General features: G+C 53.9%; 203 protein-coding genes and 1 riboswitch (1 of these 204 only partly in view). Of the genes, 119 read left to right on the forward strand and 84 right to left on the reverse strand.

The window, feature by feature from the left end:
* The 5 genes in view from ONV78_RS22150 to ONV78_RS22170 are tightly spaced (at most 30 nt apart) and all read left to right on the forward strand, a layout consistent with a single transcriptional unit that may run on beyond the window.
* Window positions 1–426: the final stretch of a methyl-accepting chemotaxis protein gene (locus ONV78_RS22150; protein WP_279506462.1), read on the forward strand. It extends 1,233 nt beyond the left edge of the window; the window shows 426 of its 1,659 coding nt (coding positions 1,234–1,659); its start codon lies off the left edge, out of view; its stop codon occupies window positions 424–426.
* A 30-nt stretch (window positions 427–456) separates the two neighbouring features.
* Window positions 457–969, forward strand: coding sequence for a chemotaxis protein CheW (locus tag ONV78_RS22155; protein ID WP_279506464.1), 513 nt, complete (start codon window positions 457–459; stop codon window positions 967–969).
* Entirely contained in the window at window positions 969–1,808 is an 840-nt protein-coding gene (locus tag ONV78_RS22160) for a protein-glutamate O-methyltransferase CheR (protein ID WP_279506466.1), read from the forward strand. Before ONV78_RS22155 ends, ONV78_RS22160 begins: the two co-directional genes overlap by 1 nt.
* Entirely contained in the window at window positions 1,781–2,740 is a 960-nt protein-coding gene (locus ONV78_RS22165) for a chemotaxis protein CheD (RefSeq protein ID WP_279506468.1), read from the forward strand. Before ONV78_RS22160 ends, ONV78_RS22165 begins: the two co-directional genes overlap by 28 nt.
* On the forward strand, window positions 2,737–3,846 hold the full coding sequence (locus tag ONV78_RS22170) for a chemotaxis response regulator protein-glutamate methylesterase (RefSeq protein WP_279506470.1): 1,110 nt from the start codon (window positions 2,737–2,739) through the stop codon (window positions 3,844–3,846). Before ONV78_RS22165 ends, ONV78_RS22170 begins: the two co-directional genes overlap by 4 nt.
* 22 nt (window positions 3,847–3,868) lie before the next feature.
* Here ONV78_RS22170 and ONV78_RS22175 read toward each other — a convergent pair whose 3' ends face one another.
* Genes ONV78_RS22175 through ONV78_RS22185 form a run of 3 tightly spaced genes read right to left on the reverse strand, consistent with a single transcriptional unit; the run spans window position 3,869 to window position 7,904 of the window.
* Window positions 3,869–4,990: a response regulator gene (locus tag ONV78_RS22175; protein ID WP_279506472.1), complete on the reverse strand. Its 1,122-nt coding sequence runs from the start codon at window positions 4,988–4,990 to the stop codon at window positions 3,869–3,871.
* Window positions 4,987–7,377 (reverse strand): hybrid sensor histidine kinase/response regulator, encoded by a 2,391-nt coding sequence (locus ONV78_RS22180; RefSeq protein WP_279506473.1) that lies wholly within the window; start codon window positions 7,375–7,377, stop codon window positions 4,987–4,989. The genes ONV78_RS22175 and ONV78_RS22180 overlap by 4 nt, the downstream gene beginning before the upstream one ends.
* Window positions 7,374–7,904: a heme NO-binding domain-containing protein gene (locus ONV78_RS22185; RefSeq protein WP_279506474.1), complete on the reverse strand. Its 531-nt coding sequence runs from the start codon at window positions 7,902–7,904 to the stop codon at window positions 7,374–7,376. Before ONV78_RS22185 ends, ONV78_RS22180 begins: the two co-directional genes overlap by 4 nt.
* A 463-nt stretch (window positions 7,905–8,367) precedes the next feature.
* Between ONV78_RS22185 and ONV78_RS22190 the strand changes: the two genes are divergently transcribed.
* Both ONV78_RS22190 and ONV78_RS22195 read left to right on the forward strand, forming a co-directional pair.
* Window positions 8,368–9,345 carry a calcium/sodium antiporter gene (locus ONV78_RS22190; RefSeq protein ID WP_216736181.1) on the forward strand — a complete coding sequence of 326 codons (978 nt, stop codon included), beginning with the start codon at window positions 8,368–8,370 and terminating at the stop codon, window positions 9,343–9,345.
* A 168-nt stretch (window positions 9,346–9,513) separates the two neighbouring features.
* Window positions 9,514–10,755 carry a hypothetical protein gene (locus ONV78_RS22195; protein WP_279506476.1) on the forward strand — a complete coding sequence of 414 codons (1,242 nt, stop codon included), beginning with the start codon at window positions 9,514–9,516 and terminating at the stop codon, window positions 10,753–10,755.
* A 35-nt stretch (window positions 10,756–10,790) separates the two neighbouring features.
* Here the strand turns inward: ONV78_RS22195 and ONV78_RS22200 are convergent, their stop codons facing one another.
* Together ONV78_RS22200 and ONV78_RS22205 are read right to left on the reverse strand one after the other, a co-directional pair.
* The gene (locus ONV78_RS22200; protein WP_279506478.1) at window positions 10,791–11,510 is read right to left on the reverse strand and encodes an SDR family NAD(P)-dependent oxidoreductase; all 720 of its coding nucleotides are present in this window, start codon (window positions 11,508–11,510) and stop codon (window positions 10,791–10,793) included.
* A gap of 149 nt (window positions 11,511–11,659) precedes the next feature.
* Window positions 11,660–12,577, reverse strand: a complete 918-nt coding sequence (locus tag ONV78_RS22205; protein WP_279506480.1) for a LysR family transcriptional regulator — start codon at window positions 12,575–12,577, stop codon at window positions 11,660–11,662.
* A 553-nt stretch (window positions 12,578–13,130) separates the two neighbouring features.
* Between ONV78_RS22205 and ONV78_RS22210 the strand changes: the two genes are divergently transcribed.
* From ONV78_RS22210 to yfbR, 15 genes are all read left to right on the forward strand, one after another.
* A complete protein-coding gene (locus tag ONV78_RS22210; protein ID WP_279506482.1) occupies window positions 13,131–14,273 on the forward strand; it encodes an NAD/NADP octopine/nopaline dehydrogenase family protein in 1,143 nt (380 codons plus the stop codon).
* A 19-nt stretch (window positions 14,274–14,292) separates the two neighbouring features.
* Complete coding sequence (locus ONV78_RS22215; protein WP_279506484.1) at window positions 14,293–15,678, forward strand: Y4yA family PLP-dependent enzyme; 1,386 nt, start codon at window positions 14,293–14,295, stop codon at window positions 15,676–15,678.
* Between the two features lie 55 nt (window positions 15,679–15,733).
* Window positions 15,734–16,798 carry a cysteine synthase family protein gene (locus ONV78_RS22220; protein ID WP_279506486.1) on the forward strand — a complete coding sequence of 355 codons (1,065 nt, stop codon included), beginning with the start codon at window positions 15,734–15,736 and terminating at the stop codon, window positions 16,796–16,798.
* 85 nt (window positions 16,799–16,883) lie between these two features.
* A complete protein-coding gene (locus tag ONV78_RS22225) occupies window positions 16,884–17,792 on the forward strand; it encodes a DMT family transporter (protein ID WP_279506487.1) in 909 nt (302 codons plus the stop codon).
* A 251-nt stretch (window positions 17,793–18,043) separates the two neighbouring features.
* Window positions 18,044–18,913, forward strand: a complete 870-nt coding sequence (locus ONV78_RS22230) for a hypothetical protein (RefSeq protein WP_279506489.1) — start codon at window positions 18,044–18,046, stop codon at window positions 18,911–18,913.
* A gap of 216 nt (window positions 18,914–19,129) precedes the next feature.
* Window positions 19,130–20,038 (forward strand): hypothetical protein, encoded by a 909-nt coding sequence (locus ONV78_RS22235; RefSeq protein WP_279506491.1) that lies wholly within the window; start codon window positions 19,130–19,132, stop codon window positions 20,036–20,038.
* A gap of 54 nt (window positions 20,039–20,092) precedes the next feature.
* Entirely contained in the window at window positions 20,093–21,247 is a 1,155-nt protein-coding gene (locus ONV78_RS22240; protein ID WP_279506493.1) for a hypothetical protein, read from the forward strand.
* A 454-nt stretch (window positions 21,248–21,701) separates the two neighbouring features.
* Entirely contained in the window at window positions 21,702–22,889 is a 1,188-nt protein-coding gene (locus ONV78_RS22245; protein ID WP_279506495.1) for a thiamine pyrophosphate-dependent dehydrogenase E1 component subunit alpha, read from the forward strand.
* Window positions 22,882–23,859 (forward strand): alpha-ketoacid dehydrogenase subunit beta, encoded by a 978-nt coding sequence (locus tag ONV78_RS22250; protein WP_216736191.1) that lies wholly within the window; start codon window positions 22,882–22,884, stop codon window positions 23,857–23,859. The genes ONV78_RS22245 and ONV78_RS22250 overlap by 8 nt, the downstream gene beginning before the upstream one ends.
* A gap of 10 nt (window positions 23,860–23,869) precedes the next feature.
* Window positions 23,870–25,456: a dihydrolipoyllysine-residue acetyltransferase gene (locus ONV78_RS22255; RefSeq protein WP_279506496.1), complete on the forward strand. Its 1,587-nt coding sequence runs from the start codon at window positions 23,870–23,872 to the stop codon at window positions 25,454–25,456.
* Between the two features lie 17 nt (window positions 25,457–25,473).
* Window positions 25,474–27,324, forward strand: a complete 1,851-nt coding sequence (locus tag ONV78_RS22260) for a protein kinase (RefSeq protein WP_279506497.1) — start codon at window positions 25,474–25,476, stop codon at window positions 27,322–27,324.
* A 392-nt stretch (window positions 27,325–27,716) separates the two neighbouring features.
* Window positions 27,717–28,643: a hypothetical protein gene (locus ONV78_RS22265; protein WP_216736194.1), complete on the forward strand. Its 927-nt coding sequence runs from the start codon at window positions 27,717–27,719 to the stop codon at window positions 28,641–28,643.
* Window positions 28,644–28,690: 47 nt separating this feature from the next.
* Window positions 28,691–29,128, forward strand: a complete 438-nt coding sequence (gene cadR, locus ONV78_RS22270) for a Cd(II)/Pb(II)-responsive transcriptional regulator (protein ID WP_279506499.1) — start codon at window positions 28,691–28,693, stop codon at window positions 29,126–29,128.
* A gap of 101 nt (window positions 29,129–29,229) precedes the next feature.
* Window positions 29,230–29,868, forward strand: a complete 639-nt coding sequence (locus ONV78_RS22275; RefSeq protein WP_279506501.1) for a cation transporter — start codon at window positions 29,230–29,232, stop codon at window positions 29,866–29,868.
* Window positions 29,869–29,949: 81 nt separating this feature from the next.
* Window positions 29,950–30,555 carry a 5'-deoxynucleotidase gene (yfbR, locus tag ONV78_RS22280; protein ID WP_279506504.1) on the forward strand — a complete coding sequence of 202 codons (606 nt, stop codon included), beginning with the start codon at window positions 29,950–29,952 and terminating at the stop codon, window positions 30,553–30,555.
* A 98-nt stretch (window positions 30,556–30,653) separates the two neighbouring features.
* On the opposite strand, the gene ONV78_RS22285 is transcribed toward yfbR, so the two are convergent.
* From ONV78_RS22285 to ONV78_RS22310, 6 genes are all read right to left on the reverse strand, one after another.
* The gene (locus ONV78_RS22285; RefSeq protein ID WP_279506506.1) at window positions 30,654–31,553 is read right to left on the reverse strand and encodes a DMT family transporter; all 900 of its coding nucleotides are present in this window, start codon (window positions 31,551–31,553) and stop codon (window positions 30,654–30,656) included.
* Between the two features lie 84 nt (window positions 31,554–31,637).
* Window positions 31,638–31,790 carry a hypothetical protein gene (locus tag ONV78_RS22290; protein ID WP_279506509.1) on the reverse strand — a complete coding sequence of 51 codons (153 nt, stop codon included), beginning with the start codon at window positions 31,788–31,790 and terminating at the stop codon, window positions 31,638–31,640.
* 193 nt (window positions 31,791–31,983) lie between these two features.
* A complete protein-coding gene (locus ONV78_RS22295) occupies window positions 31,984–34,317 on the reverse strand; it encodes an immune inhibitor A domain-containing protein (RefSeq protein WP_216736200.1) in 2,334 nt (777 codons plus the stop codon).
* A 465-nt stretch (window positions 34,318–34,782) separates the two neighbouring features.
* Window positions 34,783–35,109: a hypothetical protein gene (locus tag ONV78_RS22300; RefSeq protein ID WP_279506511.1), complete on the reverse strand. Its 327-nt coding sequence runs from the start codon at window positions 35,107–35,109 to the stop codon at window positions 34,783–34,785.
* Window positions 35,106–35,654, reverse strand: a complete 549-nt coding sequence (locus ONV78_RS22305; RefSeq protein ID WP_279506512.1) for a DUF5991 domain-containing protein — start codon at window positions 35,652–35,654, stop codon at window positions 35,106–35,108. Before ONV78_RS22305 ends, ONV78_RS22300 begins: the two co-directional genes overlap by 4 nt.
* Before the next feature lie 3 nt (window positions 35,655–35,657).
* A complete protein-coding gene (locus tag ONV78_RS22310) occupies window positions 35,658–36,413 on the reverse strand; it encodes a peptidoglycan-binding protein (RefSeq protein ID WP_279506515.1) in 756 nt (251 codons plus the stop codon).
* Window positions 36,414–36,750: 337 nt separating this feature from the next.
* On the opposite strand from ONV78_RS22310, the gene ONV78_RS22315 reads away from it, so the two are divergent.
* From ONV78_RS22315 to ONV78_RS22340, 6 genes are all read left to right on the forward strand, one after another.
* Entirely contained in the window at window positions 36,751–37,500 is a 750-nt protein-coding gene (locus ONV78_RS22315; RefSeq protein WP_279506517.1) for an expansin EXLX1 family cellulose-binding protein, read from the forward strand.
* A gap of 134 nt (window positions 37,501–37,634) precedes the next feature.
* A riboswitch (yybP-ykoY riboswitch) is annotated at window positions 37,635–37,806 on the forward strand.
* A 7-nt stretch (window positions 37,807–37,813) separates the two neighbouring features.
* Complete coding sequence (locus tag ONV78_RS22320; protein ID WP_279506518.1) at window positions 37,814–38,389, forward strand: TMEM165/GDT1 family protein; 576 nt, start codon at window positions 37,814–37,816, stop codon at window positions 38,387–38,389.
* A 620-nt stretch (window positions 38,390–39,009) separates the two neighbouring features.
* The gene (locus ONV78_RS22325) at window positions 39,010–40,536 is read left to right on the forward strand and encodes an ethylbenzene dehydrogenase-related protein (protein ID WP_279506519.1); all 1,527 of its coding nucleotides are present in this window, start codon (window positions 39,010–39,012) and stop codon (window positions 40,534–40,536) included.
* Window positions 40,533–41,201 (forward strand): DUF1566 domain-containing protein, encoded by a 669-nt coding sequence (locus tag ONV78_RS22330; protein ID WP_279506522.1) that lies wholly within the window; start codon window positions 40,533–40,535, stop codon window positions 41,199–41,201. The genes ONV78_RS22325 and ONV78_RS22330 overlap by 4 nt, the downstream gene beginning before the upstream one ends.
* 92 nt (window positions 41,202–41,293) lie before the next feature.
* Entirely contained in the window at window positions 41,294–43,654 is a 2,361-nt protein-coding gene (locus ONV78_RS22335; RefSeq protein ID WP_279506524.1) for a DNRLRE domain-containing protein, read from the forward strand.
* 199 nt (window positions 43,655–43,853) lie between these two features.
* Entirely contained in the window at window positions 43,854–44,222 is a 369-nt protein-coding gene (locus tag ONV78_RS22340; protein WP_279506526.1) for a hypothetical protein, read from the forward strand.
* On the opposite strand, the gene ONV78_RS22345 is transcribed toward ONV78_RS22340, so the two are convergent.
* A complete protein-coding gene (locus ONV78_RS22345; protein ID WP_279506528.1) occupies window positions 44,203–44,652 on the reverse strand; it encodes a hypothetical protein in 450 nt (149 codons plus the stop codon). The two genes, ONV78_RS22340 and ONV78_RS22345, sit on opposite strands and share 20 nt — an antisense overlap.
* Before the next feature lie 298 nt (window positions 44,653–44,950).
* On the opposite strand from ONV78_RS22345, the gene ONV78_RS22350 reads away from it, so the two are divergent.
* The 4 genes from ONV78_RS22350 to ONV78_RS22365 all read left to right on the forward strand — a co-directional run bounded on the left by ONV78_RS22350 (window position 44,951) and on the right by ONV78_RS22365 (window position 50,998).
* Entirely contained in the window at window positions 44,951–46,066 is a 1,116-nt protein-coding gene (locus ONV78_RS22350) for a hypothetical protein (protein WP_279506529.1), read from the forward strand.
* A gap of 98 nt (window positions 46,067–46,164) precedes the next feature.
* A complete protein-coding gene (locus tag ONV78_RS22355; RefSeq protein ID WP_279506530.1) occupies window positions 46,165–47,454 on the forward strand; it encodes a DUF2254 domain-containing protein in 1,290 nt (429 codons plus the stop codon).
* Between the two features lie 103 nt (window positions 47,455–47,557).
* Complete coding sequence (locus ONV78_RS22360) at window positions 47,558–48,913, forward strand: phytase (RefSeq protein ID WP_279506533.1); 1,356 nt, start codon at window positions 47,558–47,560, stop codon at window positions 48,911–48,913.
* Between the two features lie 231 nt (window positions 48,914–49,144).
* Window positions 49,145–50,998, forward strand: a complete 1,854-nt coding sequence (locus ONV78_RS22365) for an EAL domain-containing protein (RefSeq protein ID WP_279506535.1) — start codon at window positions 49,145–49,147, stop codon at window positions 50,996–50,998.
* 478 nt (window positions 50,999–51,476) lie between these two features.
* Here ONV78_RS22365 and ONV78_RS22370 read toward each other — a convergent pair whose 3' ends face one another.
* Both ONV78_RS22370 and ONV78_RS22375 read right to left on the reverse strand, forming a co-directional pair.
* Window positions 51,477–51,848: a hypothetical protein gene (locus tag ONV78_RS22370; RefSeq protein ID WP_279506537.1), complete on the reverse strand. Its 372-nt coding sequence runs from the start codon at window positions 51,846–51,848 to the stop codon at window positions 51,477–51,479.
* A 22-nt stretch (window positions 51,849–51,870) separates the two neighbouring features.
* Entirely contained in the window at window positions 51,871–52,752 is an 882-nt protein-coding gene (locus ONV78_RS22375; protein WP_279506540.1) for a hypothetical protein, read from the reverse strand.
* Between the two features lie 349 nt (window positions 52,753–53,101).
* Here ONV78_RS22375 and ONV78_RS22380 point away from each other — a divergent pair, with 349 nt between their 5' ends.
* The 3 genes from ONV78_RS22380 to ONV78_RS22390 all read left to right on the forward strand — a co-directional run bounded on the left by ONV78_RS22380 (window position 53,102) and on the right by ONV78_RS22390 (window position 55,218).
* Window positions 53,102–53,653, forward strand: coding sequence for a hypothetical protein (locus tag ONV78_RS22380; RefSeq protein WP_279506541.1), 552 nt, complete (start codon window positions 53,102–53,104; stop codon window positions 53,651–53,653).
* Between the two features lie 11 nt (window positions 53,654–53,664).
* Window positions 53,665–54,288 (forward strand): hypothetical protein, encoded by a 624-nt coding sequence (locus ONV78_RS22385; RefSeq protein WP_279506543.1) that lies wholly within the window; start codon window positions 53,665–53,667, stop codon window positions 54,286–54,288.
* 99 nt (window positions 54,289–54,387) lie between these two features.
* A complete protein-coding gene (locus ONV78_RS22390) occupies window positions 54,388–55,218 on the forward strand; it encodes a methyltransferase domain-containing protein (protein ID WP_279506545.1) in 831 nt (276 codons plus the stop codon).
* Between the two features lie 77 nt (window positions 55,219–55,295).
* Here the strand turns inward: ONV78_RS22390 and ONV78_RS22395 are convergent, their stop codons facing one another.
* Window positions 55,296–55,817, reverse strand: a complete 522-nt coding sequence (locus ONV78_RS22395; RefSeq protein ID WP_279506547.1) for a ricin-type beta-trefoil lectin domain protein — start codon at window positions 55,815–55,817, stop codon at window positions 55,296–55,298.
* Between the two features lie 23 nt (window positions 55,818–55,840).
* Window positions 55,841–56,707: a cytolethal distending toxin subunit B family protein gene (locus ONV78_RS22400; RefSeq protein ID WP_279506549.1), complete on the reverse strand. Its 867-nt coding sequence runs from the start codon at window positions 56,705–56,707 to the stop codon at window positions 55,841–55,843.
* 338 nt (window positions 56,708–57,045) lie between these two features.
* Here ONV78_RS22400 and ONV78_RS22405 point away from each other — a divergent pair, with 338 nt between their 5' ends.
* On the forward strand, window positions 57,046–57,837 hold the full coding sequence (locus ONV78_RS22405) for a DUF4272 domain-containing protein (RefSeq protein WP_279506550.1): 792 nt from the start codon (window positions 57,046–57,048) through the stop codon (window positions 57,835–57,837).
* Between the two features lie 9 nt (window positions 57,838–57,846).
* On the opposite strand, the gene ONV78_RS22410 is transcribed toward ONV78_RS22405, so the two are convergent.
* On the reverse strand, window positions 57,847–58,134 hold the full coding sequence (locus ONV78_RS22410; RefSeq protein ID WP_216736220.1) for an HlyU family transcriptional regulator: 288 nt from the start codon (window positions 58,132–58,134) through the stop codon (window positions 57,847–57,849).
* Between the two features lie 456 nt (window positions 58,135–58,590).
* On the opposite strand from ONV78_RS22410, the gene ONV78_RS22415 reads away from it, so the two are divergent.
* From ONV78_RS22415 to ONV78_RS22440, 6 genes are all read left to right on the forward strand, one after another.
* Window positions 58,591–58,806 (forward strand): hypothetical protein, encoded by a 216-nt coding sequence (locus ONV78_RS22415; protein ID WP_216736221.1) that lies wholly within the window; start codon window positions 58,591–58,593, stop codon window positions 58,804–58,806.
* A 316-nt stretch (window positions 58,807–59,122) separates the two neighbouring features.
* The gene (locus tag ONV78_RS22420) at window positions 59,123–59,716 is read left to right on the forward strand and encodes a DUF2760 domain-containing protein (RefSeq protein ID WP_279506552.1); all 594 of its coding nucleotides are present in this window, start codon (window positions 59,123–59,125) and stop codon (window positions 59,714–59,716) included.
* The gene (locus ONV78_RS22425; protein WP_279506554.1) at window positions 59,713–61,569 is read left to right on the forward strand and encodes an Hsp70 family protein; all 1,857 of its coding nucleotides are present in this window, start codon (window positions 59,713–59,715) and stop codon (window positions 61,567–61,569) included. Before ONV78_RS22420 ends, ONV78_RS22425 begins: the two co-directional genes overlap by 4 nt.
* Window positions 61,570–61,571: 2 nt before the next feature.
* A complete protein-coding gene (locus ONV78_RS22430; RefSeq protein ID WP_279506556.1) occupies window positions 61,572–64,367 on the forward strand; it encodes a hsp70 family protein in 2,796 nt (931 codons plus the stop codon).
* A gap of 474 nt (window positions 64,368–64,841) precedes the next feature.
* Window positions 64,842–66,896, forward strand: a complete 2,055-nt coding sequence (gene fusA, locus ONV78_RS22435) for an elongation factor G (RefSeq protein ID WP_279506557.1) — start codon at window positions 64,842–64,844, stop codon at window positions 66,894–66,896.
* A 128-nt stretch (window positions 66,897–67,024) separates the two neighbouring features.
* Complete coding sequence (locus ONV78_RS22440) at window positions 67,025–69,553, forward strand: EAL domain-containing protein (RefSeq protein ID WP_279506558.1); 2,529 nt, start codon at window positions 67,025–67,027, stop codon at window positions 69,551–69,553.
* Window positions 69,554–69,647: 94 nt separating this feature from the next.
* On the opposite strand, the gene ONV78_RS22445 is transcribed toward ONV78_RS22440, so the two are convergent.
* The 6 genes from ONV78_RS22445 to ONV78_RS22470 form a co-directional block, all read right to left on the reverse strand.
* On the reverse strand, window positions 69,648–72,179 hold the full coding sequence (locus ONV78_RS22445; RefSeq protein ID WP_279506560.1) for a cache domain-containing protein: 2,532 nt from the start codon (window positions 72,177–72,179) through the stop codon (window positions 69,648–69,650).
* Window positions 72,180–72,181: 2 nt separating this feature from the next.
* Window positions 72,182–73,357 (reverse strand): ABC transporter substrate binding protein, encoded by a 1,176-nt coding sequence (locus ONV78_RS22450; protein WP_216736228.1) that lies wholly within the window; start codon window positions 73,355–73,357, stop codon window positions 72,182–72,184.
* Between the two features lie 53 nt (window positions 73,358–73,410).
* The gene (locus ONV78_RS22455; protein ID WP_279506562.1) at window positions 73,411–74,589 is read right to left on the reverse strand and encodes an ABC transporter substrate binding protein; all 1,179 of its coding nucleotides are present in this window, start codon (window positions 74,587–74,589) and stop codon (window positions 73,411–73,413) included.
* A gap of 169 nt (window positions 74,590–74,758) precedes the next feature.
* Window positions 74,759–76,264: a hypothetical protein gene (locus tag ONV78_RS22460; protein WP_279506563.1), complete on the reverse strand. Its 1,506-nt coding sequence runs from the start codon at window positions 76,262–76,264 to the stop codon at window positions 74,759–74,761.
* Window positions 76,265–76,277: 13 nt separating this feature from the next.
* Window positions 76,278–78,566, reverse strand: coding sequence for an MFS transporter (locus ONV78_RS22465; protein ID WP_279506565.1), 2,289 nt, complete (start codon window positions 78,564–78,566; stop codon window positions 76,278–76,280).
* A 77-nt stretch (window positions 78,567–78,643) separates the two neighbouring features.
* A complete protein-coding gene (locus ONV78_RS22470) occupies window positions 78,644–79,888 on the reverse strand; it encodes a diaminopimelate epimerase (RefSeq protein ID WP_279506566.1) in 1,245 nt (414 codons plus the stop codon).
* Window positions 79,889–80,267: 379 nt separating this feature from the next.
* Here ONV78_RS22470 and ONV78_RS22475 point away from each other — a divergent pair, with 379 nt between their 5' ends.
* The gene (locus ONV78_RS22475) at window positions 80,268–81,077 is read left to right on the forward strand and encodes a phytanoyl-CoA dioxygenase family protein (protein ID WP_216736233.1); all 810 of its coding nucleotides are present in this window, start codon (window positions 80,268–80,270) and stop codon (window positions 81,075–81,077) included.
* A gap of 182 nt (window positions 81,078–81,259) precedes the next feature.
* Here ONV78_RS22475 and ONV78_RS22480 read toward each other — a convergent pair whose 3' ends face one another.
* Together ONV78_RS22480 and ONV78_RS22485 are read right to left on the reverse strand one after the other, a co-directional pair.
* Complete coding sequence (locus ONV78_RS22480) at window positions 81,260–82,132, reverse strand: hypothetical protein (protein ID WP_279506567.1); 873 nt, start codon at window positions 82,130–82,132, stop codon at window positions 81,260–81,262.
* A 6-nt stretch (window positions 82,133–82,138) separates the two neighbouring features.
* The gene (locus ONV78_RS22485) at window positions 82,139–83,014 is read right to left on the reverse strand and encodes a hypothetical protein (RefSeq protein ID WP_279506569.1); all 876 of its coding nucleotides are present in this window, start codon (window positions 83,012–83,014) and stop codon (window positions 82,139–82,141) included.
* A gap of 374 nt (window positions 83,015–83,388) precedes the next feature.
* Between ONV78_RS22485 and ONV78_RS22490 the strand changes: the two genes are divergently transcribed.
* The 4 genes from ONV78_RS22490 to ONV78_RS22505 all read left to right on the forward strand — a co-directional run bounded on the left by ONV78_RS22490 (window position 83,389) and on the right by ONV78_RS22505 (window position 86,869).
* The gene (locus ONV78_RS22490; protein WP_279506570.1) at window positions 83,389–83,757 is read left to right on the forward strand and encodes a hypothetical protein; all 369 of its coding nucleotides are present in this window, start codon (window positions 83,389–83,391) and stop codon (window positions 83,755–83,757) included.
* Between the two features lie 99 nt (window positions 83,758–83,856).
* Window positions 83,857–84,588 carry a response regulator gene (locus tag ONV78_RS22495; RefSeq protein ID WP_216736237.1) on the forward strand — a complete coding sequence of 244 codons (732 nt, stop codon included), beginning with the start codon at window positions 83,857–83,859 and terminating at the stop codon, window positions 84,586–84,588.
* A 118-nt stretch (window positions 84,589–84,706) separates the two neighbouring features.
* The gene (locus ONV78_RS22500) at window positions 84,707–85,831 is read left to right on the forward strand and encodes a sulfite exporter TauE/SafE family protein (RefSeq protein WP_279506572.1); all 1,125 of its coding nucleotides are present in this window, start codon (window positions 84,707–84,709) and stop codon (window positions 85,829–85,831) included.
* 297 nt (window positions 85,832–86,128) lie between these two features.
* Window positions 86,129–86,869 carry a transporter substrate-binding domain-containing protein gene (locus tag ONV78_RS22505; RefSeq protein ID WP_279506573.1) on the forward strand — a complete coding sequence of 247 codons (741 nt, stop codon included), beginning with the start codon at window positions 86,129–86,131 and terminating at the stop codon, window positions 86,867–86,869.
* A gap of 13 nt (window positions 86,870–86,882) precedes the next feature.
* Here ONV78_RS22505 and bfr read toward each other — a convergent pair whose 3' ends face one another.
* Complete coding sequence (gene bfr / locus ONV78_RS22510) at window positions 86,883–87,347, reverse strand: bacterioferritin (RefSeq protein ID WP_216736240.1); 465 nt, start codon at window positions 87,345–87,347, stop codon at window positions 86,883–86,885.
* Between the two features lie 225 nt (window positions 87,348–87,572).
* On the opposite strand from bfr, the gene ONV78_RS22515 reads away from it, so the two are divergent.
* The 3 genes from ONV78_RS22515 to ONV78_RS22525 all read left to right on the forward strand — a co-directional run bounded on the left by ONV78_RS22515 (window position 87,573) and on the right by ONV78_RS22525 (window position 90,107).
* Window positions 87,573–88,694, forward strand: a complete 1,122-nt coding sequence (locus ONV78_RS22515; RefSeq protein ID WP_279506575.1) for a serine hydrolase — start codon at window positions 87,573–87,575, stop codon at window positions 88,692–88,694.
* 154 nt (window positions 88,695–88,848) lie between these two features.
* Window positions 88,849–89,649, forward strand: coding sequence for a hypothetical protein (locus ONV78_RS22520; protein ID WP_216736242.1), 801 nt, complete (start codon window positions 88,849–88,851; stop codon window positions 89,647–89,649).
* Between the two features lie 50 nt (window positions 89,650–89,699).
* Window positions 89,700–90,107: a GFA family protein gene (locus ONV78_RS22525; protein ID WP_279506578.1), complete on the forward strand. Its 408-nt coding sequence runs from the start codon at window positions 89,700–89,702 to the stop codon at window positions 90,105–90,107.
* Between the two features lie 97 nt (window positions 90,108–90,204).
* Here the strand turns inward: ONV78_RS22525 and ONV78_RS22530 are convergent, their stop codons facing one another.
* The 9 genes from ONV78_RS22530 to ONV78_RS22570 all read right to left on the reverse strand — a co-directional run bounded on the left by ONV78_RS22530 (window position 90,205) and on the right by ONV78_RS22570 (window position 100,866).
* Window positions 90,205–91,449 (reverse strand): His-Xaa-Ser system-associated MauG-like protein, encoded by a 1,245-nt coding sequence (locus ONV78_RS22530; RefSeq protein WP_279506579.1) that lies wholly within the window; start codon window positions 91,447–91,449, stop codon window positions 90,205–90,207.
* Window positions 91,450–91,502: 53 nt separating this feature from the next.
* Window positions 91,503–91,814, reverse strand: coding sequence for a TIGR03982 family His-Xaa-Ser system protein (locus ONV78_RS22535; RefSeq protein ID WP_279506581.1), 312 nt, complete (start codon window positions 91,812–91,814; stop codon window positions 91,503–91,505).
* Window positions 91,815–92,433: 619 nt separating this feature from the next.
* Window positions 92,434–93,552 carry a His-Xaa-Ser system radical SAM maturase HxsC gene (gene hxsC / locus ONV78_RS22540; protein ID WP_279506583.1) on the reverse strand — a complete coding sequence of 373 codons (1,119 nt, stop codon included), beginning with the start codon at window positions 93,550–93,552 and terminating at the stop codon, window positions 92,434–92,436.
* Window positions 93,545–94,942, reverse strand: a complete 1,398-nt coding sequence (hxsB, locus tag ONV78_RS22545; protein WP_279506585.1) for a His-Xaa-Ser system radical SAM maturase HxsB — start codon at window positions 94,940–94,942, stop codon at window positions 93,545–93,547. Before hxsB ends, hxsC begins: the two co-directional genes overlap by 8 nt.
* Before the next feature lie 449 nt (window positions 94,943–95,391).
* Window positions 95,392–96,156 (reverse strand): transporter substrate-binding domain-containing protein, encoded by a 765-nt coding sequence (locus ONV78_RS22550; protein ID WP_279506589.1) that lies wholly within the window; start codon window positions 96,154–96,156, stop codon window positions 95,392–95,394.
* Between the two features lie 217 nt (window positions 96,157–96,373).
* A complete protein-coding gene (locus ONV78_RS22555) occupies window positions 96,374–97,315 on the reverse strand; it encodes an agmatinase family protein (protein ID WP_216736249.1) in 942 nt (313 codons plus the stop codon).
* A gap of 13 nt (window positions 97,316–97,328) precedes the next feature.
* On the reverse strand, window positions 97,329–98,606 hold the full coding sequence (locus ONV78_RS22560; protein ID WP_279506591.1) for a radical SAM protein: 1,278 nt from the start codon (window positions 98,604–98,606) through the stop codon (window positions 97,329–97,331).
* A gap of 104 nt (window positions 98,607–98,710) precedes the next feature.
* Window positions 98,711–99,682, reverse strand: a complete 972-nt coding sequence (locus tag ONV78_RS22565; protein ID WP_279506593.1) for an EamA family transporter — start codon at window positions 99,680–99,682, stop codon at window positions 98,711–98,713.
* Between the two features lie 251 nt (window positions 99,683–99,933).
* Window positions 99,934–100,866: a LysR family transcriptional regulator gene (locus ONV78_RS22570; protein WP_279506595.1), complete on the reverse strand. Its 933-nt coding sequence runs from the start codon at window positions 100,864–100,866 to the stop codon at window positions 99,934–99,936.
* Window positions 100,867–100,975: 109 nt separating this feature from the next.
* Here ONV78_RS22570 and ONV78_RS22575 point away from each other — a divergent pair, with 109 nt between their 5' ends.
* From ONV78_RS22575 to ONV78_RS22590, 4 genes are all read left to right on the forward strand, one after another.
* Window positions 100,976–102,025, forward strand: coding sequence for an MBL fold metallo-hydrolase (locus ONV78_RS22575; protein WP_279506598.1), 1,050 nt, complete (start codon window positions 100,976–100,978; stop codon window positions 102,023–102,025).
* Window positions 102,026–102,291: 266 nt separating this feature from the next.
* Complete coding sequence (locus ONV78_RS22580; protein WP_279506600.1) at window positions 102,292–103,833, forward strand: hypothetical protein; 1,542 nt, start codon at window positions 102,292–102,294, stop codon at window positions 103,831–103,833.
* 5 nt (window positions 103,834–103,838) lie between these two features.
* Window positions 103,839–104,966, forward strand: coding sequence for a caspase family protein (locus ONV78_RS22585; RefSeq protein ID WP_279506602.1), 1,128 nt, complete (start codon window positions 103,839–103,841; stop codon window positions 104,964–104,966).
* The gene (locus ONV78_RS22590; protein WP_279506603.1) at window positions 104,953–106,590 is read left to right on the forward strand and encodes a hypothetical protein; all 1,638 of its coding nucleotides are present in this window, start codon (window positions 104,953–104,955) and stop codon (window positions 106,588–106,590) included. The genes ONV78_RS22585 and ONV78_RS22590 overlap by 14 nt, the downstream gene beginning before the upstream one ends.
* A 114-nt stretch (window positions 106,591–106,704) precedes the next feature.
* Here ONV78_RS22590 and ONV78_RS22595 read toward each other — a convergent pair whose 3' ends face one another.
* Window positions 106,705–106,932, reverse strand: a complete 228-nt coding sequence (locus tag ONV78_RS22595; protein ID WP_279506605.1) for a hypothetical protein — start codon at window positions 106,930–106,932, stop codon at window positions 106,705–106,707.
* Window positions 106,933–107,273: 341 nt separating this feature from the next.
* On the opposite strand from ONV78_RS22595, the gene ONV78_RS22600 reads away from it, so the two are divergent.
* Together ONV78_RS22600 and ONV78_RS22605 are read left to right on the forward strand one after the other, a co-directional pair.
* Window positions 107,274–107,960, forward strand: a complete 687-nt coding sequence (locus ONV78_RS22600) for a heavy metal response regulator transcription factor (protein WP_279506607.1) — start codon at window positions 107,274–107,276, stop codon at window positions 107,958–107,960.
* Window positions 107,947–109,353: a heavy metal sensor histidine kinase gene (locus ONV78_RS22605; protein WP_279506608.1), complete on the forward strand. Its 1,407-nt coding sequence runs from the start codon at window positions 107,947–107,949 to the stop codon at window positions 109,351–109,353. The genes ONV78_RS22600 and ONV78_RS22605 overlap by 14 nt, the downstream gene beginning before the upstream one ends.
* 25 nt (window positions 109,354–109,378) lie before the next feature.
* Here ONV78_RS22605 and ONV78_RS22610 read toward each other — a convergent pair whose 3' ends face one another.
* The 5 genes from ONV78_RS22610 to ONV78_RS22630 all read right to left on the reverse strand — a co-directional run bounded on the left by ONV78_RS22610 (window position 109,379) and on the right by ONV78_RS22630 (window position 112,715).
* A complete protein-coding gene (locus ONV78_RS22610; protein ID WP_279506609.1) occupies window positions 109,379–109,777 on the reverse strand; it encodes a hypothetical protein in 399 nt (132 codons plus the stop codon).
* Window positions 109,778–109,883: 106 nt separating this feature from the next.
* A complete protein-coding gene (locus ONV78_RS22615) occupies window positions 109,884–110,360 on the reverse strand; it encodes a hypothetical protein (RefSeq protein ID WP_279506611.1) in 477 nt (158 codons plus the stop codon).
* 121 nt (window positions 110,361–110,481) lie between these two features.
* Window positions 110,482–110,958 (reverse strand): hypothetical protein, encoded by a 477-nt coding sequence (locus ONV78_RS22620; protein WP_279506613.1) that lies wholly within the window; start codon window positions 110,956–110,958, stop codon window positions 110,482–110,484.
* A gap of 89 nt (window positions 110,959–111,047) precedes the next feature.
* Window positions 111,048–112,070 (reverse strand): hypothetical protein, encoded by a 1,023-nt coding sequence (locus ONV78_RS22625; protein ID WP_279506615.1) that lies wholly within the window; start codon window positions 112,068–112,070, stop codon window positions 111,048–111,050.
* Between the two features lie 321 nt (window positions 112,071–112,391).
* Window positions 112,392–112,715, reverse strand: a complete 324-nt coding sequence (locus ONV78_RS22630) for a topoisomerase DNA-binding C4 zinc finger domain-containing protein (RefSeq protein ID WP_279506616.1) — start codon at window positions 112,713–112,715, stop codon at window positions 112,392–112,394.
* 242 nt (window positions 112,716–112,957) lie between these two features.
* On the opposite strand from ONV78_RS22630, the gene ONV78_RS22635 reads away from it, so the two are divergent.
* Complete coding sequence (locus ONV78_RS22635) at window positions 112,958–113,473, forward strand: hypothetical protein (RefSeq protein ID WP_279506618.1); 516 nt, start codon at window positions 112,958–112,960, stop codon at window positions 113,471–113,473.
* Between the two features lie 57 nt (window positions 113,474–113,530).
* Here ONV78_RS22635 and ONV78_RS22640 read toward each other — a convergent pair whose 3' ends face one another.
* The 9 genes from ONV78_RS22640 to ONV78_RS22680 all read right to left on the reverse strand — a co-directional run bounded on the left by ONV78_RS22640 (window position 113,531) and on the right by ONV78_RS22680 (window position 123,395).
* Window positions 113,531–114,286, reverse strand: coding sequence for a transporter substrate-binding domain-containing protein (locus tag ONV78_RS22640; RefSeq protein ID WP_279506621.1), 756 nt, complete (start codon window positions 114,284–114,286; stop codon window positions 113,531–113,533).
* 127 nt (window positions 114,287–114,413) lie between these two features.
* Window positions 114,414–115,268 (reverse strand): hypothetical protein, encoded by an 855-nt coding sequence (locus tag ONV78_RS22645; RefSeq protein ID WP_216736264.1) that lies wholly within the window; start codon window positions 115,266–115,268, stop codon window positions 114,414–114,416.
* 78 nt (window positions 115,269–115,346) lie between these two features.
* A complete protein-coding gene (locus tag ONV78_RS22650; RefSeq protein ID WP_279506623.1) occupies window positions 115,347–116,909 on the reverse strand; it encodes an MBOAT family O-acyltransferase in 1,563 nt (520 codons plus the stop codon).
* A 10-nt stretch (window positions 116,910–116,919) separates the two neighbouring features.
* Window positions 116,920–118,605, reverse strand: a complete 1,686-nt coding sequence (locus ONV78_RS22655) for a carbamoyltransferase C-terminal domain-containing protein (protein WP_279506624.1) — start codon at window positions 118,603–118,605, stop codon at window positions 116,920–116,922.
* Entirely contained in the window at window positions 118,602–118,853 is a 252-nt protein-coding gene (locus tag ONV78_RS22660; RefSeq protein ID WP_216736267.1) for an acyl carrier protein, read from the reverse strand. Before ONV78_RS22660 ends, ONV78_RS22655 begins: the two co-directional genes overlap by 4 nt.
* Complete coding sequence (locus tag ONV78_RS22665) at window positions 118,850–119,953, reverse strand: cytochrome P450 (protein WP_279506625.1); 1,104 nt, start codon at window positions 119,951–119,953, stop codon at window positions 118,850–118,852. The genes ONV78_RS22660 and ONV78_RS22665 overlap by 4 nt, the downstream gene beginning before the upstream one ends.
* Window positions 119,943–121,025: a cytochrome P450 gene (locus ONV78_RS22670; protein WP_279506628.1), complete on the reverse strand. Its 1,083-nt coding sequence runs from the start codon at window positions 121,023–121,025 to the stop codon at window positions 119,943–119,945. The genes ONV78_RS22665 and ONV78_RS22670 overlap by 11 nt, the downstream gene beginning before the upstream one ends.
* Window positions 121,022–122,680 carry an AMP-binding protein gene (locus ONV78_RS22675; protein ID WP_279506630.1) on the reverse strand — a complete coding sequence of 553 codons (1,659 nt, stop codon included), beginning with the start codon at window positions 122,678–122,680 and terminating at the stop codon, window positions 121,022–121,024. The genes ONV78_RS22670 and ONV78_RS22675 overlap by 4 nt, the downstream gene beginning before the upstream one ends.
* Before the next feature lie 301 nt (window positions 122,681–122,981).
* The gene (locus tag ONV78_RS22680; RefSeq protein WP_279506631.1) at window positions 122,982–123,395 is read right to left on the reverse strand and encodes a hypothetical protein; all 414 of its coding nucleotides are present in this window, start codon (window positions 123,393–123,395) and stop codon (window positions 122,982–122,984) included.
* A 212-nt stretch (window positions 123,396–123,607) separates the two neighbouring features.
* Here ONV78_RS22680 and ONV78_RS22685 point away from each other — a divergent pair, with 212 nt between their 5' ends.
* The 7 genes from ONV78_RS22685 (at window position 123,608) to ONV78_RS22715 (ending at window position 129,676) form a co-directional block, all read left to right on the forward strand.
* Window positions 123,608–123,937 (forward strand): TrfB-related DNA-binding protein, encoded by a 330-nt coding sequence (locus ONV78_RS22685; RefSeq protein WP_279506632.1) that lies wholly within the window; start codon window positions 123,608–123,610, stop codon window positions 123,935–123,937.
* 159 nt (window positions 123,938–124,096) lie between these two features.
* The gene (locus ONV78_RS22690; RefSeq protein WP_347815426.1) at window positions 124,097–124,474 is read left to right on the forward strand and encodes a DMT family protein; all 378 of its coding nucleotides are present in this window, start codon (window positions 124,097–124,099) and stop codon (window positions 124,472–124,474) included.
* Window positions 124,475–124,567: 93 nt separating this feature from the next.
* Complete coding sequence (locus ONV78_RS22695) at window positions 124,568–125,659, forward strand: putative zinc-binding peptidase (RefSeq protein WP_279506633.1); 1,092 nt, start codon at window positions 124,568–124,570, stop codon at window positions 125,657–125,659.
* A gap of 85 nt (window positions 125,660–125,744) precedes the next feature.
* Entirely contained in the window at window positions 125,745–126,269 is a 525-nt protein-coding gene (locus ONV78_RS22700) for a DUF1566 domain-containing protein (protein ID WP_279506634.1), read from the forward strand.
* Window positions 126,270–126,329: 60 nt separating this feature from the next.
* On the forward strand, window positions 126,330–126,716 hold the full coding sequence (locus ONV78_RS22705) for a VOC family protein (protein WP_279506635.1): 387 nt from the start codon (window positions 126,330–126,332) through the stop codon (window positions 126,714–126,716).
* A 29-nt stretch (window positions 126,717–126,745) separates the two neighbouring features.
* A complete protein-coding gene (locus ONV78_RS22710; RefSeq protein ID WP_279506636.1) occupies window positions 126,746–127,960 on the forward strand; it encodes a DSD1 family PLP-dependent enzyme in 1,215 nt (404 codons plus the stop codon).
* A gap of 264 nt (window positions 127,961–128,224) precedes the next feature.
* On the forward strand, window positions 128,225–129,676 hold the full coding sequence (locus ONV78_RS22715; protein ID WP_279506637.1) for an OmpA family protein: 1,452 nt from the start codon (window positions 128,225–128,227) through the stop codon (window positions 129,674–129,676).
* A 98-nt stretch (window positions 129,677–129,774) separates the two neighbouring features.
* Here ONV78_RS22715 and ONV78_RS22720 read toward each other — a convergent pair whose 3' ends face one another.
* Window positions 129,775–131,592, reverse strand: coding sequence for an ATP-binding protein (locus ONV78_RS22720; protein ID WP_279506638.1), 1,818 nt, complete (start codon window positions 131,590–131,592; stop codon window positions 129,775–129,777).
* Window positions 131,593–131,603: 11 nt separating this feature from the next.
* Window positions 131,604–132,845 carry a HAMP domain-containing sensor histidine kinase gene (locus tag ONV78_RS22725; protein ID WP_279506639.1) on the reverse strand — a complete coding sequence of 414 codons (1,242 nt, stop codon included), beginning with the start codon at window positions 132,843–132,845 and terminating at the stop codon, window positions 131,604–131,606.
* 254 nt (window positions 132,846–133,099) lie between these two features.
* Here ONV78_RS22725 and ONV78_RS22730 point away from each other — a divergent pair, with 254 nt between their 5' ends.
* The 3 genes from ONV78_RS22730 (at window position 133,100) to ONV78_RS22740 (ending at window position 135,659) form a co-directional block, all read left to right on the forward strand.
* On the forward strand, window positions 133,100–133,771 hold the full coding sequence (locus tag ONV78_RS22730) for an OmpW family outer membrane protein (protein WP_279506640.1): 672 nt from the start codon (window positions 133,100–133,102) through the stop codon (window positions 133,769–133,771).
* A 295-nt stretch (window positions 133,772–134,066) separates the two neighbouring features.
* Window positions 134,067–134,825 carry an ABC transporter substrate-binding protein gene (locus ONV78_RS22735; RefSeq protein WP_279506641.1) on the forward strand — a complete coding sequence of 253 codons (759 nt, stop codon included), beginning with the start codon at window positions 134,067–134,069 and terminating at the stop codon, window positions 134,823–134,825.
* 84 nt (window positions 134,826–134,909) lie between these two features.
* A complete protein-coding gene (locus tag ONV78_RS22740) occupies window positions 134,910–135,659 on the forward strand; it encodes an amino acid ABC transporter substrate-binding protein (protein WP_279506642.1) in 750 nt (249 codons plus the stop codon).
* On the opposite strand, the gene ONV78_RS22745 is transcribed toward ONV78_RS22740, so the two are convergent.
* Window positions 135,604–137,958 carry a PAS domain S-box protein gene (locus ONV78_RS22745; RefSeq protein WP_279506643.1) on the reverse strand — a complete coding sequence of 785 codons (2,355 nt, stop codon included), beginning with the start codon at window positions 137,956–137,958 and terminating at the stop codon, window positions 135,604–135,606. The genes ONV78_RS22740 and ONV78_RS22745 overlap by 56 nt on opposite strands.
* Before the next feature lie 442 nt (window positions 137,959–138,400).
* Window positions 138,401–139,018: a nitroreductase family protein gene (locus ONV78_RS22750; protein ID WP_279506644.1), complete on the reverse strand. Its 618-nt coding sequence runs from the start codon at window positions 139,016–139,018 to the stop codon at window positions 138,401–138,403.
* A gap of 109 nt (window positions 139,019–139,127) precedes the next feature.
* Here ONV78_RS22750 and ONV78_RS22755 point away from each other — a divergent pair, with 109 nt between their 5' ends.
* Window positions 139,128–139,640 (forward strand): MarR family transcriptional regulator, encoded by a 513-nt coding sequence (locus ONV78_RS22755; RefSeq protein WP_279506645.1) that lies wholly within the window; start codon window positions 139,128–139,130, stop codon window positions 139,638–139,640.
* Between the two features lie 236 nt (window positions 139,641–139,876).
* Here ONV78_RS22755 and ONV78_RS22760 read toward each other — a convergent pair whose 3' ends face one another.
* Window positions 139,877–140,284 carry a hypothetical protein gene (locus tag ONV78_RS22760; protein ID WP_279506646.1) on the reverse strand — a complete coding sequence of 136 codons (408 nt, stop codon included), beginning with the start codon at window positions 140,282–140,284 and terminating at the stop codon, window positions 139,877–139,879.
* A 499-nt stretch (window positions 140,285–140,783) separates the two neighbouring features.
* Here ONV78_RS22760 and ONV78_RS22765 point away from each other — a divergent pair, with 499 nt between their 5' ends.
* Together ONV78_RS22765 and ONV78_RS22770 are read left to right on the forward strand one after the other, a co-directional pair.
* Window positions 140,784–141,557 carry a hypothetical protein gene (locus ONV78_RS22765; RefSeq protein WP_279506647.1) on the forward strand — a complete coding sequence of 258 codons (774 nt, stop codon included), beginning with the start codon at window positions 140,784–140,786 and terminating at the stop codon, window positions 141,555–141,557.
* Window positions 141,557–144,001, forward strand: a complete 2,445-nt coding sequence (locus tag ONV78_RS22770) for a DEAD/DEAH box helicase (RefSeq protein ID WP_279506648.1) — start codon at window positions 141,557–141,559, stop codon at window positions 143,999–144,001. The genes ONV78_RS22765 and ONV78_RS22770 overlap by 1 nt, the downstream gene beginning before the upstream one ends.
* Before the next feature lie 162 nt (window positions 144,002–144,163).
* Here ONV78_RS22770 and ONV78_RS22775 read toward each other — a convergent pair whose 3' ends face one another.
* The gene (locus tag ONV78_RS22775) at window positions 144,164–144,817 is read right to left on the reverse strand and encodes a DCL family protein (protein WP_279506649.1); all 654 of its coding nucleotides are present in this window, start codon (window positions 144,815–144,817) and stop codon (window positions 144,164–144,166) included.
* A 292-nt stretch (window positions 144,818–145,109) separates the two neighbouring features.
* Window positions 145,110–145,808, reverse strand: coding sequence for a hypothetical protein (locus tag ONV78_RS22780; RefSeq protein WP_279506650.1), 699 nt, complete (start codon window positions 145,806–145,808; stop codon window positions 145,110–145,112).
* A gap of 247 nt (window positions 145,809–146,055) precedes the next feature.
* On the opposite strand from ONV78_RS22780, the gene ONV78_RS22785 reads away from it, so the two are divergent.
* The gene (locus tag ONV78_RS22785) at window positions 146,056–146,448 is read left to right on the forward strand and encodes a hypothetical protein (RefSeq protein WP_279506651.1); all 393 of its coding nucleotides are present in this window, start codon (window positions 146,056–146,058) and stop codon (window positions 146,446–146,448) included.
* 182 nt (window positions 146,449–146,630) lie between these two features.
* A complete protein-coding gene (locus ONV78_RS22790; protein WP_279506652.1) occupies window positions 146,631–147,377 on the forward strand; it encodes a hypothetical protein in 747 nt (248 codons plus the stop codon).
* Here the strand turns inward: ONV78_RS22790 and ONV78_RS22795 are convergent.
* Entirely contained in the window at window positions 147,334–148,125 is a 792-nt protein-coding gene (locus ONV78_RS22795) for a transporter substrate-binding domain-containing protein (RefSeq protein WP_279506653.1), read from the reverse strand. The genes ONV78_RS22790 and ONV78_RS22795 overlap by 44 nt on opposite strands.
* Window positions 148,126–148,415: 290 nt before the next feature.
* Between ONV78_RS22795 and ONV78_RS22800 the strand changes: the two genes are divergently transcribed.
* From ONV78_RS22800 to ONV78_RS22830, 7 genes are all read left to right on the forward strand, one after another.
* Window positions 148,416–150,665 (forward strand): TonB-dependent receptor, encoded by a 2,250-nt coding sequence (locus ONV78_RS22800; protein WP_279506654.1) that lies wholly within the window; start codon window positions 148,416–148,418, stop codon window positions 150,663–150,665.
* On the forward strand, window positions 150,653–151,990 hold the full coding sequence (locus tag ONV78_RS22805; RefSeq protein ID WP_279506655.1) for a sialidase family protein: 1,338 nt from the start codon (window positions 150,653–150,655) through the stop codon (window positions 151,988–151,990). Before ONV78_RS22800 ends, ONV78_RS22805 begins: the two co-directional genes overlap by 13 nt.
* Window positions 151,990–152,454, forward strand: coding sequence for a hypothetical protein (locus ONV78_RS22810; protein ID WP_279506656.1), 465 nt, complete (start codon window positions 151,990–151,992; stop codon window positions 152,452–152,454). Before ONV78_RS22805 ends, ONV78_RS22810 begins: the two co-directional genes overlap by 1 nt.
* A 197-nt stretch (window positions 152,455–152,651) precedes the next feature.
* Complete coding sequence (locus tag ONV78_RS22815; protein ID WP_279506657.1) at window positions 152,652–153,560, forward strand: phage tail tip lysozyme; 909 nt, start codon at window positions 152,652–152,654, stop codon at window positions 153,558–153,560.
* A 213-nt stretch (window positions 153,561–153,773) separates the two neighbouring features.
* Window positions 153,774–154,511, forward strand: a complete 738-nt coding sequence (locus ONV78_RS22820) for a DUF4013 domain-containing protein (RefSeq protein WP_279506658.1) — start codon at window positions 153,774–153,776, stop codon at window positions 154,509–154,511.
* Window positions 154,512–154,777: 266 nt separating this feature from the next.
* Entirely contained in the window at window positions 154,778–154,972 is a 195-nt protein-coding gene (locus ONV78_RS22825; RefSeq protein ID WP_279506659.1) for a hypothetical protein, read from the forward strand.
* Window positions 154,973–155,092: 120 nt separating this feature from the next.
* Entirely contained in the window at window positions 155,093–155,371 is a 279-nt protein-coding gene (locus ONV78_RS22830) for an antibiotic biosynthesis monooxygenase (RefSeq protein ID WP_279506660.1), read from the forward strand.
* Window positions 155,372–155,402: 31 nt separating this feature from the next.
* Here ONV78_RS22830 and ONV78_RS22835 read toward each other — a convergent pair whose 3' ends face one another.
* Window positions 155,403–156,305, reverse strand: a complete 903-nt coding sequence (locus tag ONV78_RS22835) for a LysR family transcriptional regulator (RefSeq protein WP_279506661.1) — start codon at window positions 156,303–156,305, stop codon at window positions 155,403–155,405.
* Between the two features lie 99 nt (window positions 156,306–156,404).
* Between ONV78_RS22835 and ONV78_RS22840 the strand changes: the two genes are divergently transcribed.
* Both ONV78_RS22840 and ONV78_RS22845 read left to right on the forward strand, forming a co-directional pair.
* Window positions 156,405–156,803: a nuclear transport factor 2 family protein gene (locus tag ONV78_RS22840; RefSeq protein WP_279506663.1), complete on the forward strand. Its 399-nt coding sequence runs from the start codon at window positions 156,405–156,407 to the stop codon at window positions 156,801–156,803.
* Between the two features lie 69 nt (window positions 156,804–156,872).
* The gene (locus tag ONV78_RS22845) at window positions 156,873–158,330 is read left to right on the forward strand and encodes an amidase (RefSeq protein WP_279506664.1); all 1,458 of its coding nucleotides are present in this window, start codon (window positions 156,873–156,875) and stop codon (window positions 158,328–158,330) included.
* Window positions 158,331–158,505: 175 nt separating this feature from the next.
* Here ONV78_RS22845 and ONV78_RS22850 read toward each other — a convergent pair whose 3' ends face one another.
* The gene (locus ONV78_RS22850; protein WP_279506666.1) at window positions 158,506–159,297 is read right to left on the reverse strand and encodes a hypothetical protein; all 792 of its coding nucleotides are present in this window, start codon (window positions 159,295–159,297) and stop codon (window positions 158,506–158,508) included.
* Between the two features lie 189 nt (window positions 159,298–159,486).
* On the opposite strand from ONV78_RS22850, the gene ONV78_RS22855 reads away from it, so the two are divergent.
* The 3 genes from ONV78_RS22855 to ONV78_RS22865 all read left to right on the forward strand — a co-directional run bounded on the left by ONV78_RS22855 (window position 159,487) and on the right by ONV78_RS22865 (window position 161,354).
* Window positions 159,487–159,807: a DUF6559 family protein gene (locus ONV78_RS22855; protein ID WP_279506668.1), complete on the forward strand. Its 321-nt coding sequence runs from the start codon at window positions 159,487–159,489 to the stop codon at window positions 159,805–159,807.
* A gap of 88 nt (window positions 159,808–159,895) precedes the next feature.
* Entirely contained in the window at window positions 159,896–160,669 is a 774-nt protein-coding gene (locus tag ONV78_RS22860; RefSeq protein WP_279506670.1) for an ATP-grasp domain-containing protein, read from the forward strand.
* Window positions 160,670–161,108: 439 nt separating this feature from the next.
* Window positions 161,109–161,354 (forward strand): hypothetical protein, encoded by a 246-nt coding sequence (locus ONV78_RS22865; protein WP_279506671.1) that lies wholly within the window; start codon window positions 161,109–161,111, stop codon window positions 161,352–161,354.
* An 18-nt stretch (window positions 161,355–161,372) separates the two neighbouring features.
* On the opposite strand, the gene ONV78_RS22870 is transcribed toward ONV78_RS22865, so the two are convergent.
* On the reverse strand, window positions 161,373–162,260 hold the full coding sequence (locus ONV78_RS22870) for an AraC family transcriptional regulator (protein WP_279506673.1): 888 nt from the start codon (window positions 162,258–162,260) through the stop codon (window positions 161,373–161,375).
* Window positions 162,261–162,385: 125 nt separating this feature from the next.
* On the opposite strand from ONV78_RS22870, the gene ONV78_RS22875 reads away from it, so the two are divergent.
* From ONV78_RS22875 to ONV78_RS22950, 16 genes are all read left to right on the forward strand, one after another.
* Window positions 162,386–163,426 (forward strand): methyltransferase, encoded by a 1,041-nt coding sequence (locus ONV78_RS22875; RefSeq protein ID WP_279506675.1) that lies wholly within the window; start codon window positions 162,386–162,388, stop codon window positions 163,424–163,426.
* 657 nt (window positions 163,427–164,083) lie between these two features.
* Window positions 164,084–165,367, forward strand: a complete 1,284-nt coding sequence (locus ONV78_RS22880; RefSeq protein ID WP_279506677.1) for an aerolysin family beta-barrel pore-forming toxin — start codon at window positions 164,084–164,086, stop codon at window positions 165,365–165,367.
* Between the two features lie 195 nt (window positions 165,368–165,562).
* The gene (locus tag ONV78_RS22885) at window positions 165,563–166,315 is read left to right on the forward strand and encodes a hypothetical protein (RefSeq protein ID WP_279506679.1); all 753 of its coding nucleotides are present in this window, start codon (window positions 165,563–165,565) and stop codon (window positions 166,313–166,315) included.
* 90 nt (window positions 166,316–166,405) lie between these two features.
* Window positions 166,406–166,864 carry an ATPase gene (locus ONV78_RS22890; RefSeq protein WP_279506681.1) on the forward strand — a complete coding sequence of 153 codons (459 nt, stop codon included), beginning with the start codon at window positions 166,406–166,408 and terminating at the stop codon, window positions 166,862–166,864.
* 315 nt (window positions 166,865–167,179) lie between these two features.
* Window positions 167,180–167,524 (forward strand): hypothetical protein, encoded by a 345-nt coding sequence (locus ONV78_RS22895; RefSeq protein ID WP_216736312.1) that lies wholly within the window; start codon window positions 167,180–167,182, stop codon window positions 167,522–167,524.
* Complete coding sequence (locus tag ONV78_RS22900; protein WP_279506683.1) at window positions 167,521–167,838, forward strand: hypothetical protein; 318 nt, start codon at window positions 167,521–167,523, stop codon at window positions 167,836–167,838. The genes ONV78_RS22895 and ONV78_RS22900 overlap by 4 nt, the downstream gene beginning before the upstream one ends.
* Window positions 167,839–167,884: 46 nt before the next feature.
* Entirely contained in the window at window positions 167,885–168,445 is a 561-nt protein-coding gene (locus ONV78_RS22905; RefSeq protein WP_279506684.1) for a hypothetical protein, read from the forward strand.
* A gap of 72 nt (window positions 168,446–168,517) precedes the next feature.
* Window positions 168,518–168,862, forward strand: coding sequence for a hypothetical protein (locus ONV78_RS22910; protein WP_216736315.1), 345 nt, complete (start codon window positions 168,518–168,520; stop codon window positions 168,860–168,862).
* Between the two features lie 300 nt (window positions 168,863–169,162).
* The gene (locus ONV78_RS22915) at window positions 169,163–169,645 is read left to right on the forward strand and encodes a hypothetical protein (protein ID WP_127970415.1); all 483 of its coding nucleotides are present in this window, start codon (window positions 169,163–169,165) and stop codon (window positions 169,643–169,645) included.
* A gap of 236 nt (window positions 169,646–169,881) precedes the next feature.
* Entirely contained in the window at window positions 169,882–170,583 is a 702-nt protein-coding gene (locus ONV78_RS22920) for a hypothetical protein (protein WP_279506687.1), read from the forward strand.
* 3 nt (window positions 170,584–170,586) lie between these two features.
* Entirely contained in the window at window positions 170,587–171,066 is a 480-nt protein-coding gene (locus ONV78_RS22925) for an SMI1/KNR4 family protein (protein WP_279506688.1), read from the forward strand.
* A gap of 52 nt (window positions 171,067–171,118) precedes the next feature.
* Window positions 171,119–171,490, forward strand: coding sequence for a hypothetical protein (locus ONV78_RS22930; protein WP_216736317.1), 372 nt, complete (start codon window positions 171,119–171,121; stop codon window positions 171,488–171,490).
* Between the two features lie 26 nt (window positions 171,491–171,516).
* Window positions 171,517–171,783, forward strand: a complete 267-nt coding sequence (locus ONV78_RS22935) for a hypothetical protein (RefSeq protein WP_216736318.1) — start codon at window positions 171,517–171,519, stop codon at window positions 171,781–171,783.
* A 1-nt stretch (window position 171,784) separates the two neighbouring features.
* Complete coding sequence (locus tag ONV78_RS22940) at window positions 171,785–172,180, forward strand: hypothetical protein (protein ID WP_279506689.1); 396 nt, start codon at window positions 171,785–171,787, stop codon at window positions 172,178–172,180.
* A 157-nt stretch (window positions 172,181–172,337) separates the two neighbouring features.
* The gene (locus ONV78_RS22945; protein WP_279506691.1) at window positions 172,338–172,850 is read left to right on the forward strand and encodes a hypothetical protein; all 513 of its coding nucleotides are present in this window, start codon (window positions 172,338–172,340) and stop codon (window positions 172,848–172,850) included.
* Between the two features lie 203 nt (window positions 172,851–173,053).
* Window positions 173,054–173,536, forward strand: coding sequence for a GNAT family N-acetyltransferase (locus ONV78_RS22950; protein WP_279506693.1), 483 nt, complete (start codon window positions 173,054–173,056; stop codon window positions 173,534–173,536).
* A gap of 134 nt (window positions 173,537–173,670) precedes the next feature.
* Here ONV78_RS22950 and ONV78_RS22955 read toward each other — a convergent pair whose 3' ends face one another.
* Entirely contained in the window at window positions 173,671–174,219 is a 549-nt protein-coding gene (locus ONV78_RS22955) for a hypothetical protein (RefSeq protein ID WP_216736323.1), read from the reverse strand.
* Between the two features lie 241 nt (window positions 174,220–174,460).
* On the opposite strand from ONV78_RS22955, the gene ONV78_RS22960 reads away from it, so the two are divergent.
* Window positions 174,461–175,213 (forward strand): sialate O-acetylesterase, encoded by a 753-nt coding sequence (locus ONV78_RS22960; protein ID WP_279506695.1) that lies wholly within the window; start codon window positions 174,461–174,463, stop codon window positions 175,211–175,213.
* 34 nt (window positions 175,214–175,247) lie between these two features.
* Here the strand turns inward: ONV78_RS22960 and gntR are convergent, their stop codons facing one another.
* From gntR to ONV78_RS22990, 6 genes are all read right to left on the reverse strand, one after another.
* Window positions 175,248–176,243 carry a gluconate operon transcriptional repressor GntR gene (gene gntR, locus ONV78_RS22965; RefSeq protein WP_279506697.1) on the reverse strand — a complete coding sequence of 332 codons (996 nt, stop codon included), beginning with the start codon at window positions 176,241–176,243 and terminating at the stop codon, window positions 175,248–175,250.
* A gap of 11 nt (window positions 176,244–176,254) precedes the next feature.
* The gene (locus tag ONV78_RS22970; RefSeq protein WP_279506698.1) at window positions 176,255–176,866 is read right to left on the reverse strand and encodes a gluconokinase, GntK/IdnK-type; all 612 of its coding nucleotides are present in this window, start codon (window positions 176,864–176,866) and stop codon (window positions 176,255–176,257) included.
* Window positions 176,866–178,200 carry a TRAP transporter large permease subunit gene (locus ONV78_RS22975; RefSeq protein ID WP_279506700.1) on the reverse strand — a complete coding sequence of 445 codons (1,335 nt, stop codon included), beginning with the start codon at window positions 178,198–178,200 and terminating at the stop codon, window positions 176,866–176,868. The genes ONV78_RS22970 and ONV78_RS22975 overlap by 1 nt, the downstream gene beginning before the upstream one ends.
* Entirely contained in the window at window positions 178,193–178,777 is a 585-nt protein-coding gene (locus ONV78_RS22980) for a TRAP transporter small permease subunit (RefSeq protein ID WP_279506701.1), read from the reverse strand. The genes ONV78_RS22975 and ONV78_RS22980 overlap by 8 nt, the downstream gene beginning before the upstream one ends.
* A gap of 72 nt (window positions 178,778–178,849) precedes the next feature.
* Window positions 178,850–179,866, reverse strand: a complete 1,017-nt coding sequence (locus ONV78_RS22985) for a TRAP transporter substrate-binding protein (RefSeq protein ID WP_279506702.1) — start codon at window positions 179,864–179,866, stop codon at window positions 178,850–178,852.
* Between the two features lie 316 nt (window positions 179,867–180,182).
* Window positions 180,183–181,196 (reverse strand): hypothetical protein, encoded by a 1,014-nt coding sequence (locus tag ONV78_RS22990; protein ID WP_279506704.1) that lies wholly within the window; start codon window positions 181,194–181,196, stop codon window positions 180,183–180,185.
* 403 nt (window positions 181,197–181,599) lie between these two features.
* Here ONV78_RS22990 and ONV78_RS22995 point away from each other — a divergent pair, with 403 nt between their 5' ends.
* Window positions 181,600–182,673, forward strand: coding sequence for a helix-turn-helix transcriptional regulator (locus ONV78_RS22995; protein ID WP_279506706.1), 1,074 nt, complete (start codon window positions 181,600–181,602; stop codon window positions 182,671–182,673).
* A 558-nt stretch (window positions 182,674–183,231) separates the two neighbouring features.
* Here ONV78_RS22995 and ONV78_RS23000 read toward each other — a convergent pair.
* The 4 genes from ONV78_RS23000 to ONV78_RS23015 all read right to left on the reverse strand — a co-directional run bounded on the left by ONV78_RS23000 (window position 183,232) and on the right by ONV78_RS23015 (window position 188,564).
* Entirely contained in the window at window positions 183,232–183,714 is a 483-nt protein-coding gene (locus ONV78_RS23000; protein ID WP_279506708.1) for a hypothetical protein, read from the reverse strand.
* Window positions 183,708–184,241, reverse strand: a complete 534-nt coding sequence (locus ONV78_RS23005) for a hypothetical protein (protein ID WP_279506710.1) — start codon at window positions 184,239–184,241, stop codon at window positions 183,708–183,710. The genes ONV78_RS23000 and ONV78_RS23005 overlap by 7 nt, the downstream gene beginning before the upstream one ends.
* A gap of 7 nt (window positions 184,242–184,248) precedes the next feature.
* A complete protein-coding gene (locus ONV78_RS23010; RefSeq protein ID WP_279506711.1) occupies window positions 184,249–184,401 on the reverse strand; it encodes a hypothetical protein in 153 nt (50 codons plus the stop codon).
* 71 nt (window positions 184,402–184,472) lie between these two features.
* The gene (locus tag ONV78_RS23015; protein ID WP_279506712.1) at window positions 184,473–188,564 is read right to left on the reverse strand and encodes a hybrid sensor histidine kinase/response regulator transcription factor; all 4,092 of its coding nucleotides are present in this window, start codon (window positions 188,562–188,564) and stop codon (window positions 184,473–184,475) included.
* Between the two features lie 283 nt (window positions 188,565–188,847).
* Here ONV78_RS23015 and ONV78_RS23020 point away from each other — a divergent pair, with 283 nt between their 5' ends.
* Window positions 188,848–190,131 (forward strand): hypothetical protein, encoded by a 1,284-nt coding sequence (locus ONV78_RS23020; RefSeq protein WP_279506714.1) that lies wholly within the window; start codon window positions 188,848–188,850, stop codon window positions 190,129–190,131.
* A 105-nt stretch (window positions 190,132–190,236) separates the two neighbouring features.
* On the opposite strand, the gene ONV78_RS23025 is transcribed toward ONV78_RS23020, so the two are convergent.
* On the reverse strand, window positions 190,237–191,394 hold the full coding sequence (locus ONV78_RS23025; protein WP_279506715.1) for an MBL fold metallo-hydrolase: 1,158 nt from the start codon (window positions 191,392–191,394) through the stop codon (window positions 190,237–190,239).
* A gap of 170 nt (window positions 191,395–191,564) precedes the next feature.
* On the opposite strand from ONV78_RS23025, the gene ONV78_RS23030 reads away from it, so the two are divergent.
* Window positions 191,565–192,185, forward strand: a complete 621-nt coding sequence (locus ONV78_RS23030) for a TetR/AcrR family transcriptional regulator (RefSeq protein ID WP_279506716.1) — start codon at window positions 191,565–191,567, stop codon at window positions 192,183–192,185.
* A 9-nt stretch (window positions 192,186–192,194) separates the two neighbouring features.
* Here the strand turns inward: ONV78_RS23030 and ONV78_RS23035 are convergent, their stop codons facing one another.
* Genes ONV78_RS23035 through tssI form a run of 4 tightly spaced genes read right to left on the reverse strand, consistent with a single transcriptional unit; the run spans window position 192,195 to window position 200,480 of the window.
* On the reverse strand, window positions 192,195–192,644 hold the full coding sequence (locus ONV78_RS23035; RefSeq protein ID WP_279506717.1) for a hypothetical protein: 450 nt from the start codon (window positions 192,642–192,644) through the stop codon (window positions 192,195–192,197).
* Window positions 192,645–192,649: 5 nt separating this feature from the next.
* A complete protein-coding gene (locus ONV78_RS23040; protein ID WP_279506719.1) occupies window positions 192,650–196,999 on the reverse strand; it encodes a DUF6531 domain-containing protein in 4,350 nt (1,449 codons plus the stop codon).
* Window positions 196,999–198,321 (reverse strand): hypothetical protein, encoded by a 1,323-nt coding sequence (locus ONV78_RS23045; protein WP_279506721.1) that lies wholly within the window; start codon window positions 198,319–198,321, stop codon window positions 196,999–197,001. Before ONV78_RS23045 ends, ONV78_RS23040 begins: the two co-directional genes overlap by 1 nt.
* A 5-nt stretch (window positions 198,322–198,326) precedes the next feature.
* The gene (gene tssI / locus ONV78_RS23050) at window positions 198,327–200,480 is read right to left on the reverse strand and encodes a type VI secretion system tip protein TssI/VgrG (RefSeq protein ID WP_279506722.1); all 2,154 of its coding nucleotides are present in this window, start codon (window positions 200,478–200,480) and stop codon (window positions 198,327–198,329) included.
* A gap of 462 nt (window positions 200,481–200,942) precedes the next feature.
* On the opposite strand from tssI, the gene ONV78_RS23055 reads away from it, so the two are divergent.
* On the forward strand, window positions 200,943–201,431 hold the full coding sequence (locus tag ONV78_RS23055; RefSeq protein WP_253938248.1) for an Rrf2 family transcriptional regulator: 489 nt from the start codon (window positions 200,943–200,945) through the stop codon (window positions 201,429–201,431).
* A gap of 120 nt (window positions 201,432–201,551) precedes the next feature.
* The gene (locus tag ONV78_RS23060) at window positions 201,552–202,622 is read left to right on the forward strand and encodes an alkene reductase (protein WP_279506725.1); all 1,071 of its coding nucleotides are present in this window, start codon (window positions 201,552–201,554) and stop codon (window positions 202,620–202,622) included.
* Here ONV78_RS23060 and ONV78_RS23065 read toward each other — a convergent pair.
* Window positions 202,619–203,116 carry a GNAT family N-acetyltransferase gene (locus tag ONV78_RS23065; protein WP_279506727.1) on the reverse strand — a complete coding sequence of 166 codons (498 nt, stop codon included), beginning with the start codon at window positions 203,114–203,116 and terminating at the stop codon, window positions 202,619–202,621. The genes ONV78_RS23060 and ONV78_RS23065 overlap by 4 nt on opposite strands.
* Window positions 203,117–203,314: 198 nt before the next feature.
* On the opposite strand from ONV78_RS23065, the gene ONV78_RS23070 reads away from it, so the two are divergent.
* The 5 genes from ONV78_RS23070 (at window position 203,315) to ONV78_RS23090 (ending at window position 208,416) form a co-directional block, all read left to right on the forward strand.
* Window positions 203,315–204,190, forward strand: coding sequence for a CoA ester lyase (locus ONV78_RS23070; RefSeq protein WP_279506728.1), 876 nt, complete (start codon window positions 203,315–203,317; stop codon window positions 204,188–204,190).
* A 42-nt stretch (window positions 204,191–204,232) separates the two neighbouring features.
* A complete protein-coding gene (gene mapR / locus ONV78_RS23075) occupies window positions 204,233–205,645 on the forward strand; it encodes a GntR family transcriptional regulator MpaR (RefSeq protein WP_279506729.1) in 1,413 nt (470 codons plus the stop codon).
* A gap of 136 nt (window positions 205,646–205,781) precedes the next feature.
* Window positions 205,782–207,179, forward strand: a complete 1,398-nt coding sequence (ccoG, locus tag ONV78_RS23080) for a cytochrome c oxidase accessory protein CcoG (RefSeq protein ID WP_279506732.1) — start codon at window positions 205,782–205,784, stop codon at window positions 207,177–207,179.
* 79 nt (window positions 207,180–207,258) lie between these two features.
* Window positions 207,259–208,173 (forward strand): transporter substrate-binding domain-containing protein, encoded by a 915-nt coding sequence (locus ONV78_RS23085; protein WP_279506735.1) that lies wholly within the window; start codon window positions 207,259–207,261, stop codon window positions 208,171–208,173.
* A 6-nt stretch (window positions 208,174–208,179) separates the two neighbouring features.
* Entirely contained in the window at window positions 208,180–208,416 is a 237-nt protein-coding gene (locus tag ONV78_RS23090; RefSeq protein ID WP_279506737.1) for a thioesterase family protein, read from the forward strand.
* Window positions 208,417–208,462: 46 nt separating this feature from the next.
* Here ONV78_RS23090 and ONV78_RS23095 read toward each other — a convergent pair whose 3' ends face one another.
* Together ONV78_RS23095 and ONV78_RS23100 are read right to left on the reverse strand one after the other, a co-directional pair.
* Complete coding sequence (locus ONV78_RS23095; RefSeq protein ID WP_279506739.1) at window positions 208,463–209,773, reverse strand: hypothetical protein; 1,311 nt, start codon at window positions 209,771–209,773, stop codon at window positions 208,463–208,465.
* A gap of 243 nt (window positions 209,774–210,016) precedes the next feature.
* A complete protein-coding gene (locus tag ONV78_RS23100) occupies window positions 210,017–210,772 on the reverse strand; it encodes a transporter substrate-binding domain-containing protein (RefSeq protein WP_279506741.1) in 756 nt (251 codons plus the stop codon).
* 175 nt (window positions 210,773–210,947) lie between these two features.
* Between ONV78_RS23100 and ONV78_RS23105 the strand changes: the two genes are divergently transcribed.
* The 4 genes from ONV78_RS23105 to sodC all read left to right on the forward strand — a co-directional run bounded on the left by ONV78_RS23105 (window position 210,948) and on the right by sodC (window position 214,057).
* Complete coding sequence (locus tag ONV78_RS23105; protein ID WP_279506742.1) at window positions 210,948–211,319, forward strand: hypothetical protein; 372 nt, start codon at window positions 210,948–210,950, stop codon at window positions 211,317–211,319.
* Entirely contained in the window at window positions 211,288–211,971 is a 684-nt protein-coding gene (locus ONV78_RS23110) for a hypothetical protein (RefSeq protein WP_279506745.1), read from the forward strand. Before ONV78_RS23105 ends, ONV78_RS23110 begins: the two co-directional genes overlap by 32 nt.
* 81 nt (window positions 211,972–212,052) lie before the next feature.
* Window positions 212,053–213,213, forward strand: a complete 1,161-nt coding sequence (locus ONV78_RS23115) for a DUF695 domain-containing protein (RefSeq protein ID WP_279506747.1) — start codon at window positions 212,053–212,055, stop codon at window positions 213,211–213,213.
* 235 nt (window positions 213,214–213,448) lie between these two features.
* The gene (sodC, locus tag ONV78_RS23120) at window positions 213,449–214,057 is read left to right on the forward strand and encodes a superoxide dismutase [Cu-Zn] SodC (protein ID WP_279506749.1); all 609 of its coding nucleotides are present in this window, start codon (window positions 213,449–213,451) and stop codon (window positions 214,055–214,057) included.
* Window positions 214,058–214,235: 178 nt separating this feature from the next.
* On the opposite strand, the gene ONV78_RS23125 is transcribed toward sodC, so the two are convergent.
* Both ONV78_RS23125 and ONV78_RS23130 read right to left on the reverse strand, forming a co-directional pair.
* Window positions 214,236–217,379, reverse strand: coding sequence for an efflux RND transporter permease subunit (locus ONV78_RS23125; RefSeq protein WP_279506751.1), 3,144 nt, complete (start codon window positions 217,377–217,379; stop codon window positions 214,236–214,238).
* Window positions 217,380–217,393: 14 nt separating this feature from the next.
* Window positions 217,394–218,533 (reverse strand): efflux RND transporter periplasmic adaptor subunit, encoded by a 1,140-nt coding sequence (locus ONV78_RS23130; protein WP_279506753.1) that lies wholly within the window; start codon window positions 218,531–218,533, stop codon window positions 217,394–217,396.
* Window positions 218,534–219,104: 571 nt separating this feature from the next.
* On the opposite strand from ONV78_RS23130, the gene ONV78_RS23135 reads away from it, so the two are divergent.
* The 3 genes from ONV78_RS23135 (at window position 219,105) to ONV78_RS23145 (ending at window position 220,711) form a co-directional block, all read left to right on the forward strand.
* Entirely contained in the window at window positions 219,105–219,659 is a 555-nt protein-coding gene (locus ONV78_RS23135) for a leucine-rich repeat domain-containing protein (RefSeq protein ID WP_279506754.1), read from the forward strand.
* 71 nt (window positions 219,660–219,730) lie between these two features.
* A complete protein-coding gene (locus tag ONV78_RS23140; protein WP_279506756.1) occupies window positions 219,731–220,015 on the forward strand; it encodes a hypothetical protein in 285 nt (94 codons plus the stop codon).
* A gap of 33 nt (window positions 220,016–220,048) precedes the next feature.
* Complete coding sequence (locus ONV78_RS23145; RefSeq protein ID WP_279506758.1) at window positions 220,049–220,711, forward strand: VOC family protein; 663 nt, start codon at window positions 220,049–220,051, stop codon at window positions 220,709–220,711.
* An 18-nt stretch (window positions 220,712–220,729) separates the two neighbouring features.
* Here ONV78_RS23145 and ONV78_RS23150 read toward each other — a convergent pair whose 3' ends face one another.
* Both ONV78_RS23150 and ONV78_RS23155 read right to left on the reverse strand, forming a co-directional pair.
* A complete protein-coding gene (locus tag ONV78_RS23150) occupies window positions 220,730–221,920 on the reverse strand; it encodes a leucine-rich repeat domain-containing protein (protein ID WP_279506760.1) in 1,191 nt (396 codons plus the stop codon).
* Window positions 221,921–222,109: 189 nt separating this feature from the next.
* Window positions 222,110–223,222, reverse strand: coding sequence for a leucine-rich repeat domain-containing protein (locus ONV78_RS23155; RefSeq protein WP_279506762.1), 1,113 nt, complete (start codon window positions 223,220–223,222; stop codon window positions 222,110–222,112).
* Window positions 223,223–223,392: 170 nt separating this feature from the next.
* Here ONV78_RS23155 and map point away from each other — a divergent pair, with 170 nt between their 5' ends.
* Window positions 223,393–224,148, forward strand: coding sequence for a type I methionyl aminopeptidase (gene map, locus ONV78_RS23160; protein WP_279506764.1), 756 nt, complete (start codon window positions 223,393–223,395; stop codon window positions 224,146–224,148).
* Window positions 224,149–224,319 lie beyond the last annotated feature (171 nt).

Genomic DNA, 224,319 nt, shown 5'->3' on the forward strand with positions numbered 1-224,319 from the left:
AATCTGGCCGACAACAGCGTCGATCGCGCAGAGCGGGCGGGCGCCCTGCTGGAAGAACTGGTTCCCTCCATTGTGAAAACTGCCGGTCTGGTGCAGGAAATCGCCGCCGCCAGTTCCGAACAGGCCAGCGGCGTGGCCCAGGTCAATACCGCCATGACTCAGGTCAGCCAGGTGACGCAAAGCAACGCGTCCTCCAGTGAAGAGCTGGCGGCGACGGCGGAAGAACTGAGCAGCCAGGCCCAGCAACTGCAACACATCATGGCGTTCTTCAAACTGGGCGACAGCAGTCCCAGCAGCGCCGCCCGGGCAATGGTTCCGCGGGAAGCCGCGCCCAAGAAAACCGCCAAGGTCAAGCCCTTGCGGGTGGTCAACAAGCCGGCGGCGGAAACGCCGGAGCCGGACGAAGCGCATTTCATTCGTTTTTAACCGCAAACCCTGGCCTGGAAGGAGGCGGATATGGCTCAGGCATTGGAAACAAGCGCCCAGCCCGCGGACAGCGAACAGTACCTCACCTTTATGCAAAGCGGGGATATGTACGCCATTCCTCTGCTGGGGGTGAAGGAGATCATCGAATATGGCGGCATCACTCCGATTCCGACATTACCAAGTTTCATCCGTGGGGTGATCAACTTGCGCGGGCGGGTAGTGCCGGTGATCGACCTTGGCTGTCGCTTCGGTAAAACCGAGCGGGAGGTGACCCGGCGCACCTGCATCATCATCGTGGAGGTCGGCTCAGGAGAAGAGAGCCAGGACATGGGAGTGATCGTGGACAGCGTGAGCGCGGTCATTGATATTCCCATGTCCAATATTCAGCCGCCGCCGGCGTTCGGCGCCAAGATCCGGGTGGATTTCATTCAGGGCATGTGGAAGTCCGATGAACGCTTTGTCATTGTCATGGACATTGACCGGGTGCTGTCCGTGGATGAAATTACCAACATGGCGGAGGCCTTGCAGGAGAGTGTGGCCTGATGGTCAAAATCGTCGCCAGTGAAGGCGCTACGCCGAAGTCGAATCTTTATCGCATCGGCGACAGGGATTTCTTGATCATTAAACGCTTTGTGCACGATGCGGCGGGCATCTTTCTGACCGACGCCAAGAAGAATCTGGTCACCGGTCGTCTCGCCAAGCGTTTGCAGGCGCACAATCTGGAAAGTTACGGGGATTACCTGCGCCTGATCGACGCCGACGCGGACGAGCGCCAGATCGCGCTGAATCTGCTGACCACCAACGAAACCTATTTCTTTCGCGAGCCCCAGCACTTTGACTTCATGCAGCGGCACATCTTGCCCCAGCGTGCGCGGGGCAGGCCCTTTCGGGTGTGGAGCGCGGCCTGCTCCACGGGAGAAGAGCCCTACAGCATCGCCATGCTGCTGGATGACGCACTGGGCCAGTCCAACTGGGAAATTCTGGCCACTGATATTTCCACCGACGTACTGACCCACGCCAGGCGCGGATGTTACTCCATGCAGCGGGCGCAACATATGCCGCCGAATTACCTGAGGCGTTATTGCCTGAAGGGGGTGGGGCCGGAGGACGGCAATCTGTTGGTGGACAAAAAGTTGCGCGGAGTCGTGCAATTCAAAAACCTTAATCTAAACGCCACGCTGCCTAATGTTGGGCTGTTCGACGTGATTTTCCTGCGCAATGTCATGATCTATTTTCAGGCGGACACCAAGCGCCAACTGATCGCCAAATTGATTCAACATTTGCACAAAGGCGGTCACTTGTTCATCGGTCGATCGGAGAGTCTGAATGGCGTGACGGAGCAACTAGAGCAAATATGTCCCGCCGTGTATCGCAAACCGTAATCGCCAAGCCGGAAGAGCCTCTTGAGATCTTTCTGGATGCGGGGGAGTTGTATCTGGCGGAGGCCGACACGCGCATTCGCAGTCTGCTCGGGGAGGGGGGAATCATCACCCTGTGGCATCCGCATTTGAAGCTCGGGGGGATGTGTCACTTCAAAAAAGTGCGCATGGACGCCAGCGAGCCCACCGGCCGAACGTTGAATGTCGCCTATGCGGACGCGGCGCTGAGCTTCCTGCAACTGGAGATGGTGCGCGCCGGCGCGCCGCCTCGCCGCTTTGAGGCGAAGCTGTTCGTCTTTGATGGGAACGATGCGGACCAGACCGCGAAAGAGGCGGGGCAGCTGCTGCATGACTTCGGTTTCAAACTGGCGCTGGATCACAACGGCAGCGGCAATCTGGTGTTCGATATCTGGAGCGGGGATGTCTGGATACAGAAAGACGCTCCCAGCATGGTCGACGCCGGCAAAGCGCCGCAGGACATTCTGGAAGTCTATCTGGACCCGGGCGAATGGTATTTCTCTGATGCCGACACCCGCATGAAGACGCTGCTGGGCTCCTGTGTGGCGGTGGTGCTGTGGCATCCCAAAAAGCGCCTGGGCGGCATGTGTCACTACATGCTTCCGCAACGCAACGGCGGCGCGTCCAATCAGGGGCTGGACGGGCGTTATGCGGATGAAGCGATGCAATTACTGGTGGACGCCTTAAAGAAGGAACGCACGCGGCCGCAGGAGTACGAAGTGAAAATATTCGGAGGCAGCTCTATGCTGGAAGGGTCCTCAATCAACGTGAGTAAACGCAACATTGAAGCGGCGTATCGTCTGCTCAAACACCATGGATTTCGAATAATGGGCGAAGACCTGGGCGGCCGGGCGCATCGCAATCTGGTGTTTGACGTCTGGAGCGGCGATGTGTGGCTAAGGAAGGGAAGCCGATGAACACTAAGATCAAGGTCATGCTGGTGGATGACTCGGCGGTGGTCAGGCAGGTGCTGCAGCAAGTGCTGGAGCGGGATAAGAATATCGAAGTGATCGGCGCGGCGGCGGACCCCATTTTCGCGCAATCGAGGATGAGCAAGCAGTGGCCCGATGTCATCGTGCTGGATGTGGAAATGCCGCGCATGGACGGCATCACTTTCCTGAAAAAACTGATGGCGGAGCGGCCCACGCCGGTGGTGATGTGCTCCAGCCTGACCAGCAAGGGCGCGCAGACCAGCATGAAAGCGCTGGCCGCCGGCGCGGTGGCGGTGGTGGCGAAGCCGACTGTCGGCGTGAAAGAATATCTGGAGAGCGCCGCCGGTGAGCTGATCATGGAAATCAAAGCGGCGGCGAAAGCCAATATGCGCAATATGTCGGCGGCGACAGCCGCGCCGGCGCAGTCCGTGACGACCCCCGCCAAATTCTCCGCGGATGCGGTAATTCCTTTGCGCTCCAGCGGCTCTATGGTCTCCACCAATAAAATCGCCGCGCTGGGAACCTCCACCGGCGGCACCCAGGCGTTGGAATACGTGCTGACGCGGCTGCCCCGTAATTGTCCCGGCATCGTGATCGTGCAGCACATGCCGGAAAAGTTCACCGCGGCGTTCGCGGAGCGCCTGAACAGCATCTGCGAGCTGGAAATCCTGGAGGCGGAAAGCGGCCATCAGGTAGCGCCAGGGCGCGCGCTGATTGCTCCCGGCGGCAAACACATGGTGCTGCGGCGCAATGGCGCGCAGTACTTCGTGGAGATCATGTCCGGGCCGCCGGTGAATCGCCACCGGCCGTCCGTCGACGTCCTGTTTCGGTCGGTGGCTCAGGCGGCGGGCCGCAACGCGTTGGGAATCATCATGACCGGCATGGGGGACGACGGCGCCAAAGGACTGTTGGAATTACGCAACGCCGGCGCTCTGACCATTGGCCAGGATGAACGCTCCTGCATTGTTTACGGCATGCCGAAAGAAGCGGCGAAAATAGGCGCGGTGGCGCGGGAAATCTCTCTGGACCGCATCCCTCAGTGCATTCTGGATATGGGCGCGTCGCTCACCGCCAGCGCCCAGCGGGGATGAGCGCCTGAAAACGGGGGCGAGATCACGCCCCCCGACAATGCTCCATACGCTGGATAATGGCCTCTAACTGCTCATCCAGTCCGGTCACGTCTTCATAGGTCTTGAAGGTGCGTTCCAACCCTTTGCGCACCACCTTGGTAAGGGTCTCTTCCTGGCTTTCCAGCAACGCGAGGCTATCGTAGGCGACCACCAGTTCATCCAGGGTCTGCTCGAGCACCTGAAAAGCGGTTTTGTGTTGACGTTCGCGCGCGTCGTTGATGTCTTTCAGGGCTTTGCGGCTGTCCTGCAGCACGCCTTCTATCAGCGCGATCAGTGTCTGGTTTTCAAGCCCTTGCCGGCGGAACTCGGCGCACTCCAGCAACAGCAGTAAATTGTCGCGGGCGCGGCCTTTCTTCTCCTCATCATCCGGGGTTTTGGGCACCAGTAGAGAGAAAGGAGGGATATTGACCAGCAAGCGTTTATTGAATTCCAGTAGCCGCTGCTCCTGGTCTTTGACTTTGAGCAGCAGCTCGGACTCCAGGGGGGAGACGAAGCCTTTGCTGCTGTGGCTGATTTTGTCGTTCTCCAGATTGATTTGCACGGTGCCCTGCAGGTCAAACTCCTCCAGGGTCTCAATGATCAGGCCCGCCAGATCAGTCAGCGTGTCCATCCTCATGCTGCGGCGCAGGAACTCCAGAATCACTCCTTGTTCACCCGCGACGGTGATGGCGGTCATCGCGGTGGACATGGCCGCCTGCTGCGCCTCCTGGCCTGCCTTGGCCTGTTGCATCTGCTGAATCGCCATGCGCACTTTCTTGCGCAGTACGTCCGGTTGCGCGGGTTTGATCAGGTAATCCCGGCCGCCAGCGTCATAACCCGCCAGTTTTTCCTCCACCGTATCGTGGGCGGAGACGAAGATGACTTCTATATGTTGTGTAGCGGGATTCGCCTTCAGCCGCCGACAACATTCGTAGCCGTCCATTTCCGGCATGGTCACGTCCAGCAGCACCACATCCAGCTCCGGATCTTTCTCCGCCATCTGCAAGGCTTTGGCGGCGCTGGTGGCGGCTTGCACCGCATATTCGTCTTTCAGGTTCTCCAGCAGGAAATGCAGGTCGTTCGGAGAATCGTCGACGATCATCACATGGGGCTTTTCGTCGCTCATTGTGGTTCACCCTGAGTTTGAATGAGTTGGGATAAGTGGGTTTGAGCCTGCTCGATATCGAACTGAAACAACGCTTCCTCCAGCTGCGACAGCGCTTGCACCTGCGGTGGATCGCTGACGGTGGCGCGCAGTTGGGCGAGGGATTTCTGCGCCTGCCCCAGATCGCTTTCCAGATAGTCTCTTAATTGCAGCAACTGCGGCAGCAATGGCCGCTGATCTTTGCTGAGCATCGATGGCGCAGGAGCGGCTTCGTTTTGTTCCAGGCGCGACAGACCGGACAATACTTCCTCCAGCGTTTGCAGCAACGGCGCCATCAGGTCGTGGGTCTGACTTTGATTGCCCGCGCGGGCGGCGCTTTCCACCGCGCCGGCGGCTTTGCCCAGCGCTTCCGCGCCAATGGTCGCGCCGCTGCCTTTAAGGCCGTGGGTAATGATGGCGATTTCACCAAGCGCGTTCTGCTCCATCAGGGTTTGCAACTCCTTGGGAGCGTCTTCCCACTTTTCGTAGAAGCCGCTGAGGATGCGCTGGAACAGGGGCCAACGTCCACCCAGGCGCTGCAAGGCTTCGGTGATGTTGAGACCGGGCAGGGAGGGAATGTCGTGGCCGCCGGCTGGCGCGGTGATGATGCTTTCCCGTGTCGCCGGCGCGGGGGTTTTACTGCGCAGCCAGTGACCCAGCGTCTCGAACAGCTCTTCAGCCGCGAACGGTTTGACGATATGGCCGTTCATGCCGGCGTCACGACTCAGGTCGCGATCGCTTTGCTGCGCGTGAGCGGTCATCGCCAGAATGGGAATCTCCTGAAAACGCCCGCCCAGAGCGCGAATGGCGCGGGTGGCGTCGAGCCCGTTAAGCTCCGGCATCTGCACGTCCATCAGAATGAGATCGTAGTCTTTGCCCTGCACGGCGTGTACCGCGGACAGGCCGTTGTCGACCACATCCGGCTTGACGCCGACGGAGCTGAGCAGGTCGATGGCCACTTCCTGATTGACCACATTGTCCTCCGCCAACAGCACTTTGGAGCCGCCGAACCACCAGCTTTGCGCGTCGTCATCGTCGTCATGGTCATCCAGACAACAGGCGCGGCAGTTTTCGCCTACATAATGGTTTTGCAATAGGACGAACAAATCATGGGGACGAATAGGCGAGCGCAATTCGGAGTACAGGACCTCCTCGTTATTCAAATCTACCTGGGCGCCGAACACCCTTACTGCGATTGGGTTCTGGTCGCCGTGTTTGTCCCGTAGCCAGGCCAGGATTTCCTGCGGCGGCGGCTGTTGGTGAACCAACATCAGGTCGAAGGGGCGATAGGCGCTTTCCAAGGCTTTCAGAGCTTCTTCGGTGGAGCTGGACGGAGCCAGTATATCCACGCCGAGTTCACGCAGGCCTCGCTTCAGGAAGGGCGCAATGGACTCCTCCGCCAACAATAGAATAGGTTTGTCCGCCCAGGGCGCCGGCGGCGGCTCCCGGGTCGATCCGTCGATAGACAGGGAGAGATAAGGCAGGGAGAAGTAGAAGTCGGCTCCAACGCCGGGTTCGCTGCGCACTTGCAGACGACCGCCCATGGCTTCCACCAGCCGGGAGCTGATGGACAGGCCCAGCCCAGTGCCGCCGTAGCGCCGGGTGTGAGAGTCGTCCGCCTGACTGAACGGCTCGAAAATCTGTTGCTGCCGGTCTGCGGGAATGCCGACGCCGGTATCCGCCACGCCGAACATGAGGCGGTCCTCCACCGGGTAGCAGTACAACGACACTTCTCCCTGTTTGGTGAACTTCACGGCGTTGGACAACAGGTTGCAGATGATCTGCTTGAGCCGGGTAGGGTCTCCCATGATCTGATCCGGCAGATGGGCGGCCAGGGTCAGCGTCAAAGTGAGCCCTTTATCGGACGCCTGGCTGCACACGACTGGCAGACAGCTGTCCAGCAGACGACCAAGCGAGAAGGGAATGCGCTCCAGGTTGACCTTGTCCGCCTCCAGTTTGGAGAAGTCCAACAGATCGTTGATCACCGTCAGCAGCAGTTTGCCGGAGGTGAAGGCGGTTTTGGCGCGCGCCTTTTGTTCCCGTGACAGGTCGCCATGCATCATGGCCTGCAGCATGCCGATCACCCCATTCAGCGGCGTGCGGATCTCATGGCTCATGTTGGCGATAAACAGACTCTTTGCCTTGTTGGCGGCCATGGCCTCATCCCGCGCTTCTTCCAGCTTCTTGGTGCGGTCTTTGACCATGTCGCCCAGGGAGTGCACCATGCCTGCGGTTTTCTGCAGGGCGTCCTCCAGCAACAGATGACTCTCGTAGAGTTCAGTGGCTTTTAATTCCAACAGTTGCTCCGCCTGATGACGGGCGGCGCGCTCCCGGGCGAGGGCGCGCTCAAGAACGGCGATTTTGGTCATTGGATTTTATTCAGCTCAAAGGTGATATGGTCCTTTTCTTCGGTGCGCTGACTTAATACGACTCCGTCATTGAAATGGGCTATTGCGCCCTGTATCAACCCTTCCGCCAGATCTTCCAGATGTCGGGTTGAATAGTAATAGAGCATCAGTTGGTCGGGCTGCGGCTGACTGCAATCGAAACGCGGCAGCTCCGCGTCTGGATAGAGCTTCTGTACTTCCTGGTGGATATAAACGTCGATTTTGCTGAGAAAGTCGAAGGAGCCGTGGATGTCCTTGAAGAATTGCGGATACAGGACATAGAAACGGCCGAATAAATGATTACCGAATGTTTTCAACAAGTCAGGGATGGGAGCGTCGTGACGGGCGCTGAGCGTTTTCAGCAGTTCGACCATTTCACTGTGGTCGTAGGTGCCTACGGAGGTGTATATCCCTGAAACGCCGGATTCTTCAATAAGGGCGTCGACTTCCTCAAGCCCGAATTTATCCTCCACCAGTTGCAGAAATTCGGTGAAAACGATGCCTTTCATCTTGTTTCTCTTCCTGAGCAGGTCCGTTACCAAAATTGTAGCAGTGAAGGTGGGCAATGCAATGTAACCTGAGCGATTGTTAATGCGGCGAAAGCCGCGGGGCGCAAGGGCTTTAGCGGTGGAGGCGGCCGCGGCGGAAGCTTTAGGTTGTCCCTGTTGAAGGAGTTTGCTAGGATTCGCCCACTCTTAGGGGAGTAGTCTCCCGGCTTCCGCCGGGACGGTCGTCAACAGTCTCCGGGCGCAAAGTCCGTGGCGATCGTGTCCCTCCCAGGATTGATGAGACCTAAGACGCACGAAAAGCAGCCAGGGGTGGATGTTTTTCGTGCGTCTTGGCGTTTATCTTTCCACCCCAGAGGCTGCAAATGATGAATATACTTGCTCTTCATAATGCCGATTCCGTTCCATGGAACTTGGTTACTCTTAAGGCGTATGCGCCGAATTCCGTTAATTGCGAGGTGATCGCATGATGCTTGCATTGCTTGCTATTGTCGCTGGCCTGGCGCTGCTGGTTTGGAGCGCAGATCGTTTTGTGGATGGCGCCGCCGCGACGGCGAAGCATGGAGGCATGCCGCCCCTGTTGATTGGGATGGTGATCGTGGGGTTCGGAACATCCGCCCCGGAAATGGTGGTGTCTGCGCTGGCGGCGTCGGAGGGCAACCCCGGTCTGGCGCTGGGCAACGGTTACGGCTCCAACATTACCAACATTGCATTGATTCTGGGTCTGGTGGCGGTGATCAGCCCCATCGCCGTGCACTCGCAGGTGTTGCGCAAAGAACTGCCGATTCTGGCAGCCATCACCCTGCTATCCGCGGGCTTGTTGTGGGACGGCGATCTGACCCGCGTCGACGCGGCGATTTTGCTGGTGGTGTTCGCCGGGCTGATGGGCTGGACCATTCGCGAAGGCATGCAGCAGCGCTCCGATGCGCTGGCGTCGGAAGTGGACGATGAAATGATCGCGCACCCCATGCCGCTGAAAAACGCCATATTCTGGCTGGTGGCCGGCCTGATTCTACTGATTATCAGCTCGCGCATTCTGGTGTGGGGCGCGGTCACTGTGGCGCACAGCCTGGGCGTCAGCGATCTGATCATTGGCCTGACCATCGTGGCCATCGGCACTTCGCTGCCGGAGCTGGCCTCTTCGCTGGCGGCGATCCGTAAGGGCGAGCATGACCTCGCCATCGGCAACGTCATCGGCTCCAACCTGTTTAATACGCTCACCGTTGTCGGCATCGCTGCGGCGATTCATCCTCTGGAAGTACAACCGGAAGTCCTGTACCGCGATTGGACGCTGATGGCGGGCCTCACCCTGGCGCTATTCGTCATGGGCTTCGGCTTCAAAGGCAAACAAGGCCGCATCAACCGCGTCGAAGGCGGCATTCTGCTGGCGGTGTACCTGGCTTACACCAGCTACCTCGGCTACACCGTGGTGGCCGCGGCTTAAACAGATCGTAGTGGGCGTTGGGATGGAGTCCCGACGCCCGCGAATGATTTATTTCCTCGTTGTTATCCCGCATTCTAATAGCCGGTTAATGCGCCTGGACTTCCATGCACATGTTCGCCGTGGCGCAAATCGCGCACTGTTTGATAAATACATTAGAGATGTTATCCCGTGATGATTCCTTACGACGCTATACACGCCCTCAAAGGCGAAATCGAAAGTAATATCGAGGCGGCGGTCAACGCCTTCCAAACGGATTTCGCGGCGACGCTGACGACGATCAGCCGTCAGACCTCCCCGATATATGACTTTCTCAATAACGACGAATTATGGACTGACGACATTGACTGGGATATCCGCGCGGAGTTGAGCAAAGAGTGTTTTACCGCTGTCGAAAACGGGCTGCACGCCTTCTGCGATACGCTCATCGCCAGGGCGAACGCCTCGGAGACGTTCATGCAGTCGCTGCATGAGCATATGGCTGAGACAGAACGGGACTATCGCTATTACCTGTTTGCGAATATGAGTGATGAGACGACATTCTCCATGTTGCTCGACAAACTGACGCAGCAGCTGGAAGTGGAGGATCACGACTATAGTTCCGGCTGGCTGCCCACGTTGCATGGCTGGGGGCGGAAAGCGGAATACGCGGGCAGAGTCACAGCGTTTCTGGAATCCAGCTTTGAGCGGCATTTCGAGTACGCCAAAAGAGTGCGCAGTGAAAAGTTGAACTCCTATGGCTTCACGCCATCGCTATATCATGAAACTAACAAGGGGCTGGTGGGCGCTCTCGCTATGGCGTACACGCGTCACCATATACCTAACGCGACTGATATTTTGTTAGGGGTGCTGCGGAAGGTCAGCGATGACGAGGCGTCCTATGGGTTGAACTGCAAGACCGGCCCTGTGGCGATCGCGCTTTCGCTGTGCGGGTATGCGGGGGACGTGAGCGTATTGGAGTCCTTCCTGGAAAGTTTTGAGTGGCGTTATGAAGGCGCCCAATTCGTCATGGAAACCCGCTATGCGTTGTGGATGATCAAACGTGACGCAGACGGCGCAGCGGCGTTTCTCGGGAATCCCGAAAATACCAAGAATCTTTCTTACGCCGCATGCGCTATCGCCGACCTGGACGCCAAACAGTATTTGCCGCTAGTGGAGCAACGCTTCGCCGATATCGACAAACCTGTCGCCAAAGAAGTTTTTAAAGAAACCATCACGCGGCTGCGTGACCAGACTTCTGCGCCGGCGCCGTCAGACCGCATGATTTATCTATTCGGCGAGACGGATAGAACGGAAGTTTTGCTTGGCGGCGACTATTCGGGAGAGTTTTACAGCCGCGCCAAGGCTGCATCCTTGGATAGCGCCATCATTGACTTCACGGAAGAAGACGATGACTCGGCGGATATTTTCTAGGGAGCGCTATCCTGTTGTCAATGGTCTTCGGGGTGTCAAAACGGAATCTCGCTACCATCCCAGGCGAATAGTTTGCCGGTGTCTTCCGGGCGCAATCGTTCGATAACCTTCATGAGATGGCTTGCGGCCTGATCCGGCGTAAAAAGCCGCTGTGGCGGGACGCGCTCAAGAAAAGGCGCGGAAAGCGAGCTGGCGACGGTACCAGGATGCAGACCGACGACAATCGCCTGTTTGTTGCGGCGCGCCACTTCAATGCTGGCGGTCTTGAGGGCCATATTCAGGGCGGCTTTAGAACTCCGGTAAGCATACCAACCGCCTAATCGGTTATCAGAAATGCTGCCGACCCTTGCGGATAAGGCGGCGAACACCGCAGGACGGCTTGGATGTAAGAGGCCGAGGAAGTGCTTGGCCACCAGCATCGGACCAATCACGTTGGTGAGGAAGCAGGCTTCAAAGTTCGTTCTTTCCAACTCTTTCAGCGCCTTCTCCGGTCGCATAGTCGCCGTGTGCAAAAGACCCGCCGCCACGAATACTCTATCTAGTGGGCCCGAAGCGGCGGCGATCTCCGCAGCCCGTTGAATGGACTCCTCATCGCTAAAATCCAGGCGACCTGAATAGATATTGCTTTGCTCCCAAGTGCGAGGTGAACGGGAGTATGCAAACACCTGGGCGTCGGGCTCGCTGGCGAACCGATAGGTCAGGGCGGCCCCAATAGCGCCGGAAGCGCCGACGATAACGATGCGGTGTTGAGTCATGTTGGGCTGTCTGTTTGAGGCTATTGCAATGTTGTTGGCGAATACTGGGAAAGATACGCAGAGGACGACGGAAAGGTTCAGCGAAGGCGGTAGAGGCGGTAATGCAGTGCGGCGGAAAAGAGGGCGAGGAAGAAGGACCGTGATCACAGCTATTCGGCTGTCACGGCCTCTTTGTTCAAGATACGCGCTGGCTGGCTATTGGTCTCGCGGGTGATCCATTGCAGCAGTGTTTCATACTCCCTGCTGTCCCGTAACGAGGGGACGCAGGTGAGCTTGTAGCCCAGGCCGGTTTTCACGGTGCGGGAGAATACGTTGATCAATTGTCCATTGGCCAGCTCACTCTGCACGTACAGCACATCGGTGATGGCGACGCCGCTGAATTTCACGGCGGCGGTGATGGCGGATTCCATGGAATCCATGATCAGCATGCGGTCTGAGCTGATTTGCGCGCCGGGCAGGCCGGTGTGGGAGAAATATAACTCCCAGTCGGACATGGAGGGGTTGGGGCTGATGAAATTCGCCTGATCCAGTATTTCCTGATCGGACAGCCCCCGTAATTGCTCGTAGTAGTCTTTGGAGCACACCGCGACCAGATTTTCCTCATAAAAGAACTCGTCGGACGGCTCATCGCAAAAGATGATGCCCATATCGTAGTGTTCTTTCAGAAAGTCGACGGAATGACGCCAGGCGGTCGTCACCTTCAGGTTAAGCTCGGTTTCCTCACGAATGCGGCTGAGGCGCGGCAACACCCAACGGATAGCGAAGGTGACCGGCACTTTGATCTCGATAAAATTCTTTTCGTGGGGAATGCCGCAGGCGCCGCGAATGATCTCAAAGGCCTGGGTGAGTTGTTCCCACAGACGCTGACCGCTTTCGGTCAGTTGCACCTGCTTGTTGTTTCTCACCAGCAGCCGCTTTTCGAAATGCAGCTCCAGGGCTTTGATATGCTTGCTGACCCCGCTGTGGTTGATGCACAGTTCTTCCGAGGCTTTAGAAAAACTCTGGTGGCGGGCGACTGCTTCAAAAACTTCCAAGGCTTTTAATGAAGGCCGTGAGTTACTCCTCATACATCCCTCCTGGAAAAAATATCACAGCGATGTGCAATATAATCAATTTACTTTTTTGAGTCGATTAAAATATCTTTTTCTAAATAAAAACAAATTGTAACGTTGCTTTTTGCATAGTACTGACAAGGTTGTCACTGTTCGCGGCGACAGGTTTTGTTCTCGGGATGCGGCGATTTAATCGGCGCAGTGAGAGGCGGACCGTCGGCCGGATAGGTGTGTCGTCATGCCGTTTATGGAGGGGTTCCTCCTGGGCGGCCTGGTATTTCAACTTTTCCGTCCACGCACCGCTTATTTTGTCGCTGGTTACGTGGATGGAGGTTTGGAGGCTTGTGACACAACGGGCGTCCAATCCCGACATCATCAACGATTTTCCAGCGTAGGACGCCCTGGCCAGGGGCGCACATGGAAAGCCCGCCGCAAACCCGGATGTTGCAGGCAATTGCAGGACCCGGCACAGAGCGATATAACGCAGCAACGCCAAGCGTAAGGTAACGCGTTTGACCTGACAAACCCGTGTTCCAAGTCAAGAAGTAATGGAAAGGAAGTTCGCAATATGAATATCGTAATCATTGGCGGGGGCCAACAAGCCCACGCGCTTCTGGGTATCTTCGCCTCACGAGGGCAGGAAGTTTCGATGCTGACCCGGAAAGCCCAGGAGATAAACGAAAGACTGGGCGCCAATGGCCAGATTGTCGTATCCACCCCCTATGGAGAGGATCTGCACGCCAAGCCGGTGCGGGTGACGGACAATCCCGCTGAAGTCATACCCCAGGCGGATCTGATTTTTATCACCAATCCCGCTAACGATCGTCCCCGCGTATTGGCGCAGATCGCCAATCTGATTTCCGAAGAGAAGGTCGTGCAGCTATGCGCGATACCCGGTTGGGGCGCTTTCGACTGGATGGTGGATTATCACATCGGCCGACGCTCCAATGTCTACGCCTGGGGCATCAAGGACACGCCGGTAATGGCGTCCCATCTTGTGCCTGGCCAGAGCGTGAGCATTCTCGGATTCAAGAAGGAACTGTTTTACGCCATTTCCAATCCAACTCACATCAAGGTGGAGCTGGCTAAGAAGGCCCTGGAAAAACTGTTTTACCAGCCTGCCAGCCGTGCGGAGCACTATATTGAACTGAGCGCCTGCGCGGGCAATCCGATTGAGCATTTGCCTATCCTGTACTCCCTGGTCGGTCCTTATTCACAGTGGGATGGCAGACCTTTCAAAGAGCGACTGAGCTTTTATGAAGATCTCACCGAGTTCGCCGCCTATCTGATCAAGAAATGCGACGAAGAGCAGCAGGCCATTTTGGCGGCGCTGAAAGAGGTGTATCGCTCCGATTTCCCGTTTGCGCTGCCGCTGCACGAAGACATCGTAAAAATATACGGCAGACAGATCACCAATCCGCGCACGCTGTACTCCACCTTCCGCACTAACCCTGCTTACGCGGGCATCAAGATACCCATGCTGACCTGCGATGGCGGCTTTGAAGTCAATCGTCGCCATCGCATCTTTACGGAAGATGTGCCTTACGGCATGGACTTCTTCCTGGAAGCCGCCAGAAGGCTGAACGTCCATACCCCCATGCTCGCTGAAATTCGTGATTGGGCTTATGAATACTGCGGGGGCTTTGAAGACAATATCACAGGTTACTTCCCCTCCGGTTGGCCGCAACGTTCTATGGCGTTGGTGCGTTAACCAGGGGAGCCGGGAAGTAATGGTGACAATTAAATCATGCCGGCGGGATGGCGTGAGGGGAGAGGCTGCGCCATATCTGACGCCGTTGATTCATCCCCTGACGCAACATGTGCTGGGCTCCGATCCAGCTCGTTTAAATGCGCTGATGGATGCGCACGGCTCGCCCGCGCATCTGATGTTTCCACAGATATTTGAAGAAAATCTCTACCGTTTTCGGCGGGTTTACGCCAACGCCGATATTCGCGGCGACGTGCTGTATGCGATGAAAGTCAATCGCTGCCACAGCTTTCTCAAGGCCGTCGCGATCAATGGCGCGGGAGCGGACGTCTCCAGCCTGTTTGAGTTGCAGGATGCGCTGGCTGCCGGCGTCGAGGGCGAAAGATGCTCGCTATCCGGAGCCTTTAAAAGCCCGGACTTTGTTGAACTGGGAATGAAGGCGGGGGCGATTATCGCCATTGACTCCGCGGAAGAATTCGAGGTGTTGCAGGCGTTGCTGCTGGCGTCTCGCCAAGGCGATAAAACCCGTATCAAGCTGCGTTGGAACGGCGATGTCGGCGTCAGTCGATTTGGCATGAATAGCGAAGCGCTGAGGGCTCTGGCGGACGCGCTGAAGCCGTTTCGGCATCGACTGGAACTGGAAGGCGTCGCTTTTCACTTGGGCGGCTACTCCATCCGTCAGCGGGCGGAGGCGCTGGCGGTATCCATTGAAATGATTCGCTACTTCCGTGGATTAGGCTTTGACGCCAACAGCGTCAACATAGGGGGCGGTTTTCCGACTCGCTATATTTCCCGAGGCTCTTGGGAGGCGTTCCAGGGTTACAACGGGCCTCATTACTATATGGATGGCCGCTCCCCAGACAATTTCTATCCTTATTGGTCCCCCCGCGTAAAAGAGGAGGCGCTGGAGGATATTGTGTTGGCCTGCGGCAATCGTGAGCGTCTGCGCCAAGAGGGTGTGGCGCTATATGTGGAGCCGGGACGAGGCCTGGTGGATCAGGCCGGAGCGACCCTGTTTCGCGTCAAAGGCGTCAAGCGTTTGGAAGCGGGCAAGCATGTCATCGTTGTCGACGGTTTCAGCTTCAGCGCGTGTGAACCCTGGTTTCAATCAGAGTTTCTGGTGGACCCGATCGTGATTGGCGCAGGCCAGGGCGATGCGGGCGTCGCCTATATCGCAGGCGGTAGTTGCCTGGAGTCGGACGTGCTGACAAAGCGATGGATTCCTTTCAAGAATCTGCCGCAACCGGGAGATTGTCTGGCCTTTGTAAACACCGCCGGTTATCAGATGGATTTAATGGAGACCCGTTTTCACCGTGCGCCGACACCGCAAAAACTTGCATTAATCGCAACCGACGACCATGAAGGAGGGCATGGCGATTGGTCATGGCGATTGGATGAGTCGTTCTGAGCAGTTTCGCAATCAGGACTGGAAAGCACTGATATATAACGAATAAGGAATGAACATGATTAAAACAAAGGTGTCGGAATTAATCGGCGAAACCCCTCTACTGGAGCTGCCTTTGCAGGATTGCTCCTGGAAATTGCTGCTGAAGCTGGAGAAGTTTAATCCTGGCATGAGCATGAAGGACCGTATGGCCCGCAGCATGATCGAAGCGGCGGTGCGTGAAGGCCGTTTGCAGCCGGGCGGCGTTATCGTGGAGTCGTCTTCCGGTAACACCGCGACGGGGCTGGCCCTGCTGGCCGCGGAAATGGGCTTTCGTTTTATCGCCGTGATGGATCATCACGCCGCTGCTGAAAAAGTCATGGCGGTGAAGGCCTACGGAGGAGAAGTGCATATTGTCAAAGGCGATTACGCCGATGACGAAGTGGCGACGGTGGAAAGAGAGCTGACGGCGGCGCGTCTGGCCAGCGAAATTGAGGGCGCCTGTTTTATGGATCAATCCAATAACCAGGCCAATCCAGGCGGCTACTCCAGCACACTGGCTCATGAACTGATTCGTGACACAGACGGCGTTATCGACGCTCTGGTGGCTTGCGTTGGCACCGGCGGCTCCATCACCGGCGTGGCCTCAGCGCTGAAGACGTATCGATCCGACATTCGCATTTTCGGAGTGGAGCCGGTGGGGTCAGTCGTGTTTCGCAAGGAAGGCGGACCTTATTACCAGTCCGGCACTGGCGTGCCCCCGGGGGATTCCATTGGCGCGGCGTTTCGCCGGGAACTGGTGGATTACGGCTATCAGGTGACGGATGCGGAGGCGTTTGAAACCTGTCGCTACCTAGCGCGTCAGCGCGGGTTATTGATTGGCGGTTCGGCGGGAGGCGCAGTGTATCAGAGCGTCAAAATCGCTCAGAACCTGAGCGGAAGAGGAACGATGGTCTGCATCGTCTGTGACGGAGGAGAAAAATATCTGCCAACAATTTTCAATGATGAGTGGATGAGCGAGAGGGGACTGTTCGAGCCGCGCGTGCATCAGGAGTTAAACCGCTGGCTGAGGCCGGCCTTTTCCGGGCGGGTCAACAAGGCCCGGGCGGAGGCGGACGCCAGAGCGGCGAGCCTGTGTCTTTGACGCAGGCGTGACGCGATGCGGTTTGGGGCGTTCACAAGGGGGTGAACGCCGAGCGGTCAACCGTGGATAAAAAAGGGATACCAAAATGGAAAACACACAAAATAGCAAAGCCATGACGTTTGTTTTTATCGCTGTCGTCGCGGGCACAGGGATGGATGCGTTCGTTAAACAGGTGGGGGAAGAAGTTGATACATGGCAGTTGCTGTTTCTAAGGTGGTGCTTCGCTGCGCTGCTTTTGATACCCATGGCGGTAAAAGAAGGCGCGGGCATCTTCGTCTGGAAGTCGCCGAAGGCGCATTTGATGCGCGGCGTGCTCAACTGCGTCGCCTCCTTTCTATTGTTCTACTCCCTCGCCAACCTGCCGCTGGCGGTGGTGGTGACGATTTTCTTCGCTGAACCTCTGTTCATCGTTCCGATTTCCGCGCTTTGGCTGAAGGAGAAAGTGGCTCCGGGACATTGGCTGGCGACTCTTGTCGGCTTTATCGGAGTGTTGCTGATCGCCCGCCCCAGCGGCGACTTCACGCCCCTGGAAATCATCTATCCGTTCGCCGGCGCCCTGGGCTTCGCCCTGTTGCATATTGGGACGAAGAAGTACGGCTCCGAGGAAAGTCCCATCAGCCTGATGTTCTGGCTGGCGATTCTGACGATTCTGATGTCGGGCCCCATGGCGGTGGCGGACTGGTCGCCGGTATCGCTGAAAGACTTTTCCTTTATCGGCCTGATCGCCGTGCTGGGCTCAGTGTATAGCTACTTCTGGATCGTCGGCCTGCGTATCGGCAGCGCCGCCATCGCCGCCCATATTAGCTATCTCTCCCTGCCGTTGGCTTACTTGATCGGCTGGGCGTTCTTCGATGAAACGCCAGATATGTACACAATTCTGGGCAGCGGAGTGATCTTCCTGTCCGTGCTCATGGTGTCTGTAAAAAACGGAATGAAGCTCCCGTTTCCAAGGGCCCTGCGGCGGGGCAAAACCTACGACGCCAAAGCCTCCTAATCGCGACCCGGGTCTCAGGGGCCCGGGAAAACCGATGATTTTACTGATTTCTATCATCACCGGCTGAAGCGCCCTGTATAGCCCCGATACTTTGCGACATTAGGGCGCTCAAGGCAAAGTTCTCACAGGAATTCAGCGCATTCCACTAATAAAACGATCGATTGACCCTGCTGTACCTCATCTCTAGTATGCCTGATTTCAACATTTAGTAGTCTTTTTTCGTTTTACGCTGACAAAACGCCAAGTACCCCATGTTAAAACGCTTATTCGCCTCCCGCAGACAACCCTACGTTCCTGGCTTAGACAAACCAGAAAATATCGAAATTGACTTAAGCGGCTCCAAACTGTGCTTGCAACTACCGCCCCATCACGATTCTGATGGATTTGAGGATTTACAAGCGCCGATTCCCCGAGTCAATATTTACGATCCAACTGTTTATCCTGAAAGCACAATTGATGATCTGTTTACCAACACCTTGTTTATTAAGCGAAACTGGGATTATTACGGTCCGTTCTGGCGCTTGAGGCGTCTGGGTTATACGACCTTCATTGCGGTAGTGGAACGGGTTAACTGCCTACCGGAAGGGATGAGTTGTTTTAACCCCCATCATCTGGAGCAGGCGCTAATACACTTAATTTATCAAATGGGGCCGAATACTCCAGCCAGAGGTGAAAGGATCGCACCAGTGAACTGGGCGGTGCGTCAGTCGGGCGATAGCTTATGGGTGCACTATGAAGTACATAAGAACTTGGGAGAGCTGATTGAAGAGGAGGCTTTTATGCGGGCCCAATACTCCAGTTACGCCGTTACCCCCTTGGATGACCGCCATTACCTTCGTCTGATGTTCCATAACAACGGCTATGCCCCTGTGGAATACGCCATTCGACATATGAATGCCCTGCGGGACAAGGTCTGCCACCATATTGAGATGAAACTTAGTCTCTCGGCCCGAGCCCAGCACGAACAGGCTCGACAGCGCTGGCCCGGTGCCCGCATTTCACTCCAGCGGGAGCCGGAAAACTGGGTGTACCCGGAATGGCGGTATGGAGAGTCCGGCATAGGCGAACCCCGTGTGGTGATTCTTAAACCCGGTTCCTCACCGCCGTCTTTTGTTCCCTAACGATATTTGCTCACCGGAAACCATCCGAGAGATGAACTTGGGCTAGGGGGGGCATGTTAACCCTCTAGGAATTTATTGCGCCACCAGCATGCACTTGGATATCTGCGCGCTGGCTCACGGCCGACAAAACATAAGTAATATGGACGATTGACCCTACTAGAGCCTGTCTCTAGTATTTGCGATACCCTTCATTCTAGTGAGTAGCCTCTGTCGCTTATGCTGACAGGGCAGAAATGGATTAACGCCAAATATTCTATGCTAAAACGCTTATTCGCCTCCCGCAGACATCCCTACATTCCAGGGTTAAACAAGCCTGAGACCATTGAAATTGATTTAAGCGGCACAAAACTACGCATGCAACTGCCGCCCCATCACGATTATGAGGGGTTTGAAGCAAGGCAAGCTCCTATTCCCCAGGTCAATATTTATGATCAGGCAATTTATCGTGACAGTACACCTGAAGATCCATTTTCGAGCTCGGTCTTCATTAAGCGGGGTTGGGAGTATTACGGCCCAATATGGCGTATGCGGCCAGTGGCCTCCACAACTTTTATTGCCGTGGTGGAACAGGTTAACTGCTTGCCAGAAGGGATGAGTTGCTTGAACCCCAGTCACTTGGAGCAAGCCTTGTTGCGCTTATGTTATCGGATGGGGCCGGAGAAGCCACGACAAGCTGTAAAGCGCGCGCCGATAAATTGGGCGATCAGACAGTCGGGCGATACTTTATGGGTGCATTATGAGATCCACAAAGATATGAGCAAAATCCATGTACCTTCACCTTTCAGCGCGAGCGAGTACTCTAGCTATGTAGTTACTCCCCTGGATGACCGCCATTATCTTCGTCTGATGTTCCATAACCATGGTTATGCCCCGGTGGAATACGCGATTAGGCATATGAATGCCCTGCGGGACAAAGTCTGCAGTCAAGTTGAGTGTCAACTCAGCCCCTCTGCTCAAGCACGGATGGAGCAAGCCCGGCAACAGTGGCCGGATGCCCGTATTTCATCCCAGCGGAACCCGGAAAACTGGGTGTATCCAGAATGGCGCGATGGAGACTCAAATATTGGCGAGCCTGATACCGTTATTCTTAAATCCGGCTCGCCGCCCCCGCCTTTTGTTCCCTAAATATATTAAGTTACCCAAAATTATCTGAAAACGAATCTAAGTGAGGATAAAACAGTGTCTCATAAGGACCCACAATGGCCTGCGATTATCACTAAACAGGAAGATCCCAATGTGCAGCGAAATGTGTTGATCAAAAAGCGGAATTATGACAACTGGCTGAGGATTAAACGTCAGCATCCTGGGAACTTTTACATGACCAGCATGTTCCGGGCTATTTACGCATTGGCGTTAACACCGGGTGCTCAGACCGGTGCAATGAAACAAGAAGATTTCGGGCCGATTCGGGTTCAATATTGTATTGAGCCGAACGGCGATGTCAAAGTGCTGTGGTTATGTATCGATGACAGTCCACAGGCTGTAGTAGACAATACCCCTGGGCTTTACAAGGTTGATTGGGATGTTGAGTTGAAAAGTTGGAAGTCGGACAATGCTCCACAGTCAGCTATGAAGCTTCAGCATCAGTGGAGCGGTGCCCATACTGCAGCTGTGGCAGGAAAGTTTGAGGGTAAAGATAAAGCTGGTGAAACACTCTTTGAGCATATTGCCAAAGCTTATTCTGTGGCGCTTAATCCTTCCACGTTGGAAAAGCCTGGCAATCACTACTCATTGGTCTGGATGAATAACGACTTCAACAACCAGCAGTATGTGAAAAACATCGTGTCATTGATCCAGGATGCACAAAGGCAAAATGGCAAAGTTCGTTGGCTGGTTCATGGTGAAGGGGTGGGCTCTTTTGTCAAAGCCCTGGAAACTATTCAGAGCAACCCTCTTGCCAATAATGTAATCGTCGCTGGGAATAAGCTGGAAAACCAGACCGTGTTTTTTTCTAATCCGAGAGGGAGAAACACCACGGAAAAAGCATTGAAAGACCTGTGTGAAAAAGCAGGCTTGCACTATGCTGGCGTTCAGGTTAATTCCTCTGATATTTTCGCTAACAAAGATGCTCGTCAGGCGTTTATCGCGGAAGTGCAAAAAGTTGCAGCGAAGGGTGTAGTTACCGGCTCGCTTGGGGCTGTGGGTTACACCACTCTGGAGAAAAGTTTTGATCTGTTCGCCGCAGCAGACAATATTTTCGCCGCGATTGGTATCGGCCTATCCGGTTACGTGTTAGCCAAGGAGGCCGCAAGCAAGCTCAGCGGGTATGCACGGCATGTACCAGGATTTGTGTCCACTGCCTTTGGCAAAGGCAACCAGGAATGGAAGGGGTGATGAAACCCTTCCATAATCATCAGCCGTTCTCAGCTCAAGCGTATTAATCAATTCCGTTTGTTTTGACTCGGTAGTTGTAATCACGGATTCAGATAATTAGCTATACCCGCCACATCACATTCGCTCGGCTGCTGGGTTGCCAAGAGGGACATCTCTTACGATTGGCTCCCTTGGGCCGAGACGCTTCTTTGTAGGACAACGGCTCCTAAACCCCTCTGATCACGCAGGGGGGCTTTCAATTGCGTGTGAAATCAGATTGCCGGGGGACTTTGTTTCGCACAAAGTATCGTGTCCACTGGGCTGATCAGGCAGCATTTTTTTCAATGCTGACGTTTACGTCAACGTCACTAAAGTCTATTATCCTCAGGGTGGATTACCGTCTACAGTAGAAAGTGGAGCGGAGCCTTCAAAAGGGGCCCGCCTTGCCTCCGAACGTATCCAGGAAGAGGACCCTATGAGTCAAACAACAAAAACAATAGAAGTTATTCATAAACCTGAGTTCATTCAGGGAAATGAATTTAAGTTTCCCATCTTTCAGGTCCTGAAACAGGATGGCGCGACCTATAAAGGGGCTAAGCTGCCGGAGATGGATCAGGAAGAAGCCCTGAAGATCTACCGCACCATGGTGTTCACCCGCGTGCTGGATGAACGCATGCTGGCCGCCCAACGTCAGGGGCGTCTCAGTTTTTACCTGCAGTCCACCGGTGAAGAAGGCACAGTCGTCGGCTTCGCTGCGGCGTTGGATGACCGGGACATGATCATGGCTCAATACCGGGAGCAGGGCGCTTTGGCCTATCGCGGATTCTCGGTGGATGAGTTCATGAACCAGCTGTTCGGCAACGAGCTGGATTATGGCAAGGGCCGGCAAATGCCGATTCACTACGGCTCCGCCAAACTCAATTACATGACGATTTCCTCGCCTCTGGCCACCCAGATTCCTCAGGCCGCCGGTTACGCATACGGTCAGAAGCTGGAAGGCAAGGGGCTATGCACTGTAACTGTATTCGGCGAAGGCGCCGCCTCTGAAGGGGATTTCCACGCCGCTCTGAATATGGCCTCCGTGCACAAAGTACCGGTTATCTTTCTCTGCCGTAACAACGGCTACGCCATTTCCACCCCCTCCAGCGAACAGTTCGCCGCAGACGGCATTGCGCCGCGGGCGCTAGGTTACAGCATGCGCGCCATCCGCGTAGACGGCAACGATATCCTGGCGGTGTATCTGGCGACTCAGGCTGCGCGCAAAATTGCGGTGGAAGAAAACGAACCTGTTTTGATCGAAGCCATGACTTACCGTCTGGCCGCCCACTCCTCCTCCGACGACCCATCCGGCTATCGCAGCAAGAAAGAAGAAGACGTCTGGCGCGCCAAAGATCCCATTGCGCGTATGCGTAACTGGATGATCAAGAAAAAGTGGTGGTCCGAGGAAGAGGAAAAGCAGCTTCAGAACAGCATGCGCCAGGAAGTGCTGGACGCAATGAAGAACGCTGAGAAACGGCCGCCGCCGCCGGTGGAGTCGCTGGTGACGGACGTGTACGACGAAGTGACCCCGCAACTGCATGAACAATTAGAAAAACTCAAGATGCATGTCCGCAAGTACCCGGATGCGTATCCCAAGAGCGCGGGGAGAATGACGCATGGCTAAGATGAACCTGTTACAGGCGATCAACAACGCCCTCGATATAGCGATGGCGGAGAACGAAAAAGTAATCTGTTTCGGCGAAGATGTCGGCGTTTTCGGCGGCGTTTTCCGCGCCACTAGTCATCTTCAGGAAAAGTACGGCCGCGCCCGCTGCTTCAATACGCCGCTGGTGGAGCAGGGCATTATCGGCTTCGCCAATGGATTAGCGGCCCAAGGCCATGTGGCGGTGGCGGAAATCCAGTTTGCGGATTACATCTTTCCCGCTTTTGATCAGATTGTGAATGAGTCCGCCAAATACCGTTATCGCTCAGGCAACCTGTTCGATGTCGGCGGTCTGACCATCCGTACGCCATACGGCGGCGGTATCTCTGGCGGGCATTACCACTCGCAGTCGCCGGAAGCCTATTTTGCGCATACGCCGGGCCTCAAAATCGTGGTTCCGCGCAATCCCTATCAGGCGAAGGGGCTGCTGCTCAGCTCTATTCGTGATGACAACCCGGTCGTGTTTTTCGAGCCGAAGCGGATTTATCGCGCGTCCGTTGGCGACGTGCCTGAGGAAGATTACGAATTGCCCCTGGGTAAAGCGGAGGTGTTGAAGGAAGGTTCCGACATCACTCTGCTGGCTTGGGGCGCGCAAATGGAATACATCGAAAAAGCGGCGGAAATGGCGGAAAAAGACGGTATTTCCTGCGAAGTGATCGATTTAAGAACCATTCTTCCCTGGGACGTGGACACCGTCGTCAACTCGGTGTTGAAAACCGGACGTCTGGTTATTTCACACGAAGCGCCTTTGACCGGCGGGTTCGCCGGCGAAATCGCCGCCACCATTCAGGAGCGCTGCTTCCTTTATCTGGAATCGCCCATCGCCAGGGTGACCGGTTTGGACACGCCTTTCCCGCTGGTGCTGGAGAAAGAGTATCTACCGGATCATCTGAAGATCTACGAAGCGATTAAACAGAGCGTGAACTTCTAGGAGGGCGAAGATGGTGACTGATTTTATTTTGCCCGACATTGGCGAGGGCATTGTTGAGTGTGAACTGGTTAAGTGGCTGGTGCAGGAAGGGGACTTCGTACAGGAAGACCAGCCTGTGGCGGAAGTGATGACCGATAAGGCGTTGGTGGAAATTCCCGCGCCGAATAGCGGCCGCGTCGCCAAGCTCTATTACCGTGAGGGCGACACCGCCAAGGTGCATTCCCCTCTGTTTGCGGTGGACATGACGGGCGCTGCGAAAGCGGCTAACGAAGAATCCGTTCCCGTGGCGGCGGACAAACAAGCGGACAGCAAGCCAGTGGCGGAGAGCAAACCCGCGCCGGCGTCTCAGCCTGCCGGAAAAAACGGGAATGATTTCATCCTGCCGGATATCGGCGAAGGCATTGTAGAGTGCGAGATCGTTGAATGGCGTGTGGCGGAAGGCGATCACGTGGAAGAAGACCAGCCTGTCGTCGACGTCATGACTGACAAGGCGGTGGTGGAGATTCCGGCGCCTCGCGCAGGTCGCATCGTGAAGTTGCACTACGGGAAGGGCGACATCGCGAAAGTGCATACGCCGCTTTTCTCCTTTGCAGCGGACGGCGCAGCGGCTGTTGCGACGCCCGCCAAGGTCAATGGCGACAGCGCCCCCAAGGCCGCCTGTCTGGCGTCATCGGCGCAGAAACCAGCCCAGGTTTCAGGGCGCGTCAAAGTCCCCGCCAGCCCGGCTGTGCGCCGTCTGGCAAGAGAGTTGTCTCTGGATCTGAACCGCGTGCCAGGCTCTGGCAAACATGGGCGGGTGCTGAAGGAAGACATCCATAAGTATCAGAAATCCTTGCAGGCTGACGCTGCACCCGCGCAAAGCAAAGCCCCGGAAACGCCCGCCAGCGTTGGCGAAGTGCGGGTGGAGCCGATTCGCGGCGTGCGCGCGGTCATGGCCAAACGCATGGTGGAAGCCGCCACGACCATTCCGCAGTTCACTTTTGGCGATGAGGTTGACGTCACCGCATTACTGGCCCTGCGCGAGCAGCTTAAGCCGGAAGCGGAGAAAGCGGGCGTACGTTTGACGCTGATGCCTTTCATCATGAAAGCCATGGCGATGGCGGTGATGCAGCATCCCATCATGAACAGCCGGGTCAATGACGACTGCTCGGAGATTCACTATCTGCCCCATTGCAACATCGGCATGGCGGTGGACTCCAAAGTCGGTTTGCTGGTGCCCAACGTCAAACATGTGGAGCGTCGCAGCATTCTCGACATCGCGCGGGAAGTGGAGCGCCTGACCAATGCGGCTCGTGACGGCTCGGTCCGTCAGGACGACCTCAAGGGCGGCACCATCAGCATTTCCAATATTGGGGCGTTGGGCGGCACGTATGCGTCGCCGATCATCAACATGCCGGAAGTGGCGATTGTGGCGCTGGGCAAAACTCAGACAGTGCCCAGATTCGACAGCGAAGGCTCGGTGGTGGCGCGCTCGATCATGAATATCAGCTGGTCCGGCGATCATCGCATTATTGACGGCGGAACCATTGCCCGCTTCAGCAATATGTGGAAATCTTACCTGCAGGACCCGACCTCGATGTTGCTGCATCTGAGCTGATAACCCTGCGAGAGTGAATGACTGGCGCGCCTAAGCTACAACAGTTCTATATTCCGGAAGAGCAGTCGATCTATCTGCTCAGTCACAATGACGCCAAAAAGCTCAAAGACTGGGTCGCCCTGTGTCAGGCCCAGCTTGAGCAGCTTGGCTACCGGGATATTGAAATGGTGGGCAAGGGCGCCTACGGTTTTGTGTTCGCCGGCGTCACCGCCGGAGGCGAACAATACGTCTTCAAATTCTCCCGCATCACCTTACCTCAGCATTTACAGGATCGCCTGGAAGAAGAGGCCTTTATGCTGGGTCTGGTGGAGCACCCCAGAGTCCCCAGCCTGATCGCCTTCCAGCGTATTCGCCGCCAATCCATACTGGTGATGGAGCGTGCGCCGGGGGTGGATCTTGAGCAATACTCGCTCAAAGTGGGGCGTCTGCCACCTAGACTGGTTGTTAAGATTGCTGCGCAACTAGCTGATATATTGAGAAATCTTCGCTCTGATAAAGGACCCGCCGGGCGTCCCCTGGTGCACGGCGACATCAAGCCTTCCAATCTGGTGTACGACCCTAATACCGAACAGGTGGCGCTGATTGATTGGGGCTCCGCCGTCTTCGCGCAACTGGATGAGAACAACCAATACGTCTCCGCCAATGTCATGGAGCTGATGTCCAGCGATCTGCAGCAGACTAATGCGCGTCTGGGCGATGTCTACTTCATCGGCGATGAGCAGCTCAACGGAGGGCTTTCGTCGCCGCGCTTCGACGAACAGGGCGTTGCGGGGACCCTGTACGCCCTCGCATCAGGACAATCCTGCCGCTTTGGACATCGCGCTTTGCCTGCCGTATCTCTGGGGTTGCCGGCGGAATTTGCGCGCATGCTGGACGCCATGATGGACGATGATCCCTCCGTGCGGGCCAAGGCGGGCGACTATTTCCTGCGTCATATGCCGCGCATGGCGCGACTGGTCATGCTGGATCTGCCGCTGGTGCAAGAGACGCCGCTGGCCCCGGTCTGGGTGCGGCCGCAGAAACGGGGCATTGATACGGTGGTGTACAGCTCGCGCAAGTCGTTCCTTCGGGAGGAAGGCGTCAAAGAAGAGCTGAAAGAAATTAACGATGTGCAACTGGATCGTTACTACAAGAACTTCATGCAAGGCATGGGGGAGATTGAAAAGGCGTTCATCGCCGCCGTCAGCCGCCTAGGCCGCTATCCCGTCGTGGGCGGATTGGCGGTGCGTTGGGAGAAGGAAGGGGTGTACATCGACACCAGCCTCAATCTGCGCGACCCGGATTTAAAGCCAGCGTTCGTCACTGCGGTGAACAATATGGTGAATCTGGCGCGGGCGATTCATCGCCAGGGTGTGTTCAAAAGCTGTCTGTTTAATGCTCGCGATACCCTGCACGTAGATCGCGATGGGCCGGATAAACCCTTTCTCCCCGAGTCAGGTTTGAGCCTAGGTTATGAAGTCAGCGCGACGCCGGATCTGGAGGATCAGAGCCGGGTGCATTCTTATTTTGAAGACGGCCCCGATCCGGAAGAATTCCTGGTTCTTCCTATGGAAATCATGGAGATACTGGAGCTTCTTAATAATATACATCACACAGGGCTTATCATATTCGAGAGCTTGCCGACGCACTTGAAGATCCACAGTTATTACCGCCTGCTGGACCCGTCCAGGGAGCAGGAATTCCGTTATTGCCTGGACGCTATCATCGCCGCTATTCCGCTGATCAAAGGGTTGGGTGTGTCAGGATTTATGAAGATGCCTTACAAAGACACCAAATTCTTTTCTCATATTGAGCGGCTGCCGGAAAAATATTATCCGAAGAATCCCCGCGATGAAGTGGTCGCGCAAACCGCCAGTTCTGCCTCCTAACGCCAGCCCTAAAAAGAGGCGCTTCTTCGCCTGAAAACCAAAGTGCACCAAAGTGGCGCTATATCTCTCCGCCAAAACACCAATTTAGTGCATTTCTTTACGTTCTGTGGCGCCAGATAACTTGAAAATTGCGTTATTACGTGCTGTATTTAAAGCAGTAATCGGGGCGTAATTTTTGCATAACTGGTGGCCTTACTGGCTCCCTCCCTGGACGCCCGCCGATATGGGGCGGCGCATTACGTGAACTAGTTTTCGTTTCTTTTGTGACGGAGGTTGGTTTATTTGCCCTCAAGGCCCGGCAGAATGGGGAAAGCTGTGGGAAAAACTAGAACAAATATCAGGGATGTTCACTGTAGGGAGTAGAAAAACGAAAGACCATACAGAGAATGCATATGCGATATAAAGTTTTGACCGCCTGTTTATTGACGCTGGCCTCCGCTGCTGGGTTTTCCCAAGCGGCTGATTTCGGAAATCCTGTGCAGGTGACGATTTCCGGTCTCCCCAACGGGCCTGATGGTTCGCCCATGAACCAGGAAGAGCCCTACATTTCCCGCAATGGTAAAACGCTTTTCTTCAACGGTGGCGCTGAGAACAACCACCGCCTGCTGCATTACGCCGAGCGGGGCGCCAACGGCGGCTGGACCTACCGCGGCCAGATCAGTCTGGGCGGTGAAGATGAGAAATATGTTCAGGGCGCGCCCGCCATCGACGTGGACAACAATCTGGTGTTCTCCGACACGGGCGTGGACTCCATGGTGCGCAGCGGTCGCTTCTCCGGCGGTAAGCTTTCTTCCGTGCGCGCTATCGATGGCTTGCCGCCTCGCAAGGCGAATGCGTTCGCCCGCAAATTCCAGGGCAACATGGGGCCGGAAGTCAGCCCGGACAGCCGCGTGCTGTATTTCACTGAGGCGGCCTGGGGCGCTGGCGGCTTTATGAGCGGCCAACTGCTGCGGGCGAATATCCACTTCGCCACCCATCGTGGCGGCGCCACTTACTATTACGATCAGAGCGAGGTGGAGCGGGTGATGGAGAACGTTAACTCCCGCGATATCGAGTACAGTCCTGCGATTTCGACGGATGGACTGGAACTGTTCTTTACCCGTATCCTGTTGGCGGACCGCGCCAACAACCGTGATCGCGCCTTGATCATGCGGGCGGTGCGCGGCTCCACCAGTCAGCCGTTTGACTCTCCGGTGGAGGTTATGGGAGTAGGGGAAGATGTGATGGCGGAAGCGCCTTCCATTTCCGGCGACGGCTCTGAACTGTATTATCAGAAGACGGAAGGCGGCAAAACGCGCATTTATATGGTCACCCGATAGCGTCGCTTTCCGCCTTTATCAGCGGTGCTAGTGAACAAGGGGAAATCATGCGAATCAGCGTGTTGGCGAAAGCGACAAACTGCGATGCGGAAACCGTCCGTTACTACGAAAAAATAGGCCTGCTGCCGGCTCCGCCGCGCAGCGCCTCTGGCTATCGCGAGTACGGACGCAGCCATCTGGAGCGCTTGAATTTCATCCGCCATTGCCGCTCTCTGGACATGTCCCTCAACGAAATCAAATCTCTGCTGTATTTTCGTGATCATCCTTCCCTGGATTGCGGCGAGGTCAACAATTTAGTGGACACCCACCTGCTGGCCCTGGAACAGAAAATCTCCGATCTGGAGAAGCTGAGGGAGCAGTTGCAGTCCCTGCGTGACCAGTGCCAAATCCACAATCGCGCCGCCGAATGCGGCATTCTGACCGGATTGAACCATGATCCGGCTGAAGGCGAGTGTCCCTGCCATGGCGACGCGCCGAACTCATAAAAGCGCCCGCGCGCTTCTTTCATTTTCTTGCAATGAGGCCTTGACCCTGTAGCGGCTCCAGACTTTAACCTGAGCGCATTCAAATGCAAGGAGAATGACGAATGGGTGTGCATTGCTGCCATAACGAGCACGAAGAAAAGCCGAAAGTCGATGGGCGTTATCGCAAGATTCTATTTTGGGCGCTGCTGATCAACGCGGTCATGTTTGCGGTGGAGTTGCTGTCCGGCTTGCGGGCCGGCTCGGTGTCACTATTGGCGGACTCACTGGACTTTCTCGGGGATGCGGCCAATTACGGCATCAGCCTTTGGGTGTTGGGCATGGGGCTGGCGGTGAGAGCGAAAGCGTCCCTCTTAAAAGCCTTTTCTATGGGCGCGTTTGGCGTGTGGGTGCTGGCCAGCACGGCCTGGAACGCCATGGCGGGCACTATGCCGGAAGCCGCCACCATGGGCGTCATTGGCGCGTTGGCCCTGGTCGCCAACCTGGGCGTCGCCGCCATGTTATACGCCTATCGTGAGGGCGACAGCAATATGCGCAGTGTATGGCTATGCACCCGTAACGACGCGCTAAGCAATATCGCTGTTATGTTAGCCGCGCTGGGTGTATTCGGGTCTGGGACCGCCTGGCCGGATTTGGTTGTCGCCGGCATTATGGCCTGCCTGGCGTTGAGCGCTGCGTTTCAAGTGTTGCGCCACGCCAGAAAAGAGCTGCGCCACGATCACGAAGCGGCGGCGGAAGCCTAAGGCGTCTGGGCGGATGCTACGGCGGACGGTTATAATTCCCTTTTATCACCGGCCGCCGACATTGTCCCAGGAGACTCGCCCATGACCAGTAAATTCTTCGCCTACCTTGAACGCCTGCGCTGGATCAAACGCTGGGGGCTGAAAAGGAATGTGGTGGAGGAGAATGTCATGGAGCATAGCTGGCAGGTGGCCACCATCGCTCATGTACTGGGGCTGATCAGCAATCGCAAGTTTAACGGCGATGTCGACCCCAACGCCCTGGCGGTAGCCGCGTTGTATCACGATGTCTCGGAAATCATCACCGGGGACATGCCCAGTCCCATCAAGTATCACTCTGATGCGATCAAGCACGCGTATCACGCCATCGAACGGGAGGCGGAGAAAGAAGTGCTGTCCACACTGCCGGACGAGCTGCAGAAACCCTTTGAGCCTCTGTTGCTGCATGACAAGTTTGACGCCGCCAGCGTGAAATTCGTCAAGGCTGCGGACCTGATCAGCGCCTATCTCAAATGTCAGATGGAAGTGGCCGCCGGCAACAAAGAGTTCGACGACGCCAAGGCGGATGTGGAGGCGCGTATCCGCGCGCTGCAAATGCCGGAGGTGGAATACTTCATGGCGACCTTTGTGGACAGCTATCTGCTGACGTTGGACGAGTTGCTGAAACATCACGACCCGACGCGAGACTGATCCCGTCAACGTCCGCCAGTTGAGAAAGCGCCCCAATGGGGCGCTATATCCATATAGTTAAGAGAGGCCTTACGCGCCAGGCTCTGGTGTAGGTATGATCATGTTTCCGTCGCCGCAATCGGCTTCAGCGCCTCAGGCTGCGTTTGACGCGTCCGTGAGATCAGCGTCAGTCCCAGCAGAATGGCGCCCATTCCAAGCAAACTCAGCAAAGACATCTGGTTGCCCAGGAACAGGTAATCCATGGCGGCGGTGACGCCGGGAACCAGGTAGAAAAGACTGGTGACATTCACCAGATTGCCAGCCTGAATAAGACGGTACAGCAGCAAGGTGGCGACCACCGAGATCACCACGCCGAGCCACAACAGCGCCAGCAAAAAGCGTGGACTGAACTCCACCGTGATGGGTTCCCAGGGCGAGAGCGCCAGGCAGAGAAGCAAGGTCATTGCGTATTGCATAGGGAGCACCGACGCGGGCGCCTGCTTGACGCCTTTCTGCAGTATCGCCCCCGTGGTAATCGAGCCCAGTGCGGTCAGGGCGAACACAACGCCTGTTGTGGAGATTTGCGCCAGGCCAATACTGTGATACACCACCAGAACCAATCCTGATAACGCCAGGAACAGCCCCGAGAGACGTTGCAACGAAAAGGCGGACTCTGTGGCCAGCAAGGTCAGAATCGGCTGTACGCCCAGCACGGTGGCGAGCACTCCCGGCGTTACCCCATGCTCCAGCGCTTTGAAGTAGCAGATGGAATAGCCGCCGATCATGAGTAAACCGGTCACCGCCACGCGAAGTCGCGTACCGGGCTCCGGCAGCCACTGACCACGGCTTAAACTGATGCCCAGCACCACAACAAAAGCGATAGTGAAACGGAGAAGAAGAAAGGCGAAAGCGGAGGCGGACTCCAGCCCCATTTTGGAGAAGATGGCCCCGCTGCTCCACAGCAGTACGAAGAGCGCGGTTGCGCAATAAGACAGTAACGTCGTTCGGTTGATAGACATAATTAGTTACCCGTCGCAGGGAATAAGACATTGCCGACCACGTCAGCGCTGCGCTGACTTCAAATGGAAGGCGCGAAATTTATTTCAGTGGAGTACGGGCGGCGGCGGTGGCGCGCCGGCCTGAAGGCGACGGGGCGGCGGAGTGAAGCAAAACATGAAAATGTCCCGGACGCTAATGCGGCCGACATCCTGACTGGATGCGCAGGCGGCTTTGGCGATGTCCTTGGATGAGCTCATGCTTTACAACTTGTAGAAATTGATTGAAGGCCGATCTTACGACCCGGGAGTGAGAGAATCAAGCATTGGATATAACTCGAATTCAAGCTGGATATATATCGGACCTGTAAGGGCTGCGCCTGAGAATTATCTGTACGTGCGGCCCATAAAAAAAGCGCCCCGTAGGGCGCTTAGCGAATAGTCGTAAGGGTGACTATCGGGAAGAAGTGTTTCTCACCAGAACTTTGCCTACTTTGCCGTCGGCGCTTTGTGACAGCACCAGGACGTTGAGGCCGAATTCCGGAATGTTGCGGCCCGCATCAGGAATCTCGTCGCTCATGTAGTTGAGACGATCGATGAAGCGCGGATAGGGGCGACGGTTTTGGTCTTTCAGTGTGGAGCCTACGGAGTCTACGTCCGTCAGATCCAGTTTCAGGCGCTCGGAGGCGATCACGTTGAACGCCGCGTCATGCAACTGGAACTTGGTGGATGCGACGCTGCCGTCTTCCCACTTGACCACTCTCTGGTCAGCGTCAACAACGCCCAGGAAGCCTTCGCCAGGATGCACGCCCACGTGGTTGTTATCCCAGGAATCATCCACGAACCAGACGACCAGGCCTTGGTTGAAGGACATCAGCTGACCGGACACGTTGAGACGCTCCAGACCGATGTCAACGCCGTTGTGCGTACGCCATTCCATCAGGTAGTAGCGATCAGACACTGTGAAGCCTTCGTCGGCGGTGAAGCCGTCCAAAGTGAACACTGGCGCGGAGTCAGCGTTGTCGCTGGCGACCACCGCACCGTCTACGGACAGAGCGATATCATCCACGTACAGGCCTGGGTTGAGCGTGCCGGAGTCAGTGAAGTACTCGATGCTGACTTTAACGGTCTGACCCGCGTAAGCGGACAAATCGAACTCAGCGTTCACCCAGCCGTCGGACGCGCCAGTGATGCCGTTGCCCAAGTTGTTGCCGTTGGGGTTGGTATCAGTGGTGATCGTCGCTGGTATGCTGACTTTGCCGGATTCGCTTTCCACCATCACGTAGCCGTAATCCCAGTCCGCTTCGATGTCGTACCAGGTTTTGAACGCCAGTTTGGCGGAAGTGGCGGATGTCAGATCCAGATCATAGGACATGCTGGTGTGCAGGTCGTTGGCCTTACCGCCGAAATACGCGTACTGACCGCTGGTAGGCGTTGTGATAATGCGTTTTTTCTTCGGCAGGTCGATGCGGATGACATCGTTGTTGCTTCCTTTGCTTACCGCTTCATCCAGCAGCAGGACTTCGCCCTTGCGGTCCAGCTCATCGATGGACAAGGTGGCGCCGTGCTGCCAGTTGCCGCCCCAGATGCCTTGCAGTTTCTCTTTGGCGTAAGCGCTGAAACCGGTCGGTTCGGTGCCCGGAATCTTGCCGGCCCAAGAGCCGCTGGACATGATGGACCAGTAAGAAACCGGTTCACCTTTACCGGTGTACTGGGTGTCGTACTCGTCCGGCAGACCCAGGTCGTGACCGTATTCGTGCGCGCACACGCCTGCTGCAGCGGAGATCGGCTGGATGGTGTAGTCATACGCCGCCATCATGCCGCCCCAGTTGCCGGAGTCGGAAGTGGTGCCTTCGATCGGGAAGATCTGGCCCAGGTTCCAACGGTGCGCCCAGATCGCGTCTTCGCCCAGTTGTCCGCCGCCGGCTTCCTCACCGACTGCAGAGTGGAACACCATCACGTGGTCGACCAAGCCGTCCGGCTCCCAGTAGTCGCCGTCGCCGTCCAGGTCGTAACGGTCTTCAATGTCATAGTCGCTCAGATCCACATTGGGGTCCGCCGCCGCGGCCAAAAGGGCTTCGCGGATCAGAGCGCGGGCGTCGCCGTCCACATTGTTGCCGTAAAACGCCGCTGGTTTCTGCGCCATGTACCAGCCCGCTACGTTGCCTTCTACTGAGTAGCTGGCGCCGGACTGCGCGATGTAGTACTGCTGCATGGAAATCAGGTTTTCACCGTTAGGACCGGCGTAACCGGAGTCGGAGAACAGCAGATCCTGGAAGTGCTCCCGGTTGTAGTCCTCGTAGTACATGTCGGTTTCGCCGGGCTGGATGGAGTTGTGCGGGAAGTCCGGGAACTCCATCAGGATGGCGAGTACCTTGGCTTTACGGGCGCCTTCGGTCCACTCTTCCAGTTGCAGGTTATCAGGGAACAGTTTGCGGTTATCCAGCTCACGCCATCTTTGGTCACGCAGATGGTTGCCGTTAACGCGACGAGGTTCTTCGGCCAGCGCCGCCGCCGTTGCGGAGGTAGTGGCCTGCATCCGGGCGCGTTGCAGTTCGTGGGCTTTACGGTCTTTCAACCAGTCCTGCAATTTGGCGGTAGCTTCCTCCAGCGTAGCGCCTTCAGAGATTTTGCCGCCGGCCTTCAGCATTTGAATCAGGCGGCCCTCATTGGCGATGCTGGGATCGAAGGCGCCGGCGCCATGCTGATGCGACTGGCTGGCCGCAAATGGCGAGGCGGAAGCGAGCAGCCCGGATATAGCGAGCGACAGTATGCTTTTTTTATGCATGATTAATTCCTTTTTTATTGATTGCCCTTTTGTGTAAGGCCATATTCGGCCCAGGCGGGGAAAGCAGGCAACGGATTGCCGGCGAATCTCAAAACGAGATAAATAAAGTAGTTCGCCCGGTCAGGCGCGGATGCCGCGCCAGTCGGGTAAACGCCAAGTCCCCGCGACGCCTAGTGAATGCCGGAACGACCGTGGATCGGTCATTGTCGACGCTCACAAAAGCCATTTGGTTTTATTGTTTCCCTGCCGATCCGATAAGGTATTTCCTTAGCGGTCAAACATCCCCAATAACGCACATTATTGAGGGACGCCGAAGACGTCCTTGTTTCACGAAAAACGCCCCCATAAGCAAGCGCTTACGTGGTCGCGTTATTTAGTAAACCAGAAAAAAATCTACAATATCAGTACTTTGGGGAAATAATCTTTAGGATAAGTGGCGCGAGCCGGGAGCCCGCGCCGTGCTTGTCAGGAGTTGTTTGGGGAGGGAGCGGGCGAGAACTGAGGTTGACCGGAATTGATTCCGGATTTGGTTTTTTCGGTGGCCTTTTTTGACTGCGCGGAAGCATGCGTTTTTTCCCGCAAATATTGTCGCGCAGCTTCCTCCGCTTCAGCGTAAGTCGCGCTCTCAGGAATGGCGCCTTCGTTGCGCAATTTCTTGATGACGCTTTCGATGTTGGCCGGCGCCCCGGCTTGCGGTCCGGCGTGATCTTCATCGCAGGCCAGAGTGGGAGCGGAGACGATCAGCAGAGTTAGCAGTGTGCTGGTAAAGGTCCTTTTGGATAGTTTCATCATTCACTTGACTCATTCTTTTGCTTGTCTGGAGACGATAAGTCTAAGCGTTTTTGTTGCGGCGGCGAAAGGGGCTCCCCTGGCGCTTCTTTGACGAAGAAGGCGCCGCTTTGGCTTTTTACGCCGTCTGGCGTGAGCGCGCCCCAGTGGGTAATCAGGTCGCCGTCCTGCGCGCTGCGCTCCAGGGAAAACAGGGTTTCTCCCGGCTTATAGACCGCCACGCCATAACTGTTTTTTACCGATCCCCCGGCATGGGAGACAAAATTGATATCGATGCGCGCGCCGGACGTTTCCGCGGCGCAGAGCAGATTTTCCGCCGTCTGATAGCCGTTGATCTCCAGGCGGCAGGGTGTTTCTCCTTTGGCCACGGTCAACAGGTGAATCATGATTATCGGCGTGCCTCCGGCGGTGTTTCCCTGTTGGGATTCATACCGGTAGCGACCGTCCCAATTGACGATCAGCGTGGAGTCATCGGTATCTTCAGCGAACGTCGGTAAGGCGGCGGTAGTGATCAGAAAAAGCGATAAAATACGTTGGCGTGCGGTCATAGCTCATCCCATATAGCCCGTCGTGAGACCCTTTTCGTAAGCGGCGCGGACTTTCAGTGAAATTTCGGCGGGGGTAATGATACCGTCTTTGTTTTTGTCAAAACCACTGTTCTGGGTATAGGTCAGCGTACCGCGCCGGAACAGCGCCTGGGACGGATTCATACCCACCGCAGCGGGGTACAGAACCGCGAGATAGACATCCTCCAGATTCTGCAAACGCCCCTGGTAAGGGCTGAAATATTTCTCTACATACTTCAATTGCTGCACCGCCGACATCCCCTTCAGCGCCTGAACGCTGGTGCCTAACGCCTTGGCGGTGGCGGGCATGAACTGGATCAGGCCGATAGCGCCGCTGCCGGCGGCGTTGGTGATGCGGGGGCTGAACGTCTCGCCGGTTTCAAACGCCATGCAGGCCATAAGGTAGTCTGGCGACATATCCATCGCGGCGGCGATTTTAATGACTTTATTGTTGAAAACGGAGGAGGTGCGGCCGCCCCACGCGATTCGTAAATGCTTGCCTCCCAAGAGTGCGTTCAAGGTGCGCCCGCCCGGGTCGATGCGGCCGTCGGGTTTGCTCATACCGACTTTATCCCGCTGGAAACGTTTGATGGCGGAGGCTGTGGCGCCCCCGGCGACGCCGTCCACCGCCAGGCGTGAACTGTGGGTTTTGGCGAAGCGATTGAGAAGCGTCTGCGCGAGGACGACGTCCGCTTTTCTGTTGACGCCGCCGACTCCTACGGATTGTTGAAGACTCTGCATGTCGATCCTTGAAGTTAACATGGCAAGGCAGAGTAAAACTTGACCGAAGCGGGAACAACCGGGCGTATGGACTAACTGATCGTCCGATAAGGTTATGCCTGTAACCTGTTGATTATGATAGGTAATGTCACGATTTATTCCCATCTCTTCCCAATTGTTCCATTGGCGCTGGGAGCCCGAGCCCGCCTGTGTCAGAGTGTGCGAAGAGCCCTTGCAGTCCTGCCGCCGCGGGACCAGACACGATGTTCGCCACGGCGCAGGAAGGGCCGAACAGGCTTCTGACAAGCCGTCGTGAAGCCAGGTTTGCAACCGCCAATGACAAAGGACAAGGAAGCTCATGAACAAACCTACTTTTCTGATTCTCGGCAGTATTCTGTTGTCGCTGTTTGTACGCGTCTCTCTCGCTGAGACTCAACTTCTTGCGCCGCACACGTCTGTCGCTCCCCATCATGGCGAAGGGACGTACTACTTCTATAACGGCGGCGGACATTGCAGCGTTCCCGTGCCTGCGATGCTCACTGCGGCGATGAACCAGACCGATTACAACGGCTCTCAAGCCTGCGGCGGCTGCGTGCGGGTGACCAATCGTAATAACGGCAAGTCCGTGGTGGTGCGGGTGGATGACAGTTGTCCCGGTTGCAACCCCGGCGATGTGGACCTGACCGACGCCGCTTTCGCGCAGATTTCACCCCTGGAGGCGGGGCGCATTCCCATTAGCTGGGATTATGTGGCCTGTGATTACCCCTCGCTGCAGTTGTATTTCATGGAGGGATCGAGCCAGTGGTGGACGGCGGTACAGGTGCGCGAACAACGCTATCCTGTAAGCCGTCTGGCGTATCGGGAAAGCGGATCAACCGGCGCCTATAAGGAGATCGGCAGAGAGGACTACAACTACTTTGTCGAGCGTTCCGGAATGGGGACGGGGCCTTTTGATTTTCGTATCACGGATATATACGGACACGTGTTGGAAGTGGGCGACATCGCGCTGCAACCCGGCGCGCCTATCAACACTCAGCAGCAGTTTCCCAGCAATGAAGTAAAAGGCGTCGTATCCAGAGCGGGCAGGGGACAGTCGTTTTCCAAGTAAGATGAATTGGGTTCTGAAACCTAGCCGTTGAGTTGCCGCCAGGGCGTTTTCTCATTGGAAGGCGGCGTCCTGGCGGAATGCCGGTGTTGGATACAAACACCGGCTGGATTTATACGACGCATTGCATTAGTATACGCGGCGTCACTGGGGAGTAGCCTCTCTTCACCCTGAAGAGGTTTGCGTCAACACACTTGGCCCACAGGCCATGGCGCAAACGGTTCCATAACTTGGCAAGACCTTTGACTATGCCGCACCGGTTGGGCCGGGGCGTGGCGTAGTCATATGGTTAAGTCCGGCCCAGGAGATATCCCGAATGCAAGCTTTCCTGATTTCCACCGGCATCGTCGCCCTCGCAGAGATTGGCGACAAGACCCAATTATTGGCGTTTATTCTCGCCGCCAAATTCCGCAAGCCGGTTCCCATTATCCTTGGCATTTTCGTGGCCACCATCGTCAATCACGCCTTTGCCGGCGCGCTGGGCGCCTGGGTCACTTCTCTGGTGACGCCGGAGATACTGCGCTGGGTGCTGGGCGTGTCGTTCATCGCCATGGCGGGGTGGATGCTGGTGCCTGACAAGTTCGATGAAAGTGAAGCCAAATTCGCCAAACTGGGCGTGTTCGGCACGACAGTCATCGCCTTCTTCCTGGCGGAAATGGGGGACAAAACCCAAGTGGCCACCGTCGCGCTGGCGGCGCAATACTCCTCGTTCTTCTGGGTAGTGGCCGGTACGACTTTAGGGATGATGATCGCCAACGCTCCCGCCGTATTGCTTGGCGACCGCATCGCCCACCGCATGCCGGTGCGGCTGGTGCACGGCGTTGCGGCGTTGATCTTTGTCGCGTTGGGAATTGCGACGTTGTTGGGCGCTGGCGCCAGCCTGGGATTCTGAAGCGCCTGAAAGCATCAGTTTGTGCGCAGGCTCACTCCCTGCAGTGATCCAGGTTGTGAAAAGCGCGTAAATGAGATTGAATTGCATTTCGTGCGGGCTAAAATTTAAGCAGGACCAACGCCCGCACGCGCCATCTCGTGCTTCGTACTCTGTTTTCATGAAATAAGGAATGTTTTATGAACGCTCACACTGCACCCATCCGGCGTCAACGCTTGCCGTTACGCGCGGCTCTTCCAGATAGCCTGCGCTATTGCGGCTCATTCTTTTACTTCATATATCGCTACGGGTCATTGCCCGTTAAGAAAAGTCTCACCGGCGGGCTATCGCCTTCATAGCGGGTCTCCCGGTGCTCGACTCCCGGAATGTCATGCGCTTGCAACAGCAAACCTCTAGGCTGCTAGCCGTCCGGCAATGCAGGCTCGCCTGTTGATTTCACTCGATTGGACTATGCAGGAAAGGCAATTGTCGCGGCGGCGTTCGGGTTCTAGGATGAAAAGTCCTTATTCGACAATGATTTATATTGAAGTAACGCTATTGATAGTCACATTTAATCACGCATCTCCTTAAGCCCACTCCGACAGCGGGTGGAGTGCATTAAACCGATAACAACAGAAACTACAATGATCTTTCCCGCATCTCATTGGTTACGCGTTTTACTTCACCTCTGTGCGATCTCTTTGTTTACCGTCAGTCTGGCCAGCGGCATGCGTCTGGCGGCGGATGGCGACTGGCCATTGCAACAGTATTGGACGGCCATTGCGCCGCAAGGCGACATGATTTCCTGGCATCTTGGCTCTGCGCTTGGATGGCTGGCCGTCAGTCTTACTGTTTTATTCGCCTGGATTAAAAATCGCGCTGGCGTAGCTCCAACCCGTTCTAAAGGACTGCTGATAAGAGCGTTGTATCTCACCTTGCCGGTGCAGCTTCTCAGTGGAGCCGTGTTCTATCTGGGCATTGGCGTGGGTGTGCTGGACTGGGTCCTGGCGATTCATTACTGGGGCGCGCTGGCGTTGCTGATCCTGATTGCCGCTCACCTGACGGAGCAGCTGGCGTTGCGAGGCGGGCGGTTTTTGCCTGCGGTCTTTATCCCTCGCAAATTCTCTCAGGGTCTGGGACTGCTGGCTGTTTCCTGCGCCGCGGGCGCAGCGCTATGGTGGGGCGGCGGCGCGGACAGTCAGGAACTGCTGGTGGCGCCCTTGGCGGAAAAAGAGCGTATTCAGATTGACGGGTCGCCGGACGAAGCCGCCTGGGCGACTGCTGACCCGGTGACGGTCACTACCTATCAAGGCAACGACTACCATACCGCTGTCCCGGTTGAAGTGCGCGCCCTGGCGAATCCTTACACGGTGTATTTCTCTATTAGCTGGCCGGATGCTCATGCTGATTACAGTCATCTTCCCCTGCAAAAGACGGAGACCGGCTGGAAGGCGCTGCATGCGGGGTTCGAGAAAGATGACGAGCGCGTCTATTACGAAGACAAGCTGGCGGTGATGCTATCCAAAGGCGGCGGATTTGGCGGCGATAACAGTATTCATCTGGGCGGACATCCTCTGGAGGGCTATCCGGCCAGTCGCTCCGGACGCGGTTATCACTACACGACGGATGGCTCCATTCGCGACGTCTGGCACTGGAAGGCGGTGCGCGGGGGCGACATGGCGGTGCTGGATGATGATCACTTCGGCAAACCGGAAGCGGCCTGCGCGTTTTGTCCCCGTTACAAGGCGGGCTATCAACCTGATCCGGTGGAAGACGGCGGCGTGCGTCAGAACTGGGACTGGTTCCGCACCAGCGGCGTGACGCCTCTGCGTATTCCGCGAGAAGGGCCGGGCGTTACCAAGGAGGAGAACGCCATGACCTGGTATGGCTCGCGCACCTATCGGGCGGAACGAGACGAGACGCCGGTGGGCGGCAGTCTGCCCTCGGTGCTGTGGATGAGCCATTACGAAGGCGACCGGGGAGATGTGCGCGGCCGCGCGCAATGGAAGGACGGACGCTGGTATCTGGAGCTGGCCCGCGCTCGCGAGACGGGGTCGGCCTTTGATATTCCCATTGAGGATGGCGTGTTTATGTGGGTGGCGCCTTTTGATCATGCGCAAACCCGCCATGGCTATCACCATCGACCCATTCGCTTGAGGGTGCGGCCATGAGTCAACGACAGCGCACCCAGATAATTTCCGCCATCGGCGTCAGCATCCTGGCGCCGGCGGCGATGATTGTGGCCATGACCGTTAACGGCGGGCAGGACGCCGGCGCTTCCAGCGAACATGCGCAACGTCGCATACAGGCGGAACTGGCGCGTTGGCGCAAGCTGGATGCAAACGGCGCGGAAGTGGCGCCCAAGGTGGGGCCTTGGGCATGTGTGGCGGACGCCCGCAATAACGTGATTTGGGAAGTGAAGAGCTGGCAGGAAAATGTCCATCACTACAAATCCAGTTTTTCCTGGCGGTTGAATGACCGCGGCGAAGCGGGGCGGGGCAGCTGCATTCTGGGCGACCATATTCAGCCTTGCGACACTGATGATCTGATTGCGGCGCTGAATCGGGTTCGATACTGCGGCGTCGCCTCCTGGCGTTTGCCGACCATTGAGGAGTTGCGCTCCTTGATGGACCGGGAAACCTATCCTGGCCAACCCATGATCAACGCCTACTTGTTTCCCCGAACCGCCGTTGGGCCCTATTGGTCCTCCACGGTGCGGGATGGAGATGGTAGCGATTTCAGCGTCATGACATTCAATTTTTATCAGGGAAGTGAACAGGCCTTGCCTCCGCGTACGGCTGCGTGGGCGAGACTGGTGTCTTCCATGGAGCAGTAGCGGAGATGAGCAAGGGAGCGACGTGGGGAACATCCGGCTGCGGCAGGCCGGACGTCGCGATGTCTTAAACTACTTGGAGAAATCTACAACCGATGAATAACGATAAACCCATAATCGCCGTGCTCGCCGGTTTAACCCTGGCGGCGACCGGGTCCACTGCGTTGGCCGCGCCGACGCAGATTCGCGTGGTCTGGGACCACGATCCCGCCCATGAAGCCATTGTCGCTTTTTCCGAGGGTTCTGGCGGTTCACCCTATCTTCTGTGGGGCGACAGCACGGATGAGAACAGCTGGGAGAATACTGCTTACCAGAAGAACTATACCTTCGATGGTAGCCTGCGCAGTTATTTCGTGCGTCTGACGAACCTGCAACCCGGCTCTAACTACTACTTTCGCGCCTGCGACAGTAAAGGTTGCGGCGAGCGTTTCTGGTTTACCACGGCGTCGGACAACGCGGCGGACCTGACCTTCATCGCCGGCGGCGACTCTCGCAGTAACCCGACGGCGCGACGTCAGGGTAACCGTCTGGTCAGTAAAGTTCGGCCTCAGTTCGTGCTTTTTGGCGGCGACCTTACCGACGATAACCGCGCCAGTGAAGTGGATGAATGGCTGGATAACTGGACCGAAACCTACTCCAACGATGTCATCGACGGGGTGGATTACAAACGGGTGTATCCGTTGGTTCCAACAGTTGGCAACCACGAGGATAACGATCAGACCTTTATCTGTAAGGTGTTCGGTGTGGACGCCAACAAAGATGGTTCCTGCTCCCTCGACGATACCTATTTCGCTTTCACCATCGGCGGCGGACAAGCCCGTTTCTACACGCTTAACACGGAGTTTAGGAACTCTGGATACGAAGCGGAATGGCGCGAGCAGATGGACTGGTTGAAGGCGGATCTGGCCTCCGATGGCTCCAGCGTGACCTGGCGCATGACCCAGTACCACAAACCGATGTTTCCTCGCACGACATCGAAGCCGTCCAAATACGACAAGATGTACGAGTGGGCGCAACCGTTTTACGCCTACAAGATGAACCTGTCTTTCGAGTCGGACAGCCACCTGGTGAAATACACCTGGCCGGTGGTTCCGGACAACGATGGTTATGCGCAGGCGTCCGCCGGCACCTTGTATGTGGGCGAGGGCAGTTGGGGCGCGCCCACCAGGTCAGCGGATCGTTATGCAAACTGGATCATCGATCAGGACAGCTTCGCGCAGCTGAAAATCGTGCAGTTCTCTGGCGACGAGGTGCTGGTGCGCACAGCGCGTTTTTCCGGCGAAGGCGATGTAACGGCGCTCTCCAAAGCGCAACGGGATGCCGATCCTCTGGCGCTGCCTTCCGGTCTTAACTTGTGGAAACCGCAGAGCGTCGGTGAAATCATGACGTTAACGCGGTCCGGCGACGGCCTTACCCAGGTCAAGGGCGGCGGAGATGATCCTGGTCCGGGCGATCCAGGCGATGGCGATTCCACAACCTTGGCGGCGATGCAGGACGTGACCGTAGGCAGTAACGGTTTCCACAACAACGGCGATGAAGTTTACGCAGACGGCTCCGATGGCGGTCAGGAACTGCGCGCGCTGTTGTCCTGGGACTTGAGCGCGATACCTGCCGACTCCAGCGTAGACTCCGTGGAGCTGGCGCTGCAGGTGGTCAATAGTTCCGGCGGTGAATACGGCGTTTATGCCGGCTCCGCATCCTGGTCGGAAAATGGCGCGGACTGGAATGACGCCTCTACCGGCGTCAAAGTAGGAAGCGTTACGCCTTCCAGCAAAGGCAGCGTGAGCATTGGGCTGAACGAGGAAGGTCGTCGCCTGGTGGAGGGCTGGATCAACGGTCAGGAAGCCAATAAGGGGTTGATTATCGCCAGCATGGGCACGTCCGACGGCGTTGATTTTGTCTCCAGAGAAGGCGGACAGGCCGCCAAACTTATTGTCGCTCACCAAGCCGGTGATGACTCTTCAGGACGGGGCGCCAAGTCGTTTTCCTCCGATCAGGACGTTTCGGTCGGCTCGCAAGGTCGTCGACGCAATAGCAGTCGTTTGGAAGCGGACGGCAGCGACGGCGGTCAGGAACTGCGCGTACTGATGCATTGGAATCTGAGCGACTTGCCGGCGCAGGCGAAAATCACCAGCGTGAAAGCCGAATTTTCCATTGTCGACCCTTCCAGCGGCTCCTACTCCCTGTACTCCGCCAAAGGAGACTGGAGCGAGAGCGCCGCCCAATGGAGCGATGCGGAAACCTCCGGCGGCAAAGTCGCCACGTTCACCCCGTCCAACAATGGCTCGCTGTCGGTTAATTTGGGCGCGGCCGGCATAGAGTTGGTGCAAAGCTGGCTATCCGGCGCGCCGAATAACGGCCTGGTGTTGTCTTCCGACGGAACCAGCAACGGCGTGGACATCGAAAGCAGAGAGAGCAGCCGCGCGCCAAAACTGATCGTGGAATATGAGTTGTAAGGAGCGATACGGTTTAGGTTAGCCGTTGAACTCTCTGTTATCTCAAAGGACGGCTGGGCTGGGTCGCCGCGCCGTCCTTCGTTATAATTTCGTCCTTTACCTTATTTGAATAACCAAACGGGTATTCAATTTCTGGCGTGGCGACTCGGCCTGAGTGGTTCGCCAGCCAGCCCACCAGGGCGGAATGATGACAAACGCATTGAGTAAAAGACTGAGCCTTCTGCTGTTGATATTGGCGTTAAGCGGATGCGACATGATCGACGGGCTGAAGGAAGAGTCAGACCAGAAATTCGGCGACCAGCATTTCAAAACCGCCATTGCTTTGATCGAACTGCACAAGGTTCGCACCGGCGCTTACCCTGAGACGTTCTCTGACATTCAATACACCGGGGATTGGGATGCGATCGTCGCTCATAGCGTCAGCTACAAAAAGCTGGAGGAGGGCTATGAGCTGAATATCGTCCGGGGCTGGGTGGGAACCCCGGAGTTAAGTTATCCCGAAGACTTTTGGTCTGGACTGGGCGTCCGCAAGACCAATGTCAGCGGTCTCACGAATAATACGCCCTGATTCTGCCGCTGGCGGAGCCCACATGCTTCACCAGACGATCCCCGGTTTTCTTAGCTGTCGCCGTGGACCAAAGCGTCAGCAACTGGTCGACGCTACTCATATTGACGGAAATGGCGCGGTGATGCTTGGCGACGCCGAAACGGGCCATCATGTCGCTGAGGCAGCGTTTCAAATCCATCATATCGCCCACGAACACTTCAGGCTGATAATTGGACGGAACATCAAAAAACTGACTGATGGTGGGGTCGACAATCAGCTTGCTGGGTAGGCGCAAGTGATAATGCATGGCGTTCAGCGCGTACAGATCACAACGCTGATCCGTATCCACAAAAATCTTCCCGGCCAGCGTTTCGCACTGCGCAAGGCAACTGCCGTGCTTCGCTGACGCTGTATTCTGAAAACCTTTAACTTTCAATGATAAATCGTACATCTTAGCTACCTGTATGACCGCCCCGTAGTGACTAAAACGGGTGTAAATAACGTATAAAAACGGGGTGGGGGATTATTGCGTGGATTGGGGCTGGGCTCAAGCCTTCTAGAAAGAGATTAAATGAAATAAATGAGTGTCACCCATAATGAATTTAGTCTGAATAGACTTAAACTTATTTAAATTAAGTGACACAATATGTCGTTCTTGTTGGCATTGTAAATAGGAGAGTGAGAACTGAAGTTGTGAACGATTAATGAACAAGTGGCTATGCTTTTATTAATTTAAATGGAATGATTCGGTGAAAATTTTATCACGTGCTTTGATTTTGTTTACTTGGCTAATTGGCTCAGTATGTAGTCTGTCAGCATCAGCTAGTGTTAGTGGTGATGTGAGAGGGGTGACGTTTTTCTATTTGGATGGTGTACATCAAGACTTTCCATGGGTGTTAAATAACCAGTACGACCCGGAAGTCAGGAGGAAAATTGACAGTCTCTTGAATGAATATCATAACGCTGGAGTTAATTGGATACGAATTTTAGTTGACGCTGACCACTATGGTAAGGCGAATGAGAATCCGGTTCCAAGTCTATCATTGATACAAAAGGTCAATGATTTTATGAGGATAACTCGGACTGGCGGTCAAGCTGATTGGTTTACCATAGAGTTGGTTTTAGATCCTTATACGATCAAGATGGAAGATGGTAATAAGGATAATGGCAAAATGCAGGATAAACATCCCTATGACAGAGACAAGCTCTGGTATAAGACTTGGCTGGATAATTTAGACTACACGAACTTGGGGATGGTTGTAATTGGTGGCGACCTTTCTCCATGCTCTGTCCAGGGATGTGATCAACCAGGTGAGATATCTGAAAGTCATGCCAGCTGGATTAAGGAAATGTGGTCATGGAAAGAGCAGTACTATCCAGAATTGAATTCAACTTATGAAGTCATCGGTAATGAAGAGGGGATTAATGACTCAAGGCTGATTAGTATATTGGCGACTTGGATTGAAAAAAATACCCCAACTGTTCCAGTTATAGCGGCTTCAATATACATAGACTTGCCAAGCGGCTCACATTGGGTCGATTATGCTGAGGTTACGAATAATACTCTAGAAGCATATCACTCCGTGACTAATAAGCCTTTATGGATTGATGAGTTTGGAAAGAACATTCGTATGGACTCAACGACTGCTGATCAAAAAGCGGCTTACGAAGGTTTTTTGGGTGCTTCAGTCTGTTGGCGTAAAAATAAATATGCAAAGTTTGCCTGGGTCGGTGGGAACGATTATCCGTATAAAGATAATCGCTGGTATGGGCTTGTTTCTGGGTTCAATAGTAACGGCGAACCTGTAATGAGGCCGGCCTGGAGTGTGCTTTCTCAGTATTATAATCTTCAACAATGCCCGTAAGTAAACGACTAATAGAAGCTATATACTTTGATAGTCAGAGAAAATAAGGGCGTAGTGCTGAGATGCAATAACTTCCGCTATCCAAGGAGAGAAACGGAATGCTCGATAAGTTGGAGTTTATTCTCAACCGTATCAGGGAGCGGCTTTGGATCAAGCCGTTGATTGTCTGTTTGCTTTCCATTGCGGCGGCGCTGGCGTCCAGGGGGGCGGATTCGTTTGGTGCTGAGATGGGGTGGGAGCAGTGGACGCCGGAGGTGTCGAAGGAATCTTTGATTGAGCTGTTGAAGATCTGCGCCGCCAGCATGCTGGTTATCGCCACCTTGGCGGTGGCTTCCATGGTGTCCGCCTATGCGTCCGCCGCCAGTACCGCGACCCCTCGTACGTTCGCGCTGGTGATCGCCGATGATGTTTCGCAGAATGCGTTGTCCACCTTTATTGGCGCCTTTATTTTCAGCATTGTGGCGCTGGTCGCGCTGATGAACGGCTATTACGGCAACAGCGGGCGATTCGTGCTGTGCTCCATTACGCTTGCGATATTGTCGGTGGTGATCGTCACCTTCGTGCGTTGGGTGGATCGCATCGCCCGTTTGGGGCGTCTGGGTTCGGTGATCGAAAAAGTTGAGACCGCCACGTCGCAGTCGCTGAAGCGTCGACGCGCGCAGCCTACGATGCGCTGTGCGGAAATCGAAGGCTCCTCTGGTGACGGGCGCCCGCTATATACCCGGCAAGTCGGCTACGTCCAGCATATCGAGTGCAACAAACTGCAAGCCTGCGCAAAGAAATACGATGTGCATATTCGGATTGCGGCGTTGCCGGGCGCTTTTGTTTCTCCCAGCATTCCTATCGCCTTCATCGTTGGCGGCGATAAGGAGCTTGAGACGGATAAGTTCGAGAACGCCTTTGTCATCGGGCGCAACCGAATATTTGATGAAGATCCCTGCTTTGGTTTGACGGTGCTGTCCGAGATCGCTATTCGCGGATTATCTCCCGCGGTGAACGATCTTGGAACGGCGCGGGACATTGTCGGCGCCATGGGGCGTTTATTCGTGCAATGGATGTCCCCGGAGGAAAAGACAGAGGCTGCTGAGAGCTGTGAATTTGATCGCGTGCAGGCGCCTGAATTGTCTTTGTGGGATATGTTCGACGATGCGTTCACCGCGATCGCCAGAGAAGGGGCGGACGCGCCGATAGTACACATCCGGCTGCAGGAAACGCTGTATGCGTTGGCCCATTTTGGCGACGGGTCCATGCGCGACATGGCGGTTAAGCATTCCCGATTGGCCCTGGCCAGGGCTGAGCAAACCCTGACGCTGGAAGAAGACCTGGAGGCCGTGCGCAATACCGGTTTATGTTGTGAGCTATCGTCCGAGGATGGTCAAAAGCGGTAACCCCAAGAGGCGATTTGAATTGTCATAAAAACGCGCTAAGTTCCTCAATGCAATGGAAATTCATTGTGCGCCCAGGATAAGAAACCACAAGGAAATTGAAGGAATGAAACTCGCTAAATTACTGCCTTTTACACTCGCCGCACTCTCTGCACAGGCACTTGCCGCTCCTCCCGAAGTTGTCGCTCGTTTTGAGACGGAAGCATTTTATGACGATGACGCCGGTAAGAACTCCGATGCGGACGATCCCGCCATTTGGGCGCACCCTGAAGATCCCGCTAAAAGTCTGGTTATCGCCACCTTGAAAGAGGGCGGTCTCGTTGTATTTAACATGCAGGGACAAACGCTGCAGCACATTGACGTGCCATTGCCTCCCAGCGCTGGCGATGTGCCCGGACGCTTTAATAATGTTGATCTGGTATACGGTTTAAAGAGCCACAAACATGAAAACGATTTCGCTGTGGTCATTGATCGCGGCGCTGACAAGCTGCGCTTCTATCGCATCAATCCAGACTACAACGGTGAGGATATTGCGCCGTTGACGGATGTGACCTCGCCAGACGCCCCCTGGATTTTCTCCGATGATCAGGACGAGGTGAACGAGCAGCGCACGGGCTATGGCTTAGCCGTATCCAAACGGAAAAAGCACAAGGACGGCTATGCGGTGATCAGTCAGCGCAAAGACTCGGATTTGGCTATTGCTGAGTTCAAGGTGACCAAAGAAGGTCTCATGACTTATGAAGTGGATGATTTGACGGACCTGCCCGATGAATTTGAGTTATCTGATGATGTGGAATGGACCCCCTGCCAGGACGATGACGATCAAGACCCGCAAGTGGAAGGCATGGTGATCGACGAGCGCAATCAGGTGCTATACGCCGCACAGGAGCAAGTGGGCGTCTGGCGCATCCCCATGGATGATCCTGATGAGGCGGAGCTGGTGGATGTGGTGGCGTCCTATGGCGTGCCTTACACGCGAGAGTGGGATGAACAGGAAGAGGAGTACGTCTGCACGCTGTTGTGGGATCAGGACCCAGGACATGGCGGTCAGCATCTGAAGGCGGACGTCGAAGGGCTGACGATCTATTACGGGCCAGGTAAATCCGGCTATCTGCTGGCCTCCAGTCAGGGGGACGACCGTTACGTCGTCTATGATCGGCAGGGGAGCAACGCCTATGTGGGAGAATTCGCCATAGTCGACGGCCCTTATACGGACGGAACCCAGGAAACCGATGGCGGCGCTGTCATCAACGTCAATATGGGACCTGACTTCCCCTATGGCCTGTTGGTTGTGCAGGATGGCGACAACACCCCGGATGAGCTGGATGACGAGGGCAAAAAAAGGGATAACACCAACTTCAAGTTCGTACCCTGGCAAGACGTCGCCAACAGCCAGTTCCCGCCGCTGATGATAGAAACGGATAGCTGGCATCCACGCCGGAAGCACCGGTTCCCCCATTGATCTACTGAGCAAAGTCGTCACGACGGCCGCAGCCCTGAATCTGCGGCCGTCGGCTGAGTTGAGTCAAAAAAGAGGAAGAATTTGGCGTAATCGAATAGGGAATGATGACGGGTTGGGCTAAATTTATTTATACGGCTCATAAAAGCCGCGATAGCGTGTTGAAGTGAGCTGCGCCAGGAGTTACCCCGTAATCAGATAAGGAAATAAGATCCGGAGGAGAGAGGGCGAAGCATGTGCTCGGCGAAGAATAAAAGTGTTTCCAAAGGCTTCATTCCCCCGCCAATACCTGATAATGAAGCGCTGCGTCTAAAAGACCTTGAAAGCCTTAAAATTCTCGACACGGATGCTGAAGAACGGTTTGACCGCATCACCGCGCTGATAGCGGATGTTTTTGACGCGCCCATCGTGTTGTTGTCTCTGGTTGATCGCGATCGGCAGTGGTTTAAGTCTATGCATGGTCTCAATGTTCCCGAAACGTCCAGAGAGATTTCATTTTGCGGCCACGCTATCTTTGAGCCCGAAGCCATGGTGGTGGAGGACGCTCACGATGACCCGCGTTTCTGCTTGAATCCCCTGGTCATAGGCGAGCCCAACATCCGGTTTTACGCTGGCGCGGTAATCAGAGGCCCGTCGGGCCTGCCGGTCGGCACCTGCTGCCTGATTGACAGAAAGCCGCGCAAACTGACTGAACGTGACCGAAAGCGCTTGGTGAACTTCGCAAAGTTGTTGGAGAGCGAACTGTTGCAGTCCGTGAAACTGACGCGGCTGCAGCAGGAAACGGTGATGTCCGCGTATTTTGACCCACTGACCGGACTGCCTAACCAGCGCCTTTTTCTGGACCGTCTCGAACAGCGTCTCAAGATTGCCGGAAGCCTGGACTCCGTCACCGTCTGCGTTGTAAATATCTGCCGTTTCTCCAATGTCATCAACGCCTGGGGGAAAGACAACGCCAATAAAGCGCTGGTCGTTATTGGCAAGCGGATCAAGGCGGCGATAAAAAACAAAGGATCGGTCGCACGTTTGTCTGGAGATCGTTTTGCGGTGTTCACCAACAAATCGAAAAGCCCTCGCTACGAAAGAACCCCGGGCCATTTGCGCGACCCCATTCCTTTTGAGCTGAATGATCTTTTTAACCAGCCCGTGGATGTAGGCGGCGTGGAGCTGCATCTGGAAGCCAATGTGGGCGTCACCAGCTATCCTCATGACGGCGAGGACGCCACTTCATTGCTGGAAAACGCCGCCAGATGCTCCAAATCCGTCGGGGCGTGCGCGCACGTGCAATATTACTCACAGACGTTGTCCGATGAAGCGTCAAAAGCATTCGCCATTGAGCAGCGTTTGCGCTCAGCGATCGCTAACCAATCCCTTCATCTGCACTATCAGCCGATCATTGACCTCAAATCAGGACGCTTGCAGTCACTGGAGGCATTGTTGCGTTGGCGGGATGAGACGCTGGGAAATGTCTCTCCCGCAGACTTCATTCCCGTGGCGGAGGCGACCGGCGCTATCGCCGAGATAGGACGCTGGGTGGTGGAAGAAGTGTGTTCACAACTGGCGACGTGGAAACGCCAGTATCCAGATCAGCTGGTTCCGGTGACGATCAACCTGTCCACCATCCAGTTAATGAGATCGGAGACGGCGCAGGAAATTGAATCAATCGTAACTCGCGCTGGCGTGGATAGCGCACTGATTCAGCTTGAAGTCACAGAAAGCTGCTTTCTGAAAGACTTCGACAGCGCCCTCTGCAACATGAAAAAGATGCTGGAGCTCGGCTTCAAATTCTTGATCGACGACTTCGGAACCGGCTTTTCCTCCCTCAGTTATCTGAACAAACTGCCGCTGCATAAACTGAAACTGGATCGCAGCTTCGTGTCAGGAATAGATCACTCTGACAAATGCAAAGCGTTGGCGAAACACATTATCGCCCTGAGCCAGGAACTGGGATTGATCGTCGTGGCCGAAGGTGTTGAGGACGCCGCACAGGCCCGTATACTCACCAGTATGAATTGCGATCAGGCGCAGGGATATCTGTATAGCAGACCATTGCCGCCGGCGGAGATTTCGCAGCGATTTTTTGGTGTATGACGGCACGTGTTCTTCGAGAGAGGAATATTGCTTTGAGTTCAGCGGGAAAATGGCTTCCACTGAGGGGGATTCTATTGGACCTGCGCTCTGGGAAGCCCTTCGACAAGCTCAGGGCGAATGGGGTGGGGTTTTTGCTTGGGGTTTGCTCAGTATTTCTGTTTCTTTTCGGATAAAGGGCGTTATTTGAACGCCGGATTGGCATCACAACAACCAATACTCCGTTCGCCCTGAGCCTGTCGAAGGGCTGGCAGTACCCGCGATACAAGAAGTGTTACTGATCCAGGGGTGAATAGCTTCCACTGAAAGTGGGCTCTATTGGGGCTAGCGCTCTGGGAGGCCCTTCGACAGGCTCAGGGCGAACGGGGTGAGGGGGCGTATTTAGTTTAGCCCGATTAACAGCATGCGGTTGTCTATGACTTTCTCTAATACTTTGCCCATCGTTGTCTGTGTATCCCCAAGAAAAGTTTTCCAGCAAAGGCTAATGGCTGAGGTCAGGGGTGACCGCCGTCTCGGCGCGCTCAAGAATTTGTATGGTGCAATCCGGGTTTAAGTTGACCTTGTAGGTGATTTTCTCAATGCGTTCTTCGCGGGCGATTGATACGACGTAGCTCCATGTGGACGTCGCTTTTATATTAGTGATCTCTCCATCGCTCACACCGGCGTAGCGCTTTTTAAGGTCTTCCAGGATGAGCGTGTAGGCGCCGAGCGACTTGTACATGGCGCTGCAGTTCTGTGTCGTGGTGGAAGCTGTGTCGTCTTGCGCTGACGCTTGTGGACTCAAAAGGGCGACAGATGTCGCCGCCAGAATTATCGTCGCAGCCGCCCCTTTTCTGAGTCCGTGTGTGATCATTTCTGCTTCGCCAACAGTTGTTTCAGGGCCAAAGCTTTTCGTCGCAATAGCGCTGCGTCGTCCACAGCTCATCGCTCCAAAATTCCTCGACTTTGCGTCTGTCGTTAATCGCCCAGTGGTAATGTCGGGTGGGATAAACGCTGTCGTCATAGCCAATGCGAACACAGCGACCGGTAATATTCGCACTCCCCGCGGCGTCATAGAAATATTCAGCGTTATCAGCCGTCGCAGGAAGGATGTCGCTTTGCGTCAATGCATTGAACTCGTTGATGAATCGATTGCAGGCGTCTTCAATTTCTTGGTCGACTTTCCAGATGTATTGGTATTGAACCGGAGAAACGCCGGGCGCGCATCCTGCCGCAACCGCCCCATACAAGACGCAGCTTTCACGTAATGCGGCAATCAGTAAGGGCTCCTTGGATAAAGAGGCGATGCCGACCAATGAATAATCGTCTTTCTCCTGGGCGATGTTCGCCGCCAATTCCGTCAATGTCGCCAAAGCCCACTCATCAGGGGGCAGCGCATTTAGTGCGTAGTAGAGGGGATCATGTCGTGAAGGCAAGAGCCCGCTATGGTTGGCTCCAGCGCCATAAATCGCCGCGTTGCAGACTTCCAGCAACTGACGAAATTCAGGCATCTCTTTCATCTTGTCTGCGGAATGCGCTTCTTGTTGTTGTAAAGAGCGCATGAACTGAAAGTACTCTGTTAGTGCTTCTGTCTCTGCATAGTAACCCTCTACCGGCCCACTACATGGCTCTACATCCAATACCTTCGCCACCGCTTTGGCCGCTGGCAGGAGCGTATTCACTTCAAAAGACTGCATGCGCCGACGATACAACTCGTCCAGGGCCAGAATCAGGGTGCGGTTGTCTACGATGCATTCGATAGTGCGTATTTCGGACATAAATACCTTAGCTTGGCGGATGAATATGCTTTGACTTTAAAGAGTAGGTTAAGTTAGCGTCAAATAACTACTGTGAGTTTGCCAGAGTACGTGCGGGGATAGAACTTTTAATTGACAAGGAGATCAAACGAGCGTCAAGAATTTTATTATCTTAATAGGTGGGCCAGGTAAGTTTGTTGGCTGTGATAAAGCGCATGACCAAAGTTGGACAAACTATTTCGTTCCTGTTCAATTAGCGGCAGTTCGCAATCTGTATAAGAAACAAGCCGGAGAGATTGTACATTGGCTGGTTTACGAACCATCGTACAAAAACAGGTGGGACGATGACAGCGAAATTTCTAAAGTGGAAATGGCCCAGAGCGATGGATATTGGTTGCACTCTATTAGAAAAGCTGCGACGGAGAAAGTAAAAGACAAGGGTGCGCACAACTACATTCATAGAATGCAGCAGGTTGCAGCGAAGCATAGTATTAAATATAAGGGGATATCGAAGCCTCAAGACTTTTGGGACTACTTGCAAACGCTTCTAGACGATAGTATTAGTCGCGTCTGGTATAGCGGACACGCCTCTGGTGCAGGCCTATTTTTGAGCTTGGATCATAACAAAGCACGTGAACCTGTTTCTCATACCTCCGATATTGTTGAAGTGGACTCTATTAACTTAAATAAATCTCTCATTAATAAGTTCTCCAACTCGTCAAAAACACCATCTAAGTTTTATGGTTGCTATACAAGCAGCTTTGCAAAGAGATGGAGTGATATATTTAAAGTTAAGGCAGAGGGAGCCGTGCGCAAGGTTGATTTTGGGGTGCTAGACAGACCCTCTACAATCAGCAATGTTATGGAAAGAATAGAAAAAACGCCAACAACACTTGGATCACCTGGATGGGCTACCTATTAGTGGACTGAGCTATGAAGCAAAAAATGGTCAGATTGAGAAAAAATTTATGCAGGTGCATGGTCATTTTTTCCATGTCTTTGTTTCCAATCGCTTGCGCTTCTGATCGGGATGTAGAAGTCGACTCTCAATCAGTTGAATCAGAGTTTCTCACATTATGGCTGGCGCATAATGGGCTGGAGTTTCCCGCCTCGGAATCTGGGTTGCAAGACTGCAAATCGGCTAATTATCAACCTTGTCTTGACGTTGTAAAAAGAGTCCAGGCGGCGAAGAAACAATTGTTGGCTGTTTCAAGTCAGCAGGGGTTGTCTGCGACATTGGCGGCCATCCAGAAATACTGCCTTCCCAACGCGGAAAGTGAAGCAATGGCGGTATGTGAAGGGGCGATCTCCGGATTGTATTTTTATGCGTCGACGAATGAAGACCAGGAAATTATCGACACTGTAAAAGCTACCGATAAACGTCTGACTCAAAAACTATTCGCCCGCCATTACGAGTGGTTATATAACCGTAAACTGCTTGGCGAATGGCAAGTGCTGGTTGATCAAACAACGTTGCCTGAAGCCAAAAAAGATCTCATAAAGGAAAGGCTGTCGAGCAAAGAGGTGGAGAAGTTCGGACTAATGCTCGTGGACTGATAAGAGTGAATAAGTGCAGCGGCTATTGAGGCTTCAGCGCAGAAGGGCGATATTAAAACAGATAACGCGCAAGCATGATTATGACAAGAAGGACTTTATATGCCCCATCAAGTCAATGAAGCGATAGAGAGCCACTATACCCGCCCGGACGTGGGTAGCCTTATATTGGCGGCTTTGGCGCGCGCGGGGAAAGATTTGGATCAGCTCACCCCGGAAGACTTGACGCCGATTGATGCGTTCCATATTCGCGGTCGGGCGGCGACGCTTGAGCTGGCCCATGTGGTGGCGTTGGATGCGAAGAAGCGGGTGCTTGATGTCGGTAGCGGTATTGGCGGGACCTCGCGTTGTCTCGCACAGAAGTTTGGCTGTCGCGTTACTGGAGTAGATCTGACGGAGGAATACTGGCGCGCCGCGGCTATGTTGTCCGCTAAAGTCGGCCTGCAGGCTCTGACTGAGTATCGCCAGGGAGACGCCGTTAATCTGCCGTTTGAGGATGAGACGTTTGATGTTGTTTGGAGTGAGCATGTCGCCATGAATATTCCAGACAAAACCCAGCTTTACAGTGAGATGTACCGTGTGTTGAAACCGGGGGGCGTAGTGGCGATTTATGACATTCTGGCTGGTCCCTCCGGACCGGTGTTGTTTCCTGTCCCCTGGGCGCGCACGCCGGCAACGAGCTTTCTTGTTGAGCCCGTTGAGCTACGCCAATTGTTGGAAGAGGCAGGCTTTGTTATTTCGGATTGGACGGATTCAACCGAGGCGGCGCGAACATGGTTTACCTCATTGGTTGAAAAGATCCAGAAAAACGGTCTTCCGCCGTTGGGGTTCCATGTATTGATGGGGAGCGACTTCCAGGTTATGGCGCAAAATCAAGGGCGTAACCTGCAAGAGGGGCGCATAACGCTCGCGCAAGTAGTCGCAAGGAAATAGAGGCTTTTGACTGTTGAGTCGGCGCATCCCTGCGCCTGGCTGTTAACGGGTCAATCCAGTGACTTCGTCAATAATGTTTACTGCGTCGGCAGCGATTTCGCCGCGCCCCGAGGAACCGTAATCACCCATAACTCGCTGGCGTCGATGGAGCCTGTGGAACAGCTCTTATGGTAGACGCTTGAGTTGGAACTGCCTGAGTCCACATAGAGACAGTTGGAATTGCTGCGGTTCTGCAATTGCACAGCGCCAGTGGAAGTATAAATCGGCGTGAAACGTTGATGATCGGAGTTGTCGCAAGCCTGCGTATAAACACCAGAATAATCACTGTCTACATGCAGACATACATCTGTGTAATAAGCATTTCTAAAACGCAGTGAACCGTCCGCAAGATATTCCGTCCGCCAGTTGATGCGTTCGAAATCGCTCCCCGTATATTCATAAGCAGGGTAAGTAAATACATAGCCTGCGCCATTATGATAGTTAACTAATAATTGTCCGGTATAAACATTCTCTAAGGCCGCATTGACATAATCTTCGGCATGAGTGGTTTGCGCTATCGCTGCGCTGATGATAAGTGCAGGTAGAATTCGAGATAACATATTTAATAGTCCTGATTATTTAATTAATAACGTTGAAATCTGACAGGGGTATGGTCTGAAGAAAGTTGTCCGACCAGAGAGGCGATACCTAGCAATGCGCGCATTAAATTGGCGCTGCCTGCGATGGAGCCGGTGACGGCGTAATCGAGGTTGCCCCCGCTGCGCTGGGTGGCGGAGCCTTGATTGACCAGATTGATATTGGCGTGAACCACCGGGTGGTTGGTCGCCAGTTGCGTATTCAGTGCCTGAGGACTGCGGTTCCAGTCGCCCATGATCATGAAGGGAGCGTTGTTGTTCGCTGTAGCGAAGTAGTTATGCACCGCGTTCACGATCAGCGCGGCGTCTGTTCCCCCGTTGGCGGAAGCGTGAATGGAGAAGTAAGTGTCTCCAGCGGCGCCTACTTCAACGCCCAGAATGGGGCGGGCGCTGGCGTAATTGGCGGGAGGAGGAAGGATAATCACCCGGTTGGCGCGCTCTTCCGTGACGATAGCGACATTAACCCGGTTGGCGCCAGTGTCGTTGCGCGAAAAATAGATCCAACGGTAATCAGGGCGAGAGCGCGTGCCAATATTCCAACGGTATTCTTCAACCGGAACCTGAACCGCATGGGGATTATCCAGTCGCGGAGGGGTAAGTTGCGGCATTAGCTCAGCTGAACTGGGAACCGAACCGGCTTCCTGAATCGCCAACACTTGCGCGCGATCAGAGCCGCTCAACAACTGGCGGATGCTTACATTCCATTTACTTTCCGATGCATGGCTGGAGCCTTGTAAGTTCCAGGTAACGGCGACTCGATCGAATAGTGCGGCATGAGAAAGTGGAACAACCAGTAACGTTAATGTCCAAAAGGACAGTTGTTTAAATATCCATCGATAAACCTGAATAGGCATTAAAACATCCTCTATTGTGATATATCTTCTCGTTTTGAATACGAATGCCATCGCATTCGAATTAATTAAACAACGTCTTTTGACTTTGGTTCCCTGTTTTTTATTAAAAGATCCTCATATAAAGGATATTTGACCTGATTTAAATGAATGGCTGGCTAAGTGTTTTTATAAGGCCACGTATAAACGTGATGGAGTGATAGAAAAAGATCGCTTTTCTGTTTCCGGCGACAGACCGTAAAGATTGTCTGAAAGACTATGAGTTGTCATTTATATTGCGATTAAAAGTAATAGGTTGTAACTTGTTGTGCGCTTTAACATGTATCTAAGGATTGTTTGCATTGAAACTGAAACTATTTGGCGTGTGTCTGGCGACATTCATTTCTAATTTCATACTGACAGGAGCAACAGCTGTGGCGGAAGAACGGGGTGTTCAGGTAGCTGAGGAGGCGCTGCAAGGCGTGGTGAGAACTAATCTGGATTCGCCGCAGCCGACCTCGGCGCAGCTGGAGAGAAAACGCAAATATACGGCTGAGGTGAAAGCCCTGGGCGGCCCAGTGAATCAGAATCTGCCGGTAGTGGAAGATGCGGCTGCAATTGAACCAAGAGAGAAGGCCGACGTTGCGCGCAGAGCGATTGCCGTGGCCATTGCGGCGGTCAAGGCGGAAGGCATGCCCCATGAACAGGTGCGCGGGATTATCGACAATTGGGGCGCGGAATCCTATTTCTCTCCGGAAGAGTTGGCGTTTGTGAATACAGCGACACCATCGGAAAAAGACCGGAGCAAATTCAGCTGGCGCTATGAAGGGCTGGACGTATTGTTATGGGCGTTGGGTTATAAAGAGGCTTTGCCGCCGCCCGACCAGATATGCGATGTTGAGTCAGACGTTGGCGTCATTGTCAGTCATCCAGGAGACGCTCTGGCGACACAAGCGCAGCTTCGCTCTATGGATGAGATACTTGATATGGCGGACTTTTATTATCGTCTGCATTGGGCGGCGATTGAGCTTCGAATGAAAGGCGCAAGCAATGCCGCCATTAATGAAGAAATCATTATGGAGCGGCATTATGCGCTTAATTGGCTGATTCGTTATATGAATCAGGACTGGGACGCTATTACCACTGACACCTGAGCGGTCAGATCATTGTGGTTGAAACAGGTCGTCGCCCAGTTGGTCGATGGCGGTTTTTACCTTCATCAAGGTAATTTCATTGCATTGTTCTTTGCTGGGGATCTGGTCGGCGCGGATGAACTGGTGTTCGCGAATCTCGCCGTCGATCTCTTTGCGAATAATCGCGCCGACGCCGTAATTTCCGCCCAGATTACGCGGCTTCAGAATTATCTGGAAACCTTTGTGTTCGATAATATCTTCTGGCTCAGGGGCTTTTTCGCCGCCGAACATGGATTTAAAAAATGAGCCCAGGCCCATGCTTTTCTCCTGTTTATAACAAAGTAATGAGGACCTATGAGGTCCCGCTCAGTCGCTTATTGTGGCGTAAGCGCGGGATTTTTCAAATGGATGAGGTTCTTGTCCAACTTCCGGCGCTTAGAAGTATTAAGTCGGAGGATCTATTTGTCCGACAGGACGGGATCAGCGGTTGGCCGAGTGGGAGAGGCCAATCGAGTGGGTAAAATCACAAAAGGATGATGACTTTTTGACCGATTGATACATTTATTAATAATCTTAAAGTAATCAATTAAGATCGCCGTGGTATTATAAACAAATGAATGTTTGTTCTGGACGACAAACAGGGTAATATAAATCGGCCTCAAATTGTCTTGATGCGCCGCCTCCACTATATTGAACGAAACCTGTCCACTGTCGGATTTCGACCTCCCGGACAGTTTTTCAATTAACTCGATAGCTAAAAACGATTACTCATACATGCAGTTAAAGATTTTAAAAGATCTGAAAAAGCTCAGCCCACGGGAAGTCTCGCAACGCTTGTCAGAAGCGCTGCAGGAAATGGACTCTAGCATGAAAGATCGCAAACAGGACGACTTCAAGCGGAAACTGGATCAGTTAATGGAGGAATACCACAAGGATATATCCGACGTGATTGATATTCTGTCTCTTAACGAAATTCATAAATCAGATTAAATAAAGTTCCCGCGCGTAACCGTCTCTTTCACGAGCAGTCTTTATAGTGAGCAGTAGAATGATGGCAGACGCCGAGTCGTCCGCCGTACGGTGTTACTTCGTCTTTAAGTTATTGCTATCATATGCGCCGGCTGAGCCGCCGCACTGCGTCTGCACGCCCGAATTATCCGCCGCCCGGGCCAACAAGTTTATTTGTCTGTTGCTGTCGTATCACAAGCCCGGCGCGTATTTGCGTTTCCTATGATGCGCATATGCATATTAATTGATCAGCAACGGAATCCAGCATCAACATAGCTAAGGATTAAGAGAGAAAATAATGAATCTGAATTTAACCGCAATGCCCACAACAATTGATCTGTTGCATTTGGGATTGGCTGTATTCGCAATTGTATTTCTGGCGGCGTGGCTGAGCGCCAGAAAAAATGCGAAATCACAGAGCGTCGCGACGCAGCCTGCGCCGCAACCGGTTGAAACGCCCGCCGAACCGGCGCCGGAAGTCAAACCGGAACCTGTTAACCCCTTTAAAGATTCAACGCCGGATTCAGCCCTGCAGTTATTGGCCCTGTTACAACAGAACGCCCGCTTTATCGACTTCCTGAAAGAAGATCTGGCCGGTTTCAGCGATGCGGATATCGGCGCGGCGGCGCGCGTCGTGCACGAAGGCGGGCAAAAGACCCTGAACGAATACTTCACTCTTGCGCCGCTGCGTCAGGAGGAAGAAGAAACTAACGTCACACTGCCGGAAGGATTCAACGCCTCTGAAGTGCGTTTGACCGGCAATGTCGCAGGCAAGGCGCCATTCACCGGCGTGTTGGTGCATCGCGGCTGGAAGGCGGTGGACGTGAAGCTGCCGAAACTCGCCAAAGAACATGACGCCTCCATTATCGCGCCGGCGGAGGTCGAACTATGAGCGATATGAACGCCGATAGATCGCCCCGTTATAGTGTGGGCATCGACCTGGGCACCACCAACTGCGTGCTGTCCTACATTGAACTGACCGATGAAAGCGGTCAGGCGCTGGACGAAGATCAACTGCGCCAGGACGTAATGCCCGTGCCGCAACTGACCCGTCCGGGCAGTGTGGAGGAAAAGAAGCAACTGCCGTCTTTTTTATATCAGCCCCATGAATCCGAGCTGGGAGAAGGGGAGTTGGCCCTGCCCTGGGTGGTCAGAGCGGATGCCCTGGTGGGCGGCGTCGCCCGTGAATTGGGGTCGAAAACGCCGATGCGTCTGGTGGCGAGCGCCAAAAGCTGGCTGTGTCATGGCGGTGTCGACTGCCGTTCCGATTTTCTTCCCCTGAACAGCCCGGAAGAAGTGGCGCGCATTTCTCCTCTGGCGGCGACCATTCGTTATCTGGAGCACCTGCGCAACGCGTGGAATCATAAGCACCCGGGCTATCCGCTGAATGAACAGGACGTGGTGGTGACGGTGCCTGCGTCGTTCGATCCGGCTGCGCGGGATCTCACCGTGGAAGCGGTGAAAGCGGCTGGTCTTGGCAATCTGACCCTGTTGGAAGAGCCTCAAGCGGCGGTTTATAACTGGATCAAGGCCAGTGGCGGCTCCTGGCGCGACCAGGTGGGCGTTGGCGATATTGTGCTGGTGGTGGACATCGGCGGCGGCACCACGGACTTGTCCTTGATTGCGGTCACTGAGCAGGATGGCGGGCTGGAACTGAATCGCGTCGCGGTGGGCGAACATATTCTGCTGGGCGGCGACAACATGGACCTGGCCTTGGCTTATCGGGTGAAGAACAAGCTGGCGCAGGAAGGCAAAGAACTGCAGCCCTGGCAGATTCAGGCGATCGTACATGGTTGCCGCGACGCCAAAGAAGCACTGCTGTCGGATCAGGACGTGAACGCGGTTCCGATTGTGGTGCCCAGCCGAGGTTCGAAACTGCTGGGCGGCTCCTTACGCACGGAATTGACTCGTGAAGAAGTACAGCAGACCCTGGTGGAAGGCTTTTTCCCGCAAGTCGGCGTTCACGAACATCCGAAACAGCAAATGCGTCGCGCGCTGACCCAAATCAGCCTGCCTTACGCCCAGGACGCGGCGGTCACTCGTCATCTGGCGGCGTTTTTGAGTCGTCAGCACGCCGCCGCCAACGAACTGTTGGCGCAAAACGAAAGCGAATTTATCAAACCCACCGCAGTGTTGTTCAATGGCGGCGTACTTAAAGCGCCGGCTTTGTCCTCGCGTCTGATGAAGATCATCAACCACTGGCTAAGTGACGCTGGCGCGCCTTCCGCAAGATTGCTGCAGGACAGCGATCTCGACTTGGCGGTAGCCTGCGGGGCGGCCTATTACGGCTATGTGCGCCGTGGACGCGGCGTACGCATTCGCGGCGGCATCGCCAGCGCCTATTATGTGGGAATCGAGAGCGCCATGCCGGCGGTGCCGGGTATGGAAGCGCCGATGGAAGCCCTGTGCGTCGCGCCTTTCGGCATGGAAGAAGGCTCAGAAGTGAAAGTGGAAAGCCAGGAACTGGGCTTGATCGTCGGCGAACCCGTGCGCTTCAAATTTTTCGGCTCCACGTTGCGTCGCGATGACGAGCCGGGCATGGTGCTGGACGCCTGGGGCCCGGATGAACTGGAAGAGTTGCCGGAAATCCAGGCCTCGCTACCGGCGGAAGGGCGTCGACCGGGAGAAATCGTGCCGGTACGTCTGTCGGCGCGGGTCACCGAAGTCGGCACTCTGTGTCTGGAAGCCATTCCCAGAAACGGCGATGCAAGATGGCAGGTTGAGTTCGACGTACGCGAGGGCTGAGAGTGAAATATCTGGTAGGGATAGATTTGGGCACCACTCACACGGTGGTGGCCTATACGGACATCTCAACAGGAGCGGAAAACGCCGTTCCCAAGTTGTTTGAAATCGAGCAGTTGGTGGCGCCGGGCGAGCTGGCCAAGAAGCCCATGCTGCCGTCTTTCCGCTACCATCCGGCTCCCGGCGAGATTGCGGAGCATCATCTGCAACTGCCTTGGCGCCCTCAGGCGTTACCCGGTGAGATCGATCAGGTTGTGATCGGCGAATGGGCGCGGGAGTTGGGCTCCAAAGTCGATGGCCGACTGGTGGCCAGCGCCAAGAGCTGGCTATCCCATCCCCAGGTGGAGCGCACGGCGGACATTCTGCCCTGGGCGGCGGCGGAGGACGTGGTCAAAGTGTCTCCACTGCTCGCCAGCGCGAGCTACCTGCATCACGTCAGACAGGCCTGGAACCGGGAGCATCCGCAGGACCTGCTGGAACAGCAGGAAGTGGTCATCACGGTGCCGGCGTCTTTTGATGAAGGCGCCCGATCCCTCACTCTTGAAGCCGCACGTCTGGCGGGCTTGCCGGAAGTTCTGTTGTTAGAGGAGCCGCAGGCGGTCGTATACGACTGGTGCGCGCGTAATAAAGAACAGGCGCAATCACTGTTGCAGGACGCCAGACTCTTGCTGGTGTGCGATGTTGGCGGCGGCACCACAGATTTGAGTCTGATCAGCGTGGCGGCCGGGTCCGGCGATCAAGGCGAGCTGACCCTCAATCGCGTCGGGGTGGGCGACCACCTTATGCTCGGCGGCGACAATATCGATCTGGCGCTGGCCCATATAGCGGAACAGCGCATCGCCAGCGCGCGTAAGCTCAGCGCAGCCGCGCTTTCCCAGCTGATCCAGCAAACCCGAAAAGCCAAAGAGTTACTATTGTCGCCGGAAGCGCCTGATGCCGCTTCCGTGACGGTGCTGGGCGGCGGCGCCAAGTTGATCGGCGGCGCTAAAAGTTGCGAACTGACCCGTGAAGAAGCCCACCAGATCGCCGTGGACGGCTTTTTTCCTCTTTGTGAATTCAGCGAGCGTCCCGCCAGGCGACGCAGCGCGGTGGTGGAGTTTGGTTTGCCCTATGCGCCGGACCCTGCCGTCAGCAAATACATTGCGGAATTTCTGGCCCGTCATGAGCAGGCCTGCCGACGACAGGCGTTGAAGACCAGTGAAACGGCTGCGGCGGCGCCTGACGTGCTGTTGCTGAACGGCGGCGTATTCAACAGTCCGTTACTCAGTGAGCGGGCGCAGGCGCTGTTAAGTCAATGGAATGGCGCCCCGGTTAAGCTGCTGGATAATGCCCATCCCAATCTGGCGGTGGCTTTTGGCGGAGTGGCCTACGGGCTGGCGCGTAAAGGCGCGCAGATCAAAATCGGCGGCGGCTCGGCGCGCTCTTATTTTCTGATTGTGGAGGCGTCCACTGACGCCGCCGCAGACAAGAAGTTTGGCGTTTGCTTATTGCCCAAAGCGACGGAAGAAGGCGAAGAAATTCGTCTGCATGACCGTAAATTCGCGTTGCGTATCGGGCGTCCGGTGCGTTTCCACTTGGCGTCCTCAACGGGCGACAAGACATTCAGCGCGGGCGATCTGCAGGAAATGAACGATGACGACTTCATTTTCCTGCCGCCCATGGTGTCGGCGTTGAGCGCAGATGCGGAGGACAACGGCGCAGAAGTTGAAGTGGAACTGAGCGCAGTGCTGACGGAGGCCGGCGCGTTGCAGGTCGAGTGTGTGGGAATCGCCGGCGGCGACGCCAGCCCACAACGCTGGCGGCTGGATTTCCAATTACGCAAACAGACGCCGGTGGAAGATAGCGGCGCGCAATTGCCTGCTAAATTCACGGAAGCGGCGGGCAAAATCGAAGCGGCCTACAGTTCCAACAAAAAAGGCGGCGACTCCATCAAAACGCTGCGCAATGATCTGGAAAAGCTGCTTGGTAAGCGCGACCAATGGGATATGCCCACGCTGCGCGCCGTTTTCGACAAGTTTCTGGAAGGCGGCAAGAATCGTCGCCGCTCTGCGGCTCATGAGCGTATCTGGCTCAATTTCGCTGGATACTGTTTGCGTCCCGGTTTTGGCGATCCCCTGGATGACTGGCGGGTGCAGCAAGTCTGGAAAATGTATCAGCAAGGCCTGCAATTCGATAAGGAAGGGCAGTTGTGGAGCGAATGGTGGACTTTCTGGCGTCGCGTCGCAGGTGGGCTCAACAGCGAACAGCAGCAGCGCGTGTACAAGGATGCGGCGGTTTACATTAATCCGGCTGCATTGCGTAGCCGCAAGCTGGTGGCTACGCCGGCGTTCAAGTCCTACGAAGACATGGTGCGATTGGCGGCGGCGCTGGAGCGCTTGCCAGTGGAAACCAAGGTCGAAGTCGCCAAGTGGCTGTTACAGCGTCTGCAGAAACCCAGCGAACCTGTTGCAAGCTGGTGGGCGCTTGGACGCATCGCTTCGCGGCAACCTTTCCATGGCAGCGCGCACAATGTGGTTCCTGCAGAGACAGTGTCCGGCTGGCTGCCGCAGTTGCTCAAGCAGGACTGGAAAAAGAATCAGGAAGCGGCCTTTGCTACGGTGATGCTGTCGCGCATGAGCGGCGATCGCGTACGGGATCTGTCCGAAGCGGACCGCAATGCAGTGGCCGCGGCGTTGAAAACCGCCAAGGCTCCGGCGGTCTGGGTCGACATGGTGTCCCAGGTGGTGGAGCTGGATGAGGCGGAAACCAAGCGCGTATTCGGCGAAGCGTTGCCCTCCGGGCTCAAGCTGTTGGCTGAATAGGCGACAGGAATCTGTCAGGGCTGACGTCGCCTGTCTGTAGCGGCCAGTCTGTAGGAAAGTAAAAAAACCGAGGCGCCCACCCTGGCTCATTAACGCCTCGGTCGCTGGGAGGCTCTCCTGCGATCGCAGACGCCAGGAGAAGCCGCCGTAAGCGGAAAGGGGGAGTCAGAAACGGGGTAAGCGCTTCTGAAACCGCTGTCGGACAGGGATAGTATCTCCAGAGCGCCCGGAAACTTCTGTGTAAAACTACGCTTTTATTCCGCTGAATATCCCCATTACGACTTTATCGGTTTTTGCTAACCCCGCAATTTTCCCAAATCCCGGATTTTCTGCTTTAATTCATAGAAATACTCCTTCCAGAATCCATCGCAGTTCGTGTTTTACGACGGGTCCTCCGTGCGGAATACGATCGGGATACTGGCCGAAGCTCCGTTTGACGACGCAAGTCGTCTCCACTCACCAAAAGGAAGAGCTATGGCGCAGTACAGCACAGAAAACATCCGCAATATCGCGCTTTTGGGACACGTCGGCTGCGGCAAGACGACCTTATTGGAAGCGCTTCTGGTTAAATCCGGAGAAATCCCCAGCGCCGGCAGCGTTGAAAAAGGAGCCACTCTCAGCGATTTCGATCCCCAGGAAAAAGAGCTGGGACACTCCCTATACACCTCCGTATGTAGCCTGGATTACGACGCGGCGCATATCAACTTCATCGATACTCCCGGCTATCCCGACTTTCTTGGGCGGACATTGAGCATATTGCCTGCGGTGGACTCCGCCGCGCTGGTCATCAATGCGCAGGCGGGCGTGGAAATGGTGACGGAGCGCCTGATGGCGGCGGTTAAAAAGCGCGAGCTTTGCCGCATGATCATCGTCAACAAGATAGACATGAACGATATTGACTTCGCCCAACTCATGGAGAGCATTTGCGAAGCCTTTGGTCCTGAATGCCTGCCGATCAACCTGCCGGCGGAATCCGGTCATGGAGTGGTGGATTGTTACTTCGCGCCGGACGAGAGCCGCGCCACGGACTTCTCATCCGTAGAGAAAGCGCACAGTGCGCTGGTGGATCAGGTCGTGGAAGTGGATGAGAAGTTGATGGAGGTGTATCTGGAGCAGGGACAGGAACTCAATCCAGAGCAGTTGCACGATCCCTTCGAGCAAGCCTTGCGGGAAGGGCATCTGATTCCCGTTTGTTTTGTGTCGGCGCAAACCGGCGCCGGCGTGGAAGAGCTATTGAAGGTGATTTCCCATTTGATGCCGACGCCTCTGGAAGGCAACCCGCCGCAATTTTTGAAAGGCGAGGGCGCCGAAGCCAAGAAGGTGGCGGTGGAGCCGGACCCGGGCAAGCACGCCATCGCACACGTTTTTAAAGTCGCAGTGGACCCTTACGTTGGCAAGTTGGGCGTGTTTCGGATTCACCAGGGACGCATCTCCCCTAACTCGCAAATGTATGTCGGTGACGCCCGTAAACCTTTCAAAGTCGCCCATCTGCTGAAACTGCAAGGTAAGAAAACTCGGGAGACCGCCTATGGCGTGCCGGGTGATATTTGCGCCGTAGCGAAGGTGGATGATATCGAGTTCGACTCCGTGCTGCATGACTCGACGGACGAAGAGCAATACCACCTCAAGTCCATCGACTTTCCGCCGCCGATCTGCGGTATCGCCATTGAGCCGGTGCGCAGAGGGGATGAGCAGAAACTGTCGGACGCTTTGCAGAAGGTGTGCGCGGAAGATCCCAGTCTCAAGCTGGAGCATCGCGCTTCGTTGAATGAAACGGTGATGTACGGAGTCAGCGACTTGCATCTGCGTATCGTGTTGCAGCGCATGAAACAGCAGTTCAATGTGGAGGTGGTCACCCATCCGCCTTCCATCGCCTATAAAGAAACCATCTCCAAGCCTGCGGAAGGACATTTTCGTCACAAAAAGCAAACTGGCGGAGCAGGGCAGTTTGGCGAAGTCTATCTGCGGGTGGAGCCTCTGGAGCGGGGGCAGGGCTTTGAGTTTGAAAACAAAGTAGTGGGAGGCTCCATCCCTTCCCAGTACATTCCCGGCGTGGAAAAAGGTGTGCGCCAGGTGCTGGAAAGCGGCGCGATCGCCGGCTTTCCGTTGCAGGATCTACGGGTGACGGTGTACGACGGCAAGCATCATTCGGTGGACTCCAAGGAGATCGCCTTCGTCACCGCCGGCAAGAAAGCGTTTCTGGATGCGGTGACCAAAGCGCAGCCTGTGGTGTTGGAGCCCATGGTGAGGCTGAGCGTGACCGCGCCGGCGGCCAGCGTCGGGGATATCACCGGAGACATTTCCGGCTCCCGGGGCATGGTGACGGGCAGCAACGCGCTCAGCCGCAACAGGGCTGCGGTGTCGGCGTTGATTCCACTGGCGGAGCTGGACAACTATCAGTCCAAACTGAAGTCCATGACTGGCGGCGAGGGCGCTTACACACTGGAATTCAGCCATTACGACTATGCGCCGCCGAAACTGCAGCATGAGTTAATGGATCGCTACAAACAAAAACAAAGCGGCGGATGAGCCGCGTCACAGGCGCTTAGCCGGATTGGGGAGCGTTACTGAACCGGGGGAGACGACAAGCGGCCTTGAAATCCACGGCCGCGGGGCTATCTTTTGGATAAGGGCTAACGGGAATCAGAGTCTCTTTCATGACGACTATCTTGCAAGCTGATGGATTCGAGGATTGCGCCACGATCGAGGATCTCTCTGAGTTCACGGTCTTAATTGTCGACGACTCGCCTCTCAATCTGGATGTGGCGGTGGCCTGTCTGGAAAGTAGAGGCTACCGCACGCTCTCCGCCGAAAATGGCATGCAGGCGCTGCAAATCGCTGAGCAAAGCCAACCCTCCCTCATTCTTCTGGACGTGATGATGCCGGAAATGAATGGGTTCGAAACCTGCCGCAAGCTGAAAAAACTGGATGGCTGCGACGATATTCCCGTGATTTTCATGACAGCTCTCAGTGACGTTAAAAGCAAAAAGGCGGGCTTTGACGCAGGCGGCGTGGATTACGTCACCAAGCCGTTTCAGGTCGAGGAGCTGGCGGCTCGGGTGCACACCCATATCGCTCTCAAAGTCGCCTATCAGCAACTTAAGGACAGTGAGCAGCGCTACCGTAAATTAGTTGAGACCACCCCTGACGCCATTCTCGTGGAAGGGGAAGACGGCATTGTATTTCTGAATTCCGCAGCGGTGGGCATGCTGAAAGCGGATAACCCGGACAAACTGCTGGGCGGCGCGTTGCTGGACTTCGTCACGGACGACCAGAAAGAATACGCGGCCATGCAGTTAAAACAGGCTTGCTCGGCGGATAGAAGCGCGGGCCCGCCGGAAGTCATGCTGTTGCGGCAGCTCACCGGCGGACGTGTGGAGGTGGAGGTCAACTGCATCCCCATCACCTACCACCGCTCGCCTTCCCATATGTTTGTGTTGCGGGACATCACTGAGCGTCGGCGTCAGGAAGCGGCGATTGAGTTTCAGGCGACCCATGACGCACTGACCGGGCTGCCGAACCGCAGTCTGTTTCTGGATCGAGTCACGCAGTCGATCAATCACGCGCAGCGTAATGAATCCCGTTTGGCGCTGATTTTCATCGATCTGGATAAGTTCAAACTGATCAACGACACCCTGGGACATAACGCTGGTGATGAGCTGCTGCGGATCATGTCCAAGCGACTGCAGGATTGCACCCGTAGTTGCGATACCTTGGCCAGGTTTGGCGGCGACGAGTTCGTTTTGCTGGTGGACAACCTGGAAAGTGAAGGGGATCTGACTCATCTGGCGTCGCGTCTGATCAGCTCCGTCAGCGCGCCGGTATTGCTGCTGGGACAGAGCCATTCCATTACCTGCAGCCTGGGCATCAGCAGTTTTCCGGAGGACGGCGACAACGTGGAAGTGCTGATGCGTCATGCGGATATAGCCATGTATCGGGCCAAAGAATCGGGACGCAACGCCTATCAGTTCTTTACTCACCAGATGCAGGATCGCCTCAACGAGCGTCTGAAGCTGGAAAGCAGCCTGAAGCAAGCGCTGGATAATGACGAGTTCGTCTTGCACTACCAGCCACAGGTGGATTTGAGCACGGGCAAGATCATTGGGCTTGAGGCTTTGATCCGCTGGCAGTCGCCCACCTTGGGGCTGGTGCCGCCGGGGGATTTTATTCCTGCGGCGGAAGAGGGGCGTTTGATCTCCGCTATTGGCGAATGGGTCATCTTCGCCGTGTGCAAACGTCTGGAAAGCTGGCGGCGGCAGGGGCTGAAAATCGTGCCGGTGGCGATCAACATATCCGCTTTGCAGTTCATGGAGCAGAAAACCGAGGAGCTGGTGAAGCAGGCTTTGAATAAATACATGGTGGAGCCGAAATACCTGGAGTTGGAGTTGACTGAGTCTCTTTCCATGCTGGACCCGATTACCTCTATCTCTCTAATGCAACGGCTCAAGGATATCGGTGTGTCCCTGTCCATTGACGACTTTGGCACCGGGTACTCCAACCTCAGTTACCTGAAGCGCTTTCCCGTTAACAAGCTGAAAATTGATAAATCCTTTGTGTCAGGGCTGACCAATAACCCGGACGATTACTCCATCGTCAAAGCCATTATCCGCATGTCCCAGAGCCTGGGCTTAAAGACGATTGCGGAAGGGGCGGAAACGGCGGGCCAGATCGCGCTGCTGGCGGCGGAAAACTGCGATGCGATACAGGGCTTCTATTTCAGTCGCCCGCTGCCTGAAGAACAAATCTGCGCCATGCTCAAAGAGCGCCCGCGCCTGGACATCAGCGAGTTTGGTCGCAGCCGGGACAGAGGCGCGGTGCTGGTGGTGGACGATGACGCCAATATCCTGCGCAGCATCAAGCGCATTCTGCGGGATGAGGCCTACGAAGTTCTGGTGGCGAGCAATACGGAAGACGCCTATGAAGTGCTGGCGCGGCGCGAAGTGGCGGTGATCGTTTCCGATTTGCAGATGCCAGGGGAAAGCGGCGTGCAGTTTTTCTCCAAAATCAAAACCATGCATCCGCGGTCATTGCGCATTCTGCTCACGGGGCATGGCTCGTCGGAAAGTCTGGAGCGGGCGATCAATCAGGGGGAAATCTACCGCTATATCTCCAAACCCTGGGACAATACGCATTTGCTGGATACGCTTAGCGCCGCTTTCAAACAATATGAAAAAGGCGTCGGATGACGCCTTGATCTTTATCTGCCCGCCCTGTCTGGTCTGATTCCGATCCGTTCCCTGTTTTAACTTTTCCCGGTGAGAAGTCTTCGTTGACGCCCGCCTATTTGGCGCTGCGGTCGGCGATGCGCGCTTTGGCGGTGGGCAACCAGCGCGCCAGTGACGCGTACAGTTGCTGGATATTGAAAGGTTTGGCGAGGAAGTCGTCCATCCCGGAATCCATGCAGCGCTGCTGGTCCCCTGGGAGGGCGTTGGCGGTCAGCGCCACTATCGGCAGGCGTCGGCTGCCGGGGTGGGATTGCTCCGCGGCGCGAATGGCCATGGCGGTTTCGTAGCCGTCCATAACCGGCATCTGGCAATCCATCAACACCATGTCGTAGTGGTTCTTGGCCAGGCGCGTCAGCGCTTCGCGACCATTCTCGGCGATGTCCGCGGTGATGCCGATCATATTCAGCAGCTCCACCGCATATTCCTGGTTGATGGGGTGATCCTCCACCAATAAAACGCGGCCGCTAAGCGGCGGATTCTGAGTGCGGCCAGTTGCGCCGCCGCCGGTTTTGGTGGTCAAGGTGGAGACGCCGCTGGTGGTGGGATCTTTTTCCAGCCATACGGAAAACCAGAACGTGGAGCCTTCGCCGGGACGACTTTCCACGCCCAGCTCGCCGCCCATCAGTTCCACCAGGCTCTTGGAGATGCTCAAGCCAAGTCCGGTGCCGCCGTAGGTGCGGGTGGTGGAGCCGTCAGCCTGAGAGAAGGATTCGAAGATCTTTTCCTGTTTCTCCAGGGGGATGCCAATGCCAGTGTCGCTGACCGATATTTTCAGCTTCATGTTGCGGGCGTCTTCATCGCTGATTTCCACGATGATCTGAATGCTGCCCTGCTGAGTGAATTTAAGGGCGTTGCCCACCAGGTTGGTGAGGATCTGCCGCAGGCGGCCGCTGTCGCCGATCAGGGTTTCAGGAATGCCGTCGCTGAGGGCGCAACCCAGTTCTATGTCCTTGCTGTGCGCCCGGGGCGAGAAGATATCCACGAGATAGTTGAGCAACTCCGGCAGCTTGAACGCATGATTATCCAGCTCCAGCTTGCCAGCTTCGATCTTGGAGAAGTCCAGAATGTCGTTGATGATATTCAGCAGCGACTCCCCGGAACTGACGATGGTGTCCAGGTATTTGCGCTGTTTCTCCGATAATGGCGTATCCGCGAGTATGCTCGCCATGCCCAGTACGCCATTCATCGGCGTACGGATTTCGTGACTCATTCTGGCCAGGAACTCGCTTTTCGCCTGATTGGCCTGTTCCGCCGCTTCTTTCTCGCGACAGGCTTCCTTGATGTTCTTTTTCAGCTCCACTTCCATGAAGATGAACGACTCCGCCAGACGTCCCACCTCATCGCGAGAGCGCACCGCCAACGATTGAATCGTGCTGTTCGGCTGGTCGTCCTTGAGGAAGTCCTGCGACGGTAATTGTTTGGCGTAATTGGTGAGGAAGTCCAATGGCCGGGAAATACGCGACACCCAGATGAAGGCCACGAGAATGCTGCCAATGAAGAAAAAGGCGATGACAAGGCTCTGGCTCTTCACCAGATTCTCCGCCGGCGCGGAGATTTCCTCAACCGGCACCACCACGGAGAGATACCAGTCGAAAGGTTTGAAATAGCTGACGTAGGCTACGACTTGACGTTCTTCATCGCGTTTGGAGCCAGCCACAAAGGGGTCGTGGTAGTGATACACCACCTGGCCGATTTGCTCCTGCGCCCCAATTTGCCCGATCAATTCGGCCAGCAGATCCCGTTGCTCACCATTCAATGGCTTGGGCGCTTCGCCTTCTCCGCTGGCGCCTGGAGGCGGCACCAGCACTTCGCTCTGGCCGTCAAACAGGTAGGCGTAGCCGGTGTTGGCGACTTTGATGTCAGGGAACGTCTTACGCAGACTGTCGATAATAGCGCTCATTTTCTTGCGGCTTTCCGCTTCGACGTATTCGAAGTCCACCATGGCGACGAGGGTCAGTTTCCAGTCGGGCAGGGGAAGAAAGTAGCCGATATGGCGGCTGTCGCGGTCGCTGCCGGGTTTGCGCCAGTTGAAGATGGCTTTGTCGCCGGAAGAGTCCAGATTGTCGTCCGACATGGTCTGGTAGATGACGCGGCCTTTAAAATCTCGCAGTGAAGTGATGTACGTCGCTTCCACGCTGGGGTCCGGGTGCGCCATGACCCCGCCCTGGCGGTTGAACACAAAGACTTCCACTTCGCCGAAGCGCACGTCCCGCAGCCACTTGAACGCCATGGCCTCGGCCTCTTCCTGGGAGACCTTGCCTGACTTGTACAAATCCCCGTACACCTTGAAAGAGGACTGCGCGATTTCAGACACGCTCTGCAAGTCGCTTTGCAGATTGGAGAGGATTTCTATTTTGTCGCCGGTCAGCTGATCGTAACCGGCTTTGATATTCAGCTCGACCAGCTTTAATACGTTTTGCGCGGAGGATTCTTCAGCGTGAAGCATCGCGCGTCCCACGTCACGATGCGTGAAATAAAGAATCGACAGCGCCGCTATGGACATGATCAACAGGATGAGAGAAATGATCCTGGTTCTTAGCGAGTAAAAACGGTAGCGGCTGAAAAAACGGCTGTTAGCTCGAACCATGTTTAATCGGGAACCTGTATTTCTCGAAAGATTTCGTCTGCAGCGGCAAGCCAGTCTGCGCGCAGGTAGATGCCAATGACTTCCGCCGTCTTAAGGTTAAGGGATATATTGGTCTTCTCCTCAAACAATTGTTTCAGGGCTCTGGGGCTCGCCCCGTTTATAACCTGACCCAGGCAGGAAGCCAGGTAATTACCGACGGATTCGAAGTCCGGCCGCGACATACTCATCAAAACGCCATATTTTACTTCTTCCGAGCCCAGTTGGGAAAAAGTGGGCAATTTATGCTTATTGGCGATCTTAACTATTTTCGGAATGCTGCGCTCATTTACGCCGCCTTGCATGGTAATGTACAGCGCGTCCACCTCCGGCGCCAGCTTGTCGATGCATGAAAGTACGCTTTCCACCGCCTTGCTGTTGTCCGGAATATCGCTTAGGGTATAACAACTTACCACTTTGAAGCGATTCTCCTTGGCGACTTTTTCGATATTCTCCAGCGCCGCATAGGCGCGCCCATCCACGGAGTTTTCGTAGGCCACCCCGAGGCGCTTGAAGCCCACCGCTTCGTGAAACACCCGCAGTTGCTTCTCGTATCGCTGAGGCGACACCCGGGCGAACACGTGATCATAGCCGGAATCTTCGGCGCTTTTGATGATGCCGGACTGAATCGGATCGCTGGCGGAAATCACGAAAATGGGGGTGTGGTGGCGATTATTGGCCAAATCCTGACCCGCCCAGGTGCCCATGGCGAAGACCAGATCGATATCTTTCTGCCGGTTCATCCTGTCGATAATATCCGCACGAATTTTCTCCCTGGAATCCTGTTCCCAGTCTGCGGAGTAGTAGGCGTCGTCCAGAAACGTCAGGTACTGACTTTTGGCGTTATGCGCCAGCCAGGTCCAGAGCGTGCGGGCGTCGGCTTCGCTGCTTGGCAGCTCCACCGGTTCGATCCACCCTAGCGCTATCAGGCCGCGGATGGTGGCTTCAAGGTAGTCGTGATAGTTGCCATGGGGGCCGCCTTCGTAATAAGCCAGTCGCCATGGGGCGTGAGCGGGCGGATTTTGCGCCTGTGGCGTATCAGGCGGGTGCGAGGCGGCGGCAGGAGGCGTCATGGCGAGCAGGAGAGTGAGTCCCAGCACGCCTGTGAAGCGGAAGACAATCCTGATGATCGAATTGCGCATGAGATGCTCCATCTTGCTGGCGCCCGCTCTGCTCTGAGAGCGGGCGGTTACGCTTATTGGGGCGTTTCGACCTCTCTGTAAATCTCGTCGCTGGCGCCGAGTAACAACAGGGAGGGGTTGAACCCGATGATCTCTGCGGTCTTCAGGTTAAGCGCCATTCTCGCCGGTTCTTCAAACAACTGGGGCAGTTCGTTGGGCTTGGCGCCATTGAATATCCTGGCCATGGTCTGCGCGTGGAACTCGCCAAAATACTTGAAGTTGAACTGCGACAGACTGGCCAGCACGCCATAGCGAACTTCTTCGGAACCGGACTGGGAGAACGTGGGCACGTTGTATTTTTGAGCGGTTTTCACGATCACTGGCAAAGTCTTGCGGGTGACGCCGCCCTGTTCGGTGATGTAAATGGCGTCCACTTTCGGCGCCAGCTTCTGGAAGCAGTCGATGACGCTGTGCTCCGCCATGCTGACGTCGGCGATGTCGCTCTTGGTGTAGCAGGGCACGATGGTGAACTTGAGCTCTTTGCTCAACGCCTCGATGGTGTCCACGGCTGCGTAACTGCGGCCGTTCTGGGTATTCTCGTAGGCGATGCCGAGCTTTTTGAAACCGGTAATGTCATGGAACACTCGGATATGGCGATCATAACGGAAGGGGTCCATGGTGGCGTGCAAATGGTCATAACCGGAGTCGTCGATGCTTTTGATGATGCCGGCGGAAAGAGGGTCACTCGCGGAAAACACCAAGGTCGGCGTGCTGTGTTCGTTGTTGGCCAGGTCCAGTCCCGCCCAGGTGCCCATGGCGATCATCAGGTCGATGTCTTTCTTTTCGCTGAGCCGCTTGATGATGTCCGTCTTCATCTGGGCGCGCAGGTTGTCGTCCCAATTGGCGTTATAGTGGGCGTCTTTGACGAACTCGATATAATCGCTCTGGGCCGACTCAGAGAGCCAGCGCCATAGATCGCTGGTTTGATCGCCTTTTTGGGGAGGGATGTCCGCCTTTTTGATCCAACCCATATCCATCAACGAGCGCACCGTGACGATCAGCTCCCGTTGATAATCCGGATACTCGCCCCCTTCGTAGTAGCCAATTCGCCAACGTTGACCCTGATTGGTCGTCGGTTCCATGCTGAACTTCGAAGCGGCTTCAGCCTTGGCGGATGTGGCCGCAGTGGCGACGCTGGTGAACAGCGTCAATGTCAGTGTTGTCAGAGCGACCAGATAAAGTTTTATCCTCATTCGCTGTTCTCCTTATGCTCCCCAAACTCGTTTTCGCAATTATAGTTCCCTAACACCTCACTCGCTTTGACTGCTTTACTGCGCTACTGCAACTTTTCCATATAACCCTTTGTTTCTATTGCGCTCTTAATGGCGCACTATCAGGCATTCTCAGACCTTGATGGCGTTCTCAAGCCTCAATGGTCACCGGGACGCCCGCAAGCCGATGTCGGCACTCGCGCGCAAGGGTGGCGGCCCAGCCTTCCGGCATGGCCCCCTGACCAGTCATCACGTCCGCCGTCGTTTCCAGCAACGAGGCGATATGCGCTTGCTCCACCGTCATGGCGCGAATACGCGCCACGGCGCTGGCGTCCAGTCCGCCGGCGGCGATGATCTCAACCGGCCCTGCCGGCACGTAGCCATCGTCGCGAGTGCGGGTGACTACGGTTTGCATGCCTGACAGATAGAATCCTGTGAAGGCCTGGGCGATGGCTTGAAAGCGGGCGTCTTCGCCAAAATGGCGTTGTAGCGCGTTCAGCACGCCGCGTTGCATCCGGGGCAGGTAGGAAGCCTGATAGTAACCGCCGGCGCAGGTTACGCCGCGGGCCAGGGCGATGACAAGAAAATTCGTGAATAATGAAGGCAATAGACGACCTGAGCGCAGTTCCTGTAATAACGGGCCGGCCGTCAAGGGAACTGCATAATCGCTTTGTTGTCCGTCCACTGCACGCAATGTCGCCGCGCCTCCGTCTTCAGCCGTCAGGCCGAGTGATACTCTGCGCCCGGCGTCGTCAACGCCCCAGAACAGAAAGGTGCCGGAACCGTTGACTCCCTTAAGTTCAGCGTCCAGAGCCCGCAACAAAGGCTGCTCGAAAAAGAGAATGGAAGCGAGACTATCCGGGTTAGCCAAGTCATATTCCAGAAGCATAGTCGCTATTTTTTCCATTTCCAGATAGACCAGCGTCGGTGCGGATACGTTGGCGGCGAACAGACGGCTCCAGACACGCTGGTTCAGTATCACTGCCTGGTCCGAATAGTCTGCGGCGGCCATCACCGCTTCCGCCTCGTATTCCTCCCTCAGCAGGCTGAGAGCGGCCTCGGCCAGTCGGGGGGCGTCGTTGCTGACGGCGCGCAGGCGTTTCCGGGCGTTTTGCAGCATGGTTGCGTCCAGGGCGGGGGCGCGGGCGACGATGGTGCGCTTCAGGCGGTCGGGAAACAGGGGTATTTTCAGCGGAAAAGCGCCATTGGCGGCGCTTTCGGCGAACTTCGCCTCAGGATACAGCAACATTCCCCGGGGATAGGTGAGATTGTTGAGGGGAATATTGGCGCAGGCGAACACGGGCAGGGTAGTCGCCCCCGTGGAGAGTCCAAACAGTAGCGTGCCTTGCACGGACTGGGCGAAATAGTCCACGCCGTGGTGATTGGCGGTCAGGGCGACGGGATGACTGAGAATGTCCGCGCTGACCGCCTTTGCCACCGCTTCGCCAAGCAGGGGCGAGACATAGCGTTGCAATACGTCCGCCAGATCCTGGCGAGGCTGAAAACTGCTGGGGGCGATGCGAAATCCGCTACGGGTATAGTCACAGACCGGAGAGCGGGCATGCGCTTGCAGTGCGCCGTCGACGACGGGAAGACGCGCGCGAATCTGGGTCAGCAGCGAATCGGTCAGGCTGCTTTCCGACAGGAGTGATTCCATGATGAAGAGATCCTTATGCGGTTTTGCTGCGGCTGGAAATAGCGCTCTGGCTTTGACGGGAGGGCGACTGCTGCGACTTGGGCTGCGCCGGCGCGGCGCTTTCCTCGGTCTTGCCGCTGTCGCCGGCAGGCGTCTCCCGCGCAGCCAGTAATTGGAACAGAATGACAGTGATCAGATACGCGCCCCCCAATACCGCCACGCCGTGACGGATATCGGACAACCCCACTAGCCCGGCGAACAACATCGGGCCAAGCATCTGACCGATACGGCTGGACGCCCGGAACAGGCCGAGCGCTTTGCCTTCCCCCAGCTTTTTGCTGACGTCCAGATGCAGGACGTAGGCGCTCTGGGAGGACAGCACAAAGCAGTTGGATAATCCCAGCAGAATGACGGCGCAAGAGGTCGCAGCGACGCCCTGCAGGCCGATAAAAGAGAGAAACGCGACACTGCCAAGCAATCCCCCAATAAAAATGGGAATTTTCTTGCTTGGCATGCGATCCGCCAGTCGTCCGACCAGGGGACCGAGAAACGTCATGCAAAGCCCGAACAGCATCAGTATCTGCCCGATCTTGGCTTCCGGCGCGCCAATGCGGCTCAGATAGACCGGCGTGAAGTAGTGCATGAAGCCAATGGCGGCGATGGCGGCGGGCAGGCTGCTGAGCAGGCTGACGGCGATCACATTACGATCGCCCAGGAAGCGCCAGATGCTGATCTGTCCACCATGAGCGCCAGGAGCGCCTGAACCGGTTGCGGCGGCTTTGGGTGCGGCGGGGCCGGATACGCCCCGGCGCAAGTAGATCACAGCATAGGCGACGACGGTGAACACCAGCAGCGCGCCAGTAAGGAACACCGCCTCGTAGCCAAAGCGTTCGGCGATCAGGGCCCCGGTGGCGGCGCCGCAGATACTGCCTGAATAAAGGCCGGCGAACAGATGCGCCAGCCCCTGGGTTTTGGTGCGGGTGTCGGTGTGACGCACGACGAAGCCCTGCGCCGCCAGCAACGTCAGTCCGTAACCGAAGCCCAGAATGGCGCGGGACAGCACGAATTGCAGCGCATCCGGCGCCTGCCAGGAGTACAGACCGCCCGCCAGCGTCAGCAACAGCCCTACTGCGAAGGGCGGAACCCAGCCTTTGCGGTCCAGCCAGGCGCCGGAAACAAAGATGGCGACGCCAACGCATAAAAACTCCACCGCAACAGGCAACCCGAGCGCAAACTCTCTGGACACGCCGGGAATGACGTCATACAGCCGCTCCATGTGCAAAGGCAGTATCGACATGGACAGGTCCACGCCGAACAGAAACAGGAAAATCGCCGGCCGCATGGCTTTGTACAGCTCAGATGCAGCGGGTTGGGACGCAGGAGGCGCAGGGGCAGGGGGATGTGAGGGCTCCGCCGGCGTGCGTCCGGCGAACAAAACCACAGACATTTCCACTGCGATCAGCAAGACGATCAACATGATGGTGGCGTTATCCGCCACCAGCGCAATGAACTCCGCGCCGCTGTAGGCGGCGTCGCCCTGCGCCGAGGTCAGGTCAGCCTGAATGGCGAGCCAGGCGGTGACGAACAATGCTCCATGGGCGCTGGCGGCGGTGAGAATGCCGGCCCCGGCGCGTGCGAGTCGGGCGAAACGACGGGCGCCTTTACTGTCGCCTTCCTCAATCGAAGTGTTGGCGACGCGATTCAGCAAAACCAGCAGCAGCGTCATGCCCGCCAGTACGGCGAACCCCGCTGCGAATCCTCGCGCCAGACTTTCCCACACCTGACGTGCGTGCTGTTCGCTATTAGCCGCGGTAACGGCCTTGTCCAGGGTCACCATGAGGGTGACGTCAAAATCTGGCTGCGTCGAAGAAAGAATGATTTCGAATCGATCCTGGGTGGTTGCGTACTTCAGTTCGTCGCCAGGAAGCCGCTTTAAGCGGTAAGCATTGGGAAGGTCGGCGCCGATCTGGCTGGCGTCAGTGCTCAGGGTGACGACGCCGTTCCGGGCCAGAGCAAGCTCCGGCCCGGCGAAGGAGGACGCATCGCCTGTCTGTTGGCCCACATTCTGGACGGCGGCCTTGAACACGGCGGAGGCGCGCAGTTTTTCCGACAACTCGGTTTGACGTTGACTCAGATCCTCAAGATCTGTCGTATTTTGGATACGGCTCTCTTTGATTCCCGCGTCAAACAGCGACGCGGACAGAAAGTGCTGCTCGTGCAAACGCTCGAACACAACATAAGAAAGGAAAGCGCTGAGGGGCAGTGTGAGAATCAGCAATAACGTCATTCTTGCGGAAAACCGCATCGGGTTTAGCGCGTCCATTTAGTGACGGTCCTCATAGCTAAGTGTGGCGATCGTAACTCATTGAAATACCTCCAGGCTACTACGGAAAAATCAGATTACTGCTTAGTCATCAAACGCTTACGGATGATGGACGAATTCGCCGCCTCCAGGGTGAGCTGCTGTTTGTATAAACGCGCTTCGCTTTCCGCCATCAGGTACTCGTTGGCGGATTGCGCCACCACATTGATCGGCTGCATACGGTATTGGCCTTCAAACAACATGTAAGGCTTGGTCGTCAGCACCCAACCGTTTTCCGTCTGCTGAATATTGATCACCGCATCGGGATCTTCCTCCCGGCAGCGGATAGGCAGCAGGTTGATGTTGGTGATCGGCATGGAGAACAACTGTTGCACCACGTAGGCCACCGCCAGAGCGCCGGTGCTGCAGGCCAGGGTCTCACGATTGATGCCGCGTTCGAAGCAACGGTTGGAGACGGAGTCCAGGTTGTGAATACGGGCGAAGTTGACGCTGACGCCTTCAGGGAAAATGTGTCGGCAGCGGCTGTTAATAAAAGAACCGATGCGATGCACCAGCCAGGCGCCCAGACCGCGGCGTCTGTCTTCCGGCGCATGACCTTCAGGTGTGGCGCCGAAAATGAAGTTGGCCAGCTCGGGCACGGAGAAGTCATGATCCGGGAAAATCACCAGATGGGGTTCACCGGTGAACACCAGATAGCCTTTAATGGTCAGCGTGGATTCATCCGTATAGGGCTTCAGATCGTCGCGACGGAACTGAATGGTGAGTTCCTCGATAACGTCGATCGTGTCGTCCAGCGGATGCAGGCTGTCGCGGTTGACCAACTGGGTTGGCGTATGGCGGGGCATGCCCAGGTTGACCCAGCTGCCGTCGTAACCGAGGCTGCCGATGGAAATGATGTTGGGAGTGGACAACGGGATTTCAGTGGCGATATTGGACACTGTCACGCCGTGCTTGCGGCGCAAAAAATCAGCGATGCATATCAAGCCATTGCCGCAGCAGGCGGCTTCTTCGCCGTTGGGCTCAAACATTCTGAAAACATAGTCCGCAGCGGATAAATCCGGCTTTGCGTCCCAGTAGTTTCTATCCTTAGCGATCGCGTCCAGCGTCCGTGCATTTGATCGTTGCACTACCAGCAGATTGTCGCAACCAATGCCAAAAGTCGTGCTTGTGGCCTTGGGAGCGAAAGCCGACCATTCCATTTCGGCCAATACGCTGTCCTCGGTAGCGTCAACAATAACGAAGTTATTGCCGCAGGAAGTGTATTTGACGAAGGGAACAGTTTTCGCGGCTACGTCTGCTGTTTCGTTCTTATCTATGAACATCTGGAGTGACCTCACTTGGTGACAAACAGTACAAATCCGCCATAGAAAATAGCATGGTCTAAATTCTTCGCCATTGCATAACGGCGATAATTGGAAATGATTAGTAAACTTAGATTATTAACTGTGATCGCGAAGGGCGCGAGGAAGTGATGGAAGTTTTGTGAGACATGTATTGTCAAATTCTGATACATAAGACGATTCAGCTCCCTATCTGTGTATCCGGACGGGGGATAGCGCTTGCAAATTTCCACACAGGCTTACAGTCATTTGCGTTCGCTCTGCTATATCTTAGCGGCCTGCTGACATTCTGCAGTTGTGAGCGGTAAGCTAATTTTTATTATGATTATCGGCGACGCCCGCATAGCCGAAGGAGTCTGACATGCTGAGCTTGTACGCTAAAGATTCAATGGTGGATTTTTTAGTACAGAAATTGGACTACAAAATTCGTTGCGCGCTTTCCCCCTTTCCGGTGGCGAAGGAGTACAAAGCGCACCTGGACACCTTGAACAGGGACGGTTGTGTGGTATTCGAGGAATACTTTTCGCCGGAGCAGGTGGACGAGTTCCTGGAGGACATAGAGGCCGCCAAGAGACGTCAGGATCTTACCCTGGTCGCCAATGGCCACATCGATACGGGTATTTCGCGGGTTTATGATGTCGCCACTGTGGCGCCAATGACCCGTAAGATTTTCGAGGACCCGATGATCCTCAGCCTGATCAAAGGCTATTGCTCCAGTAAGTGTGAGCTGCTGAAAACGTTCTATGAAGAGAAGAGGGAAGTGGGGACATCCTCCCAGTCCAACCACCACCACTTTGACGACTGGCGTCATCGCATTAAAGTGTGGGTGTACCTGACTGATGTAACAGAAAACCAGGCGCCGACTACGATTACCCTGGGCAGCCACAAGAACCATCTGTGGCGTTACTGGCCGGAATACAATTATTTTCTGCACTTCCGCACCGACGAAAATAACCGCTACACAGAAATGACCGACTATTCCGGCATGTTCTGGCCCCATGAAGCGGCGACGATTCGAAAACTTTGGAAATATAAAGAAAAGACCATTACCGGCAAGAAAGGGACGATGTTTATCTTCGATTCCCGCGCATTACACCGCTCAACTGTATTGAAAGAAGGCGAACGCAAGATTATTACCGGTTATTACACTTATAAAGGTCTGGGCCTGTAGCCGAACCGAACCGCCTAAAAGACAAGTTCAGGATAAAGAAAGCGACGCGACGTAACACAGGAAAGCGAAGCGGATAAAACGGGTAATTAAGACCAGGCGCTGAAAAAAAAGCCACTCCCGACAATGAATAAGTAGCAAACCGTAATGCGTCGGGAGCGGTCGATCGAAATCGTTGAAGGGGGTTATTGCGCGGAGACAATCTCTCCTTTGCGGCGTTGAACTTTAAATTCGCCTCTAATGTCGCCTTGCGCGTATCTGACCCAGCCGGTGTCGATGGCGTCGACAGTCGGCAGCTCCCGCACGAAAAGGTCCGCAGAGTCTTGTGCGCCAGCCAGTACGGCGAAATCGCCTTTTCCCACTACGTTCAGCCAGATCCCGCCATCAGGATTAACTTTCATCAGATTGGGCGAGTTCTTTTGCGGCCTGATGTAATCATGAGACGCCTCGCCACTGAGGTGATAGGCGGTTCCGTCCACGGTCATCGTCATGCCTGGCAGCAGATCGATACGCAAGTCCAGCGGATACTGATCCTGTGTCAATGTACCGACAGACACGCGCAGCTTGCCGGAGAAGTTGAACGCCTTGCCGTCGATGTTGAGCGCGACATTGTCATAGGTGACGCCCACCTCATCGGTGCTGGGCGTCCACAAGGTTTCCGACCACATTTCCAGGTCGCGGACGCCGCTGACGAACTCAACGAGGCCATCCACTCCGACGTTCAGCACACAGCCGTGAAAGCTCTGGCTGTAGAGTTTTTTCACCCTGCGACCGTCGTTGCGTTCGCCTTTGTAAGCGATGTCGTAATAGCCGCCGTTGGGGCAGTTGGTGGTAACCTCTGTCTGTATCTCGTCGGGGAGATCCGCGAATGCGTTCTGCATGGCGGAGAAGCTATACAGACGACTCTCGGCGATGGTCACATAGGATACGTGATACGCCTTGCGCGCCAGGGACGCCAGTTCGTTGCGTTGACTGTCTTCGGAAGAGGAGGCGGAGCCCCCTCCGCCGCAGCCGGAGAGCGACGTTAATGCAAGTAGAAGCAAGTGACTGAACTTCATGGTTGCTTAGTACCAGCTGATGTGGTCGTTGATGCGAGAGGTGTTGATGTCTGTTCCTCTGCCATCTGTGGTGCTAAAGCGCACCCAGCCAGTATCCATCGTGAACAAAATTGCACTCTCACCAGGAAATGCTGAGGGCGGGCCACTTGAAATACCTGGGAGTACAGCAATTTCTTTCAGGCCAGTTGTAGTGAGCCAAATTCCTCCGACCGGCTCGACTTTCATCTCGTACGGCAAAACCAGGTTGGGCTTGATCATAAAGTAAGGTGAACTGTTCAGGTGAGTGGCGCTGAGGCTGAATGTCGTGGCGCCTGACGTTAACAAGCTGTCAGCGGACAAAGACGTCATCATCTTGATTGGATATTTGTCGTCAAATGATCGGGATGTGTCCGATTTCACCGTTCCTGAGTATTCAAAGAAGAGGCCGTCAAGAGAGATTGCGACGTCGTCATACACGGATGTAAAAGTAGTTTTTAGAAGATCAACGCTAATGACTTTTAGCGTCACCTCGCGAGTTCCTGAGATAAATGTCAGGGTGTCGCCAATACTGTATTCCATAGAACAGACAGTAAAGCTTTGCTTGAACACCAGGGCGCCATCCTTCTCCCCGAGATTCTGCACAGTGTAATACCCTCCGTTGGGGCATGACGTTGTCTTCGTTTCACCCACTATTGTCGGAAGGTCTTTGCTCTTCATTTCGATTGAGGAAAGTGTGTAGAGCCGGGCTTCCGCAATAGGAACATAAACCGCGCTGTATGCCTTTGAAGCCAAAGACTTTTCCTGATCGTTAACGCCCCTGGGAGCCGTTGATCCGCCGCCCCCGCCGCCACATCCTGTGAGCAAAGCCAAAACCGATACCAAAGCAATGCTACGTGTTTTCATTCGTTATAATTTCCAGAGAACCAAAATAGAGATGTATACCGCGCACTAACCGCGCAGCCCTTGTTACCAGGGAGTTGAACTTTAATTACCTTTCTGTAACACATCCCATACGTAAAATTACTAAAACGTTTAAGCTGGTATGCGCTATGCTTATTGGAAGAAACGAGAGGTGGAAAGGCTTCCGAGTTATGAAAGCGTTTCCTTTTTTATAAATTTACACTGTTAAGTTTTCTATTAAAAATGTGACCTGTGTCGCAAAAAGTGATGGACGGGATTCAACCAAAGGATTAATAATCTAATCATATGGAGTAATGCCGTTCGAAGATCTTGGAACAACCAGGAAGCGCTTTTGCGGTTTACAAGGAAAGGACACCATGAAAACAATATCGCTATGGCTTTTATTGTTATTGGCGTGGGACGCGGAAGCGGCTTATGTCACCTCTACGGACTCTGCGGAGTACGATCTAAAACGCCCCCTCGAAAGCATGAATATCAAGTATGGCTATGAAGAGCCGCAGCTTGATCGTTTACCTGCAGGCAAGTGCGGAATCGGCGGTGGGCTATACGTAAACACAGATTTCTGCAAAACCTCCGACCTTGGGTCGACAGGCGCCGCGATCACGGCGACAGAGTCGGTGTCAGGCTCCTCGGCGTCCGCCAATCCGACTGTGGCGGCGGTGTTCGGGCTCAGCCTTATCGGCTTGGGATTATTGGGTTTGGGAGCGCTGCAAATACGGTCATAAGAGATAACAAACCGTTTCCCTAATTTACCAAATCCTCGCTTACTATCCGGGGACTGAGGCCTAGACTTGAATCACAATCAGGTGAAAGAGGGTGATTCTATGAACGGCGCAGTCCTTTTGGTTGATGATGAACCCGGGGTGACTCAATCCCTGACCCGTCTACTCCACCGACGAGGTTACCGCACTCATTCCGCTCATGATGGCGTGGCTGCGCTGCGGCTAATGCAGCAGCACGATTTCGACGTGGTGATCACTGACTTCAACATGCCCTACATGAACGGGGTAGAGTTTCTGCAAAAAGTCGGTCACAAGTACCCACGCATCGAGAGAGTGTTGATGAGCGGGTTAAGTGAATTCTCCATGTTGCGGGACGCCGTCAACAGCGCCCGCGTCAGCACTTTTATAACCAAACCCTGGGACGACGAAGACCTGGTGCGCGTGGTGACCCAGTCGTTGCGTTCCGCGGCGGGACGGGAGGATGCGCAGACGTTTCGCGATATTCTCGACAACGCCAGGGAAGGGGTGGTGGTGATCGATCGCAGCGGCGTGGTGACCGATATCAATGAAAAGCTGTGCTTCTGGCTGGGGTATGAAGCCCATGAGCTGATTGGCGTGGCTTCTTCCACCATGCGGTCGGACCAGCAGCCGCGCGAAGCCTATCAGGCGCTCTACGCCGATGTGGTGGACAGGGGATGTTGGGAGGGTGAGCTGCATCTGCGTCGCAAGGACGGCGGTTCACTGAAAACCGAGACTCTGATCAAGCCTTTCCGGGACGGAGACGGCTGCATCGAACGCATTGTCTTCTACGTCTTCCCGTCGGAATTTCAGTAAAAGTCACACAGGACAATAACCAAAACCGGGACAGTAAGTCCCGGTTTTGTCCATAGCAGCCAGTAGGAGCGTCATTTTAGTATCTAGGCTCAGTTGCAATTAACGCCTGGTAACTTCTATGACGATACAAGCGCCGCGTAAGAAATTCATTTGGGTTTGGCTGTTATGGCTGGTTGGTTTTTATAGCATCTGGGCGTTCCTGGTGTTCGGCCTCGATCAATGGGGAGCGGTGACGGAACACTGGCCTATCGCTCTGGCGATGGCGCTGGGGAGTTACGCCGCTGGTTCTACGCCCATGGGCGGCGGCACTGTTGGGTTTCCTGTGTTGGTGTTGTTGTTTGATATGCCGGCGACCTTGGGGCGGGACTTCAGTTTCGCCGTACAGGCGATCGGGATGACCAGCGCCAGCATTTTCATACTGGCTCGTCGCCAGCCTCTCGCCTGGTCCATGCTGTTCGGCGCTATGTTTGGCGCACTGATCGGCACGCCTTTGGGAATTTTCTTCATCGCCCCTTATGTTCCTGGCTTGTTGATTAAGGTCGTGTTTGCGGTGATCTGGGCCAGTTTCGGCATATTGCACCTGTATCGTATTCGTGAGATCGCCGGCCATAGCGGCATGACCGAGTTTGATGAGAACTGGGATTTTCGTGTCGGCGCCATGCTTGGCCTGTGCGCTGGCGCATCGGTCGCTTCCGTCACTGGCGTTGGCATCGACATGGTGATTTATAGCGCGCTGGTGTTGCTGTGCCGCGCGGACCTCAAGATCGCGATTCCGACCTCCGTTGTGATTATGGCGTTCACTTCCGTGCTGGGCGTGGTGGTGAAAAATCTATCTACCGGCATGCAGCCGGGCGTGTATGAAAACTGGCTGGCGGCGGCGCCGATTGTCGCACTGGGGGCTCCTTTGGGCGCCTATATCGTAGATTTGATTGGACGTAAGCCAACGCTGTTATTCGTAGCCGTGTTGTGTGTGGGACAGTTTATCTGGACCTGCTCCGTAGAGCGTCACACCCTTGGCGTAGCTGGCGTTCTGATGGCGGTGGGCGCGGTAGGCGTCTGTCTGTATGGCTTTGAGCGTCTGCGCGCCTGGGGAGCGGTTCTGGTAGGAGAAGCTAAAGAGAAGCAGGCCGCGAAGACTCGTCTGGCGTATCTGGCGGAAATGTCCGGACAGTCTTTGTCTCAGAACCCTTACCCACCTCAGGGGCGTCCGGTGAAACAGGTGGAAGCGGCGGACGTAAGCTGAGGCGACTCTTCATAGACGGACATCTTAGACAATCTCGTAGGCGGACATCACCAACAATCCAGGTCCACGTAATGGCGAAAAGCGGCGGGAAAGCCACCAGCCGCTTTTTCATGTTTCCATCAATGAAATAGCCGGTTTGTTTAGACCACTCACTTTGACTTGGCGTTATTGCGCTCCTACCTTTAGTTAATCAGGACCTCGGATTATGCCTGTCACAGGTTGATCTCCGGCTCCGCTTCAATTGCAAAAATCAGATCGCCCGGGATTGGCGCATTACCCTGATTAGGGGAACCTGCGATGCGTTACAGGCTGTTGTTGTCGATTTTTATGCTCGCCTTGATGTCCTCTCCGCTACAGGCTGAACCGCGCCTGATCGCCGGCGAAGCGCCATTATTCTGCTATATGGAAAGAGATAAAGTGCGCGGCGTGGCCTGTGACCTGTTGCGTGAGATGGCGCAGCGAGTGGGCCACTCCGGGGAAATTGAGTTGATGCCTTTCAAGCGGGCGTTGCATGAGACCAAAAATACTCAGGATGCGCTGATGGTTCCGGTGGCCCGCACAGACGAACGAGCGCGGGATTACCAATGGCTGACGGAAATACTGCAGGAAGAGTTTCTGCTGGCGGCCTTGCGTGAAAGTCAGGCGGACATTTCCAATTTCGACGCGGCCAGGAAGCTGAATATTGGCGTATTAATTGGCGGCGCTGCCGCTCAGATCATCAAGGATCAGCATTTGGTTCATGTGCAGGAAGTCTACACGGAAGAGCTGAACGTGCGGAAACTGGCGGCGGGGCGCATTGACGCCTGGCTGGGTTCCTGGAATGTCATGCGGCAGGCGCAACGGGACCTGGGATATCCTGACGATGCACTACGCCGCGGCGCCGTGGGCATTCGGGTGCGCATTTATCTGGCGGGCTCGCCAGGGTTGGGGCCGTTGGAAGCGGCGAAGTGGCTCACCGCCTTCAAATCCATGCAGGACGACGGCGTGTACGCCCGTATTCTGGAACGCTATCGCTACCAACAGCCCTCGCAGCAGTAAGCTCGCGGCGATCTCACATGTGAGACTGCAGGTAATTCTGCTCGCCCACTTTGTCCATCAGATCCAGCTGAGTCTCCAGCCAGTCGATGTGTTCTTCCTCATCTTCAAGAATGTCCTGGAACAGGTCCCGACTCACATAATCCGCATGTTTTTCACAGTAAGCGATGGCGGCGCGCAGGTCTTTGGCGGCGTCCATTTCCAGGCTGAGATCGCAGGACAGCATTTCGCGCACGTTTTCGCCAATGCGCAACTTGCCGAGTTTTTGTAGATTGGGCAGGCCTTCCAGAAACAGGATGCGGTTAACCAGATTGTCCGCATGCTTCATTTCATCGATGGACTCTTTGTATTCGTGCTCATTGAGCTCTTCCAGGCCCCAGTTCTTATACATGCGGGCGTGCAGGAAATATTGATTGATGGCGATTAATTCGTTGCCCAAAACAGTGTTCAGATGCGTGATGACTTTCGGGTCGCTTTTCATCGTCGTAACCTCCCTCCCATTGATCCTCAGGGGATAAAAGTCGACGCCCCTGAGGGATATGTCTCGTTGATCGCGGTTTGATCATTATAGGCTAGTTGTCGCCATGCATAAAATGTAACCAGCTGATATATAAACAAAAATAGTGGTAGATTCGATTCTCATTCGTGTTAGATTTCTCTTTTGTCGAAATCCGAGTTGGAGAGAGGAATAAGTGGTTTCAGGGATATGAAGATATGGCTGTTTGTCTGTCTGGTCACGACACTGGCGCATACCTCGCAAGCCGTTGCTGCATCGCCAGCCATGGGCGAACTGACGCTGGATAAACAGGTGACATTGTCTGAGCAGACGATGCTGGATGAGCAGACGATGCTGAATGAACAGACACTAGCAGCAGCGCTGTCCGACCAAAAGACGCGACCATTTAGCGGCGTTGTGGTGATCGCACAAGGAGAGCGTATTCTGTTCAGCTACGCCCATGGCGCGAGTACGCCAATCATTCTAAACAGCCGCTTCCTTATCGGTTCGTTGAGTAAGCAAATCACCGCCGTTCTGACGCTGCAGCAGGCGCAAGCTGCAGCGCTCCGATTAAATGCGTCTCTCGCTGACTATGACTTGTCGCTATCTGAACCCTGGTTGAAGCAAGTGCGGGTAGGCAAGTTGCTTAATCATACGTCCGGCGTCACTCGTCCTGGCGCGCCTCTGAAATTTCAGCCCGGCGACAGCTTCGCGTATTCCAATTATGGATATGAGATTCTGGGCGAACTGATTGAGCGAGTCTCCGGACGTTCTTATCGCGAGTTGGCGACGAAATTGTTTGAGCGTTGCGGCATGACGGAAAGCGTCGTTCCAGAGGCGAATAATGCGATCTATCCCGACGGATTGGCGCAGGGCTACAGCGAGGACGAGCAAGGCGGTTTGGCTGCGGCGGATATAAAAGGCTCTTTTCAGCATGCGCCGTCTTCGGGCGTCGTCTCTACGGCGATGGATTTGGTCCGCTGGAATCAGTGCTTGCATGAAGGCGTCGCTTTGGCGCCGGAGTGGTATGGGAAGATGACGCAAGCGTCAGCCACGCGCAGCCACCGCTGGGGAGAGCTGGGATACGGGTATGGCGTGCAAGTGTCGCGACAGGGGCCGCGTGAATACAGTCATAGCGGTTATGTGCCGGGCTATATCTCAACCTTGTCTTACTTCCCGGAACGCAAAATCAGTTTGGTGGTATTGGAGAATGTCTCCTGGTCGGTACGTGATATGGGCAGGGTATTTCATCACCATGACCAGGTGCGCAGCCTGTTAATGCAGGCGTTGCAAGCGTCTCCAGCTACCGTGGCCACCCAGGAGAGGCAGTAAACCTCGTGCCTGTTTGGTCTCGGACACAAGTGTGAGCTACTCTTTGATTTAAGTGGAAAATTTGTGGGTCTGTTGTGTTTAGGGAGGTGAGCGGCGCGAAAGTGGGAATGTAGGGATAGGTATCAGAAAATGTCAGTCAACAGGAGTGATAAGGATGATGCGTCAAATCATGTTAATCGCAGCCGCGCTTATACTGTCCGGGTGTGAGTCCATCGCCAAAAATTATCTGCCCGGTGAGTTGATTCTGCCGGCGAAAAATTCCTCATCCCATCCCTATATCACCGATGAAGGGATGATCGACTTGTCTCAGTTGAACCTGAAAAGCAACAGTAAAACCTATCGCAATCAGGTGATGTCTCAAGCGATCGCGCTATCCGATAGAAAATGCACCCTGCACAAGGCGGGCATTATCTCAAACGCCAACGCCTGGAACGTGGGCACGGGCTCGGCCGCCATGTTGTTCTCAGGAACCGCCTCCGTGCTGTCTCACGCCAAAACCGCCGGCAATCTGGCCGCAGCCGCCACCGCCACGTCCGGCATTCAATCTTTAGTGAACAAAGAAGTCTACGCAGACGCCCTGGGCACGACCATACTGCGCTCCATCGACGTGGCCCGCTCCAAACACAAAGCCGTGCTGGAAGCCGGTATGAAAAACACCACCGCGGACTACCCACTGTCCCTGGCCGTCCTGGACATGCAAGCCTACCACGACAGCTGCTCCCTCATGGCGGGCCTGGTGGAAGTCACCAAAGCCTTCGAAAACCGCAGCCCCTCGCGTAATGAGTTGAAAAGGGACATCAATTACCTCGGCGAAAGAATCGCCTCAATCAGGGAAGCGCAACGCAGCGGCGTCACCCTGACAAAAGACGAACAAGACAGCCTCGACGAATTCACCCGCGTGCTTAAGATGAAGGAACTACAGTATGTCGGGGAGGGAGGGGCGTCTAAGGATTAGGGGGCTCCTATGTTTGTAAGAATCAAAATGACTATTGGATGGAATTGAACATGAGCGCCAGACACCACGGCTCTTGCCTATGCGGTGAAGTACGATTTGAGATAGAGGGCGATTTTGAAAGTTTCTATCTCTGCCACTGCGAGCATTGCCGCAAAGACACCGGGTCGGCGCACGCTTCAAACTTATTTTCTACCTCGGCGCAATTGGTGTGGCTGAGCGGTGAAGAGCAGGTCAAAACGTTCATGCTGCCAGGAACCCAACACTGCAAAAGCTTTTGTTCACACTGCGGTTCAGCGTTGCCGAATATTCAGATGAATGGCCAACTCCTGGCCGTTCCCGCCGGCAGCCTTGATAGCAAAGTCACGATAAAACCGAATGCGCATATCTTTGTCGAGAGTAGGGCTGAGTGGGATACAGAGTTGGAGAAGGCGCCGATGGTGGAGAGGGCTCTAAAGTGAAGAACATACATGCCAAGCATAATTACGCTGAGGTATGTAGCTGCATTAAAACTTCTTTGGAAGGAAAAGGAAGGGGCTTCTGTATGTACCACAATACCTACAGAGCCAAGAGAAATTGAAGAAGTTCGTCCATTTCCTCTTTTGTTGAAATATCTATAAATCCAAGCATTTCTGATCGTGTGGATAGAATTTTTCCGTACTGTAGTAATTCGCGCTTGGAAGTCCATCCGTTTTCAGCAAAGTATGGAATTGGATTAATGTGAAAGAGAACGATCTCCTCTATTGTCTTAAATTCTCCGTTGTGCCCATAGGGGGCTGTTTTTGTAACATGAATGAGAGGAGGAGTCCGGAATCTAAAGCGATCTTCAAGGCGGTAAGTGACATTTGCGCGTCCAATATCCTGACGATGTATATATGGACCAAACTCACCCTGCGGGGCGCCTATTGAGTGAAATTTAAAGTCGGTAAATAGGCTTCCACTATGGCAACCTGCACAACGACCTTTTCCGTAAAAGATAACAGCGCCTTGTTTTTGCTTATCAGTTAATGCACTTGACTCACCAGAAATATATTTGTCCCAGTGAGTCGGCTGGCATTGCTGAACTCTTTTGGCGATAAAGCTAGCAAGGGAGTTGCCTATAGTCTGTATGTCGGGTTCTTTAACTCCTGCTTCTAACAGAGCTTGCGCCAACTTTTTACTGTTTTCGTCCTTCGGAGCCGAGACAATTTGTCTCAGAACATTATTGGCGGCACCTAGCTTTTCTCCGTAGTAGACCTCGTTAATCTGATTCAGATTTGGGTTGGACTGAGTTAATGATTGCAAGCCAAGGAATTCATCTCTAGCGAGAATTGGCAATACCGCCGCGACGGCAAGGGTGGAACCAAAACCTAGAGCGTATCCTTCACCTATCGGCGAGTAGATCTTTCCGTTAACCTCTTGGACTTTCCCATCCCAGAAGAAGGTCTGGTAGTGCGAGGAGGCCCGGCCGAATAAGGTGAAGGAGTTTCGAGGGACAATTATGCCTCCACTGCTCATTCGTAGTTGCCCCTCTCCATCGCCTCCTACGCCGATAGAGATAGAGAGCCCATCAGTAAGATGCTTATTTTCTATATGACAAGTAGAACAGGATGTATCCTTATTTCCGCTGAGAACAGGTGTATTGAATACTATCTCTCCAATAGGCGTCAGTCGTTCATTGATCAGGTCTTTATTGATACTGCAAGTCTCTGATTTTAAATCATACTCGTTAATAATAAGTCTAAGTTGTTGGTCTAAAGACAAAGCTAGAGCATTGAATGTGATGAAAACAAGAAGAAATGTGATGAAAACACGACTAGACAATGTGTTTATCTCTCTCTGAAACGATGTTGTTCTACCAGCTCATCTGTTGAACGCTAGTTAATTTCCAGTGCCTTTAAGCCAAGATAAGATAGAACATTCTCATTGAGGCCCATAATAAGCATTATCTTGCGGGTCTTATCATATTCATGGCAGCTAAGTAGATGGACCTTTGTAGTTTTGTTCAGTTCAGGAGAGTTTTCCTGTTCCGCAAACCAGCCTTCATCCATAGCATCAGCGCAAGCAGAAGCTAGCCTCATGTAATCACTATGAAAATAAATATAAGCGCTAACAGGAGCCAGAGCATTTTTGGCTAGCCACACCAAGCAAAAAGCTCCGACGATATATCTGAATACGGTCCCCTTCATGGCGCTGCGATTCCCAGTGAGTTCAACAGCTCTGAATCAATAGTCTCTACACGATTCAGGCCTTTATCCCATCGGTAACGTACTATCGCACTTCTTGTCCGGGGCCCAAGAATTCCGTCGATAGAGCCAACGTAGTAACCCAAAATGCTAAGAGATAGCTGGACCCTTTTGATCAATGTTTCTCGCTCTATTTGCTGCTGTTTCTTTAGCTCGGCTTGGCTGGGGGTGGTGTAGCTGGGTGTGCTCGGTTGACCTAAAGGATCAGAATTATATGAAGGAGAAGTTTGGGGTGGGGTAGATGAGGAGGGAGAAGTAGATTCTGACGGAGGCGGGCTATAACTACGGCTGCCTGAGCCGGCTGACGACCTATGGGAGCTATGTGAACTGTGGCTGCTATGTCCAGATGATCCAGAAGAAGAACGATGAGAGCTATGGCTGCTGTGACTGCGATGCCCAGCAATATATAACGGTGTTTCTACATTTAATGGAGCAATCACTATCCCTTTTAGGCCAATCTCACTTGTCCCCGGCTTTGATTCATCTGCTGGATAATTAGATGCTCCAGATGTGTTTAATGTTAGAAAACCTGGCAAAAGCGCCGCTAAACTCCATTTCTTTTTCATGGTACTTTCCTTGCGCTCTGATGAAAAACGCCACGTGAGGATACGAAATAGCCCCCGCATTGATTTCTTAGCCTGCAGCCTTCACATTCTTCAGGGTAATAATTTTTCCAATCTGAGATTGATTTGACTGCATAGTGATGTAGCTCGGTTGGTAGATGGCAGAGAGGGAAGTTGTATAAGCAAATTGGTATGTGAGCTCTTTCAGCCGCATCAATTGCGCTGGCTAACTCTCTGATGTAACGGACGGGCTCAACATATAGATCATGCCAATTTTGCTTTGCCCATCCTGTGGGCTCTAAGTTCATTATTGATATCTGTGATAGGTTAGAAAGGCATCTGGAAACCAGCAGGACAGTCGCTTCTAGGTCACTTAAGTTGTATTTGGTTGGAATTATTCTGAGCTCTATAGGAATGCCGCTGTTTCCAGCATTGATTAATCCCTTAATTGTTTCCCGAAATGCGCCCCTAATTCCCACCAAATAATCGTGACTTTCGGCTACTGACGAGTAAAGAGGTATGCCAAAACTATGCAGTTTATCTTGACATTGATAAGCGACGTCGAGTGTGAAGTCTAAGTCGGAAAAGGCCCTTCCGTTGCTTAGTATGTGGAGAGGTGTTTTAGGGCTGTGCTCTGCAATAAATTTCAAAAATCGAATAAAGCTGCTTCGATATATTAAAGGTTCTCCTCCACTTATGCCTACCTGCGATGAAGTGTTGAATGCAGCAAGCGCCATGGCAGCTTGAACCAGAAGCCAATCATCATTCCGATTCTTGGGAGGTTGTGAGCAGAACTTACAGAAATTATCGCAACGTTCTGTCACAAGCAAAGTATTGTGGTTAGCTCGACTGGTTAACGCAACTCGCAGAAACCCTCTGCCGGTAAATAAACCAATATCGCCATCATTAACAGATGCATAAAGATCTGGGTCAATTAGATATCTGGAAATGAATGAGTGATCCCTTTTAGAAACTGAACTCTCTGAAGGCGAAATTAAAACTTGTTCTAGAAATAAGCTTTCATTCGTCGGCGGTGCTTTACGGAGGATTACGTATGTCGCTGATGAACCTGCTCCTTTGGGTAAACTAAACATATCTTGGCGGAGCGCTTTAACCATGACTCCATTCCTTAAGTAATTTGTGGCTGGCGGCGTCATTATGGAATTCGTTAAGTAGAAATCGGAACATAGCCTTATGGTATTGGCAGAACAACGAAAAGGACTTGTCGCCTATGGGCTCACCTTGAACACTGATTGACTGGCATGGGTCGGAGCCGCAAAAGGGTTGATAGGCGCATTGCTCACACCCTGGATGAAGTAGATTTAAGGTGTTGCCGAGAATGTTTGTATATAGTGTATTATCCTCTAGCTTCATTGCGTTGATGTCACCACAGGATAAATCGACACCAACAAGAACACGCTGGAGCATTCTCGCTTCATCGCTGCCGTAGACTTTGCCATCATAGTTAAATAGCAGGCAGTTTAATATTAGTCCACTTGGAGATTTTAAGTCTGCATATAGACTGAATCCCGGGTTAAGAATGCGTTTTATATGGATCGCTGCGGAATGCTCAATTAAGGTTTCACCCTCTCTAGTGTGAGATTTTATGCAATTAAAAAGATGACGGTAGAACTGCATATATTCTGGTATCGAATAGGATGGAGCAGAATTTGTATTTGCGAATCCATATGGACTGATTGGCCTAACGAATAGGTCATAAAGCCCCATTTCAAGATGAGCTGCCACCAGAGCTTCTGGATCTTTTAGCAACTCTCTGGTCACTGTTGTGACAGTCGCTACTCTGTCTGCGCCTAACTCAGTTTGTATTTGAGCGACTCCCCACTTTACACGTTGAAAGGAGTTATCACTGTGCAGAATACGGTTCGCATTATGGATGACGGCGTCGCCATCCAATGAGGTAGAAAAGTAAACGTTTCGATACTTCGCCCAAGATAAGGTGTTCTCATCAAGTAGGGAAAGACTGGTTGCAATAACAAACTCAAAGGTGTCCGTGCCGAGTTGCTCTTCAGCTTCACTATAGAGTCTATTGATAAGGTCAAACCTAATTAAAGGCTCACCACCTTGAATCTCTAATTTATATGGCGGGCTGGAGAGTTTTTTTATAGCCCCTATGATATTCGGAATGGCATCAATAGCTAAGTCGTAGTTGAGTCCGTTTTTTGGAGCACGACTTACTTGGCAATAGCGACATGTGTGATCGCATCGTAGTGTGGGGACGATCATAAAGGTTGGTTTGAACTGAAATTCAAGTTGAAGCTTTCGGGCGAGGGCTGAAGCCATTGCAGCAACTGATGCGTCCGCACTTTCCTCAGGCGCAATAAACAAGCTGCTTTGTAGGTGCTTACTGGTAGATGGACATGAAGCGTTCGAAAAATCAATTAGCTCATGTAGTTCCTTTGGGGCCAAGAAACTGTGAAAGCCAGCCATATTGCTGAGAAAGTAATCGCCGCTTTCCAATCGATCAAAGTTGAAGGGTAGGAGCTTCACTTTGCAAGCCGTCTCTGAATGTCACAAAGTACAGAGGTAGCGATCGATTGACGGATGGAGTCTGTTTGCAACATCAGACGCTCGCGTAGCACGTAGTCGTTAAGAAGGCGGCTTAATTCCTGTTCGGATTCACTGCCAGATTTGCCTAGGGTTATCTCCCAGTGAGTAGCGGTTTCTTCGAGCTTCCAAGTTGACACGGCAGTCAACCAGTACAGAGAGTTTCTAATAACCCATTCGGAATAGCGGGATTTATCAAGTGATGTGACATCCATATTGAGAGAGCTCCTGCATACTTTTTAGCAAGTATAGAACAGTGTCAGTCTTCTTTTTGATAAGTGCATGGCTGTCAAGAGGTTGAGGGAAGTGCATTTACTCAGGTTTTTGAGCGAATATAGCAACATATTAGGGCGCAAATAGCGCTGCTTCTACATGGTACGAAAGAGAATTAATTACTCAAACGTAGGATCATTAAACCTGCTAAACAGCTCCTTTAGCTTCCCACTCTCCATCAAGCGATCCATCTCCCTATCCCATATTTCCGCGAATTTTCGTCCTTCGTCATCGTATCTGAATCCGAGGTAGAATTTTGCGCCTGGGATGACGTCTTTCTGGATGACGACGCGGTGGGCCAGGCGGGTGTCGATGACGGCGTCGACGAGGCGTTCTTCGTAGTCGAGGATGTAGTCGATGCGTCTGAGGTCGAGCATTTTCAGGGCGGCGTCTATGTCGACGAATTCGTGGACCTGGACGGGAACGGTCAGGATGCCGCTTTGGTCGAATCCAGAGTTGGGTTCCCAGGAGACGCGTTGTCCTCTCAATTGCTCCTGGCCGATCCAGTGATCTATTGTTCCCTTGAGGTGAGCGACGGAGAGGCTGCCCACATAGATGTGCCAGCGAGGCAGATAAATGTCCCGCATGCCTTTGTAAGCGCCGGGAAAGGCGTCGAAGTTGAGTTTTGCGGTTTGCACGTTGGCCTGGCATCGTTTGGGAGGCATGTAACTCACTTCCACAGAGACGCCGTTGTCCTCGTAAATAAGCTTCCACAGTTCGTGATATAACCCCGTGCCATCCGGGTTGGTGTAGCCCTCCCAGATGGGTGTGCAGATGCGAATGGTGGAGTCGGCGGCGAAGGTGGGTCGCCATAAGCTGCATGCCAGCAGGATGGCGAAGGCGCTGAGTCCGCGCAAGGGTGTAATGAATCGCATAAGAGGCATGAACGTACTCGATTTGCGCGCTCTAACAAACGCCGAAAATATCGGACAAACTGGGTTCGGTAGAAGTATAGCAGTCGGTCGCTTGAGGAAGGCTACGACATTGAAATAGGCGCCAGAGAAAGTGTGATTGAGAAAACGTGACAGAGAAAGGGCGCAAAAAAACGCCCCCGACAGGCGAGTGCGGAAGGGCCCGGTCGGGGACGAAGGGTTAAATCGGTCAGTCGCGTCGTCTTTCGGTCAAGCCGGCGAGGTAGTTCATGACGAAGTGGGCGGCGACTTCTGCGGTGTTGGAGGCGTCGTCCAGGGGCGGGCTGACTTCCACGATATCCAGCCCGATGGTTTTGGTTTTGCGGGCGATTTCATAGAGCGCGTCGGCCACTTCGTACGCCATCAGGCCGCAGCCGTTAGGGACGCTGGTGCCCTGGGCGAAGGCGCGGTCGAGGCAGTCGATATCTACGGACACGTAGACGCCGTCAGTATCGCGGGAGGCGTGGGCGATGGCTTCCTCCAGCGTGTTACGCCAGCCGTCGCGGCGGATCTCATAGGGCGTGCGCACCATGACGCCGGCCTGTTCCGCCCGCTCCATATATTCCCGCGAATAAATCGGCGCGTTGACGCCCAGCTGTACGCTGCTGGCGTGGCTGTACACGTCTTGCACCGTATACATCCAATGCCCCGAGTGCTCCTGACCTTTCACCGGGGGACGGGAGTCGAAATGGGCGTCAAACACGATCAGACCGAAACGCTGACCGCCGGAACGTTTAAGAAGTCCGCGCAGTATCGGATCAGTGACGGAATGATCGCCGCCCAGGAATACCGGCATGGTCGAGGGCGGCAGGGCCGTGACGGCTTCTTCGATGCGGGAATAGGTCTGGTGAATGTCATTGCTGACGGGCACCGGCGCGCCGCGACGAAAACGCAGGGAAGAAAGGTCCGCGCGCTTGTCCGTGCAATAAAGACTGAAACCGTTCAGCGCCTCCAAAATGGCTGCGGGTCCGAATCGGGTTCCGGGTCGATGGCTCACGGCGAAATCGAAAGGAATCTCCACAAAGGTGATCAAGTCTGAACCGAAGTCGGCGCCGGCGGCGTCCTCTACATCCTTGACCCAGGCCTCGGACACCCATTTCAGCGACTGATCGTTGACAACTCTCTCGTACATGGCGGCTTCCTCATCACACCGGTTGCGTTGTTTGCGTTTTCACCATGGCCCCCTTGCGCGTCAGCTCCACGTGGCCAATGCCGACCGCCTGTTTAGCCCTTTCCACCACTGCGTCGTCGCCGTGTTTGGCGCGCCAGCGTTCGTATTCTTCAACTTTGCGGTTCATGGCGGACAGGTCGCGGCCTTGCCATTGGCGCTCCCGCACAAGGCAGAAGCCGTTTTGATCCGGCGTGCGGATTTTTTCCGCATAGGCGGAGTTCCATACATTTTCCAGCGAATCCTGACGCAAATGGCCGACCAGTCGGGACAGACCGTTGCAGTCGTACACTTCGCCAAACAGATTCACGAACAGGCCGCAGTTAACCTGCCGGCAGCGATATCCGCCGCCCATGGGACGACTGGGGGAATAGATCAGCCCGTATTCCTCTTCGTCGATTTTGCGCATCATCTCAATCAGGTCGTTGGCGCGCTCTTTCTCCAGCAACAGGGATTTATGATCCGCCATGCCTTCGGGGATCAGCGTCATGATGTAGCTGTGCACGTTGTTGTCCCGGCACCAGCGAAACAGGTCCGCCACATCGTCCAAGTCGTGAAATTTCGGTGTCACTACCACGTCGATGGCGAGGCGGGTGGGAATCGACTGGTTGAAACCCCGATCCAACAGCAGACCCATGGCGCTGCGCGCTTTGTCCCCATAGCCGCGTACGCCCACCATGCGATCCTGCACGGCGGTGTCGATGTTGTTGTACTTGAGGAAAACGGATGCGCCCAGTTCATAGAGGCGATCCGCTCCGGCGGCGTCCAAATGGTAGCCGCTGGTGAACAGGACAGTGGTCATGCCCAGACTATGAATGTATTCGACGATCTCCCAGAAGCCGGGATCGATCATTGGCTCGCCGGCGCCGGGAAACTCCACCGTTGTGGCGCCCAGGCGGCGCGCCTGCAGAATAATGTCCTTGCGCTCCTCCGTGTTCAGCTCTATCCGGTCCGGCACATCACTGTAGCGGTCCGGGGTGCGGTCGCAATAGAAACACTTCAGCTTGCACTCGCCGGTCATATCAATGTCCAGGTGCAACAGGCGATTCTCCGCCTGAGCCCGGCGAATCGTCTCCTGGCAGTAATCCGTACCCATCGCCCACAGGTTCTCCAGCCGGCTCTGCGCAGCCTGGATATGCGGGAGGGATTTGCGGTCTACATCGGGGGAGAGACGCAGACTCGGAAGATTATCAGTCCGCTCTTCGGCGGCGTCGATCAGATGTACGTTCAACAGCGTTGAGTGATTCTTATCCATGACTAAATTCCTTTTTGATCCGTTTGTGTTACTGCTATTCCATGAGGCGTATCCCTTTCGTCTTCAGCGCCGTGAGCCCGTGGCGGGCATTGGCGGCTGTGGATTTAGTAGGCGTTCTGAGTGGGTTCTTGCAGCGTCCCTGAGGACTCGTCCAGTTCCTTTTTCGCTTTGTTTTTCTGGGACGAGGACTGGGCGTTTTTTTCTTTTATTGTGATAAGGCAGACGGCGACGATGATGACGCCGATACCGACCATATTGACGACGGTCAGGCGTTCGCCCACCAGCGCGTAAGCGGCCAGCCCGGCCACCAGAGGATCGAACATGCCGATAATGGTGGCGGGTAGGGCGTCTACGTGACGCAATCCGTACATCAACAGCCAATACGGAATGATGGTGGCGATAATCGCGATGAACGCGATGTAGAGGACAACGTCCCCGGAGTAATCAATGGTATGAACGCTGAGCGCGGGCAGCGCAGCGAGCCACAGCAGGGAGCTGACCAGAAACGCATAGAGCGTCACCGTGCTGGCGCCGACGCCCCGTTGCTTACAGGCGTTGCCGAGCATATTGAAGATGGCGAACGCCAGACCGCAGGCCAACCCCACCAGCACTCCCGCGTTGAGGGAGAACAACTCCGCTTCGCCGCCGGTGAGCAGGAAGCAGCCCGCCACGCTCAAAGCGACGATGCCTGCGTCGCGAAAGTCAACGCGGCGTGAGGCGAAAGCGACGCTGATCAACAGCACGAAAAATGGCGCGGTGTATTCCAGGGTGATGGCCGCCGCCACGCTGATCATGCTGATGGCGTAGTAAAAAGTGATGTTCACGGCGGTGAAAGCCAGGCCGGTGGCGATCAGCAGGGGAATCGCCGATTTACTGACCCGAAAGGTGGCGGGCTGCGTCAGCAGCATGGCCAGCGAAAATACTGCGCAGGCGACCAGGGAACGCACCGCCGTTAGATCCAGAGGCGAGATATTCGCATGGAACAGTACTTTGGCGAGAGCGCCGGCGACGCCGAACAAAATCGCCGCGACAGTGATCGCGGTAATGCCGAGAGCAAAAGGGTGATTTCGCCACATATCGAGTTCCTTCCGTTGCAATCCATGTTTCTGGCAGCGATATACGGGCTTCGTAAGCCGCCCCGCCTGTTACGCCACACGCGCCGAACCCTATCGACGATGTTGCAGCGACCCCGTCAGGCGACGCTATCGTTGCGCGACAAGGCGAATAAAAAGGGGGACGAATTCATACTACGCCTGTTTCCAGCTCGCTGGCAACAGGCAAAGTTGTCACTAAAAACAAACGCTTAGGATCTTAGTTAGAGGCGTTTTCAGAGCGCCATGGCCTCCTGCAGACATTCCTCTATCACCGACATCAGCCAGCGCAGGGCCGGGTCTTTATCGCGGGTGGCGCGCCATACTAAATCCACGCTGGTGTCCGCCAGCGCCAGTGGCGGCTCCGTCGCGCGCAGCCCCGACGCGGCGCACATGCAACTGGCGACGACCTTGGGTACGGTGGCGAGGGCGGGAATCCGCTTGAGGATCGGGGGCAGGGTGGAAAAGCGCGGCAGCGCGAACTGAACGGTGCGCCGCAGGCCCATTTCCGCCAGAGCGACGTCCACATTGCTTTCAAACGCGCCTTTGTAAGTCACCATCAAATGCGGGTGACTGACATATTGCTCCAGCGTGAGGGGCTCTGTGATGGCGACCTGGGCGGGATCGTAAACGGAAAGAAAGCCCATGGAGCACAGGCGTTTGCGCAGCATCCAGGCGGGTCCGCCGTCCATGAAGCAGGAAACGCCCAGGTCCATGCCATTCTGCTCCAGCATGGCGGGTCCCTGAAAAGGGTCGACGGATTTAATGGCGAGGCGGATCGCCGGCGCCATCTGATGCAGCTTGGCGATTAGACGCGGCCCCAGCCAGACTTCCACCCAGTCCGACATGCCTACAGTGAAGACGCCTTCGCTGGTGACGGGGTCGAAGGTCGACGGCTCGAACAGGGCGGAATGGATTTTCCCCAACGCCGGCAGCAACTCTGCTTCCAGTTGCAGCGCTTTCACCGTGGGGGACATGCCCTGCGCGGTGCGCACCAGAATCGGATCGTCAAACAGCTCGCGCAGTCGCGACAGCGCCCCGCTTACCGCAGGTTGCCCCAGATGCAGTTTTTCCGCCGCACGGGTGACGCTGCGCTCACGCAGCAAAACCAGCAGGGTGACCAGTAAATTAAGGTCGACGCCCCTAAAATCTCTTTCAGTGATATTCATTATTGTAACAATCGATTTGAGTGATAACTGCGAATATTGAATCATTGCATCCGGTCAAAGGCAATGGCGAAATCGCCGCGCCGCAGTAAAAATTTTTTAAGGAAATACTATGTCTACCTCTTCTTTCCGCACCCCTTTCCATACTTCCCACACCGCTCAAAAAACACCCCTGGCGCGCAGTTTGTTTCTGGGCGCTGCGTTACTGACCGCCGGAGTATCTATGACGACGCTATCCGCTTACGCTGAATCCGCTACGAACGCCAAATCCACCCAGGCTGTTGCGGCGGCGCAAAGCAACCCTGGCTATTACGGCATGAAGCTGGGCGACTTCAAAATTACGGCGGTTTCCGACGGCTCCGTGATGGTCGACTTCACCAAACTGATGAACAACACCACGCCGGAAGAAGTGACGCGGCTGCTGGCCCGCCATTATCTGGGGCCGCAGGTGGAAACCTCCATTAACACCTTCGTGATCGACACCGGCGACCATGTGGCCATCGTGGACACTGGCGCAGGGGATATCTTCGGCGACAAGGGCGGCCACTTGCTGGACAACCTGAAAGCCGCCGGATACCAGCCGGAGCAGATCGACGCCGTACTGCTGACCCACATCCACGGCGATCACTCTTCCGGGCTGACTCGCAATGGCAAGATGGCGTTCCCCAATGCGACGGTCTATGTGGATCAGCACGATGTGGATTTCTGGATGAATCCAGCCAACAAAGCCAAGGTGAATGACACCCTGAAACGCGGCTTCGACTGGGCGGAGAAATCCGTCAGGCCCTATATGAACGCCAATAAAATGAAAACCTTTAACAGCGATGGCGAGTTGTTCCCAGGCGTCAAAACCGTCGCCACGCATGGCCACACGCCCGGACACACGGTGTACGAAGTGGAAAGCCAGGGACAGCGCATCCGTTTCCTGGGAGATCTGCTGCATATCCGGGACATCCAGTTCGCCAGACCGGAAATCACCATCGATTTCGACGTCGACTCGCCAGAAGCCGCCCGTCAACGACTCGCCGCCTTCAACGATGCGGTGGAAGACGGTTACCTGGTGGGCGCAGCGCACATTCCATTCCCTGGCGTCGGCCATGTGCAGCGGGACGGCGGCGCGTTTGAGTGGATTCCGGTGAACTACAGCGCGCAAGTGAAATAGCGCCCGTTTTATCTCTTAACAGGGTCTGAGCGTTTCAGGCCCTGTCTTGCCTGCGCCTGCTCCCCGGCATGGGGGAATCCCCCTCACAAAACAACTTCTTCATCTATACTAAAACTAACGCCTTTCCTGGGCGCCGGATGTATTTGCGGGCTGTAGGCGATGGACGCGAAGGGAAGTTCAGCAGCCGATGCGGGATGAACCTTCGCCGTTATGGAAGGCGGCTTCTGAGAACATGTCATGGCAGGGTCAGCTTGAAGGAGGTGCGCATGTTCATTTCCAAAAACCATATCATCCACTTGGCGGACGGGCGATTACAGCCTGCATCCACCACCTCTGCGGCGGACGTGCGCCATATCGTGCGTCAGGCGCTGCAACAGAACCCGGCGGCGGGAATCGTCATCCACTTTCACGGCGGACTGGTCAGCGAAAACAGCGCCAGGGAAACGGCCGAGCAGCGACTGTATCCCTTATATGCCGATAAAGCCGGCGCTTATCCCATATTCTTTGTGTGGGAATCTGGATTTTTCGAAGCCCCCCTGAATAACCTGAAGGAAATCGCCAACGAAAAAATCTTCAGGGAATTCGTGAAAAAAATCTCCGAATGGGTGCTGAAGAAGCTTCCCGCAAGCGTTGGTATAAAAGGCGCAGGGGGAGTGGGGGTTAATGAAATCAAGCTGCGGCAGGAGTTCGACGACTGGTTCGCCGGGCGCAGAGACACACCGCCTGACGCCCTGCATAAATCCGCCGGCCTGTCTGACGCGGTGATCGCCGCCAATACCCGCAGCGCAGTGCTGGATGTGGACGAACTGAACGCGGATATTACCGATAGCATAGAGGGTGATCCGGTCTTTCAGGAGGCGGTGACGGAAGTCTATAACGGCCTGCAGCCGCGAAATGGTCTGCAATCGGCCACGCGGTCAGAGGGGACAAGGGTGGCCTCCAATTCGCAGATCAGCAAGGAAGCGGCGGATCGCCTGTTCGAGCCTGAGCCGGCAGAAACCACCAGAGGGTTTGGCGCTATCGCCTGGTGGAAAGTCGCCAAGGTGGTCGCCGCTATAGTTCTGCGCGTTATTCGGCGTTTTCGCGCCGGGCGGGCGCACGGGCCCTACGTTACTCTGGTGGAGGAGGCATTGCGAGAACTGTATATCGACAAAATTGGACGCTCGCTCTGGTGGGACCGAATGAAGAAAGACACCGCCGACGCCTTTGCTGAAGGAAATGAATATGGCGGCCATGTCTTTCTGTCTGCGCTGAAGGAAGAACTGGAGGGCGTGCAGACGCCGCCCAGAATCACGTTGGTCGGACACAGCACCGGCGCCATCTATATCTGTCATCTGTTGAGAAGCGCCGCCCGTCTGTTGCCCAATCAGCAGTTTGACGTCCTATTCGAAGCGCCGGCCGCCACCCATGCGCTGATGGCGGCGACGGTCGCTGAACATGGCGGCAGGATCAGTCATTTCCGCCAGTTCGCCATGTGCGATGAGCGTGAGGCGGGAGATACTCTGGTTCCCATACTGTATTGCAGCTCATTGCTGTACTTCGTCTCAGGCATGCTGGAGAACGAACCGGACGAGCCGCTGGTCGGCATGCAGCGCTATCTGAGCGAGAGCGACGTCTACAACGCCGATGCCTTCCCGAATATCCAGGCCTGTCGCGAGTTTTACGCCAAATACCCCAACAGCCTGGTGTGGTCGCCCAGCGTTGCAGGGGATGGCCGCAATAGCGACGGCCGAAAGCATGGGGACTTTGATGACGAGGACCCCTGCACCATGGGGAGCGTGGCGTACATTCTTCAACATGGGTACTAAGCGCCATGGCCACTAATGATTACGCTATTCTGGTGGGCATCAGCCGATATGCGGACCCTGATCGCCTGCCTGACCTGAAAGGCCCGGTTCGTGACGTTGAGCTGATGCGCAACTGGCTGACGTCGCCTGCCGGCGGGGATGTGCCGGCGGCTCAGGTCATAGAAATCGTATCCGACGAAACCGGCATGACGCTGGCTGATCTGACAGCGAAGGATGACGGCGACGACAGCGCCATGCCGCCGCTGTTCCAGGATTTCTTCAAGAAGTTTCTCAAACTGATCAGCAAGCCCGATCGCAGCGGCTACGTTTATCGCCAAGGTCGGCTTTATCTGTATTTCTCCGGGCACGGCTTTTGTGAGAAATATCGCCGTGAAGCCCATGCTGCGTTATTCGTAGGTAATAGCAGTCCGATAGAAAACTGGAATATCTACGGCACCTATTTTGCGCAATGGACCAAGGATCAGGGGCTGTTTTCTGAGATCGTGCTGATCATGGACTGCTGCCGTGACGCGAAATTAACGCAACGACCTATGCCGCCGCCCCTGCCGCAACCCACCAATATCGGCGTCAGCGTCGCGCCAAAGCTGTTTGAACTGTATGGGGCGCCGCGAGGAGGCAAGGCGCAGGAGCGCGCCATCGCCGCTCGCAATGGCGAGGTGCACGGGCTGCTGACACACGCTTTTCTGGATGCGCTGGAGCATGCGGAGTGGGGAAAAACGGAGGTGCCTTCCCAGGCGGTGAAGAATTATCTGGAAAGTCAGTGGAGCATACTTTGCGAGGGAAGTCCGGCGGACCCGCCGGAGGTGGTGGTTCCCACCATTGGCGAAATCCATTTCCAGCGCAAGGCCGGTAAGTTGAAGCCGCAGCGCTTCAAAGTGAAGAACTGGAGCGATGGCGAGAAAGTCCGAATCGTGAACGGCCAGTTTGAAGTGGTCGCCGAGCTGATACTTAACGGGGATCAGGTAAAAGTTAAGCGTGAGGCCCAGTTTGGAGGCGACGACAGCGAGGAGCTGGTTATTGCCGTCGTCGATGGCGAGTTTGAACTGCCGTTGCCAGTTTCTCTATTGATGGCGACCGGCGGCGCTTCGATTCAACAGAAATTTGAAACCGGAGGTGACGATGTCGAACTCTAAAGCATCCGTTACCGTCAATATCGCCGACCGCCAGGGTGAAATCGAAGTGGTGGACAGCGCTTTTCAGGTGGTGGCTAACGGGTTTGGCGCATTGACGGTGGATCTGGCGCCGGGACTGTATAAAGCGCGCGCGCAGGCTGGCGGCGGCCGCACGGAATCATTGTTCCTGGTTGAGCCGCAAGCAAAGACGCTGACAGTGCCTCTGAACGCTATCGACTTCGCCAACCCTGCGCCGGTGCAGGAGGGCGAGGATTGGACCAGGCGTCAACAATCGGCGTTGTTTGATCTGGTTGCAAGTGAACCAGAGGATGTGGGACTGGGATGGGACGGCGGACTGTTACTGAGTCTGCGCCAGGACATACATCCCGATCACGACGAGGGGCGAAGCGCGGACCGTTTGCGCACCGTCATGGATCGACTGCAGCTGCGGGACGCCATGGGTAATCAGCTCGCTGACTTTCGCCGCAAGGAAGTCCATTTGCCGGAGCTGGGGCTGTCCGCCGTCAACCTTAAGCTGAAGGCCGGATACTATCTGCTGGGCTATCAGGATGAGCAGGGCGAAACGGTTTTGACGCCTTTTTATGTTGTGACGGGGTGGCGCAGTCAGATCTATTTTCAGCTTCCTGACGAGGGGCCTTTTGGTTATCAGGACTTCAGCGATCGGGCTATGTTGATGACGCCTTCGGGAATGGGTCTGCCACATTACGAACTGCGACGGTATTTAAGGCTTACCGAGATTGCCCGTTATGCATTGTTGCAGGGGCGGCAGGCCATTACCCGGGAGGAAATGAACGCGCTGTTGCAAGACAAGTTCTTTAACCCGCTGTTTGGACTGTTCGCCGCCCACTTGCTGCTTTTGAGTCCGCGCCCCAATCAGGACCTGCTGGAGACGGTGATACACAACACCGCAGGAATGATCGGCGTTGATAATCCGGATATCCAGGCGTTGAGGCTGGCCTTGGCTGGGCTCAAAGGGGAATCGCCGCTCGCCTCACAGGGCGTGAGTTTTCCGCCCATGCTTAGCGCCAGTTGGAGAGCGCTGCTGGATTGCCCTGCCATGGTGGTCGCTAATCCCGTTTTGCGTGAAGTGGCGGCCAGGCAAGTCGCTCAGGGCCCTTGGCTGGCCTGGAAGCTGGAAGAGGAGGTGGGTGGTCGCATTGTGTCTCGCTCTGGCGATTCTGTGCTGTCGCCCAAAATATTGGAGCTGACCTTAAATGTCCCTTCCAAAGTATTGGAAAAACTGAATATTTTCACCAAAAACTATAATTTTACTACTCTGACCAGTCCGTCATGGGAACTGCCAGACACGACTCCCGCGTCAGAGAAAGATGTGCTGCAAGCCATCAAGGATCTTGCCTGCAATAATCCCTGGAACGAGATTATTCGGGCGCACAAGAAGGCGGTTCGCGAAGGGCAGGGAGGGCTTCATCTGACCAATCTGCAATTCTCTCTGCTGCCTATGCTGCAGCTGATCAGGGAACAGTTGGAAGAAGGAGACGATTTCACTGTGGAGGAGTTCAGGTTGATGATGTCAGGGTTGCATGTGCCCCTTGTCGTTGCAGCCGAGGCGTTACAGGATTTGACCGAAAAGCTGGCGACCATTGCAGCGCCGTCCGGCGGCTAGTCGCCTGGCGCTCAAAAAAAGGGGGCTGGGAAGCCCCCGACTGAGTGGACATCTCAGGTGGAACCGTTGTGTGATGTCTGATCGCTCTAAATGCTAAGGGTGTTGGAAAAAGTATTAAGACTGGGTGTCGTTGCTGGGCGCGTCGTCAAATATAAAGCGCTTGTGCTGAACCGCAGTGTGGCCCATTTGATTGGCGACGGAGCTGCCGGACTTCGCTGTGGAATGCGTCTTTTGTTCCGCTTTCTTTTCCCACAGGTAGCCGCCGCCTTCTTCGCTGGCGCTTGCAGTCATGGCGTAGCTGGTCGCCATCAGTGTCGCTAAAATCATTGCTTTGGTTTTCATGGTTTCAATTCTCCAGTTACAGGGTGTGTATCTCGTTAAACCTTTACGGACAGTATTTTTCGCTACGGGTTTGGCCCGGCTTAATCCGAATCCTTTTGGTTTCCGCTGCTAGCAACTCCCTCGCAACAGGCCGGCTGCGCCGGTAATTCGAAAAGGATGGCGACACTATGTCGCGTCGGCGCTGACGGAGGCATGACGCATGGATTACAGGGTCGTAATGCGGCCGTCATCTTTACGCACGGCGCCACGGGTTATCTTTGCGCCGCCGCGCCCGCACGCGCGGCTCGATTCCCCCTCACATGTCCCTTATGCGACAACCCCATGCAGCCCGGAGGCGCAACATGAAACTGCTGGTCGTGGAAGACGAAGCGAAAACCAGGGAATACCTGCGGAAAGGCCTGACGGAAGCGGGCTTTGTCGTCGATACCGCCGCCAATGGTCTGGATGGCCGGCATTTGGCCATGACGGAGCAGTTCGACCTGATCGTGATGGATATCATGTTGCCGGACCTGGACGGCTGGCGTTTGCTCGCCTCCTTGCGGGAAGCGGGCAACGCCACCCCGGTTTTGTTTCTGACCGCCCGCGACAGCGTATCGGACCGGGTGCAGGGGCTTGAATCCGGCGCCGATGATTACCTGGTGAAGCCGTTCGCCTTCTCCGAACTGCTGGCGCGTGTGCGCAATATTCTGCGGCGAGGCCTGGCGCCTTTAAGCGGAAACCAATTGAGCGTGGGTGATTTGACGTTAGACATTTCCCGTCGCAGCGCCCGTCGCGGCGACGCGGATATCCAGCTGACCACGAAAGAATTCACCTTGCTGGAGCTGTTCGTGCGGCGTCAGGGGGAGGTGTTGCCGCGGTCGCTGATCGCCTCCCAGGTGTGGGATATGAATTTCGACAGCGACACCAATGTCATTGATGTGGCGGTGCGTCGCCTGCGCATGAAAGTGGACGATGGTCATGATATTAAATTGATCCAGACCGTACGGGGCATGGGCTATCGGCTGGACGTGCGTAATGAGCTCCACTAAACGTCCTTTGCCCCTCGCGGTCCGCATCACCGCGCTGGTGGGGATCGCCATCCTGGCGGTGTTTCTGGTATTCGGCTGGCTGATCGAGCGCACCATCGACCAGCACTTCATGGAGCAGGACAGCGCGGTGCTGAAGGAAGCGGCGGCGGTGGTGGAGGACATCCTGTTCCAGCACTGGCCCGCTGAAGATATCGATATGTTGCAGCGCAAGCTGGATCGCGCGCTGCCTGGCCGCCTTGGCGTTATCTGCAAACTCAGCAAGCCCTCCAGTGAAGTCATCTATGCGTCCCCTGAGTTTCGCGGCAGAGGGTCGCCAGGGGATCTGGAAGTGCTCACGGTCATTACCGCGGACAACCTGCGTATGTGGCGGGACGGGCAGAATCTGTACCGGGGCATTCGGCTCAAATTGAGCGCGCCGGAAGCCGCGCCGTCTTCCTACTATCTGGTGACGCTGGCGCTTGAAATCAGCGCCCACCGTAAATTCATGAAGAGCTATCGCCATACCTTATGGGCGTCCACTTTATTGGCGGCGCTGGTGGGGATCTGCGGCGTTTGGGTCGGCGTGGGCAGGGGGCTCGCGCCGCTGCGGCGGGTCAGTAATCGTATTCGAGGAGTGTCTTCAGACCGGCTGCACGTTCGTTTGGAGCTGGATGCCGCGCCGATCGAACTGGTGGAGCTGGCCGCTTCTTTCAATGACATGATGCAGCGTGTGGAAACCTCCTATCAGCGCCTGTCCAATTTCGCGGCGGATATCGCCCATGAATTGCGCACCCCCGTCACCAACCTGATGACGCAAACTCAGGTGGCGTTGAGCAAAGGGCGGGGCGTGGAGGAATATCGAGAGGTGCTTTATTCCGGCCTGGAGGAGTTCGAGCGCATTTCCAAAATGATTGACGACATGCTGTTGCTGGCGCGCACCGAAAGTGGCCTGGGACGCTTGTCGCTGGAAAAAGTCAGCTTACGCCAGGAAGTGCAGGACCTGTTAGACTACTTCGAAGCCTGGGCGGAAGCCCAGGGCGTATCGCTGACCCTCAAGGGACGCTGCCGCAAAGTGCGGGGAGACCGCATGATGCTGCGCCGCGCGGTCAGCAACCTGCTGTCCAACGCCATACGCCACACTCCTGAAGGCGGAACCGTCTCAGTATCCCTGTGCGACACCCCCGGCTTCGCCGTGGTCAGCGTCGCCAACCCCGGCCCCGGCATACCGCCGGAACACCTGTCCCGCGTGTTCGACCGCTTCTACCGTGTCGACGACTCCCGCTGCCGCACCGACGAAGGCGCCGGCCTGGGACTGGCCATCGTCAAATCCATCGTAGAAGCCCACGGCGGCTGCATCGCCGCCAATTCAGAGCAAAACCACACGCAATTTGTGATGAAAATGCCGGGCAAGTAAAGCGCGCCCTCAGGGCGCCGGAGTCTTATCCCCCGTGCACCGCGGCGAACTCCGGGTAGAGAATAAAGTTATGGATGAGTAATGGAATCAGCCCGGCAAACATAATGACGGTGCTGACAACCAAAACATAACAGAGACAGATTTGAAATCTTGAAGCGTGAGCGCGAAAGTTAATGGTCTTCCTGTAAACGCTTTTCTGGTAATTGAAACGCCCATCCACAAACCTTTTGGCAAGCCCTTTAAGAGGCCTGCCTTTGTAAGGCTGCAGCAAAATACCTGATACATAGTTGAATAGTCGAATCAGGAAACTGACATAGAAGATGCCTTTCTCCAGCGTGAACTGCTGAATCTCAAACTTCTTATCGAAAGGCCTGACGATGGAGAAATAAGCCACAGGCAACTGAATAAGCAGAATTGAGAACATGACCAGCGCCCAGATAAGCAGCCCGTAATGCCAATAAATGTTCGGGCTTAACAAGAACTCTGGGGGCGACGTGGGCAATTTCTGTGACTCAAGACGGTAAAAGAGGTTAGCTATTTCGCGCTCCGGCGAAGTCAGGGTAGAGAATAAAGTCATGAATGAGCAAGGGGATTGTTCCTACAAACAATATGACGGTGCTGACCAGCATGATATAGCACAGCGCGATTTGAAACCCGGAGGCATGGGCGCGAAAGTTAACGGTCTTCTTGTAGACACGTTCCTGATAGCTGAGGCGCCCACTGACAAATCGTTGTGCGAGACCTTTCAAAGGCCTGTCTTTATAGGGCTGCACTAATATCCCCGCCACGTAATTGAAAAGCCGCAGCAAAAAGCTGACATAGAAAATTCCTTTTTCCAGCGTGTAATGTTTAATCTCAAACTTTTTATCGAAGGGCCTGACGAGCGTGAAATAGGCGACAGGAAGCTGAACTAATAATATTGAAAATAAAACCAGCCCCCAAAATACCCAATAGTAGTGCCATATTGGGTTTGGGCTGAGAAGTAGCTCAGGTGGGGCGTCAGGCAATACGTTACTCCTGTCAAAATATGCGGCGGCATGGGGCCATACTACCAGCACGGACCCAACTCATGTGCGGACTTCGATACAAATGCAGAGTAACAGCGGTCGTCATGAAGGTAGTGGAACTTTAGCCGCCATGCGCTGCAGCGAAGTCAGGGTAGAGAATAAAGTTATGGATAAGCAACGGAATCATGCCGCCGACCATCACGATAGTGCTGGCTACTAAAATGTAGCTCAGAACTATTTGAAGGGGATTGGCGGAGGATCGCATATTAATTCTCTTTTCATACAGCTGATCCTGATGACCAAACTTGCCATCAATGAGCTTTCTGGCGATTGGGTTGGAAAGCTTGCCGCGATAAGGCTCAAATACAATCCCGTGAACGTAATTGGTCAGGCGGACGATAAAGCTACCGTAGAAAATCCCCCTCTCCAGAACAATATTCTTCATTTCGAACTTCTTGTCGAAAGGTCTGACTAAGGCGAAATAAGCCAGCGGAAGCTGAATGAGCAGCACTGAAAACAAGACCAGCATCCAAAATACCCAATAGTAATGCCATAGTGGGTTTGGGCTGAGGAGCAGCTCATGTGAGGCGTCAGACAATATGTGTCCTCCTGTCATGCGCGGGTTGTCGCCGAATAGGCGAATATATCCGCCTTGTTATTAAACTACAAAAAGTTGCTATATTGATATTAAAAGCCAGGTGCAATGTGCTGTAGCCTTGGTACGTTTCGGTAATTCTGAAACTGCATATCAACAAAGTCGTATGTGTTACCAGCTGCATATTTTGCCATATAGTCCAACGATACAGCAGCTGCCCCAATCACAATAATAGCTATAATCCAGCCTAGTGGGCCGAGGGCGAGGCTGAGGGCATATAAGCCGCCTATGTAACCAACATAAAATGAAGCGCCAAAACCGGCCGCCTCCATCATCGTTTGTCGATATCGGTTGTCTGCAAGATATATGTTTCTGGCTCGGAGTCCAAGGTCGAGAAAAACTAAACCTTTTCCAACATAGTTTAATGCTTTCAGGCCGGAGGTTATTTGTCTGCCTTGAGTTGAACCTGTAAGGGTCATATATCGGCCGCGGCTTGCCAATTTCATGGCGCGTCTCGAACTATACGCAGGATGGCGGGCATGGTTTGCAGAAGCTTTTCCAATGTACCGCTGCATGATATTGCCAAAACGTTGGTTAAGTTCCTTATACGCATTTTTGATCTGCGTCTTAAGCTTGGCTTTTTGTAAGTTGGGCGCTTTTCCGTATTGTTCTAATAACACTTCAATTTCGTTAAGTGCTTTGACGAAACCTTCTGTTCTGGTGGCTGTGGCGCCTAATCCGGCTCCGCCAAATGTATTAAGATCTCCTGCGTGGCTATACCAGTCTTGATCTTTCAAAAACTCCATAATGGCTTGGATTAGGATTATTGACTCATTACCACCTAACTCTGCTATGCCATTAAACGCAGCATCAGGCATGCACTGTAGTTGAGTTCTTAGAGACTGGTATTCGTTTCTTAGAATAGGGTTGCAGTGAACGTCCTGATTCAGAATCACTAAGTCGTTTCTAGGAAAGGTGGGCGTTTTAATTAAATCTTTGTTGAACTCCATAACATAGTCCATACGCTGCTGCATGGTCATAGAGTTGTTTGCGGGGAAATCATTTGCCATTGCCCTGATCGGGTCGCCTTGTTTAGCGATATAAACGTCTGCCATTTTCCTTATTCCCTAAAGTTGAACCTAATTGGAGAAGATTGAGGGGCAAGATTTTTTCTTCCGGAAGGGGCTATCGTCAATCAAGCAAAGAGGATAGGGGAAAACCCTTGGAGGACAAAAAACCGTTAAATAACTCACGACTGAACACTAAAAGTCAAAAAAGGTAATGTGATAGGTTGTCAAATATACAGGCTTGGCTCGCCTCTCTACGGCTACCGCATCGCCGCCAACTCCGAGCAAAACCACACGCAATTTGTGATGAAAATGCCGGGTAAGTATGGGGGGCTTTTTAAGGCCCCAATCGCCTAACAGCCTTTTCTATCAAGCCGCCCGCACTCCGGTGCATTTCGGAGAGGCGCTGCAGCTGAAGAATTCGCGGCCGGCGCTGGGGCCTTTTTTGATTCGGCGGCTGACCATCTGTGCGCCGCATTGGGGGCATATTCTGATTCTGTTTGCGGGCTTGAGTTCGTTGGTCTCGGCGATGCGCATGATGGGGAGTGGCGTGGAGGTCGGCGCTTCCTCTTGCTGGGTTAGGCGTTGTATCACGCTGTTGAACCAGGAGGTTTGTAATAGGGCGATAATGACCGCCAATGGGGCTAAAAACCAGAATTTGAGCACCAGCTCAAGCGCTAATGAAGTGTCCATGTTGCTTCCTGCTTTTATCTTTCCGGATTGTTCTTGTTTTGGAGAAGTATAGCCCATCGGCATGGGGCTGGGCGGCGTTGGCCAGGCGAATCGTAGTTATTACGGTATGGATAGTGGGGTTGTACAAAATATGATCTTTTTATAAAGGCTTCGCCTGTTTATTCACGCCTATATTGATAATCGGCTCATGCAGTTTTTTGGCGCCGAAGGAGCAATCTTTCTCACTGCAAGGAGTGTGTCCCATGGCCAAATCCCACAAACAAATCATCGAAGCGATCGCCCAGCGTATGTATAGACGTCGTCTGCGGGAGGCGAACACCAGCAGAAGCGGTTTCACGATGTGTTACGCGGTATCTGCAGTTACGGGCCGCTGCTATGTCGGCTACAACATGGCGGAATTGAATACAACAGACTGGGGAACTGGCGGGTGCGCGGAAAACCGCGCGGCTTATCTGGCGATGGCCTATGGCGAGGCGCTGGATGATATGGTGTTTTTCGCCATGAACGACAACAGCGAGTATTTTAACGCCTGCACCGATTGCCAGCGCTGGCTTTGCGGAGCCCATCAAGGGCGGGGATTTCTGAAGAACCAGAGTCAGGAGTGGATGATCTGTACGACTCGATTTCATTCCGCGTCAAGCGCTTATGTTGAAGCCCCGCTGACAGAGGATGAACAGGAAACGCTGTTTGCAGCGGGGGACGAGATTGATGAGGATTCCCGCGAATTCTACAGAGATATCCGCTACAGACAGGGCTGATCCGCCAGGGAGCCTCTGAAAAACTATCTGTGGCCTCGCCAACGTTTTTCAGGGCGGCTAGTTTTTCGGATCATATTTCCCGGCCAGCAGATCCGCCATGTAGCGATCATAGATCCCCTCTGCGCGGATTTGCTTGAGTCCCTCATTGAACATCAGCATCAGACGTACGGAATCCTTGTGGACTTTGGGGAACAGCAAGCTCAGGCGGGTGGTGGCGAGGGGCTTTGGATTGTAGGTGATGGACTCTCTGATCGCCTTGGGAAACTTCTGGCGCAGCAATGTCAGGCCTGCGACCGGGCCCATCAGGCACAAGTCGATGCGATTCAACGCCAGCATATTGAAGTTCTGTTCGTCCTCGGGGACTGTGCTTACCCGCAACATGCCAGACTCCGCCGCCGCCCAAAACTCCTTTGTGTAGGTATAACCAATGGTGGCTCCGATACTGTATAGGCGAAGGTCGTCGAGAGAGTTCCAGTCGTCTAACGGTGTGGTTTTTTGGTGGAAAAAGACAATGTCTTCCTCCGCCACGGGATCGCTGCAGAAGAAATCTCTCTGGCGTTCTTCGCTGCATATCCAGTACGAAGCGGCGTTGTGCAGCCCTTGGCGCGCCTGTTCATAACTGCGCGCCCACAGATAATACTCAAACGTGACGTCGATGCCCTGGCGCCTGAAAGCCTCGGTAATAATGTGTCCGATAAAGCCGTTATGGGGACCTTTCTGAGAGGCCCAGGGAATATATTCGCCAGTGGCGATGGAAATGGTTTCCCGGGCCTGGACGACATTGGATAGCGCCGCCTGTGCTATCCCCAACATGACAAAAAAGGCGCATAAAACGTATTTAACGCAATGACGGTGCGTCTGTTTTGGAAGTACGGGGATATCCATGTGGCGCTTGCTGGCTTTGGCTGCGAGAGCGAATCTAAATGCTTGTAAGAAAAGTCTAGTTGAATTTAAGGTCGCCGTGGTCGCGCATAGGGTGCTTATCTCCTGACTTACTGATTTGTACAAGATATTGCAGATAGTTGGCTCCCAACTCCGGGCTAAAGTGATTGGCGTCTTGCCATAATCTGGGCTTATTCAGGAACTCGCGATCGTATATTTCCGAGTAAGACACCAGACTCTTATTCTCTCCCAGCACCCTGTCAATCTCCGTAATCAATTGGTCAACTTCTTCTGGGTTAAGAAGATCTGGATGTACTGGAGGGATGAAAAGAATCACGTTGGTCTTGGGGCTGGCCTTGCTTTGTATACGCTTAATCGCCAGCGCTATGTCTGTCGCATATCGTGAAATATCGCGATATTGCCGGTACACCCTTTTGTCGAATGTGCTTACTTCCGTGAAGTAGGGGCCTGCGGCGCTGGAATGGCCGCAGTCAAACTTAGTCTGAGATTTGGGCTTGAACTGATCCAATAGGGCCTGTGAAGAAATGAAGAATGTCCTCAGGCTGATCAGTTTGGCGATAAGGTCTTTTTGCGCGGACAGGATCTTCTCTGGCGGCGTGTATGGCAAAGCCTCCACAAGAATGGCGTCAAACTTGTTCAGGTTTACCGCGTAGTCGACCAGGTATTCAGTTTGCGCGGAAGTAATACTGCTGACGCCAATGTTAAGTACAGAGTTAAGAGCGCAGGTGTCGAAGCCCCTCATGACGCGAGAGGACCCTATCAGCACCTTGGTGGCGGATGTCTCCGCAAGCGCCGTTTTTATCTCTTCAAAGTCAAGGCGCGTATTTATCTCATCGTAAATCGCAGGTTCGTCTGCGACCTCCGTGACCCATCCCAGACCCAGTGGGTCCATTAAAATATTCACCGGAAGAACCACGGCGTAACAGAGGAAGACGACACAGGCGATGCACCTAATATAACGGGTCACTGGTTACCCGCCATAGCTGAAGCTGGAGCCGTTATTGGTGAAGGATAGGGAGATGCACAGCAATACCCCCGCGGCGATGGCGGCGCGCATACGATTGCTCCAACGCGCTTTCATATTGTCCTCTTCGTTTTTCTCCAACAGACCGAAAATCTGCATTGAGTTTGGGCAGTAAAACGTAATCAGGGTGACGAGCAATATATGAAGCATGCTGAGGTCCGGCGAAAGCGTCGGTTGTGCTATTTCATAACGATTGACTGTGGTGAGAGTGGGAAAAAAACTGTAGTACTCGATCCATGCTCCATGGAGATACCCTGACAGGAAATCGAGTCTGTCGGACACGAAAAGAGTAGGGTTGTGAGTCAGCATATTGGTGAAGGACTGCACTATCTCAAAGTCAGGGTGGGTGAACTTCATGGCGCAGAGGCAGATAAAGGTCAGCAAAATAGCTCTGGATAGTAGGCTTGGCGTGCGAGCTGAGGCGGGTTTACGTCTTCTAAATACAAGCGATGAGGACTCTACGCCCACGATCGTAATGGCGACGCCCAGGCTGATGGCGACTGTAACGATATCCGGCGCATGCCAGACGCCCACCACGCCGAAGGAGCAGAATACGGCCCCGGCCCAGGCGAGCAGGTAACGCGTATTCAAGTCCTTTATCGGTGTCCTTTTCAGCATTAGATAGACGGGCTGAAATACATATTGCCTGACAAACGCCATGAAGCTCATATGCCAGGACATTACATATTGCTGGGGCGTTCTGGCTTTGAGAGGCGAATTAAAATTGACGGGCAGACGCACCCCGAATAGCAGAGCGATGCCAATGGCCATGTCAGAGTAGGCGGAAAACACATAGTAAAAACTTAGCATGCCGCCCCAGAAAATGTATAAAAGTTCTGAGATGGAATAGTAGGTTTCCGGATTGATATTGCTCACCTGCAATAGTGCGCCGGTCATGCTCTCAATAGGGTCTGCGATCAGGGTTTTCTTCGCGAAGCCGAGAATGAACAGGCTGACGCCAAGGTCAATGTTATAGGGAGAAATGGACGACGAATCGTCCTGCTGCAACTGTCCCATCATGTCCTTGTAGGTAATGATTGGGCCCGAGGTCAGCGTGGCGAAGAAAAAGGAGAAGAACAGGTAATCGCTGATCTGGATTGGTTTTACCTGCCCGCTGGCGGAATCGACTATCGCTGTGACCTGCTGCAGCGAATAGAACGCCAGACCCAGTGGAAGCAGGAGAGACTGAGCCAGATCCCCATCAAAGTAGACCGTTCCGCCAAACAGTTTATAAAAGATAAGTGGCGTTAGGCTGAGCGAGACCCCGATCAGCTTATACAGGCGTTTCCGATGAGGGGAGACTTCCATGCCTCGAATCAAGTGGTAGTTGATTAATACCACGCCCAGCAAAATGCCAAATGAAACCCGATCTGCGATGGCGAGGAACAGCATCGAAGCCAGGGCGACGCAGAGTCTGCCGTATCTTGGGGCGACTCTTCTACACAGTGAGAAGAGGCAGAGGATCGCCGGAAACACCAGAAGGTAAAAGGTCAGGTAGGAGATTTTCATCCCTTCCGCGTTACCTCTTTTTCTGAATGTAATGAGCGTCCAGAAGAATCGCATCTAGGTCTGTGGACATCAGTACCGAAACGGCGTCGTGAGCCGAGTGGATAATGGGCTTTCCCATTACGTTGAAACTGGTGTTCAAGAGGACCGGCGCGTTGGTTATTTCGCTAAAAGCGTTTAGCAGACTATGGAACCAGGGCGATACGCCGGCGGAGACGCTTTGCAATCGTCCTGTCCCATCGTGGTGCACGACAGCGGGAACCAGAGAGCGCTTTTCTTCTCTCCACGGAAGCGCGAAAGACATATAGGGAGAAGGTTGTGCGTCATCAAACCAATCCTGAACCAGTTCTTCTGGTAAGGCGGGAGCGAAAGGGCGATATGACTCTCTACCTTTAATGATCCCGTTAATTCTGTCTTTCATTTCAGGCGCTCTTGGGTCCGCCAGAATGGACCGGTTTCCCAGCGCGCGTGGACCGAACTCCGCGCGCCCACGGGCCACCCCTATGACTTTTCCTGCGGCAAGCTCATGGGCGATCAAGTCCACGCTTCCTTCAGGCAGCGGAGTGACTGTAAGCCCGGAATAACGCACTACGGCGTCAATCTCTGTGGCGGCGATTGACGAACCGAGGTAAGGCGATAGATGGCCATGTGGCAATTGGGTAGTTTTGTTATCCTCGGCCCAGGCGAGGATGGCGGCGCCTAGAGAGTTGCCATCATCCGCCGGCGCTGACGGAGCATGGACTTGCTCGAAACCATGTTGTCGTTTGACGCCGCCATTGTAGAGGGAGTTCAGCGCACACCCCCCGGAGAGCAGCAGGTTGCATGCGTCTGGGTATTGATCCTTTATGTCATCGAGGATGTGGTCGACGAGTTCCTTATAGGCCTGTTGTGCGGACATCGCGAGGTGGGCTTGGCTTAAGATCGGATCTTCAGGCTTTCTGGCGAGTCGCTGCAAGGCGCTTACGACTGTCTTGATCCGGTCTTTGTCTGATAGCAGCAGCCGACCTGCGTCGACTTGCATGATTGATTTGATTTCCTCGACAAGTTTCTCATCCGCCTGGCCGTAGGCGGCTAATCCCATTACTTTCCATTCTTCGCCGTGACGGGTGCTAAACCCGCACAGCTCTGTCAGCCAACCATAAAGCGCGCCTAAACTACCGGGTCCCCACGAGCGCCAAGCCCTTCTCAGCACGCTATCGTTCAATTCGAATAAGCTGGCGGCGCCCACTTCTCCTTCGCCATCCAACACCAGGCAAAGACCGTCTGAAAACGGCGAAGAGTACAACGCGTTGGCGGCGTGACACATATGATGATCATAGTGACGCACTTCGCCCAACATGCGTTCTCCCAAAATCATTCGACAATGATTTCCCGCTCTGGCCTGAATATAGCCCTGCTGGCGCCGAATCCATTCACCGAGCGAGGCGGGCAACAGCGCATCGGATATCTGTACGGGTAGTTCCTCCTTGATGGATTTCCAGCTGGTGGCGACTAGAAACTCTGCTCGGGGGTCGGAAGCTATTAAGGGTTTCAGGACGCTCTCAATGTGTCCTATATGGTCCGGCATGACGCCCCAGGCTCTCTTGTCCTGCAGAAAGCGTTCAGTCGCCTCGGCGAAAATCACCAGCCCATCGCTATTTACAATGCTGAAAGAAGGATCATGGCCGGAGGTGGACAGTCCAATGTAATAACGACTCATACAGGCTGCGCCATCTTCAGCAGCGCGTCGGCGACTTCATTGGCGGTGCGGTATTCGAACATGACGATGGGCTCAATCTCGATTCCGAAATGATCTTCAAGACGTCCGCAAATCAACACCGCATATAATGAGTCTACGCCAATCGAAGCCAGCGGCGTATCGCCAAATAGTTGTTCTCGGGACGTCTTGGTCAGTTCAGATGCGCGATCAAGGATAAAACTAACGATATATTCTTTTTCCAGTTTCATTGATCAGGGCTCACAGTTAATAAAGTTAATGCTCTGGCGATGTGATTACTCTCGTCGTACTGCTTATTGAGGACGCGCAAGCGAGGGAACTGCTTTAAAAACCTTGGAATAAATTCACTGATAATGCGTTTGGAAAGCGGCGCGCCAATGCAGAAGTGCGCGCCATGTCCGAAGCTGTAGTGTCTCAAGCGCGACTCAGGTGCATCAGATTCCGTCAGGGCCGCTTTGGCGATATTAATCATGACGGTATCGCCCTGACGAATAACGATGTTTCCTAATCTGCGTGGTTCCGCCGCCACTCGATGAATAAATCGCGGCGCGGCGCTTTGGTGAAGTAAGAGCGGCAGGCTTTCGAGAATATGCGCTGGTTCAGAAGGGGGAGGTGGGCCATCCCGGTACAGGATCTCAATCATATTGCAAAGCGTCTGCGCCAGAGGCGCTACCGCAGCATAGAGCGTGATGACGAGAGCGATTTTCTCCTCATGAGACAGCGGCGCGTCGTCATCCGCTAATAAGCTCGCCAAAACGCCGCTGGCTGGTGTTTCCAACTTAAGTTGTTGCTGGATCTGTTGGGTTAACCATTCCAGTTCGTTATTGATACGCGCCAGATTGTTCAGGGACAGCATAGGTTCGATCAAACGCTGCAGAACCATGGCCAAGCGGTCGAACTTTTCGGCTTCGAGAGGCGCTAATCCAAGCAGTGGCTTGATGATCCGGGTAAATATGGGCTTCCCGACAAGCGCGACAACGTCAAAGGACGTATTGGGTAGTTTTTCCAGAATAAGGCCGGTTTGGGTGACGATGACGTCATCCATCTCTTTCAAAGCTTGCCCGCTGAGGTAGCGAAGGCAGATCTCTCTTAGCCGTTTATGTTTTGGACCTTCCAGGAAAAACGGCGAGTTATCGACGTACATTTTCAGAAAGCGCAAGTCCACAGGGGCGTGCGCTTCCAATTTGCGCAGGAAACCGGGGAGATCCGGGACCCTGAATGCCTTATCTGATAAAACGGTCGCGGCGTCATGATAATCGTCAAGAATGACGATGCCGTTCTTCTCTTCAAATTTGCTTCTGCGCGCCTGGATTTCTTCTTCAGCAAACATAGGCTGGGATACTCGCAGGTCGTTTGGCGAAGGTGGATTTCTTGTACTGCACAGCTTCGGGATCTATGTCGATAAGCTCCAGAGTTGAATAGATGATGGGAATCATTGCGCTAAGAACGACCTTGGCCAGATTAGCCCCAGGACATCGGTGGCTGCCGCCGCCAAAGGCGATGTGGCGGCATTGACGGCTATGCTCCAGCCCCGAAAAGCGGCTATCAGGATAATAATCGGGGTCACGGTTGGCGGAGGGGACATGGATGAGAATTTGCTCCTCCGCTGCGACGGCTAGGTCATCCAAATTGACTGGCTCTTTGGCGACGCGGGTCAAATACTCTGTAGAAGCGCAAAGCCTTACCATTCCCTCGATATGCTCTTCAACCCATTGAGGATTGCTTAGCAACACATGACGAATACCGGGCTCCTTACTGTTTTCCAGCATGATTCCCGCCAGCGTCTCCGTTGTGGTGCGAGACGCTATCACCAGCGTCGCCATGAGTATCAGCAGCTCTTCCTGATTCAGGTGGTCCCCCTGCTGTTGCATTGCGAGAAGGATTCCGGGGCTGAGCGTGCGCCATTGGCCGTTGATCATGTCCCTCAGTGATAAAAAGGCGTTTTGTAGCGCTTTCAAACGCCTTATTGGCAACAGTGGCTCGGTAATCGCGGCGGTTGCGTCGATCAACGCCAGGAATTTTTCTCGGTCTGGGATATCAAGACCAAACAGCTTGCTGATCATTGCAATAAACAGCGGGTCGCACAGGTCACTGACCAAATCCACCTGCGGCCTATGCTTTAGGCCCTGCAACAGCTCTCGCGTGACGGCCAGCAGACTTTGTTTATCCATCATCACAAGTCCCTGCTGCAGCGAGGACAGAACGACTTTCTTCAATGCGAGATGCGCAGGGCCTTCCATAAAAGACAGCATGGCGCGAACGACGCGGAGGAGGTAAGAGAAGTCCTCTCCGCTTTTCTTGTTCAGCTTTTCCACATAGTCTTCGATGGAAAATGCGGCCATCTTCTTATGGCTTAAAAGCTTGAGAGCTAACTCCTGGCTTTGTATCGCCTCTGGCCTCATACGACCTGTTCCGCGTAGCTGCGACGCACAAGTTCCGCCTGCACCTTACCGCTCGACGTTCTGGGCATTGAGCCTCTCGGAAGTATGGATACGTCGATAAGGCTGACGCCAAACTCATCAAATACCTGGCGTTTGATTAAGGCGATCTTCTCTTCATCAAACTCGGCGGTTTTGTTTTTGGTTTCAATTAACATTGTCAGACGATGGTCGGGCTCACGTTTGTATAGCACGCAGGCGTTGGGGTTCAGTGTGTGGATTATGTTGGCTGCGTTTAGCGCCAGATCATTGGTGAATATGTTTTTGCCATGGATGACTACCATGTCTTTTTCACGTCCGGTGATGAACAGGTAGTTGTCTTTGATGAAACCGATATCTCCTGTGTCCAGCCAGGTTCTTCCATTCTCCACGAATGTGGGCAATGGCGCGTTGACGTAACCTTCCGTCACGCTGTCGCTGCTGATGAAAATTTTGCCGGCTTCTCCCGCCTCCTTGTCGCTGCCTCCCTCGGCCGACAAAATTCTTATGTGATCAAACGTACGTCCAAGGTAGCAGCCTTCGCAAGTGGTGAGGTCGTTGCTGCGTTGGGCGAATACCTCAGGCAGATCTTCCCAGACCTTTTCTCCTCCCACATAAAGCGTACTCTCCGCGAGTCCATAACAAGCCAGCACAGAACGGGGATGCAGCCCGGCTGCGCTGAACCGCTTCCTGACATTCTCCAGTAGCTGATGCGGCACATAATCAGCGCCGCAATACGCCGCTTGCCAGCAGGAAAGATCCAGTCCGTTGATAAACTCATCCGGTGCGATATCCAGACATAGTTGATAAGCGAAGGCGGGCCCGCCGCTGATGGCTGCGCGGTACTTGCTGACGGCGGCCAGCCAGCGCAACGGCTGCTTGATAAAATCAACGGGGCTCATCAAGACACACTGCATGCCCGATATGAGCGGATAAATAATGCTCCCAAACAGTCCCATGTCATGGTAGTGAGGCAGCCAAGATAACATGTTCTTCTCGGGCGCGAAGCGCCACTTTTCAGCGGAAATACGCTGGTTTGCGAGGATATTTTTCTCTGTGACTTTGACGCCTCTTGGCGCTTTGGTTGAGCCGGACGTGTACTGAATAATGACGGGCTCATGAGGAAAGGCGAACGGCGTTATCGTCGGCTCTTGAACCGACGCGTTTTGCTGACCGTCGACGTCATCGCCGCTAGTGGGGATATGGATTAACTGAAGCCCCTCGGCGCTTGCGGCATTCTCCTGAAAATACGCCAGTGTGTTTGCGTCGCAGATGACATGGCGCGTACGACTGTCCTCCATGATCGCCTGCAGTCGGCTCATCTCCTTGGTTGATCGGGGCGCTGGCACAGGAATAGCCGTTGTGCCGGAAAACAGACATCCCAGCAACGCTACTACAAAGTCGCAGCCTGGCTCCATGGAGAGTAAAGCCACGTGAGCGCCATTCATAGCGCGGCGCAAGCGTTCTGCATAGGCGGCGCTTGCGGAGAGCAGCTGACTTGGTGAATAGCGGGTTTCGCCAAGCTCTCCGCCTTTGTTCAGATAGGTCAGAATGTATTCTTGTGGGCTGCTCTTCAGCCCCTCGACAAGTAATGCGGCAACAGATTTTTCTTGGTTGTTATGACGTATTTTGTCGTCCATGAAGTTCCCTTGAAAAAGTTTATTGTTATACCTGACTGCACTCTTATGACTTCTGTTAATAAATCTAGCGCCCCTTCCTGGGTTCTTCCACTTGGAGCATGAAAAAAACGCGCAGGAAGCGGCTCGTTCAGCTTGCCACATTAGCCGCTTAAAAATTGCTCAGATCTTTCGTAGGGCGTTGAATGGGCATATTAATAGCCCGGCGTAGCCTTTAATGATGGCGGGGTGTATAGGAAAGTTGACTGCGTACGCCAAAGCTGCGTGAAGGAAGCTAATCGCTTCCTGTTACGGACCGTGAAACCTAACGGCGGGTTCTCCGCTTCAGCTTTTGAAAATCCTTCTTCAACTTCATTTCAATCAGTTCACTAATGGTGACGCCTTCGGCTTTGGCGAGGGCGCTGACGATCTGGTGGGCCATGACGTTCAAGTCGACGCCGCGGGTGGGGACGGCGGTTCCTCTTTGTTTTTCTCTACGCAGGCGGGCGGCGCGGATGGCGTTTTTCATTGAGTTCCATTCTGGTGACGTCATCCACTTTTCGCACCAGGCGTTCAGGGAGCCGTGGCTGGCGGCCCGGGTCAGCGCCTTGGCGGCGCGTCTACGTCGATCGGGTGAGGCTTCGGCTCCGCCGGGGAAGGCGGCGTCGCGGAATTTATTGTCGATCCAGCGTTTGGCGTACTCATAGTCCAGCGCTTGAATGTCGTACTTCTTTCGCATTGTGGCAACCTGCTTGAGTTTTGCTCATTTTCCAATATGTTACCGGGTAACGCAATTGATTTAACTTAATACTTTAAACTACAACAATAATCCCCATTTATATCTCTGATATGCTTAGGGTATATTGCCGTTTCGATAGCAGCGGCGACGCCGAAACAACAATGAAGCTTAAGGATGCATCTCTTTTTTAGATCCAGGTGGTAATCGCTCCCATGACAGAAGAACAATTCCGGATCGCCATCTCCGGCATGGAACTGGCCGAATCCAATCGTATTATCGCGCACGACTTATTGGTCAAACGCGTTCGCAGGAAACTGATCGTGCGACGCACAGGGTTGTCGAACACCCGTATTGGCCAGATTGAAAAGAACGTACTGGCTAACTACGCCAAGCGTCTGGAAGCGCTGGGGTTGGTGCGTGTAGAGGTGTTGGTGAGTCCCGAAAACGTCGCCCAGGTGAGGGCGATGGAAGAGCTGGACCGTTTCCCGATCCACTCGGAACAGAGCGTCGAGGAAGAGGCGCTGGAAGCGGCGACCAGCTGACGCATTGACCCGCTCAAAGCTCTTATTGACGCGCAACTATTGACACCCAGCCGGGTTATGATGAAATGAGTCGCCCCCGCTGCTCTCTGCGGCGCGGGCTAAGCCGTTCCGGCTTGTCTTTCTCGTTGTCATCCATCTTCTTTATATCGCTGGTTGTCTATGTGGCCGACTATTTCTCCTGTTGTGGTGAGCGTGTCTCTGCTGCTCGTCAGTAATGTTTTTATGACCTTCGCCTGGTATGCGCATCTGAAAGAGCTGAACAACAAGCCCTGGATTATTGCGGCGCTGGTGAGTTGGGGCATCGCCTTGTTCGAGTACCTGCTGCAGGTCCCCGCCAACCGTATTGGTTACGGCGAACTCAGTTTGGGGCAACTTAAGATATTACAGGAAGTAATTACGCTAAGTGTGTTTATTCCATTCGCTTTTTTCTATATGAAAGAGCCGCTTAGACTGGATTTTCTGTGGGCGGGATTGTGTATCCTGGGCGCGGTATTTTTTATCTTCAGGCCCAGCATTATGCAGGCGCTGCAAAGCTAAAAAGTTATACTGGACCAGCGCGTCGATGTTTCAGGACGCGCTTGGAATCTTCGCTGACTCATCAAATGAAGGTCGCAGGGAGCCTCGCCTTTTATGAAATTATTCACCTGTCCGGCATGCGGTAATCTCATCTATTTTGAAAACGTCGCCTGCACCCGTTGCGGCGCAACGCTGGGTTTCGCGCCCAGTGAGATGGTCATGGCGGCGTTTACCCCCGACGGAGACCGGCTTTGGCGACGCGTAGGGGACACTCATGAGCAGTACAAGAAGTGCTCCAATTACGCCGTTCACGCCGCCTGCAACTGGATGCTGAACGCAAACGAGCCGGTGGAGTTATGCGCCGCCTGTCAGCTCAACCGGACCATTCCTGACCTGAGCATTGCGGAGAATCTTCCTTTGTGGCGGACGCTGGAGACGGAAAAGCGCCGTCTGGCGTTCACCATAATGCGTCTGGGGTTGCCATTGACGCCCCGCAGTCAGGATGACGCAGGGCTGGCGTTTGATTTTCTGGCGGACCCCGATCCCAGTTTCAATGAGCGCGGCCGAGTCATGACCGGCCATGCCCAGGGCGTTATCACCCTGAATATTGCGGAGGCGGACCCGGCGCTGCGGGTAAGCATGCGTGAGCAGATGGGCGAGCCGTATCGTACGATTCTGGGGCACTTTCGCCATGAGTCCGGGCATTATTACTGGGACCGCTTGATACGGGACAGCCACCGATTAACGGAATTCCGCCGCCAGTTTGGCGATGAAACGCAGAATTACAGCGAGGCGCTGGAGCGTCACTATCAGTCCGCGCCGCCTCAAGACTGGTCGCAGCGTTTCGTCAGCGCCTACGCCAGCAGTCACCCCTGGGAAGATTGGGCGGAAACCTGGGCGCATTACCTGCATATGATCGACACCCTGGAGACGGCCTATCAGTTCGGCCTGATGATTCATCCCCGCGCCGGCGATGACGCCAACCTGGACGTGCGCCATGACTTCGATCCCTACAATCAGCAGGCATTTTCTGTATTGGTGGACCACTGGCTGCCCCTGACTTTCGCGCTCAACAGCCTGAACCGCAGTATGGGGCACGCCCATGCGTATCCTTTTGTGCTGGGGCCGCAGGTGTTGCAGAAACTGGAGTTTGTGCACCTGACCGTGCGCGAGGCCAGTTCGGTGAATGCGTCAGGGATAAGCTGACGGTTTGTTAACAGAGCTGTGTCGATATGAGTGATAGACTGCCAAAAAATTGTAATCTATTACTTTAAAAATATGGCTTAACCATATGTTATTAAATATAAACAGGCTGCTTTTCCTGCTTACACTCTCTCTGGCGTCAGCGACGGTCGCGGCGCAGGAAGCGTGTTCCTCGGAGGTCACGCCCACCTCCCAGTTCGTACTGAAGGGCGCAGAAGTCTATGATACGAAAACCGGGCTGACCTGGAGCCGCTGCAGCATGGGGCTGACCTGGCGGGAGGGTTCAGGCTGCGTCGGCAAAGTGAAAATCTCCACCCTGGAAGGCGCGCGTCACTTTGCTGAACTGCAGGGCCACGGCTGGCGCATTCCGACTATCGAGGAGTTATACAGCCTGGTGCGACGGGGCTGCTCGGAACCGGCGATCAACGCTGAGGTTTTTCCGGATGTGCAGGACCTGGGTGAAGGCAGTCCCTACTGGAGCCAGACTCCGGTCGAAGAGGTTCCAATTCTGTATTACTTCGTCGATTTTATGACCGGCGACATAGATGGACACACGGAGAGGTTTCCGTTGGCGTTGCGACTGGTGAGAGAGAATGAGACGTCAGGGGATTAGTTTGTATTTTTTAAACAATAACTTAGGCTTGTTTTTTAAAGCATGGATAAGGAGCGTAAGATGAAAGCACAGACGCTTATCGCCGTCCGCGATGTGGCCGCCAGCAGCCGCTGGTATCAGACTTTGCTCGATTGCCGAAGCGGGCATGGCGGCCCGGAATACGAACAGCTGGTGCAGGGTGAAGAGATGTTTATGCAACTGCACGCCTGGCATGCCCACGACCATCCTAACCTGGGCGACCCGGACGCCGCGCCACATGGCTACGGCGTACTGTTATGGTTTCAGGTGGATGAGTTTGATGCGGCGGTGGTGCGGGCGAAAGAGTTACAGGCGGACATTCTTGAAGGGCCAAAACTGAACTCCCGCGCCCAGCATAGGGAAATCTGGCTGCGCGACCCGGATGGCTACGTGGTGGTGCTGGCCAGCGCTTATGGGGATGTTGAATAGGGCGCGAACGACGCTGAATAGGCGCAGTCATGCGCCTTGTGGTGAACGAGCAACTCCAACGGGAGAACTTTGTGAACGCAACGCCAACACCCACAGAAAGTCTGAATACAATCGACACGCCGTTTCTGGCGGTGGATAAGACCCGTTTCCAAGCCAACATTGCGCGCATGCGCACGTATTTGCAGCCGTTTGAGGTGCGCTTGCGGCCGCACTTGAAGACGGTCAAGTCCGTTCCCGCCGCTGAGCTGGTGATGGCGAGCAAGCAGGACCCGGCAACCGTGTCCACCTTGAAAGAGGCGGAAGCCTTTGCGGAAGCAGGGTATACGGATTTGCTCTATGCCGTCGGCATCTCCCCGCAAAAACTGCCTCGCGTGCTGGCGCTACAGCGTACAGGCGTCAATATCTCTATTCTGCTGGACAGCCGCGAGCAGGCCGAAATGGTCATCGCCTTTTGTCGGGAAAACGACGCCAATATTCCTGTGTATATCGAGGTGGATTGCGACGGCCACCGGGCTGGATTGCCCGCGGATGATCCCGAACTGGTCGCCATCGGACGCCTGTTGCATGAAGCGGGTGTGGAGGTGCGCGGTGTGATGAGTCATTCCGGCGGAGCCTATGACTGCGACACGCCGGAACAGTTGGCGACGGCCGCAGAGCAGGAACGCAGGGCGGCGGTGGCCGCGGCGCAGGCGTTGCGCAAGGCGGGCGTGGCCTGTCCCGAGGTGAGCGTCGGCTCGACGCCGGCGGCGTTGTCTTACACTCACTTGGAGGGCGTGACGGAAGTGCGGGCCGGGGTGTATACCTTCTTTGATCTGGTGATGGTGGGTATCGGTGTCTGCAAGCTGGACGAGATCGCGCTGTCGGTGGTGACCACCGTGACCGGACACAACAAAGCCAAAGGCTGGTTCTTTGTGGATGCGGGCTGGTCGGCCTTATCCAGGGATCGCGGCACGGCGGAGCAGAAAGTGGATCAGCGCTATGGCGTGGTGTGCGATGAACAGGGGCGGGTCATTGATGGCTTGTTAGTGAGCGCCGTCAACCAGGAACACGGCGTACTGAGCATGCGTGAAGGGTTGAGCATGCGTGAAGGATGCAGGGAGGCGCTCCCGGATCTGCCCATCGGAACGCGCCTGCGTATTCTACCCAACCATGCCTGCGCCACGGCGGGACAGTTTCTGCACTATCACGTGCTGGATGGCGCCAACCAACTGCTGGCAATCTGGCCCCGTATTCAGGGCTGGTAAACGCCTTTGCTTGTCAGGGGACAGTGCGACGCGCAATACGACGTAGCATCACCCTAAGTACAACTCACTAAGTCGAACAGGGCCCCAATTAATGGCGGTTCCTGACTTTCTTGACTACTCTGTGCTGTGACCCTCCAAGGATGTTCAGGAGAATCGAACAAAAATAAATCTATGTTGTATCTACTTACCGTATAACTGATTTCAGGCTGTAGAAAAATCAGTCAACACGATGTAAGTATCCAACCATCGTAAGGAGACTTCAGAATGAAAGGAGTAGACGCCTATCTCGCCGCAGTAATCACCGCCGTAACGCTCACTGGCTGCGCTTCGCAGACCGCGCTCACTGAGCAGGCCGCCTACCAGCAATATCCCGCCCTGGAAGAACTGAGAGATCAGGTCGAGCAGGGGAAATCACAGAATCTCAACGTATTATCGCCGCAGCGCTACAGCCAGGCCAGAAAGTCCTATCAGGATGCGCTGCAGTGGGCTCAGGCCGATAACGCCAAAGCCACCGGCATCGCCAGACAGGGACTGGCCTCTATCAGCGAAGCCCGCACCAATGCGGAGGTCGCCGCCTATAACCTGGAAGATGTTCTGAACGCACGGCAGAAAGCCCTGGCGGCTAATGCGGACAAAGTTATCCCCGGCGAGTTTATGAAAGCGGAGGACAATCTCGTCAAACTCACCGGCATGATTGAAAAAGGCAGCGTCGAAGACGCCAAAGCCGGTCGTGCGGAAGTGGCGCGCCTGTATTCTCAGGCGGAATTGAGTGCGCTCAAGGGCAATATTGTGGACCGCGCCCGTGACGCGCTGGAATCAGCCAGAAGCCGCGACATTGACGACCTGGCTCCTAAAACCATGGAAATGGCGCAGGAAGAATATCAACTGGCTCTGAAAACCCTGGATGCGGACAGAACCGATACCGAAAGGGCGCAGACCCACGCGCAAAAGTCCCTGTGGAACGTGATGCGCGCGGAGTACATCGCCGATACCGTCAAATACTTCGATGAATCCGACTTCAACGAAGAGGACAAAGTGCTGTGGTATCAGCAGCAACTGGCGGCGGCCGCTCGGCCGATCAATCAGCAACTGCCTTTCGATCAGCCCAACAAGGAAGTGGTGCGTCAAGTCAGCGCCAATATTCAAGGCCTGATGACGGACCGCGACTCCGCGCTGCTGGCGCTGGAAAACGCCAAGACCCGTGAGATGAGAGCGGCGTCGGAAAAAGACGAACTGATGGCGCAGCAGCAGCGGGAAGACCAGCGCAAGCAGGCCATCACTGCGAAGTTCGCTGTCGTGCAGTCTCTGTTCACGGAGAAAGAAGCCGACGTGTACAGACAGAAAGACAACGTGCTGATTCGCGCCCACGGGTTTAACTTCCCCTCTGGCAAAAGCGAGATTCAGGGAGAAAACTTCGCCCTGGTGAACAAAATCATCGAAGCGGTGAAAGAGTTCCCCAACGCCCGGGTCGTCGTGTCCGGTCATACGGATAATCGCGGCTCCACTCAGCTGAACCAGGGGCTGTCGCAACAAAGAGCGGAAGAAGTGGCCAAGATGCTGAATGAAATCGGCCGCATCCCTTCCAATAAAATCACTGCGATGGGGTACGGCGAGCAACGTCCGGTCTCCACCAATGACACCACGGAAGGCCGCGCCGATAACCGTCGGGTTGAGGTGTTGATTGTCAACGAAGGCGGCGTTGAGAAAACCTATTAAGCTCTCTGTGAAGGCGATGCGCGTGGCGTCAGGCGCGCGTCGCCTTATCTTCCTGTCCAATTAGATCTATTTCGTCGCAACCTTTTCTTACTTTTCTTTTATTGCTTTTCTTGTTCCTGCGGCGGACGCTTGCTTAGCAGCCAAAGCCGAAAGCGGGAGCCTTGTCCCGGCGTACTGTCTACCTCAATGCGGCCGCCATGGCGTTCGATGATGCTGTGGGAGATGGCCAACCCCAATCCAGTACCTTTGCCGACGGGTTTGGTAGTGAAGAACGGATCGAATATGCGTTTGCGGGTTTCCTCCGGGATGCCGGCGCCGTTGTCCTGCACTTCCACCCATACGCCTTGGTCCCAGAATCCGGTGCGCAGCCAGATTTTTCCTGAACTCTCGATCGCCTGCGCGGCGTTGACCAGCAGATTCAACAGCACTTGGTTTAATTGCCCGGGCAGGCATTCGATTTCCCCCACGTCGCCATACTCTTTGATCACCTCAGCCTTGTATTTGATTTCATTCCAGGCGATAGCCAGGGCGCTTTCCAGTTGAGCCTCAATGGGGGAGTGACGCCACTCTTCGCCCTCTCCGGCGCGGGTGAAGTCGCGCAAATCCTGTACGATCTTGCGCACCCGCTCAAGGCCATTGCGGGTTTCGGCGATGACGTCGGGAATATCCTGGCGTAAATAGTCCAGCTCCAGATCGTTGATGATGGTTTTGAAGTCGCTCCACTGCGGGTTCTCGTCATCGCTGTTTTGTCGTACGGCTTCCGCCGCGTCGATAATGCTCATCAGGTCTTTGATGTAATTCTCCAGCGAGCCCAGGTTGGAGCTGACGAAGCCGATAGGGTTGTTGATTTCATGGGCGACGCCCGCCGCCAATTGTCCGATAGAAGCTAACTTTTCACTTTGCAGAAGCTGCAAGTGGGTTTGCTCCAGCTCCTGGGTGCGGGCGACGACTTTTTCCTCCAGGGTGGCGTTGGCGTCCGCCAGTTGGTTATGCAGGCGCATATTGTGGAGGCTGATAGCGGCTTTGGCGTCGAATACTTCCAGAAGATTGCGCGCCAGCCCGTCGGGAGTATGTCCGTCCAGGTAAGCGACGAGACCTGGCTCATCGTGACGTCCAATAAAAAGCATCGTTTCGGTGGGGGAGAACTGGCTCTCGCCGGTCTGAAAGGCTGCTTTGATGGCTTCCCGTGCGGGGGCGGGTATGGGCGCCTGCGACCAGGATTCGCCTGCGGTGATCTCATCCGAGCCGCACAGGATGGTGTAGGCGTCTGGGGGCTCGGACGGCTGTGGTGGGCTCAATATCAGGCCCGTTCCTTCAAAGCCGGTGATGCGTAATAGTTGCGACAGAATGTCCTTCGCGAAATCCTGTAACGTAGTTCCCGGCTGCAGGTAATCCGGCGCTTCAATGATTTGTCGCAGCCCCCGATGATGGGTCTCCAGGGCGCACAGGCTTTCATAAGCGCGCAGAGCGCTGATGACCGAGGTGTAGAGCTTTTGCGCGTCCAGTTCGGTCTTGTTTTTGTAGTCATTAATGTCGTAACGCAGAATCACGTCCCGCTCCGGCGCCATGCCCGGCTGTCCCGTCCGCAGAATAATGCGAACGTTGTGGTTGCCCAGTTCCTCGCGGATTTGGCGGGCCAACTCCAGGCCTGCGTCGTCGCTTTCCATGACCACGTCCAGCAGGATAACGGCGACCCCCGTGTTTTCCTGCAATGCTTTCCGCGCCTCCTCCGCACTGTAGGCGCTGGCGAGTTGCAGCTTGCGGTTGTGGAACTCCACGTTGCGCAACGCCAGGCGGGTGATGGAGTGCAGGTCCTCATCGTCGTCGACGATCAATATAAGCCAGCAAGGCGGCGGCTCCGGGGGAGCGCCATCGGTGTCGCCGGAATGGCTGGAGCGTAATTTTAGTCTCGTCATTCCAAATTCTGTCAGGCTGTAAAGTCACCATCGTAGCGACGCTTATCGCCGCCGTCCCTGGGGAATTCGATTGCGAAAGCGACGCCTTGTCCGGCGCCGGTATCGGCGATTCTTACTTTCCCATTCAGGACGTTGGTCACCAGGTTATGAAGAATATGCAGGCCAAGGCCGCTACCTCCTTCATTACGTTTGCTGGTGAAAAATGGCTCAAAAACTTTGTCTCGTAAGGACTCGGGAATCCCCACGCCGTTATCGCACACCAGCAGCTCCACCTGATCGTCCACCACGTCAAAGCGGATATCCACGATACCCGGACCTCCTGCGAAGCCATGAGTGAGGGAGTTCAATATAAGGTTAGTCAATACTTGCGACAGTGCGCCAGGATGGCTGTAAACCTCCAGCTCCTGCGGGCCATGAATGCTGACGCTGGAGGAGGTTTTTTTCAGCGCCGGAGACAGGCTGGTGACGATCTCATGGAGATATTGGGAGAGGTTGAAGCGTCGCTCTTCGCCAGCGGACTGATCGACGGCGACCTGCTTGAAAGACTGGATCAGGTTGGCGGCGCGGCTGGCGTTGGCGGCGATCAGCCGGGTGGAGTCTCTGGCGGCGTCGATGTAGTCCGTCAGTTCTTCCTCCGACAATGATTCGCTGGCGTAGGTTTTGTGCAAGCGCTCGGTTTCCTCCGTCAGCAGCGTGGAGGCGGTGACGATGACGCCTATGGGCGTGTTGATCTCATGCGCCACTCCCGCCACCAGACGCCCCAGGGCGGCCATCTTTTCTCTTTGCATGAGTTGGCGTTGCGTTTCCTCCAGCATGCGATTGGTCGCCATCAGTTCTTCATTGGAGCGCTGTAACTCCTGATTGATCCGGGACAGTTGCGCCTGACTGGGAATGGAGAGGGCGGCGGGAATCAGCTTCACCAGCAGCAGGGCGGTAATCACAGAGGCCGCCGCGGTGACGGCTTTCACCACCCCGATCAGCCAGTAAGCGGGATACCAGGTCACCCAGATATTCATCACATGGGTGGCCCCGCAGGCCAGGATAAAGACGCCGAAGGACATAAACATCCAGTTGAAGGGCACGTCCTGGCGTTTACGGATGAAGTAGATCAATGTGACTGGGATGGTCATGTACGCCAGGGCGATGAGCGCGTCGGAGCTGATGTTCAGCCAGAGAATGCCGGGCTTCCAGAGGTAACAGTGTCCATGAGGCATGTACCCTTTGCCGGTGAAAAAATCGATGATGGATTCCATGGCCGCATCCTTTCTTCCCTTAACCTGTTAAACAACGTATAGCACGCTCCTGCGCTATCGCAAGATAACGGGATGTCTGCTTGGCGGCGCAGAAAGAGCGTTTCCGTTGATCTGGGTCAAAGCTGACCCGGGCTGCGCCTTAACCTCCCTAATCACTTGATCCAAATCATAATTGTTCGCCGGCAAAGGCATAGACTCCCGCCCCGTCATCAATTCTTAATTTTGCAGTTGAATGTGAAGAGTAGGGGTATGTTATGCATAAGCTAAGTAAATCTATGTTGGCTCTGGGACTGCTGGCCTGCGCGGGCTCCGCGATGGCGCACCAGCCGGGAGAGATGGTGCTGCGCGTCGGCGCCGCGATGGTGGACCCCCAGGATGACAGCTCAACCCTGCGCGTGAATGGGACTTCCGTAGACGGCACCAGCGTATCAGTGGACAACGATACACAGCTGGGTCTGACCTTCACCTATATGTTGCGCGAGCATATTGGTCTGGAAGTGTTGGCGGCGACGCCTTTCACTCATGACGTAACCGCCCATGGTCTGGGCGACGACCTGAAAACCGCGGAGGTCACGCACCTTCCTCCCACCGTCAGCGTACAGTATTACCCAATGGAAGCTGGCTCCGCCTTCCAGCCCTATGTGGGCGTTGGCGTGAACTACACCTTGTTCTTTGATGAAGAACTGACCACGGATTTTAAAGACGCCATGGGCGACGGCAAGATCAAGCTGGACAACTCCTTCGGTGCGGCGTTCCAGTTGGGCGTTGACTATCAATTGACCGATAACCTGGTGGTTAACGCGGCGGTCTGGAAGATCGGCATCGACACCACCGCCACCATCGACCTGGATTCCGGCGCGCAGATCAAAACCGACGTGGACATCGATCCGCTGGTGTACATGGTCGGCGTTGGCTACAAATTTTAATTCCAGCGACCTGTAATCGGCTTCGTGGCCAAGACTGCGGAGCCAACCGCCAATGAATTTTGCGGCCTGCGCTCAGGGATGAGAACGGGCCAGCTTCACCTCGCTTCATCCCCGCATGCGGCTCTACTTTCGCCCATGCGGTTTTTTCGTTTTCGCATCATTGCCTGCCGCTTAGTTGAGACGGGTAGAAGCAGGTAGAGCCAGATAGCCGCCGTTGCTGTTCTTCACCCTGATCTATACTTATTGCTCAAGCTTCACCATTCGTTGACTGGGTTTAACTGATATGGGGGATGGCATGGGACGTTCTTTGACTTCCGCTGTCTTTGGTCTCTTTTGCATGATGATCGGCGCGCTGGTTCAAGCCGCGACCACGGTGAAGGTGTGGACCTACTATGACTCGCCGCCGTTTGCGATTGACTCTAAAGGCGACGACCTCACGTCCACCCTGTGCCGGGTGCTGACGGAAAAAAGCGGCGGAGATTGGGTTTTCAAACCTCAGTACCTTCCCCGCAAACGCATTAATCACTATCTGGAAAGCGGCGCTGAGCAAGGGCTGGTGCTGTGGGCGAACCCCCTGTGGTTTCAGGATAAAGAGGAAACCAAATACGCCTGGAGTGACCGCGTCGTCTGGGGCGCCAATGAGATCGTGTCCCTGCGGGAAAATCCGGTGGAGTATACCGGCCCTGAATCTCTGGAAGGCAAACGCTTTGGCGGCGTGGCGGGGCATCATTATGTGGGGATCGACGATCTCGCGCAGTCCGGCCGTATCAAGCGCGAGGACACCACTTCATTCTCCAAGAACCTGGACAAACTGCTGAGCAACCGCCTCGACGCCATACTGATACCTCGCGGCGAGCTGTTTTACCTGGTCTCGCAAGGCCATCTGGGCGACAAACTCTTCATCTCCTCCAAACCTCATCAGCAATATGAGCGCAAGATTCTGGCGACGCAGAAGCTGGAGGCGGTGCGGGATTTCATCAACGCGCAACTGCCGGCGTTGAATGAGGACGCGGAATGGCGGGCGCTGCTGGAAAAATACGGTTTAAAACCCTGATGCCTTAGAACTCGCTGGGAACGCTGGGAACGCTGAGAACGTTGTGACGCGGAATGAGAGACTGACTCCAAGGATTGACCGACTATGTGGAGACTGTTCGGACTGACACTGTGGATAGGCTTGACGGCAAGCCTGAGCAGCCGCGCGGAAATCGTCGTGCCGGTGTGGACCTATTACACCTCGCCGCCATACGGCCTGCACAGCGACGGGTATGATCTGACCAGCATTATGTGTGCTGAACTCAGCAAACTCAGCGGCGGAAAATGGCGCTTTGAGCCCCAGAGTCTGCCCAGAAAACGCATAGACAGCTATCTGGAGCGAGGCGATCAGGCGGTGGTGGCCTGGGTGAATCCGTCCTGGTTCGGCGATAACAAAGAGGAACATTACGATTGGACCCACGGGGTGGTCATGGGGCGCAATGATATTGTGTCTCTGAAACTTCACCCGGTGGAATACCATGGTCCGGAGTCCCTGGTCGGCAAAAGCTTCGGCGGCGTGCTGGGGCACCGCTATGTCGGCATTGACGAGTTGGTGGAAGAGGGGCGCATCCAGCGGGAGAACGCCTCTTCATTCTCCAGCAACTTCGGCAAGCTCCTGCTGCGTCGTATCGAGGTCACCATGATTCCCCGGGAGGAATTGTTTTACCTGATGGCGAATGAACAGGTGGGCGCGCAGCTTTATATCTCCAAACAACCGCATCAGGAATACCAGCGTAAGATGCTGGTGACAAAAGGGCTCAAGGGCGTGAGGGACTTTATGGAAGCTCAGTGGCCGACGCTCAGTGACCATCCTGACTGGCGTCACCTGCTGCAGCGCTACGGGCTGAACCGTTAAGGCCGTTGACGTTGGAGCCTGGATGCGTATTGGCTTCGGCGGCGGAATCGCCGGCTTGATCCAGCGTGCTCAGCAGATTGCGGACGGTCATTCGCAACTTGGCGTTATCCGCCACAGTCTTGATCAGCGTGGCCTGAACTTTATTCGATAGTTGTGGCGGGGCGGGGTAAGAGGAAAAAATCACCACGGGCGTATCATCGGTATTGATCTCGTCCACCAGTTCGGCGCCGGAGCCGTCCGGCAACTCCAGATCCAAAAGCACCAGATCGTAGCTATTCTCCTGCAGCATACGCCGCGCCTGCTCCAACGCGCCGGCCGGATGTATGTCGGCGATCTCTTCCAGAACGGAGCGGGCCACCTGCACCAAGTCGGGGTCGTCTTCCACATGCAGGATGCAGGGCCGCGTTTGCTTCAATAACACCTGATGAAGGATAGCCCTGAATTCATTTAGACTTGGGCGGGTGCGGCTCAGCCAGGCCAGGGGGGCGACGCCGTCAGTTTCCAGTCTGGAATCGGCTTCCGAGTGATAGTTGTCCTCCGCAATCGCCACCAGCGGCGGCTGCGAGAGGGCGTCAACGTGGCGCAGGGTTCTTAAAAAGGTGAAGCCGCCATCATCGGTCATCGCGCTGTCTACAACCAGCAGGCAGTACGGCTTCTCCGCGAGAAGGCGTAAAGCGCTCGCCGCGTCGGACGCGACTTCGCAGCACAGTCCCTCTGCGTGGACGGCTTTCGCTAACAGTTCCGCCAGGTCTTTATCCGCTTCACAAACCAGCGCGCAAGGATGCGGCGATGTCTTACGCGGCCTGGGCGCCAATCGGGAGGGTAGGTCGAAGAAGAATTCCGTGCCCTTGTTAACCCTGGAAATGAAGCCGATTTCGCCGCCGTGCTGCTCCACGATGGCTTTGGCGATGCTAAGCCCGAGCCCGGTGCCGCCTTGCGCGCGGGTGTCGGAACTGTCCGCCTGCGAGAATCGTTCGAAGACGCGGGGTTGAAACTCTTCAGGAATGCCTTTGCCCTGATCTTTGACGTGAACGCGCAGTTTGCTCTTAAGGCAGGAGATGGCTACGTCGACCTGTCCACCTCGCGGCGAGTATTTGACTGCGTTGGAGATCAGGTTGGACATGACCTGATGGATGCGTCGTTCATCCACGTGAACGCAGGATTTGGGCAAGGGATTAGCGAAGTGCAGGTCAACCTGATACTTGCCGGCGAACTCCTTGTGGTCCTCCAGGCTGCGCTGAATCAGCGTTGTCAGATCCTGGTCCTCCAACTCAAACTTGAGCGCGCCGGACTCCAGTTTTTCAATTTCCAGAATATCGTTGATGAGCAGGGTGAGGCGGTCGCAATTACGGTAGGCGACTTTTAGCATTTTATGCACGACTTCCGGCAGTTCGCCGCCGTGCTTGCCCAGCACAAGCCCCAATGCGCCGCCAATAGCGGTCAGCGGCGTGCGTAGTTCATGACTGACGGTGGCGATGAACTCATCTTTTTGCCGTTCCATGCGTTTGCGTTCCGTGATGTCGCGCACCACCCCGGTGAACATGCGGCGGCCGTCCACGGTCATTTCACTCACCGCCAGTTCCATGGGAAACGTCGATCCATTTTTACGGCGACCGGTGACTTCCCGGCCAATGCCGATGACCTTGGCCACGCCGGTGTGCATGAACTTGGCGAGATAGCCATCGTGTTCGCTGTGATAAGGCTCCGGCATCAGGACGCTGACATTGGACCCGATCACGTCGCTGGCGGCGTAGCCAAAGATGCGTTCCGCCGCCGGATTGAAGGTGTCGATCAAGCCTTTGCCGTCAATGGTGATAATGCCGTCGACGACTGTATCGACAATGGCGCGGACGCGGGCTTCCCGGTCCTGCAGCGCCAGTTCGGAGGCCTTGCGTTCGCTGATATCGCGCACCACGCCGGTGAACATGCGACGGCCTTCCACCTGCATTTCCGTCACCGCCAGATCGAGTGGGAACAGGCTGCCGTCCTTGCGCTGGCCCAGCACTTCGCGGCCAATGCCGATGATTTGCGCCTTGCCGGTTTGCAGATAATTGTTGAGATAGTCGTCGTGATGTTCGCGGAAGGGGGAGGGCATCAGCATATGCACGTTGCAGCCGATGACCTCTTCTTCGTCATAGCCGAAGATGCGCTCCGCCGCGGGATTGAAGGTTTCAATAACGCCCTGGCTATCAATGGTGATGATGCCATCCACCACCGCTTCGACAATCGCGCGCACACGACTGTCTGACTCTGGCGTAAAACCGTTCCTCACGGTCTTTAGTTTGGGCTTCTTGCTCACATAAATTCCCTTACATGAACGCCAAAACGTTCGTTTAATAAATATAGGCGGGGTCCAAGCTATTACAAATTTAAGGGACTAAATGGACAAGGAGGAACGGCAGCGGGAGCAACGGGAAAGTATGAAACGACAGGATAAATGGACCGGATGGACGGAAAGAGCGAATGGAAAGGGAGTAACCGAAATGAGGCAATGGAACACGGAGTAATAGATCACAGAGTAATGAAACACAGAGAAATGTGATACCGAGTAATCGAAATAGATGAAATCGAAAAAGGTTCAGTCGAAAAAGGTGAAATCACAAAAGGTATAACGGAAAAAAATGTAATCGAAAAAGGTGTAACTGAAAAATGGATGAATGTAAGAAGACTGTAATGGAAGAATTAAAAAATGAGGAGCGGAAAAGAGAAATGGAAAGCCACGCGTCCCTGCGAGGCCAAGATCACACCAACGCCATCACCTCTTCCACAGGGCGACGCACCTTCTGCGGCCAATTGCCCTCAGTCGGGTAACCCGCCGTCACCAACATCACCGGCACCTCCCGCTCCGACAACCCAAACTCCTGCGCCAGGGCCTGCGGATCGAAACCACTCATGGCGCCAGTGGACAGCCCCATACCTTGCGCCGCGAACATCAGCGTCATTGCGGCGAGGGAAGCGGAACGGAAAGCTTCGTCCCGTTGCAGCATAGGGTTGTTCTCATGAGAAGAACTGGCCTGCGCAACCCAGCCGTCACTGAACGCCTGCGGCAGAAAACCCGCAGCGACGGAAGGCTGCAACGCGCTGGCCAAACCTTCATGCGCCGCCAGCGTTCCGCAGATGATAAAGGTCACCGCGGCGTCCACCACCTGCTTCTGCCCATAAGACACCGCCTGCAAACGGGCCTTCGCTTCGGGCGAACGCACCGCGATGAACTTCCAGTTCTGAAAGTTGTAAGCGGAGGGTGCGCGAGTGGCCAGTCTCACCAACTCGGTGATCTGCTCTTCAGACAGGGATTTCTCGGCGTCGTAACGGCCAGTGGATACGCGGTTTTCGATAAGGTCTTTTACAGTCTCGTACATATCAGGTTCCTTGATTTACGGCTAAGCAATGCATTTATCTTCAATTCAAGATAAAATCAGTTTTGCACAGATAAATCTTGATATCAAGATAAAATAAATGGAGCCTCTGATGACTGAAAAACGCCCGCCCGACGCCGTAGATAAGATTCTGGAACAATGGAACGCAGAACGCCCCGACCTGGACGTCACCCCCATGGCCGCCATCGGCCGCCTGAAACGCTGCGCCGCCCTCATGCAACGCAGACTGGACGCTACCTTCAGTCAATTCGACATGACCGGCTGGGAATTCGACGTCCTCGCCACCCTGAGACGCTCCGGCAAACCCTACTGCCTGGCCCCCACAACCCTGTTCTCAACCCTCATGATCACCTCCGGCACCATGACCCACCGCCTGCAACGCCTGGAAGCCAGTGGCCTGATCGAACGCACCGCCAACAAAGACGACGCCCGCAGCAAACTCGTCCAACTCACCCCCAAAGGCCTCGAACTCATCGACCGCGCCGTCGACGCCCACGTACAAAACGAACACAACATCCTGCAACCCCTGAACCCACAAGAACGCCAACAACTGGATGAATGCATGGCGAGGCTACTAAGATTATTGGAGGGGGAGGGTGGTTGAGTCTTTGTCCTTTGACGGTTTGGCGAAGAATGCATGGACTCACTGAAAGCAACCCCCCCCTGTTCTGACGCCCAAAAACTAAAGGCCCATCTGCAGACTTTACTAATACGAACGAGTATTAGTCCTGAAAACTGGACGGCTTTACGGGGAAAAGTGATTTAAGGCTATAGTCTCAGGGAGTTTGTGTTTTGAAAGGCCTTTGAATAGGGGGGGCTCTGGCTACAACGAGTCCATTTTTATATGGGATCATGGAAAGAGTAGACCACTCTTCTTCCATTGTACTCATCGAGCATAGCAAGACCTTTACTCCTAAAATTGCACCCGGCCGTATGTGCAATCCCATTTCCCATGCTGCCTAGCCGTATCGCTGTGCCACTTAAAAAGGATGCCTTTAGCTTTTCCAGAGAATATATCTGACTTTCTCTAGAAACAAATAAGCCAGTTGTCTTTGTTGGTTTAAGCTCAAGAGTGATCGTCGCTTCTTTGCAGTCGTATAAAAAGTGATCTTCAGGGATGACTTTTATGATGGCGCTTGTTTCCGATACCGTTTCATACGCCGACACTTTAAAGCTCCAACTTGTGCCGCCCGACACTGCGTATTGAGGTACAGCTAGTAGTGCTATTGATAATACGAGTTTTTTCACCCATTAACTCCTCATGATCTATTTTTGGTGTGTGGGGGCATGCCTGTATACATTGCCGCTAAACGTCCTTTCTGAAGCCGCTAGCGCCTGTGTCATTTGCTAATCGTAACCCAGCATAAATAGGCGAACATAACATTGCTAGTAGCCTCATCAAACTATACCGTGACCAGTGTAGGGGGGCTGAACATGTATGCGTAATAGACGGCCAGTGGACTCCTTAACCCGTTCGCCCTGAGCCTGTCGAAGGGCTTTTCAGAGTGTCTGAGTGAGGAGTACTCTTGAACCGCTAAGTCGCTGAAAGCAGATGCTGGAGGGTGTGCTATCTTTTTAGTCAATATCGAGTTATGAATAGCTATTTCCGACATAAAGTGGACATAAATGAGCTCAAACTTGGTACGATCTAAGACATTTTAAATCTCGACAAGCTTTTTGTGTGACGACTTATTTAATTAACGATGCAATATAAGGAATCAAGGAAGTAATGATAGCTGGAGTTATAATGGAGAATACAGAACTTGCCACTGTGTGCAGGGTTGAACAATTTACCGATGAGTTGAAGAATGAAATCAGAGGTAGACTAGCAGCTATCTGTCACGGCAAGGACAAGGTCGACGAGGGCAGTATTATTGCTTCATATAGAGAAACACTTAAAGTCTTTCTCCGTATCTACGCCGGGAAGTCTGAGGATATACGAAAGGGAATGATAGGAGAATTGTTGGCGCACATTCTTCTAATTAAGGGGTTTCCCGATTATAGGTCAGCAAACCCATACTTTAATATGGAAGAAAGTAGTGTTAAAAAAGGCTTTGATATTATTGTCTTCGACGAAAGCTGTGGTGAGCTAAAAATTGCTGAAGTGAAGTCAGGTAGCGGAGGAAATGTTGGTGCTGACAGTGCTAATAAAACGCTATTAAATACAGCCAAAAATGATTTGAAAGATAGATTGAATGATAGCAGGGTTCATATCTGGATGAATGCGATTAATGGAGCGAAGCTGGCTCTATCTGGAGGTAAAATAAAAGATGAAATAAATCGCATATTGGAAGGGTGTTATATGGAGGCAACCAATAACTCCCCCGATAGCACATCAAAAAATGTTATACTTGTCTCTGTTTTATATAGAGGGTGTGATGATCCAATATCAATTGATGCGGCACATGAGAAAGCAGAGAAAATCATTGCTGAAGGATTGTTTCAAGATATGACAGTCTTTTCGATTCAGAAAGAGACCTGGGAGAATATTGTTGCATTCCTTAATCAGGAGGCAGCATAGTGAGCTCGTTTACTCTTCGGATACTTCGCAATACTGGTTTTTCTAAATTATATTTTAAACTTCTGCGTCGAGAAAATCTCGATGATCGAGAGAGAGAGGCTGTTCTTAAAATTTCACTTCTTCTTATGAATGCTGGTGATGAATATTGTAAAGATCTCGGATATAGAGTTGTTGTTATGTATTCGAATCTTGTTTCGGATTATAGACCTTTATATGATGTTGCTATCAATAAGGGCTTTATTCCAGTCGCGAAATTAATTGAAAAAAATGGAGCACTATCCCACTATTTTCAAACTCATTTTTTTCCGGTTTTCTTATCGAGCTTCTCAGAAACCTATCGAATAAGTGGAATTTATCAAACATCAGAGCAGGCCAGCTTGTCGCACTATTTTTCGAAAGAGGCTGATCGAGGTGTCGCTGTTATTGCTCCAACATCATATGGAAAGTCTGAGTTACTCGTACGCTTTTGTAACAGTCATGTGGGAAAGACAATAGCTATTATAGTTCCAACTAAGGCTCTTTTGTCCCAAATGAAACGTAGAGTTCTTCATGGCGCTGACGAACTAAACTCTGATCGAAAAATTATCACACATCCCGAAATGTACAATGAGGGTGATAAGGGATTTATTGCTATCCTAACCCAAGAGCGTTTGTTAAGAGTTCTCCAAGATGATGCTGACTTAGTCTTTGACTATGTCTTTATTGATGAAGCCCACAACCTTCTTTCAGGAGATAGTAGAAATACATTGTTAGCCAAGGTTATTACGTTATTAAGGAAAAGATGTGAGGATACATCATTTAGCTTCCTTACACCGTTTCTGGTTAACTCCGAGAACCTTCACACTCGATTTATAGAGTCAAGATTTACAGAGTTTCGTATTGGAGAGCACTTAAAAACGGAACGCTATTATGCTATAGACCTTCGAGATGATGGTGACCGATTGCTTAAACTCTACGATCAGTTTATGAATGAATTTTTGGTGCTGGATACTCAGTATAAAGAAAACGAAGTGCAGTTCTTGAAGAGATATTCAGGCAAAAAAAACATTATATACCTGAATTCACCGCCTAGACTTGAAAAGCTTGCACGTACATTGGCTGTGAGTGAGGAGGCGGTTGAACACAATGAATTAGATGCCGTCTGCGAAGATATTTCAGATTTTCTTCATCGCGACTATGGTTTGATTGACTGCTTAAAAAAGGGAGTTGTTTATCATCACGGTTCTGTTCCAGATGTGGTCAAGCTCTTCATAGAAGACCTTTATTCAGCCATTCCGGAAATTAAGTATATTGTAACTAGTTCAACTTTGCTCGAAGGCGTGAATATCCCTGCAGAAAAACTATTTTTGTTAGAATGTAAGAAGGGGCTTTCTAACCTTTCGGCGTCTCAGTTCAAAAATTTAGTAGGCAGAGTATGTCGTTTTGGTGAAATTTTTAACTCTTCATCAGGCTCTTTGAATCTGCTTGAGCCCGAAATATATATTGTTGCATCTCGATACATTCATGGGAATGCAAATGTTGAAACATTTCTCATGGAGCGCGTCAAGGTCGACAAAATGATTAAAGATGAACTTGTAAATGTTCTTCTAGAAAATACCAAAATAACGGAAAGGAATGCGGGAGACTTAGAAAAGGCCGTAGAGGTTTTGGAAAACCTTTCTCCAGGTGTTACTGGTAGGAATACTCAGTACGCTGAAACAGAAGTTGGTAAGATTTGTTATATAAATAATATTGTTGAGTTTTCGATCCTGGAGTGCGAATCTGTCATTGCAGAATATTTAGCTAAAGTAGGCGAAGATGAACATGCTATTGATGACCTTAAAGAGCTTATGGATGTAATTCATCATGCATTCATTGATTTCATTCCGGATGATACTTACAGGAATCTACGACGCTTAAAAGAAGAATCGGCAAAGCATTTTTACCAGATGTTCTTGGCATGGCGTATGAGAAATGCCTCTTACAACGAAATGATTAAACGCTTTCTTGACTATTGGGATGAGACTCCAGATACATTGGTCTACGTTGACAAATGGGGCGATACATCACGTGAAGGAAGCTATAGTGAGAGTTGGGTCAATATTGATGAAAAAACAAATAAGGAGCGCGTTAACCTTGCTATTGTTCGTATCAAAGAAGAACAAGATTTTTTGGATAACCAGATAATGAAGTTTATAGAAATATTGAATGACCTAAAAATGCTTGATGTGGAGTTTTATCAGAAAATAAAGTATGGGACCACTGATGAAAATAAAATTACTATGATGAAAAATGGGTTTAGTGCTGGGCTTGCCTCGTTAGTAATGGGAAAATACCCGGGCTACGTTAATATTGATGCTGTGGCGAATACTGTTAGACTCAATGCAGAGATTCAGGAGGTTATGCGAAATAATAACGAAAGTAGAATATATGTCTTTGAGGCCGGATTTAACACACGTGGATGAGCCGGTTTTGTTTCTTATAAGAATTTTGTTTAAGCCCGAATCTGCCAAATGAAATATGTGATTAAACGGTTTTATGATTAACGTTACTGTGTGAAATAAATGGATGTTATACTGATTTTATGATGATTTTTTTTTGTGGAAAAATTGATTGATTTGTATTCTCTAACTTTTCTCCCTGCGCAAGTTTGCCTCGGCGCTAAGTAGCTGCAATTTTGCATGCTTATGGTGGTAGGATTGCCAATTTTTAAGTATATCTTTATCTGTTATCTGCCCCCTCTGATCAGTATCACTTGGATTGGGGTTTGTTAGGGATATAGACTCAATATTTATTTTATAAAGATCTAAGAAATTGGTTAGCAATTTGTCAAATGACGGGGGCAAATAAGAAACATGGCTATTGTCGTAAGTTAATTTAATCCCAAGAATTGGGCATACGTCTATTTCATTTAATTTTGTTCGCCTGTAAGCAGCTATAATTTCTTTTACAGCTCTGCGAAATGCCATAGATACAACTGCTTTTTGAGAAGCAGGTTGTATGCAGTTAACCCAGCTGCAATCTATCTCTGTGCCATCTATTCTATGAATATAAAGGCAGCGTTTGTTGTGGAAGTCCTTTTTTACTATTATGTAATCTATGCCGGCACCTTTCTTCGATGAGTACTCTGGGTGCAGTGTAAATAATGAAACGAAAAAATGTTCATCATCTGGTCGAAGTCGTTCACCAAATTTGTAATGGTTGATTCTTTTCCTGGCTTCCTCAGTTGCACTTTTCTTCGTCTTAAATTGATATGCTCCAAATGCAATCGGTTTTGCCATTTTTATCTCCTTAAAAGTGCATCAATGCGGGTATGCGTGGAAATTACTTTGTTATAACGTACAATTTAGACCAAAAGGGGTTCATAATGTAGCTTTGGCAGAGAAATTATTTCTCCTAAATGCCCCGTATATAACCCTAGAACTCCATCCCGTAAACGCATCGGCTAGCCTCTATCTCAACGATAGCATATGCCTAAAGATCGCAAGACATGCCACGTTCCAGCCCAGCGCCTCCAGAGCAAACGACTAATTGCTCAATGATGCTATGAATACCTTGCTTCACCGCGCAACATCAAACCTTAACAAAAACAAAATCCACCCACCCCGGCTCAACGACATTCTCCTTACCAAAGCTCTCCACCGTCTCAACAAACTTAAGCTCCAGGCCGTGCAAGAAAGGGAGGAGGTCTGTTTCATCTTCAACAATGCGGACTGGATAGCTGCATTCCACCACATTTTTTTCCAAAGCGCCGGTGTCGTTCAGATAGTAAAGGTCCTTCCAGACGCCTTGTTTTTGCTGGCGACGCGATAGATCAAAAGCGGGCGTCGCTTTCACGGATGCACCGTTGAGAGCAAACTCATAATCTATCGCCTGCGCCCAGTAATCCGGATGAAAGTAGCTGAGAGAGGCCCGTCCACCTGATTGCAATTGCCTGTCCATCAACAAGAATAGACTGCGCAGGTCTTCATCGGTGGTTAGTAAGCAGAATGAGTTATAGGCGGCGAAGATTCGTTCGAACTTCTTATCGCTACAAAACGTGCGAACATCTTCGACATGCTTAGATGACGCGGGCAACTTTATTTGCTCTGAATAGCCAGGCAGAATTTCAACGGTTTCCACTGAAACGCCATGCGTGACCAAATGATTGCTGACCCGGCCAAACCCGGCGAACAACTCAAGCGTTGCATGTCCTCGGCAAAAATTCAGATAGTAATCCAGGTCGTCTGAGAACTCGCACGAGTGCGCTTGATACAACTGATAGGGGTCCATCTTCTGGCGTAAATCCTTTCTCTATTAGATTAGTCGTCTAAAATCACTGAAACGCCGCCATTTTACCCAAAGCGCCTTTGAATTTAGAAGGTTATGTTATCCAGCGATTCGGAGATAAAGCGCCACTACCGCCGGCTAGCATTCAGAGAGAAATCCCTATATGGTGATTAATCTGTTGCTACTTCACTGATTTATCTCGTTATTCGAAAACGAACCAGAAATCAGGCGAATACGGATTTGAGGAGGAATGATGGCGATCGTATTGATGACGCTGATTGGCTTAACGGTGGCCGCATGGCTTTGGCTGGCCCTAATGGCCATTCTGGCGGTGAAGAACGATGACACGCTGGAAACGAGTCAAAAAGCGCTACAGTTTTTTATCATACTCGTGGCGCCACTTTTCGGCTCCTTAATGGCGCTTTATCTGGTAAACCAGTACTCGCCTGAAGCCATACCGCACCGGCTGATTCCATGGCCGTTCAAGAGCTTCTTAAGCAGTTCGGCTCAAGCTTACAACGGCGGCGTAGACAACTCAGCAGGCACTGCATATGACTTCGCCATCAGCGCGCGTCATGATAGTGGCATGTTCGATATGGGGTCTGATGGCGGCGGTGGTGGCGATGGAGGAGGCGGAGATTAACCTTTCTCTGATAACCACCTGAGTTCCTTCTCATCACTCCAAAATACGCCAATACGCACACAGTTTCTTCCTGTAGCAAAAGCCAACCAAACATAACAACTTTCCGGGCTTGCGGCCCTTGCCAATTCCTCTTTCTAGCCTAGTTTTTAAACACGATGGTAATACTGGCTGAGGGAGGTTTTATGCGTTTGTATAGCTACAAAATGACCCACGATTCAGGCTTTGCGCCCAATCCATTTGGTAAGACGCTGACGTTAGCGACCTGCAAGTCACATGTGCGAAGGAATAGTAACGTTGGGGAAGGTACGTGGATCGCCGGCTTTTCCTCTGTTGGTTTAAACGGTGACGCAGTAGGTAGCGAGAGACTTGTATTCTTGATGGAAGTGGGGAGAAAGCTGCTATTTGAGGACTATTACCAAGATCCTCAGTTCAAGGATAAGATTCCTGACTTGTCGGTTAAGAGCCCAATTGCAAGAGCCGGAGATAATATTTATGAGCCTATATTAGATCCCCCAACTGACTTCACGCACTTTCGACAAATCAAGAACCTCAATCACTGGAATGTTCAGCTGGATAAACCTGAAATGGGGTGTCAGCAGGACGATATCTTTGGCAAATATGTGTTGATCGCGAAGACCTTTTATTACTTTGGTCGCGAGCCTGTGGTGATTCCAGTTGAAGTTCGACCCTCTGTGCCTGATGGAGTAGCGCGCTATGGCAGAAAGACGGAAGGTCGCAGAGCCGATGATTTTATTGCCTACATTCAGCGTAAATACAAAAAAGGCCGTCTTCACTCACCCCACACATTCGACGCCGACGAAACAACATGCAACAGCTGCGCCCCCAAACCTACGAGAAAAACACCAAAAACGACCTGCGCGCCCCCTAATCAAAATCCCGCTCGCCGGGCAGCCACTCAATCACATTAAAACGTTCGGCGATCTCCCGGTATGCCGGTTGCTGACGGAATTGTTTGTAGGCGATGGCGAATTCATAGGCGAGTTTCGTGTCGCTTTGGCGGCTGAAGCCAATGTACATGGGTTCGGAGGGGAATAGGGCGCCTTGCAGCGGTTGTACGACGTCTTCCAGATTTTCGATGGCGGTTTTACTGCGCAGCATGGCGTTGGAGCCGCCCAGTATGGCGTCGTAGCGGTCGTTGACCAGCATGAGGAAGAGTTGCGCCATGGTGACGGTGCGTTGTTGCAGCGGGTAATTGTTGCGGATTAACGCCACCGCCTCGTCATTGATGTGATAGCCGGTAGGGACGGCGACGCGCCAGCGGGTGACGAAATGCTCCAGCGGCGGATCGTAGAGAATTTCATTGGCGCGGGACTTTTTGATGTAGATCGTGCTCTGTGAAATGTGCAGAAGATTGTCGGGCAGATAAAGGGCGAACTTCTCGCGCTCAATGGACTTCGCCATGTAGGTCACGGCGTTCACTTCGCCGCTTTCCAGCATCTTGATGACGCGGGTCCAGGGCAGACGCACGAACTCGACCTTCCATCCCAGACTGGCCGTCACCTGCTTGACGACCTCAGTATGAAAGCCAGTCAACTCACCGGAATCCGTCACATACTCAAATGGCTTGTTGTTGGCGTCCTCCATGCCGATGATTAAGGTCTGCGCGAGCAACCCCTGCGAAAACAGCGCAAACCAGAGCCACAGACCATAACGCATTACTTTCCCTCCCAGGCAATAGTGACAGTATAGTTACGATCTCCCAGGCGCTCGATAAATCTGCATGAATCTGTCCGGAACACCTTCTTCTATACAGAGACCGTGGGTTGAGATCGGCGGCTCCGTTTGGAAAACAGAAAAAAAACGGCGCAGCTGCAAATTCAGACTGGGCTATTTCTGTTCACCCAACCGGCCTAGCTCAAAAATCCCTGCGACATTTTGCCGCATCCATCTCCCGTAAAGGCTTCATTACTATGCCCTTTTTCTAACATTCAGAGTAAGGGGACATTATGCGCCTGAACCGCGCGATTGGAGCTGTAGCAAGCCTTGCGCTGCCATTGGGGGCCGCGGCGGAAGAGGCCACTGTGTTACAAGCGGTGGAAGTGGTGGGAGAACGGCCCGCGTTGGTGACCGAGCCGACGGCTTTACAAACGGAAGTCATGGCGGAGAAACTGGAGAACATCAACAGTCCAGAGGTATCCGATGCGCTTAAATACGAGCCTAACCTGATCGTGCGTAAACGCTATATCGGCGACCGTAACGCCACCTTATCCTTCCGTGAGACGCACACTACCCAGACTGCGCGCGCCGTGGTGATGGGGGATGGCATCATGCTGAGCAACTTCCTGGGCTCCAGCTTCAACTTCGCGCCGCGATGGAGCCTGATGCAGCCGGAGGAAATCGAGTGGATCGAAGTGCTGTATGGACCTTACTCCGCGGAATACAGCGGCAACGCCATGGGCGGCGCAGTGATCATGCATGGCCGCATGCCGGAACAGCGTGAGGCGCAGGTGAGCGCGGGCGCGTTCCTGCAGGATTTCAGCGCTTACGGCACAGATGAAACCTACTTTGGCTACAAGACCCACGCCTCCTTTGGCGACAGAAAGGGGCCCTGGAGTTACTTCCTGGCGACGGACTGGCTGCAGAACGAAGGACATCCACAAAGCTTCGGCATCGCCTCTGGCGCCGGCGGCGCCCCGGTGGGCAATCCTGTCGAAGGCGCTCATGACTATCCGGCGGGGGGCTATCTGTATAACTCCGCCGGGCGCAGCGACATCGGCGAAAGCGTCAGCAAAATCAAGCTGGGCTACGACATCAACGAGCGCCTGCAAGCCAGACTGACGCTGGCGTATCTCGACCGCAACGAAGACAGCCTCAACCCGGAAACCTATCTGCGCGACGCCGCCGGCCAGCCCGTGTATAACGGCGACGTGGATATCGACGGCGCCAGTTACAAAGTCAGCAGTCAGCGCCTGGGTGAATCCGCAGCGAAAGACCTGATCTACGGCGCTGAACTGGAAGGCGCGCTGGGAGACGGATGGGAAATCAAGTCCGCCGTGTCCCTGTATGACGTGCTGGAGCAAAAGCAACGCCGCTCTGGAACCAACTATGAAGACGCGCAAGCCAACGGCGCGGGAACCCTGACGGAAGACCAGGGTACGGGCTGGGAGACCGCCGACGTCAAATTCGGCCATCGTCACGACGGCGGCTGGTTGGGCGACCGCGTTTTGTTTGGTTATCACTTTGATCGCTATCGCCTGGATCAGGCCAACTACAACACCACTCACTGGCGCAGCGACGATATCGCCAGCTTGAGCGGCGACACGGAAGGAACCACCCGCACCCATGCGCTGTTCGTGGAAAACGAATGGACGCTGGCTCCGGCCTGGGGAATGACGCTGGGCGCCCGGCAGGAGTGGTGGCGCGCCTATGACGGCAAGCTGGCGCGGGATTTCGGCGCTGATCGGGTGAGCGCGGCCTATCCGGAAAGAAGCGAATCTGATCTGTCCCCCAAAGCTAGTTTCAGCTATCGCCCCAATGCGGACTGGAGCGCCACTTTGTCTCTGGCGCAGGCCTATCGCTATCCCACCGTGGGCGAGCTGTATCAGGGCTCCATCGACAATACCGGCGCCTTCAACGCCAGCTTTGATCCTGATTTGAAGAAAGAAAAAAGCTTCGCCAAGAATCTGACGGTCAAACGCAGTTTCGACAGCGCCTCGGTGACCGTCAGCCTGTGGGAAAACGACGTGGATGACGCCATCTACCGGCAGACCAATGTGCTCACCGGCGTCACCAATTATCAGAATGTCGATCGTGTGCGCTCCCGCGGCGTGGAGCTGGTGACCGGCTTTCAGAACGTGCTGACGCCCGGGCTGGATCTGGACTTCAACCTGTCCTTCACCGATGCGGAAATCCTCAAGAACAGCGGCGCCCCGGAGTCTGAGGGCAAACAGTTTCCCCGCGTTCCCAAATGGCGCGCCAACGCGCTGGCGGGCTATCAGGCGACAGAGCAGTTGCGTCTGGGCGGCGGCGTTCGTTACGCCAGCGATCCCTACGACAGCCTGGACAACAGCGATGGCGACCGTAGCGGCTTTGGCTATACCGACAGCTTCCTAGTGTTCGACGCTCGTGCGGTATACGCACTGGATGAGCATATCTCTGTGGCCGGCGGAGTGGATAACTTCACTGACGAACGTTATTACGTCTATCACCCGTATCCGGGTCGAACCTATTATGCGGAGGTCAAATGGAAATATTGAATCTGCCCCTGTTGCGCGTCGCTGTGATGGCGGCTGCGGCGGGCCTGGCAAGCGGCGGCGTATACGCGCACGGTGACAAGCATGCCGCGCACAATGACAAGAGCGGCGGCCATCATGGCGCGACGGCGCCCGCAGGCCCTTGCGCCGATCCCACCGCGCTGCCGTCATTAAACTGCGCCAAGTCGCCCACGCCGGCGTTCGGCCACGATGGGCGACTATGGATCACCTGGTATTCCCACGGACATATCTACATCCAGCATTCCGACGATAACGGCGCCACGTTCAGCGCGTCTCAGGCGGTGAACCCGATCCCGGAGCCGGTGGACGACCAGGGCGAGGATCGGCCGCAAGTGGCGCTGGGGCCGCGTAATGAAATCTACCTGTTGTGGACCCGCAAGCTGGATAAGCCCTACACCGGGCATATCCGTTTCAGCCGCTCCCTGGACGGCGGCCGCACCTTTAGCGCGCCGATCAATGTGAATGACGACAAAGACGTCATCGCCCATCGCTTTCCTACCTTCCGGGTGAATGACCGCGGCGAGATCTTTGTGGTGTGGGTGGATAAGCGAGATCTGGAGGCCGCCAAGGCCGCCAACAAGGAATACGCCGGCGCTGCGCTCTATTACGGCGTCTCCACGGATAACGGCGCGTCTTTCCAGACCAGCCGCAAACTGTCGGACAACTCCTGCGAATGCTGTCGCATCGCCATGGAGCTGGACGAGCAGGGGCTGCCGGTGATTCTGTATCGACAGGTGTTCGACGGCGGCGTGCGCGACCATGCGGTGATCACTTTCAGCGATCTGACCTCGCACTCCGCGCCGCAACGGGTGAGCGACGACCAGTGGAAACTGGATGGCTGTCCCCATCACGGCCCGGCGCTGGCGGCGAGCGGCGATCGACAACATCTGGCCTGGTTTACCGCGGGAGAGAACCGTCAGGGCCTGTTCTACGCCCATTCCTCTAAAGACGGCTTCAGCCAACCCATGGCCTTTGGCGGTCCTGGGGCGGAGCGACCCATGATCGAAGCGCTGGGCGATCACGTCGTCCTCACATGGAAGGCCTTCGCCGATGACCGTACCCGCACTTTCATGCAGATATCCGAGGACGGCGGCGATTCCTGGAGCGCCGCCACGGAAGTGGTCAATACCGAAGGCGCGTCGGATCATCCGTTGCTGGTTAACGATGGCGACAAGATTTATCTGTCATGGCAGACGGCGCAGGAGGGCTATCGTTTGACGCCGTTGCCGGAATCCAACGCGGAAGTCGCGGCCAACGCCTCGATCAAGAACGCGGAGAGTCACCATGAACACAAGGAGTCGTTGTGATGGGACGAATGTTGCTGACTCTGGCGGCGCTGCTGTTCGCCGCCATCGCCAGCGCCGAGGTCAAGCCGTTCACGGCGGATAGCGTCAAAGCGGTGCAGCAACAGTGGGACGGCGAACCTTACTTGATGGTGCTGTGGTCCATTGACTGCCCGCCTTGTCACAAAGAACTGGAGACCTTGGGCGGACTGTTAAAGGACAACCCCGATCTGGCGGTGACCCTGGTGTCCACTGATCAGGACATGCCTGAAGCTCAGGTTATGGAAACCCTGGCCCGTTATAAGATCGAATCCGCCGATAACTGGCGTTTCGCTGATCCAGTGCCGGCGCGTCTGCGACAGGCGATTGATCCCTCCTGGTACGGAGAATTGCCGCGCAGTTATTTCGTTTCCGCCAGCGGCGAGCGCAAAGGCCGCAGCGGCCTGTTGTCCGAGGACGCCATTCGCGGCTGGCTGCAGAACGATTAAGTCCTTCTGCGGAGGGCCCCGCCATCGCCGCCCATCGCCGCAACTTCTCCCTCCATCCGGTTACTGAGTCTGGGTGGAGGGCGCTCCAAGATTCCGATCGCCTGAACGCCTCAAACTGATTGATCCTTGTCGGTCGGAATTGTCGCCCATCCCGCTTTTTGCAACCGCTAATCAAAATCAGTCAAAGAGGAAAGGCGATGGATATAAAAGAGTTTAATTCCTACCTGGATGACGTGAGCCAACGAAGTCCCGATTCGCAGGTGTCCGCGCTGGCGGAAATCTACCGCGATGAGTTCAACCGTCAGTACGACCAGCTGAAAAGCAACGGCGGCAATCTGGGAGCGATGCAGGAGCTGCTGGATATGATCATGCAGCAACTGCGGTCGATCCTGAAGATGGACGGCTCCCAGGATTCTAACCCGTCCAAGCATGATAAAACCGGCGGCATTGACGGCGTCTGTGGCGTCAGCGATCCGCCTGCATTGAACCTGGGCGTGCATAAGTCCAATAAAATCGCTGACGTTGATCTGAAAGATTCGCCGGTCAGCTTCGACTCCACCCTGAGCAAAGCCATGCCGAAAGGGCGTCTGTCCGAGTCGGAAGGCAAGGATGTGGCGATGCAGGTCATGGATAACCTGATCAAGGATTTCGGCCTTACTCCAGAGCAGGCGGCGGGGGTAGTCGGCAACCTGTATATGGAAAGCGACGGCATGAATCCGCACATCAACCAATACTCCCAGTTTGGCCAGGGCGCCTCCGATCCTCGCGCATTTGGTTCGCCCACGAATGACCGGGTGCAGGACAGCACGGGGTATGGCTGGGCGCAGTGGGGCGAGTCCCGCAAGGACGGACTCATCTCCTTCGCGGAGAATAACGGCATGGACCCTGGCAGCGCCGCCGCCAACTACGGCTTCCTGAAGCACGAGCTGTCTTCCACCTCGGAAAGCGCGGTGATCGACAAATTGAAGAAGACGGATTCCGTTTCCGACGCCATGGTCGTGTTCAGACAGGATTTTGAACGGGCGGCGGTAGGATCGTCGGCGGATCAGGAGCGCCTCAACAAAGCTAACGAAATATACGAGGCGTACAAGAGCAGAACCGCTTAAAACATAACGAAGACGGACGAGCGCCGGCTCGCCGTCTTTTTTACTTTAGTCTCGCATTTACAATATGTTACATTCCTGTCGCTTCCCGTTGGCCATCGTGCGGACGGCGGCGGCTCTCTGTTGTCGCCTTGCCAAATCAATGGTCATTTCACGCCGTCGGAACCAGGATTCCGATCATGTCCGTAATCATTGATGAGCAGAGAAGGGGCGACGATGCCGTTCATAGAAGGAATAAAACAAAGCCTGATTTATCCATTTGAGGATCGGGACTGGGTCAGCAAACTCTGGCCATTGCCGCTGATCGCCGCCATTCCCGTGCTGGGCCTGATCAGCGTCATTCTCCTGAAAGGCTGGCGCTTCGAGATGGTGAAACGCATCGCGCAGGGCTCCCATGAACTTCCTCCGTTTCGCCCCATTCCTATGCTGAAAACCGGCGCTTTGTTATGGGTGGTCATGATGGGACACATGTTCATTCCCGGCGTGCTGTGCTCAATTTTAGGGATCGGCGGGCCGCTGGGGTTTGTGGCTGACTTATACGACATTTTGACCGAAGGCTTCAGCGCCTGGGCCAAATCGCAGCCGTCGGACTGGCTGTTGACCATACTGGTTTATCTCACCTGGGGCGTTATTTCCTTTCCGGTGTTTCAATCCGGCATGATCCGTTACGCCTTGAGCGGAGACTGGAAAACCTTGCTCAATGCGCCGGCGAATTTTCTGCTGTTCGTCCGGCATGCGCACTACTTTCTGAAGTTCTATATTTACTGGGTGCTGCTGTCACTGGGCATCTTTCTGGCGGATTCCGTACTGGCTTTTACCGGGATTGGCCTGTTGCTGGTTCCTGTCTTCACCGTATGCGCCTATTACATCACTACCGCTCACGAGCTGGGCCTGCTGGCGAGAAAGGTGAATAACACAAAGGCGGCAAGCGAGATAGCGCCAACAGCGGCATGAAGCCCCTCGTCGCAGTGTTTTCAAACTAATTCGGCAAGGAACAATCCCACTCCGCGCCAGCGTATTAGTGCCTTTGCGACGCCGGCGACCACTGCTAGGGTCAACCTACGCCTGCTGATTAAGCGTGGATGTCAGCCCATTTGGCAGCGAGTTAAGCAGGCGCAGGCCGCCAGCCTGACGATAACGGGGCAGGGGTTGCGCCCCGGAGGTGTATCGACCGGCTTGCGACGTTCATCCTCTCAACACACTCAGAAGGAGTCTGCGTCATGTTGAAGAAGCTCATCGCCCTAATGTCCTTAATCGCCATGTTCAGTGTCGTGGCGCCGGTCAACGCTCAGTCCACGACTGCGACGAATGCAGTCAGCGCCGCCGCGACTATTGACGAAATTGGCGTCAGCCAACATCACTACTACCTCATCTGCATCGCTTATACCTGCTATAAGATCCCCATTCCTCACTGAGATGATGGGGCCGGGTGTGTAAGGCGCTGGTGGCGCATTTATGTTGATCGTTAAGGATGGGAAACCATCCTTAACTTTTGTATGGTGAGGACGCTTGATTCAACCTGGCGCGGAGAGCAAATGTCCAAGGTGATTCTCAAGGGATATATCATTGTCCCCCATGACGATTTAAACGCCGTAGAGCAGGCGTTGCCCATCCATACGCAACTGACCCTTGAAGAGGAAGGCTGTCTGATCTTCGAAGTCACGAAGCATGACGGCGACCCCAACCGATTCGACGTCTATGAAGTGTTCGTGGATCGGGCCGCCTTTAATGCGCATCAAGCCAGAGTGAAAAGCTCCCATTGGGGCGGAGTGACCCTCAACGTCGCAAGGCATTACGAAATCTGCGAGGAATGAATTTCTGCGCAATCTTTTTCGGGGCGATAGTCTATTTCGATGCGATAGCGATCAGCATCTGACGGAGCCATAAACTTCCAGGGTCGGCGTCGTCCCGGGGATGCCAGGCCATGACAACCTCGAAGCAGGACTGTTTAAACGGCGCTTCGAACATATCCAGGTCTTCTGCAAATCGAGCCAGAAAACGGCGGGGCAGGGTCGCAATATAGTCTGTTTGCGCGAGAATCAGGGGCGCGAGACTATAGTGCTGGACGGAAATAGCGACGCGCCTTTGCGCGCCCAGCCCATTCAATATGTCATCTATTTTACTCTGGAACCCGCCTCCCATGCCGGACACCATGAGGTGGCCCCAGCGGCAATAGTCGTCCACATCGATGGCTCCCAGCCCCCTCGGGTGACCTTTTCGTTGCGCGACGCAAAACTGGTCTGTGAGCAGGGTTTGGCGCACTAATGATCCCGGTACAGAGGCTGGCGTGGCCAGCATGAGGTCAATTTGGCGCCCCTCATGGCTGTCTTGTATCAGCTCTGGGCCCATCTGACTTATAGCAACTTTTATCCCTGGCCCCGCCTCACGACTGACCTGGGCGATGAGATCAACGCAGAGCATGACCGCAAGATTGTCGTTCGCGACAAGAGTAAAAGTGCGTTGAGCGGTTTGCGGATCGAAAGCTGGCGCACGCTCGACGAGTTCAGTCAATGCCCGAATCTCTCGATTCAGCGGCTCTTTTAATGCCTGAGCCCTGGCGGTCAACACCATGCCCCGGCCGCTGCTCGCGGGGATGAGCAACGGGTCATCGAATAACTTGCGCAGACGCGCGAGTTGGGCTGACAGGGCGGGTTGCGTCATAAACAGCCGCTGGGCCGCTCTCGTGACATTCGCTTCTTCCAGAAGCACAGACAGAGATACCAATAAACCCAAATCCGACGGCCTCATATAATGATCTCTTATAGGTACTAGTCAAACAATCTATTTCAAGCATACCTCAATACCTCCTAAATTGGCTCCACATCAACCTAATCAGGAGAGTTTGAGATGACTACCTTGGATCAAAAAATCGCTATCGGCCGGCAGTTTCATGAAGCGCTGACCACACAGAACTGGTCGCTGCTGGAGGCTGTGCTAACCGATGACGCCACCTGGACATTGCCAGGCTCGAATGAGGCTTCTGGTTCAGGAATGATTGATGGTCGCGAAGCCATACTTGATCAATGTCGATTGATTGTCAGCTATGGCGTTAATTTCGACCTCAAACACATCCTTGTCAGCCGCGATAATTTAGCCCTGCAGTTACACAACACCGCTGTGAACGGGTCCCGCCGGCTGGATGAGCACCTCGCAACGGTCTGCGTGCTACGAGGCGACAGGATTGCAGCCATTGAGACATTTCTATCGGATGTGCCGGGGATGAACGCCTTTTTCTCAAAGGACTGATATGGACGCAGAAGCCTTTGGAGTGATGGTGACGATGATAATGATGGTGACGATGGGCAATGTTCAACAATGGCGAAGACGGGTATGAAAGCGGAAGAGTACGTCAAATATGACGGGATCGGGCTGGCGGAGTTGATTAAAAAAGGTGAAGTCAGTCTGTCGGAAGTCACGGAGGCTGCGACGGCCGCCATTAATGCAACCAACCCTGAAATTCTTGCGGTGGTGGAAAACTGGGAGGGCGTCACGCCGGCGGAAGCGCGCAAAGACTCGCTGCTATACGGGGTCCCATTTTTAATCAAGGATCTCGGAGTTGTCATGAATGGCAAGAAAAATGAGCTGGGAAGTAAATTGGCGGAAGGCTTCACGCCAGACTTCGACAGCACCCTGATGACGCATTTCAAACATGCGGGTCTGGTGACGCTGGGACGGACTGCTACACCTGAGTTTGCGATCAGTACGACAACGGAAGCGCGCGCATTCGGTCCAAGCCGTAATCCGTGGAATACGGACTACAACTGTGGCGGTTCAACAGGCGGATCAGCGTCGGCCGTGGCCGCTGGCATGGTTCCGCTTTCTCACGCTACCGACGGCGGAGGCTCCATCCGTGTACCCGCGTCCGTAAACGGTATTTTTGGCCTGAAGCCCACGCGCGGGCGGGTTTCTAACGGCCCTCATCTTGATGAAGTGTGGAGCGGACTGGTTTCTCAGCTTGGCGTCAGCCGCACCGTGCGTGACAGCGCGGCGATGCTCGACGCGATCAGCGTCCCTGGAGTAGGCGAACCCTATTACACTGCGCCGCCGGCGGAGAGCTTTTTAACCTCCGTGGGCAGAGACCCGAAACCGCTTCGCATAGGCCTAATGATGGACCCCGCCAACGGAGCGAAAACCTGCGCTGTCGTAGCGGAATCGGTCGCCAGGACCGCACGGCTGCTTGAAGACCTCGGTCATCAGGTGGAGGCAGTCAAATTCGACCTTGGCGTGAGCTGGGAAGCGTTTGTACATGCTAACGCCCAGTTCTGGACTCTGAACACCGCCTCCTGGGTGGAACTGATTGCGGAACTCACCGGTCGCCCAATCAATGCAGACACCCTGGAACAGGCGACGCTTGTGGTGCATGAATACGGCAAGAACGTCAGCGGTATGGATGTGCTTGGCGCTTTGGGGACGCGCAACAGGGTATCGCGTAGTCTGGGCGCTTACTTCCAAAACTTCGACATTCTGATGACGCCCACCATGCCAGAGCTTCCGCTCAAGATCGGAGAGTACAACAAGGTTCAGAGTCAGGTGGATGGTCTCGGCTGGATCGAACACGTCTTCAGACAGTCGCCATTCACGGCGTTAGCGAACCTCACTGGCGTCCCCTCAATGTCCGTGCCCTCAGGCTACGACAAACAGACGCAACTGCCGATCGGCGCCATGTACACCGCCCAGTTTGGCGATGACAGCGCCTTGTTCAGTCTGGCGGGCCAGATCGAACGGGCGGCGCCTTGGAACACGAGAACACCCAAGGTGTGGGCGGGAAGGTAATAGGGAGTTGTTTTCACGCTAGTCGTTTAAATCGCCATGTGGAAGTTATCCCATGGCGATTTAAAACTATTGATTGTGGATAGGGCATACAAAGGCGGCGAAACTCACCAACTGGCCTTTGGCCTTGGCATGGCGCCACAGTAGTCCAGCCAAAAGGTAAGCGACGTTAATTGAATCATAAGTAATCAGAAAACCAGAATTTTACGCTTTTTTCATTAACGCCATATTTGGGCTTCCAAAGGCCGGTGGGAAATGGCCAGTCTGACCTTATTTGTCTGGATTCATCTCGATTACAGCTTTCAATATATTCTTCATGGAAGCAAGGGTAACCGGGGACCTTCAAAATGCCACAGTATCCGAGAGTAGAGATAAGGCCCCGCCTTTCATCCTTATTGCTTCGCGGGAGTTTGAGCGATTTTTCTACACTTGAGAGGTTTCCCTCTATTAAATGTGATATTTCATCTATAAGCTTTTTAAGCAAATCAATATCTTTAGAGGTAGGCTCTGGAATGCTTTCATTAGTGAATAGTTGTAAGTCTAGCCATATGTAAACAGGCTTTAAATGTCTTACTCCGCCAAATTTTACTCTTTCAAAATTCAGCACATTAAGGTCAATTGGTTCGCTGGAGTCATATTCCGAGCATATCAGGCAATGCCCATCCTTATCAGCGCTTATTGTGTGCTGGGGCAGCTTTATGCCGGAAGCATAGCTAGGTAATGCGGAACGCAAATCAAGTCTTCTTGAAGTGAGGCTGGAAATGAAGGCTTTTATTACAAGTTCCTTGTTGACGCTGTCGATAGCCTTAACCGCGTTTTTAACAATTTCATCATGAGATATCACAACGGGGTCAAACATTACGCCTTTAGACTTTGCATATTCAAATTCTTCATGGGTAGGTTTGTTTTTCTTCCAGCCAGATGAACTCCAGTGTGTGTTGATAAGTATGTCGGTAGCTGATTTGTCCATTTTAATTCTGCTATGTAATATATTTAAATTAATAGGGTGTGATATTGGATGGTTTTAAATTTTAGTGGGCATTCCGCGTTTTTCAATGATCGATTCTGTTATGCCTATAAAAAAACACTTTTTCTTTTGTTCTGAGGCATATAATCTGACGGAGATTAAAGTCTGTAACACGAGCTGACAAGGTAATCGATGAACATCGTAGATAAAGTAAAAAGAAAAGACGCCATCCGCAAATATATCGGCGTATTGGGTCCCGAGCTGAGAAAGCGGCACGACAAGAAAAAATTCTACAGCGGCGACGAAGTAAAACAGGCCCTGGCCGCCCTGGAGTTGTCCGACAAATTCATCCCCTTCGCATTGGCGCTCTATTGCAGCAAAGACGAATACGAAAAAGCCACCCCGCAACCCGGCGGCAAGGTCATGAACTACGCCGAAGCCAAGACCATCGCGTTGAATATCGCCCTGGCGGGGAGCGCCTTGGGGAGTGGTAGTGACGAGCAAGAAGCCTAGGCGAAACCATTGAAGTAGATAGGTGCAATACAGCGCGGGCTTCTTTATAGATAGCGTAAGAATCCGCTTGCCGCCCACAAGGCCGAATATGACTCAAACAATCACAAAATTTAAGGACGCCTTTGTTCAAGAGCAGGGCAATGGGCGTTTGAACGACGAGGCGAAGCTGGTCGTCGAATACCTGGAGTCTAACGACGTCGAGATCACGTTTTTTACGGATAAGTTTATCCGCCGTCGCAGCTTGGATCTGACGCCGCAATCCTTGGTCATGGCTGATATTCCTTGTATGCATGGCGCCATGAAACAGTTGGGAATCAATATCCCGGTTGCAAACTCCTATCCTGCATCGTTGAAACAATATCTGCGCCGCAATATATGGGAATCGGAGCTATCACAGCTGCTCGCCGAAATAATGAACGGTCTGTCAGCGCCAGTTTTCGCAAAGCCTGGCGATACGCAAAAGAAGTTTACTGGCAGAGTCTTTGAATCGATGGCCGATTTGTATTTCATTCCAGGATGCTCGAAGAAGACGCGTATCGTATGTAGCGACGTCGTGCATTGGATATCTGAATATCGAGTCTATGTTGTGGATTCTGAAATAGTCGATATTTCTCATTATGCAGGGAAGACCGACGTCGCTCTCGACGAGGCGGTTGTGAGCGCCGCCATCCAGGCGTTGGACCGAGCCGGTGAATCCTACGCGGGCTATGGCATTGATTTCGGCGTACTGGGTACTGGCGAAACGGCATTGATAGAGATGAACGATGGATACGGTTTGGGCGCTTACAATATCTCCGCCCAGGATTATGGGCGGTTAGTGAGTGCACGTTGGGCCGAAATCGTCGCAACCCTTCAAGGTTGAAACCTACGGCGATAATGTCAGGAGAGACAGTGTTGGCAGAGTAGTGACCTCAGCGTCAACACTCTTGCTCAGCGCGACTTCATAAGATATATCTGTTGTCTGAGGCGATGTTAAATGGAGATTAAGAATGATTTCATGGGCGGTCATTGTAATAGGACTGTTAACGTCTTTCTGCTTCACGGACTTTGGGTCATCATCAGTGATCGAAAGCGAAGTGTGCCCGGCGCTATTCCTACTTTTTGTATTCTATCTCATAGTCAGAATCACTTTTAGTCTTGACCGGCGTGAGGGGGCTGGCGGCGGAATGGTTCCGGGAGTCTACGTGTTAGGGGATTCGAGCCATGCCGGCGGTGGAGCGGACTCCTGCGGTAGTAGTGATGGCGGATGCAGTGGGTCATAGTGGTTGCGCCGTGTTATTAGCGATATTGAGGCGATAGATATGATTTCATGGGTCGTTAACGTTGTCGGATTATGTCTGTCCTTCTATTTCACGGATCTGACGTCCGAGTCTTTTTTTACAAGCATTATCTGTCCTATTCTGGTTATGCTGTTTTTGATATCCATTGCGTTGAAAATCGCCATATCCACTAAGGGCTCCGGCGGCTACTCGCGTGATAGCGGAGGCGGCGGCTTCTTTGGCGGCGATGGAGGGTGTGGAGGCGATGGCGGTGGCGGCGGGGACTGATAGGAACGCCCCCGACTGTTACCTTTCCCTGGGCGAATAACCGTAATACTTGCGAAAAGATGCGCTGAAGTTCTCCGGGTGTCGATAGCCCACGGTGTAGGCGGTCCAGGTGACTTGTTTGCCGGCTTGCAACAGGGCTTTAGCGCGCTGCATTTTCAATTCCAGTAATTTCCTTCCCGGCGAGACGCCGAAGTAGCGGCGGAAACCGGTCTTAAACCGATACTCGCTCATTCCCACCTGTGCGCTCAAAAAGGCGATGGACAATGGCTGCTCCATTGCGCTTTGCATGAGGTCCACTGCGCGCTCCAGTTTACGGATATCTTCGGTCTGCATGTCACATACGTCATCGATCAGTGCGGTTTGCCGCAGTGTTTCCGCCAGCAGTGTGAGCGCCTGAATACGCCGGCTGAGTGGATCAGCCTGAGATGCACGTAAGGCTTGCAGACTGATCAATTCCGCTTCGCTTGTCCGGCGATGCAGCAGGACAGACGTATCTTTATTCCTGCACAACAAGTGGGCGATGCGCTGCATTCGCGGCGTTCCCAGATACTGCTCTAAACGATCCGCGGAGAAGGCGAGCCTGACTTGCTCCAGATTTTTCGTCGCATTGAACTGACGGCGCCCCTGGACATCCTGATAAGAAGCAAAAGTCACGCAGCCTGATTTGAACGGCGCCGTCACTGAACTGCAGCGACTGTGATAGGCGGACTCACCGGCCAGCCCAAAAGTGATGACATACAGCCGTAAGCCGCCTTCTCGTCGTTGGGGTTCTGAAAAAGGGGCAGGGAAGCGCTGGCGTAGATGAATCAGACTGAATCCATCCTCCATGTCGGTAATGCGCGCGTTCAGGTTGGGGCCGACGCGATTGCGCCAGTCAGGGTCTGAACAGTGCCCACCTTTTATCACAGTGATTGCTCCTAATGGCACAGGCACTCAAATGATAATAGTTATCATTAGCTGATAGGGTATGTCTACATCAATGAGCTAACTATCCGCTATCTATCAGCCACCGATCAGGAGACATGATAACTATGACGTTCAATCCTCCCCATCCCATGCAGGCATACTGGAATATTGCGGCGACGCCGGTACAGGGACAGTCGTTGAAACTGGCTATCGAAATGGACGTGTTCCGGTTGCTGCAGCATCCTGCTACCGGGTCTGAACTGGCGCGGAAAACTTCCACTCGCCCGGAGAAACTGGGGTTATTGCTGGAAATGTTGTGGAGTATGGGATTACTGCATCGCTGTGGCGAGGCGCCTGTAGGCGACTTCGAATACAGTCTTACCTCAGTGGCGCGTGAGTACTTCGCTCCAGACGTTGAAGACAGTCTCGCTTCCGCTTGGCGTTTTCGTTTTGACGTGTTGAAAACCGCCGCCGACGCGATGACGCGGGACCAGATGAGCGCTGATCAAATGCTGGAAAATGCTTCCCACGCCACCGACGCCGGATGGGCGGCAGCGGCGCAGGCGCAGATCGCCCACGAGCAATCCAGCGTCAGCGCACCGGCCCTGGCGGAACTGCTGACGCAAATTCCTGCGCTTCCAAATACAGGACGTCTTATCGACCTGGGGGGCGGGCCAGGGATAATGACGCAAACGCTCGCTCGCGCTTTTCCTGATATGAAGGCCTACCTGTTTGAAGGTCCCATGACGGCGGCGGTCGCCAGAGATTCTATCGGCGACGCAGGTATGGCGGACAGAATTGACGTGCTGGAGGGTGATCTGGAGACAGACCCGTTCGGTGACGGTTACACTCTGATTTGGTGTTCCTCCGTTCTGCACTTTATTCATGACCGAGTCGCCTTTCTCAAGAGAGTGAAAGACGCTTTGGCGCCGGGAGGCGTGTTTATCTGCGCCCACGGCGAGCGTTCCAACGACCCCGGTCGCAACGCAGAGCTGCTGCCTTTCTATCTGCCCATGTTGCTGCGCGGCTGTTTTGTCCCTCGGCAGGGAGAAGTCGGGGAGTTGTTGGTTGAGGCGGGTTTCTCTGTGGTTCAGTCCGCTGGGCGCCGCCATTTCGCCCTGGCGCCGGTTCAAGTGATGGTGGCGCGCAAGGAGCACAGGGCCTGACGGATTTTTGGGCCGCTGTGAAAGCGGCCTCCTGTTTTCTCTTTTCAGTTCTTTCTATTTTCCTTTCTCTCCATGACCCCCTCCCTGAATTTCTCTTCGACTAAAGTGAAATTTAATCATTTTATCGCCGTCTCTTTCCTTTCATTTTTATTATTTGGATCAATAAATGAACGACTTCTGGTTGGGTTACAAAATGAAACAAGTTATATATTGTTATGAAATGCTTTTCATAGCGAGTCAGACAACGCTGTGTGATTGATAATTTAAATTTTAATGTTCGTTCTGTGGGTAGGGTGAATGAACATAATCTGTCTATCTGGACAAGTTTTATTGAGCGTCGATTAATTAATTCTTATGAATATTCAATAAGTTAAATATTTCGACTTGTAATAATTATCTGGATGGTAAATTAGATTCGGCTTAATTAGGTTTTTTGAATGTCAATAGGCATTAGACTAAAGGCTAATTTTCTGATTATTTTTTGATTGATTAACTGAATTCGCGTTTATTTGTTTGGATGCAATGATTACTGAAATAAACCATATGTATTAATCAATTAAACCACAGCATAGGCCTAATGATAGATATATAGAAAAGTTTTGGTGAATCGTTCTCTAAATGAGTAAAAGGACGATAAATAAATATAAGGACCTAATTATGCATTACCTGTCGAAATCTTTTGTTCCCTCAGCGCTCGCAGCCAGCATCCTATCACTGTTAGCGCCCGTCTCGACCGCTCAGGCGAATGACGATATACCGAAGTATCAAGATAAAGTATACGCCGCCCAGGATCTCGCCTCCCTGAAGGATACTATCGTTCGCGATCCGGACTTCTATGTTCCTCTGGCTTATCTGTCACACTACCTGGGCTACGGCTGGTGCGGCGGAACCGCCTCTCAGAATGTGGGTGAAGATTTCAGTATTACCCGCAATGGCGACGAACAATATACATTACAGGCTAATTATAATAGCAGTGATCCCTACACTGACGGATACTGGGCGGATAAACGCTTAAAAATGTCGTTATCCGGACTTAAGTTTTATACCAACCCCGGCTCACTTAAACTGGGCGATCCCCAGGTCTATGACCGCGAGCCGTTAAAAACCATTACTGCGGTGGTATATAACCGTGGCAATACGGAAGATACCGCCGTCGCCACTTTACAATATGACGAAACCAAAAGTTGGTCGAAACAGGAAGATTATTCTTTCTCCGAATCAATAAGCATCAAAAATACATATAAATTTGATCTTAAGATTTTCGGAGGAAGTACGGAAATTACTGCAGGCTTTACCGCCAATCAGGGCTGGAGCGAATCCAACGGCAACAGTGAGACAGTCACCCAGTCCGCGCAGTATCGCGCACTGATGCCGGCGAACTCCAAGCGCATCATCACTCTCACGGTCTTCAAACAGAAAGCCGATATTCCCTATGAGTCTGAAATGGTGCTGGGGTACAACGTCGCGTTGGAGAACTTCCTGCGCTGGGGCGGCAACGCCAGAAACGACCATCCGACAGATCGTCCCTGGGAGAATTTCACCTTCGGTGGTCGCAATAACCTGAACGGCGCGGAAGATATCCTGGATCAGTACGCGCATCGCGGTATCCAGAACTACGGTCAGTGGGATTGGAACTGGATGCTGAACCAGTATGGCGCCGACAACGTGAAGTGGGCGGTGGGCAATATCAGCAAGCGTCGTTTTATCGCGCCGCTGACTGGTAAATTCACCACGGTCGATGGCAGTCAGTTCAATATCGACGCCAGCGCGCCGATTTCTCTGGATAGCTCTGAAATGCAGATGGCGCAGCAGTCCGCTCGCACCAAACGCAGCCTGGGCGGCAATCTGGAGATGGAAATCGTGCGCGTGGATGACTACAGCTACGACGATACGGTCACCAATCTTACCTTCACTTTGGATGACGGCTTGAAATCCATGTAATTCAAGCGAGTTCGCACGCTGATTCTGATCAGCTCCCCTTCGGCGCGTCATTGCTCGGTGGCGCGCCGCTTTTGCTTCCGGTTCTTGTTTTAAATGATTGCAATACCGCAATGATTCCCCCGGCCTCGGTGAAAGCGTGCTATGTTGGAGTGACCAGGGCTTCCTAAAAGTCCATAAACTCAATGGACGCAATCTATGAAGTACCTTTCGTTCATGCGAGGCGCCGGCAGCGGCAGCGGCGCTTTCCTGCTCTGCGTTATCGGAAGCGCCCAGGGCGCGGTCCCCGCCAACGCTCATCCTCTGCCTTATGGCGACAACTGGGAATGCGATCGTGGTTATCATCAACATGAGAAATCCTGCCTCGCTGTTGTCGTTCCTGAACATGCTTTTCTGAGCGCCTACGGCCGCTCCTGGGAATGTGAGAGAGGGTTTCTCAAGGAGAACGAAAACTGTGTGGCGATCAACGTTCCGGCGAACGGCTATCTGGACAAAGGCGCGTTTCAGGGGTGGAGTTGCGAGGTTGGTTTTCGCAAACAGGATGATCAATGCGCGGCCGTATTAGTGCCGACGAACGCTTACCCAACCTACGAAACTCACGGCAAAGGCTGGAAGTGCGAACGCGGCTTCAGGGAGAAAGGTGACGCCTGCCTGGAGGTGAAAGTTCCCGCCAATGCCTACCCCGTTTATGAGCTGTATGGAAACGGCTGGTCCTGTTTGCGCGGATTTAAGCAGGATGACGATCAATGTGTGGCGGTCAACACGCCGGCGCACGCCTTCCTGACGGAGGAGGGCGACGGCTGGGAATGCGCTCGTGGATACCGTGCGGACAGAGATGTCTGCGCGCCCCTTAAACTGCCGCCGCATGCGCATATCGACAATTCCGGCAATGGCTGGGAATGCGATAACGGCTACAGTCAAAAGGGCGATCGCTGTAATCAGAATTGGTAATTAATGCATTTTTATGACCGGAGACATTGAGATTTCTCTATTGGGTATTAGATTAATAATCTAAGAGGAATAGTCTGATAGGAGCTCTGAATGCATGCCGAGACATTAAGAAACGTTCTGCACTGGACCAAGGAATTTCATCAACAGCTTTCAAAATCGCTTTCGCAGTCCGCAGGGCTCCATGAGAATGAAGGGTCCCGTTTGCTGCTGGATTATCTGGCTCGGCACGAAACGCTGCTCTCCAACGTCATCGACGGCTTTGAACATACCGGCGAGTTAAAGGCGCTCAATACCTGGTGCTACGAATACCTGGAGATGCATCCCACGCACCCGCTGGCGGACGGAGAGATTCATTATGAGTCGCTGAACTCCCAGCAGATTATTGAAACCGTCATGGAGAAACATCAGCACATTATCGAGCTGTATCGCTATCTGCACGCCAAAGCGGCGACGCCTTCCACCCAGGAGCTTCTGGAGAACTTGATGAAGCTGGAAGAGCACGAGGCGATGTTGATGTCGCAAAACGGTAATCGCCTGGACGAAATGTGATAAGCGTAATGAATGTGATGTAAACAAAGAGCGGCGCATTTTGGCGCTAGCGCAAGCCGCGCCGCTCTCCCTCCGACTTTTCTCCTTCCACTGAAGACTCCCTTCACCTGAAGACTTCTGAGACACCATTTCTAGGTGTGCGACAGTACGCTAAAAGAGCGGCCTAAGCGTTAGTTTAGCCCTAATGTCCCCGGTGACAGGTCTGGCGTCGACGCCGTAGACTGAACAAAAAGAAGTCAATGATAAAGGCTGTACATCGATTTCCTTGAGCTTTCGCCGCTTGCCTCAAAACATCGGACAAGGAGTGAAGGAATTATGCGATATACAGGCTTGGTACTGGCGCTGATGGTCTCTACCGTCGCATGGTCGACGGAACCTTCCAAAGTGGAAGCCAACCGCGCTTATTCATTGTCCGCGCCCGCCAATCTACGTGATTCACCGCCCAGCACTTTTCTCTACATCCTCGGGGACAAAAAAGGCTCCGTAGCGAAAGACGACAGCGTCGTCGTAAAAGAAGTCAAAAAGATCAACACCCTGACGGGAACTCAGTATTGGATCAACGTTGAGCAGGCCCAGCCCGGAACTGCCAGCGACAGGAGCGGCTGGGTTTATATCGGCAAGGATGGCGGCGAATCCATTTTGATGGAGGAACGGCAATGAACGAACTTACCCCTTTTATCACCCAGATCTTCTTTCTGGGCGTCATTCCTTTCGCCGCCTACTTTCTCGGCGTGTATATCCGCAAAACCGTTTTTCCATCCCCGCAAAGCCCCGTTATGAAACACCAGTTTCTAGTGGCGATTCCTTTGAGCGTCATGGTGATCGCCCCGCTGATTGCGACCTTGGGGCAGGCCATCAGCGACGCGGAAAGTATGTCCGCTTACCTGATCACCATCGGCGTGATCATCGAGCACGGCCTGTTCATGAACGAAGCCGTCTGTGAACGCTTCAAGGCCAAACTGCAACCTGCATAAGACGGCGCGCAAAACCTGCAAAAAGATCCGAAAAAAGGAGACAACAATGAATAAGGCATTGGCGACCTTCGTTTTGGCGCTGTTTTTAAGCGCTTGCTCAGGAGTCACCCTGGTCAGTGATTATGACGAGGTTATCGATAAGGGCAGTATGGAGTTTTCCGAGCAATTAAATACCCACGTGAAGAACATGGCGGACCTGGCGGGCACGCCGGAAGGAACCTATGAGAAGAACAGACCCGCCTATAACGCGCTGGAATCCAAGCTGGATGCAATGATCGCCCGCGCCTCCGCCGCCTCGGAAGGCAAAGCCTGCAAGCTGGAGAAAAAGCTCTACAAACGGGTGACCACGATGATGAACGAGAAGATTCCCACAGAGATCGCCCAGAGCGGCATGGAAGCAGACGGCAATGCGGACGGCTGTAATGAAAAGCTGTTGTCGTTGGTGAAAGACCAACTGCTGTTCATTGAAGAAATTCATCGCGAAAGCGATAAGTGCGGCCCTCAAAAGCTTTCCTGCCTGAGACCCGCCACCTCCAAATCAGCGATGGCTATCGCCAATCAGTCGATTAACGCCGTATCCGTCGTCGAAAACGCGAAGAAGAACTAGCACTTTAAATAACCAGAACTTTGAAGAACCAAGCCTTGGAAGAGCTAACTCTTGATAGAAAAGGAGACTGCTATGGAGATCAATGCGAACGATATCTACGAAAAAATCATCCAGGCAGCGGAAGCCTCATTCAAAGAAGGCTGGCTGGCCGTAAAGTCATACGCCCCCGCTGAGTTCAAGAAAATGTCCGTACAACTGGCGGACGTGGCGCAGAACGTGGCGTTGTATCAGATCGACAAAAACCAGGGCTACTCGCCGAAAACCGGCAAGATACTGGTCAGGATGCAAAAGACCTCCTGCGAATCAGTGCTGGTCGCCATTACCCAACTCACCCTGATCACAGTGCAAAAAGCGCTGAACGCTATCCTGAAAGTGCTGAAGGAAGCTTTTGGCGGCGTGTTGGCGGCGGTGGTGTAACCTGGCTGTTTTATAATTCACTCTTTTTGCGCGTCAATACAGTGGTTCCATGACGCGCAGCGCTTTCCTCCAAAAAACAGATAAAAAGTCACAAAATCGCCGCCCAGTATTTAACTGCCCGCCAAACCGCCCATCCGTACACTCGTAATACATCCTGAATGAGATCACCGCCGCAGGTTGGGATTTGCGTTAGCAGGCGCGGCGTCGGCTCTGTGAGATGGAACTCGGCGGGACGGCATGACGACATTTTTCTGCGCGCTCGCCGAATAATATCGACCTCCATGGATATAGGGGTTCTTTATGAAAACAACACTCATTTCTCTCGCCATGGGCGCGGCGATCACCGTTGCTTCGTCCGCCAGTTATGCAGACGTGGAAGGCTCCACCTCCTATCTGAATCATGTGATCACCGCCAACGGGGCGGCGCATTATTTGCCGATAAACCTGTCGTTTTATGCGAGCACAACCGGCACAAGAGCGATTTTCTTCAATGGCGAATGCGCGGTGCAGTCCAACGACAACTTCACCTGGTATGACGTCAATATCGAAGTCACCAGCCCCAGTGGCGTAGTGACCATTATTGCGCCCTCCAACAGCGACAACGCCTTCTGCACCGGCAAAGGCAATGGCGTACTTGGCAACTGGTCCAGCAACGAAACCCACGGAACCTACTACGCCTCCGCAGTAGGCTGGTACCGCGTGCGCGTGCAGGGACAACTGATTGGGTACGGCGCAGGAGAGAGCGTCGATATGGACGACATGTCTTTGATCGTGATGGATTGATCAGGGCGGTTGTACAGAAGCGCTGAGCAACGCCGACCTGCCTAAATAAGTTCGCCGCCCACGCTGGTTGTAGTGCGTGGGCGGTTTCTTGTTTATGAGCCGAAATAGTTTTACCGCCAGTTACCTGCAAGCAATCACCTTCCAAAGACTCCAAATAACTTGTGCTGACATTCAACGCCGTCGACAGTAGGCTGTTGCCGAGGATCTTATGCCGCAGAAGGGGAAATTAAGACGTTATGAACGTTAATAATATGTTGGGCAACTTGGATGACTATTCTGGCCGAGCATTAACGGTATCCGGCGTTTTCTTCGCGAACAAAACGTTAATGTTGCTGTGTGGTGCGGAGGAGAGTGCGGTAGATGACTGCATTACATTGGAGTCAGCTAAGGTATATGACGTTCTGTCTGAATACATTGAGCCCAGAACTGGCGGCGAATGGGAGTATGTCGATCATTGTGAAGTCAGCGGAACCCTTCTGATATGTGATGGGAAAGCGACGTTATCTGAGATAAGACACATGACGCTGAAAACAAAGTGGATTAGCTATGATCTCTACTTTGATGATCGCGAGAGAGATCTGAAAGCTGATGTGTCAGAGGCGATGCGGCGATTAGTGGTTGAAAAAGAAGGAAAAACATGGATAAGCGGCTATCTTATTGACGTAAAGGAGGGTGTTTATCTGTCAGATAGTATCGACGCCAATATTAGTGATGCTGACGTTATTAAAATCGTTCAACCTGATATTCGCGAGGTGGTTGAGAATAACTTTAACCCGACGGTTGACTGGCCCGAAATTCGTGAGAAGGTGATGGTTCTGGCGGAGCTTGCTGAAAAAGATGGATCTGTTGAAGTGACTAATATTGAACGCTTTAAGGTTGATTACGGGGCGTTGGTCATATCCTTTGACGGGAAGGGCGAGTACACGTGGGGGGAGTAATTGTTGTCATCTTTTGAAGACGCATACCAGGAAATGCTCACTGAAGGCATTATCTCTGGGGCGAACATTGGTTGCTCAAGCTCTGAAATCGCTGCAATTGAACACAAGTACGGCATAACCTTGCCTCAGTCCTATAAAGAATTTCTGAGACGGTGTGGACGCTCCTGTGAAGCGCTTGACGATAATGAGTTCAATTATCAGTACGAGCATGTTAAAGACATGACGGAACTCCTGATAAAAGGTCGCCAGAGATTACTTGTTGAAGAAGATGAACTGACTGATCCTTTTCCTGACAGCATCTTTTTCATAATGGAACGCTATGGGGATGAGTTTAATTACATTATCGCCAATAGCGAGGCTGACTCTCCTGTGTACTATTACAATTACCCATTGGATACTGTCAAAAAAGTCTTTGACTCCGTAGGCGACTGGTTTAAGGCCCACGCAGCAGATATGAATAGCTTTAAAGAGCAAGGTTTGTAGCCTCTGCGTTGATGGCTGGCCGAATGCTGTGGTGAATAAGGGGGAGACGTGAATGAGTGTTCAGACGAAAGATAAGACGAGGATTCAGGGCGTTTTGGCGGTTCTGGGAGCCAGGACTCTTCGGCCCTTTTTGATTGAGGGCGGCGATGATGTGATTGAGTATCTGGGGTCTACAATCGATGCGGAATTTGAAAAGCATATCTCAGCAGTCAAACAAAATTTTATTAGAATTGCCGACGATAAATTCATCCAGAAACTCGGAGATACAGTTTTTCCTCTCTGTGGGAACTGCTATTCATATATAAATAAAGCCGTCCTGGAAGGAAGTTATAGTTATGAAGAGGACGGAGAAAGAGTCTTTGGTAATATAGTTTATGCCCAAATCTTTAATGACCAAGGTGAAAACGTGGAGTTTCAGCCATAGGCTTTTAGTTGGCGGGAGTGGTTGATATGGCACTATCATTTTCTCATGATATTGACTTATACAATCAAGGAATATTGACTATTCATATACTGAAAACCTATGTCATCAGGCGGCTGGCGCTTGAAGGGAGCCAAGAAGACTATGATCGTGTTCCCTCTTGGTTAAGGGATGAAATAAATAGAGATATAAAGAAATTTCACGAGACTGGAGTGTGGATGATCGTCTCAAATGAGGGCGTTGAAAATTTTGAAGTGATTGCGAAGAGATTTTCGACTAAATTCGGGGATTGTTAGCATGGCTAACATTGATGAAGTTATAATCAAACTGAAGGAAAAAGAAAAATTCTGCGTCGAGTATTATCAGCCAGAATGGATGTTGGCTGATGCGGTAGTCGTTGAATTGAGTCAGTTTGATGTCTCGGAATACAATATTTTTGATATTTTCTCCAGAGACGTGATTGAGTATTACATCCTTGCCCCAGCTGAACCATTTATGAGTGTTAAAGAGGGTAGTGTTAAAGTTGAGAGCTTTATTAAAGCCAGTGGGGCGGAGCTTAAAAAAGTCGATCATTCAAGCTTGGCTCCTTTGTATCAAAAACTGATTCACGAGTGGGAGAAAGCTGGTTGGATAACGATCATTAAAGATGCGGATAGCAATAATTCTCTAACCATATGCATTAATGAAAAATAAGACGAATATACCTTTTATTTGAACTCTATGAACTGGTCAATCCAAAAATGGACAGATGGAAGTGGGTGAAGAGTTTGAAGTCGAGCCATACGAGGGATTTATGTTTTTTTTAGGAGGTGATGAGCATGGTCATGACGATATAATCGGATAAAGCAGATTGTCAGTCTTAGCCTCAGAAATTAAAATTAATAAACTCCGTTACATTGACACGTTTCAAACCGTCAAAGGGTGTTTTTCAGGGCCGCCATTTAGTCTGGATAACACTGTAAAACTTAATGTCGAGAGCTTTGAAGACTCTTTTTTCGAGTTCTTGTCTGTTACAGTCGGTGGAGGATCTCTCCTTCACTATGATGTTAAATTGCACGGTAAGATCGCAGAGGACAGGAGCGATTTATACATAGACGAAGTTGGCTATATTAAATTTTATGTGGGAACGGGGGCCTCTGTATTTATATGTCCGCCTGATAATTCTCACTCGCTTGAATCAGTTTTGAGTAACTTTGAATGCGATAAATTGATTTGCGGTGATATAAGCCTTGATGGGATAGTCCTGAGCTTTCGCACAGTAGATAGAAGCAAAGTAAGTTTTGATGAGAAACCTTATGGCTTTTTGGTTGACTTCCTTGAGTGTCACGACTTTTTTGACAAGACAGTGACACATCATTGCTGATGTAGAGTCAGAAGAACATGATGGCGTGCGCCACATCACGGATATTCATAAAGCCAAAGCTGTTGTAGGAAATGCAGTGTTTGAATGGAGCGAAGAAGCTATTCATGCCTGATTCAGGGCAGGCAGGCTCCTCAGTCTATTTCTATAAGTAGCATGTTTTATTAGAATTCTTTGGTTGAGCCTCAGATTATAAAGGACTATCAATGATAGATATTCGACTCGCTTCAATGGATGATTTCGACGCTATGTGGAATATCTTCCAGTCAGTCATCGAAACCGGTGATACGCTTCCATTTGGCGAAAGCTTTGATCGGGAAGCATTTCATCAGAACTGGTTTGCTTCAAAACCGGCATATGTCGCAACAAATGAGTCAGGCGTTATCGGTATGTATAGTATGGGAGCGAATTACCCTGACCTGGGAGCTCATATTTCAAGCGCGACATATCTGGTGCGCCCAGATGCTCAAGGAAAGGGTGTGGGGCGTGCATTAGTTCGCCATAGCCTTGAAAGAGCGCGTTCAGAAGGCTTTTCCGCCATGCAGTTTAACTATGTGGTCAGCACCAATGTCGCCGCGGTTGAGCTATATAAGTCGTTAGGTTTTTTCATTGCAGGCACTTTGCCAAAAGCGTTCAAGCACAAGCGACTTGGGCTTGTCGATGCTTATGTCATGTATTGCTTTCTGTAAGCCGAGTGGAATGGACAAGCCCGTATCCTGTCTGGGGTTGTGACGCTCAGTTTAGTGAGGGGCTTTCTTCTGATGAGTGAAACAGTTTGGCAGAGGGGAGCGAACTCCCCTCGGAATTACAATTAGAACTCAACTCAAAATGACGCTGCGTCGTTCACTTGTATTTCCACTGACGCCAATACGTCGCGGAAGTGTTTGCAGCGTTCAAGTCGAAGGTTGTACACCACGCCTTCATCTGGGTAGTAGACTTTCCATTCGCCTTTTTCGATGGGAGTGAATGACACTTTGCTTCCTGATCTTCCCATGCTGACCGAGGTAGTAGACGCCAGCACCGGCAGGCCGATGGCGTTGCCGACGTCGATGTAAAGTCCTTCGCGATTGGTATGCGCGCCGCGACATCCGGCCAGGAAGACAAATCCGAATTTTGAAGGGGCTAACTTGCGCGTGGCCACCAGGTGATTAACGACTTCGGACCCGGTTTTGCGTTCGTTTGAGGTGGCTTTGAATCTGAGTTCATTGGCGTGGCCGAGTAGCACCAGAGGGAGCTTTCCGTCGCCGTTGCGTTCATTCAGGAGGGAGGAGCTTCGCCATGTCGTGCGATCCAGAGCGCCTTCAAGCGCTGAGAAGATATCGCCGATTTGACTGTCTCCGCTTGTTACCAAAACACCTAATCCGCTCGCCATCTTTCTTCTCCTTTTGACAGATGCATAGAGGGCTCGCTCTCTTAGCCAGAGCGCTGCGGGAGCGAGGCTGTGTAAGCAGAATATAAGGCGCTTTTGGAGGGGTAATGCCTTCATGCTGCGAGCTATATTTTTATCGCCCACCCGACAGGGATAGACGTTCCGTCAGGTACTTTAGGGAAGCCTGCTTGATATGAACAAAGCAGCATAAAAAGCTAATCAGTGATCAGGAGCGCCATAGAACATGAAACGTCTAAGTAGAACCATTGTTTCCATCATCCTTGTCCTTGCTTCAATACAAAGCGCGTTTGCGGCTGAGGCCATTGTGATCGTCGCATCAGGTCAATCCAACGTATTAGGGCGAATCAGCGAGGGGCCCTTTGTCCATAACGAAAATCTGTACGTTTATAACAACGACTGGAATCAGTTCGAAGTCGCAGACCTTCAACACAAAAGTTATCGGACCGTGCTGGGCGATAGCTTTGGCGGCGGCAAGGCCAACGCTGCGATCGCTTTCGCTAATCGGATACAGCATGAAAAGCGCGTTCTGGTTTACGTCGTTATTGAAGGAAAAGGCGGCGCGAGTATCGAAAATTGGGTGACTGGCGACTATACGGCAAAAGTGAACAAAGTCGTTGATCAGGCGATTGCATCGGAGCCTGGGCTGAGTCGGGATAATGTCCAATACTTTGTGTGGTTGCAGGGCGAGGTGGATTTGCGCACTGGCATGGATGAAACCGAATACGCACAGGCGTTTTATCAAGTGGCGAACCAGATCGGCGCGCCCATGACCGTTACGGCGCCGATTTCACAAGGTTATATTGATAATAATGTGGGCCACGACAACCTGGGCGTACAGGATTTTTTCCACTCGCTCGGCAGACCTTATCGCGTCGCCAATGTTGATGGTTTAACGCTTGGCGATACTGCGCACTACGACGGTCGTTCCGTCTGGGAATTGGGTTATTTCCGGCTGTATGAAGCCTTGCCGCACTAAGCTTAGTTGGCGTTGAAGGGGCAATTAACGCCCCTTAAATCGTCCCCCCGGGAGAAATCACGTAGCCCAAATCCAGTACTGGTTCGAAGTCGGTTTGCCCTTCCAGACGGGCGAGGAGGGCTTCGGCGGCGAGGGCGCCCATTTCGTGACGAGGGGTGAGCACGCTGGCCAGTTGTGGAGTCATCACTTGACCGACGTCGTGGCCATGGAAGCCGGCGATGGCCATTTCCTGGGGGACTTTGATGCCGCGCCGCAAGCATTCGAAGTACGCGCCGATGGCCACGTCGTCATTGGTGCAGAAGATGGCGTCGGTTTCCGGCATTTCGTCCAGAATGCGGGTCATCAAATGCGCCCCCACGCTGAAAGACGAACGCGCCGCATATTGCATGGTGCGCGGCTCCAGCCCCGCGTCGCGCATGGCCTGCTGATAGCCTTCCTGACGCTGAAGCGTTCGCGTGTCCAGTCGCACGGAGAGATACGCAGTGCGGCGATATCCCCGTTGAATCAACGTGCGGGTCATGTCGTGGGCGGCCTGCACGTTGTCAAAGCCAATGGCCTGATCCAGCGCGGGACTGCGGGTGTCCATAATCTCCACTGTTGGCGTCCCGGCGGTTCTGATCATTTGCAGGGCGCGCTCAGTATGGCGGCTCTCTGACATGATCAATCCATCCACGTTATAGGCGAGCAAATTGGCGAGGTTCTGCTCCTCCAGTTCCGGGCTATAGCCGTAATGAGTGAACATCAAGTGATAACCGCGGCTTTCCGTGACCTGTTCAATTCCCCGGATTACATCGGAAAACACCTGATTGGTCAGGGACGGAATCAATACGCCAATGGCGTGACTGCGTGATTTGGACAATATGTCCGGCGCCCGGTTGGGGATATAGCCCAGTTCCCGCACCGCCGTCTGGATTTTGTGTCGCAAAGGCTCGGAAACCAGCTCTGGCTGTCGCAGGCAACGACTTACCGTCATTTTGGTGGCGCCGACCTGGTCGGCGATGTCCTGTAGCGTCGGTCTTCTTTTTTTCACTGGGTTCCCTTTCACTCTGATGCGGGGCGACTGCGCGATGCGTCACAATAATCCAGCGCCTGTAAACACGCCGTTAAAACCTCTTCCGCTGACTGACGAATATCAATAACGATGGCTTCGTTCTCATGAGGTTCCTCCAGTGCGGCGAACTGGCTCAGCAGCATTTCCGGTCCCTTGAAATAATGGCCGCGACGCTGGGTCAGGCGCTGCAGGATCGTATCAAAATCCCCCTGTAAATAAACATACTGCAAACCGGGCGCGCCTGCGCGAAGAAGAGTGCGATACTCCGACTTCAAGGCGGAACAGGCTAACACCAGACTGGGTTCATGCCGGATCAGGGCGGACAGGTCCGCCAGCCATTGTGCGCGGTCAGCGTCAGTGAGAGGCTCGCCGCGGGACATTTTCTCCACATTGGCGGCGCAGTGAAAATCGTCTGCGTCGAAGAACGGCAGCGCCAAGCGGTGCGCCAGGGCGGCCCCGATGCGACTTTTGCCGCAACCGGAGACGCCCATCACGATAATTTTCAAACCGTTTTTTCTCTCTACTGAACAGGTTTCACAGGTTTTTGAGCTGGATTCATGAGCCTCTAAGTTGGCTTCCATCGAGTTGGGTTTCCTATCCATCAGGCCCACCATAACGCCAGTTGCGGGAAGGCGATGAGCAGCGCCAGGGCGATCAACTGCAATCCGATAAACGGCAGCAGGGAGATAAATATTTCGCCAAGAGAAATGTCCTTCGGCGCTACGGATTTGAGATAAAACGCGGCGGGTCCAAAGGGCGGCGACAGAAACGACACCTGCATATTCATGCAGAACACCACGCCGAACCAGATAGGGTTGTAGCCAAGCTCCACCACGATGGGCACGAAGATCGGCATGGTCAGCAACGCCACGCCCACCCAGTCGAGAAACATGCCCAGCACCAGGAGGATGGCCATCATCAGCAGAATCGTGGTGAGACCATCGCTGCCGCTGAAAGACAGAATGGTCTCGCGCACAAAATCGATGCCCCCCATCAGGTTATAGACTCCCACCAGGGCGGTGGCGCCAATGCCGATCCAGATGATCATGCCGCAACTACGCAAGGTGGTGACGCAGCTTTGCTTCAGCATGGTTCTGTTCAGTTCGCCGCGAATCAACGCGCTGATGGCGATGCCGACCACGCCCAACGCGGACGCCTCAGTAATCGACGCAACGCCGGTGTAAATACTGCCCAGCACCACGGCGACGGTGAGAATCGGAAATACCAGCGCTTTGGCCAGATTAGGCGTGGCAGCTTGCGGCTCAAGATCCGGCGCGTTATCGGCATTATCTGAAGGCAATGGCGCCCAATGAGGACGCATCCTGGCGGCGATGAGCACATAAGCGATATACAGCGCCGCCAGGATCAACGCCGGCGCAAAGGCGCCTTTGAACAGGTCGCCGATGGACACATTCGCGGTCAAACCATAAATGATCAGGACGATACTGGGCGGCAGCATGGTGCCCAGCGCGCCGCCAGCGCAGGTGACGCCGATGGCCAGGCGACGGTGATAGCGCAGACGCAACATCTGCGGCAGCGCCAGCAAGCCCAGCAGGACGGTTTCACCGCCGATGACGCCGGACATGGAAGCAAGGATGACCGCCACTAACAACGTCTGCACCGCCACGCCCCCGCGCACCTTGCGGCCCAATCGATTCATGGCGTCGAACAGGTCCCGGGCGATGCCGGAGTGGTCGAGCAGGGCGGCCATTAACACGAACATGGGCACCGCCAGAAAAACGTAACTGCCGACAAAGCTATACATGCGGCTGCTGACTAGGGGCAGCGCCTGGGGGCCGAACCAGCCCAGAGCGAAGGTCAGCGCCACCAGCCCGGTGGCGAAGGCGAGTTGCATGCCGGTGAGCAGCAGAACGATCAACATAAACAGCATCAACAGACTGCCATAGGCGATGCCGATGGAAGATAAATCAAACATCCTCGGACGACTCCCTGGCGGACGAATTGTGAGTGGCGAACAGCCGTCTGATGTCGCGAATCAGGTGCAGGATCATTTGCACCGCCAGTATGCAGAACGCGACGAATATCAGACCTTTCAGGTAAGCAGGAAAATGCGGATTCCAGGCGGAGCCGGAGGACTCCAGACGCAGGTCGCCCCAGGGCGCGAACCAGGCTTTTTGCGCCATGAACCAGGAGCCGTAAATCATCATGCCGCAGAAACTCAGCCCCAGCAGATGATGCAGCAGTTTTAGCCAGGCGCGAACCTTGGGACCGACGGCGTCATAGAGCACCACCACCCGCACATGCTGGTCATTGGCGAAGGCGTATAGACCGCCGATGACGAACAAGGCGGCGCCGATAAAGGTGGCGGTTTCGTGCACCCAGATAGTGGGAGAATCGAACACATAGCGCATCGCCACTTCGTAAAAAGAAATCGCTACAACCAGAATGAACAGCAAGCTGAGTTGGCGGCCCACCCAGTTGATGCAGCGGTCGAGCAGGTTGGCGGGAGCGGGAGTTTTCGCATCCTCCAGCTCTTGCATCAGATCGGACATGACAGAAGCTCCTGAGTCAGGGCGAAACAATACGGCGTTCGCCCAGGCTTGGTTTAGGACATATCAGAGCGCTTACAGCAGCCCTTGTTGCTGTAGATAGGCGGTCACAGACTCGTAGACCTTCTTGGCGTTGGGAGATTGCTTGGCGAACTCCTCCCATTGACTACGGGCGATCTCGCGGAATTTCTTACGCTCTTCCGCCGGCCAGTCGTGAATGGTGATTTTGGGATTGGCGCGGGCGGTTTTGACCGCTTCGATATCCGCCATTCTGAGCTGCGTGCTGATGTCGTGGGCGAAGTCCCTTACGGAAGTGGTGAGAATCTCCTGGATATCCGCCGGCAGTTTGTCCCACTGTTTCATGCCCATGGCGATCTCCAGCAAGGGCAGGGAGTGGAAGCCGGGGTACACCGGATGCGGCGCGATGTCATTCATGCCCGCCTCCTGATTGGTGGAGAACACGGTGTAATCCGCCGCGTCGATGACCCCTTTGCTCAAGGCGGTGAATACCTCAGAGCTGGGCAGGTTTACCGGCGCGGCTCCGGCGGCGGCGAATACCGACTGCACCAGTCCTTCCGGCGCTCGTAGTTTCAGCCCTTTCAGATCCGCCACGCCATTCAACGGCTTCTTGGAGACGAAGGCCTCCAGCCCGGTGGCGCCGCCTCCGACGAATTTGACGCCGTAAGGCTTGTACAGCTCGTTCATGAGCTGATAACCGCCGCCGTAATTGATGTAGGTAATCAGTTGATCCGGCGACGACCAGGCGCCCACGGTGTTGCCGATCAGGCCGAACGCGGGGTCTTTACCGGAGAAGTAACCGGTGACGGAAATATGCCCGTCAAGAATGCCCATGCCCATGGCGTCCAGGGTTTCCGTGTGGCTCACCACACTGCCCACAGGCAGCAATTCGATATGCAGGCGTCCGCCGCTCATACGCTCAACGCGCTCGGCCCATTCCTGCTGCACTTTGAAATTCTTCACCCCGGACGGGTCAGAGGACTGAAACTTGAAATTGAAATCCGCTGCGCCAGCGGTTCCGAAGGACAGAGCAGTCGCCAAAGCGCCCGCTACGAGAGAGGTCGATAACTTCATATGATCGCTCCAATTCTTATTTTTAACGGAGTATCGCCGCCGCTAGTTAAAGGCGGCATCAGGGTTAACGCAATTCATGCTAGGCGTGTTACCGGTAACATTCTAATAAATTTGTTACCGGTAACTTTTGGTTTTTGATAAGTGTTATCTATCATTCTGCGGTTGTTCTCATTCATTCCTTATCTGCCAGACTACCTTTGGAAATTGTCCGCGAGGCGCTGAATTCAAGGTGTGATTGGAACAAAAACAAAATCTATACTGTGTAGCTGCTGCCCAGACAGCGATCTTGAGTTTGCAGGTAGTATCTGAAGGTATCCTAAGCTTCTTTTAAACGCGCATTATTATTTAAGTAGCTTCTGATTAGTTTCCCACTTTCCGCATCTAGTCCAAACATTGTCCCCATAAACCTATGGTTTGTTCCTGTTATCTCTTTAATCTCTGAGGCCGACAGAGGAGGAAAAACTCTCTGGAAGCGATTAAGCATCATGAAATACTCTTCGCCTTCATACTCTACCTTATTCTGATAAGCTGCTATTTGTAGGTTCCCATCAGCCTCCCCAAGTGCAACAATTCCTGCTCCAGACTGATATAAAAAAACTACGTCACCCTTTTCAAATTTCTCAATTTTAAATTTCCACGGGTCAAAGTAAGCAGCTACTTTTCCTTGAGTTAGCATGTCATCATGATCAATTTTGTCATTGTTGATATTTGTATTTAAAATATAATAGCCTTCGGACAGATCTTCGTTTGGATTATCACTAACCCGAAAGGCTGTCATCTCTAGGAGCATTTCTCTCTCTTCTCCTCTATATACCCTATAGATCCAGGGGCGAACATCTAACCCGCATGCTCGCCAATACTGTATAGCCTCACGAGTCTTTCTATCCAGGCCATTAGTTATGACGACAAAAGTTTGTTTTTTGTTAAAGCACGTTTCATCAATTTCAATTCCAAAGGAAGCTTTGTGGGAATCCTTAAGGGACAATTTAGTGGCTCTAAATTTTTTATAAAGAGAATCTAAATCAGAATATTTTAAGTTTCCAAATATTTGCCCATATCTTAAAACCTGAAGCAAATTTATACTCTGAGCTTCCCAAGCTTTAAGTTCAAATATAACAAGGTTTCCTTCTCCATCAATAGCCATCATATCTGGCTCTTCTTGCCAATGGCGAGACTGCATAATAAGCGTAAGTTCATCATCCGAGAGTAATCGACTTAATGAATTAAAAAGAATTCCTTGAAGGTCTCGCTCATTGAGATTGAAGCTATGTAAACGCTCTGCGCGCTTCCGGTCGATATGTTTTGAATCTACATTAATACTAAGTAGCATCCTGCACCTCGGCGAATTAGTGTTGCGAATTATGGTTAGACTGCATCCTACGATTGCTTCGGAAAGGTTAGTCCTAAGACGCTGAGCTCGCTAGGCTGATATAGCATTATAGAGGCTCAGGAGAGCGAGGAATAAGTTGAGTTTCCACTCTGTCGAGCTATGCCTCCCTACCAAGCTAATGAATAACCTGAGTCGATGGGCGACGACCTCTGCCAAATGGAGTCTCCTCGTCAATGAGGTTTCAAGGAGTAGGGTAATAAATCTTCCGCATTTTCGCCAAAAACAGAGCAAATAGTGAACAATATGCTAAAGTTAGGGTACTTATGGAACCGGTTTTTATGCGCTAATTCAGAGTTATAGCAGGAGCAGGGAATATAGGAAAAATGATTAGGGAATGTCGACGATGGAAAGTTATTACAAGACCATACTGAACTTAATAGCGCAATCTCCTAACTCAGACTCATTATTCCAGTCTTTCTTGAAGCTGCTGACTGAGATCGTCAGCTGCGACAGCGCGGTATTTCTTATCACCGACCTGAATAACCTGGGCGACTCTCACAGCGATTACATCTATAACGTTCCCCAGGAACATCAAAATATCTATGAAAGTTACTATAACCAGATAGACACGACGAACGAGACCATCTCAAAAAGCCAGCAGGATCTGGTGTTTGTGCAGGATCTCCCTGATGAACTGATCAGTCGGGAAGTGGAGTCGGACTTTATGGCGCCCAATGGCTACAAGGGACGCGCCGTCTTTGCATTCCCGCGCAGTAATAATTACGTGACGAACCTCTATCTGTGCCGGGATGGCGTCTTTTCGGAAAACGATAAGGCGATGCTGATCCGCTCAACCCAATCCATTCGCTTAACGGTGCAGGAAATACTGAATAATGAGCGTCGCCGGAATTTTGCTCGCTCACTGCTCAACGCCACAGGGAGCCTGGGCGGTTTGCTTGGCTATGTCATCGTGGACGACAAGATGAATCTGGTGGATATGGATTCCGATCTGGTTTTCCTGTTTGTCAAAAAGCAGATAAAAATTGAGAACAAAAAGGTGCATATCTATGAGCCAGAACTGGCGAATATCATTGATATGTCCATCCGCTTCGGCGCTGCATTGACTTACTCTGCGATAGACCCAGACTTCTCTTATGACATTGCGGTGGCGCCTACGTCGTTGTTGAAAGGGCTTCTTCCCTGGGAAATGCCGCCCAACGGCCTGGTGATCGCCGTGTATGACTGCCACCGCTGTGCGATTCATTTAAAGAAACTGATGGATTGCTATGGGCTCACCAAAACGGAAGCGGAGACCACGCTGCACTTTTCCAAAAAGCCCCATAACAAGCTGCTTGCCTCCGAGTTATCGAAAGCGCCGGAGACCGTCAGAACCCACGTCAAAAGGGCCATGCAGAAGATGGGCGTGCACTCGCAGTCAGAGTTGGTGCGTCTGGTTTTGACCATCACCATGCCATGATTTTGTGAAGGCCGTATCCTGAGAGAAAAGCGCCCCCAATTGGGGTATTTCCAGGCATTCGCATTCCTTCTAATCTTGTCATGACGACATCAAATGGCGGCATTGAAAACACAACAAGAGGGACCTAACAGTGACCAACTGGGAAGTGTGGCCGAATTGGGCTGATGAGAGTTCAGTCTGCCCGGTCGCAAGGCATGAAGACCTGTTGTCTTCGCGCCCTGGCGGTACAGACTCCACGTCAGCGCCCAAACATAATTCACAGACGTTGGAGCATTCGATAGAAAAATATAAGAAATTTCTGCGATCCGAAGCCGACAAGCTGAACACGCATAAAAACGAAATCGGAAAGAAGAGACAAGGCGACCAAGCCTGACCACTAACAGGCTGGGTAGTGACGATAAATGTCGGATTACTCACAGTGATACGCCGCGCTAACCGCCAATACCACTCGACAGCGCGGCTGGTTCTATAACCTTTTCAATCCTCAGGCGCCGCTTGGTCGATACATATCAGTCGTTGACGCTTCACGCTTGCTGCGGAAGCGTCAACAGGGCCGGATCAGATCGCGTCTTCGAAGCTGAGGCGAGTCGCCACAAACCGTAAAAATTCCGGCAGGGGCACATAGCGGTCATACCCCGTGACATGTTCTTCGCGGGTGGGGAAGGTCCACTCACCGTCGCCACCGTCTTCCTCCCAGCTCAGTATGTTGTAGTGAGAGGGCAGGGAGACGACGTAGCCGATGGTCTTGTCCTCCGGCTCGCCGCTGCGCCATTGCAATCTATCAGGGGCGCCGGAGTCGATACCCTGCTGGCATTCGACGCCAGTGGCCCACTCAATCGCGCGCGTCAAATCAATATAACCCGCCACTTTCGCCGCGGCGCTCTCCAGACCGCGCCAAAAATAGTAATCCGGCGGATCAAAAGCCCAGGGCAACACGTCATACACCAAACCAGCAGGGTACTGGATGGCGACAAGGTAGTGGACGCTGTGGGCTTTTCCTGGCGTGCTTCCAAGTATCCAATCAGGTTTTTGAATTACCATGCTTCATCCTCTTCGTCCGCCACGGCGTTTTCATATTCATCAATTAAATTTTGCAGGTGAGTCTTGGCTGCAGGGCTAAAGTTACTGTGCGCGTTAACCCAGAAGTCTAGAATCCCGTATGAGTCGGCAATCATAGAGTGTCTGTAATAAACAAGGAACATATCCCCCGTCCATTTTTCTTGGCGCTCTTTGGTGCGCCTGTTGCTTATGAGGTCATCATAAATATTCTTCTGAGAACTGGTCGGGATCTTGATGGTCTTATCCAGTACATGAATATGGTTGCAGGTTCCTGAATAGTCCCCGCGTGGGTAATCTATGCCGACCAACTTCACCGGATTTCTATCAAAAGGAACATCTGTGCCAAGCACATATTTGGCGTTAAGGTATTTAATTCCTCCCAGTCCATTGAAATACAGCTCTCCCTTAAGATAGGCCACAAAATCCTTGATCAGCAGCTCCAAATCGTTATCCAAGGCGCACTGCGCGAGCAGGCCCTGCGATCTCCAAATCCTTATAGTCTTTGACATATCATCCCTACTTAACGGTCAATTTGAAGTGAATACCGAATTTTTTATCGTATTCATGGGCTTTTTGAAACGCCTCTGCGATCTTGATGGCGCGCTCCCGAGAGGGATTAAAAATGGGGGGACGGCTTGGCTTTTCCTGGTTGTTTTTCTTTGTAGACATCGCTGTCTCCTTGATTTCCTATAATCATGACGAAGAGTCAGCAATTAAGCGTTGTTTATTAACGTTTTCCTTCAATCAGATACAACTTTTTCGTAACGCTCATCCTGATACTGCTTCGGCGTTACGCCGAAGTAGGTTTTAAACGCAGAGCCCATGTGGGATTGGCTGGAGAATCCGGTGTCGAGAGCGACTACTTTCAGGATGGCGCCTTGTTGCAGCAGTTCGGCGGCGGCTTCCAGACGTATCATGCGCAGGATTTCCTGTGGCGTGAAGCCGGTGATTGCTTTCACTTTACGACGCACCTGAGATTCAGAGAGATGCAATCTGCCGCTGAGTTCCAGCACATTGAACTCCGGATCGGAGAGCCCGTTTTGCATATGCTGGATAACGCGATTGAGAAACTCCCTTTGGTTGGGGGCGCACTCGTGCAGGATTATCTGGAAGCGGCTTGGCTGGGGCTTATCGTCGCAGCCTGTCTCCGCGCTTAAATCAGGTTTGTCCTCAAGCACGGCCTGTACTTGAAAACGGGCTTTCAGTAACGTGCGGATATTGATCAGCGTTTCAGCCTTCAGGGCGAGCAGGCCCGGATCGTAAGGTTTGGTTATGTAGTCGTCCGCCAGCGCCAGCAGACCGGCGCGTTCACTTTGTCGGTCCGACTTGGCGGTGAGCAGAATGACCGGAATATGAGAGATCAGCTCCTGGCTGCGAATAGTTTCGATCAATTCGATGCCAGTGAGTTGCGGCATCATGACGTCGGAAATAATCAGGTCGGGAATTTCCAGATTGGCCTGCTGCAAGGCCTCTTCCGGATTGATGAAGCAGCGGACCTGAAAATCACCGGACAGCTGTTCGTGGAGCTGGTTGAGCAGCGCCTGATTATCGTCGATGCAATACACCAGCGCCTTATCTGAGGTGTCAGCCGGTTCGTGTTGAACGGGAGACGGCGCCACTGACGCTTCATACTCCATGCCGATCCAGGCGATGTACTCGGGGTTGATGGCGTGATCATCCACAATACTTTTTATGGATTCCGTAGCCACAGCGGTCGCGATGGGCAATGTCACCATCGCCCGAGTCTGGCCGTGAGGTTCCGATTCAATACGGATCTCGCCCTGGGCTTGCTCCACAAGCGCTTTCACCAGCGGCAGGCCCAGACCCAAACCATAGGACTGGTGAGTGTCGCCCAGCTGTACATAGCGCTCGAAGATGGATTCCAACTGTTCCTGCCGAATTCCTTTGCCCTGATTACTGACGCAGAAGCGCCAATATCCGTCGATCGTCTCTGCGTGAACTTCTACGGGGGTATCCGGCGAGGAATATTTAATGGCGTTATTAACTAGATTGGTGATGACTTTATCCAGTGTATCGGGTGCGCAGTGAACGATGGCCGGCGCGTTGTGGATTAAGCGCAACCGCTCCGGCGAGACGAAACTGGCGTAAGTCGTGAAATAGAACTCGACGAACTCATGGGCGGGATAGAAATAATCCGGCTGTGGCGATGACTGGGGCTGCTTGGAGCGGGATAGCTCCTGCATGGTGTCCAGCAGCAAGCCCGTGCGCCGCACCAGCGTATGCAGCTTGGCGGTCTTATCGGATTCCGCCTTGGCTCCGGCGAGTACGCCGAGCATCAACGTCAATGGTGTTTTGAGTTCGTGGGAAATATTTTCGAGCAAATCTTCTTTATAGGTCAGCGTTTGTTCCAGAACCTGTCTTTGGCTCTCTATTTCGTGGGTTTTCTCCGTCACCAGGGCCTGCAGGCGTGCGTTCTTACGCTGGATATAACCTGAGCGCCAGCGCACGATGGCGTATACCAGTAAGCCCTGTGCGGACGCATAGAATATCCAGGCGTACCAGCGCATCCACATTGGCGGTGCGATATCAAAACGATACAGGGTTTGGGCTTCGCCCCAGACGCCGGAATTGTTGGAGGCCTGCGCTTTCACCTCGTAATGCCCAGAAGGCAGGTTGGTGTAGCGAAAGACGTCCGTACCCGCTGGCAGTTCTTTGGGGCGTTGATCATAGCCGAGCAACTGTAGACGGAAACGGTTTTTGCTGGAGTCCGCGCGGGATGAACCGCCCAGTTTGAAGGTGACGTTATCAAGGGCGTTCGGAAGCTTGAGGCTCAGACTCGCGGGGGAATAGTGAGGCAGGGTCAGCGTCTCGTCGCTGTTTTCGTCGTAGAAGGTCGCTTCCGCCAGCGGGCGGGGCTTGAATTCATTGTGATGCGTCTGCTCGGGACGAAACAGATTCAAGCCCTGCTTGCCGCCGAAATAAATCTCACCAGCGTGACTGACATAGTTGGCGCCGCGAATAAACGATCCCTCCTGCAGGCCGTCTTCCGGTCCGTAAGTCGTCAGTATTGTCCCGTCCAGCATACTGAACTGATGCAAGGCTTTTTCTGTGGCCAGCCACAAGACGTTATCGCCATAAGGACGCATGCTGATAACCAGACCAAGATTGGCGACAGCGGCGTCGCTGTTGAGTAGCTTGCGTTCGGCGACATCAACGAGTTGAAGGCCCTTCTGCGTCCCCAGCCAGAGCCGGTCAGGGGCTGTGTCGGCATGGATGGCGTAAACGGCGCCGGAATAGGGCTCGCCGGCAAAACTGTCTTTGGGGAGTCCGCCAAAACTCTGCAGATCCAGAGAGGCGTAACCTAGACCTCCGCCAAGAGAACCGATCCACATGCGTTGCTGGCGGTCTTCCGTCATCGCCAGCACGGGGCCGTTAGCGATATCGGCGTCACGGTCGAACAGGGCGATTTGCTTGCCTCCGCCGTCGTACACCGCCACGCTGCTTTGATAGCCCACCCAGATGTGGTCAAGGCTGTCTATCGTCAGTGTCGATGCATATCGCTTGACCGGCTTGTCCGTGGCGTCCCGCACCGGTTGGAACTGAACGGCTCCTTTGGGCAGGAATTGCGCGCCGCCGTCGGTGGCTATCCAGAGGGAATCGCGATGGTCCGCCTGCATGGCGCGGATCGAGTCGCTGAACAGTAAGGGCGCTGGCGCTGAATTTTGCACGAGATGATCGACGTTGCGGTCATGGCCGACTTTCAACAAGCCTCGCCCCATCGTTCCGATCCAAAGAGCCTCGTCAGTTTCTGCAAAACTGCTGATGATTGCGCCTTCAATGTATTTGTAGCCGAGGATAGCGTTCTTATTGAATGCATCGGTGCGGATTTCCCCGTAATACAGGCCGTCGAAAGTAACGATCCAGAGCACGCCTTCGTCGTCGATTTGAATATCGAAGACTTCCTTATGGGTGTTGCGGCTGTCGTTGGGCGTGGCGAACACCATCCGTTGCGTTTCGCCATCTGCGGTCAGGCGATACAAGCCTTCGTTGCGGGTGGCGATCCAGATGTCTGAGCCGTGATGGAGAATATCCGTGATCCAGGCGTCATGCAGGCCTCGGCCTGCGAGCGTTCGCGTCAACTGTTCCTGACCATTGGCGTCTGTCGTCAGCGTGAACACGCCGTCGCCGGTGGAGCCGACCCAAAGCGCGCCGTCGTCCTGATATTGCAACATACCGGCGCTGAAATCGTCTTTGACCTTGGTTGCGACGGGAATGCGTCGCATCTCCTGAGTGTCCAGGTCAAAGACGTAAAGTCCGGTGCCGCTGCGAAAGGAGGCGAGCCAGAGAGAGTGCTCATCTCGCTGCAGAATGTCCTTGATGTAGTAGCCCTCGGTGGATTCAATCCACTCCATCTGCGTGCGATTTCGCAACACGAAAAGTCCTTTGCTGGAGCCCAGCCAGATATTGCCTGCCTCATCCTCATAAAAACCATCGCAGACGGCGTCTTTAACGACATCCCGGCCCGCCTCGCTGAAAGGGAAGGGATGAAATTGGTCCTCGCGAGGGGAATATCTGTTAACAGCCCCGGCGCTGCAAACCCAGATATCGCCACGGGAGTCTTTGAACACGCGGGTGGTGAGGTCATCAAACAGCGACTCCGGTTGATCCCATCGATTGAGGTAGTTGACGACGCTTACCCCGTCATAGCGACTGACGCCGTTGTAGGTGGCCAGCCATACATAACGCTCGTCCACATACATGGCGCTGATTGCGTTAGTGTTTAACTTGTCGTTAACCGTGAGCTGGTTGAAACGCAACGTCACCAGTGGCGCATTTTTCGCGACGGCGCAGGGGGCCGCGAGAAGGACCATTAGACTCCAGAGCAGAATTCGTTTGAGGGCGGGCACGTCCTTTCATTCCTTTCATAGGCCTTGATCACCGAAAAACGGGTATCCGGCCTTGTCGATTTATTGTTATGTCCGCTGAAACCCGCGTGGATTCTGGGTTTAACGGGAATGCTGAATTCCTGATACAGGATGCGCGTTATCTGATATAGCGGTCGTTTCATCCTGTCTAATATGAATTCCGTCGTTCAGCGGTATTCGAATGACACGAACCATTAAGGACGGAACCTACCGTTGAGGTAACTAAAAAATGAAACTATATCATGTTGTTATGATTGCGGCTTCCTTACATGTGGGCTTGGCGGAAGCGGGAGTAAAACCCGAAGGCGCTCTGCACAATAAGGCCGTCAAAGCGCCTCTTGCTAACGCTATCGCCTGGGCGTCGGACCAGCCGGTTATTTTTCCTAATAGCGGACCCAGCGCCAGCGTGCGTCTGCCTTTGAAGGTATTGAACTTCACAGGGAGCGTCTTGCCGCTACAGGTTATTGCCGACCCGGTTTTCGCCAAGGTGGAGCTGAACGGCGGGCAGCCTGACGGCCCCGGATATTACCTGCCCAGAGACGGCAGCCATTTCTCCGACACTATTGATGTGAAGATCGCAAATGTCGGCGAATATGAGGGAGATATCTGCCTGGTTTACGCGTCGCAGAAATTCTGCAAGACATTCAGCGGCGAAGTGAAAGAGGAAATCGAGTTCTTCCATACGCCTTATGTGTATTCGCCCAAAGGCGACGACCGCGTGCCGGTGTATCCCTTGCCGATCATTGATCGTCCTGCGGATGCTCACAAGCAGTGGGGCAAGTGCGCGCCTTTACATCTGACTCCGCACTTGCGCTCCGGCGGCGTGATGGACATCAAGGTGGATTATCCCTTCTACCTGCAGGACTGGAACTACACGACCAGTAGCGATAAGGGGTGGAATAACGGACAGATTCTGCGTGAGCTGAAAAATCTGCAACCCAATACTCAATATCGCGTGGTGCAGGTGTGTGCGCTGGATGGATTGATAAACAAGAAAGAGCCGGAAGGCGTGGTGACGGTTACCGTGCATGACCCTGACGGCGCGCGCGTACCCAGTGGCTTGCCGCCTATAGACTATGTCTCCAAGCCTTTCTATCTGGCGCAGAACGCCAGGCCGGTTTATTTCAAAGACATTGTCGTCAGCGGTTTGAACGAGATGGGCGTAATCGATGAGCATATTGAGTCGCAGGACCGGGATTATGAATCCAAACATTTCCCCGTCACGGTGACCAATAACAGCGATCGCACGGTTTCGCTGCGCTTCGATATGATCTACGACGAGTTCTATAACCAGTACCATCGGTTAAAAGGCGATGAGGCGGAGAGATGGTCGATGGACGGCAGTATCAGGACGCTGGAGCCGGGCGCAAGTCTGTCCGTGGACGCGGTGTTTGACGAGTGCGATGCTTATACGGAGTGGACGGTGTGCAGCGGTTACCACATCAGCGGGGTCAAGCTGTTTGTGGACGACCAGTTCCACTCATCGTTCATCACCAGAACCTTGTATCGCTGAGTTGTTGTAGTGACGAAAGTCAGAAAAAGCTGCAAGGCGGTCTGGCTATCAAAAGACAGCCAGGAGTCGGCGAACCCGACTCCTGGTTTTTGTTATGGGGCGCGCTTACAGGTATTCGGGCTGCGCAGATGGTTCTTTATCCGCGTACTCGGTCGCTTCCGCGTTTGCAGGCATCAATTCCCGCCACCAGTAGGTTTGCTGCACGGGCTCCGCCAGCACCAGAGGCGCGCCGATCATGGGCGTGCGCAATGTCACCTGATGTTCTCGCGCCAGCGCCGCAATGCGTTCAAGGGGGTCATACCAGGCGTGCATCGCCAGGTCGAAAGTGCTGTTGTGAATCGGCATCATCTGCTTGCCCTGCAGGTCGATATGGGCCTGCATGCTTTCTTCCGGTTGCATATGCACGCCGGGCCAGTTCTGGTTGTAAGCGCCGGTTTCGATCATGGTCAGATCGAAGGGGCCGTACTTGTCGCCAATATCTTTGAAGCCGGGGAAATAGCCGCTGTCGCCGCTGAAAAACAGCCGTTCTTTGCTTCCCAGCATCACCCAGGACGCCCACAGAGTTTTATCGCCGTCGAACAGGCCGCGACCGGAAAAATGCTGCGCAGGCGTCGCCGCCAGGGTAACGGGTCCAACCTTCACGGATGACCACCAGTCCAGCTCGGTGATTTTTTCCGCTGGGACGCCCCAGGCTTTTAGCTGTCGTCCCACGCCAAGCGGGGTATAGAAGTGCTCGACGCGGGAATGCAGCGCCTTGATGGAGCCTTCGTCCAAATGATCGTAATGATTGTGTGAAATCAGCACGCCCTTGATCGGCGGCAGTTGCTCCATCTCAATGGGGGCAGGGTGGAAACGCTTGGGGCCGGCCCACTGTACTGGGGAAGCCCGCTCTGAAAATACCGGATCAGTCAGCCAGAAGTCGCCTTCAAAGCGAATGAGCACGGTGGAATGTCCCAAACGATAAACGGCGTTGCGCTCATCGCCAAGCAGCTGTTCCGTTTGCAATGGCTGCAGTGGAATCGCCTTATCGGGACGGGTGGCGGCGTTATTATCAAACAGGAAGCTTTTCAGTATTTTTCCCATGCCTGCGTTCGCCCGGGTCGGAATGGAGTTATGAAATTTGCCTTCGCGGAAGTTGTCGCTGTATGCGTCGGACGGTGACGGTGCGCCCAGGCCGGTCAAGGTGGCGAGAGTATCGTTGTTGTGCATGGCTAAAGCTCCCAATGTGATAACAACCAAGCCGAATAGCAGGCGTTTTTTCATGATGTGTATCCAACCGGTCCATTCAACTAATTTGTAAACTACACAGACATTTTTAAATTACACGGATATTTGTAAACTACACCGAGCAGTTTACTCTTAAATTTTCAAAAGTAAACTGGAGAGTGTAAACTTGTCCGCATTGTTCACTTCAATACGACCTGGATAAGGCAATGGAAAAGAAAAAAAGTCTGAGCGAGCGTAAACGGGAAGCGATTCTGGAGGCGGCGGTCTGTGTGTTTCAGGAGTCCGGCTTTCAAGGCGCCAGCATGGATCGCATCGCCGAGCGGGCGGAGGTGTCCAAGCGCACGGTGTACAACCACTTCATCAGCAAAGAAGCCTTATTTATTGAAATTACCGATCAGGTTTGGCGCAAGGCGATGGACGCCACGGAGTTTCCTTACCAAAGCGACGCCCCCCTGGCTCCGCAACTGACCGCTATTGCGGAACAGGAGCTGGAACTATTGGGATCGGAAGGCTATATCGGCATGGCGCGCATGGTGCTGGCGGAATATATGCTGTCACCCGATCTGGCGCGGCAGGCGATGCAGAAAATGCAGGAGAACGAGGGCGGTATCAAACGCTGGTTAAAGGCCGCCATGGCGGATAAGAGAGTGATCAAAGTCGACCCGGAATTCGCCGCCACGCAATTCATGAGCCTGATAAAAGCGTTCTCCTTCTGGCCGCAAATCGTCGGCCACGCGCCTAACCCCACGCAGGCGGAGCGACGTGAGATCGTCGCCGCTGCGGTGGAGATGTTTTTGGGGCGTTATGCCATCAAGAAAGAATCATGAAGGGTTTCTTTAAGATTCGGGGTCGAGCTCTCTGAATGCGTCGTAATCGCCATATTCATCATCACACCAGCCTGTGCGCTCCCAGCGAATATCCGGCTCAAGAAAACACTTATAGGTGATATATGCGCCTGAATCATAGGTGCGATCCAGGCGCGCAGTTTGTGAATAAATCATAATGTCCGCTGCAATATCTGGCTTTTCCCTGCGGCAATCTATATAGGCGTTGCAATATATCGATATCGCCAAACTTCCTAGCATTGGAGTTGATGACTGCGCAGTAAAACGAACGACCTGCCCATCAACAGGCTTGTCGATATCGATGTCCAGATTAACGCCAATATCGCGGCTGAGTGAGTCGACCAATGCAAGCGCCACCTCATCCACTGTATCATTGGCGCTGCTATCGCCCGCCGACAGCTTTTTCAGAAAAGATTCAATGATTAATAAATTGTCTTGCATTTAGGTTAATCCCAGTCAAACGGTTGTCCTGGCGCATGCCTGCGGACATTCGGTTCTTTTTGATCAATTTCAGCATAATGCTCGCCTTTCCCCCAACCGACTACCTTCTCCTCACCGTCAATATTTCTCTTATAAGCAGGATCGCTCCATTGATCAGTTTTAACTGGTTTCTTCTGCTTTGGATCAATCCTTCCATATACAGTAATTATGCTTCTTTTATTACCTGCATCGGTAAATACCGCATTGCCATTTTTGTAATAAATATCGATATAATTCCCGTTCTTATTCTTTCCTGTGAAGATCCTGTCGGGGTTGTTAAGTATATCAATAACTCTCGGATCTTTAATATTGACGCCATGCTTGGATTGGCCGTGCCCTGCAGTTCGCCCTGGCATATCAAAATCATAAACATCATCTTTGGTTAGCTTCTCAAAGTAGTGATTGTTCAGCTCAGGGAAGACGCCTCGGTATTTTCCGTTTCCGTCAAAACCAATGTTATTTTTACGACGATACTCATCCAGCTCCTTGCCTTTCTCGCAGGATAACCCGAATGGATCAATCCAGGTCAACGGGTCTGGCGTATAGGCGTAGAGATTTAGACCCCCTCGGAGTTTGATAGGGTCCTGCCGAATATACTGGCCCGAGTCCGGATCGTAATACCGGAACCGGTTGTAATATAAGCCGGTCTCTTCATCCTCGTATTGGCCTGGCCAGCGGAAAGGGCAGGCGCGCCTATCGCCTTTGAGGTTGCGCAGTTGACCCCAGACGCTGGTATCCGCCGACCATACCTGCCGTCCCTCGCTGTCGTACATGGCGTTGGGCGTTCCCAGATAATCCGCGAGGATAGAGTAATAAGCGTCACCCACCTGTTTCGCCATGGGGGTGAAGCTTTCTGGCTCAAACAGCCAGGTGATGAGTTTATTCTCTTCTCCACCAGGGACAGTGGGATAAGCTTGTGGCGGAATAGCAGGAGGCCCCTGCGGCTGAATGGGGCTGCGGGCTATGGCGGGGCGTCCTGAAACGGTTTCGGTCGGAGTGGAAGATAGATCGAATGCTGCGTGCGCTTCCTGTGCGCCTTGCATTTCAACCCATTCGTGCAACGGATTATTGCCGTCCCAGACCCAACGAGTAATGCGGCCGCTGAATGTTTTGCTGAGACGTCGGCCAAGCGCATCGTATTCGAATGTGACGATGCCGCCATCCGGGCGAATAACTTTTTTCAACGTGCCGGAAACATTCCATTCATAGCGCCAGATTTTGCCCCCGGGTTCCGATTTGGTAATCAGATTCCCTTCCGCATCGTATTCAAAGCGTACAAGACCATTAGGTCTACGCATTGAAAGTAACTGACCCGCCGGGCCGTATTCGCGATCTTTACCGTTATAGGACTGGAATAACGCGCCGATGGCGTCGGGCATGCGCAAGTCCATAACGCCATCGCCGTAACGAGCGGAAACCAGATTGCCCAGGACATCATGCTCGAAGACGGAAACGCCGTTAAGGGAGTCGTGTATTTTTTCCAGGCGGCCGTTCACGCCCCAGAAGTAAGTCTTTGCGGATTGTGAGGCGTCGGCCTTGAGTATTTCGTGTTGCGAGGGACGTCCCAGGCGATCCCGGCGCCAGCGGCTTCTGACGCCTCCTGGCAAACTTCGTTCTAGCTCGCGCCCTAACTCGTCTCGCTTGAACAGTGCGGAGAATTGAGCGTCGCCCGTTGTCACTCCCATCACGTCGCCGGCCACATTGCGCTGAATTTGCTGGTCCGCGCCAAGAGAAGAGCGCATGCGTGAGCGTAAGCCCAGGGCGCCATACTCTGATGAAACCCAGTGATCGCCGCAGATCTCCTTTGTCACCTGGCCTAACGCATTGCGTTCGAAAGACAGTGTTGCGCTGCTGTTAACGGCCAACATCAGTTCGCCATCGGGACGATACTGAAAACGTTCTTCCTCGCCATCACTGTGCAAGGCGCGCATTACGCGTCCAAGCGCATCGTAGGCGAAGTCAGTATGGCGTCCGCCAGACTTCAGAATACGGCGCACTTGTCCGGCTGCATTGCGTTCGTATTGACGCAACAGTCCATCAAATCCGGATTCCGACAGTGTTTCCCCAGTTGGACCCAGCTCAAAGCGATAGACATCGCCGTGTTCGTTAGTAATCGCCGTCAGCTGTTCTTCGGTATCGTACTCAAACTGAATCGTGGTTCCCGCTTGGGTGCGAGAGGCGATCCGTCCCATGCCCTGATAAGTGAAATGGACGTCAAACTGAGCATCGGTGGCGCGAGTCAGATTCCCTTCTGGATCGTAGAAGAAGTTTCTGAGGTTGCCGTCAGGTTCATTGACCTGAATGACTCGACCAAGCAGGTCATACTGCAAACGACGCTGTACGCCTTGCGCGTCAATGGCCAGAGTAATGCGGCCGTGATTGTCATAGCGCCACTCGGGTGAGCCGCCATCGGGCGCAGCGTAGCCGATGGGATTATTGTACTCGTCGTATTCGATATGGGTTTCTTGTCCGCCTGGGCCTGCGACAGATGTCAGCATCGCTCCTTCGTAACGGTAGAAGGTCCGGCGATCCAAAGGGTCCGCCTTGGCAATGAGGCGGCAGTGCTGGTCATATTCCCATAACCAGGCGCCGCCATTGGCGTCCTGTGCTTTTATCGCGTTATCCCGCTCATCAAACTCCATCTGCAGCGTGGAGCCGTCCGGCTGGGTGATCTGGGTGAGGTTGCCGCGGGGGTCGTAGTCGTAGCGCGTCGACAGGCCCAGTTCGTTGGTTTCGCAGGTGACTTGGTAATACTCGTTGTATTCGTTGACGATCACGCCGCCGGAGGCGGTTTCGATTCTATGGGGCAGGGCGCCGTCGTGGTGGTAAACGGTCTGATAGCCGAGGGAGTTCTGTACGATAGTGAGGCTTTTCTCATCGTCGTAGACGAGCTGGTGGTTATAAATGCCGCCGTCGCCCCAGGTGTGAATACAGCGGGCGTTGTGGTCAGCGCCGTCATATTTGAAATAGAAGCTCAGTCCGTTGTAGCCGGTTTCCTGGCATAACAGGTGGTTCTGGTATTGATAGCTAAACTCGCTGCCCAGGGCGTCCCGGGTCGCCACCAGATCGCCGCCGTAGTATTCGTACTCCACGGCGCAGTAAAACTCGCCGGCGTTATCCGGGTGCGGAAGCAGGATGCGACGGATACGGTTGTCCGCATCGCTTTCGAACTGAATGCGCCGTCCGCCGCTGTCGATGATCCGGCTCAGACAGCCGCCCGCGGTGTAGTGAAACTGAATGCGGGCGTTTTCCGTGGGATCGGTGATGGCGCTCAGATAATGCACCGCCGTTGCCTGCGGATGAGCCGAGGGCGCCGCCGGGGTGAACCGGTACCAGTTACCGTCGAGATGTTTGAGACGATAGCCCTGATCGTCCCGGTGCAAGGTCATGCGCTCCTGGCGGTTAAAGCTCTCTTCACCTGCCTTCAAGGCAGGAAACGCCATGTGCCGGCCGTCCTGCATCATCACTGCGACGGCTCCGTCTTCTTCGATCAGTTTCCAGTCATAGTTGTGATGCCAGCCGTGACCGAGGGAGCCCTGATAAGTCGAGGAGCTGAACCAGGTGCGTTCCCAGGACAGAGGGATCGGGCCGGGCAACTGGAAGTCGATCCAATCCGTAAAAACCTTGCCGGAGGCGACATCCACCGGGTGTCCGGTGACCGCGCAGACGCCTTTGTGGACGCGGTTGCGGACGCTGGGCGGCGCGCCCAGTTTATCCATGAGCTTGTCGGCTTTCTTATGGATCGCGTCGGAGATCTTTTTGACGCGCTTACTGCTTTTCTGCATTTTGCGCATCTTTTTAAACGCCGCGCCCAAACCCGCCAGTCCGGCGGTGGTGGCCACGCCCATGGCGTCCACGGTGGGAGGCCCGCCGATCATGACCGGTGCGCCAATGGGAATGGGCAATACAGTGGTGGTCGGCAGCACCATGCCATAGGACTTTTTGGGTTTCTTGGCGCGAATGGGCGCCAGCATGCCCACGCTCTGGCAACTCAGCACCGGCAGCGCGGTGAAGCTGAAGGGGGCTCCGTCCGCCACCACGGTGGCGCCGCCCATGAAGATCTCGTCTTCGTTCCCCGGCGGCATGACGAACGGGCCGCCCATGGGAATGTGCGGGATGGGCTTACCCGCCGTGCCTGCCGTCGCACGGGGAACTCCGTTGACTTTCACCGTGCCGCCAAAGATCGGCAGGTAATCCAGGACATCGAAAATAATGCCGATGTGCGGATGGGGTATAGGAATGGGCGTTCCCGGCGGCAGCGCCAGCAGGTGAATATCGATCCCCAGTATCGGGTCAAAATGTTTGGCCGCCAGCATCAGACTGTCTCCGCCCTGGCGGCGTGCGCTTCCCGCCAGCCTTCGCCCAGCAAGGCCGCCATGGCTTCATGGACGTAATCTTTATCCTCCCGGGTCGGCGCCACGCGCAGCAGCGTTTCTCCCAGGTAAGGCAGGGTGGTGTATTGGCGCTGCTCAGGGTCGATCAGCCCCGCCGCCTTAAGTCCCCGCAAGGCGCTCTCCCAGGCGTAGCCTTTGAGCTTCAGGCGCTCCAGGCAATAACACTGCAAGCGCCAGCTCTCCATACACATCATGGCGTCTTCCTGGGCCTCGGCGATATCCGCGCTGCGGCGATAGCTCTTGGCGGCCTCTTCATAGCGCTTCTCGCTCAAGTAGGCGCTGGCTTCGCTGATGTGGGCCTGAAACAGTAATTTGTCGCAGCCGGGACGCTCCGCTTCGATGCCCTGCAGCGCGCACTGCTGAGCCTGTTGATAATCCTGTAACGCTTTCTCGGCTTGTTTCGCGTTCAGATAGCCGGAGGCGCGCAGCAGCAATACGGAGCACTGCATATCGAACCACGCTTGCTCGCCGGCGATCGTCAGCGCGCGTTCGGAACGGCTTCGCAAAGCGGGGATATCGTTGTTCTGCACGGCGTAATTCATGTCCACGAAACATTGGCGAAACGCCGCGCCGGGCGAACCGTCGTCCGCTTCCTCCATGATCTTGTTCATGGCCTCGCGCAGATTCAGAGGCGGCGTCTGGCTGAATATCTGTGTGGGGTAATCCTGCGCCAGCTTGGCGAACGCTGGGCGCTGGGCGTTGTCAATGATGATCCACTTCAGATTGCCGCCCCAGAGCTTGTAATCGCGATGAATCTCACAGGCCAGTTGCAGCCAGCGTCGCCACGCTTTGAGGTCTTTGACCTCGTGGGGCCAGATGGCGATCACCAGAGTGGAGAAGTAATCGGCGAACGCTTCCAGAATCTGGTGACAGCTTTTGTATAGCGCGTCGTGGCCGCTCAGCGCTTTTTTCGGGTCAGGGGCGCGCCAGGTGAAAGCGTCCTCCGGGTTTTCATCGTCCTCGTCTTCCGCACTGGCGGCGACGCCCGCTGCGATCTCCCGATTCAGCTCATCCGACAGGTCAAAGCCGAAACGATCCAGGGAGGAAAACTCCGAATGCAGAGCGACGAAGAATTCGCCTGAGGTTTCGTCGAATTGTTCCCGCATCTTCAGAAACCCCGCCATCAGCTGGTTGGCGTCCGGGTCGATATTCCAGCGCAGGATAGGGCGCCCGCTCTCCACAAACGTCTCCCATTGCGCGTCGAGCTTTTCCATCTCTTTTTCGATTGGATTTTTCTCTGTCATGAGGCTCAGTTCAATTTGATCATCGGACCGGAAACGGACACCCCGGCGCCATCGACTTTGATGGAGCTGCCGCCAATGGTGATGGTGACGCCGCCGCCGTCGATCTGGATGCTGGTTCCGCCCACCCGCAGGGAAATATTGCCTCCCGCCGTCAGGTCGATTTCCGTGGCGGTGGTGGCGGTCTTGCCGGTGACGGTGACGGTCTGCGCATCCGCCTGTGTGGTTTGCAGGCCTCTGATGGTGAACTTCTGGCTGGAGGCGTTGACCTCATGCGCCGCTCCCAGATTGATCTTCTGATTAGTGGCGCTGATGGTGTGGTCCGCTGACAGATTCAATGTCTGGTTGGTGGCGGTCTGGGTGATATTGCCGGAAACGCTCTCGGTCTGATCCGCGCCCACATTCAAGGTTTGCGCGCCAGTCACGGAATGCGTTTGCGCGCCGGTGATCGACACGTTCTGTTTGCCGGTCACGGCGACGGAATGATCGCCGCCGACGCTGAGGGAACTGTTTCCCGCCACCGAATCCGACGCATTGCCGCCGACGCTGCTGGTGGAATGGCCTTTGGCGTTGGCGCCGATGTTGTTTTTCACCTCCATGTTGAAGTCTTTTTCAGCATGGATATTGAGAGATTCCTCGCCTTTTTTATCGTCGAAGGAGATCTCGTTATAGTTGGACGTCTGTCCGCCTTTGGTGGACTGCGACTTCACTCCGAATCGGGACTTGTTGTCCGGCAGGGAGTAGGGAGGCATGTTGCCCTTGTTGTAGACGCCGCCAATCACCAGCGGGCGGTCTGGATCGCCTTCCAGAAAGGTGGTCACTACTTCCTGGCCAACGCGGGGTATGCCCATGCTGCCCCATTTCTTGCCCGCCCAGGGCGTGGCTACCCGCACCCAGCAGGAGCTGTTTTCGTTGCGTTCGCCGTAGCGGTCCCAATGGAACTGGACTTTAATGCGGCCGTATTCGTCGGTGTAAATCTCGTCGCCGCTTTTGCCGCAAACGATGGCGGTCTGGACGCCGTCTATGCGGGGCTTGGGCGTGTTCAGAGCGGGTCGGAAACTGACGTTGTCCGGCAGGCATTCGAAGCGATTGAAGTACACGCTGTTTTCTTTGTCCGCCTTGTCGGGACTGTCGGCGCTGGTGTAGCCGCCTTCGTAGGCGTAATGACGCACCGCTGTGACGACAAAGTTCTTACGGTTGTCCGTGACGCATTCTTCCGACTCCAGCGCGAACTTTCTGCCTACCAGCAAATGGGGCAGGTTGCTTCTGCCGCTCACCCGGGTGAAACGGCTTTCTTCTTCCTCCATGCGCAGTTTGGTCAAACGTCGGCCGCGATCCTGGTCGCCGAAAGCGCCGGGATAGTCAAAGCGTTCGTAAGACGCGGCGCCCCGCAGTTCGGTTAGCGCGGAGCATTCCGCCAGCAGGGACTGATCGGACTTTTCAAAGTTAAAGTCGCTCAGGCTCCATTTGCCGGAGAAATATTGATAACTGCGGCGCCATTCCTGGATATAGTCGCCATTGCGCGGCCGGGAGCTGTGTTCAATCTTGCGGGGCTCCATAAATGCGTTGGTGGACTTATCGTCCGCCAGAATCAACATGTGCCGCTTCTGCGCCTGCTCGAAATAGAAATAGATGCCTTCCTGCTCCATCAGACGCAGGGCGAAATTCAGGTCGGACTCCCGGTATTGCACGCAGTATTCCAGTTCTGGATATTCGTTATACAGACCGCTGAAACGAAAATCGGAAAAGCCCGCTTCCGTGAACACCGCTTCCAGAATTTTGGGGGCGGTCATGTTTTGAAACACCCGGCAGTCGGTATTCTTGTTCAGGAACCATAACCAGGGAACAAGAACGGCCTTGTAACCGTACAGCCCCCGCTTTTCCAGTCCGGTGGACTCGAAATAGCTAACATGCCCGCTGAATACGCGAGGCGCGCCGCCGTCGGCGCCAATGGTGACCTGCGCCAATTCGCCGATGATGTCTTCCGCGCGAATATCACGCTTGTGGGACAGCAGGTCCACGTCATACTGGAACAGCTGCGAATACCCTTCCTGACCCCGAAAATGGCGCAGCAGAAACACGTCTTTACCTAGAGGCGTGTCGATGCGGATGGGGCGGGTGTCCTGGGTGTAGCGTCCCTCTTCGATAAATAAGGCGTCCATAAGGAACTCCATGTTGGCGAGAATGGCGTGGAGTTCCTCGCCATTCCTGCCGGAAATAGTGTGATAACCAAGGTTGCGCGCTGGTGGCCCGGACGGCTTATAAGGAAGCCTTGGCCATGGTGTGGGCGGGGATAGCGAAACAACTCTCCCGGCCAGACTGCAGCGGAAACGCAGTGGTTTGCTGAATTCATTAGATCATAAAGCCTCATAACGACGCTATGGGGTGAAACGCTACAAGTTGTTGTTATTTAACGATAAAGTGAGCGGCGAATTGAGTGAATCCCTGACGTGGCGGCGCTTGCAGGGCGGCGTTAAAATACAAAGGGAAGCGTGGCGAAGAAGAGATTGCCTACTCGTAATGCTTCAATGCGAGCGTCAAGGGCTGAACTTGCGTTTTGCACCCTAAAATACAATACTGCGCCCGTAGCCCTTGAGATAAGCGGCTTACGCCAGATTTCACTGATGACGAAGGTTAATACCGTGCCTACATCCACCCGTTTCGCCGTAGCGATTCATATTCTCGCCGACCTGGCTCTACATAAAGACAAGGCGGTGCGTTCGGAGGATATCGCCTGTAGCGTGAACACCAATGCGGCGGTGGTGAGACGGCTTTTGGGCGTGTTGGCGGAGGCTGGCATGACCCGCTCGCAATTGGGCGTGGGCGGCGGCGCGTTGCTGGCCAGGCCCGCTCACGAAATTACGCTGCTGGATGTTTATCAGGCGGTGGAAGAGCCCAACTATTTCGTCCTGCATCGCTCCAAACCCAACCCCAAATGCTATATCGGCTGCAACATCACCTCGGTGCTGGAAGAAGAGTTTCAACGCATTTCCGCCACCATGGACGCCTCACTGGCGCAGACAACCATTGCGGATGTGGCGCGACAGGTCGCCGATAACGCGGGCGTGCATTATTACTGCGCCAAGCAGGAGATGTCTGAAGACGTCGATTAAGCGAGAAAAAATTTCTTGCCATGTGTAACCGTGTTGGTTACATTGTTTCCCATTGTCGGGGCGGCGACCAGTTTCAGTCAGCAGCCTCTTATTATTTTCATCGCTATCCAGGGAGACTGAATGATGGCTTCATTGTTTGATCCGATCCGCATCGGCGATTTTGAGCTTTCCAACCGTATCGTCATGGCCCCGTTGACCCGTAGCCGCGCAGGCGGGGAAGGGCGCGTTCCCAACGAACTCATGGCGCAGTATTACGCACAGCGCGCTTCTGCGGGTCTGATCGTTAGCGAAGCGACCGCGGTGATTCCACAAGGCGTGGGCTACGCCAACACTCCGGGCATCTGGTCTGCGGAGCAGGTGCAGGGCTGGAAGAAAGTCACTGACGCGGTGCATGCCGCCGGCGGCAAAATCATTCTGCAGCTCTGGCATGTGGGCAGAATCTCCGACCCGGTTTTCCTGGATGGCGAATTGCCCGTCGCTCCCAGCGCCATTGCGGCGGAAGGGCACGTCAGTCTGTTGCGTCCCATGCGTCCTTTTGTGACCCCGAGAGCGCTGGAGCGGGATGAAATTCCCGCTATCGTGGAAGGCTTCCGCAAAGGCGCGGAAAACGCCAAAGAGGCAGGCTTTGACGGCGTGGAAATCCACGCGGCCAATGGCTACTTACTGGACCAGTTTCTTCAGGATGGCGTGAACAAGCGCACCGATGATTACGGCGGCTCCGTGGAAAACCGTGCACGCCTGCTGTTGGAAGTCGCTGACGCCTGTATCTCTGTCTGGGGTGCAGGACGCGTTGGAGTGCATCTGGCGCCGCGCAGTCCTTCGCACTCCATGTCCGACTCCAATCCGGTCGCCACTTTCGGCTATGTCGCGCAACAACTGGGCGAGCGCGGAATCGCCTTCATCTTCTCTCGCGACCCTATCGTCGATGACGAGCTGGGCGGAACCCTGCGTAAGAACTTCGGCGGCGCGATTATCGCCAATGAAGAGATGTCCAAGGAGCGTGCGGAGCAGTTGATAGCGGATAACAAGGCGGAGGCGGTGGCCTTTGGTCGTCTGTTCATCGCCAACCCGGATTTGCCAGCGCGCTTTAAAGCCGACGCTGACTTTAATGATCCGCACCCTGAGACATTTATGCAGCTCGGCGCGGAAGGCTACGTGGATTACCCCAGCCTGAGCGAGGCGATGGCTTAAAGCGATGCGCCCACAGGCATTCTGAGGATGTACTGTGGGCCGGCCTTGCCGCCCAGATACTGCTCGCCGGTATCGGTGAAACCGCCGCCGATGTAGCAGTGGTAGGCGGCCGGGTTCCGGCAATTCACGGTGAGGGCGATGGACGATTTGTCGCTGTACGCCTCATCCAGATAGGGCTTTAACGCCCGCGTAGCGTTCTTGCCAAGGCCCTGTCCCTGTCTGCCTGCGTCGATCAGGAAGGCGCGCAACCCTAATTCGTCGGGCAGGGTGAAGTCGAATTTCTGATGATAGGCGACATCGATAATAAAAAAGCCGACCACGTCTTCGCCCAGCGTCAGCACATGACAGTGATGGTTGGGGCTCGCCACTTGCAGAATGTCCCGCGTGTGTCCGACATAGGGGACTTGTTCTTCGTGAACCTGTAGCGCCAGCACCGCAGGTTTGTCTTCGTCCCGCATTCTGCGGATCTCTAAATGCTTTACGACTAAGTCCATACAGCAACCCTGTTTTCAGAGGTTCCTTAACTATTGAGCGATGAATTCGGCGGGCGCGTCAGCGGCCCTGTCCTGAGCACGCCAGTGATAGCGTGACTGGATTAAGCGATAAAAGCTCAAATATAACAATAAAGTAGCTTATCATGTTAAACGCCTTCATCATTCCGTCTCAAACCGATTTATTAGATAGGCGCTCTCATGGATCAACCTGCCGCTACCTCCTATTGTCACGCCAGATGTTACCTTTTTATTCCCGCCAACCGGCCTGAGTTTGTCGTCAAGGCGGGCGGTCTGGACGCAGACGTGATTATCATTGACCTGGAAGACAGCGTACCTCGCGACGATAAACACCAGGCCCGAGCGGCGCTGCCGCAGATCGTGACGGCGCTGCGGGAGAAAGGCAAACGCGTGGCGGTGCGCATCAACGGCGATCTTGAGCATTTGGCTGCGGACCTGCAGGCGCTGCCGCTGACGGATCTGCATTCGGTGTTCCTGCCCAAAACCCAGGAGGCCGGCGTGATCCGTTTGATCTGTCAGTATCTGAGCGTCCTGGAAGCGCGGCAGTCGCTGGAGCCGGGCGCTACGGCGCTGACGCCGCAGATTGAAAGCTGCAAAGGCGTACTGGACCTACGCGATATTGCAGCGGCGTCGCCGCGGATAAAGGCCTTGGCGATGGGCTCAGAAGATCTGGCGGCGGAGCTGGGAGCGCTGGCCTCGCCCGATAGCCTGCTGGCGGCCTGCCAGCAAATAGCGCTGGTGGCGGGAGAGCGGCGCATAGACGCCCTGGGGCTGCCCGGCTCCATGGGCGAATTCAAAGATCTGGACAGCTATGCCGCCAATCTCGCCAAGGCCAAAGCCTTAGGCTTCAGCGGCGCTTTGTGCGTCCATCCCAATCAGATTCCCTGCGTCAATCGCGCCTTCGCCTACACCGAGGAGCAGAAGCAATGGGCGCAGCGGGTTATCGCCACCATGGCGCAGGCGGAGCAGCAAGGCCTGGGGGCGGCGAATCTGGACGGCCGTATGCTGGATGCGCCAGTGGCGGCGCTCGCCCGACGTATTCTGGCGCAGGACTAGCGCAGATTTCACTGACATTGAACCTATCAAGATTGCCGCAAGATGAAACGTTACGAGCAGTTGGCGAATGAGATCGCGGACCTGATCCGCTCTGGCGTACTGCCGGCGGGAAGCCGCGTGCCGTCGGTGCGTAACGCCAGTAAGACCTACGGCGTCAGCGCTTCCACCGTGTTTGAAGCCTATTACCTATTGGAAAACCGCGGCCTGATCCGCTCCAGACCGCGCTCTGGTTATTTTGTCTGCAACCAGGCTAAGCAAGCGGCGCCGGCGGCGCAAAAACGTCCGCGCCAGACCTTGGCCTCCACCTCGGTGGACGTCAGCGAACTGGTGTTTTCTGTACTGGGCTCAGTACGCGATCCCGCCATTACCCCGCTGGGCTCCGCCTTTCCCAGCCCGACCTTGTTTCCCATGCAACGACTGGCGCGCTCCATGGCCAAGGCCACACGCTTGATGGATCTGCGTTCCGTAGTCGCCGATCTGCCGCCGGGTAACCGGGATCTGCGCCGTCAGATTGCGTTGCGATATGTCATGGAGGGCGTCTCCGCGCCGATGGAGGAACTGGTCATCACCAGCGGGGCCATGGAGGCGCTGAATCTGTGTCTGCAGGCGGTGACGCAGCCGGGGGACCTGGTGGCCATTGAATCCCCCGCGTTCTACGCCAGCCTGCAAGTGCTGGAGCGCCTGCAGCTGAAAGCGGTGGAGATTCCCGTGGACGCTGGCGCAGGCATGGACCTGGACGTATTGGAGCAGGCGCTGGGCAATCACCCGATCAAAGCCTGCTGGCTGATGTCTAATTTTCAGAATCCGGTGGGCGTCACCCTGGCGGAGGAGAAAAAACGTCGGCTGGTCGCCCTGTTGCGACGGCATCAGGTTCCGTTGATCGAGGATGATGTCTACGGCGAGCTTTATTTCAGCGCCCATGCGCCCAAACCCGCCAAAGCCTTTGATGAAGACGGCTGGGTGATGCACTGCGGCTCGTTCTCGAAGAGTCTTGCTCCCGGTTATCGTGTTGGTTGGACCACCGCCGGTCGCTTCGCCCAGCAGGTGGAGCGTTTGCGTCTGATGACGACGATCTCGGCATCCATCCCCGCTCAGGCGGCTATCGCAGATTACCTGCAGTTCGGCGGCTATGACCGGCATTTGCGCAAACTGCGCCACAATCTGGAAGTGCAGCAGAACCAGATGCTGGCGGCGATAGATCGCTACTTCCCGTCGCAAACCCGGGTGACGCGGCCAGATGGGGGGTATTTTCTTTGGCTGGAACTGCCTGCCGCTGTGGATTCGCTGGCCTTGTTTAAGCTGGCGTTGGAGCAGGGCGTCAGCATTGCGCCGGGGCCAATATTCTCCGCTACGCGCCGCTTTCGCAATTTTATCCGGCTCAACTATGGCCACCCCTGGGGGCCGGAGTTTGAGCAGGCCATGGAGGTACTGGGTCGTCTGGTCCGTTCCTTTTAAAAAAAACAGTCATGTCTGTCAGCGATAAATCGCCATCTGATATGGTTTTTTAAATCTTTTCTGAAACTGTTTGTTTGTCGCGTACGCCTGAATAATCCCGCCTGACTTTTGGATGTAAAAAGGAAGGTGGCGGCGAATGAGCGAACATATCCCGGTTCACAATATCGAAGCGGTGACGGTTGATCTGTATGAGTCCCGCACCAAGGTTCATACCCGCAGTTTCAGCGGCCGCTTCAGGCGTTTGCGTCTGCTGGGCGGTTTTCTGCTGTTCGCCCTGTACTTCGGGGTGGCCTGGCTGAACTGGGAAGGTCGACAGGCGGTGCTGTGGGATATCGCTTCCCGCAAGTTTCATATCTTTGGCGGCACATTCTGGCCCCAGGACTTTATTCTGCTTTCCGGTATTCTCATCATTGCCGCCTTTGGCCTGTTTTTCCTGACCGTGTTCGCCGGGCGCGCATGGTGCGGCTACGCCTGTCCGCAGAGCATGTGGACCTGGGTGTTCATGTGGGCGGAAAAGGTCACGGAAGGCGACCGCAATCAACGCATCAAGCTGGACAAAGCGCCCTTGAGCCTGGAGAAAGCGACGCGACGCGGACTCAAACACGGGCTGTGGCTGTTGGTCAGCCTGGCGACGGCGGTGACTTTTGTCGGCTATTTCACCCCCATCCGCACTCTGGTTACGGAAATGGCGACCTTGGACGTTGGCGGCTGGAGTCTGTTCTGGATAGGATTTTTCACCGTCGCCACCTATCTGAACGCCGGCTGGCTGCGCGAGCAGGTGTGTTTTCATATGTGTCCCTATGGGCGGTTCCAGTCTTCCATGCTGGATGAAGACTCTTTGGTGGTGACCTATGACGCCGCCAGAGGCGAATCCCGTGGACCGCGCAAGAAAAACGCCCCCTATCGCGCGCAAGGCCTGGGGGATTGCGTGGACTGCAGCATGTGCGTGCAGGTGTGTCCCACTGGCATTGATATTCGTGACGGGCTGCAAATGGAGTGCATCGGATGCGCCGCCTGTATCGACGCCTGTGACGCGGTTATGGCGAAGATGGGATATGACGCGGGTCTGGTGCGCTACACCGGCGAGCGCGCATTGAAAGGCGGCGAGGCGCGCATACTTCGGCCGCGACTGCTGGGATACGGCGCCGTGTTGCTGCTGATGATCAGCGTGTTCGCCTGGGTGATGGCGTCTCGTCCGCTGTTATCTCTGGATGTGGCCAAAGACCGCGGATTGTTTCGGTACAACTCGGAAAACCGTATAGAAAACGGCTACATACTGGATATTCTGAATAAAGAAAATGAGCCGAAAACCTTCCTGATCAGCGCTTCGGGTCTGGAAGGGCTGGAGATGGGCGGCGAACGCAGAGTACAGGTTGGGCCGGAGAGCGCCGTCAGCGTTCCTGTGACCCTGTCGATGCGGCCAGGCCAGATTCTGCAGCGCTCCAGCGATGTGTTTTTTGAAGTGAAGGACGCCTACCTGCCCGAACGCAAAGTGGTCAAGCCCAGTCGCTTCACCGGGCCCACCGCAAAATAATGACGCGGCGCAATGGCGAGGTCCAAGCGCCGTTGAGGGTCTATACTGGCAAGTAAGCACGGAAGTTCTCCACGGCGACTTGCGCGCCCTCGTCGCCGCTCTGGATGAAACCAGCTTGGGGTATATCGTCGTCGACATGCGGGGGATGCCTGTGCAGTTATTGATTCTATGTTTGGCCGTTTTGCTCTTGAGCGCGCCTTTTTCCTGGGCGAAAGATCATTTTCATCAACCTGGCGCGGATAAGCTGGTGAGGGTCGCCACCCTGACCAACAATCCGCCATTCACATTCGACAGGCGCTACGCTGAAGCTGTCCAGCAGGAAATCATCCCGCCCGGCCTGGATTCAGAGCGCCTGCAAGGTTATAGCTGGGATGTTCTGAGGGAGAGTTATCATGAAATGGGCTACACCATTCAGCTCTATATCTATCCCTGGATTCGCGCGTTTGATCAGGTGAAGGCCGGCAAGCTGGATATCCTGTTTCCTACGGGCTTCAATCAGGAGCGCGCCAGCTACTTCAACTACTCTAAAGAGCCCATCGATCATGTGGACTTTCTCGTTTACGTCAGTCCTGACGTCAAACTGAGCTGGAACGGACTGGAGTCTCTGGAAGGCAAAACCATTGGCGTGCTGCGTGGCTGGAATTACGGTCTGGAATGGGAACGTCAGTCCCGCATCGTCAAATATGACGTAGGAGAGATTCTGCAGGGCTTCGCCATGCTGGACAAAGGTCACCTGGATGGCCTCGCCGGGTATGAACTGAGCTTTGACTACGCCTTGCAGCAAGCGAACTGGCGCAATCACTACAAAAAGCTTCCCGTGTTCGACTCCACGGACGAATTTGCCGTCAGCGCCAAAAAAAATCCTAACGGTCAGAAACTGCTGGATATATTCGACGCAGGGAAACGACGTATCGTAGAGAAGGGGATCTTCTACAAGATCAATGCAAAGTGGCAGGGCGCCGGGGTGCAGGAGACCAACGCGGAGCGCGAGTAAGGCTTGGTGAAATACACGATCGAGTTTCATGACGAAATTCGCTACGAACATGATGTCGCTATCTTTACCGCCATCGCGGAGATTGGAAACGCCTCGTTTACGGTCACCCAGCGCATTATGCAAAACGACAGTCTGCGCGCCACGGGGCGAACCACACTGGTCCACTTCGACTACCGCAACAGGAAAGCGGCGCCGATTCCTGAAGACATTCGGGCCAGGCTGCAAGAGATGGCCGAGGCATAATAGACGCCTGCGGTGCGGGCGTTCCTCTCCGACATAGTTGATCGCGCTATTGGCATAGAGTCTTTTCTTTCGTGAATAAAGACTCAAGCTCTTGCACATAATTCCCCGGCTTCTTCACTGTTTTGTGTGAGTTATTGTCGACACTGAAGGCGCTGCTGAATGAACGGTTTTCTGCGTTCCCCATAATAATCGGAGCGACCGCCGCCAGTTTTTCGCGTTCGACGCCGCAGTCGCCGTGAAGGGCGTTAAAGCAGGCCCGTGGGTCTATGTCATCCAGTTGCTTGAAAGGGAATGCATGCTTTTGGGTAAATAAAGTCAACACACATCGTTTGACTTCTTCCCGGGTTGATTTGTTTATGGAGTCAACCCATCCATTAAATGCAATGGATCTTATCCGCTGGGCGGCGTCTGCTTTGACAAGGCTATAAAGGGTGATGAGGGAAACCTGACGAATCGTATTGCTATATAAATGTCTGCTCTCTGCGGGAGATAGATGCGTCTCTTCCAGGGTATCGTTAGCTGATGAATAAGCCACGCTTTTGACGCTGGGTAATGATTCTATGTCTGGCAGAGAGTAATCAATGACGAGCGTCATTGATTCCGGGTTATAGCGCAGCTCCCAGCATTGTGGGAAGTATTCGGGATAATGTATGGAGCCTAAAACAACATCGCAATAATCAACGATTGCATGAGGGGCTCCTTCAAAGTACGCCTCTTTGGTTCGGGATATATTGATGCCTATCTCCCGTTGAATTTTCTCATGTTTTAACTTTCTCCAGCACCAGGCTTCTCTTTTAATCGCAAATGAACTCAAGGAGGCTCTGTTGCTGCTTGTTGCGTCTTTCTTTTGTCGCGCCCAGCATTCCTTGTCAGCCAGATATCTTTTCTCGGCCTCTTGCTCTTTTTTATATTTCCGATTGGGAAACAGCACATGCCAGAAGCTATGTGGAATCTGATAAATAGCGTCAGTTCTGGCCGGCTCTGGAGGAATATCCTGCAATTCAGGGAGATCAGGCTCGGCGATAGCAAAAGCCTCTTTGTCCAGAAGCCGGCCCCATGTGGACGTGTAGTTATCTGAGAGTTTCGTGTGTAAGAGATTTACCAGGTTGGCTATCTCTTTTTTCGTATCAATACTTATGCTGTTGGCGAGCGCTATTTTTTCTTGCTGTGTATTGGCTTCCTTCATTTGTTTCTTCTTATTGGCAAGCGCCGCCTTCTTTCTCCACATCTCGTTCCATATCTGCTGCTGCATTGTTATTTTTTTATTGACCAGATATTTATCATGCCCCCTGATTATTCTGAACTTATCCAACTTTTGGTGTCTGACTTCAACCTCCCAAACATCCATAGTGTCCATGCGCTAGCTCTCCATCAAGTTGTCCTTTCGTAATAAAGATGAATTTCATTGGCGCATAATTTTGTCGATCTTATTATGATTTTTATTTGCTTCTTTAGAGATGCAATTATCTAAGCAATGGAGGTATCTTACTTTGGGGGCTGGCGATGCTGTTCATACTTTAGTACCACAGACATTAAAAATATTAGGGGACTTCTGAAAAACGTTGGCGAAGCCGTCAGTGCAAGGGAAAAGTCGTATGAGCTATAGTTCCTGCTTGTCTTCGCCGTGCTTTTTCAGTATTCGCGCTTCGGTTCCGTCTTTGCGGATGATATCCAGGCCCAGGTTGAAGTCGTGAATGATTTTCTGGTAGTCGGGATTCACTTTTGACACGCAATTATGGAAGTAATTGGTGTGCAGGGGAGGGGTCACAAACGCCAGCTTGTGGGCTTCGGAGGCGAACACAGTATTCACCAGTTGTACGATCCGCTGTTTCTTCTCCACCACCAGGTCAAGCCGTCCCGCCAGCAGTTTGCGGATGTTGGTCTCTGCGTCGAACGCGTACTCCATGTTCAGATACTCCGCTTCCGCCTTATCAAACTCCGGGCTGACTTTGGAGTTGCTGATGTGCCCGATGCGGTAGGGTTTGAGGTCCTCGATATTGTGATAAGCGATAGCGCTGTCTTTGCGCTTCAACAGGACGACTTGCGCGACGCCGATGGGTTTGGAGTACGCCAGTTTTTCCGCCCGCTCCTTGGTGTAGTACGCGGCCAGCAGCACATCGTATTCCCCGGCGATGCTTTTGGTGAGCGCCCTGGACCAGGGAACAAAGCGAAAATCCGTGGCGTAACCGACGCGGCTGAACGCAGCTTCGGTAATCTCAACCAGATAGCCGCCTTTCTTTTCTTCATCGCCGGCGACTACGAGCGCTCTTTTTTCCGCAAAGACCGACCCGGAAAGGAAGAATACGCCAATGATCAGGGCGATAAGTCCTTCGGTTTTCCAGGTTCTGTGATTCATAAAGGTTTACCCTTTGCAGTTAAAGCGTAGTGTGGCGTGAGCGTCGCTGAGGAATATTTTCGGGTTGCAGAAAAAGTATAGCTTACCGGGTATAGGACGTTATTATTTATGAATTTTTCGGGTTCCGTAAAGGGAGGAGCCATAGGGTGATTAACGTTGTTGAATCAGGAGAGAAATGATGGAAATAGTGTCCGCCTGGCTGCTCTATCACCGGGCTTCCATGGAGCCGATGTCGCCAGCTAATTTCGATGGTTCAGACTATATGGTCGGCGTTGCCGTTGTTCCCGCTACCTCCATGAAAGAGGCGATGGAACTGTTTGATCAGTATCTGGCTGACAACAGGATGAAACTGATGGACCTTTGGAAGTGCGAACAGTATCGCGGCCCTATCGGGATAGGCGGACCTATTCATGTGCCGTCGTTTACAGAGCCTGAGCTGGGCGTCGCCGCGTCACAGGCGTTGGAAAATGAACGCATCTATTGTGTTGGCGGCATTTCCTCTGAAGCGTTGGCGTATGAAGAACAGTTTGGCCGTGATGAAGATTAGAGGCGCACTGACCCTCGCTGAAGGGCGCTATGACTGCAAAACCGATGTATCTCGCGCGCTGGATAACGAGGAGCAGGAAAAACAGGTTGTGTTAAGAACCTGCCTGCACTCCTATGAGGAATGGCGGGCGACCTGCCATGTTTACGGCTTTCCATTTCCGTTTCTCGCCTGGATACGCGGTGAGGCCGTTGAGGCCGCTATCGTGGACAGTCGCGAAGTCTGGGTTTTCAGTGTGAACGCAACGCGAACACAAGACATCGTTCGGGCCATTCGCGTGGGCATGTTCTTTTTCAACGTGACGGCGGATGTTCTGCTGCGCGACGTCTACGTCAAGAATCTGGATGCGGGAGATGAACAAGACCTATCGCCGCAGGCTTTGGTGAATGTGAATCAAGCGTTATACGAAAACACATGCGTTGCTCTCAGAGAAGCCGCTCACGCTTTGGCATACGAGGGTGATGTTAATTTCTGGACATACAGCCACCACAACAATCCAAGAATGCCGCAGAAAGCCTTGCATGAGGCTTTTTCCAATGCGGGAGCAAGGTCTGTCATAACTGATAGCATCAAGACCCACTGGACACGGGTCGGCAATAATCAGGGTGATCCCGGGTTAATCTGTAAATCGGACTTACATCGGGCGATTTTATAAAAGCGCCAGCGACATTCGCACTTATAGACGGCGAATCAGCCAGTCAGGCCGCAGCGAAATTTCAAAAAGAAGAGAGCGACAATGCAGGATAAATGGAATGTCTATCCCCGATTCACCGACGAGGGGCAAGCCTGGGTGTTGGTAAACCTGGGGTATGAGGAGATTGCGCGGACGGACGCTCGTGACTCTCTATTGGCGGTAAAGCTGGAATTGCAGCGCGCCAACGCCCATGGGCTGCCAACCTCTGAGGAGTTTGCGGCGCTGGATAATATTGAAGAGGCGCTCCTTCAAGGCTTGGAGGCGCAAAACGCCGCCTATGCGGGACGCATCACCGTAAACAGCCAGCGGTATTTCTTTTATTACATGAACTGCGATGAAGAGATCGCCGCCGCGATTATCCGCAACGTTGGTCGCCAATTCGGTTATATCCTGGAATTCGACGTGAGCGCAGATCCAGAAAAGCAGTCCTATTGGCAGGATCTCTATCCGTCAGAAGACGACTGGCAAGTCATTCAGGACCTGGAGGTGCTGCAAACGCTGGCGAAAAGCGGCGATGAACCGGACATTCAAAGAGAAGTCATACACTGGGCGCACTTCCCGACGCAGGCTCAGGCGCAGCAGTTTGCGGATTGGGCGGTGGCAGAGCATTACGTGGTGAGTGACTGCGCCAGGGAAGAGGATGGAGACCGGTTTCAGCTGACATTCAGCCATAACGGCAGCATGCGGTTGGACGACATATCGTTTCATACGATGCGCTCTAATCGTAAGGCGCACGAACTCGGCGGCGAATACGACGGTTGGGAAACCAGTGTGGAAACGGGCGCGCCCTCCGCACCAGCGAAAACGCCGCTGTATACCGGGCGGCCCACGCATATGATCGGCAGCGTGGCCATCGCCAGTCTGGCGGCGGGCGGCATTGGCGGCGCAGCGCTGTTTGGCGCGGTAGGGATCGCTTCTCCTGTTGTGTTTTCTCTGGGTGACTGGTTTCCCAAATTGGCGGAAGGCGCATTGATGGGGATATTTATCCTGTTCGGAATGGGAATATTCGTGCTGACGCCCTTGTTGTTGATATTGCGATTTTTCGGCTACGCAGGGCCGTTCTTTGTGTATGCAATCAGCCTGTTTGTCAGTGTCCTGTTTATGCTGGACGAGCCCATCCTTGGTGTTGTCGGACTGACCTTGTCCTTACCCGCCGCCTACATTTTTTGCCGTTACGCTTATAGGCGCGGTCAAACGTATTAGTTGGAAGCAGTGCGCCAGTGGCTTGTGCAGACCGCAAAAGTTACAGCTGAATTGCACAAGCTACAAAGCCTCGCCGTCTAAGAGCCTGATGCGCATCTGCGGGATGGGCTGTGATCGCGGCCCTGCTGCGCCCCGTCGGACGGCTGGCATGGACTTTGATTGATAACTCCTGAAGTGAATGAAGCCTGTGGTGAATGCGGGCTTCTTCCGTTGCATTCGAACAGGAGGATACACAATGCATAAACTGGCCATTACCGCCGCGGCTGCAACCCTGGCGCTGAGCGGCGCCTTAAGCGCCCAGGCGCAAGACGCCACACGGGTTTCCATTAACAAAATCAGCGAGGAGGGCGTTGGCGACAAAATAGGCTCAATCATTCTGGAGCCCACTCCCAATGGCGTATTAATCCGTCCTATTCTGGAAGGGCTGGAGCCGGGAATGCATGGCTTTCACCTGCATGAAAAAGGGAGCTGCGAAGCGGCGGAAAAGAGCGGCGAGATGACCGCGGGCGCAGCGGCCGGAGGGCATTACGACCCCGACAATGAAGGCGGGCATACCGGGCCGTTTCGTCCCGGACACCAGGGCGATCTGCCAGCGCTATTCGTCGATGAAGATGGAAACGCCAACCAACAGGTGCTGGCGCCCAAACTCAAAGTCGAGGACATGCGCGGACACGCCCTGATCATCCACGAAGGCGGCGACAACTACTCAGACAAACCTGATCTCGGTGGCGGCGGCGCGCGCATCGCCTGTGGCGTTGTCATTGACGAGGACTTCCAGTCGCAATCCGCCGTGGAGCCGAAAAAGCAGCAGAAACTACAACAGAAAGATGACAGCGCCAGTTAACTCGAAAGCGTTATAAAGTAAACGTCGAAACCGCCAGCTGTTTATCAGGAAAAGCTGTTTACCAGGAAAAGAATACAAGGGAAAGTACGAAGAAAAAGTACGTAAAAGGAAAGAAAGAGGGAAAAGAAAAGGCCTGCATTACGCAGGCCCTGTTGTAGCAGCTTAACAGCTGGCTTGATTAGCCAGCTGCCGGCTGAGCGTGCCCGGTTTCGACCTCGTCACCGACGGGATCATCCTTATGCTGCCGCGCCAGCAACACATACAACGCCGGGGTCACAAACAGCGTGAACAGGGTGCCGATGGCCATGCCGCCCACCAGTACCAGCCCGATGGAGTTACGGGCCGCGGCGCCGGGGCCTTCCACCAAAGTCAGGGGAAAGTGGCCCGCCACGGTGGCGACGGAAGTCATGAGTACTGGGCGCAGACGGGTCATGGCGGCTTCATGCACGGCGTTGAGCTTATCCATGCCCTGCATTTGCAGTTTGTTGGCGAACTCTACGATCAGGATGCCGTTTTTGGAGATTAATCCCACCAGAGTCACCAGTCCCACCTGAGCGTAGATGTTCATTGTCGTGGTCCAGCCGTTGGTCCAATAGGGCATATTCGGGTCCGGCATCTTCAACGTGGTGAAGATCAGAGCGCCGAACATAGCCAATGGCGCGGAGCCCAACAGAATCACGAACGGGTCGCGGAAGGAGTTGAACTGCACCGAAAGCACCAGGAAGATCATCAGAATCGCCAGTCCCAATGCAGGCAGGAACTTGCCTCCTTCGGTACGCAGCTGACGGGACTCGCCCGTGTAGTTGATGGTGTAGCCCGGCGGCAGAACTTCTTCCGCCGCTTTTTCCAGCACCTTCAAGCCTTCGTCCAACTGGGCGGTCATGCCGGACAGTTTCACCGCATTAAGCTGTTGAAAGCGGTTCAGTGAACGCGGCACTGTGCTATCGGTGATCGTGGCCACGGCGCTGAGGGGCATGAGTTGTCCCTCTGGGCCTGAGACATAGATGTCTTTGAGCTGATCAGGATTCAAACGCTCTACTCGGGACACTTGCGGAATCACCTTGTAAGCGCGTCCGTCCATGTTGAGACGATTGACGTAGTTGCCGCCCAGGGCCGCGCTCAGGTCCGCGCCGATTTGCGCGTTATTGAGTCCGAGGGCCGCCACTTTGCGATGGTCGATCACCACTTCAGACTGCGGCTGGTCGTACTTCAGATCGATATCCGGCGGAAAGTAGAACAAGCCGCTTTCCATCGCCTTCATCTGCAGTTGTTGCGCGAGTTGCAGCATCTGTTCCGGTTCAGCGGTGGAGGCGATGACGAATTCCACCGGGAAGTTGCTGCCGCCGGGCAGGGCGGGGGGCTGTGCTGCGAACACCTGCAGACCGGGAATCTGGCTCAACTGGTACTGCATGTCCTGCACGATTTCCGAGATGGAGCGGTCGCGCTGATTCCAGGGCTTCACCACCATGCCGCTGAAACCGCCGACGCCCAGCGCCGCCGCAAACGGATCGGAAGGCGACAGCAGTATCTGGAAGGTCAGATCCCGCTCCGGCGCGTTCAGGAAGATTTGCTCTGCGGCGTGACCGAAATGCGCCTTCTGATCCGCCGAAGCATTCGCGGCGTTATTGATGATGCCGAACATAAAGCCCTGATCTTCCAGCGGCGCCAGTTCTTTGGGGGAGAACATGTACATGGGAATCACCATGAGGCTGAGCCCCGCCCAGATGGTGTACACCGCCGGACGCGCATGCAGCACTTTCTCCAGCACAGAGCCGTACAGGTCGCGTAAACGGTCGAAGCGGTGATTCACCCAGCCGGTGAAGCCTTTTTCCTCGCTTTCGGCGCTGCGCAACAGCTTGGCGCTCATCATTGGCGACAAGGTCAGCGCGACGATGCCGGAGATGGTTACCGCTCCCGCCAGAGTCAAGGCGAACTCGCGGAACAAGGCGCCTGTCAGACCGCCTTGCAGGCCGATAGGGGTGTACACCGCCGCCAGGGTGATGGTCATGGCGATGACCGGACCAATCAACTCCCGCGCGCCGATGCGGGCGGCTTCAACCGGGCTGCGGCCTTCGCGCAAGTGCCGCTCGACGTTCTCCACCACGACAATGGCGTCATCCACCACCAGTCCCACAGAGAGCACTATCGCCAGCAGGGTGAGCAGGTTCAGCGTAAATCCGAACATCTGCATCAGAAAGATTGCGCCAATCAGGGACACGGGGATCGCCACAATCGGCACCAGCACGGAGCGGAAAGACCCCAGGAACAGGAAGATCACCACCACCACGATCAGCAGGGTGTCAGTGAGGGTGCCTACCACTTCATGAATGGCGTTGTTGATGTATTCCGACGCGTCATAGCCGATGCCGCCCTGCAGGCCGGGAGGCAGATCTTCCTTGATCGCTTCCAGGTCCTTGCGCACTCGCTCCACCACTTCAATGGTATTGGCGCTGGGAAGTGGGAAGATGCCCATGAACACGGCGGTCTGACCGTTGAAGCTGACTTCGGTGTCGTACTCCTCCGCGCCCAGCTCCACGTCAGCGATGTCCTGCAGACGGATGATGGTGTCGTTCTCCTGGCGGATCACCAGCTCCTTGAACTGCTCCACGGTATGCAGGTCGGTGTTGGCGGTCAGATAGGTCTGAACAAAACTGCCCTTGGTGCTGCCCACCGGCGCCAGATAGTTGTTGGCGGCGAGGGCGGCATTGACTTGCGCGGGGCTGATGTTCAGCGCGGCCATGTGATCCGGCTTCAACCAGATGCGCATGGCGAAAGTGCGGGCGCCGAAAATATCCGCCCGCTGTACGCCGGACAGCGCCGCCAGACGCGGCTGCACCACGCGCACCAGATAGTCGGTGATTTCGCTCTGTGAAAGCGATTCCGACCAGAAGCTGAGGTAGGCGGCGGCGAATTCCGAATCGGCGGATTGCACGCTGATGGCGGGCAGCTCCGAGCCGGCGGGCAATTCGTTGCGCACCTGATTCACCTTGGCGGTGATGTCCGCCAACGCTTTGGTGGGATCGTAGTTAAGCTTGAGTCGGGCGGTCACCAGAGACAGCCCCAGCATGCTCTTGGACTCAATGTAGTCCACACCGTCGGCGGAAGCGATGGCGCGCTCAATCGCCGTGGTGACAAACCCCCGCACCACGTCCGCGCTGGCGCCCACGTAGGTGGTGGCCACTGTGACGGAGGCGTTTTCGCTCTGCGGATACTGCCGAACGCTGAGTGAATTCCAGGCCTGTACGCCGGCGATGATTATCACGATGTTGACCACCAGGGCCAGCACCGGACGCCGCACGAAGATATCAGTAAAAGCTTTCATAATCGGCGGCCCTGTCAGGTGTTCTTGGGTTGCGGATCAAGTTTGAAATCCGGCGCCAATTTGTTGTCGATGAGCACGGACATGCCGGGCATCAACTTGAAGGAGCCGGTGGACACCACACGGTCGCCGGATTTCACGCCTTCGACCACGATGACGAAGTCGCCCTGGGTTTCTCCCAGCCGCACCAGCTGTTGCCGCAATACCAGCGGCGCATCGCCGCCGTCTTTGGCTTCGCCTTCATCGACGATATAGACGGAAGAACCGTAAGGGCCGTGCAACACTGCCGTAGAGGGGATAAACAGCACGTCGCGCGCCTGCGCCAGAATCATCTCAATCGCCACGAACATGCCCGGACGCAGTTTGCCTTCGGGATTGTCCAGGGTCGCCTGCACCCGGACGTTACGGGTGTTGGGGTCGACGTCCGGATTGAACGCGGTGATTTTGCCGACAAACTTCTGCTCCGGGTAGGCGTCGGTGACGACTTCCACTTTCAAACCTTCCGCCAGCTCGCCCAGACGACGCTGCGACAGCGAAAACTCCACATACACCGGATTCAACGCTTGCAGGGACACGACGGGCGTACCCCTGTCCAGGAACTGGCCGACGCTGATCTGGCGAATCCCCAGTTTGCCGTCGAAGGGGGCGCGCAAGGTTTTCTTGGCGATCACGGCGCGATTGTAGTTCAGCCGCGCTTGCGCCTGTTTCACGTCGTTCTCCGCGTTGTCGAATTCGAGCTGGGAGATATTGCGCGTTTTGCTCAGTTCTTTGGCGCGGGTCAGGCTTAACTGGGCGCGGTCAAGGGCCACTTCAGCCTCTCGTAACTCGGCGCGTTCGATCTGGTCATCGAACAGAACCAGAACATCGCCGGCTTTCACGTCTGCGCCGGCGGAGAATTTGATTTCTTTCACCGTCCCATCAATTTCCGTGTTGATCACCGTTCCCTGTACAGGTTTGACGGAACCCACCAGGGAGATGCGCGGTCGCCATTGCGACTGTTCGACGGTATAGGTGTTGACCGGCGTCGGCGGCATGGTCATCTGCGCGGCGGCGGCCCCCATGGTGTCGAACTGCTGCATCTTGACCTGGATGATCCCTCCAACGATGAGCGCCACGACAACCAGGCCAGCGAACACCCATAGGAGCTTTTTAAGCATATGCACTTCCTCTGCAAAGTGAGTTAAAGCGTTGGATCACATTCGCCAAATAGCCAGTGAAGTGGTGAAAATATGATCATAAACCTGTCAAATCCCTGTGTCCCGGCTGTCATCAATGGACTCCGGCAGGCAAGTGGAAGCCTGGAATAGAGTGGGGATTTACACCTTGTCGAACGGCGAGCGCGATTTTCGACAAAGTGAAATGAAAAAATTTTAATTGAGAATATGCTAAGGAAATCAAGTTATTGTGATAATTGCAAGAGGGCGATTAATAGAATTTCACCCTATTAAGTAACGGCTGCAGGGGAAAAGTTACTAAGTAGGGAGCGCCTAATGCGCTTTTACGTTTTAAATTGCCATGAGATGTACGAGCTGAGGCTTATTCGGAACAGGTTTTATAGGATTGAATCATGATTTAAATCCGCAAAAACGTGAAACACGGGAACCGTCCCAAATCGTAGATCCCACACAAGAAAGGCGTTACTCTTTGGGTCTTTGATATGGTTTCCGACAGAGTGAAAAGCATCGGTACTTAATTGGCCTGCAACGGAATACTACAAAGGATGACGGTGTGACTGAGTATTTAAGCAAAGAGTTGGCGGACCCGGAGTCAGTAAAGCGCTTGCGGCTGCACTGTGCTGATCTAACTGAACTGCCGGATGAGCTTTCGTGGCTAACCAATTTAGAATATCTGGAACTCTCGTTTAATAACTTTGAAGCGCTTCCATCGGTAGTATGCAAATTAAGACAGCTCAAAAAACTGCACATTCGACATAACAAGCTGCGACATTTAAACGACGAACTCGGAGAGTTACAAAATCTAAAGATGATTCACATGCCAAACAACGCGGACATTGACTCTGCAACGGTCTTTAAACAACTGGCGAAAATTCCCAATCTGGAAAGATTAAGCCTGGGGAATTGTGGGATTCACAAAATTGATGCGTCGATTGGCGATTTCACCCAATTGAAAGTTCTCAATCTTTACGGCAATCAGATTGCTGATCTTCCTTGTGAAATGTTCGGGTTGAAAAAACTGCAATTCTTGAACCTGCAAGGTAACCCGATAGATATTTCCAACTATCGTAATAAATTCGCTTCCAAGTCATTGACTATAGTGTGCTAAATAAGCGCTTATTGGCGATATTCCTCAAAAAATTTTATAACGCTATCCTGCCATATTGATAGGACCGAAGAATGAAGGATGTCCATAAATCCGCCCTGTGGGCGCTAATCTGTATTCCAATTACGCTATTAGCGGGCTATTTCGGCTATGCATTGGCGCATGGCTCGTTAGTTTTTCTTGCCTACCTGCAAGCGCCAGGATGGTTGCTCCTTTCACTACTGGGTGGCGACTTTTACTCTGTCTGGTTACTAATGCTGGCTCAATATTTTGCGTACTTCGTGATCATTCACATGTTCAGGATGCTCTTGAAAAAGCTGCTTTCCAGATCACACAAGAAAGTCTCTGCTTCCTTGTAGTCCCGGAAATTTTCATCAAATAAAGAGAACGTCATGGAATTGGACCATATTTTTATCTGCGTATCGGAAGAAGCTCCGGAAGGGGATTTGTTGACCGCCTTTGGTTTGACGGAAGGCTCCGCGAATACTCACCCTGGTCAGGGTACGGCTAATCGTCGTTTTTTCTTCCACAACGCTTTTATCGAGTTGTTGTATTTAAACGATCCTGAAGAAGCTGACAGTGCGCTGACTCGGCCGACGATGCTGCTGGAAAGGCTGACCCAAAGAGGCGCTGCTGTTTCGCCATTTGGCTTTTGCTTTCGACCTGAGACCGGCAAGGAGCGAAGCCCTGCGCCGTTCAAAAGCTGGGACTACCGGCCTAAATACCTGCCGGAAACCCTGCGTGTGGAAGTCGCGGAATCGCCATTAAGCGAACCCATGTGGTTTTACCTGGAGTTTGCCGGCAGACCAGACCAAGCCGCCCCAGAGCGCGCGCAGCCACTAACGCACGCCACCGGTTTCAGAGAAATCACGCGTGTTTGCGTCACATCCCCCAATAGAGAAACGCCCTCCGACGCCGCCATTCTGGCGACCACTGCGGGCGGATTTGAGATGTCGACGGGGGATGAGAGCCTATTGGAAATAGGCTTTGATCACGAAAAAGAGGGAAAGCATCACGACTTCCGGCCTCATTTGCCGTTGGTGTTTCGGTGGTGATAGAAGCGACGGCTGGGCTTAATCAAACAATATGATTTCAAGGTCGGCGTCCAGCTGATCGCACAGCTTTCGTTGCTCTTCTTCAGGGATGTGGTTGCTATGAAGGCTCAATTCTTCCAGCTGCTTCAGATTCAGAATTTCTGATGGCAGCTCAGTGAGCTGGTTGTCATTCAGACGCAGGCGCGTTAACTGGGTGATCTCGCCAATTTCGGCAGGCAGCGTCTCGAGTTTATTGAAACTAAGATCTATCTCTTCCAGCTTGGGAAGCTGTTTCAGGCAACCGATTTCCTTTGGTAATTGCTTTAGTTTATTCCAACTAAGGTTTATCGCGGCAAGGTTGGGGAGGTTTCTTAAAACACCAATTGCCGGTGGTAGTGACTCCATGTTGTGTGTGTTCAGGGACAGGCGCGTTATATTGTCCAGATTCCGCAAATTTTTCAGCGCTGTTTCAATGTCGTCCGTATCGAGGTTGAGACGTAAGTGAGAGACATGGCGAACTCCATCGCTCGAAGCGTTTAGGCAACTGATATCAATCGCTAGATATTTCAGTTGGTCTAGCTCTGAAAGAACCATCGGGACGGATTTGAATCGGTTACCGATGAGAGACAACGACCTCAGTGAAGCAAGACGGGGGAGCCAAGGCGGCAGGTCGTCGAATTGGTTGTCATTTAGACCCAACGCGTAAAGGGAGTGCATATACTCCATTGTGACAGGCAGAACCGACAGTTTATTAAAGCCTAAGTCGAGATCATGAACGTTGGTTAAATTGCCAATCTCAATTGGGAGATCGGCAATCTGATTACCATACAAATAGAGACGCTGAAGTTCTCTCAAATTTCCAATTTCTTCAGGCAAAGTGCTGAGTTGGTTATAGGAGAGGTAAAGACCTGTTAATTGAGAAAGATCGCCAATCGAAGCTGGCAGGCTCGTGAGCCTGTTGTCACTTGCTTCGAGGCGAGTCAGCCTGGATAGCTTACCTATCGTCTTCGGCAGTTGTTGCAGTAGATTGCTGGACAGAGAGAGATGCACTAACTTTTCGAAAACACTGATAGCGGGGGACAACTCCTCTAGCGAACGATCCGCCAGATAAAGATCGGAAATCAATTTAAGCTCTCTAAGTGCGTAGGGAAGGCGCGGCGGTTGATTATCCGGAACATAATCCCTTAAAAAATCGAGTGCTCTTTGGTAATTATCACTGCTATTGATCAAGTCTAACTCCTCTCTAATTGAGGCCTGCTATTTGAATTCGGAAAAGGCCTTACTCATTCCTCAACAAGTTTTTGTTCGTGGATTATCTCGTGGACGATATAGGCGCAAACGCTCATAAAACATATTGGCGGTATTGCCGCGATGAACTTACAAAAGATAATCACGAGCTTGGAACAGAGAATGAACGGCTTAATCAAACAATATGATCCCCAGCTCGGCGTCCAGCTGATCGCACAGCTTTCGTTGCTCTTCTTCAGGGATGTGGTTGCTGTAAAAGCTTATTTCTTTCAGCTGCTTCAGGTTCAGAATTTCTGATGGCGCTTCGGTGAGCTGGTTGTCATTCAGGTGCAGGCGCTTTAGCTGAGTAATCTCGCCAATTTCTGGAGGTACTTTCTTGAGTTTGTTGAAGCTTAGGTCTAATTCCTCAAGGTTAGGCATATTCTTCAGTAGCCCAATCGCCGACGGCAGCGTTTCCATATTATGGGTTTTCATCGCTAGAGATCTCACGCCAGCGAATTTTTCCAGGCATCGTAGCGCTCGGTCTATGTTATCCGTGTCAAGACTGAGGCATAAATGAGTGACATTGCCGGGCAGGTCTGTCGAGGTGGTGATACAGCTGATATCCATAGACAGAAATGCCAGCTTTTCCAGTTGCAAAAGCACCTCAGGAACAGATCTGAATAGGTTGCCAATCAGAGATAGAGAACTTAATGAGGACAGGTTTTCAATACTCTGAGGAAGGCGCTCCAGTTTGTTGTCGTTCAGCTCCAGCGTGCTGAGTGAATGCATGCGCCCAATAGTTTCGGGCAGCGCTACCAGGCGGTTGTTATGTAAGTACAGCTGGCTCAATTTGGACAGCCCGCCTATTTCGTTGGGGAGCGCACTAAGGACGTTCTGACTCAGGGAGAGAAGCTCAAGCTCCGCCAGATCACCCATCTCTTCTGGCAGGCTCTCCAGTCTGTTATCCAGGAGCGTCAGGCTTTTTAGCCGAGAAAGACTTCCGATCGAAGATGGCAGGCTTGTTAGTTTGTTGTTATCCAAATACAGATGATTGAGTCTGGATAACTTACCTATCGTTTCTGGCAGTTGTCGCAGCTGATTACCTGACAGGCTGAGTCGCTCTAAGTTTTGAAAAGCGCTGATGGCGGGGGATAGCTCCTCCAGCATTCGATCCGACAGATAAAGCTCGGAAAGCTGTTTAAGCTCTCCAAGTGCATGGGGAAGACTTGGCGGCTGATTATTTGGAACATAGTCTCTTAGAAACTCGAATGCTCTCTGGTAATTTTCACTGCTATTGATCACGTCTAACCCCTGCGGCCGGCCTGCAAGTATAGAATGCGGGAAAAGCCTTTATCATTTCAAAACTAGCGCATTGGTGGCGAACTATATAAGAAAAAACGTCTAATTTGTTTATCTTTTCAATGACTTTTGATATGAGTGCGAGATAAGCCACGTACCTGAGGACCCGGTTGATGACCATAGAAACAGAGCAAGATTTACTACACCTGAAACATATCGGCGGCATTGTCGCGACGATTTTGCAGGAGATGATAGCGCGCACCGAACCGGGGATGACGACCTCAGAGCTGGACGCTATTGGCAAGGCGTTGTTTGAAAAATATGAGGCTCAATCGGCTCCGTTACTCTCCTATAACTTTCCCGGTTACACCTGCATCAGCGTGAACGAAGAAGCGGCGCACGGCATTCCGGGCGATCGCGTTATTCGCCCTGGAGATATCGTCAATATTGATGTTTCGGGCGAAAAGAACGGTTATTTCGCAGACACTGGGGGCACCTTTATCGTGCCGCCATCCACGCCGCAAAAAGACCGGTTGTTACACGCGACCAAGTTGGCGTTGCGCAACGCCGCAGCGAAAGCGCGGGCGGGGGAGAATCTGAATGTCATCGGTAAGGAGATCCAGAAAGTCGCCAAGGACAAAGGCTTCAAAATTATCAGAAATCTGTGCAGCCATGGCGTAGGGCGCAGTCTGCACGAAGACCCGAAGGAGATTCTGGGCTATTACGATCCTCGCGAAGAACGGCGTTTGCACAAAGGGCTGGTCATCACCATCGAACCCTTCCTGTCCACCAAGAGCAAACACGTAACGGAAGCCCGCGACGGCTGGACCCTGGTTGGCGCCGCAGGGAATTTATCCGCCCAGTTTGAACATACGATGGTGATCACCAACGGACAGCCCATATTGGTGACCGTGCCTCAAAGCGCTTAGCGTCTTTATAGCCTCACGGTTGTGACTCTCCGAACTTTCTAACCGTAGGTTGGATAAGCAAAGCGCCATCCAACGTGGGCGTCACAATTAGCTCAGGGGAAAGCGTATAAGCTACGGGACATTGCCCCATAGTTGGCGACAAAAAGCAAAACGTGATCTGCTGATTTGGCG

Origin of the sequence: Hahella sp. CR1 (assembly GCF_029813005.1) — a bacterium.
GTDB lineage: Bacteria > Pseudomonadota > Gammaproteobacteria > Pseudomonadales > Oleiphilaceae > Hahella.

Excerpts from the sequence above, each read along its gene's own strand:
- ONV78_RS23000 (WP_279506708.1), bottom strand. The coding sequence starts at position 183,714 with ATGGTAATTCAAAAACCTGATTGGATACTTGGAAGCACGCCAGGAAAA.
- ONV78_RS23060 (WP_279506725.1), top strand. The coding sequence starts at position 201,552 with ATGATGGCTTCATTGTTTGATCCGATCCGCATCGGCGATTTTGAGCTT.
- ONV78_RS22335 (WP_279506524.1), top strand. The coding sequence starts at position 41,294 with ATGAATAACGATAAACCCATAATCGCCGTGCTCGCCGGTTTAACCCTG.
- ONV78_RS22175 (WP_279506472.1), bottom strand. The coding sequence starts at position 4,990 with ATGAGCGACGAAAAGCCCCATGTGATGATCGTCGACGATTCTCCGAAC.
- ONV78_RS23140 (WP_279506756.1), top strand. The coding sequence starts at position 219,731 with ATGAAGGATGTCCATAAATCCGCCCTGTGGGCGCTAATCTGTATTCCA.
- ONV78_RS22310 (WP_279506515.1), bottom strand. The coding sequence starts at position 36,413 with ATGCAGAGTCTTCAACAATCCGTAGGAGTCGGCGGCGTCAACAGAAAA.
- ONV78_RS22970 (WP_279506698.1), bottom strand. The coding sequence starts at position 176,866 with ATGGATAGGAAACCCAACTCGATGGAAGCCAACTTAGAGGCTCATGAA.
- ONV78_RS22220 (WP_279506486.1), top strand. The coding sequence starts at position 15,734 with ATGATTAAAACAAAGGTGTCGGAATTAATCGGCGAAACCCCTCTACTG.
- ONV78_RS22985 (WP_279506702.1), bottom strand. The coding sequence starts at position 179,866 with ATGAAGTTATCGACCTCTCTCGTAGCGGGCGCTTTGGCGACTGCTCTG.
- ONV78_RS22890 (WP_279506681.1), top strand. The coding sequence starts at position 166,406 with ATGCATGCCGAGACATTAAGAAACGTTCTGCACTGGACCAAGGAATTT.
- ONV78_RS22935 (WP_216736318.1), top strand. The coding sequence starts at position 171,517 with ATGGCACTATCATTTTCTCATGATATTGACTTATACAATCAAGGAATA.
- ONV78_RS22565 (WP_279506593.1), bottom strand. The coding sequence starts at position 99,682 with ATGTGGCGAAATCACCCTTTTGCTCTCGGCATTACCGCGATCACTGTC.
- ONV78_RS22940 (WP_279506689.1), top strand. The coding sequence starts at position 171,785 with ATGGCTAACATTGATGAAGTTATAATCAAACTGAAGGAAAAAGAAAAA.
- ONV78_RS22860 (WP_279506670.1), top strand. The coding sequence starts at position 159,896 with ATGACTCAAACAATCACAAAATTTAAGGACGCCTTTGTTCAAGAGCAG.
- ONV78_RS22920 (WP_279506687.1), top strand. The coding sequence starts at position 169,882 with ATGAACGTTAATAATATGTTGGGCAACTTGGATGACTATTCTGGCCGA.
- ONV78_RS22260 (WP_279506497.1), top strand. The coding sequence starts at position 25,474 with ATGACTGGCGCGCCTAAGCTACAACAGTTCTATATTCCGGAAGAGCAG.
- ONV78_RS23045 (WP_279506721.1), bottom strand. The coding sequence starts at position 198,321 with ATGACAGAGAAAAATCCAATCGAAAAAGAGATGGAAAAGCTCGACGCG.
- ONV78_RS22370 (WP_279506537.1), bottom strand. The coding sequence starts at position 51,848 with ATGATCACACACGGACTCAGAAAAGGGGCGGCTGCGACGATAATTCTG.
- ONV78_RS23105 (WP_279506742.1), top strand. The coding sequence starts at position 210,948 with ATGATGGAAATAGTGTCCGCCTGGCTGCTCTATCACCGGGCTTCCATG.
- ONV78_RS22560 (WP_279506591.1), bottom strand. The coding sequence starts at position 98,606 with ATGGATAAGAATCACTCAACGCTGTTGAACGTACATCTGATCGACGCC.
- ONV78_RS22800 (WP_279506654.1), top strand. The coding sequence starts at position 148,416 with ATGCGCCTGAACCGCGCGATTGGAGCTGTAGCAAGCCTTGCGCTGCCA.
- ONV78_RS22980 (WP_279506701.1), bottom strand. The coding sequence starts at position 178,777 with ATGTCCGATCTGATGCAAGAGCTGGAGGATGCGAAAACTCCCGCTCCC.
- ONV78_RS23100 (WP_279506741.1), bottom strand. The coding sequence starts at position 210,772 with ATGAATCACAGAACCTGGAAAACCGAAGGACTTATCGCCCTGATCATT.
- ONV78_RS23125 (WP_279506751.1), bottom strand. The coding sequence starts at position 217,379 with ATGAAAGCTTTTACTGATATCTTCGTGCGGCGTCCGGTGCTGGCCCTG.
- ONV78_RS23095 (WP_279506739.1), bottom strand. The coding sequence starts at position 209,773 with ATGGACACTATGGATGTTTGGGAGGTTGAAGTCAGACACCAAAAGTTG.
- mapR (WP_279506729.1), top strand. The coding sequence starts at position 204,233 with ATGAAACGTTACGAGCAGTTGGCGAATGAGATCGCGGACCTGATCCGC.
- ONV78_RS22180 (WP_279506473.1), bottom strand. The coding sequence starts at position 7,377 with ATGACCAAAATCGCCGTTCTTGAGCGCGCCCTCGCCCGGGAGCGCGCC.
- ONV78_RS23030 (WP_279506716.1), top strand. The coding sequence starts at position 191,565 with ATGGAAAAGAAAAAAAGTCTGAGCGAGCGTAAACGGGAAGCGATTCTG.
- ONV78_RS22330 (WP_279506522.1), top strand. The coding sequence starts at position 40,533 with ATGAGTCAACGACAGCGCACCCAGATAATTTCCGCCATCGGCGTCAGC.
- ONV78_RS22475 (WP_216736233.1), top strand. The coding sequence starts at position 80,268 with ATGCTGAGCTTGTACGCTAAAGATTCAATGGTGGATTTTTTAGTACAG.
- ONV78_RS22715 (WP_279506637.1), top strand. The coding sequence starts at position 128,225 with ATGAAAGGAGTAGACGCCTATCTCGCCGCAGTAATCACCGCCGTAACG.
- ONV78_RS22675 (WP_279506630.1), bottom strand. The coding sequence starts at position 122,680 with ATGGACGACAAAATACGTCATAACAACCAAGAAAAATCTGTTGCCGCA.
- ONV78_RS22895 (WP_216736312.1), top strand. The coding sequence starts at position 167,180 with ATGCGATATACAGGCTTGGTACTGGCGCTGATGGTCTCTACCGTCGCA.
- ONV78_RS22425 (WP_279506554.1), top strand. The coding sequence starts at position 59,713 with ATGAGCGATATGAACGCCGATAGATCGCCCCGTTATAGTGTGGGCATC.
- ONV78_RS22845 (WP_279506664.1), top strand. The coding sequence starts at position 156,873 with ATGGCGAAGACGGGTATGAAAGCGGAAGAGTACGTCAAATATGACGGG.
- ONV78_RS22830 (WP_279506660.1), top strand. The coding sequence starts at position 155,093 with ATGTCCAAGGTGATTCTCAAGGGATATATCATTGTCCCCCATGACGAT.
- ONV78_RS22170 (WP_279506470.1), top strand. The coding sequence starts at position 2,737 with ATGAACACTAAGATCAAGGTCATGCTGGTGGATGACTCGGCGGTGGTC.
- ONV78_RS22635 (WP_279506618.1), top strand. The coding sequence starts at position 112,958 with ATGGCCAAATCCCACAAACAAATCATCGAAGCGATCGCCCAGCGTATG.
- ONV78_RS22315 (WP_279506517.1), top strand. The coding sequence starts at position 36,751 with ATGAACAAACCTACTTTTCTGATTCTCGGCAGTATTCTGTTGTCGCTG.
- ONV78_RS22785 (WP_279506651.1), top strand. The coding sequence starts at position 146,056 with ATGATGGCGATCGTATTGATGACGCTGATTGGCTTAACGGTGGCCGCA.
- ccoG (WP_279506732.1), top strand. The coding sequence starts at position 205,782 with ATGAGCGAACATATCCCGGTTCACAATATCGAAGCGGTGACGGTTGAT.
- ONV78_RS22480 (WP_279506567.1), bottom strand. The coding sequence starts at position 82,132 with ATGAAGTTCAGTCACTTGCTTCTACTTGCATTAACGTCGCTCTCCGGC.
- fusA (WP_279506557.1), top strand. The coding sequence starts at position 64,842 with ATGGCGCAGTACAGCACAGAAAACATCCGCAATATCGCGCTTTTGGGA.
- ONV78_RS22415 (WP_216736221.1), top strand. The coding sequence starts at position 58,591 with ATGCAGTTAAAGATTTTAAAAGATCTGAAAAAGCTCAGCCCACGGGAA.
- ONV78_RS23070 (WP_279506728.1), top strand. The coding sequence starts at position 203,315 with ATGGATCAACCTGCCGCTACCTCCTATTGTCACGCCAGATGTTACCTT.
- ONV78_RS22725 (WP_279506639.1), bottom strand. The coding sequence starts at position 132,845 with ATGGAATCCATCATCGATTTTTTCACCGGCAAAGGGTACATGCCTCAT.
- ONV78_RS22585 (WP_279506602.1), top strand. The coding sequence starts at position 103,839 with ATGGCCACTAATGATTACGCTATTCTGGTGGGCATCAGCCGATATGCG.
- ONV78_RS22815 (WP_279506657.1), top strand. The coding sequence starts at position 152,652 with ATGGATATAAAAGAGTTTAATTCCTACCTGGATGACGTGAGCCAACGA.
- ONV78_RS22185 (WP_279506474.1), bottom strand. The coding sequence starts at position 7,904 with ATGAAAGGCATCGTTTTCACCGAATTTCTGCAACTGGTGGAGGATAAA.
- ONV78_RS22905 (WP_279506684.1), top strand. The coding sequence starts at position 167,885 with ATGAATAAGGCATTGGCGACCTTCGTTTTGGCGCTGTTTTTAAGCGCT.
- ONV78_RS22645 (WP_216736264.1), bottom strand. The coding sequence starts at position 115,268 with ATGGACCCACTGGGTCTGGGATGGGTCACGGAGGTCGCAGACGAACCT.
- map (WP_279506764.1), top strand. The coding sequence starts at position 223,393 with ATGACCATAGAAACAGAGCAAGATTTACTACACCTGAAACATATCGGC.
- ONV78_RS22910 (WP_216736315.1), top strand. The coding sequence starts at position 168,518 with ATGGAGATCAATGCGAACGATATCTACGAAAAAATCATCCAGGCAGCG.
- ONV78_RS22305 (WP_279506512.1), bottom strand. The coding sequence starts at position 35,654 with ATGACCGCACGCCAACGTATTTTATCGCTTTTTCTGATCACTACCGCC.
- ONV78_RS22705 (WP_279506635.1), top strand. The coding sequence starts at position 126,330 with ATGAAAGCACAGACGCTTATCGCCGTCCGCGATGTGGCCGCCAGCAGC.
- ONV78_RS22610 (WP_279506609.1), bottom strand. The coding sequence starts at position 109,777 with ATGTTCTCAATTCTGCTTATTCAGTTGCCTGTGGCTTATTTCTCCATC.
- ONV78_RS22680 (WP_279506631.1), bottom strand. The coding sequence starts at position 123,395 with ATGCGAAAGAAGTACGACATTCAAGCGCTGGACTATGAGTACGCCAAA.
- ONV78_RS22660 (WP_216736267.1), bottom strand. The coding sequence starts at position 118,853 with ATGAAACTGGAAAAAGAATATATCGTTAGTTTTATCCTTGATCGCGCA.
- sodC (WP_279506749.1), top strand. The coding sequence starts at position 213,449 with ATGCATAAACTGGCCATTACCGCCGCGGCTGCAACCCTGGCGCTGAGC.
- ONV78_RS22900 (WP_279506683.1), top strand. The coding sequence starts at position 167,521 with ATGAACGAACTTACCCCTTTTATCACCCAGATCTTCTTTCTGGGCGTC.
- hxsC (WP_279506583.1), bottom strand. The coding sequence starts at position 93,552 with ATGGTTAAAGCGCTCCGCCAAGATATGTTTAGTTTACCCAAAGGAGCA.
- ONV78_RS23115 (WP_279506747.1), top strand. The coding sequence starts at position 212,053 with ATGCAGGATAAATGGAATGTCTATCCCCGATTCACCGACGAGGGGCAA.
- ONV78_RS22440 (WP_279506558.1), top strand. The coding sequence starts at position 67,025 with ATGACGACTATCTTGCAAGCTGATGGATTCGAGGATTGCGCCACGATC.
- ONV78_RS22690 (WP_347815426.1), top strand. The coding sequence starts at position 124,097 with ATGTGGCCGACTATTTCTCCTGTTGTGGTGAGCGTGTCTCTGCTGCTC.
- ONV78_RS22685 (WP_279506632.1), top strand. The coding sequence starts at position 123,608 with ATGACAGAAGAACAATTCCGGATCGCCATCTCCGGCATGGAACTGGCC.
- ONV78_RS22470 (WP_279506566.1), bottom strand. The coding sequence starts at position 79,888 with ATGTTCATAGATAAGAACGAAACAGCAGACGTAGCCGCGAAAACTGTT.
- ONV78_RS22325 (WP_279506519.1), top strand. The coding sequence starts at position 39,010 with ATGATCTTTCCCGCATCTCATTGGTTACGCGTTTTACTTCACCTCTGT.
- ONV78_RS23020 (WP_279506714.1), top strand. The coding sequence starts at position 188,848 with ATGAAACTATATCATGTTGTTATGATTGCGGCTTCCTTACATGTGGGC.
- ONV78_RS22805 (WP_279506655.1), top strand. The coding sequence starts at position 150,653 with ATGGAAATATTGAATCTGCCCCTGTTGCGCGTCGCTGTGATGGCGGCT.
- ONV78_RS23035 (WP_279506717.1), bottom strand. The coding sequence starts at position 192,644 with ATGCAAGACAATTTATTAATCATTGAATCTTTTCTGAAAAAGCTGTCG.
- ONV78_RS22595 (WP_279506605.1), bottom strand. The coding sequence starts at position 106,932 with ATGAAAACCAAAGCAATGATTTTAGCGACACTGATGGCGACCAGCTAC.
- ONV78_RS22285 (WP_279506506.1), bottom strand. The coding sequence starts at position 31,553 with ATGTCTATCAACCGAACGACGTTACTGTCTTATTGCGCAACCGCGCTC.
- ONV78_RS22275 (WP_279506501.1), top strand. The coding sequence starts at position 29,230 with ATGGGTGTGCATTGCTGCCATAACGAGCACGAAGAAAAGCCGAAAGTC.
- ONV78_RS22865 (WP_279506671.1), top strand. The coding sequence starts at position 161,109 with ATGATTTCATGGGTCGTTAACGTTGTCGGATTATGTCTGTCCTTCTAT.
- ONV78_RS22995 (WP_279506706.1), top strand. The coding sequence starts at position 181,600 with ATGGAAAGTTATTACAAGACCATACTGAACTTAATAGCGCAATCTCCT.
- ONV78_RS22265 (WP_216736194.1), top strand. The coding sequence starts at position 27,717 with ATGCGATATAAAGTTTTGACCGCCTGTTTATTGACGCTGGCCTCCGCT.
- ONV78_RS22365 (WP_279506535.1), top strand. The coding sequence starts at position 49,145 with ATGTGCTCGGCGAAGAATAAAAGTGTTTCCAAAGGCTTCATTCCCCCG.
- ONV78_RS23145 (WP_279506758.1), top strand. The coding sequence starts at position 220,049 with ATGGAATTGGACCATATTTTTATCTGCGTATCGGAAGAAGCTCCGGAA.
- ONV78_RS22165 (WP_279506468.1), top strand. The coding sequence starts at position 1,781 with ATGTCCCGCCGTGTATCGCAAACCGTAATCGCCAAGCCGGAAGAGCCT.
- ONV78_RS22505 (WP_279506573.1), top strand. The coding sequence starts at position 86,129 with ATGCGTTACAGGCTGTTGTTGTCGATTTTTATGCTCGCCTTGATGTCC.
- ONV78_RS22320 (WP_279506518.1), top strand. The coding sequence starts at position 37,814 with ATGCAAGCTTTCCTGATTTCCACCGGCATCGTCGCCCTCGCAGAGATT.
- ONV78_RS22355 (WP_279506530.1), top strand. The coding sequence starts at position 46,165 with ATGCTCGATAAGTTGGAGTTTATTCTCAACCGTATCAGGGAGCGGCTT.
- ONV78_RS22600 (WP_279506607.1), top strand. The coding sequence starts at position 107,274 with ATGAAACTGCTGGTCGTGGAAGACGAAGCGAAAACCAGGGAATACCTG.
- ONV78_RS22605 (WP_279506608.1), top strand. The coding sequence starts at position 107,947 with ATGAGCTCCACTAAACGTCCTTTGCCCCTCGCGGTCCGCATCACCGCG.
- ONV78_RS22990 (WP_279506704.1), bottom strand. The coding sequence starts at position 181,196 with ATGCTACTTAGTATTAATGTAGATTCAAAACATATCGACCGGAAGCGC.
- ONV78_RS22580 (WP_279506600.1), top strand. The coding sequence starts at position 102,292 with ATGTTCATTTCCAAAAACCATATCATCCACTTGGCGGACGGGCGATTA.
- ONV78_RS22375 (WP_279506540.1), bottom strand. The coding sequence starts at position 52,752 with ATGTCCGAAATACGCACTATCGAATGCATCGTAGACAACCGCACCCTG.
- ONV78_RS22840 (WP_279506663.1), top strand. The coding sequence starts at position 156,405 with ATGACTACCTTGGATCAAAAAATCGCTATCGGCCGGCAGTTTCATGAA.
- ONV78_RS22740 (WP_279506642.1), top strand. The coding sequence starts at position 134,910 with ATGTGGAGACTGTTCGGACTGACACTGTGGATAGGCTTGACGGCAAGC.
- ONV78_RS22960 (WP_279506695.1), top strand. The coding sequence starts at position 174,461 with ATGAAACGTCTAAGTAGAACCATTGTTTCCATCATCCTTGTCCTTGCT.
- ONV78_RS22465 (WP_279506565.1), bottom strand. The coding sequence starts at position 78,566 with ATGGACGCGCTAAACCCGATGCGGTTTTCCGCAAGAATGACGTTATTG.
- cadR (WP_279506499.1), top strand. The coding sequence starts at position 28,691 with ATGCGAATCAGCGTGTTGGCGAAAGCGACAAACTGCGATGCGGAAACC.
- ONV78_RS22625 (WP_279506615.1), bottom strand. The coding sequence starts at position 112,070 with ATGGCAGACGTTTATATCGCTAAACAAGGCGACCCGATCAGGGCAATG.
- ONV78_RS22385 (WP_279506543.1), top strand. The coding sequence starts at position 53,665 with ATGAAGCAAAAAATGGTCAGATTGAGAAAAAATTTATGCAGGTGCATG.
- ONV78_RS22810 (WP_279506656.1), top strand. The coding sequence starts at position 151,990 with ATGGGACGAATGTTGCTGACTCTGGCGGCGCTGCTGTTCGCCGCCATC.
- ONV78_RS22380 (WP_279506541.1), top strand. The coding sequence starts at position 53,102 with ATGGCCCAGAGCGATGGATATTGGTTGCACTCTATTAGAAAAGCTGCG.
- ONV78_RS23055 (WP_253938248.1), top strand. The coding sequence starts at position 200,943 with ATGACGAAGGTTAATACCGTGCCTACATCCACCCGTTTCGCCGTAGCG.
- ONV78_RS22295 (WP_216736200.1), bottom strand. The coding sequence starts at position 34,317 with ATGCATAAAAAAAGCATACTGTCGCTCGCTATATCCGGGCTGCTCGCT.
- ONV78_RS22525 (WP_279506578.1), top strand. The coding sequence starts at position 89,700 with ATGAGCGCCAGACACCACGGCTCTTGCCTATGCGGTGAAGTACGATTT.
- ONV78_RS23065 (WP_279506727.1), bottom strand. The coding sequence starts at position 203,116 with ATGGACTTAGTCGTAAAGCATTTAGAGATCCGCAGAATGCGGGACGAA.
- ONV78_RS22200 (WP_279506478.1), bottom strand. The coding sequence starts at position 11,510 with ATGACTCAACACCGCATCGTTATCGTCGGCGCTTCCGGCGCTATTGGG.
- ONV78_RS22875 (WP_279506675.1), top strand. The coding sequence starts at position 162,386 with ATGACGTTCAATCCTCCCCATCCCATGCAGGCATACTGGAATATTGCG.
- ONV78_RS22930 (WP_216736317.1), top strand. The coding sequence starts at position 171,119 with ATGAGTGTTCAGACGAAAGATAAGACGAGGATTCAGGGCGTTTTGGCG.
- ONV78_RS22520 (WP_216736242.1), top strand. The coding sequence starts at position 88,849 with ATGATGCGTCAAATCATGTTAATCGCAGCCGCGCTTATACTGTCCGGG.
- ONV78_RS22570 (WP_279506595.1), bottom strand. The coding sequence starts at position 100,866 with ATGAATATCACTGAAAGAGATTTTAGGGGCGTCGACCTTAATTTACTG.
- ONV78_RS22205 (WP_279506480.1), bottom strand. The coding sequence starts at position 12,577 with ATGAGGAGTAACTCACGGCCTTCATTAAAAGCCTTGGAAGTTTTTGAA.
- ONV78_RS22555 (WP_216736249.1), bottom strand. The coding sequence starts at position 97,315 with ATGTACGAGAGAGTTGTCAACGATCAGTCGCTGAAATGGGTGTCCGAG.
- ONV78_RS22420 (WP_279506552.1), top strand. The coding sequence starts at position 59,123 with ATGAATCTGAATTTAACCGCAATGCCCACAACAATTGATCTGTTGCAT.
- ONV78_RS22360 (WP_279506533.1), top strand. The coding sequence starts at position 47,558 with ATGAAACTCGCTAAATTACTGCCTTTTACACTCGCCGCACTCTCTGCA.
- ONV78_RS22955 (WP_216736323.1), bottom strand. The coding sequence starts at position 174,219 with ATGGCGAGCGGATTAGGTGTTTTGGTAACAAGCGGAGACAGTCAAATC.
- ONV78_RS22215 (WP_279506484.1), top strand. The coding sequence starts at position 14,293 with ATGGTGACAATTAAATCATGCCGGCGGGATGGCGTGAGGGGAGAGGCT.
- ONV78_RS23040 (WP_279506719.1), bottom strand. The coding sequence starts at position 196,999 with ATGCTGGCGGCCAAACATTTTGACCCGATACTGGGGATCGATATTCAC.
- ONV78_RS23110 (WP_279506745.1), top strand. The coding sequence starts at position 211,288 with ATGAAGAACAGTTTGGCCGTGATGAAGATTAGAGGCGCACTGACCCTC.
- ONV78_RS22665 (WP_279506625.1), bottom strand. The coding sequence starts at position 119,953 with ATGTTTGCTGAAGAAGAAATCCAGGCGCGCAGAAGCAAATTTGAAGAG.
- ONV78_RS22535 (WP_279506581.1), bottom strand. The coding sequence starts at position 91,814 with ATGAAGGGGACCGTATTCAGATATATCGTCGGAGCTTTTTGCTTGGTG.
- ONV78_RS22245 (WP_279506495.1), top strand. The coding sequence starts at position 21,702 with ATGAGTCAAACAACAAAAACAATAGAAGTTATTCATAAACCTGAGTTC.
- ONV78_RS22915 (WP_127970415.1), top strand. The coding sequence starts at position 169,163 with ATGAAAACAACACTCATTTCTCTCGCCATGGGCGCGGCGATCACCGTT.
- ONV78_RS22390 (WP_279506545.1), top strand. The coding sequence starts at position 54,388 with ATGCCCCATCAAGTCAATGAAGCGATAGAGAGCCACTATACCCGCCCG.
- ONV78_RS22210 (WP_279506482.1), top strand. The coding sequence starts at position 13,131 with ATGAATATCGTAATCATTGGCGGGGGCCAACAAGCCCACGCGCTTCTG.
- bfr (WP_216736240.1), bottom strand. The coding sequence starts at position 87,347 with ATGAAAAGCGACCCGAAAGTCATCACGCATCTGAACACTGTTTTGGGC.
- ONV78_RS22400 (WP_279506549.1), bottom strand. The coding sequence starts at position 56,707 with ATGCCTATTCAGGTTTATCGATGGATATTTAAACAACTGTCCTTTTGG.
- ONV78_RS22825 (WP_279506659.1), top strand. The coding sequence starts at position 154,778 with ATGTTGAAGAAGCTCATCGCCCTAATGTCCTTAATCGCCATGTTCAGT.
- ONV78_RS22455 (WP_279506562.1), bottom strand. The coding sequence starts at position 74,589 with ATGAGGATAAAACTTTATCTGGTCGCTCTGACAACACTGACATTGACG.
- ONV78_RS22485 (WP_279506569.1), bottom strand. The coding sequence starts at position 83,014 with ATGAAAACACGTAGCATTGCTTTGGTATCGGTTTTGGCTTTGCTCACA.
- ONV78_RS22885 (WP_279506679.1), top strand. The coding sequence starts at position 165,563 with ATGAAGTACCTTTCGTTCATGCGAGGCGCCGGCAGCGGCAGCGGCGCT.
- ONV78_RS22750 (WP_279506644.1), bottom strand. The coding sequence starts at position 139,018 with ATGTACGAGACTGTAAAAGACCTTATCGAAAACCGCGTATCCACTGGC.
- ONV78_RS22235 (WP_279506491.1), top strand. The coding sequence starts at position 19,130 with ATGCTGACAGGGCAGAAATGGATTAACGCCAAATATTCTATGCTAAAA.
- ONV78_RS22630 (WP_279506616.1), bottom strand. The coding sequence starts at position 112,715 with ATGGACACTTCATTAGCGCTTGAGCTGGTGCTCAAATTCTGGTTTTTA.
- ONV78_RS22775 (WP_279506649.1), bottom strand. The coding sequence starts at position 144,817 with ATGGCAAAACCGATTGCATTTGGAGCATATCAATTTAAGACGAAGAAA.
- ONV78_RS22395 (WP_279506547.1), bottom strand. The coding sequence starts at position 55,817 with ATGTTATCTCGAATTCTACCTGCACTTATCATCAGCGCAGCGATAGCG.
- ONV78_RS22575 (WP_279506598.1), top strand. The coding sequence starts at position 100,976 with ATGTCTACCTCTTCTTTCCGCACCCCTTTCCATACTTCCCACACCGCT.
- ONV78_RS22755 (WP_279506645.1), top strand. The coding sequence starts at position 139,128 with ATGACTGAAAAACGCCCGCCCGACGCCGTAGATAAGATTCTGGAACAA.
- ONV78_RS22155 (WP_279506464.1), top strand. The coding sequence starts at position 457 with ATGGCTCAGGCATTGGAAACAAGCGCCCAGCCCGCGGACAGCGAACAG.
- ONV78_RS22300 (WP_279506511.1), bottom strand. The coding sequence starts at position 35,109 with ATGATGAAACTATCCAAAAGGACCTTTACCAGCACACTGCTAACTCTG.
- ONV78_RS22190 (WP_216736181.1), top strand. The coding sequence starts at position 8,368 with ATGATGCTTGCATTGCTTGCTATTGTCGCTGGCCTGGCGCTGCTGGTT.
- ONV78_RS22780 (WP_279506650.1), bottom strand. The coding sequence starts at position 145,808 with ATGGACCCCTATCAGTTGTATCAAGCGCACTCGTGCGAGTTCTCAGAC.
- ONV78_RS23005 (WP_279506710.1), bottom strand. The coding sequence starts at position 184,241 with ATGTCAAAGACTATAAGGATTTGGAGATCGCAGGGCCTGCTCGCGCAG.
- ONV78_RS22710 (WP_279506636.1), top strand. The coding sequence starts at position 126,746 with ATGCGCCTTGTGGTGAACGAGCAACTCCAACGGGAGAACTTTGTGAAC.
- ONV78_RS22670 (WP_279506628.1), bottom strand. The coding sequence starts at position 121,025 with ATGAGGCCAGAGGCGATACAAAGCCAGGAGTTAGCTCTCAAGCTTTTA.
- ONV78_RS22735 (WP_279506641.1), top strand. The coding sequence starts at position 134,067 with ATGGGACGTTCTTTGACTTCCGCTGTCTTTGGTCTCTTTTGCATGATG.
- ONV78_RS23130 (WP_279506753.1), bottom strand. The coding sequence starts at position 218,533 with ATGCTTAAAAAGCTCCTATGGGTGTTCGCTGGCCTGGTTGTCGTGGCG.
- ONV78_RS22500 (WP_279506572.1), top strand. The coding sequence starts at position 84,707 with ATGACGATACAAGCGCCGCGTAAGAAATTCATTTGGGTTTGGCTGTTA.
- ONV78_RS22450 (WP_216736228.1), bottom strand. The coding sequence starts at position 73,357 with ATGCGCAATTCGATCATCAGGATTGTCTTCCGCTTCACAGGCGTGCTG.
- ONV78_RS22765 (WP_279506647.1), top strand. The coding sequence starts at position 140,784 with ATGGAGAATACAGAACTTGCCACTGTGTGCAGGGTTGAACAATTTACC.
- ONV78_RS22515 (WP_279506575.1), top strand. The coding sequence starts at position 87,573 with ATGAAGATATGGCTGTTTGTCTGTCTGGTCACGACACTGGCGCATACC.
- tssI (WP_279506722.1), bottom strand. The coding sequence starts at position 200,480 with ATGGACGCCTTATTTATCGAAGAGGGACGCTACACCCAGGACACCCGC.
- ONV78_RS22650 (WP_279506623.1), bottom strand. The coding sequence starts at position 116,909 with ATGAAAATCTCCTACCTGACCTTTTACCTTCTGGTGTTTCCGGCGATC.
- ONV78_RS22975 (WP_279506700.1), bottom strand. The coding sequence starts at position 178,200 with ATGTTTGATTTATCTTCCATCGGCATCGCCTATGGCAGTCTGTTGATG.
- ONV78_RS22160 (WP_279506466.1), top strand. The coding sequence starts at position 969 with ATGGTCAAAATCGTCGCCAGTGAAGGCGCTACGCCGAAGTCGAATCTT.
- ONV78_RS22655 (WP_279506624.1), bottom strand. The coding sequence starts at position 118,605 with ATGAGTCGTTATTACATTGGACTGTCCACCTCCGGCCATGATCCTTCT.
- ONV78_RS23025 (WP_279506715.1), bottom strand. The coding sequence starts at position 191,394 with ATGAAAAAACGCCTGCTATTCGGCTTGGTTGTTATCACATTGGGAGCT.
- ONV78_RS23015 (WP_279506712.1), bottom strand. The coding sequence starts at position 188,564 with ATGGTCCTTCTCGCGGCCCCCTGCGCCGTCGCGAAAAATGCGCCACTG.
- ONV78_RS22730 (WP_279506640.1), top strand. The coding sequence starts at position 133,100 with ATGCATAAGCTAAGTAAATCTATGTTGGCTCTGGGACTGCTGGCCTGC.
- ONV78_RS22255 (WP_279506496.1), top strand. The coding sequence starts at position 23,870 with ATGGTGACTGATTTTATTTTGCCCGACATTGGCGAGGGCATTGTTGAG.
- ONV78_RS22790 (WP_279506652.1), top strand. The coding sequence starts at position 146,631 with ATGCGTTTGTATAGCTACAAAATGACCCACGATTCAGGCTTTGCGCCC.
- ONV78_RS22230 (WP_279506489.1), top strand. The coding sequence starts at position 18,044 with ATGTTAAAACGCTTATTCGCCTCCCGCAGACAACCCTACGTTCCTGGC.
- ONV78_RS22460 (WP_279506563.1), bottom strand. The coding sequence starts at position 76,264 with ATGGAATCACTCCTGTCGGAAAGCAGCCTGACCGATTCGCTGCTGACC.
- ONV78_RS22880 (WP_279506677.1), top strand. The coding sequence starts at position 164,084 with ATGCATTACCTGTCGAAATCTTTTGTTCCCTCAGCGCTCGCAGCCAGC.
- ONV78_RS22445 (WP_279506560.1), bottom strand. The coding sequence starts at position 72,179 with ATGGTTCGAGCTAACAGCCGTTTTTTCAGCCGCTACCGTTTTTACTCG.
- ONV78_RS22345 (WP_279506528.1), bottom strand. The coding sequence starts at position 44,652 with ATGTACGATTTATCATTGAAAGTTAAAGGTTTTCAGAATACAGCGTCA.
- ONV78_RS22700 (WP_279506634.1), top strand. The coding sequence starts at position 125,745 with ATGTTATTAAATATAAACAGGCTGCTTTTCCTGCTTACACTCTCTCTG.
- ONV78_RS22835 (WP_279506661.1), bottom strand. The coding sequence starts at position 156,305 with ATGAGGCCGTCGGATTTGGGTTTATTGGTATCTCTGTCTGTGCTTCTG.
- ONV78_RS22490 (WP_279506570.1), top strand. The coding sequence starts at position 83,389 with ATGAAAACAATATCGCTATGGCTTTTATTGTTATTGGCGTGGGACGCG.
- ONV78_RS22225 (WP_279506487.1), top strand. The coding sequence starts at position 16,884 with ATGGAAAACACACAAAATAGCAAAGCCATGACGTTTGTTTTTATCGCT.
- ONV78_RS22720 (WP_279506638.1), bottom strand. The coding sequence starts at position 131,592 with ATGACGAGACTAAAATTACGCTCCAGCCATTCCGGCGACACCGATGGC.
- ONV78_RS22695 (WP_279506633.1), top strand. The coding sequence starts at position 124,568 with ATGAAATTATTCACCTGTCCGGCATGCGGTAATCTCATCTATTTTGAA.
- ONV78_RS22640 (WP_279506621.1), bottom strand. The coding sequence starts at position 114,286 with ATGTTGGGGATAGCACAGGCGGCGCTATCCAATGTCGTCCAGGCCCGG.
- ONV78_RS22950 (WP_279506693.1), top strand. The coding sequence starts at position 173,054 with ATGATAGATATTCGACTCGCTTCAATGGATGATTTCGACGCTATGTGG.
- ONV78_RS23010 (WP_279506711.1), bottom strand. The coding sequence starts at position 184,401 with ATGTCTACAAAGAAAAACAACCAGGAAAAGCCAAGCCGTCCCCCCATT.
- ONV78_RS22855 (WP_279506668.1), top strand. The coding sequence starts at position 159,487 with ATGAACATCGTAGATAAAGTAAAAAGAAAAGACGCCATCCGCAAATAT.
- ONV78_RS22410 (WP_216736220.1), bottom strand. The coding sequence starts at position 58,134 with ATGGGCCTGGGCTCATTTTTTAAATCCATGTTCGGCGGCGAAAAAGCC.
- ONV78_RS22820 (WP_279506658.1), top strand. The coding sequence starts at position 153,774 with ATGCCGTTCATAGAAGGAATAAAACAAAGCCTGATTTATCCATTTGAG.
- ONV78_RS22550 (WP_279506589.1), bottom strand. The coding sequence starts at position 96,156 with ATGCCTCTTATGCGATTCATTACACCCTTGCGCGGACTCAGCGCCTTC.
- yfbR (WP_279506504.1), top strand. The coding sequence starts at position 29,950 with ATGACCAGTAAATTCTTCGCCTACCTTGAACGCCTGCGCTGGATCAAA.
- ONV78_RS22290 (WP_279506509.1), bottom strand. The coding sequence starts at position 31,790 with ATGAGCTCATCCAAGGACATCGCCAAAGCCGCCTGCGCATCCAGTCAG.
- ONV78_RS22250 (WP_216736191.1), top strand. The coding sequence starts at position 22,882 with ATGGCTAAGATGAACCTGTTACAGGCGATCAACAACGCCCTCGATATA.
- ONV78_RS22495 (WP_216736237.1), top strand. The coding sequence starts at position 83,857 with ATGAACGGCGCAGTCCTTTTGGTTGATGATGAACCCGGGGTGACTCAA.
- ONV78_RS22590 (WP_279506603.1), top strand. The coding sequence starts at position 104,953 with ATGTCGAACTCTAAAGCATCCGTTACCGTCAATATCGCCGACCGCCAG.
- ONV78_RS22795 (WP_279506653.1), bottom strand. The coding sequence starts at position 148,125 with ATGCGTTATGGTCTGTGGCTCTGGTTTGCGCTGTTTTCGCAGGGGTTG.
- ONV78_RS22850 (WP_279506666.1), bottom strand. The coding sequence starts at position 159,297 with ATGGACAAATCAGCTACCGACATACTTATCAACACACACTGGAGTTCA.